222 protein-coding genes, 4 tRNA genes and 1 other RNA gene (2 of these 227 only partly in view) are annotated in these 220,187 nt (G+C 61.8%); 119 read left to right on the top strand and 108 right to left on the bottom strand.

What is annotated here, in order from left to right; all coding sequences use genetic code 11:
• From AC2FNZ_RS13765 to AC2FNZ_RS13750, 4 genes are all read right to left on the bottom strand, one after another.
• On the bottom strand, nt 1–839 hold the 5' portion of the coding sequence (locus AC2FNZ_RS13765) for a TIGR01459 family HAD-type hydrolase (RefSeq protein WP_170340548.1). It extends 37 nt beyond the left edge of the window; only the first 839 of its 876 coding nucleotides appear in the window; it begins with the start codon at nt 837–839; the stop codon falls past the left edge of the window.
• Nucleotides 840–923: 84 nt separating this feature from the next.
• Entirely contained in the window at nt 924–2,015 is a 1,092-nt protein-coding gene (locus AC2FNZ_RS13760) for a DUF389 domain-containing protein (RefSeq protein ID WP_170369664.1), read from the bottom strand.
• 108 nt (nt 2,016–2,123) lie between these two features.
• A complete protein-coding gene (locus AC2FNZ_RS13755; protein ID WP_496840981.1) occupies nt 2,124–3,044 on the bottom strand; it encodes a manganese-dependent inorganic pyrophosphatase in 921 nt (306 codons plus the stop codon).
• Nucleotides 3,045–3,154: 110 nt separating this feature from the next.
• Nucleotides 3,155–4,138 carry a TraB/GumN family protein gene (locus tag AC2FNZ_RS13750; RefSeq protein WP_496840980.1) on the bottom strand — a complete coding sequence of 328 codons (984 nt, stop codon included), beginning with the start codon at nt 4,136–4,138 and terminating at the stop codon, nt 3,155–3,157.
• Between the two features lie 115 nt (nt 4,139–4,253).
• Here AC2FNZ_RS13750 and AC2FNZ_RS13745 point away from each other — a divergent pair, with 115 nt between their 5' ends.
• The 6 genes from AC2FNZ_RS13745 to AC2FNZ_RS13720 all read left to right on the top strand — a co-directional run bounded on the left by AC2FNZ_RS13745 (nt 4,254) and on the right by AC2FNZ_RS13720 (nt 10,114).
• Nucleotides 4,254–4,928 carry a DUF2161 domain-containing phosphodiesterase gene (locus tag AC2FNZ_RS13745; RefSeq protein ID WP_093964649.1) on the top strand — a complete coding sequence of 225 codons (675 nt, stop codon included), beginning with the start codon at nt 4,254–4,256 and terminating at the stop codon, nt 4,926–4,928.
• Between the two features lie 165 nt (nt 4,929–5,093).
• On the top strand, nt 5,094–5,381 hold the full coding sequence (gene groES / locus AC2FNZ_RS13740) for a co-chaperone GroES (RefSeq protein WP_093964650.1): 288 nt from the start codon (nt 5,094–5,096) through the stop codon (nt 5,379–5,381).
• Between the two features lie 57 nt (nt 5,382–5,438).
• Entirely contained in the window at nt 5,439–7,082 is a 1,644-nt protein-coding gene (gene groL, locus AC2FNZ_RS13735) for a chaperonin GroEL (protein WP_093964651.1), read from the top strand.
• 220 nt (nt 7,083–7,302) lie between these two features.
• The gene (locus AC2FNZ_RS13730) at nt 7,303–8,145 is read left to right on the top strand and encodes a DMT family transporter (RefSeq protein WP_496840979.1); all 843 of its coding nucleotides are present in this window, start codon (nt 7,303–7,305) and stop codon (nt 8,143–8,145) included.
• A gap of 38 nt (nt 8,146–8,183) precedes the next feature.
• Entirely contained in the window at nt 8,184–8,957 is a 774-nt protein-coding gene (locus AC2FNZ_RS13725; RefSeq protein WP_093964653.1) for an alpha/beta fold hydrolase, read from the top strand.
• Complete coding sequence (locus tag AC2FNZ_RS13720) at nt 8,954–10,114, top strand: alpha-D-ribose 1-methylphosphonate 5-triphosphate diphosphatase (protein WP_496840978.1); 1,161 nt, start codon at nt 8,954–8,956, stop codon at nt 10,112–10,114. The genes AC2FNZ_RS13725 and AC2FNZ_RS13720 overlap by 4 nt, the downstream gene beginning before the upstream one ends.
• Here AC2FNZ_RS13720 and AC2FNZ_RS13715 read toward each other — a convergent pair.
• From AC2FNZ_RS13715 to AC2FNZ_RS13705, 3 genes are all read right to left on the bottom strand, one after another.
• Nucleotides 10,111–11,178: a 5-(carboxyamino)imidazole ribonucleotide synthase gene (locus tag AC2FNZ_RS13715; RefSeq protein WP_496840977.1), complete on the bottom strand. Its 1,068-nt coding sequence runs from the start codon at nt 11,176–11,178 to the stop codon at nt 10,111–10,113. The genes AC2FNZ_RS13720 and AC2FNZ_RS13715 overlap by 4 nt on opposite strands.
• Nucleotides 11,171–11,659 carry a 5-(carboxyamino)imidazole ribonucleotide mutase gene (purE, locus tag AC2FNZ_RS13710; RefSeq protein ID WP_480695658.1) on the bottom strand — a complete coding sequence of 163 codons (489 nt, stop codon included), beginning with the start codon at nt 11,657–11,659 and terminating at the stop codon, nt 11,171–11,173. Before purE ends, AC2FNZ_RS13715 begins: the two co-directional genes overlap by 8 nt.
• A gap of 81 nt (nt 11,660–11,740) precedes the next feature.
• Nucleotides 11,741–11,965 carry a YdcH family protein gene (locus AC2FNZ_RS13705; protein ID WP_005981552.1) on the bottom strand — a complete coding sequence of 75 codons (225 nt, stop codon included), beginning with the start codon at nt 11,963–11,965 and terminating at the stop codon, nt 11,741–11,743.
• 165 nt (nt 11,966–12,130) lie between these two features.
• Between AC2FNZ_RS13705 and AC2FNZ_RS13700 the strand changes: the two genes are divergently transcribed.
• The 4 genes from AC2FNZ_RS13700 to AC2FNZ_RS13685 all read left to right on the top strand — a co-directional run bounded on the left by AC2FNZ_RS13700 (nt 12,131) and on the right by AC2FNZ_RS13685 (nt 14,633).
• On the top strand, nt 12,131–12,544 hold the full coding sequence (locus AC2FNZ_RS13700) for an Hsp20 family protein (RefSeq protein ID WP_093964658.1): 414 nt from the start codon (nt 12,131–12,133) through the stop codon (nt 12,542–12,544).
• 3 nt (nt 12,545–12,547) lie between these two features.
• Nucleotides 12,548–12,772: a DUF1150 family protein gene (locus AC2FNZ_RS13695; RefSeq protein WP_093964659.1), complete on the top strand. Its 225-nt coding sequence runs from the start codon at nt 12,548–12,550 to the stop codon at nt 12,770–12,772.
• A gap of 107 nt (nt 12,773–12,879) precedes the next feature.
• The gene (locus AC2FNZ_RS13690; RefSeq protein ID WP_496840976.1) at nt 12,880–13,767 is read left to right on the top strand and encodes a PhzF family phenazine biosynthesis protein; all 888 of its coding nucleotides are present in this window, start codon (nt 12,880–12,882) and stop codon (nt 13,765–13,767) included.
• On the top strand, nt 13,764–14,633 hold the full coding sequence (locus tag AC2FNZ_RS13685) for a hypothetical protein (protein WP_496840975.1): 870 nt from the start codon (nt 13,764–13,766) through the stop codon (nt 14,631–14,633). Before AC2FNZ_RS13690 ends, AC2FNZ_RS13685 begins: the two co-directional genes overlap by 4 nt.
• A 37-nt stretch (nt 14,634–14,670) precedes the next feature.
• Here AC2FNZ_RS13685 and AC2FNZ_RS13680 read toward each other — a convergent pair whose 3' ends face one another.
• The 4 genes from AC2FNZ_RS13680 to trxB form a co-directional block, all read right to left on the bottom strand.
• The gene (locus tag AC2FNZ_RS13680) at nt 14,671–15,228 is read right to left on the bottom strand and encodes a hypothetical protein (protein WP_496834007.1); all 558 of its coding nucleotides are present in this window, start codon (nt 15,226–15,228) and stop codon (nt 14,671–14,673) included.
• A 194-nt stretch (nt 15,229–15,422) separates the two neighbouring features.
• Nucleotides 15,423–17,141 (bottom strand): bifunctional sulfate adenylyltransferase/adenylylsulfate kinase, encoded by a 1,719-nt coding sequence (locus AC2FNZ_RS13675; RefSeq protein ID WP_496840974.1) that lies wholly within the window; start codon nt 17,139–17,141, stop codon nt 15,423–15,425.
• Between the two features lie 195 nt (nt 17,142–17,336).
• Nucleotides 17,337–19,028, bottom strand: a complete 1,692-nt coding sequence (locus tag AC2FNZ_RS13670; protein ID WP_496840973.1) for an adenylate/guanylate cyclase domain-containing protein — start codon at nt 19,026–19,028, stop codon at nt 17,337–17,339.
• A 109-nt stretch (nt 19,029–19,137) separates the two neighbouring features.
• Nucleotides 19,138–20,079, bottom strand: a complete 942-nt coding sequence (trxB, locus tag AC2FNZ_RS13665) for a thioredoxin-disulfide reductase (RefSeq protein ID WP_170598760.1) — start codon at nt 20,077–20,079, stop codon at nt 19,138–19,140.
• Nucleotides 20,080–20,301: 222 nt separating this feature from the next.
• Between trxB and AC2FNZ_RS13660 the strand changes: the two genes are divergently transcribed.
• Complete coding sequence (locus AC2FNZ_RS13660) at nt 20,302–20,802, top strand: Lrp/AsnC family transcriptional regulator (protein WP_093964666.1); 501 nt, start codon at nt 20,302–20,304, stop codon at nt 20,800–20,802.
• A gap of 122 nt (nt 20,803–20,924) precedes the next feature.
• Here AC2FNZ_RS13660 and AC2FNZ_RS13655 read toward each other — a convergent pair whose 3' ends face one another.
• The 5 genes from AC2FNZ_RS13655 to lgt all read right to left on the bottom strand — a co-directional run bounded on the left by AC2FNZ_RS13655 (nt 20,925) and on the right by lgt (nt 25,145).
• Nucleotides 20,925–21,707 carry a Hint domain-containing protein gene (locus tag AC2FNZ_RS13655; RefSeq protein ID WP_170369643.1) on the bottom strand — a complete coding sequence of 261 codons (783 nt, stop codon included), beginning with the start codon at nt 21,705–21,707 and terminating at the stop codon, nt 20,925–20,927.
• A gap of 1 nt (nt 21,708) precedes the next feature.
• Nucleotides 21,709–21,894 carry a hypothetical protein gene (locus AC2FNZ_RS13650; RefSeq protein WP_496840972.1) on the bottom strand — a complete coding sequence of 62 codons (186 nt, stop codon included), beginning with the start codon at nt 21,892–21,894 and terminating at the stop codon, nt 21,709–21,711.
• A 544-nt stretch (nt 21,895–22,438) separates the two neighbouring features.
• Nucleotides 22,439–23,197 carry a peptidoglycan editing factor PgeF gene (gene pgeF / locus AC2FNZ_RS13645; RefSeq protein WP_496840971.1) on the bottom strand — a complete coding sequence of 253 codons (759 nt, stop codon included), beginning with the start codon at nt 23,195–23,197 and terminating at the stop codon, nt 22,439–22,441.
• On the bottom strand, nt 23,194–24,261 hold the full coding sequence (locus tag AC2FNZ_RS13640) for a class I SAM-dependent methyltransferase (protein ID WP_496840970.1): 1,068 nt from the start codon (nt 24,259–24,261) through the stop codon (nt 23,194–23,196). The genes pgeF and AC2FNZ_RS13640 overlap by 4 nt, the downstream gene beginning before the upstream one ends.
• Nucleotides 24,258–25,145, bottom strand: coding sequence for a prolipoprotein diacylglyceryl transferase (gene lgt / locus AC2FNZ_RS13635; protein ID WP_496840969.1), 888 nt, complete (start codon nt 25,143–25,145; stop codon nt 24,258–24,260). Before lgt ends, AC2FNZ_RS13640 begins: the two co-directional genes overlap by 4 nt.
• Before the next feature lie 97 nt (nt 25,146–25,242).
• Here lgt and AC2FNZ_RS13630 point away from each other — a divergent pair, with 97 nt between their 5' ends.
• The 5 genes from AC2FNZ_RS13630 (at nt 25,243) to AC2FNZ_RS13610 (ending at nt 28,450) form a co-directional block, all read left to right on the top strand.
• On the top strand, nt 25,243–25,491 hold the full coding sequence (locus tag AC2FNZ_RS13630) for an accessory factor UbiK family protein (RefSeq protein WP_093964673.1): 249 nt from the start codon (nt 25,243–25,245) through the stop codon (nt 25,489–25,491).
• A gap of 322 nt (nt 25,492–25,813) precedes the next feature.
• Complete coding sequence (locus AC2FNZ_RS13625) at nt 25,814–26,314, top strand: type III secretion system chaperone family protein (RefSeq protein WP_093964674.1); 501 nt, start codon at nt 25,814–25,816, stop codon at nt 26,312–26,314.
• A gap of 39 nt (nt 26,315–26,353) precedes the next feature.
• Nucleotides 26,354–27,169 carry a pyrroline-5-carboxylate reductase gene (gene proC / locus AC2FNZ_RS13620; RefSeq protein ID WP_496840968.1) on the top strand — a complete coding sequence of 272 codons (816 nt, stop codon included), beginning with the start codon at nt 26,354–26,356 and terminating at the stop codon, nt 27,167–27,169.
• Nucleotides 27,162–27,500: a tRNA-binding protein gene (locus AC2FNZ_RS13615; RefSeq protein ID WP_170434437.1), complete on the top strand. Its 339-nt coding sequence runs from the start codon at nt 27,162–27,164 to the stop codon at nt 27,498–27,500. The genes proC and AC2FNZ_RS13615 overlap by 8 nt, the downstream gene beginning before the upstream one ends.
• The gene (locus AC2FNZ_RS13610; RefSeq protein WP_496840967.1) at nt 27,500–28,450 is read left to right on the top strand and encodes a 2-hydroxyacid dehydrogenase; all 951 of its coding nucleotides are present in this window, start codon (nt 27,500–27,502) and stop codon (nt 28,448–28,450) included. The genes AC2FNZ_RS13615 and AC2FNZ_RS13610 overlap by 1 nt, the downstream gene beginning before the upstream one ends.
• Here AC2FNZ_RS13610 and AC2FNZ_RS13605 read toward each other — a convergent pair.
• Nucleotides 28,447–29,025: a thymidine kinase gene (locus tag AC2FNZ_RS13605; protein WP_496833999.1), complete on the bottom strand. Its 579-nt coding sequence runs from the start codon at nt 29,023–29,025 to the stop codon at nt 28,447–28,449. The two genes, AC2FNZ_RS13610 and AC2FNZ_RS13605, sit on opposite strands and share 4 nt — an antisense overlap.
• Before the next feature lie 356 nt (nt 29,026–29,381).
• Here AC2FNZ_RS13605 and AC2FNZ_RS13600 point away from each other — a divergent pair, with 356 nt between their 5' ends.
• A complete protein-coding gene (locus tag AC2FNZ_RS13600) occupies nt 29,382–29,843 on the top strand; it encodes a hypothetical protein (protein WP_093965032.1) in 462 nt (153 codons plus the stop codon).
• A gap of 92 nt (nt 29,844–29,935) precedes the next feature.
• On the opposite strand, the gene AC2FNZ_RS13595 is transcribed toward AC2FNZ_RS13600, so the two are convergent.
• Together AC2FNZ_RS13595 and AC2FNZ_RS13590 are read right to left on the bottom strand one after the other, a co-directional pair.
• Nucleotides 29,936–30,658, bottom strand: a complete 723-nt coding sequence (locus AC2FNZ_RS13595; protein ID WP_496840966.1) for a hypothetical protein — start codon at nt 30,656–30,658, stop codon at nt 29,936–29,938.
• Nucleotides 30,659–30,850: 192 nt separating this feature from the next.
• Nucleotides 30,851–31,975, bottom strand: coding sequence for a beta-ketoacyl-ACP synthase III (locus AC2FNZ_RS13590; RefSeq protein WP_496840965.1), 1,125 nt, complete (start codon nt 31,973–31,975; stop codon nt 30,851–30,853).
• Between the two features lie 166 nt (nt 31,976–32,141).
• Here AC2FNZ_RS13590 and AC2FNZ_RS13585 point away from each other — a divergent pair, with 166 nt between their 5' ends.
• From AC2FNZ_RS13585 to AC2FNZ_RS13575, 3 genes are read left to right on the top strand one after another with little or no spacing between them, the layout of a single operon-like run.
• A complete protein-coding gene (locus AC2FNZ_RS13585) occupies nt 32,142–32,609 on the top strand; it encodes a MarR family winged helix-turn-helix transcriptional regulator (protein ID WP_093964681.1) in 468 nt (155 codons plus the stop codon).
• A complete protein-coding gene (locus tag AC2FNZ_RS13580; RefSeq protein ID WP_093964682.1) occupies nt 32,606–33,643 on the top strand; it encodes an efflux RND transporter periplasmic adaptor subunit in 1,038 nt (345 codons plus the stop codon). The genes AC2FNZ_RS13585 and AC2FNZ_RS13580 overlap by 4 nt, the downstream gene beginning before the upstream one ends.
• A gap of 11 nt (nt 33,644–33,654) precedes the next feature.
• Nucleotides 33,655–36,702, top strand: a complete 3,048-nt coding sequence (locus AC2FNZ_RS13575; RefSeq protein ID WP_496840964.1) for an efflux RND transporter permease subunit — start codon at nt 33,655–33,657, stop codon at nt 36,700–36,702.
• A 56-nt stretch (nt 36,703–36,758) separates the two neighbouring features.
• On the opposite strand, the gene carB is transcribed toward AC2FNZ_RS13575, so the two are convergent.
• On the bottom strand, nt 36,759–40,112 hold the full coding sequence (gene carB / locus AC2FNZ_RS13570; protein WP_496840963.1) for a carbamoyl-phosphate synthase large subunit: 3,354 nt from the start codon (nt 40,110–40,112) through the stop codon (nt 36,759–36,761).
• Nucleotides 40,113–40,284: 172 nt separating this feature from the next.
• Between carB and AC2FNZ_RS13565 the strand changes: the two genes are divergently transcribed.
• The 3 genes from AC2FNZ_RS13565 to AC2FNZ_RS13555 are packed head-to-tail and all read left to right on the top strand — an operon-like array spanning nt 40,285 to nt 42,688.
• Nucleotides 40,285–41,418, top strand: coding sequence for an aminodeoxychorismate synthase component I (locus tag AC2FNZ_RS13565; protein WP_496840962.1), 1,134 nt, complete (start codon nt 40,285–40,287; stop codon nt 41,416–41,418).
• A complete protein-coding gene (locus tag AC2FNZ_RS13560) occupies nt 41,373–42,020 on the top strand; it encodes an aminotransferase class IV family protein (protein WP_496840961.1) in 648 nt (215 codons plus the stop codon). Before AC2FNZ_RS13565 ends, AC2FNZ_RS13560 begins: the two co-directional genes overlap by 46 nt.
• Nucleotides 42,017–42,688 carry a CPBP family intramembrane glutamic endopeptidase gene (locus tag AC2FNZ_RS13555; protein WP_496840960.1) on the top strand — a complete coding sequence of 224 codons (672 nt, stop codon included), beginning with the start codon at nt 42,017–42,019 and terminating at the stop codon, nt 42,686–42,688. Before AC2FNZ_RS13560 ends, AC2FNZ_RS13555 begins: the two co-directional genes overlap by 4 nt.
• 5 nt (nt 42,689–42,693) lie before the next feature.
• On the opposite strand, the gene AC2FNZ_RS13550 is transcribed toward AC2FNZ_RS13555, so the two are convergent.
• Complete coding sequence (locus AC2FNZ_RS13550) at nt 42,694–43,920, bottom strand: class I SAM-dependent methyltransferase (protein WP_496840959.1); 1,227 nt, start codon at nt 43,918–43,920, stop codon at nt 42,694–42,696.
• 205 nt (nt 43,921–44,125) lie between these two features.
• On the opposite strand from AC2FNZ_RS13550, the gene aspS reads away from it, so the two are divergent.
• Nucleotides 44,126–45,901 carry an aspartate--tRNA ligase gene (gene aspS, locus AC2FNZ_RS13545; protein ID WP_496840958.1) on the top strand — a complete coding sequence of 592 codons (1,776 nt, stop codon included), beginning with the start codon at nt 44,126–44,128 and terminating at the stop codon, nt 45,899–45,901.
• Between the two features lie 263 nt (nt 45,902–46,164).
• On the opposite strand, the gene AC2FNZ_RS13540 is transcribed toward aspS, so the two are convergent.
• Nucleotides 46,165–46,884 (bottom strand): response regulator, encoded by a 720-nt coding sequence (locus AC2FNZ_RS13540; protein WP_496833988.1) that lies wholly within the window; start codon nt 46,882–46,884, stop codon nt 46,165–46,167.
• Nucleotides 46,885–47,018: 134 nt separating this feature from the next.
• Between AC2FNZ_RS13540 and mce the strand changes: the two genes are divergently transcribed.
• Both mce and AC2FNZ_RS13530 read left to right on the top strand, forming a co-directional pair.
• The gene (gene mce / locus AC2FNZ_RS13535) at nt 47,019–47,423 is read left to right on the top strand and encodes a methylmalonyl-CoA epimerase (protein ID WP_170340045.1); all 405 of its coding nucleotides are present in this window, start codon (nt 47,019–47,021) and stop codon (nt 47,421–47,423) included.
• A 22-nt stretch (nt 47,424–47,445) separates the two neighbouring features.
• Entirely contained in the window at nt 47,446–47,721 is a 276-nt protein-coding gene (locus AC2FNZ_RS13530) for a DUF1467 family protein (RefSeq protein WP_093964691.1), read from the top strand.
• Here AC2FNZ_RS13530 and AC2FNZ_RS13525 read toward each other — a convergent pair whose 3' ends face one another.
• Both AC2FNZ_RS13525 and AC2FNZ_RS13520 read right to left on the bottom strand, forming a co-directional pair.
• A complete protein-coding gene (locus AC2FNZ_RS13525; RefSeq protein WP_496840957.1) occupies nt 47,722–48,423 on the bottom strand; it encodes an EI24 domain-containing protein in 702 nt (233 codons plus the stop codon).
• On the bottom strand, nt 48,420–48,998 hold the full coding sequence (locus AC2FNZ_RS13520; protein ID WP_170368001.1) for a nitroreductase family protein: 579 nt from the start codon (nt 48,996–48,998) through the stop codon (nt 48,420–48,422). Before AC2FNZ_RS13520 ends, AC2FNZ_RS13525 begins: the two co-directional genes overlap by 4 nt.
• Nucleotides 48,999–49,121: 123 nt before the next feature.
• On the opposite strand from AC2FNZ_RS13520, the gene AC2FNZ_RS13515 reads away from it, so the two are divergent.
• Nucleotides 49,122–49,397 (top strand): DUF167 domain-containing protein, encoded by a 276-nt coding sequence (locus AC2FNZ_RS13515; RefSeq protein ID WP_496840956.1) that lies wholly within the window; start codon nt 49,122–49,124, stop codon nt 49,395–49,397.
• Here AC2FNZ_RS13515 and AC2FNZ_RS13510 read toward each other — a convergent pair.
• Nucleotides 49,394–49,633, bottom strand: a complete 240-nt coding sequence (locus AC2FNZ_RS13510) for a DUF8831 family protein (protein WP_093964694.1) — start codon at nt 49,631–49,633, stop codon at nt 49,394–49,396. The genes AC2FNZ_RS13515 and AC2FNZ_RS13510 overlap by 4 nt on opposite strands.
• Nucleotides 49,634–49,751: 118 nt before the next feature.
• Between AC2FNZ_RS13510 and AC2FNZ_RS13505 the strand changes: the two genes are divergently transcribed.
• From AC2FNZ_RS13505 to AC2FNZ_RS13485, 5 genes are all read left to right on the top strand, one after another.
• Nucleotides 49,752–50,450: a M48 family metalloprotease gene (locus tag AC2FNZ_RS13505; RefSeq protein WP_496840955.1), complete on the top strand. Its 699-nt coding sequence runs from the start codon at nt 49,752–49,754 to the stop codon at nt 50,448–50,450.
• Entirely contained in the window at nt 50,447–50,815 is a 369-nt protein-coding gene (locus AC2FNZ_RS13500; RefSeq protein WP_496840954.1) for a YigZ family protein, read from the top strand. The genes AC2FNZ_RS13505 and AC2FNZ_RS13500 overlap by 4 nt, the downstream gene beginning before the upstream one ends.
• A 69-nt stretch (nt 50,816–50,884) precedes the next feature.
• Nucleotides 50,885–51,136 carry a DUF6455 family protein gene (locus AC2FNZ_RS13495; protein WP_170434469.1) on the top strand — a complete coding sequence of 84 codons (252 nt, stop codon included), beginning with the start codon at nt 50,885–50,887 and terminating at the stop codon, nt 51,134–51,136.
• A gap of 17 nt (nt 51,137–51,153) precedes the next feature.
• A complete protein-coding gene (locus AC2FNZ_RS13490; protein WP_496840953.1) occupies nt 51,154–51,426 on the top strand; it encodes a DUF6455 family protein in 273 nt (90 codons plus the stop codon).
• Entirely contained in the window at nt 51,423–51,680 is a 258-nt protein-coding gene (locus AC2FNZ_RS13485) for a DUF6455 family protein (protein WP_093964699.1), read from the top strand. The genes AC2FNZ_RS13490 and AC2FNZ_RS13485 overlap by 4 nt, the downstream gene beginning before the upstream one ends.
• 5 nt (nt 51,681–51,685) lie before the next feature.
• Here AC2FNZ_RS13485 and AC2FNZ_RS13480 read toward each other — a convergent pair whose 3' ends face one another.
• Nucleotides 51,686–51,928, bottom strand: a complete 243-nt coding sequence (locus AC2FNZ_RS13480; RefSeq protein ID WP_496840952.1) for a CDGSH iron-sulfur domain-containing protein — start codon at nt 51,926–51,928, stop codon at nt 51,686–51,688.
• A 229-nt stretch (nt 51,929–52,157) separates the two neighbouring features.
• On the opposite strand from AC2FNZ_RS13480, the gene AC2FNZ_RS13475 reads away from it, so the two are divergent.
• Entirely contained in the window at nt 52,158–52,346 is a 189-nt protein-coding gene (locus tag AC2FNZ_RS13475; protein WP_244952318.1) for a hypothetical protein, read from the top strand.
• A gap of 58 nt (nt 52,347–52,404) precedes the next feature.
• Here the strand turns inward: AC2FNZ_RS13475 and rimO are convergent, their stop codons facing one another.
• Nucleotides 52,405–53,796, bottom strand: a complete 1,392-nt coding sequence (gene rimO, locus AC2FNZ_RS13470; RefSeq protein WP_496840951.1) for a 30S ribosomal protein S12 methylthiotransferase RimO — start codon at nt 53,794–53,796, stop codon at nt 52,405–52,407.
• Between the two features lie 98 nt (nt 53,797–53,894).
• Here rimO and AC2FNZ_RS13465 point away from each other — a divergent pair, with 98 nt between their 5' ends.
• Entirely contained in the window at nt 53,895–55,874 is a 1,980-nt protein-coding gene (locus AC2FNZ_RS13465) for an AsmA family protein (protein WP_496840950.1), read from the top strand.
• A gap of 30 nt (nt 55,875–55,904) precedes the next feature.
• On the opposite strand, the gene AC2FNZ_RS13460 is transcribed toward AC2FNZ_RS13465, so the two are convergent.
• The 4 genes from AC2FNZ_RS13460 to AC2FNZ_RS13445 are packed head-to-tail and all read right to left on the bottom strand — an operon-like array spanning nt 55,905 to nt 60,467.
• A complete protein-coding gene (locus AC2FNZ_RS13460; RefSeq protein ID WP_496840949.1) occupies nt 55,905–57,401 on the bottom strand; it encodes a phosphomannomutase/phosphoglucomutase in 1,497 nt (498 codons plus the stop codon).
• Between the two features lie 15 nt (nt 57,402–57,416).
• Nucleotides 57,417–58,250, bottom strand: a complete 834-nt coding sequence (kdsA, locus tag AC2FNZ_RS13455; RefSeq protein ID WP_170340066.1) for a 3-deoxy-8-phosphooctulonate synthase — start codon at nt 58,248–58,250, stop codon at nt 57,417–57,419.
• Between the two features lie 5 nt (nt 58,251–58,255).
• Entirely contained in the window at nt 58,256–59,830 is a 1,575-nt protein-coding gene (locus AC2FNZ_RS13450) for a KpsE/RkpR family capsule polysaccharide export protein (RefSeq protein ID WP_496833983.1), read from the bottom strand.
• Complete coding sequence (locus tag AC2FNZ_RS13445) at nt 59,808–60,467, bottom strand: ABC transporter ATP-binding protein (RefSeq protein ID WP_093964707.1); 660 nt, start codon at nt 60,465–60,467, stop codon at nt 59,808–59,810. The genes AC2FNZ_RS13450 and AC2FNZ_RS13445 overlap by 23 nt, the downstream gene beginning before the upstream one ends.
• A 234-nt stretch (nt 60,468–60,701) precedes the next feature.
• On the opposite strand from AC2FNZ_RS13445, the gene AC2FNZ_RS13440 reads away from it, so the two are divergent.
• The gene (locus AC2FNZ_RS13440) at nt 60,702–61,289 is read left to right on the top strand and encodes a uracil-DNA glycosylase family protein (RefSeq protein WP_496840948.1); all 588 of its coding nucleotides are present in this window, start codon (nt 60,702–60,704) and stop codon (nt 61,287–61,289) included.
• Complete coding sequence (locus AC2FNZ_RS13435; protein ID WP_496840947.1) at nt 61,282–62,070, top strand: SseB family protein; 789 nt, start codon at nt 61,282–61,284, stop codon at nt 62,068–62,070. The genes AC2FNZ_RS13440 and AC2FNZ_RS13435 overlap by 8 nt, the downstream gene beginning before the upstream one ends.
• A 52-nt stretch (nt 62,071–62,122) precedes the next feature.
• Here the strand turns inward: AC2FNZ_RS13435 and yghU are convergent, their stop codons facing one another.
• Nucleotides 62,123–63,001 carry a glutathione-dependent disulfide-bond oxidoreductase gene (gene yghU, locus AC2FNZ_RS13430; protein ID WP_093964710.1) on the bottom strand — a complete coding sequence of 293 codons (879 nt, stop codon included), beginning with the start codon at nt 62,999–63,001 and terminating at the stop codon, nt 62,123–62,125.
• A gap of 241 nt (nt 63,002–63,242) precedes the next feature.
• Here yghU and AC2FNZ_RS13425 point away from each other — a divergent pair, with 241 nt between their 5' ends.
• Nucleotides 63,243–63,761, top strand: coding sequence for a YHS domain-containing (seleno)protein (locus AC2FNZ_RS13425; RefSeq protein ID WP_093964711.1), 519 nt, complete (start codon nt 63,243–63,245; stop codon nt 63,759–63,761).
• Between the two features lie 56 nt (nt 63,762–63,817).
• Here the strand turns inward: AC2FNZ_RS13425 and AC2FNZ_RS13420 are convergent, their stop codons facing one another.
• Both AC2FNZ_RS13420 and metF read right to left on the bottom strand, forming a co-directional pair.
• A complete protein-coding gene (locus AC2FNZ_RS13420; protein WP_496840946.1) occupies nt 63,818–64,471 on the bottom strand; it encodes a DnaJ domain-containing protein in 654 nt (217 codons plus the stop codon).
• Between the two features lie 181 nt (nt 64,472–64,652).
• Nucleotides 64,653–65,519: a methylenetetrahydrofolate reductase [NAD(P)H] gene (metF, locus tag AC2FNZ_RS13415; protein WP_496840945.1), complete on the bottom strand. Its 867-nt coding sequence runs from the start codon at nt 65,517–65,519 to the stop codon at nt 64,653–64,655.
• A gap of 94 nt (nt 65,520–65,613) precedes the next feature.
• Between metF and AC2FNZ_RS13410 the strand changes: the two genes are divergently transcribed.
• Both AC2FNZ_RS13410 and AC2FNZ_RS13405 read left to right on the top strand, forming a co-directional pair.
• Nucleotides 65,614–66,519, top strand: a complete 906-nt coding sequence (locus AC2FNZ_RS13410; RefSeq protein WP_093965037.1) for a LysR family transcriptional regulator — start codon at nt 65,614–65,616, stop codon at nt 66,517–66,519.
• Between the two features lie 108 nt (nt 66,520–66,627).
• The gene (locus AC2FNZ_RS13405; RefSeq protein WP_093964714.1) at nt 66,628–67,413 is read left to right on the top strand and encodes an inositol monophosphatase family protein; all 786 of its coding nucleotides are present in this window, start codon (nt 66,628–66,630) and stop codon (nt 67,411–67,413) included.
• A 76-nt stretch (nt 67,414–67,489) separates the two neighbouring features.
• On the opposite strand, the gene bhcD is transcribed toward AC2FNZ_RS13405, so the two are convergent.
• Genes bhcD through bhcA form a run of 4 tightly spaced genes read right to left on the bottom strand, consistent with a single transcriptional unit; the run spans nt 67,490 to nt 71,838 of the window.
• Nucleotides 67,490–68,476 carry an iminosuccinate reductase BhcD gene (gene bhcD / locus AC2FNZ_RS13400; protein ID WP_496840944.1) on the bottom strand — a complete coding sequence of 329 codons (987 nt, stop codon included), beginning with the start codon at nt 68,474–68,476 and terminating at the stop codon, nt 67,490–67,492.
• A 14-nt stretch (nt 68,477–68,490) separates the two neighbouring features.
• The gene (bhcC, locus tag AC2FNZ_RS13395) at nt 68,491–69,654 is read right to left on the bottom strand and encodes a 3-hydroxy-D-aspartate aldolase BhcC (RefSeq protein WP_496840943.1); all 1,164 of its coding nucleotides are present in this window, start codon (nt 69,652–69,654) and stop codon (nt 68,491–68,493) included.
• The gene (gene bhcB, locus AC2FNZ_RS13390) at nt 69,651–70,637 is read right to left on the bottom strand and encodes a beta-hydroxyaspartate dehydratase BhcB (protein ID WP_496840942.1); all 987 of its coding nucleotides are present in this window, start codon (nt 70,635–70,637) and stop codon (nt 69,651–69,653) included. The genes bhcC and bhcB overlap by 4 nt, the downstream gene beginning before the upstream one ends.
• A gap of 10 nt (nt 70,638–70,647) precedes the next feature.
• Nucleotides 70,648–71,838, bottom strand: a complete 1,191-nt coding sequence (gene bhcA / locus AC2FNZ_RS13385) for an L-aspartate--glyoxylate aminotransferase BhcA (protein WP_496840941.1) — start codon at nt 71,836–71,838, stop codon at nt 70,648–70,650.
• A 197-nt stretch (nt 71,839–72,035) separates the two neighbouring features.
• On the opposite strand from bhcA, the gene AC2FNZ_RS13380 reads away from it, so the two are divergent.
• Entirely contained in the window at nt 72,036–72,875 is an 840-nt protein-coding gene (locus tag AC2FNZ_RS13380) for an IclR family transcriptional regulator (RefSeq protein ID WP_496840940.1), read from the top strand.
• Here AC2FNZ_RS13380 and AC2FNZ_RS13375 read toward each other — a convergent pair.
• Genes AC2FNZ_RS13375 through putA form a run of 3 tightly spaced genes read right to left on the bottom strand, consistent with a single transcriptional unit; the run spans nt 72,851 to nt 77,402 of the window.
• A complete protein-coding gene (locus AC2FNZ_RS13375; protein ID WP_170340087.1) occupies nt 72,851–73,222 on the bottom strand; it encodes a GFA family protein in 372 nt (123 codons plus the stop codon). The two genes, AC2FNZ_RS13380 and AC2FNZ_RS13375, sit on opposite strands and share 25 nt — an antisense overlap.
• Entirely contained in the window at nt 73,219–73,962 is a 744-nt protein-coding gene (locus tag AC2FNZ_RS13370; protein ID WP_496840939.1) for a rhomboid family intramembrane serine protease, read from the bottom strand. The genes AC2FNZ_RS13375 and AC2FNZ_RS13370 overlap by 4 nt, the downstream gene beginning before the upstream one ends.
• Before the next feature lie 41 nt (nt 73,963–74,003).
• On the bottom strand, nt 74,004–77,402 hold the full coding sequence (putA, locus tag AC2FNZ_RS13365; RefSeq protein ID WP_496840938.1) for a bifunctional proline dehydrogenase/L-glutamate gamma-semialdehyde dehydrogenase PutA: 3,399 nt from the start codon (nt 77,400–77,402) through the stop codon (nt 74,004–74,006).
• Nucleotides 77,403–77,504: 102 nt separating this feature from the next.
• Here putA and AC2FNZ_RS13360 point away from each other — a divergent pair, with 102 nt between their 5' ends.
• Together AC2FNZ_RS13360 and AC2FNZ_RS13355 are read left to right on the top strand one after the other, a co-directional pair.
• Nucleotides 77,505–77,993, top strand: a complete 489-nt coding sequence (locus AC2FNZ_RS13360) for an Lrp/AsnC family transcriptional regulator (protein WP_093964720.1) — start codon at nt 77,505–77,507, stop codon at nt 77,991–77,993.
• Between the two features lie 30 nt (nt 77,994–78,023).
• Nucleotides 78,024–78,590 carry a tetratricopeptide repeat protein gene (locus AC2FNZ_RS13355; protein ID WP_496840937.1) on the top strand — a complete coding sequence of 189 codons (567 nt, stop codon included), beginning with the start codon at nt 78,024–78,026 and terminating at the stop codon, nt 78,588–78,590.
• 54 nt (nt 78,591–78,644) lie between these two features.
• On the opposite strand, the gene AC2FNZ_RS13350 is transcribed toward AC2FNZ_RS13355, so the two are convergent.
• Nucleotides 78,645–80,534, bottom strand: coding sequence for a PhoX family protein (locus tag AC2FNZ_RS13350; protein WP_496840936.1), 1,890 nt, complete (start codon nt 80,532–80,534; stop codon nt 78,645–78,647).
• A gap of 307 nt (nt 80,535–80,841) precedes the next feature.
• Here AC2FNZ_RS13350 and AC2FNZ_RS13345 point away from each other — a divergent pair.
• The 4 genes from AC2FNZ_RS13345 to AC2FNZ_RS13330 all read left to right on the top strand — a co-directional run bounded on the left by AC2FNZ_RS13345 (nt 80,842) and on the right by AC2FNZ_RS13330 (nt 85,844).
• Nucleotides 80,842–80,915 (top strand) — tRNA-Gly (locus tag AC2FNZ_RS13345).
• A 128-nt stretch (nt 80,916–81,043) separates the two neighbouring features.
• On the top strand, nt 81,044–82,864 hold the full coding sequence (locus tag AC2FNZ_RS13340; protein WP_496840935.1) for an ABC transporter transmembrane domain-containing protein: 1,821 nt from the start codon (nt 81,044–81,046) through the stop codon (nt 82,862–82,864).
• Nucleotides 82,865–83,018: 154 nt separating this feature from the next.
• Nucleotides 83,019–84,908, top strand: a complete 1,890-nt coding sequence (locus AC2FNZ_RS13335; RefSeq protein ID WP_496833965.1) for an acyl-CoA synthetase — start codon at nt 83,019–83,021, stop codon at nt 84,906–84,908.
• 12 nt (nt 84,909–84,920) lie between these two features.
• Nucleotides 84,921–85,844, top strand: a complete 924-nt coding sequence (locus AC2FNZ_RS13330; RefSeq protein ID WP_496840934.1) for an alpha/beta hydrolase — start codon at nt 84,921–84,923, stop codon at nt 85,842–85,844.
• A 6-nt stretch (nt 85,845–85,850) separates the two neighbouring features.
• Here AC2FNZ_RS13330 and AC2FNZ_RS13325 read toward each other — a convergent pair whose 3' ends face one another.
• From AC2FNZ_RS13325 to AC2FNZ_RS13250, 16 genes are all read right to left on the bottom strand, one after another.
• The gene (locus AC2FNZ_RS13325) at nt 85,851–86,687 is read right to left on the bottom strand and encodes an alkaline phosphatase family protein (RefSeq protein ID WP_496840933.1); all 837 of its coding nucleotides are present in this window, start codon (nt 86,685–86,687) and stop codon (nt 85,851–85,853) included.
• 159 nt (nt 86,688–86,846) lie between these two features.
• The gene (locus AC2FNZ_RS13320) at nt 86,847–88,484 is read right to left on the bottom strand and encodes an ABC transporter ATP-binding protein (protein ID WP_496840932.1); all 1,638 of its coding nucleotides are present in this window, start codon (nt 88,482–88,484) and stop codon (nt 86,847–86,849) included.
• Nucleotides 88,481–89,296: an ABC transporter permease gene (locus tag AC2FNZ_RS13315; protein ID WP_170340106.1), complete on the bottom strand. Its 816-nt coding sequence runs from the start codon at nt 89,294–89,296 to the stop codon at nt 88,481–88,483. The genes AC2FNZ_RS13320 and AC2FNZ_RS13315 overlap by 4 nt, the downstream gene beginning before the upstream one ends.
• Nucleotides 89,293–90,249: an ABC transporter permease gene (locus AC2FNZ_RS13310; RefSeq protein ID WP_093964729.1), complete on the bottom strand. Its 957-nt coding sequence runs from the start codon at nt 90,247–90,249 to the stop codon at nt 89,293–89,295. Before AC2FNZ_RS13310 ends, AC2FNZ_RS13315 begins: the two co-directional genes overlap by 4 nt.
• 15 nt (nt 90,250–90,264) lie before the next feature.
• Nucleotides 90,265–91,851 carry an ABC transporter substrate-binding protein gene (locus tag AC2FNZ_RS13305; protein WP_093964730.1) on the bottom strand — a complete coding sequence of 529 codons (1,587 nt, stop codon included), beginning with the start codon at nt 91,849–91,851 and terminating at the stop codon, nt 90,265–90,267.
• Between the two features lie 127 nt (nt 91,852–91,978).
• Nucleotides 91,979–93,973 (bottom strand): CocE/NonD family hydrolase, encoded by a 1,995-nt coding sequence (locus tag AC2FNZ_RS13300; protein ID WP_496840931.1) that lies wholly within the window; start codon nt 93,971–93,973, stop codon nt 91,979–91,981.
• Nucleotides 93,974–94,024: 51 nt separating this feature from the next.
• Nucleotides 94,025–95,128 (bottom strand): DUF4147 domain-containing protein, encoded by a 1,104-nt coding sequence (locus tag AC2FNZ_RS13295; protein ID WP_496840930.1) that lies wholly within the window; start codon nt 95,126–95,128, stop codon nt 94,025–94,027.
• A complete protein-coding gene (dtd, locus tag AC2FNZ_RS13290) occupies nt 95,128–95,565 on the bottom strand; it encodes a D-aminoacyl-tRNA deacylase (protein WP_496833960.1) in 438 nt (145 codons plus the stop codon). Before dtd ends, AC2FNZ_RS13295 begins: the two co-directional genes overlap by 1 nt.
• Nucleotides 95,566–95,589: 24 nt before the next feature.
• Nucleotides 95,590–96,270 carry a nitroreductase gene (locus AC2FNZ_RS13285; RefSeq protein WP_496840929.1) on the bottom strand — a complete coding sequence of 227 codons (681 nt, stop codon included), beginning with the start codon at nt 96,268–96,270 and terminating at the stop codon, nt 95,590–95,592.
• 99 nt (nt 96,271–96,369) lie between these two features.
• Complete coding sequence (locus AC2FNZ_RS13280; protein ID WP_496840928.1) at nt 96,370–97,485, bottom strand: TFIIB-type zinc ribbon-containing protein; 1,116 nt, start codon at nt 97,483–97,485, stop codon at nt 96,370–96,372.
• 6 nt (nt 97,486–97,491) lie between these two features.
• Entirely contained in the window at nt 97,492–97,806 is a 315-nt protein-coding gene (locus AC2FNZ_RS13275; RefSeq protein ID WP_496840927.1) for a CPCC family cysteine-rich protein, read from the bottom strand.
• 9 nt (nt 97,807–97,815) lie between these two features.
• On the bottom strand, nt 97,816–98,964 hold the full coding sequence (locus AC2FNZ_RS13270; protein ID WP_496833957.1) for an SPFH domain-containing protein: 1,149 nt from the start codon (nt 98,962–98,964) through the stop codon (nt 97,816–97,818).
• 22 nt (nt 98,965–98,986) lie between these two features.
• Nucleotides 98,987–99,940: a DUF2927 domain-containing protein gene (locus AC2FNZ_RS13265; RefSeq protein ID WP_170340122.1), complete on the bottom strand. Its 954-nt coding sequence runs from the start codon at nt 99,938–99,940 to the stop codon at nt 98,987–98,989.
• Between the two features lie 13 nt (nt 99,941–99,953).
• Nucleotides 99,954–101,144, bottom strand: a complete 1,191-nt coding sequence (locus tag AC2FNZ_RS13260) for a toxic anion resistance protein (RefSeq protein WP_496840926.1) — start codon at nt 101,142–101,144, stop codon at nt 99,954–99,956.
• Between the two features lie 30 nt (nt 101,145–101,174).
• Complete coding sequence (locus AC2FNZ_RS13255) at nt 101,175–102,089, bottom strand: 5-bromo-4-chloroindolyl phosphate hydrolysis family protein (protein ID WP_496840925.1); 915 nt, start codon at nt 102,087–102,089, stop codon at nt 101,175–101,177.
• A 177-nt stretch (nt 102,090–102,266) separates the two neighbouring features.
• Nucleotides 102,267–103,142 carry a pseudouridine synthase gene (locus tag AC2FNZ_RS13250; protein WP_093964740.1) on the bottom strand — a complete coding sequence of 292 codons (876 nt, stop codon included), beginning with the start codon at nt 103,140–103,142 and terminating at the stop codon, nt 102,267–102,269.
• Between AC2FNZ_RS13250 and AC2FNZ_RS13245 the strand changes: the two genes are divergently transcribed.
• Entirely contained in the window at nt 103,141–103,611 is a 471-nt protein-coding gene (locus AC2FNZ_RS13245; RefSeq protein WP_496840924.1) for a nucleoside deaminase, read from the top strand. The two genes, AC2FNZ_RS13250 and AC2FNZ_RS13245, sit on opposite strands and share 2 nt — an antisense overlap.
• A 7-nt stretch (nt 103,612–103,618) precedes the next feature.
• Here AC2FNZ_RS13245 and AC2FNZ_RS13240 read toward each other — a convergent pair whose 3' ends face one another.
• Complete coding sequence (locus AC2FNZ_RS13240; protein WP_496840923.1) at nt 103,619–104,797, bottom strand: M24 family metallopeptidase; 1,179 nt, start codon at nt 104,795–104,797, stop codon at nt 103,619–103,621.
• Complete coding sequence (locus AC2FNZ_RS13235; RefSeq protein WP_496840922.1) at nt 104,794–105,486, bottom strand: metal-dependent hydrolase; 693 nt, start codon at nt 105,484–105,486, stop codon at nt 104,794–104,796. The genes AC2FNZ_RS13240 and AC2FNZ_RS13235 overlap by 4 nt, the downstream gene beginning before the upstream one ends.
• Before the next feature lie 57 nt (nt 105,487–105,543).
• Here AC2FNZ_RS13235 and AC2FNZ_RS13230 point away from each other — a divergent pair, with 57 nt between their 5' ends.
• Nucleotides 105,544–106,230 (top strand): ceramidase domain-containing protein, encoded by a 687-nt coding sequence (locus tag AC2FNZ_RS13230; RefSeq protein WP_496840921.1) that lies wholly within the window; start codon nt 105,544–105,546, stop codon nt 106,228–106,230.
• Here AC2FNZ_RS13230 and AC2FNZ_RS13225 read toward each other — a convergent pair.
• The 3 genes from AC2FNZ_RS13225 to AC2FNZ_RS13215 form a co-directional block, all read right to left on the bottom strand.
• Complete coding sequence (locus tag AC2FNZ_RS13225; RefSeq protein WP_496840920.1) at nt 106,190–106,948, bottom strand: class I SAM-dependent methyltransferase; 759 nt, start codon at nt 106,946–106,948, stop codon at nt 106,190–106,192. The genes AC2FNZ_RS13230 and AC2FNZ_RS13225 overlap by 41 nt on opposite strands.
• A 6-nt stretch (nt 106,949–106,954) precedes the next feature.
• Nucleotides 106,955–107,518, bottom strand: a complete 564-nt coding sequence (locus AC2FNZ_RS13220; RefSeq protein ID WP_496840919.1) for a DUF4202 domain-containing protein — start codon at nt 107,516–107,518, stop codon at nt 106,955–106,957.
• A gap of 202 nt (nt 107,519–107,720) precedes the next feature.
• Entirely contained in the window at nt 107,721–107,882 is a 162-nt protein-coding gene (locus AC2FNZ_RS13215; RefSeq protein WP_496840918.1) for a hypothetical protein, read from the bottom strand.
• Nucleotides 107,883–108,109: 227 nt separating this feature from the next.
• On the opposite strand from AC2FNZ_RS13215, the gene gatC reads away from it, so the two are divergent.
• The 5 genes from gatC to rnpB all read left to right on the top strand — a co-directional run bounded on the left by gatC (nt 108,110) and on the right by rnpB (nt 111,761).
• Complete coding sequence (gatC, locus tag AC2FNZ_RS13210) at nt 108,110–108,397, top strand: Asp-tRNA(Asn)/Glu-tRNA(Gln) amidotransferase subunit GatC (protein ID WP_005981734.1); 288 nt, start codon at nt 108,110–108,112, stop codon at nt 108,395–108,397.
• 3 nt (nt 108,398–108,400) lie between these two features.
• Nucleotides 108,401–109,888 (top strand): Asp-tRNA(Asn)/Glu-tRNA(Gln) amidotransferase subunit GatA, encoded by a 1,488-nt coding sequence (gatA, locus tag AC2FNZ_RS13205; RefSeq protein WP_496840917.1) that lies wholly within the window; start codon nt 108,401–108,403, stop codon nt 109,886–109,888.
• A 40-nt stretch (nt 109,889–109,928) separates the two neighbouring features.
• Nucleotides 109,929–110,627, top strand: coding sequence for a hypothetical protein (locus AC2FNZ_RS13200; protein WP_093964748.1), 699 nt, complete (start codon nt 109,929–109,931; stop codon nt 110,625–110,627).
• Entirely contained in the window at nt 110,566–111,333 is a 768-nt protein-coding gene (locus AC2FNZ_RS13195; RefSeq protein WP_496840916.1) for an N-acetylmuramoyl-L-alanine amidase, read from the top strand. The genes AC2FNZ_RS13200 and AC2FNZ_RS13195 overlap by 62 nt, the downstream gene beginning before the upstream one ends.
• A 12-nt stretch (nt 111,334–111,345) precedes the next feature.
• Nucleotides 111,346–111,761: RNase P RNA component class A (gene rnpB, locus AC2FNZ_RS13190), an RNA gene on the top strand.
• A 7-nt stretch (nt 111,762–111,768) separates the two neighbouring features.
• Here the strand turns inward: rnpB and AC2FNZ_RS13185 are convergent.
• From AC2FNZ_RS13185 to AC2FNZ_RS13175, 3 genes are read right to left on the bottom strand one after another with little or no spacing between them, the layout of a single operon-like run.
• Complete coding sequence (locus tag AC2FNZ_RS13185; protein WP_496840915.1) at nt 111,769–112,140, bottom strand: GYD domain-containing protein; 372 nt, start codon at nt 112,138–112,140, stop codon at nt 111,769–111,771.
• Between the two features lie 38 nt (nt 112,141–112,178).
• Entirely contained in the window at nt 112,179–113,072 is an 894-nt protein-coding gene (locus AC2FNZ_RS13180; RefSeq protein ID WP_496840914.1) for a DUF2182 domain-containing protein, read from the bottom strand.
• Entirely contained in the window at nt 113,020–113,655 is a 636-nt protein-coding gene (locus AC2FNZ_RS13175) for a DUF1326 domain-containing protein (protein WP_496840913.1), read from the bottom strand. Before AC2FNZ_RS13175 ends, AC2FNZ_RS13180 begins: the two co-directional genes overlap by 53 nt.
• A 292-nt stretch (nt 113,656–113,947) precedes the next feature.
• Between AC2FNZ_RS13175 and rpmG the strand changes: the two genes are divergently transcribed.
• Both rpmG and AC2FNZ_RS13165 read left to right on the top strand, forming a co-directional pair.
• Entirely contained in the window at nt 113,948–114,115 is a 168-nt protein-coding gene (gene rpmG, locus AC2FNZ_RS13170; protein ID WP_007799108.1) for a 50S ribosomal protein L33, read from the top strand.
• Nucleotides 114,116–114,333: 218 nt separating this feature from the next.
• Nucleotides 114,334–114,840, top strand: coding sequence for a lipoprotein (locus AC2FNZ_RS13165; protein WP_170340151.1), 507 nt, complete (start codon nt 114,334–114,336; stop codon nt 114,838–114,840).
• A 138-nt stretch (nt 114,841–114,978) separates the two neighbouring features.
• On the opposite strand, the gene AC2FNZ_RS13160 is transcribed toward AC2FNZ_RS13165, so the two are convergent.
• A complete protein-coding gene (locus AC2FNZ_RS13160; protein WP_496840912.1) occupies nt 114,979–115,716 on the bottom strand; it encodes a Bax inhibitor-1/YccA family protein in 738 nt (245 codons plus the stop codon).
• Nucleotides 115,717–115,889: 173 nt separating this feature from the next.
• On the bottom strand, nt 115,890–116,105 hold the full coding sequence (locus AC2FNZ_RS13155; protein ID WP_093964754.1) for a DUF1127 domain-containing protein: 216 nt from the start codon (nt 116,103–116,105) through the stop codon (nt 115,890–115,892).
• Nucleotides 116,106–116,232: 127 nt separating this feature from the next.
• On the opposite strand from AC2FNZ_RS13155, the gene AC2FNZ_RS13150 reads away from it, so the two are divergent.
• Nucleotides 116,233–117,114 (top strand): LysR family transcriptional regulator, encoded by an 882-nt coding sequence (locus tag AC2FNZ_RS13150; protein ID WP_093965049.1) that lies wholly within the window; start codon nt 116,233–116,235, stop codon nt 117,112–117,114.
• Nucleotides 117,115–117,119: 5 nt separating this feature from the next.
• On the opposite strand, the gene AC2FNZ_RS13145 is transcribed toward AC2FNZ_RS13150, so the two are convergent.
• Nucleotides 117,120–118,076 (bottom strand): NADPH:quinone oxidoreductase family protein, encoded by a 957-nt coding sequence (locus AC2FNZ_RS13145; RefSeq protein ID WP_170538117.1) that lies wholly within the window; start codon nt 118,074–118,076, stop codon nt 117,120–117,122.
• A gap of 301 nt (nt 118,077–118,377) precedes the next feature.
• On the opposite strand from AC2FNZ_RS13145, the gene AC2FNZ_RS13140 reads away from it, so the two are divergent.
• From AC2FNZ_RS13140 to AC2FNZ_RS13130, 3 genes are all read left to right on the top strand, one after another.
• Nucleotides 118,378–118,749 carry a helix-turn-helix domain-containing protein gene (locus AC2FNZ_RS13140; RefSeq protein ID WP_093964756.1) on the top strand — a complete coding sequence of 124 codons (372 nt, stop codon included), beginning with the start codon at nt 118,378–118,380 and terminating at the stop codon, nt 118,747–118,749.
• A gap of 44 nt (nt 118,750–118,793) precedes the next feature.
• Nucleotides 118,794–119,585, top strand: a complete 792-nt coding sequence (gene hisN / locus AC2FNZ_RS13135; RefSeq protein ID WP_496840911.1) for a histidinol-phosphatase — start codon at nt 118,794–118,796, stop codon at nt 119,583–119,585.
• 113 nt (nt 119,586–119,698) lie between these two features.
• Nucleotides 119,699–121,033, top strand: a complete 1,335-nt coding sequence (locus AC2FNZ_RS13130; RefSeq protein ID WP_496840910.1) for an 8-oxoguanine deaminase — start codon at nt 119,699–119,701, stop codon at nt 121,031–121,033.
• Nucleotides 121,034–121,040: 7 nt separating this feature from the next.
• Here AC2FNZ_RS13130 and guaD read toward each other — a convergent pair whose 3' ends face one another.
• Nucleotides 121,041–122,330, bottom strand: a complete 1,290-nt coding sequence (gene guaD / locus AC2FNZ_RS13125; RefSeq protein WP_496840909.1) for a guanine deaminase — start codon at nt 122,328–122,330, stop codon at nt 121,041–121,043.
• A 138-nt stretch (nt 122,331–122,468) separates the two neighbouring features.
• On the opposite strand from guaD, the gene mgtE reads away from it, so the two are divergent.
• Nucleotides 122,469–123,863 (top strand): magnesium transporter, encoded by a 1,395-nt coding sequence (mgtE, locus tag AC2FNZ_RS13120; RefSeq protein ID WP_496840908.1) that lies wholly within the window; start codon nt 122,469–122,471, stop codon nt 123,861–123,863.
• On the top strand, nt 123,860–124,417 hold the full coding sequence (locus tag AC2FNZ_RS13115) for a 5-formyltetrahydrofolate cyclo-ligase (RefSeq protein ID WP_093964760.1): 558 nt from the start codon (nt 123,860–123,862) through the stop codon (nt 124,415–124,417). Before mgtE ends, AC2FNZ_RS13115 begins: the two co-directional genes overlap by 4 nt.
• A gap of 3 nt (nt 124,418–124,420) precedes the next feature.
• Here AC2FNZ_RS13115 and AC2FNZ_RS13110 read toward each other — a convergent pair whose 3' ends face one another.
• Nucleotides 124,421–124,651 carry a putative hemolysin gene (locus AC2FNZ_RS13110; RefSeq protein ID WP_093965053.1) on the bottom strand — a complete coding sequence of 77 codons (231 nt, stop codon included), beginning with the start codon at nt 124,649–124,651 and terminating at the stop codon, nt 124,421–124,423.
• A 128-nt stretch (nt 124,652–124,779) separates the two neighbouring features.
• On the opposite strand from AC2FNZ_RS13110, the gene AC2FNZ_RS13105 reads away from it, so the two are divergent.
• From AC2FNZ_RS13105 to AC2FNZ_RS13095, 3 genes are all read left to right on the top strand, one after another.
• Entirely contained in the window at nt 124,780–125,592 is an 813-nt protein-coding gene (locus AC2FNZ_RS13105; protein WP_093964761.1) for a TIGR00282 family metallophosphoesterase, read from the top strand.
• Nucleotides 125,593–125,682: 90 nt separating this feature from the next.
• Nucleotides 125,683–127,461 (top strand): SLC13 family permease, encoded by a 1,779-nt coding sequence (locus tag AC2FNZ_RS13100; RefSeq protein ID WP_496840907.1) that lies wholly within the window; start codon nt 125,683–125,685, stop codon nt 127,459–127,461.
• Between the two features lie 99 nt (nt 127,462–127,560).
• On the top strand, nt 127,561–128,298 hold the full coding sequence (locus AC2FNZ_RS13095) for a YbaY family lipoprotein (RefSeq protein WP_496840906.1): 738 nt from the start codon (nt 127,561–127,563) through the stop codon (nt 128,296–128,298).
• A 13-nt stretch (nt 128,299–128,311) separates the two neighbouring features.
• Here the strand turns inward: AC2FNZ_RS13095 and AC2FNZ_RS13090 are convergent, their stop codons facing one another.
• The 4 genes from AC2FNZ_RS13090 to AC2FNZ_RS13075 all read right to left on the bottom strand — a co-directional run bounded on the left by AC2FNZ_RS13090 (nt 128,312) and on the right by AC2FNZ_RS13075 (nt 133,462).
• Nucleotides 128,312–129,973 (bottom strand): FAD-binding dehydrogenase, encoded by a 1,662-nt coding sequence (locus tag AC2FNZ_RS13090; protein WP_496840905.1) that lies wholly within the window; start codon nt 129,971–129,973, stop codon nt 128,312–128,314.
• Nucleotides 129,974–129,984: 11 nt separating this feature from the next.
• On the bottom strand, nt 129,985–130,842 hold the full coding sequence (locus AC2FNZ_RS13085; protein WP_496840904.1) for a bile acid:sodium symporter family protein: 858 nt from the start codon (nt 130,840–130,842) through the stop codon (nt 129,985–129,987).
• A 72-nt stretch (nt 130,843–130,914) separates the two neighbouring features.
• Entirely contained in the window at nt 130,915–131,649 is a 735-nt protein-coding gene (locus AC2FNZ_RS13080) for a glutamine amidotransferase (protein ID WP_496840903.1), read from the bottom strand.
• Nucleotides 131,650–131,689: 40 nt separating this feature from the next.
• On the bottom strand, nt 131,690–133,462 hold the full coding sequence (locus AC2FNZ_RS13075; protein ID WP_496840902.1) for an SLC13 family permease: 1,773 nt from the start codon (nt 133,460–133,462) through the stop codon (nt 131,690–131,692).
• 110 nt (nt 133,463–133,572) lie between these two features.
• On the opposite strand from AC2FNZ_RS13075, the gene AC2FNZ_RS13070 reads away from it, so the two are divergent.
• Entirely contained in the window at nt 133,573–134,313 is a 741-nt protein-coding gene (locus AC2FNZ_RS13070) for a YebC/PmpR family DNA-binding transcriptional regulator (RefSeq protein ID WP_170340180.1), read from the top strand.
• A gap of 178 nt (nt 134,314–134,491) precedes the next feature.
• Nucleotides 134,492–135,757 (top strand): permease, encoded by a 1,266-nt coding sequence (locus AC2FNZ_RS13065; protein WP_496840901.1) that lies wholly within the window; start codon nt 134,492–134,494, stop codon nt 135,755–135,757.
• 21 nt (nt 135,758–135,778) lie between these two features.
• On the opposite strand, the gene AC2FNZ_RS13060 is transcribed toward AC2FNZ_RS13065, so the two are convergent.
• Nucleotides 135,779–136,663, bottom strand: coding sequence for a LysR family transcriptional regulator ArgP (locus AC2FNZ_RS13060; RefSeq protein ID WP_496840900.1), 885 nt, complete (start codon nt 136,661–136,663; stop codon nt 135,779–135,781).
• Nucleotides 136,664–136,747: 84 nt separating this feature from the next.
• Here AC2FNZ_RS13060 and AC2FNZ_RS13055 point away from each other — a divergent pair, with 84 nt between their 5' ends.
• From AC2FNZ_RS13055 to AC2FNZ_RS13030, 6 genes are all read left to right on the top strand, one after another.
• Nucleotides 136,748–137,347 (top strand): LysE/ArgO family amino acid transporter, encoded by a 600-nt coding sequence (locus tag AC2FNZ_RS13055; protein WP_496840899.1) that lies wholly within the window; start codon nt 136,748–136,750, stop codon nt 137,345–137,347.
• Between the two features lie 40 nt (nt 137,348–137,387).
• On the top strand, nt 137,388–138,296 hold the full coding sequence (locus tag AC2FNZ_RS13050) for a DMT family transporter (protein WP_170357230.1): 909 nt from the start codon (nt 137,388–137,390) through the stop codon (nt 138,294–138,296).
• Between the two features lie 94 nt (nt 138,297–138,390).
• Nucleotides 138,391–138,963 (top strand): choline-binding transcriptional repressor BetI, encoded by a 573-nt coding sequence (gene betI / locus AC2FNZ_RS13045; RefSeq protein WP_170364644.1) that lies wholly within the window; start codon nt 138,391–138,393, stop codon nt 138,961–138,963.
• Complete coding sequence (betC, locus tag AC2FNZ_RS13040) at nt 138,960–140,468, top strand: choline-sulfatase (RefSeq protein WP_496840898.1); 1,509 nt, start codon at nt 138,960–138,962, stop codon at nt 140,466–140,468. The genes betI and betC overlap by 4 nt, the downstream gene beginning before the upstream one ends.
• Nucleotides 140,469–140,554: 86 nt before the next feature.
• On the top strand, nt 140,555–142,213 hold the full coding sequence (betA, locus tag AC2FNZ_RS13035) for a choline dehydrogenase (RefSeq protein WP_093964775.1): 1,659 nt from the start codon (nt 140,555–140,557) through the stop codon (nt 142,211–142,213).
• Between the two features lie 127 nt (nt 142,214–142,340).
• Nucleotides 142,341–142,580 (top strand): HP1242/YdcH family protein, encoded by a 240-nt coding sequence (locus tag AC2FNZ_RS13030; RefSeq protein ID WP_093964776.1) that lies wholly within the window; start codon nt 142,341–142,343, stop codon nt 142,578–142,580.
• A 47-nt stretch (nt 142,581–142,627) separates the two neighbouring features.
• On the opposite strand, the gene AC2FNZ_RS13025 is transcribed toward AC2FNZ_RS13030, so the two are convergent.
• Nucleotides 142,628–144,028: a helix-turn-helix domain-containing protein gene (locus AC2FNZ_RS13025; protein WP_496840897.1), complete on the bottom strand. Its 1,401-nt coding sequence runs from the start codon at nt 144,026–144,028 to the stop codon at nt 142,628–142,630.
• Nucleotides 144,029–144,093: 65 nt separating this feature from the next.
• Complete coding sequence (locus tag AC2FNZ_RS13020) at nt 144,094–145,299, bottom strand: multidrug effflux MFS transporter (RefSeq protein ID WP_170340193.1); 1,206 nt, start codon at nt 145,297–145,299, stop codon at nt 144,094–144,096.
• Between the two features lie 172 nt (nt 145,300–145,471).
• Here AC2FNZ_RS13020 and AC2FNZ_RS13015 point away from each other — a divergent pair, with 172 nt between their 5' ends.
• The 5 genes from AC2FNZ_RS13015 to AC2FNZ_RS12995 all read left to right on the top strand — a co-directional run bounded on the left by AC2FNZ_RS13015 (nt 145,472) and on the right by AC2FNZ_RS12995 (nt 150,893).
• Nucleotides 145,472–147,004, top strand: a complete 1,533-nt coding sequence (locus tag AC2FNZ_RS13015) for an acyl-CoA carboxylase subunit beta (protein WP_170404584.1) — start codon at nt 145,472–145,474, stop codon at nt 147,002–147,004.
• Between the two features lie 70 nt (nt 147,005–147,074).
• Nucleotides 147,075–147,560 carry a DUF6497 family protein gene (locus AC2FNZ_RS13010; RefSeq protein ID WP_170420355.1) on the top strand — a complete coding sequence of 162 codons (486 nt, stop codon included), beginning with the start codon at nt 147,075–147,077 and terminating at the stop codon, nt 147,558–147,560.
• Nucleotides 147,561–147,687: 127 nt separating this feature from the next.
• Nucleotides 147,688–148,041, top strand: coding sequence for a hypothetical protein (locus tag AC2FNZ_RS13005; protein ID WP_496833927.1), 354 nt, complete (start codon nt 147,688–147,690; stop codon nt 148,039–148,041).
• A gap of 485 nt (nt 148,042–148,526) precedes the next feature.
• Entirely contained in the window at nt 148,527–148,730 is a 204-nt protein-coding gene (locus tag AC2FNZ_RS13000) for a hypothetical protein (RefSeq protein ID WP_093964781.1), read from the top strand.
• A 117-nt stretch (nt 148,731–148,847) separates the two neighbouring features.
• Nucleotides 148,848–150,893 carry an ATP-binding protein gene (locus tag AC2FNZ_RS12995; RefSeq protein WP_496840896.1) on the top strand — a complete coding sequence of 682 codons (2,046 nt, stop codon included), beginning with the start codon at nt 148,848–148,850 and terminating at the stop codon, nt 150,891–150,893.
• A 115-nt stretch (nt 150,894–151,008) separates the two neighbouring features.
• Here the strand turns inward: AC2FNZ_RS12995 and AC2FNZ_RS12990 are convergent, their stop codons facing one another.
• Complete coding sequence (locus AC2FNZ_RS12990) at nt 151,009–151,446, bottom strand: DUF4174 domain-containing protein (RefSeq protein ID WP_170368102.1); 438 nt, start codon at nt 151,444–151,446, stop codon at nt 151,009–151,011.
• A 144-nt stretch (nt 151,447–151,590) separates the two neighbouring features.
• Between AC2FNZ_RS12990 and scpA the strand changes: the two genes are divergently transcribed.
• The 6 genes from scpA to AC2FNZ_RS12960 all read left to right on the top strand — a co-directional run bounded on the left by scpA (nt 151,591) and on the right by AC2FNZ_RS12960 (nt 157,155).
• A complete protein-coding gene (gene scpA / locus AC2FNZ_RS12985; RefSeq protein WP_496840895.1) occupies nt 151,591–153,756 on the top strand; it encodes a methylmalonyl-CoA mutase in 2,166 nt (721 codons plus the stop codon).
• Nucleotides 153,757–153,912: 156 nt separating this feature from the next.
• Entirely contained in the window at nt 153,913–154,515 is a 603-nt protein-coding gene (locus AC2FNZ_RS12980; RefSeq protein WP_496840894.1) for a VOC family protein, read from the top strand.
• Nucleotides 154,512–155,000 (top strand): GNAT family N-acetyltransferase, encoded by a 489-nt coding sequence (locus AC2FNZ_RS12975; protein WP_496840893.1) that lies wholly within the window; start codon nt 154,512–154,514, stop codon nt 154,998–155,000. Before AC2FNZ_RS12980 ends, AC2FNZ_RS12975 begins: the two co-directional genes overlap by 4 nt.
• Before the next feature lie 45 nt (nt 155,001–155,045).
• The gene (locus AC2FNZ_RS12970; protein ID WP_496840892.1) at nt 155,046–155,726 is read left to right on the top strand and encodes a TerB family tellurite resistance protein; all 681 of its coding nucleotides are present in this window, start codon (nt 155,046–155,048) and stop codon (nt 155,724–155,726) included.
• Nucleotides 155,727–155,730: 4 nt separating this feature from the next.
• Nucleotides 155,731–156,744: an endonuclease/exonuclease/phosphatase family protein gene (locus AC2FNZ_RS12965; RefSeq protein ID WP_496840891.1), complete on the top strand. Its 1,014-nt coding sequence runs from the start codon at nt 155,731–155,733 to the stop codon at nt 156,742–156,744.
• Between the two features lie 51 nt (nt 156,745–156,795).
• Nucleotides 156,796–157,155 carry a hypothetical protein gene (locus tag AC2FNZ_RS12960; protein ID WP_377181938.1) on the top strand — a complete coding sequence of 120 codons (360 nt, stop codon included), beginning with the start codon at nt 156,796–156,798 and terminating at the stop codon, nt 157,153–157,155.
• 15 nt (nt 157,156–157,170) lie between these two features.
• Here AC2FNZ_RS12960 and AC2FNZ_RS12955 read toward each other — a convergent pair whose 3' ends face one another.
• From AC2FNZ_RS12955 to AC2FNZ_RS12935, 5 genes are all read right to left on the bottom strand, one after another.
• Entirely contained in the window at nt 157,171–158,706 is a 1,536-nt protein-coding gene (locus AC2FNZ_RS12955; RefSeq protein ID WP_093964790.1) for a Ppx/GppA family phosphatase, read from the bottom strand.
• A 49-nt stretch (nt 158,707–158,755) separates the two neighbouring features.
• A complete protein-coding gene (locus AC2FNZ_RS12950) occupies nt 158,756–159,445 on the bottom strand; it encodes an HdaA/DnaA family protein (RefSeq protein WP_093964791.1) in 690 nt (229 codons plus the stop codon).
• Nucleotides 159,446–160,519 (bottom strand): AI-2E family transporter, encoded by a 1,074-nt coding sequence (locus tag AC2FNZ_RS12945; protein ID WP_170340814.1) that lies wholly within the window; start codon nt 160,517–160,519, stop codon nt 159,446–159,448.
• An 87-nt stretch (nt 160,520–160,606) separates the two neighbouring features.
• Complete coding sequence (locus AC2FNZ_RS12940; protein ID WP_496840890.1) at nt 160,607–161,581, bottom strand: isopenicillin N synthase family dioxygenase; 975 nt, start codon at nt 161,579–161,581, stop codon at nt 160,607–160,609.
• Nucleotides 161,581–162,945 (bottom strand): FAD-dependent oxidoreductase, encoded by a 1,365-nt coding sequence (locus tag AC2FNZ_RS12935; RefSeq protein WP_496840889.1) that lies wholly within the window; start codon nt 162,943–162,945, stop codon nt 161,581–161,583. The genes AC2FNZ_RS12940 and AC2FNZ_RS12935 overlap by 1 nt, the downstream gene beginning before the upstream one ends.
• A gap of 165 nt (nt 162,946–163,110) precedes the next feature.
• Here AC2FNZ_RS12935 and proS point away from each other — a divergent pair, with 165 nt between their 5' ends.
• Nucleotides 163,111–164,451, top strand: coding sequence for a proline--tRNA ligase (proS, locus tag AC2FNZ_RS12930; RefSeq protein WP_170340222.1), 1,341 nt, complete (start codon nt 163,111–163,113; stop codon nt 164,449–164,451).
• On the top strand, nt 164,435–165,328 hold the full coding sequence (locus tag AC2FNZ_RS12925; RefSeq protein ID WP_496840888.1) for a glycosyltransferase family 2 protein: 894 nt from the start codon (nt 164,435–164,437) through the stop codon (nt 165,326–165,328). Before proS ends, AC2FNZ_RS12925 begins: the two co-directional genes overlap by 17 nt.
• Here the strand turns inward: AC2FNZ_RS12925 and AC2FNZ_RS12920 are convergent.
• Entirely contained in the window at nt 165,325–165,684 is a 360-nt protein-coding gene (locus AC2FNZ_RS12920) for a hypothetical protein (RefSeq protein ID WP_093964797.1), read from the bottom strand. The genes AC2FNZ_RS12925 and AC2FNZ_RS12920 overlap by 4 nt on opposite strands.
• 312 nt (nt 165,685–165,996) lie before the next feature.
• Between AC2FNZ_RS12920 and AC2FNZ_RS12915 the strand changes: the two genes are divergently transcribed.
• From AC2FNZ_RS12915 to AC2FNZ_RS12905, 3 genes are all read left to right on the top strand, one after another.
• Nucleotides 165,997–167,001 carry a DUF6492 family protein gene (locus AC2FNZ_RS12915; RefSeq protein ID WP_496840887.1) on the top strand — a complete coding sequence of 335 codons (1,005 nt, stop codon included), beginning with the start codon at nt 165,997–165,999 and terminating at the stop codon, nt 166,999–167,001.
• A gap of 81 nt (nt 167,002–167,082) precedes the next feature.
• On the top strand, nt 167,083–168,369 hold the full coding sequence (locus AC2FNZ_RS12910; protein ID WP_496840886.1) for a lipoprotein-releasing ABC transporter permease subunit: 1,287 nt from the start codon (nt 167,083–167,085) through the stop codon (nt 168,367–168,369).
• On the top strand, nt 168,362–169,048 hold the full coding sequence (locus tag AC2FNZ_RS12905) for an ABC transporter ATP-binding protein (RefSeq protein ID WP_170454545.1): 687 nt from the start codon (nt 168,362–168,364) through the stop codon (nt 169,046–169,048). Before AC2FNZ_RS12910 ends, AC2FNZ_RS12905 begins: the two co-directional genes overlap by 8 nt.
• Here AC2FNZ_RS12905 and AC2FNZ_RS12900 read toward each other — a convergent pair.
• Nucleotides 169,032–169,469 carry a DMT family transporter gene (locus AC2FNZ_RS12900; RefSeq protein WP_093964801.1) on the bottom strand — a complete coding sequence of 146 codons (438 nt, stop codon included), beginning with the start codon at nt 169,467–169,469 and terminating at the stop codon, nt 169,032–169,034. The two genes, AC2FNZ_RS12905 and AC2FNZ_RS12900, sit on opposite strands and share 17 nt — an antisense overlap.
• A 95-nt stretch (nt 169,470–169,564) precedes the next feature.
• Here AC2FNZ_RS12900 and AC2FNZ_RS12895 point away from each other — a divergent pair, with 95 nt between their 5' ends.
• The gene (locus AC2FNZ_RS12895; protein WP_093964802.1) at nt 169,565–169,969 is read left to right on the top strand and encodes a c-type cytochrome; all 405 of its coding nucleotides are present in this window, start codon (nt 169,565–169,567) and stop codon (nt 169,967–169,969) included.
• Nucleotides 169,970–169,972: 3 nt separating this feature from the next.
• Here the strand turns inward: AC2FNZ_RS12895 and AC2FNZ_RS12890 are convergent, their stop codons facing one another.
• Nucleotides 169,973–170,659 (bottom strand): hypothetical protein, encoded by a 687-nt coding sequence (locus AC2FNZ_RS12890; RefSeq protein WP_170420370.1) that lies wholly within the window; start codon nt 170,657–170,659, stop codon nt 169,973–169,975.
• A gap of 40 nt (nt 170,660–170,699) precedes the next feature.
• Nucleotides 170,700–171,362, bottom strand: coding sequence for a DNA-3-methyladenine glycosylase I (locus AC2FNZ_RS12885; protein WP_496840885.1), 663 nt, complete (start codon nt 171,360–171,362; stop codon nt 170,700–170,702).
• A 397-nt stretch (nt 171,363–171,759) separates the two neighbouring features.
• Between AC2FNZ_RS12885 and AC2FNZ_RS12880 the strand changes: the two genes are divergently transcribed.
• From AC2FNZ_RS12880 to AC2FNZ_RS12850, 7 genes are all read left to right on the top strand, one after another.
• The gene (locus AC2FNZ_RS12880; protein ID WP_093964805.1) at nt 171,760–172,710 is read left to right on the top strand and encodes an ABC transporter substrate-binding protein; all 951 of its coding nucleotides are present in this window, start codon (nt 171,760–171,762) and stop codon (nt 172,708–172,710) included.
• Nucleotides 172,711–172,719: 9 nt separating this feature from the next.
• A complete protein-coding gene (locus tag AC2FNZ_RS12875) occupies nt 172,720–173,772 on the top strand; it encodes a quaternary amine ABC transporter ATP-binding protein (RefSeq protein WP_093964806.1) in 1,053 nt (350 codons plus the stop codon).
• Nucleotides 173,769–175,835 (top strand): ABC transporter permease, encoded by a 2,067-nt coding sequence (locus tag AC2FNZ_RS12870; protein ID WP_496840884.1) that lies wholly within the window; start codon nt 173,769–173,771, stop codon nt 175,833–175,835. Before AC2FNZ_RS12875 ends, AC2FNZ_RS12870 begins: the two co-directional genes overlap by 4 nt.
• Nucleotides 175,836–175,940: 105 nt before the next feature.
• Nucleotides 175,941–176,606, top strand: a complete 666-nt coding sequence (locus AC2FNZ_RS12865; protein WP_496840883.1) for an NnrU family protein — start codon at nt 175,941–175,943, stop codon at nt 176,604–176,606.
• Between the two features lie 71 nt (nt 176,607–176,677).
• Complete coding sequence (locus AC2FNZ_RS12860) at nt 176,678–177,199, top strand: DUF2478 domain-containing protein (RefSeq protein ID WP_496840882.1); 522 nt, start codon at nt 176,678–176,680, stop codon at nt 177,197–177,199.
• Nucleotides 177,200–177,289: 90 nt separating this feature from the next.
• Complete coding sequence (locus tag AC2FNZ_RS12855) at nt 177,290–178,537, top strand: D-arabinono-1,4-lactone oxidase (RefSeq protein ID WP_496840881.1); 1,248 nt, start codon at nt 177,290–177,292, stop codon at nt 178,535–178,537.
• Nucleotides 178,534–179,655 carry an alanine racemase gene (locus tag AC2FNZ_RS12850; RefSeq protein WP_496840880.1) on the top strand — a complete coding sequence of 374 codons (1,122 nt, stop codon included), beginning with the start codon at nt 178,534–178,536 and terminating at the stop codon, nt 179,653–179,655. Before AC2FNZ_RS12855 ends, AC2FNZ_RS12850 begins: the two co-directional genes overlap by 4 nt.
• Before the next feature lie 6 nt (nt 179,656–179,661).
• Here AC2FNZ_RS12850 and AC2FNZ_RS12845 read toward each other — a convergent pair whose 3' ends face one another.
• The 6 genes from AC2FNZ_RS12845 to AC2FNZ_RS12820 all read right to left on the bottom strand — a co-directional run bounded on the left by AC2FNZ_RS12845 (nt 179,662) and on the right by AC2FNZ_RS12820 (nt 185,400).
• Nucleotides 179,662–180,417 (bottom strand): ABC transporter ATP-binding protein, encoded by a 756-nt coding sequence (locus AC2FNZ_RS12845; RefSeq protein WP_005977472.1) that lies wholly within the window; start codon nt 180,415–180,417, stop codon nt 179,662–179,664.
• A 9-nt stretch (nt 180,418–180,426) separates the two neighbouring features.
• Nucleotides 180,427–181,182: an ABC transporter ATP-binding protein gene (locus tag AC2FNZ_RS12840; protein ID WP_093964812.1), complete on the bottom strand. Its 756-nt coding sequence runs from the start codon at nt 181,180–181,182 to the stop codon at nt 180,427–180,429.
• 12 nt (nt 181,183–181,194) lie between these two features.
• Nucleotides 181,195–182,400 carry a branched-chain amino acid ABC transporter permease gene (locus AC2FNZ_RS12835; protein ID WP_496840879.1) on the bottom strand — a complete coding sequence of 402 codons (1,206 nt, stop codon included), beginning with the start codon at nt 182,398–182,400 and terminating at the stop codon, nt 181,195–181,197.
• 3 nt (nt 182,401–182,403) lie between these two features.
• Nucleotides 182,404–183,435, bottom strand: coding sequence for a branched-chain amino acid ABC transporter permease (locus AC2FNZ_RS12830; protein WP_496840878.1), 1,032 nt, complete (start codon nt 183,433–183,435; stop codon nt 182,404–182,406).
• 104 nt (nt 183,436–183,539) lie between these two features.
• Nucleotides 183,540–184,886, bottom strand: a complete 1,347-nt coding sequence (locus AC2FNZ_RS12825) for a substrate-binding protein (RefSeq protein ID WP_093964815.1) — start codon at nt 184,884–184,886, stop codon at nt 183,540–183,542.
• A 430-nt stretch (nt 184,887–185,316) separates the two neighbouring features.
• Nucleotides 185,317–185,400 (bottom strand) — tRNA-Tyr (locus AC2FNZ_RS12820).
• A 116-nt stretch (nt 185,401–185,516) separates the two neighbouring features.
• On the opposite strand from AC2FNZ_RS12820, the gene rlmB reads away from it, so the two are divergent.
• From rlmB to AC2FNZ_RS12805, 3 genes are all read left to right on the top strand, one after another.
• Nucleotides 185,517–186,290 (top strand): 23S rRNA (guanosine(2251)-2'-O)-methyltransferase RlmB, encoded by a 774-nt coding sequence (gene rlmB / locus AC2FNZ_RS12815; protein ID WP_496840877.1) that lies wholly within the window; start codon nt 185,517–185,519, stop codon nt 186,288–186,290.
• Nucleotides 186,291–186,682: 392 nt separating this feature from the next.
• A complete protein-coding gene (locus AC2FNZ_RS12810; protein ID WP_496833909.1) occupies nt 186,683–187,135 on the top strand; it encodes a YHS domain-containing (seleno)protein in 453 nt (150 codons plus the stop codon).
• 201 nt (nt 187,136–187,336) lie between these two features.
• Entirely contained in the window at nt 187,337–187,807 is a 471-nt protein-coding gene (locus AC2FNZ_RS12805) for a CoA-binding protein (protein WP_093964819.1), read from the top strand.
• A 4-nt stretch (nt 187,808–187,811) separates the two neighbouring features.
• Here AC2FNZ_RS12805 and AC2FNZ_RS12800 read toward each other — a convergent pair whose 3' ends face one another.
• The 3 genes from AC2FNZ_RS12800 to hisF form a co-directional block, all read right to left on the bottom strand.
• Complete coding sequence (locus AC2FNZ_RS12800; protein WP_496833907.1) at nt 187,812–188,387, bottom strand: hypothetical protein; 576 nt, start codon at nt 188,385–188,387, stop codon at nt 187,812–187,814.
• An 85-nt stretch (nt 188,388–188,472) separates the two neighbouring features.
• Complete coding sequence (locus AC2FNZ_RS12795; RefSeq protein WP_496833906.1) at nt 188,473–188,790, bottom strand: phosphoribosyl-ATP diphosphatase; 318 nt, start codon at nt 188,788–188,790, stop codon at nt 188,473–188,475.
• The gene (hisF, locus tag AC2FNZ_RS12790; RefSeq protein ID WP_496833905.1) at nt 188,787–189,548 is read right to left on the bottom strand and encodes an imidazole glycerol phosphate synthase subunit HisF; all 762 of its coding nucleotides are present in this window, start codon (nt 189,546–189,548) and stop codon (nt 188,787–188,789) included. The genes AC2FNZ_RS12795 and hisF overlap by 4 nt, the downstream gene beginning before the upstream one ends.
• 117 nt (nt 189,549–189,665) lie before the next feature.
• On the opposite strand from hisF, the gene AC2FNZ_RS12785 reads away from it, so the two are divergent.
• Nucleotides 189,666–190,112, top strand: coding sequence for a DUF302 domain-containing protein (locus tag AC2FNZ_RS12785; protein ID WP_496840876.1), 447 nt, complete (start codon nt 189,666–189,668; stop codon nt 190,110–190,112).
• A 6-nt stretch (nt 190,113–190,118) separates the two neighbouring features.
• On the opposite strand, the gene AC2FNZ_RS12780 is transcribed toward AC2FNZ_RS12785, so the two are convergent.
• Entirely contained in the window at nt 190,119–190,601 is a 483-nt protein-coding gene (locus AC2FNZ_RS12780) for a DUF2867 domain-containing protein (RefSeq protein WP_496840875.1), read from the bottom strand.
• Between the two features lie 4 nt (nt 190,602–190,605).
• A complete protein-coding gene (gene hisA, locus AC2FNZ_RS12775) occupies nt 190,606–191,328 on the bottom strand; it encodes a 1-(5-phosphoribosyl)-5-[(5-phosphoribosylamino)methylideneamino]imidazole-4-carboxamide isomerase (RefSeq protein ID WP_496840874.1) in 723 nt (240 codons plus the stop codon).
• Between the two features lie 135 nt (nt 191,329–191,463).
• On the opposite strand from hisA, the gene AC2FNZ_RS12770 reads away from it, so the two are divergent.
• Nucleotides 191,464–191,871: a DUF2147 domain-containing protein gene (locus AC2FNZ_RS12770; RefSeq protein WP_496840873.1), complete on the top strand. Its 408-nt coding sequence runs from the start codon at nt 191,464–191,466 to the stop codon at nt 191,869–191,871.
• Between the two features lie 4 nt (nt 191,872–191,875).
• On the opposite strand, the gene hisH is transcribed toward AC2FNZ_RS12770, so the two are convergent.
• Both hisH and hisB read right to left on the bottom strand, forming a co-directional pair.
• Nucleotides 191,876–192,514, bottom strand: a complete 639-nt coding sequence (hisH, locus tag AC2FNZ_RS12765; RefSeq protein WP_496840872.1) for an imidazole glycerol phosphate synthase subunit HisH — start codon at nt 192,512–192,514, stop codon at nt 191,876–191,878.
• Complete coding sequence (gene hisB / locus AC2FNZ_RS12760; protein WP_170340267.1) at nt 192,515–193,102, bottom strand: imidazoleglycerol-phosphate dehydratase HisB; 588 nt, start codon at nt 193,100–193,102, stop codon at nt 192,515–192,517. It abuts the gene before it with no gap.
• A 153-nt stretch (nt 193,103–193,255) separates the two neighbouring features.
• Between hisB and AC2FNZ_RS12755 the strand changes: the two genes are divergently transcribed.
• A complete protein-coding gene (locus AC2FNZ_RS12755) occupies nt 193,256–193,495 on the top strand; it encodes an Lrp/AsnC family transcriptional regulator (RefSeq protein ID WP_050602861.1) in 240 nt (79 codons plus the stop codon).
• 3 nt (nt 193,496–193,498) lie between these two features.
• Here AC2FNZ_RS12755 and AC2FNZ_RS12750 read toward each other — a convergent pair whose 3' ends face one another.
• The 3 genes from AC2FNZ_RS12750 to AC2FNZ_RS12740 all read right to left on the bottom strand — a co-directional run bounded on the left by AC2FNZ_RS12750 (nt 193,499) and on the right by AC2FNZ_RS12740 (nt 194,634).
• Complete coding sequence (locus tag AC2FNZ_RS12750) at nt 193,499–194,362, bottom strand: GNAT family N-acetyltransferase (protein ID WP_496840871.1); 864 nt, start codon at nt 194,360–194,362, stop codon at nt 193,499–193,501.
• An 88-nt stretch (nt 194,363–194,450) separates the two neighbouring features.
• Nucleotides 194,451–194,525: transfer RNA gene (locus tag AC2FNZ_RS12745), tRNA-Gly, on the bottom strand.
• A 34-nt stretch (nt 194,526–194,559) separates the two neighbouring features.
• Nucleotides 194,560–194,634, bottom strand: a tRNA-Gly gene (locus AC2FNZ_RS12740).
• Nucleotides 194,635–194,782: 148 nt separating this feature from the next.
• Here AC2FNZ_RS12740 and AC2FNZ_RS12735 point away from each other — a divergent pair.
• Both AC2FNZ_RS12735 and AC2FNZ_RS12730 read left to right on the top strand, forming a co-directional pair.
• Nucleotides 194,783–194,935, top strand: a complete 153-nt coding sequence (locus AC2FNZ_RS12735) for a hypothetical protein (RefSeq protein WP_496833902.1) — start codon at nt 194,783–194,785, stop codon at nt 194,933–194,935.
• Nucleotides 194,936–195,058: 123 nt separating this feature from the next.
• On the top strand, nt 195,059–196,045 hold the full coding sequence (locus AC2FNZ_RS12730; RefSeq protein ID WP_496840870.1) for a hypothetical protein: 987 nt from the start codon (nt 195,059–195,061) through the stop codon (nt 196,043–196,045).
• Between the two features lie 66 nt (nt 196,046–196,111).
• On the opposite strand, the gene AC2FNZ_RS12725 is transcribed toward AC2FNZ_RS12730, so the two are convergent.
• Both AC2FNZ_RS12725 and AC2FNZ_RS12720 read right to left on the bottom strand, forming a co-directional pair.
• Nucleotides 196,112–199,549 carry a pyruvate carboxylase gene (locus AC2FNZ_RS12725; RefSeq protein ID WP_496840869.1) on the bottom strand — a complete coding sequence of 1,146 codons (3,438 nt, stop codon included), beginning with the start codon at nt 199,547–199,549 and terminating at the stop codon, nt 196,112–196,114.
• Nucleotides 199,550–199,669: 120 nt separating this feature from the next.
• Entirely contained in the window at nt 199,670–200,830 is a 1,161-nt protein-coding gene (locus tag AC2FNZ_RS12720; RefSeq protein WP_496840868.1) for an alpha-hydroxy acid oxidase, read from the bottom strand.
• A 161-nt stretch (nt 200,831–200,991) separates the two neighbouring features.
• Here AC2FNZ_RS12720 and AC2FNZ_RS12715 point away from each other — a divergent pair, with 161 nt between their 5' ends.
• A complete protein-coding gene (locus AC2FNZ_RS12715; RefSeq protein WP_496840867.1) occupies nt 200,992–203,394 on the top strand; it encodes an ATP-dependent helicase in 2,403 nt (800 codons plus the stop codon).
• A 514-nt stretch (nt 203,395–203,908) separates the two neighbouring features.
• On the opposite strand, the gene AC2FNZ_RS12710 is transcribed toward AC2FNZ_RS12715, so the two are convergent.
• Nucleotides 203,909–204,133 (bottom strand): DUF1127 domain-containing protein, encoded by a 225-nt coding sequence (locus AC2FNZ_RS12710; protein ID WP_093964832.1) that lies wholly within the window; start codon nt 204,131–204,133, stop codon nt 203,909–203,911.
• A gap of 917 nt (nt 204,134–205,050) precedes the next feature.
• On the opposite strand from AC2FNZ_RS12710, the gene mraZ reads away from it, so the two are divergent.
• From mraZ to AC2FNZ_RS12665, 9 genes are all read left to right on the top strand, one after another.
• Nucleotides 205,051–205,554 (top strand): division/cell wall cluster transcriptional repressor MraZ, encoded by a 504-nt coding sequence (gene mraZ / locus AC2FNZ_RS12705; protein ID WP_093965061.1) that lies wholly within the window; start codon nt 205,051–205,053, stop codon nt 205,552–205,554.
• Nucleotides 205,555–205,558: 4 nt separating this feature from the next.
• Entirely contained in the window at nt 205,559–206,554 is a 996-nt protein-coding gene (rsmH, locus tag AC2FNZ_RS12700; RefSeq protein ID WP_496841127.1) for a 16S rRNA (cytosine(1402)-N(4))-methyltransferase RsmH, read from the top strand.
• Nucleotides 206,551–206,919 carry a cell division protein FtsL gene (ftsL, locus tag AC2FNZ_RS12695; protein WP_093964833.1) on the top strand — a complete coding sequence of 123 codons (369 nt, stop codon included), beginning with the start codon at nt 206,551–206,553 and terminating at the stop codon, nt 206,917–206,919. The genes rsmH and ftsL overlap by 4 nt, the downstream gene beginning before the upstream one ends.
• Nucleotides 206,916–208,703 carry a peptidoglycan D,D-transpeptidase FtsI family protein gene (locus tag AC2FNZ_RS12690; protein WP_170368138.1) on the top strand — a complete coding sequence of 596 codons (1,788 nt, stop codon included), beginning with the start codon at nt 206,916–206,918 and terminating at the stop codon, nt 208,701–208,703. Before ftsL ends, AC2FNZ_RS12690 begins: the two co-directional genes overlap by 4 nt.
• 21 nt (nt 208,704–208,724) lie before the next feature.
• Nucleotides 208,725–210,206 carry a UDP-N-acetylmuramoyl-L-alanyl-D-glutamate--2,6-diaminopimelate ligase gene (locus AC2FNZ_RS12685; protein ID WP_496840866.1) on the top strand — a complete coding sequence of 494 codons (1,482 nt, stop codon included), beginning with the start codon at nt 208,725–208,727 and terminating at the stop codon, nt 210,204–210,206.
• Nucleotides 210,203–211,597 (top strand): UDP-N-acetylmuramoyl-tripeptide--D-alanyl-D-alanine ligase, encoded by a 1,395-nt coding sequence (locus AC2FNZ_RS12680; RefSeq protein WP_093964836.1) that lies wholly within the window; start codon nt 210,203–210,205, stop codon nt 211,595–211,597. The genes AC2FNZ_RS12685 and AC2FNZ_RS12680 overlap by 4 nt, the downstream gene beginning before the upstream one ends.
• A gap of 34 nt (nt 211,598–211,631) precedes the next feature.
• Nucleotides 211,632–212,714, top strand: a complete 1,083-nt coding sequence (mraY, locus tag AC2FNZ_RS12675) for a phospho-N-acetylmuramoyl-pentapeptide-transferase (protein WP_093964837.1) — start codon at nt 211,632–211,634, stop codon at nt 212,712–212,714.
• Between the two features lie 150 nt (nt 212,715–212,864).
• Nucleotides 212,865–214,259 (top strand): UDP-N-acetylmuramoyl-L-alanine--D-glutamate ligase, encoded by a 1,395-nt coding sequence (gene murD, locus AC2FNZ_RS12670; RefSeq protein ID WP_496840865.1) that lies wholly within the window; start codon nt 212,865–212,867, stop codon nt 214,257–214,259.
• Between the two features lie 110 nt (nt 214,260–214,369).
• Complete coding sequence (locus AC2FNZ_RS12665) at nt 214,370–214,744, top strand: glycine zipper family protein (RefSeq protein ID WP_093964839.1); 375 nt, start codon at nt 214,370–214,372, stop codon at nt 214,742–214,744.
• Here the strand turns inward: AC2FNZ_RS12665 and AC2FNZ_RS12660 are convergent.
• A complete protein-coding gene (locus AC2FNZ_RS12660) occupies nt 214,741–215,922 on the bottom strand; it encodes a BaiN/RdsA family NAD(P)/FAD-dependent oxidoreductase (protein ID WP_496840864.1) in 1,182 nt (393 codons plus the stop codon). The two genes, AC2FNZ_RS12665 and AC2FNZ_RS12660, sit on opposite strands and share 4 nt — an antisense overlap.
• 129 nt (nt 215,923–216,051) lie before the next feature.
• Here AC2FNZ_RS12660 and ftsW point away from each other — a divergent pair, with 129 nt between their 5' ends.
• The 5 genes from ftsW to AC2FNZ_RS12635 form a co-directional block, all read left to right on the top strand.
• Nucleotides 216,052–217,215 (top strand): putative lipid II flippase FtsW, encoded by a 1,164-nt coding sequence (gene ftsW / locus AC2FNZ_RS12655; RefSeq protein ID WP_093964841.1) that lies wholly within the window; start codon nt 216,052–216,054, stop codon nt 217,213–217,215.
• A complete protein-coding gene (locus AC2FNZ_RS12650; RefSeq protein ID WP_093964842.1) occupies nt 217,215–218,312 on the top strand; it encodes a UDP-N-acetylglucosamine--N-acetylmuramyl-(pentapeptide) pyrophosphoryl-undecaprenol N-acetylglucosamine transferase in 1,098 nt (365 codons plus the stop codon). Before ftsW ends, AC2FNZ_RS12650 begins: the two co-directional genes overlap by 1 nt.
• Nucleotides 218,309–219,718: a UDP-N-acetylmuramate--L-alanine ligase gene (murC, locus tag AC2FNZ_RS12645; RefSeq protein WP_480632762.1), complete on the top strand. Its 1,410-nt coding sequence runs from the start codon at nt 218,309–218,311 to the stop codon at nt 219,716–219,718. The genes AC2FNZ_RS12650 and murC overlap by 4 nt, the downstream gene beginning before the upstream one ends.
• A 75-nt stretch (nt 219,719–219,793) precedes the next feature.
• On the top strand, nt 219,794–220,042 hold the full coding sequence (locus AC2FNZ_RS12640; protein ID WP_093964844.1) for a DUF2484 family protein: 249 nt from the start codon (nt 219,794–219,796) through the stop codon (nt 220,040–220,042).
• Nucleotides 220,039–220,187: the 5' portion of a DUF2484 family protein gene (locus AC2FNZ_RS12635; protein ID WP_005984154.1), read on the top strand. 118 nt of this gene lie beyond the right edge of the window; the window shows 149 of its 267 coding nt (coding positions 1–149); its start codon is at nt 220,039–220,041; the stop codon falls past the right edge of the window. The genes AC2FNZ_RS12640 and AC2FNZ_RS12635 overlap by 4 nt, the downstream gene beginning before the upstream one ends.

The raw sequence follows: 220,187 nt of genomic DNA, 5'->3' as shown, positions 1-220,187 counted from the left end.
TTTTCCTTGGAAATATAATCGCTTAAAGCATCCGGATCCGGCTGGTGCGACGTTTTTGTTTCCGATGCGGCCAGACCGCCGCTGATGAACAGGGAATCAATTCCCTCTCCCATGCCGCCGGCGATGTCGGTATGCGGACCGTCGCCGATGGCCAGAATCTCGTCATCCGGCACGTCCGTTCCCAGCGCATGCAGGCGACGCCGGGCCAGATCATAAATGGGCGGGTGTGGTTTGCCGAAATACAGGCTCTCGCCGCCCATTTCAGTATAAAGCTTGGCCAGCGCACCGGCGCACCATTCCCGAACTTCGCCCCGATCGACGACGATATCGGGATTGGCGCACAGCAGCTTCAGGCCTTTCTGCTTGGCATACAGGAAGTCCGGCCGATTCACGGCCGGATCGGCCATCGGGTCGAACGGGCCACAGCAGACGATCCCCTCGGCCTGGTCCAGCGGCACACGTTCGATGTGGATCGGGTGTTCCAGGATTTTCAGCGGCTCGAAGAAGCCGGCGTCGCGCTCCCATTCACCCATGAAATAGACTTTCTCACCCACGGCTCCGCGGAACATGGCGGATCGGGCCGAGTCACCACTGGTCGCGATGGTGTCGTAGCAGTCCGCGGGGACGTTGAACTGTTTCAACTGCTCGGCAACCCCGGCACGCGGCTTCGGAGAGTTCGTCACCAGAACCACCTTGCCGCCTCGGTCGCGATAGGCCTTCAACGCGGCAACAGCCTCGGGGTAGGCGGTAATGCCGTTGTGGACGCAGCCCCACAGATCCACGAACAGCGCCTTGTAACGGTCGGAAATCTGGTCAAGCGCGGAGATGATCTGTGTCATGCGGGCCTCGGGCTGTTGAAACGGCGTTGCGCCACCTATGGCAAAGCTGGCCCCACTTGACCAGAGGCAGCCGGGTGCAGGTCGTCATTCCTCGTCGCTCAGCTTTTCGACATCCGGGGCCTGTTGCACGGTTTCGGTGCCAAGAATGACCTGCGCGCCGATGCGGGTCTGGTACCGGATGACGGCGAGATAGCCGGGGCCAAGTTCATCCTGCAGGACGTCGACCAACGACGTTTCCCGCAGACTCTCGGGCAACAGCCCGGCAACGGACGAGACCTTGAATTGCGCCTCGGGCGGCAGATCGACGATCACCCAAACCTCGGCCCGTTTGCGCTTGGCATTCACGTCGATGCGGATGATCTCGACCGATACCGGGTCCGCCCAGTCGCGGATCGCTTGCGCAACCTCGGCCTCGGTACGGGTTTCCAGGTAACGGTTGTAGGTCGATTTGCCCAACTGGACCACGACGAAGGCCAGGAACGCCATGGTTATGACCACACCGGCAGTAAAGTTGAGCTTGCGCCGGCCCTTGCCGAATGCAACCGACCTTGCGGCATAGACGATATAGACCGCGCAGGCCGACAAAACGATCGCGCCAAGGTTGGTCGCGAACAAAAGACCCGCCTCGTAGGCGTCGGCGGGTTCGCCGAAATACAGCAGGATCCCGGACGCGGACAATGGCGGAACCAGAGACACGCCGATGGCGGCGCCGGGCAACAGGCTCAGTTCGGCCTTGTTGATCTGGACGTATGCGCCGGCCACGCCGGCCGCCAGCGCCACGATCAGGTCTTCGGTGCCCGGGTCGGTGCGGGCCAAGACCTGATCGGGGATCAGGATGCCGCGCGGCACATCGGCCAGATAAACCAGGATCCAGGCCATCAGAACACACAGAACCGCCGCAATGCAGACCGTTAGGGTAAGAACGAAAGCGCGTTTCAACCAACCCATGACCATCGCAGCCGCAATGCCCAGAATTGGTGTCATCAGCGGCGCGACCAACATCGCGGCAATGACCACGGCGCCAGAGTTGCGCAGCAGGCCCATGGTTGCGATGATCACGGAAAGGGTCAGCAGCATGGCAAAGCGCCGCCAATAGGCAAGCCTGTCGCCGCCTTCGAACAGCAGAATGCTGCGTGTCGTGCTGTATTTCCGTGTGACCACCGTGTCCCGATCCACCCTGTCCCTGCGTCCAGCCTAGCAATGATTTGCCATCCGGCAAACCTTTCGACGCGCAAACAAAAAAGGCGCCCGCTGAGGGCGCCTTTCGCTGAACTGTGAACGGGATCAGACCTTGAGGTTCGGAATGATCTGCTTCTTGCGGCTCATGATGCCCGGCAGAACAACCGTGTCGCCGGACACCGAAACGCCAAAGCTTTTCTCGGCAACCGATTTGACCAGGTCGTTCGGCACCAACAGGGTGGCCTCTTCGTTCAGGATGTCGACGACGAACAGCAGCACCTGGTCCACACCGTCTTCCTTGGCCACCTCGACCATCGACTGGGCCAGGCTGTCCTTGCGGTCAAGCACCACGCCCGGCGCGGTGGTTTCCAGAACGGATACGCGGAACTTGGTGCCGTCGACCTCGTATTCCTTGCTGTCCATGCGGATCAGTTCGGCGTCCGAGAAAGACGATACGTCCGATTTCGCGGCGAACATGTCGGCAGCATAGGCCGAAACATCCAGACCCAGCTCGGCGGCCAGCTTCTCGGCCACTTCGCGGTCATGCGCGGTGGTGGTGGGCGAGCGGAACTCCAGCGTGTCCGACAGGATGCAGGTCAGGGCCGCGCCCTTGACGGCCTCGGGCATCTTGGCGGCGTCGTCGCCCATCAGGTCGATCATGATGGTTGCCGTGCAGGCCAGCGGGCGAACGGTAATGTCGATCGGGCCTTTGGTTTCCAGCCCACCGACCAGCTTGTGATGGTCGATGATGGCGCGGATATCGGCATTGTTGACATTGGCAGGCAGCTCGGCCGGGTTGTTGGTGTCGACGATGATGACTGGCGCATCGGTCTCGACATCCTCGATGATGCGCGGCTTGGGCAGGTCCCAGCGCTGCAGCATGAAGGCGGCTTCGGTGTTGGGCTCGCCCAGCAGGACGGCCTCGGCCTTTTCGCCTTTAACTTCGTTCAGATACCAGGCCCACAGGATCGGCGATCCGGTTGAGTCGGTGTCGGGAGATTTGTGGCCAAATACTTGGATGGTCATGTCTGTTTCCTGCACAAAAGGAGTTTGCGCGCCTTATAGGGTGGTCCATTGGCGTTGTCACCCGGCAGAAACACCGCTGCGACGGTTGGTCTGACAGAAGCGCTGACCGCTCAGAACTGTGCGCGGCTCAGTTGATATCCGGCGCGTTCCAGCTGTTGCAAAAGTCCATGGTCTCCACCCAGATGGCCGGCGCCAACCGCGATCACCGCCGTCTGGTTTTCGATGGTCAGGATTGTTTCCATCCAGTTGTTGTTGCGTTGAACCAGAAGCTGGTCCTCGAATGCGGCCCATTCCTGTGCAAACACATCGGGCGCCAGGCCCGAAGCCTCGCGCCCATATATCTTGGCGAATTGCAGGATTTCTGCGTGTTTCTCCTCGAAATATGCGCTGGCCATGGTCGCCATGTGGTCATCGCCGGCGTCAAAGGCATCGACCATGCGCACCAGAGACTGCACCTGCTCTTCAAGCGTGTGGCTGTCGAAGATCGCGATCAGATCTTCGATCTGTTCCAACGAATATTGCGGCTTGCCCGCAGCTTCGGCCAGTTCAGTCAGGCGCGCATCCATTCCCCGGTCTGCATCTGGCACCTGAAGCATGCAGGGTGGCATACCCAGTATCATCGACAGGAACCAAGGGCGCAGTTTCGCGGCCATCCAACCGGGAATGCCGCGTGCCGAAAGCGCCTTGGAAATCACGGCCCAGTCCTCGTCGCTCATCAGATCGATCAGAGTTGGTCCAGAGTTGATCAGGACCGGGCTGAAATCCTTGGCCAGGTCTTGTTCGAAAGCGGACATGTCGGATTGGGTGATCTCGAAGTAAAACGCGTCGGCCTCGCTCAACGTCGGTGCCAACCGCTCCACCACCGGGCCCATTCGCGGATCGTTGACGTGCAATGTGCCGATCAGATGCAAAACAGTGTTGTCCCTCTGTGCAATCCAGTGATTGCCTTCGGGATATGCCATCTGACTGGTGGCCGCGTTCAACTCGGCCCGGGCCTCAGGCGTCATGTCTTGCCGCAAATCGCGCCCGTCACAGGCGGCATGGGCCAAAATTGGATGCAGAGCAGCAAGCAAGGCAAAAAGAAACAGGCGCATCGAGACCATTCCGATTGTGGCTGAAAGAACTTGGGAACAGATAGCCACGCCCGCCTACCGCGCGCAAGCCGTGTATCCGTATGGCGTTTCTCTGAAAAAACCATAGCATGGCGTCATGAACCGCGAACAGGATCTCTATCCTCCGATCAAGGCGCTGTTGCAGCGGCAAGGATACAACGTGAAAGGAGAGGTCGGCGCCGCCGACATCGTGGCCGTCAAGCCCGGTTGCGATCCAGTGATTGTTGAATTGAAGCTGAGGTTTTCGCTGGCCTTGTTCCATCAGGCTGTGACCCGGTTGAAGGTATCGGATCAGGTCTATGTGGCCGTCTGCAAGCCCACCGGCCGGTCAGCGCGCCGGGCGCTGCGGGACAACCTGTCCCTGTGTCGTCGGTTGGGGCTGGGGTTGATCACCGTTCGTGCGGATGGACGGGTTGAAGTCCATTGTGACCCCGCCCCCTATACGCCGCGAAAGAACAAGGCCAAAGCTGCGCGACTGTTGCGCGAGTTCGAGCGGCTGGAAGGGGATCCGAACTCAGGTGGGGCAACTCGGCACGGTATCGTCACTGCCTATCGGCAGGATGCCCTGAAATGTGCCGCGCACCTGGCCGAACACGGGGCGACCAAAGGCGCTGAGGTCGCCAGTGCCACGGGCGTTGCGGCGGCGACGCGCCTCATGCGCGAAAACCATTATGGCTGGTTCGAAAAGGTGGCAAAGGGCGTCTATGAACTGTCGCCCTCCGGGTCCGAAGGGCTGAAGCATTGGGCTTACAGCTGGGAAGATCCGACCTGACTAGGCCCACTGCCAGCTGGGCGCAAAAAAAATCATCACCGATTGTTGACTCGCCGGAAATCACCCCCTAGCTATGCGTCGTTAGCACTCGACCAAGCTGAGTGCTAACACCCCGCAAGACCGCGGGGGGAGGAAAACAACCTTTGAGCCCAAGGAGCTGCAAAGATGGCATTGAAACCGCTTCATGACCGCGTGCTGGTTCGCCGTACCGAAAGCGAAGAGAAAACCGCAGGCGGCCTGATCATTCCCGACAGCGCAAAAGAAAAGCCCAGCGAAGGGGAAGTTGTTGCAACCGGCGAAGGCGCGCGGAAAGACAGCGGCGAACTGATCGCGATGGCTGTGAAGCCCGGCGACAAGATCCTGTTCGGCAAATGGTCCGGCACCGAGGTCCACGTCGACGGCGAAGAGCTGCTGATGATGAAAGAAAGCGACATCATGGGGATCATCGAGTAACGCGCACGCGCTTGCTCTGATCTTCATTCCAAAAACATTTCTCGAGGAGAAAAAGACATGTCTGCAAAGGACGTCAAGTTCGACACCGATGCCCGCAACCGCATGCTGAAGGGTGTGAACATCCTGGCGGATGCTGTGAAGGTGACCCTCGGCCCCAAAGGCCGCAACGTGGTTCTGGACAAATCCTTCGGCGCGCCGCGCATCACCAAAGACGGTGTTTCGGTCGCCAAGGAAATCGAACTGGAAGACAAGTTCGAGAACATGGGCGCGCAGATGGTGAAAGAAGTCGCCAGCCGCACCAATGACGAAGCCGGTGACGGCACCACCACCGCGACCGTTCTGGCTCAGGCCATCGTCAAGGAAGGCCTCAAGCAGGTCGCAGCAGGCCTGAACCCGATGGACCTGAAGCGCGGCATCGACATGGCAACCGCCAAAGTCGTCGAGGAAATCAAGAACGCTGCCCGCGAAGTCAAAGACAGCGACGAAGTTGCGCAGGTTGGTACCATCTCGGCCAACGGCGAAGCTGAAATCGGCCGCCAGATCGCAGACGCGATGCAGAAAGTCGGCAACGAAGGCGTCATCACCGTCGAAGAGAACAAAGGTCTGGAAACCGAGACCGACGTCGTCGAAGGTATGCAGTTCGACCGTGGCTACCTGTCGCCCTACTTCGTCACCAACGCTGACAAGATGGTTGCCGAGCTGGAAGACTGCATGATCCTGCTGCACGAGAAGAAACTCTCTTCGCTGCAGCCGATGGTTCCGCTGCTCGAGCAGGTGATCCAGTCGCAGAAGCCGCTGCTGATCATCGCCGAGGACGTGGAAGGCGAAGCGCTGGCAACTCTGGTTGTCAACAAGCTGCGCGGTGGTCTGAAGATCGCTGCCGTCAAAGCTCCGGGCTTCGGCGATCGCCGCAAGGCAATGCTGCAGGACATCGCAATCCTGACCGGCGGTCAGGTCATCAGCGAAGACCTGGGCATGAAGCTGGAAAACGTCACCATGGACATGCTTGGCACCGCCAAGAAAGTGTCGATCACCAAGGACGAAACCACCATCGTCGACGGTGCTGGCGAGAAGGCCGAGATCGAAGCACGCGTTGCCCAGATCCGCACCCAGATCGAAGAAACCACCAGCGACTACGACCGTGAGAAGCTGCAAGAGCGCGTTGCCAAACTGGCAGGCGGTGTTGCCGTGATCCGCGTCGGTGGCATGACCGAAGTTGAAGTGAAAGAGCGCAAGGACCGTGTGGACGACGCTCTGAACGCAACGCGCGCCGCCGTTCAGGAAGGTGTCGTTGTGGGTGGCGGTGTTGCCCTGGTTCAGGCCGGCAAGGCTCTGGCCGATCTGAAAGGTATCAACGCCGATCAGGACGCCGGTATCAACATCGTTCGCAAGGCCATCGAAGCGCCGCTGCGTCAGATTGCTGAAAACGCAGGTGTCGACGGTGCCGTCGTTGCCGGCAAGGTGCGCGAGTCCTCGGACACCGCCTTCGGCTTCAACGCTCAGACCGAAGAATATGGCGACATGTTCAAGTTCGGTGTGATCGACCCGGCCAAAGTGGTGCGTACCGCTCTGGAAGACGCTGCATCGGTTGCAGGTCTGCTGATCACCACCGAAGCCATGGTTGCCGACAAGCCCGCCAAAGAAGGTGCAGGCGCCGGTGCTGGCATGCCCGACATGGGCGGCATGGGCGGCATGATGTAAGACTGTCCGGGTTCGCGTCAGCGAATTCAGACAACCCGCAAGGGAAAGTCATACCAAAAAATTCAACGGGGTCGCCTTCGGGCGGCCCCGTTTTGTATTATTTGGTGTTCCGCAGGGTTTCGGCCGGCGTTGCTTGCAATGCTGGGGATCGCCGCAGCCGGTCACGCGGAAGTGCAGGAAACCGGGTGTCCATTGTGTGCGGACACGATATTGGTGGGGCATGCATCTGTTTCTTCTGACCGCCCTGACCATGTGTGCCTTTGCGGCGAATTCCATCCTGAACAGGTTGGCCGTGGAGAGCGGAGCCAGCGACCCGGCGAGTTTTGCCGTTGTTCGCGTGCTCTGTGGTGCGCTGGTCCTTTGTGCATTGGTCGTGCCGCGGGGTGGCACCCTGCGGGTGTTCGACAGGCGCCGAGTAATCGGAGCAGGGTCCTTGTCGCTGTACATGGTCGGGTTCTCGGTGGCCTATCTCTCACTTGATGCGGGATTGGGCGCCTTGATCCTGTTTGCAGTGGTCCAGATCTCGATGTTTCTGGCCGGCACCCTGACCGGGGCGATCCCGACTTTTCGACAGGTGGCGGGGGCAGCAATTGCAATGGCCGGATTGGCGTGGGTGCTGTGGCCTGGCGCTGAGGTGCGTGTGGACCCGACCGGAGCAGCCTTGATGGTCGCCGCCGGGGTCGGGTGGGCTGCGTATTCAATTGCCGGTCGGTCCGAGCCCGATGCGCTTGCTGGAACTGCCTCAAACTTTGTGGTCGCCCTGCCGGTAACCGCTGGCATTTTGGTCGCGGGCGCTCCGGCGTGGCATTTGACCTGGGCGGGTTTGGGACTGGCGGCCGTATCTGGTGGGGTAACCTCGGGGTTGGGATACGCCTTGTGGTATCGTCTGCTGCCCCAACTGGCGCCTGCCGTTGCAGCCGTAGTTCAGCTGAGCGTCCCGGTGATTGCGATCATTGCTGGTGTGGCGCTGCTCGGCGAGCAACTGAGCCTGCGGCTGATGGCCGGGGCAGGGTTGGTTTTGGGCGGTATTGCATTGGCAGTTGTGCGCGTGAGGCGGCGCTAGGTCTTTCCTCTCTGAAGATTAGCCATTATCTGGCAGCCATGCGGATCCTCTTTTTCATATTAATTTGCCTGATGCCGATCGCCGCGCAGGCAAAATGCGTTGTCCTGCTGCATGGGCTTGCCCGGACCGAAGCATCGTTTTCGGTCATGGAGCAGTTGTTCAAGGTGCACGGGTACACCGTTGTGCGACCGGGTTATCGCTCGACGGATCTTCCGATTCCGGAACTGGCCGACCGGACCATACCCGAGGCGTTTGCGGCATGCGGAGATGACACCATCAACGTTGTCGCGCATTCGATGGGGGGTATCCTGTTGCGCTATTGGCTGCAGGATCACCATCCGCAGAATCTGGGCCGCGTCGTCATGCTTGGCCCGCCCAACCAAGGCAGCCAATTGGTCGATGAACTGGGTGATTGGGAAGTGTTTGGTCTGTTGAACGGCCCCGCCGGCCTGCAGCTGGGTACGGGTCCCGAAGGCATTCCGCGTCGCCTGCCGCCGGTCGACTTCGAACTGGGGGTGATTGCAGGTGAGAACTCGCTGAATCCGGTGTTTTCGTCGCTGGTCGATGGGCCGGATGACGGCAAAGTCGCTGTCGAAGAAACCAAAGTCCAGGGCATGGCCGACCACATCGTGCTGCCGGTGACTCATACGTTCATGATGAACAACCCGCAGGTCATGGCGCAGGCTTTGCACTTCATCGAGTTCGGCGAATTCGATCCCAACATAACCTGGCTGGACGGTGTGATGGACATCATCGATGAGATCTGCATCGGAGAGGACTGCGCCGAACCCGCCTCGGAACCCACGCGATGACCACATTGGAACTGACCTTTTCCGGGGCGCAGGTTCTGCACCCTGACCGTGGACTTGTCGGTGACGACCTCTCGATCGCGGGTGGCCTGATCCAAGAAGACGGCGGTACGCCGGTCGTTGATCTGAGCGGCTATCTGGTCCTGCCGGGCATCATCGACCTGCACGGCGACGGGTTCGAGCGTCACATCGCCCCGCGCCGGGGGGCAATGAAGCAGATGGACGAGGGCATCCGCGCTGCCGAGGCCGAACTGGCGGCCAATGGCATCACCACCGCCGTGCTGGCGCAGTTCTACAGCTGGGAGGGCGGCGTGCGCGGCCCCAAGTTCGCCGCCGACGTTTTCCGTGCGATCGCGGCGGTGAAGGGCAGCGTGGTCACCGACCTGATCCCGCAGCTGAGGTTCGAGACCCACCTGCTGGACGATTATGCCGACCTGCCGGGGCGCATCGCCGACTGGCAGGTGCCCTATGTCGTGTTCAACGATCACCTACCGCATGACCGTCTGGCGCAGGGGCGCACCCCGCCGCGATTGACAGGGCAGGCGCTCAAGGCCGGTCGCAGCCCCGAGGCGCATCTGAAGATGCTGCAGGACATGCACGCCCGCACACCCGAGGTTCCCGCCGCGCTTGATGCGCTGTGCGCGGCGCTGGTCCGGCAAGGCGTGCGTCTGGGCAGCCATGACGACGCGACGGCACAGGCCCGTTCCCACTGGCGCGCGCGCGGCGTGCATGTCGCCGAATTTCCCGAGACGCTCGAGGCGGCCGAGGCGGCCAAGGCCGCGGGGGATCACGTCATTCTGGGCTCGCCCAACGTGGTGCGGGGCGGATCGCACAAGGGCAATGTAAGCGCGCTGGACCTGATCGCCATGGGGCTGTGCGATGCGCTGGCGTCGGATTACCACTATCCCAGCCCGCGCAGGGCGGCGCTGATGCTGATGAATTCAGGGTTGCTGAATCTGGCGGGTGCATGGGCACTGGTGTCGTCGGGTCCCGCGCGGGTGCTTGGCCTCGGGGACCGCGGGTCGCTGCAACCCGGCAAACGCGCCGACCTGGTCATTCTGGACGCCGAAACGCAGCGCGTGGCGGCAACCATCGCCGGCGGCCGGGTCAGTTTCCTGTCGGGGGATATCGCCGGGCGGTTCGTCGCCGCGGCGCGCTAGCGTTCGATCCGGTTGAAATGGCCCATCTTGCGGCCCGGCTTGACCTCGGCCTTGCCATACAGGTGCAGGGCCACGTCACGCTGTTGCGCAAGCTCGGGCACGCGGTCCATGTCGTCGCCGATCAGGTTCTCCATCACCACATCCGCGTGACGCTGCCCGTCGCCCAGCGGCCAGCCGGCCACAGCGCGGATATGCTGTTCGAACTGATCGACCGCACAGCCGTTCTGAGTCCAGTGACCCGAGTTGTGAACGCGCGGCGCGATCTCGTTCACGATCAGGCCCTGCGGCGTCACGAACAGCTCGACCCCCATGACGCCGACATAGTCCAGCGCGTTCAGGATATTCGCGGCCAGCAGCACCGCGTCGGTCCGCAGGGCAGGGGACAGGCGCGCGGGCACCGTGGTCGTGTGCAGGATGCCGTCGCGATGCACGTTCTCGCCAGGGTCGAAGCAGGCCACCTGGCCGTCCAGCCCGCGGGCGGCGATGATGGACACCTCGTGGCTGAAATTGACGAAGCCTTCCAAGATGGCGGGTGCACCCCGCATGTCGGCCAGTGCGGCCTGTGCGTCCTCGGGCGACTTCAGCCGCGCCTGCCCCTTTCCGTCATAGCCGAAGCGGCGGGTCTTGAGGATCGCCGGCGTGCCGATCCGTGCGATGGCGGCCTGCAGGCTGTCCATGTCGGTCACATCGGCAAAGGGTGCGGTGTTCAGGCCCAGGCCTTGCAGGAATGTCTTTTCGGTCAGCCGGTCCTGACTGACCCGCAGCGCCTCGCGACCGGGGCGGATGGGGCGGTGCGATTCCAGAACGTCCAGCGCCTCGGTCGGGATGTTTTCGAACTCGTAGGTGATGACATCGACCGATTGCGCAAAAGCGGCCAGCGCCTCGGCATCCTCATAAGGTGCGGTGGTCACGCGATGCGCCACCTGGCCCGCCGGCGGGTTGGCGCCCGGCTCGAAGATATGGGTCACGAAGCCCAGCCGCGCCGCGGCCATCGACAGCATCCGACCCAGCTGGCCGCCGCCCAGAATTCCGATCACCGCGCCCGGCTGCAAGGGGTCACTCATCGCGGGGCTCCTCGGGGATCGAGTCCGACAGCGCCGCGCGCCAGGCGTCCAGCCGGTCGGCCAGGGCTGCGTCCTGCAGGGCCAGAATACCGGCGGCCATCAGGCCGGCATTGGCGCCGCCGGCCGATCCGATGGCCATGGTCGCAACCGGGAAACCCTTGGGCATCTGCACGATGGAATAGAGCGAGTCGACACCGGACAGAGCCCGTGTCTGCACCGGAACGCCGATCACCGGTACCCGCGTCTTGGACGCCATCATCCCCGGCAGATGTGCGGCACCGCCGGCGCCGGCGATGATCACCTGCAGCCCGCGCTGCACGGCGGTCTTGCCGTACTCCCACAAACGATCCGGCGTGCGGTGGGCCGAGACGATCTTGGTCTCGTAGGCCACGCCCAGTTCGTCCAGTATCTCTGCAGCGCCTTTCATGGTGGGCCAGTCCGACTGGCTGCCCATGATGATTCCGACCTTGATCTCGCTCATCCGCCCTGTTCCCCGCGTGCGTTAGGAAGCGCGCACTATAGTGAAATCCGCTTGCGTGGCAATGCGGTTGACCGCGCAGGATCAGGCGATGATGTCAGGGGTCAGACGATCCTCGATCAGCCGGATGATATCCTTCAGGCGCAGCTTTTGTTTCTTCAGCCGCTTCACCGTCAACTGATCAGCGGTGCCGGTCGCTTCGAGCGCCTTGATTGCCTCGTCCAGGTCGCGGTGCTGCTGGCGAAACACCTCCAGTTCGACGCGCAGAACCTCGTCGGTTTTCATCGAAATGTCGGTGGGCGCATTCATGGGCGACTCATGTGTGGCTGGTGGTGCGTGTTACACAAGATAGTGCGTTCAAGTGAATCCGCCTAGACCTTGTGGAGACACACGTTTCATCCCATATTGTCTTGTGCGCAGCTGCCGTTACGGGGCCGCGCATCACGTCGCTTTGACAATGAAGGACGAGAAAACGTGTCAAAACTTACTCTTGGCTCATACCCGCATCTTCTGGGGTTCGAGCAGCTGGAACGCCTTCTGGAACGGTCTGCAAAGGCCGGAAACGAAGGGTATCCGCCCTACAACATCGAACAGACGTCGGATCATTCCTACCGCATTACCTTGGCCGTGGCCGGGTTTGCCGAGGATGACCTGTCGATCACCATCGAAGATCGGCAACTGGTGATCCGGGGCCGTCAGCGCGACGACAGCGAGGGGCGCGTGTTCCTGCACCGCGGCATCGCGGCCCGTCAGTTCCAGCGCATGTTCGTGCTGGCCGACGGTGTCGAGGTCGGCGAGGCCATCATGGAAAATGGCCTTCTGCATATCGACCTGACCCGCGCCGTGCCCGAAACCGTTGTGCAGACGATCAACATAAGGAAGGGGTAAGCCATGAATACACCGTATGAAATCAACACCGAAGGCAATCGGATCGTCTATGTGAAGGCCGTGAACGTGGCCAACCTGCCGCACGAGGTTCGCACGCAGGTGGGTGATCTGGATCATCTTTATGCCGTTCACGATTCAGATGGGCAGCAACTGGCGCTTGTCGCCGATCGAAAGCTGGCCTTCGTACTGGCGCGGCAGCATGACCTGTCTCCGGTGGCCGTGCACTGACACGGGCACAGACCGATTCAGCGTGACAAGCGGCGCGTGAGGCGTCAAACATGCCACCCGCGGGTTTGCATTCCCGGCACTTTCTGACTGCAAGCACGAGAGGGCGCATGAGCTGGTTCGATTTCGATTGGGTGGATGCCTTCAGCGACACGGCATTCGGCGGAAATGGCTGTGCAGTCGTACATGGTGGCGCGCATTTGCCGGAAACGGTCTGCACGGCGTTTGTCCGCGAGACGTCTTTGGTCGAATGCACATTTACCGGACCATCGGATGTGGCGGATATTCGAGTGCGGTACTTCCTGGCCAGCCGTGAAATTCCCTTTGCCGGACACCCGACGATTGCGACTGTGGCTGCCATGCGCCATCGTGGAATGATATCTGGTGACGCACTGACGCTGGAAACCGGAGCAGGAATCGTGTCAATCCAGCTGCATGGCGACCAGATTGAGATGACCCAGATCGCGCCCGAATTCGGCACGCGGGTGCCAGAAGACCTTGTTGCCGCTGCGATCGGCCTACCTGCAAGCGCGATCATTTCGCCGCCGCAGATGGTTTCGACCGGGCTTCCATTTTGCATTACAGTTCTGCGGGATCATGCAGCCTTGCGCGCGGCACAACTGAATGTGGATGCACTGCAACGGGTGGCGGAAACTGCCGGATATGCCGGCTCTGACATGGCCGAACCTTTCCTTGTGACCCTGCAGGGGGCTACGGCTCAAGGGGATACGTTCTCGCGTTTGTTGCTGGCACCGCCCAGCCCACCGGAAGATCCGTTCACCGGCTCCGCTACCGGTGCAATGGCGGCTTACCTGTGGAAATACGGGCTGATGCCGAAAGAGAGCTTTGTCGCCGAACAAGGCCACGACATGGGCCGCCCTGGTCAGGCGACTGTAACGCGGGTCGGGCCAACGGATGCGATGACGGGCATCAAGGTTGCCGGCCGCGGGTTTGTCCTGATGCGTGGCCAGACCGACCTGCCGGACAGCCTGCAATGACCGAACCTGCGATCGCGATTCTGCCCTATGGGCACCGCTTGGGGCCAAAGCTCGCTTCGGTTCCGCTGGCAGATCTGAATTGGCCGCTGGGCTGCCCCGAGCGCCTGTCAGGAAAGACCGTAGGTGACCTCGCGCCCACCGACCACCTGATCATGTATCCCAATTCCACCGTACACCTGCGCATGCGACGCGGCACGCGGGCTCGGATATCGCTGATGATGGGCGAGCCATCGGCCATACATGGCAAGCACGACCGGATGCTGCGCTGGACCTGGCGACGGTTTTTCCGGGTGTTCACCTTTCACGACGTATTGCTGAACAGCCTGCCCAACGCGGTTTTCCTGCCCTATGGCGTGACCCAAGTCCCCGAGTGGCAGGATCTGAGCGTCGTAAAGACGCGGTCATGCTCGCTGATCGCGTCGGCGAAGCGCGATCTGGAGGGGCACCAGCTGAGGCACAGGCTGATCGATTGGGCCCGCGACACAGGCGCTGACATCGACATCATGGGCCGCGGCTATCAGCCGTTCGAGAACAAGTCAGACGGGTTGGCACCTTATCGTTATTCGGTCGTCATCGAAAACGTGCGCGAGAGGAACTACTTCTCGGAGAAGCTGATCGACGCCGTTCTGTGTTCGACAGTCCCGATCTATTGGGGGTGCCCTAATATCGGCGACTTCCTCGACACCAAGGGGATGATCCTGTGCGAAACCGAGGCGGACATCCAGCAGGCCGTGCAGATGCTATCGGTGGAAGACTATGAAAAGCGCTTGCCGTATCTGCGGGCGATGCAGCCACAGGCCGCCATCTATGGAGAGTTCGAACTGAGGGCTGCCGAGGCCCTGCGGGATCAGCTCTCAACAGGCTGACTGTGCAACACGCGCACTTTGGCTCTGCCGGAGTGGGTCAGCGCCGCGAGACACGTTCCAGGTAATCGATCGCGTCCTGCAATTCCTCCAGAATGTCATACCAGCCATCCACGTCGTTCAGCCGGCGGAACTCGGCTTTGACCGAGTCGTGGTGCATCATGTCCTTGGCCTCTTTGAGACTGTCGCGCGCCGAGTCTGGCTCCATGTTGCCGGCAGCGGTCTTGGCCGCATCGATGACCTCAAGGATCTGGCGAAGACGGGTCGTGCCGGGCGTCGGCGGAACCGGTGGCACGACAAGCCCCAAAGGGTGATCCTGGGGCGGCGGCTGCAGTGTATCCAGCGCCTTTTGAATCTTGGCTTTGATCTTGTCGCATTCCTTCACCCAATCCGCGTAGGTCCGGATCGACTTCAGAAGGTCCAGCAGCCAGTCTATGGGGATAAATGGTGTCAGGCACCCTGCCACAGCCGGCGAAGCCATCAACGCCGGAAGTTGCAACCGGGAAAACTGGGCGATCTTGTAGTCGGCAATTACCGCCGCGCGGTTGTCTCCCGCAAACATGGCTCCGCCATCGTCGGTATTTTTCTGAGTTGCCATATGTTCACCCTCCCAAAGGATGCAGATAAATTATGTCTGCGCAAAATATGTCAAATAGTAGCATTTTCTGGATGAAACGTCGAACTACCGCAAATCTGCGCGGATGGAAGGGGGGTGTTCAAAGCAGTGTTCTGGAAATGAAAGACCCCCGGAGATGTCTCCGGGGGTCCGTGTTGATAGCAGTTGGCTGTGGCTCAGGATCCGGCGATCAATCCCATGCTTTCCAGCTTCAGCAGAACCTGATGGGCGCAGTTGTCCACGTCCACATTCTCGGTCTCGACGCGCAGTTCCGGGTTTTCCGGCACATCGTAAGGGTCCGAAATTCCGGTGAATTCCTTGATCTTGCCTTCGCGCGCCAGCTTGTACAGGCCCTTGCGGTCGCGGCGCTCGCATTCCTCGATGCTTGTGGCCACGTGAACTTCGCAGAACGCGCCGAATTGCTCGATCTCCTCGCGCACGGCGCGGCGGGTGGTGGCGTAGGGCGCGATCGGGGCACAGATGGCGATGCCGCCGTTCTTGGTGATCTCGGAGGCCACATAGCCGATGCGACGGATGTTCAGGTCGCGGTGTTCCTTCGAGAAGCCCAGTTCCGAGCTGAGGTTCTTGCGGACGATGTCACCGTCCAGCAACGTGACGGGACGGCCGCCCATCTCCATCAGCTTGACCATCAGAGCGTTGGCGATGGTCGATTTGCCCGAGCCCGAGAAACCGGTGAAGAATACGGTAAAGCCCTGCTGGCTGCGCGGCGGATAGCGGCGGCGCAGCTGCTCGACCACCTCGGGGAACGAGAACCACTCAGGGATATCGATGCCTTCGCGCAGACGGCGGCGCAGTTCGGTGCCCGAGATGTTCAAAATCGTGACGTTGTCGCGGTCCTCGATCTCGTCCGCGGGTTCGTACTGGGCGCGTTCTTGCACATAGACCATGTGTTTGAAATCGACCATCTCGATGCCGATCTCGTCCTGATATTTGCGGAACAGGTCCTGTGCGTCGTAGGGGCCGTAGAAATCCTTGCCCTGGCTGTTCTTGCCCGGGCCGGCATGGTCGCGGCCGACGATGAAGTGAGTGCAGCCGTGGTTCTTGCGGATCAGGCCGTGCCAGACCGCCTCGCGCGGGCCGGCCATGCGCATCGCCAGGTTCAGCAGGCTCATCGTGGTGGTCGAAGCCGGGTACTTGTCCAGTACCGCCTCGTAGCAGCGCACGCGGGTGAAGTGATCGACATCGCCGGGCTTGGTCAGGCCCACGACCGGGTGGATCAGCAGGTTGGCCTGAGCCTCACGCGCGGCGCGGAAGGTCAGTTCCTGGTGTGCGCGGTGCAGCGGGTTGCGGGTCTGGAAGGCGACGATGCGGCGCCAGCCCAGCTTGCGGAAATAGGCGCGCAGCTCGTTCGGGGTGTCGCGGCGGGCCTTGAAGTCATAGTGCACCGGCGGCTGGATACCGGTCACGGGACCGCCCAGATAGACCTTGCCTGCCACGTTGTGCAGGTAGTTCACGGCGGGGTGCGCATCATCATCGGCACCGAACACCTTCTCGGCCTCACGCGACTTGTCCGGGGTCCAGCGGTCGGTAACGGTCATGGTCGCCAGGATCACGCCTTCCTGGTCGCGCAGCGCAATGTCCTGACCCAGTTCAATCCGATCGGCGAAGCCCTCGCTGACATCCAGCGTGATCGGCATCGGCCAAAGGCTTCCGTCGGCCAGGCGCATGTTTTCGACCACGCTGTCATAGTCTTCCTGACCCAGAAAGCCCTTGAGCGGGCTGAACCCGCCGTTCATCAGCAACTCCAGATCACAGATCTGGCGCGGGGTCAGGTCCCAGCTGGTCAGGTCGGCGGCTTCGACTTTCAGCTTTTGGGCGGATTCATAGGAAACATACAGTTCTGGGATCGGAGCCAGGTTACTCAACATCGTCATCGCAATACTCTTGAGGCAGTGTGGTCAGTCAGTGATTCAGGTGCATTTCCGGGCCATGTGCCCCGGTCGTCAGTCGAAGTCCATATACATTCATGAAACAAAGGAGGATATGCGCGGTTTTTCCCCGGAATGGAAGGTTTTTCCGGGCCTGAACCAAAAAAGCGACGAAAATCCCACCGGATGGGGACAATATCGTCAACCGGAGGCGATCTGTTCTGGAGAGGCCAGAAGTTGGTCCAGATCCAGAGCGCGCTCGACGGGCAGGGCAGGGACGGGCTCGGTTACGCCCCGCAGTTGGAACAGACGCAGGTCAAGCCCATCGGTCTCAAACCCGGCCGCGCGCAGCACGGCTTCCGAGACCAACAGCTCGGCCCCGAGCGCCTTGGTTTCTCCTTCCAGCCGGCTGGCGACGTTCACGGCGTCTCCGATGATAGTCCGGGCGGCGTGGCCGGCAGCGCCGATCTCTCCCAACACAAGGTCGCCCAGGTGCAGGCCCATGCCGATGCGGATCTCGGGGCTGTTTTCCTGAGACAGTTGTTGGTTGAACTGCGCAAGCGCATGGCTGATGTCGATCGCAGCTTTCAGGGCAGAACGGGCCGAGCTGGACGTGTCGGGTGTTTCGAACACGGCCAAAAGGCCATCGCCCATGTATTTGTCGACGACCCCGCCGTCTGCGGTAATGGCTGGAACAATGGCGTCAAAGAACCGGTTCAACAGGAACACGATGTCATAGGGCAGTTGCCCAGTTGTGCGCGCGGTGAACCCGCGCATGTCCAGAAAAAGCACGGCCAGTTTACGCTCTTGCCCCTGACTGGCATGCGCCCGCTGGCGTCCGCCATCCGGCCGGAAAACACGGAAAACCGTCAAGGGGCTGGAGGGGCGGACCTGGCAGGCAAGGCGCGTGCGCTGTGTGGCCCCCACGGCTTTCAGGCTGCGGGCTTCGACCTCGCTGGGCGGTGGCAGTGACTCGGCACCATCCTCGACGATGACGCGGCAGGTGGTGCAGCGCCCCCGGCCGCCGCACAGCGCGGTATGCGGAATACCGTTGGCTTGTGACATCTCAAGCAGGGTCATGCCTTTCTCTGAGGTCACCTCCGGCCCATCGACATATCTGACGCGCACCGAGTGTCGTCTGCGCCAAAGCTTGCCCCCGAAATGAAACGCAAGAGCGGCGCCAAGCGCGATCCAGAAGGCCATCAAGGCATTGTCCTTGACGCTGAACAAAACCATGAACTCTTCGGGGCCGGGCCAGTTGTAGTGTTCGATATACTGTTCGCGTAGATCTGGGTCCGAAAAATCCATCCAGATCCGCCGCCCTTCGGTCAGCAAGCCGGCCAGGGCAAAGCTTGGGATGAAGACGGCAACTCCGATCAGATAGGGTACGGTTTGGCGCCACCACGAGGTCAGTCGCAGCCAGATATGCAGTCCGATGCACCCGTGTATCCAGACGATCAGCATCAGCAGGCTTTGCATCCAGATGGCCGAATTTGGCCACATCAGAATGATGATGTAGCCCATCTCGTCATTCACGTCGAAAACCTGATGCGCATAGCGTGTCTGGACGATGTGCGAAATCAGTTGCAGGGGAATGAGAAGGCCAAGAACGATCTGCAGGCCCGTATGAAAGGGCATTCGCAGGGTTCGGCGCTGGGCGATCGACACCAATGCCAGACCTGCATGCACGATCAGGGCAAGATACAGGACCGCGCTGCCAATCGAATGGCGCGTGACCGTTTTCCGAGAGTCCTGCATGTCATGCAGGTAGTCGGTGTGAAACAGCCCCAACCCGATATTGATGAAATGGAAGAAAGCAAAGGCAAATAGCACAAGACCACTGATGATCCTGAGACGGGTCGCCCAACTGCCCTGCCAAAGGGGGGTGTTCAAAAGATCACCTGAAATCTGCCGCGCTCGGGGCAAGTCTGCGTTGCCGCGCGGTGCGGGTCAAGGTGCCAGAGGAGGGCGGTGCGCAGCGCCGAAACGCTGCGCGTCGCGGTCATTCCTGTTCGGCAAGGAACCGTTCGGCATCCAGCGCCGCCATGCAGCCCATTCCGGCCGAGGTCACGGCCTGCCGGTACACATGGTCGGTCAGGTCACCGGCGGCGAACACGCCGGGGATCGAGGTCTGCGTAGTGCCGGGGTTGGTTTTGACATAGCCGCCCATATGGGTTTCCAGCACGTCTTTGACCAGTTCATTGGCTGGCGCGTGGCCGATGGCAACGAACACGCCTTTGCAAGGGATCTCGGTGATTTCGCCCGTCTTGACGTTCTTCACCCGCACGCCTTCGACGCCCAGCGGGTTATCGGTGCCAATCACTTCCTCCAGCTGGTGGAACCACAGCGGCTCGATCTTGTCGTTCTTGAACAGGCGGTCCTGCAGGATCTTCTCGGCCCGCAGCTCGTCCCGGCGGTGGATCAGGGTGACCTTGCTGGCGAAATTGGTTAAGAACAGCGCCTCTTCCACAGCGGTGTTGCCGCCGCCGATCACCACGATCTCCTGCCCGCGATAGAAGAACCCGTCACAAGTGGCGCAGGCCGACACGCCAAAGCCCTTGAATTTCTCCTCCGATGGCAGCCCCAGCCATTTGGCGCGTGCGCCGGTTGCCAGGATGACCGCGTCCGCAGTGTAGACGGTGCCGCTGTCGCCCTTTGCGGTGAAAGGCCGTTTGGACAGGTCCAGGTCGTTGATGATGTCACCGATCACCTCGCAGCCCATGGCCTTGGCGTGATCCTGCATGCGCACCATCAGGTCGGGGCCTTGAACCTCGGTGTCACCCGGCCAGTTCTCGACCTCGGTGGTGGTGGTCAGCTGGCCGCCCGGTTCGATGCCTTGCACCAGAATCGGGTTCAGCATCGCGCGGCTGGCATAGACGCCCGCAGTGTATCCGGCAGGCCCCGATCCGATGATCAGAACCTTGGTGTGTCGTGTCTCCGCCATGGAACCCCCACTCGATTATTGCCTGAGCGCCGTCGTGGGCGCCGGGCTTCGATATAGCGACAGCATCGGTCAGCTTAAAGCCCCTTCGTCTCACGCGTCCGTCATGTTGTACTAAGGTGCCGGCTTGCCTGATCGACAGACAAAGATTATTGCGCTGTTGCGAAAGAATATTGCGCATGGCACCTGCGCTGATATAAGAACCGAAAATTTCAGGAGCACCGCATGGTCACGACACGGCTGGACGAGATCGACCGAAAGATCCTTGCAGAACTGCAGGCAGACGGGCGAATGACCAATGTCGAGCTCGCCAAACGTGTCGGAATCTCGGCCCCACCCTGCCTGCGGCGCGTACGCACGCTGGAGGAGGCCGGCTTTATCCGAGGATACCACGCCGAGGTCAACGCCCGGGAACTGGGGTTCGAAGTTCAGGTCTTTGCGATGGTTGGCCTTGAAAGCCAAGCCGAGGCGGAGCTGCGGGCGTTCGAAGACCGCTGCCGAGACTGGCCGCTGGTCCGGGAATGCCACATGCTGAACGGCGAGGTCGACTTCATCCTGAAATGCGTCGCCCCCGACCTCAGCAGTTTTCAACAGTTCCTGACGGGTGAGTTGCTGACCACGCCGAACGTGGCCAGCGTCAAGACTTCGCTTGTCATCCGCGGTGCAAAAGACGAACCCGGCGTGCCGTTCGACGTATTGGAAGAACGGATGAACCGGACGGCGTAAAGCCGACGCGTCTGGTTTGCGATGCGCATGGCGGCAGCACCGCCACGATGGCCAGAGAAATGGCCCAACTCAGTAAAATCTGCATGTTGCCCCCCAAAATGCAGTGGTGATGGTTAAAGCTGTCACGCCGTGATGGCGTCGATCTCGCCCTCCCCGGCGCGTGCCATAAGCAGCGGACCGAAATCGTGCAAGGAATGGATGTGCGCGAACAGGTTCAGGTAGATCGAGCGCAGCGAGTGGCTCATCATCCGGACCGCGTTCACGCCGGGATGATAGGTTTCGAACTGCAGCCCATCGACATTGATGACCGCGTGGCGCTCCAGGCAGATATGGAACAGCTCGACCGGAGTGGGCGGCTGCGTTTCGATCACGGACATGCCGTCCTGAAATTCGGCGACGGGTGTCAGCATCGGCTGGCCACCTCCAAGATGCCTCAGATGCGCCGGCGTCGCCAGCAAGCGGGCTGCGGGGCCGGCAATGACACCGGACAATGGTTTTTGCATGCCGAACGTGTCTGCCATGATGCGGGTCAAAGGGCGTGTCCGCCCGCGCGAGTCTTCGCGGCCAGGTACCAGAGTGACCGAGCCTTTCCACAGCACCTTTTCGGATGCGCCGGTCTGGGTCAGGACCGTGTCGCCCGGCATCAGGTCCTCGATGGCGACCGGGCCGTGTTCCGTCTCGACCAGAGACCCACGTGTAAAGGCGCAGAACGCGTCTTCAAAAACGGGCAGAGCCGGTGCGATGTGGCGTGTCTGCGAAACTTCCCCGTTTTTCAGCAGCGCACTCACCTCGTATCGACGCAGTTGCGCCTTCTGTTTGGTGCCTGGACGCGGTGCTTCGCGCAGCAGTGCCGAAGTGTCGACGGCATTCTGCGCGGCACGCGCCAGTGAATTTGGAATAGTCATATTATTCCGTTCCTTCCAATACGCCGAACAGGCGGGAAACATCCCCGTGCAGGCCCGCCTTACAGCTTGATTCTTTGTCTTGAAAAAAGTGCGCCACCTCCATGCGGGTGCCGACATGGCCGCGCATGGCGAATGGATTTCGCATTCGTTTGGTCAACACAATGACCCCCCAGACAAACTCGTACATTGCGAACGTAATTGTCCGCACACAAACGCCCTGGAAAACGTCGGCTGCGAATACCAGCCTCGGTTCACGCACCGGCCCAGAGCAGCTTCCGGTGCGCGTCTTGCCCTGTTGAGACCGGCAGCTGGCCCCAGAGGGGTTTCGTATCAGCGTCGCGCGGCCAACCGGCGCACGACCCTTGCAGAGTGACTGGAAACCCGCTTCCAGGGCATTTCCGGTTGTTGGTCCCTGGCGGCCGCGACAACGGCGCGAAGAAAGCGAGATTTCAACTTCATATTCATGTCCTGCTCGATGTTCGGGGCTAAGCCCTTGTCCCTTTGTAAAGCCAATGTGACGCGTCTTTGCGGCAGCGATGTGGCTGTTCCGGGATCAATTGAGGACAAAGATGAAGTCTTGCGGCACCCCCTGAGTTTGGATGCCAGAAATCAGACGTTCGGAGAACGAAAAACCATCTGAGCACTGGCAAAAATTAACAACGATTCTGATGACAGATAGACACAATAAATGTGGCGGAAAAGTGGCGCTTTCGCCTCAATTCGGCCGATCTTTACAATCGTATGGCGGAAATCAGGCGGCCGTAATCCGCCTCGCCGGCATGGGTCGCGCGCCGGTAAGAATAGAACTTGTCGGGATCGGAATAGGTGCAATGCCGCGTCCATTCTGCCTGTCCGACGCCGGCCTGACGCAGCTTGTGAAGGCCAAAGGCCGGCAGGTCGAAATGCATCCGGTCACCTTGCCCATTTGCAAAGAAACGCGCGTTGTCTTGGCTGTCCAAAAGGAAGTCATCCAGAAACTCGGGGCCAACCTCGTAGGCGCGCTGCGAGATCGTCGGGCCGATGACGGCGGTGATGTCTTTTCGGTGCGCGCCCAGCGCCTCCATGGCGTCCAGCGTCGCCTCTAGGACACCGTCCAAAGCACCGCGCCATCCCGCATGTGCCGCCCCGATCACTTTCGCTTGAGGATCCGCAAACAGCACCGGCTGGCAGTCGGCCGTCAGGATCGTCAGCGCGAGGCCCGGCGTTGCGGTGACAATTGCATCGGCCCTTGGCTTCTCGCCTGTGACCGGCTTGTCGACGGTGATCACGTGCGGGGAATGAACCTGATGCACGCCGACCAATGCATCCAGTTCAACGCCCATGGCCTCGGCCACTCTGCTCCGGTTCAGCGCGACCGCCTCGCTTAGGTCGGACGAGCCGGTGCCGCAATTCAGTCCGCTGAAGATACCGGAAGAGGCGCCGCCCTTGCGACTGAAGAACCCGTGTCGAATCGGTGACAGCAAATCCGAGGTCAGAATTTCCAGAGTCATGTCCCAAGTCCCGATGGTGGCATCGCAGTTTTCGGGTAGAGGCCCAGCACCTTGAACAGGTTTCCCATTTCCTCGGGATGCGTCAACCGCCGATGTGCACGAACCAGCGTTTCCAGTTTTGATCCGGTCAATGCACTGGCCAGAGATTGTGCGCGTTGTGTGATGCCTAGACGCTCAAGAAACACACCCTGAGGCGTTAGCCGCGTATGGGCGCAGCCCGTCGCGCGCGACGCCAATGCCAGCGTTTCGAAATCCACATGTGCAGTCAGGTCGGCCTGACCCGGTGTGGCGAGCGGATCGACATATTCGTGCCCCTTGACGGCCTGCAACGTATCGCCCAGCGAACGCCAGTCGCCATAGTCGATAACGAGAGCCATACCACCGTGGCTGCGGATGATGCGGGCCGTTTCGGTCACGATGGGAACGGCCGCCGCGCACAGCTCGACCAGATCACCGTCCCGTGTATCCTCGAGGCGCGTCGCCAAGGCCGCCTGCGTCGCCCTCGGGCCAAGGCCGAATGCCAGCTGATCGCCCTGCAGACCCACAAGACGTTCGCACCAGCCGTCGCCGTCGCGCAGAAACTGGCGGATGGGCAGGGCGTCGAAGAATTCGTTGGCCACAAGAAACAGCGGAAGCTCTGGGAGATCGCCCACCGAAACGATCCATTTCGGTGCGTGCGCATCCAGGGCCTCGGCTTGAAGTCCGCGCAGAACGGGCGAGGCTTCGAGCAATACCACCTGCGCGGCGTCGTGGAACCCGGGCACGCCCCGGGTCGCCCGTAGAATGTCGGCCATGAGTGTTCCGCGCCCCGGGCCCAGCTCGACCAGCGCAAACCGGCCGGGTCTGCCTTGATCAATCCAGCCCTGCGCAAGGCAAAGACCAATCACTTCGCCGAACATCTGGCTGATTTCCGGAGCGGTGACAAAGTCTCCATGTGTGCCTAATGGGTCGCGGGTGGTGTAGTAGCCGTGCGTTGGATGCAGAAGGCATTCGGCCATATAGTCCGCCACGCTCATCGGCCCGTCCTGCCGGATGCGGTCGGTCAGATGGCCAAGCAGGCTCATGCCGCCCGCCGTGCCCGTAGGGCAAACCACAAGCCGACTGCGATCATCGGTACAGATAGGATCTGGCCCATCGTCAGGCCGTAGCCGCCCACATGCCACGCAAGTCCCAGCGGGTTTCCGACCGAGACGAATTGCGCATCGGGTTGACGAAAGAACTCGACGATGAAGCGCGAAGCGCCATAGCCCGCCAGAAATACGCCCATGATGCGACCGGGCCAATGAAATGCGCCGCGCCGATAGACCAGCCACAACAATAGCAGGCCCAACAGCACGCCTTCCAGCGCAGCCTCGTACAACTGCGACGGGTGGCGGGCGCAAAGCCCAGCAGCGACATTGGCGCAGTCCTGAGCTGCTGCGCCGGGAAAGATCACCGCCCAGGGCAGTTCGCTGGGTCGGCCCCACAGCTCGGCATTGACGAAATTGGCCAAACGGCCAAGTAAAAGGCCGGGGGGGACCGTATGGGCGATCAAGTCGGCCAGTGAAAGCAAGGGGGCCGAATGGCGTCGCGCGAAGACCAGCGCTGCGGTCACCACACCCAGAAGGCCGCCGTGAAAGGACATGCCACCCTGCCAGACCTTCAGGATCTCAAGCGGGTGGAACAGGTAGTATTCGGGCTGATAGAACAGGACAAAGCCCAACCGCCCGCCGATGATGACCCCCAGGATGATCCAGGTGATCAGGTCCTCCAACTGGTCCGGTCTCAGAGGAGGGGATTGATCCGGCCACAAAGCGGGACGGCGCACCGCCATCACCGCCATGCGCCACGCGATCAGGATGCCCGCGATATAGGCCAGCGCATACCACCGCAGCGCGAACTCGATCCCGAAGGCGGAAATCGAGAACAGCTCGGGCGACAGATCGGGGAAATTCAAAACAGCTTGCATGTGCGTCTCATTGCCCGGGGTTGGCTGACCAAGTCAACCTTGAGACTGGGCTCTCTATCCCCCATATAGAAGGCATTCGCGATTCCGGAGTAGACACATGCAAACCCGCAACAAGTTTCTGGACGATATGTCCCAGTTGATGACCAACGCAATGGGCGTGGCGCAGGGTGCGCGAGAAGAGGCTGAAACGGCGATGAAATCCTTGGTCGACCGCTGGCTGGCGGATCGCGACTTTGTCACGCGAGAAGAGTTCGATGCCGTCCGCGCGATGGCCCAGAAAGCGCGCGAAGAAAACGCGGCACTGGAAGCGCGGATCGCCGCGCTTGAAGCCAAGCTGGACAAATAAGCCCAGCCGCAGATCGGCATTTCAGAATTTTTGGCAAGACCCTACACCGCTCAACCCGCGCTGGGTGTCGCAGTGTGGGGAGTCTCGCCGCATTGCAAAAATAAATCAAGGCAAAGCTGCAGGGTGCGCCAATATTTTGGTGGCCGTTGCCAGCTGTCCACAACTTATTGCTGTTATCCCCAAGAATGGGGGTTGCCAGAGTCCCAGCCACAGCGCACCATATTTAGTACAGGCCTATGGGGGAAGCCCGGCTTGTAGAGCAGGCAACTAGCGCTGGGGCGCTGCCAGCCCCGAAATGCTAGGTATTAAGTGAGGTGGCACCATGGCACTTTCCGAGCAGTATTTCGAAGAAGACATTCATCCGATTGATATTGTCGAACATCTGGCTGAACACCACGATTGGGATTTCGACCGGATCGGTGACGACCAGATCGCCATGGCGGTCGAAGGACAGTGGCGCACCTACTCGATCACGTTGGCCTGGTCCAACTATGACGAGACCCTGCGGATGGTCTGCTCGTTCGAGATGGAGCCGCCCGAGGACCGGGTTTCCGATCTCTATGAATTGCTGAACCGCATGAATGACCAGTGCTGGGCCGGCGCCTTCACCTACTGGGGCAATCAGAAGCTGATGGTCTACCGCTACGGTCTGGTGCTCAGCGGCGGGCAATCGGCCAGCCCCGAACAGATTGACACGATGATCACCGCCGCTGTCCTGAGCGCCGAGCGTTACTATCCTGCGATCCAGTTGGTAACCTGGGGCAACCGTACGCCCGAGGATGCGATGCAAGTCGCCATTGCAGAGGCTTACGGCCGCGCGTAAAGCTTTGCCCCAAACCGCAAAAGCTGGGGAGGGGCAATCATGGACATGTCACGCGTCGCGGATCAGGGGCTGGTGCTTCTGGGATGCGGCAAGATGGGGTCGGCCATGTTGGCCGGTTGGCTCGAACATGGCCTGCCATCCGCATCCGTATGGGTGATCGACCCCAACCCTTCCGATTGGCTCAGGGCGCAAGGGGTCAATATCAACACCCCACTTCCTGAAAGACCTGCCGTCGTTCTGGTTGCCGTCAAACCTCAGATGATGGGCGAGGCATTGCCGGCAATTCAGGCGTTGGGGGGCGGCGGAACCCTGTTCATCTCGGTCGCCGCTGGAACTTCCATCGCCACGTTCGAGCGCGTTCTGGGGGCTGGCACACCGATCATTCGGGCCATGCCGAACACGCCCGCGGCGATCCGGCAAGGCATTACCGCGCTGATTGGAAACGCCAGCACGTCGGGTTCTGACATGACACTGGCCGAAGATCTGCTTTCGGCCATCGGTGATACCGTGCGCCTGCAGGATGAGGCGCAGATGGACGCGGTCACCGGTCTCAGCGGCTCGGGCCCGGCCTATGTTTTTCATCTGATTGAAACGCTGGCTGCCGCGGGTGAGGCGCAAGGCCTTCCGCATGATCTGGCCATGCGCCTGGCCAAGGCGACGGTTGCCGGGGCAGGGGCTTTGGCGATAGCGTCCGAGGAAGATCCGTCGCAATTGCGCATCAATGTCACGTCACCCAACGGAACGACGCAGGCAGCGCTGGAAGTCCTGATGCATGAACAGGAAGGGTTTCCAAACCTGTTGCACCGAGCCGTAAAGGCGGCAACCGATCGATCCAAGGAGTTGTCCGGTGAGTGAAATATCCTTCGACGACTTCCTCAAAGTCGACATCCGCGTAGGTGAAGTCACCCGGGCCGAACCCTATCCCGAGGCGCGCAAGCCCGCGATCAAGATGTGGATCGACTTCGGCGACGAGATCGGCGAGCGCAAGACCTCGGCACAGGTTACCGCGCATTACACGCCCGAATCCCTTGTCGGCAAACAAGTGCTGGCCGTGGTCAATTTCCCGCCGCGTCAGATCGGGCGGTTCATGTCCGAGGTTCTTGTTCTGGGTCTGCCGGACGAATCGGGCGAGATTGTTTTGATCGGTCCTGATGGCAAAGTTCCCGTGGGCGGGCGGATGCACTGATGAAGCTGTTGATCACCCGACCGATGACTGCCGCCGTAACTGCCCGCGCGCGGGATGAGTTCGACGTCGATATCCGAGATAGCAACGCACCGCTCAGCATTGATGAGATGGCGCGCGCATTGCGGGACTACGACGTGGTCGTTCCGACTTTGGGCGATGTCTTTTCGGCCAATGTCTTTGAAATGGTCACGGTTCCGCGGTGCAAATTGCTGGCCAATTTCGGGGTGGGTTTCAATCACATTGATGTGGCGGCAGCGCAGGCTGCTGGTGTTCGCGTGACCAACACACCGGGGGCGGTCACGGATGCAACAGCGGACATTGCCATGACCCTGCTGCTGGCAACGGCCCGCCGCGCGGGCGAGGGTGAACGGCTGGTCCGGTCCGGCAATTGGCGGGGCTGGCACCCGACCCAGATGCTGGGACAGCACGTCACCGGGAAACGGGTCGGAATCATCGGAATGGGACGGATCGGGCAAGCCATTGCCCGGCGCTGTCATTTCGGGTTCGGGATGCAGGTCAGCTATCAATCCCGAACGCCCAAGGATCTGGATTTCCCTGCCGAGTTCGTTCCCGACTTGGCGACCCTGGCTGCTGTGGTCGATTTTCTGGTCGTCGCCGTCCCCGGTGGTGTTGACACCTTCCACCTCATAGACGCTTCGGTTCTTTCAGCGATGCGGCCGTCGGCCATTCTGGTCAACATCGCTCGCGGAGAAGTCGTGGACGAAGCCGCACTGATCCATGCGTTGAAAACCGGCCAGATCGCCGGTGCCGGGCTGGATGTCTATGAGTTTGAACCGGCCGTGCCGCAGGCCCTGCGCGAGATGGAGAATGTCACCCTGCTGCCGCATCTGGGCACCGCGACCGAGGAAGTGCGCACGGATATGGGGCACATGGCGTTGGACAATGTGTCGGCTTTTGTCGCCGGGCGACCGTTGCCAAATCTGGTCTAACTGCCCACGGCCTCGCGCCAGTGTCTCCGGCAGAGTGAAACATAGGTCTCGTTTCCGCCGATCTGCACCTGCGCACCTTGAGTGATGGTTTTGCCGGTTTCGTCCTGACGGATCACCATCGTGGCTTTCCGCCCGCATCTGCAGATGGTGCGGACCTCGCGCATTTCATCGGCCAGGGCCAGCAGAGCCGCTGAACCGGGGAACAGCTTGCCTTGAAAATCCACCCGCAATCCGTAGGCCAGAACCGGTACTTTGAGGTCATCCACCGCGCGGGCCAATTGCCAGACCTGTTCTTCGGTCAGAAACTGCGCTTCGTCCACAAAAACACAGGCCACTTTCCCCTGATCAAGACGGTCTTGAATCATCGCAAACACATCGTCGCGGGGATTGAACGTATCGGCCTGTTCCGAGATTCCGATCCGCGATGCTATACGTCCCTGGCCCGCGCGCCCGTCAATGGCTGCGGTCATCAGATAGGTGTCCATGCCGCGCTCGCGATAGTTGTGCGACGCCTGAAGCAGCACCGTGGACTTGCCTGCGTTCATGGTTGAGTAGTTAAAGTACAGCTTGGCCATGGGCTGGGTCTAATCGGCTCACGCTGCGCGAGCAAGTCGTCAATGTCCTGAAAGGAATCGACGCCGCCATTGCAGTCGCAGAGGCCGAGCAGATGCTCTTGGGGATGGATAACCCCGCTTCCACAACAGCGACACCGCCGGCCACGAAATGGCCGAAACAGCGCAGGGCCTGAAATACTGCCCCACAAACACTCTTTACCGGCATTAACTGCCGCCACTCACTCACAAAACCCCCGCATATCTGAGGGATAGCCAACATATGACATTTCAATTATGACTCGAGTATGGGAAATTTCCCCTCCCTTTCCCCGGTGCGGACAGCCGGGCAAGAGGGCGCAGCGAACAAAGGTACAAAAATGGCAGATATCGGGGCCTATCTGAAAAAGCACACCGAAGCTTTGGTCAAGGACGTGGGGATCGAGGCAGCATGCGAGATCACAGGGAAATCCAAGGCCACATTAGGCCGGTATTACTCCGACAATCCCGAGCACAGTGACCGGTTCATGCCGGTGGATGCGGTTGCACGTCTGGAAAACGCGGCCAGCTACCCGCATGTGACCTCGGCCCTGGCGGACCTGAAGAACATCACCTTGTCCTATGATGAGCGCAATTCGACCGGTACGCGCACCGGGGGCGTCAATTCGGACGTGATCGCACTGAGCCAGCGTTTCGCGATGCTGATGACCGAATACCAGGCCGCGATCGAGGATGGCATCATTACCGTCAACGAAGCCAAGCGTCTGCTGAAAGAAACCTCGTTGCTGCAACAGGTTCTGATCGAGATGAAATTGCACCTCGAAGAGGAAAGCGTCAGCTGACCTAATTTCCCGGCAAGCCGTCATGGGGCGGTGAAAAAGGCGATGTGCGCATCGCCTTCTTCAAGCTGAGCTGAAGAAGCTCTTACCCTTTGTCAGTTTTCGTCGTTGTTGGCGTTGTTCCCGCGTCCAGGGCTTGAGCCTTCGGGCCCATTTCCGCCCCCGTTGTTGCCTTTGCCGCCGCCATTGTTGCCCTTGCCGCCGCCTTTCCCGTCACCGTTGTTGCCTTTACCGCCGCCGTGACCGCCACCCTTGCCGGGCTTGCCGTCACCATGGCCGGGCTTGCCACCGCCCTTGCCGGGTTTGTCTCCACCCTTGCCGGGCTTGCCACCGCCATCGCCAGGCTTGCCGCCGCCGTTGCCCGGATCGTCGGATCCGCCATCACCGGGGTCATCGTTCCCCTCGCCATTGCCGGGGCCACTGTTTCCGCCGCCCGACCCGGATCCGCCGCCGGCGGCTGGGCCGGTGCTCGATGCGGGTTGAAACCCGCTGGGGTCGTTTTCGCGGCCGTCAAAGCTGTTGGCGTTGGAAATCGATCCGGTCGGCAAATCGCTCAGAAGATTGGCCAGCCCCGGACATTGCTGCGAGGTATTGGCAAGAACCGACCCGAAATCTGCCCGTTGTTGCAGATGCGAGAGGAAACTGGGCGTAACCTGCGAACAGCCGCAAAGGCTCGCATAGTCACCATCGTTGGCCGCGATCCGTGCTGTGTTGGCGTTGCAGACCTGGGGCTCGGCCATGGCCGCGCTGGCTGCAGCAACCCCCAAAAACGGGGCGACAACCCAGGCCGCCATTCCTGACTTAGAACTCTTGAACATGGCGCACCTTTCTAAACCTAGCGTCACCTGACATGCGGAATTGCATGGCCTTCCAGATGGAGGCCGCGGGTTAAGCTGCGCTGTATCAATTCTGAAGAAGTGTTCAGGAACGCCAAAATCGCCCGCCTGCGCGGGCGAAACAATCGAGGTTATCGCTTGTTGCGCCGGACGTGGACCGGCGGCGCTGGCGTGTCAGGCGTGGCGTTTGACGATGACGGACCCAACCGAATACCCCGCACCGAACGAGCAGATCAGGCCGACATCGCCATCCTGAAGATCGTCTGAATATTTGGAAAAGGCAATGATCGACCCGGCTGACGATGTATTGGCATAGTCCTGCAGGATGTTGGGCTGTTCGCCCGGCTCCGGCTCTCGGCCCAAGACCTTCTTGCCGATGAAATCATTCATCGTCTTGTTGGCCTGGTGCAGCCACAGCCGCTTGAGATCGCCGCTTTCGATCCCTTCGGAATCCATGTGGTCGCTGATGTGTTTGCTGACCATCGGCAGCACTTCCTTGAACACCTTGCGCCCGTTCTGCATGAACTGCATGTCGCGGCGGTCGGTCAAACCATCTGGGCGTGTGCGCCGCAAAAAGCCATTGTTGTTGCGGATGTTGTTCGAAAACTCGGTCGCGCAGCGGGTCGACAGAATTTCGAAATGCGGGCCCTGTGCATCCTCGATCCGTTCGATCAGCGTGGCGGTGGCCACGTCACCGAATATAAAGTGGCAATCCCGGTCGCGCCATTCCAGGTGTCCTGAGCAGATCTCGGGGTTGACCACCAGCGCCGCCCGTACGGACCCCGACCGGATCATGTCGGCCGCAGCCTGAATGCCGAACGTCGCCGAAGAACAGGCCACGTTCATATCGAACCCAAAACCGGTGATGCCCAACGCGTTCTGGATTTCGACCGCAATGGCGGGATAGGCGCGTTCATGGTTCGATGCGGCACAAATCACCAGATCGACATCCGCCGCCGTCCGCCCGGCCTGGGCCAGCGCTTTGTTGCAGGCGTCCAGTGCCATTTCGGTCATTATGCCCGGCTCGTCATCGCTGCGCTGGCGCAGCAGGGGGTGCATCACGTCCGGGTCCAGCACGCCGGTCTTGTCCATGACGTACCGGTTCTCGATGCCGGATGCCTTGACGATGAACTCTTCCGAGGAATGCTGCATCGGCTCCATCTCGCCCGCGGCGATGGCATCGGCGTTGGCAGCATTCATCTTGTCGGCATAGGCGTTGAAGGCTTTGACCAGCTCGGCATTGGTGATGACGTTTTCGGGCGTGAAAACCCCGGTACCGGTGATTGCGGGCGTGTACATGTTGGGTCCTGAATGTTTCGGATTCGCCCAAAATGCAGTCACAGCGCCCCCAGATCAAGAGATGTTGACCCAAGGGAACGGCATAGGTTTGCGCAAATTCAACTTCACATCTTGAATAGTTCATAATCCGAAGTATATCACCGCTCGACTCGTGCGGAGAGCATCCATGACCAAAGACATCAGTGAACGGCTGGCCCGACTGACCCCTGAGATCCAGGCGATGATGGGCGTCTATGCGCTGTACTGGAAACTGGAAGAGAGTTTCGGCTGCATTGATACCGATCTCAGCCATCAGGAATGCCACATGTTGATCAAGTTGGATCAGCCCAAGCGGATGGGAGTGTTGGCGGCCGACATGCTGACCGTGCCGTCGACCATTACGGCCACCGCCGATGCGCTTGAGGCGGCCGGTTATCTGACCCGCCAACAGGACCCCGATGATCGCCGTGCGTGGTTGCTGGTGTTGACCGACAAAGGTGCCGAGGCCCGCAACATGCTGGTTACCACCGCCGGAGAGCTGTTTCACCGTGCCTCCGGGTTGGATGACGAGGAAACCGCTCAATTTGCCCGGCTTGCCCGCAAGATCCGGGACAACATTCTGAAAACGGGAATACCCGAGGGATTGACGAAATGAAGCTGCTGACTTCGCTGGGCCTTGCCCTTGCCGTACTGGCCGCACCGCTTGCGGCGCAAGACGACACCAAGCCTGTGAAACTTATGGTGGTGCATGAGACTGCTCCCGGATTTTCACGCCAGTTCTTCGGGCGCGTGGCCGCGCGGCAGACTGTCGATCTGGCGTTTCAGGTCGCCGGGCAGATCGTGGAACTGCCCGTCAACGAAGGGTTCCAGGTGCCCAAGGGCAGCCTGATTGCAAAGCTGGACCAAGAGCCGTTCGAACTGGCACTGGAACGTGCGCGTCTTCAGAAGGATCAGGCTGACCGCACCGTAGCCCGCCTGTCGCGCCTGCGGGGGACGACTGCAAGTCAGGTCGCTGTCGATGACGCTGAAACCGCCGCCCAACTGGCCGCGATTGCGGTGCGTGACGCCGAGTACAACCTCGAGCACACGACACTGACCGCGCCGTTCGACGCGCTGGTATCGCGGCGTGAGGTCGAGAACTTCACCACCGTGGCCGCCGGAACGCCGATCGTCCGGATCCACGATCTGTCCGAATTGAGGATTGAGGTCGATGTGCCCGAAATCCTGTTTCAGAGAACCAGCCAGGAAGATGGCATTTCGATCACGGCGAAATTCCCCGCTAGTGACGAGGTCTTCCCGTTGGAAATCCGCGAATTCGACGCCGAAACTTCGAGCGTCGGCCAGACGTTCCGGATTCAGTTCGGCCTCACGCCGCCGGAAGACTTGCGGGTGCTGCCCGGCTCGTCGGTAACCGTCAATGTTCAGGTCGATGACAAACGCACTGGCATCATCGTTCCCCCGACCGCGATTGTCGCCGACGACGAGGGCAATCTGGGCGTTATGGTCTTTTCGCCGGTCGGTGCAGATGTCGGTACTGTGCGGCGTGTTCCCGTGACCATCGAGCCTACCCAGACCGGTGACGTCCGGGTTTTGACCGGTTTGTCGGACGGCGACGAAATCGTAGTGGCCGGAGGGTCCGTTCTGACCGATGGGCAGACCGTGCGCCGCTTTGCCGGCTTTGCGAACTGAAGGGGGCGAGGATGAATATCGCACGCGCCTCGATCGACAGGCCGATCTATACGTGGCTGGTGATCCTGATTGCACTGCTGGGTGGTATCTGGGGGTTTTCGTCGCTCGGGCGGCTCGAAGATCCGGCGTTTACCATCAAGAACGCCGTAGTGTTGACCACTTATCCCGGTGCGACGGCTGAACAGGTGGCCGAGGAGGTCTCGGAACCCTTGGAATCTGCTATCCAGCAGATGGGCGAGGTCGATGTCATCACTTCGGTCAACCGTCCCGGTCAATCGCTGATCGAAGTCGAGATCAAGTCCACCTACGATGGCAGCGAATTGCCGGATATCTGGACCCGACTGCGCGCCAAGGTCCGGGATGCGGCCCGTGGATTGCCGTCCGGTGTCAGCCAACCCTATGTGAATGACGGGTTCGGTGACGTGTTCGGTCTTTTCTATGCGGTCACCGCGGAAGGGTTCAGCGACGCCGAAAAGCACGAATTGTCGACCTTCTTGCGGCGCGAGTTGCTGACCGTTGAGGGTGTTGCAGACGTTGAAGTGCAGGGCTTGCCGGACGAAGCCATTTTCATCGAGCCGGACCTGGCCATTTCGGTCAACCAGAATGTGCCGTTGCAGTCGATCAACGAAGCGATCGCGAACGCCAATTCGGTCCAATCGTCGGGGACGCTCCGATCAGATGACGATCGCACCACGATCCTGACGGCCGACGGATCGGACAGCGTGTCCGAGATCGCAGGGCTGTCGGTTGGCTCTCAGGGGCAAGTGATCAACCTCTTTGACATGGCTGATGTCTACCGGGCCCGCCAGACCGATCCTGACATCATGATCCGGTTCAACGGCGTCGAAGCCTTCACCCTGGGTATTGCCGGCCTGTCGACGGAAAACATCGTGGAGGTCGGAAAGCGCGTAGACGCCAAGCTGGCTGAGCTAAATGTGGAAATTCCCGCGGGCGTCGATGTATTGCCGATCTACCAGCAGCACGTCGTGGTCGAGCAGGCTTCGAACGATTTTCTTGTGAACCTAGCCATGTCGGTTGCCATCGTGGTGGCGGTGCTTGGAATATTCATGGGTTGGCGCGCGGCAGTCGTTGTGGGCTCGACCCTATTGTTGACCGTCGTCGGGACCCTGCTGTTCATGGCGCTGTTTTCCATCGAGATGGAGCGCATTTCGCTGGGCGCGCTGATCATTGCGATGGGCATGCTGGTAGACAATGCCATCGTGGTGGCCGAGGGGATGCAGATCTCCATGCTCAAGGGAAAAAACTCGCGCGATGCTGCCGACGAGGCCGCGTCCAAGACACAGATCCCCCTTCTGGGGGCCACGATCATCGGGATCATGGCCTTTGCCGGGATTGGGCTCAGCCCGGATGCGACGGGCGAATTCCTGTTCTCGTTGTTTGCGGTGATCGCGATCTCTTTGCTGCTGAGCTGGGTGCTGGCCATCACGGCGACACCGTTGTTGGGGCATTATTTCTTCAAACAGGGCAAGGATGTGGATGTCGACGCCTATAGCGGTATCCTGTTCCGAACTTACGGGGCGATCCTGCGCTGGGCATTGCGGTTCCGTTGGCTGGTGGTGGCCGGTTTGGTCGGGGTCACCGTGGTCTGCTATGCCGGCTTCGCGATGGTGAAACAGCAGTTTTTCCCGGACTCCAACACGCCGCTGTTCTTCGTTCACTACAAGCTGCCGCAGGGGACACCGATCGCGCGGACGAGTGCCGATATGCAAGTCTTTGAAGACTGGCTGGCCCGGCGGGATGATGTCGTCTCGGTCACCACCTTCGTGGGGCAGGGCGCGACGCGGTTCATGTTGACCTATTCGGCCGAGAAGCCCAACCCGAGCTATGGGCACATGATCATTCGGACGGAAACACTCGAGGACATTCCCGTCCTGCGTGCCGATCTGGAGGCCTTTGGTGAAACTCAATTCCCCGAAGGCGAATTCCGGACCAAGCGTCTGGTCTTCGGCCCCGGCGGCGGTACCCCGATCGAGGCGCGGTTCTCGGGCAGCGATCCGGTCGTCCTGCGGCAACTGGCCGACGAGGCGGTGCGGCGCATGTCGGCGGCATCGCCAAATGCGCTGGACGTGCATCACGACTGGCGTGAAATGGAATTGGCGGTCCAGCCGATCTATGCCACCGAGCGTGCGCAGACGGCCGGTGTCACCCGCGAAGACATCGCCGCCACCCTGCAATTCTCGACGGACGGCATCACCGGCGGCGTGTTCCGCGAGAGGGACCGCCTGATCCCGATTATCCTGCGTCGCCCGGCGGACAGAGAATACTCGATCGTGGATCAAGTGGTGTACTCGGACCAGTCACAGAAATTCGTTCCGATCGAGCAGATGGTGGACGGGTTCCAGTACAAAGCGCTCAATACTTTGGTGCATCGGCGCGATCGCGTTCTGACCGTCACGGTGGGCGCAGACATCCCGGCCGGCCTGACCGCAGCCCAGGTCCATTCCGAGGTTCGCGATGCGATCGAGAATATGGAACTGCCGCTGGGCTACAAGCTGGAATGGGGCGGCGAGTTCGAGGATTCCGGCAAAGCGCAAGCCAGCCTTGGCAAACAGTTGCCACTGAGCCTGTTGATCATGGTTCTGATCTCGGTGCTGCTGTTCAACGCGATCCGGCAACCGGTCATCATCTGGCTGCTGGTGCCGATGTCGGTGAACGGTGTGGTGATCGGGCTGCTGGGCACGGGCCTGCCCTTTACCTTCACCGCGCTTCTCGGGCTGCTCAGCCTGTCAGGGATGCTGATCAAGAACGGTATTGTTCTGGTCGAAGAGATCGACCTTGTCCGCGCCACGGGCAAGCCTCTGCGCGAAGCGATCATCGAAGCCTCGGTCTCGCGTCTGCGCCCGGTCATGCTGGCGGCGATCACCACGATCCTGGGGATGGCGCCGCTGCTGACCGACGCGTTCTTCGTGTCGATGGCAGTGACGATCATGGGTGGTCTGGCCTTCGCGACGATCCTGACCATGGTTGCCGCGCCGGTGTTCTACATGCTGTTCTTCTCTCGGGAAGAACAGCGCAGGTTGGCGGCGCAGACTGCATGATCCCACAAAAAAGCCCCGGCGAACGGCCGGGGCTTTTTGCTTGTCCGCTGCGGGCGTCAACCCTGTAGCGATTTGACCTCCACATCCTCTTCAGCCTGCGCCTTGATCGCCAGCGCGGCGGCGTGGCTGGCCGCAGCCGTGGTGTAGTAGGGGATCTTGTCATACAGCGCGATCGAGCGGATCGCCTTGCTGTCCTCAACTGCCTGCGCGCCTTCGGTGGTGTTCATGACCAACTGGACCTGACCGTCCTTCAGCATGTCCACCACATCCGGGCGGCCCTCGTAGACCTTGTTGACCACGTCACAGGGCACGCCCTTGGACTCCAGCCATGTCTGTGTTCCGCGGGTGGCCACCAGCGAGAATCCCTGCTCGACCAGAACCTGCGCAGCCTCGATCATCGCCGGACCCTTGTCGGCATCCTTGATCGAGATGAAAGCCCGTCCCTTGGACGGCAGCACCATGCCCGCGCCCATCTGGGCCTTGAGGAAGGCCCGCGGGAAGTCGCGGTCCCAGCCCATGACCTCACCGGTCGAGCGCATCTCGGGACCCAGGATGGTATCGACGCCGGGGAAACGGGCGAAGGGCAGCACCGCTTCTTTCACCGAGAACCACGGCATATCCGGGTCGGCCAGGGTCATCTGGTCAGCGATCTTGGTATCCTGACCCTCCTTGTAGGGCGGGCGTTGCGGGAAGTTCGAAAGCGGCTCGCCCGCCATCACCCGTGCGGCGATCGAGGCGATTGCGCTGTCGGTCGCCTTGGCCACGAAGGGCACGGTGCGGCTGGCGCGCGGGTTGACCTCGATCAGGTAGATCTCGTCATCCTTGATCGCGAACTGCACGTTCATCAGGCCCACGACGTTCAGCGCCTTGGCCAGCTTGTAGGTCTGGTCCTTGATTTCGGAGATGATCTCTTTCGACAGCGAATAGGGCGGCAGCGAACAGGCCGAGTCGCCCGAGTGCACGCCGGCCTCTTCGATATGCTGCATGATGCCGGCCACATGGACATCCTTGCCGTCGCACAGCGCGTCCACGTCCAGCTCGACCGCGCCGGCCAGATAGCTGTCCAGCAGCACGGGGCTGTCGCCCGAGACCACCACGGCCTCATTGATGTAGCGTTTCAGCTGATCCATGTCGCGCACGATCTCCATCGCGCGGCCGCCCAGAACGTAGGAGGGGCGGATCACCAGTGGGAACCCGATCTCTTCTGCGATCTCAAGCGCTTGCGCGTCGGTCGAAGCGATACCGTTCTTGGGTTGTTTCAGGCCCAGATCGTTGACCAGTGCCTGGAACCGTTCACGGTCTTCGGCCAGGTCGATCGCGTCGGGCGTGGTGCCTAGGATCGGAATACCTTCGGCCTCGAGCGCATTGGCCAGCTTCAGCGGGGTCTGACCACCGAACTGCACGATCACGCCGTGCAGTGTGCCGTTCTGCTGCTCGGTCCGCAGGATCTCCATCACATGCTCGAAGGTCAGCGGCTCGAAATACAGCCGGTCCGAAGTGTCATAGTCGGTCGACACCGTCTCGGGGTTGCAGTTGACCATGATGGTTTCATAGCCCGCGTCGGTCAGCGCGAAACAGGCGTGGCAGCAGCAATAGTCGAACTCGATCCCTTGGCCGATCCGGTTGGGGCCGCCGCCCAGAATGACGACCTTCTTGCGGTCGCTGGGGCGGGCCTCGCATTCGACCTCGCCCATCGTGGGGGCCTCGTAGGTCGAATACATGTAGGGCGTCTGCGCCTCGAACTCGGCGGCGCATGTGTCGATCCGCTTGAACACGGCGGTGACGCCCAGATTGTGGCGGGCGCGGCGCACGTTGGCCTCGTCGCGGCCGGCCAGATTGCCCAGACGCGCATCAGTAAAGCCCAGCATCTTGAGCCGGCGCAGGCCGTCCTCGGTCATCGGCAGGCCGTCCTTGCGAACGGTGCGTTCCGCCTCGATGATCTCGCGGATGCGGGCCAGGAACCAGGGGTCGAACTTGGTGACGGCAAAGATTTCGTCGTCGGTCAGACCGTGGCGCATCGCCTGCGCGATGGTGCGCAAACGGTCGGGTGTCTGCTGGCTGATGGCCTTGATGACATGTGCCTTGTCGTCGCTGCTTTCGACCGCATCCCATGGGCCGATGCTGAGGCCCGGAATTTCAACCTCGTCGAAACCGGTCAGCCCCGACTCCATCGAGGCCAGCGCCTTCTGCATCGATTCGTGGATCGTGCGGCCGATGGACATGGCCTCGCCCACCGATTTCATCGCGGTGGTCAGGTAGGGTTCAGCGCCCGGGAATTTCTCGAAGGCGAATTTCGGGATCTTGGTGACGACATAGTCGATGGTCGGCTCGAAGCTGGCCGGTGTGACCTTGGTGATGTCGTTGTCCAGCTCGTCCAGCGTATAGCCCACCGCCAGCTTGGCGGCGATCTTGGCGATCGGGAAGCCTGTCGCCTTGGACGCCAGCGCCGACGAGCGCGACACACGCGGGTTCATCTCGATCACGACCATGCGGCCGTCTGCCGGGTTGATCGCCCATTGCACGTTCGATCCGCCCGTTTCGACGCCGATCTCGCGCAGAACGGCGATCGAGCCGTTGCGCATGATCTGGTATTCCTTGTCGGTCAGCGTCAGGGCAGGGGCCACGGTGATCGAGTCACCGGTATGTACGCCCATCGGGTCGACGTTCTCGATCGAGCAGACGATGATCGCGTTGTCGGCAGTGTCGCGCACCACCTCCATTTCATATTCTTTCCAGCCCAGCAGGCTTTCGTCGACAAGGATCTGGTTCACCGGCGAGGCATCCATGCCCGAGCGGCAAAAGTGGATGTAATCTTCACGGTTGTAAGCCACACCGCCGCCGGTGCCACCTAAGGTAAAGGCCGGGCGGATGATCGCGGGCAAGCCGATGTTTTCCAACTCGTCCAAGGCCATTTGCACGCCGGCATCCAGATCGGCAGAGCCGTCGGCCTTTTTGGGGGCGGTGATGATGGTGGCCTTTGGGTTTTCAAGGCCCAGGCGGTCCATCGCTTCGCGGAACAGCTTGCGGTCCTCGGCCATTTCGATAGCCTCGCGCTTGGCCCCGATCATCTCGACGCCGAATTTTTCCAGCACGCCCATCTCTTCCAGCGCCAAGGAAGTGTTCAGGCCGGTCTGCCCGCCCATCGTGGGCAGCAGGGCGTCAGGGCGTTCCTTTTCGATGATCTTGGCGACGACCTCGGGCGTGATCGGCTCGATATAGGTGGCGTCGGCCAGTTCGGGGTCGGTCATGATCGTGGCGGGGTTCGAGTTCACCAGGATGACCCGATACCCTTCCTCGCGCAGGGCCTTGCAGGCCTGGGCGCCGGAATAGTCGAATTCGCAGGCTTGCCCGATGACAATGGGCCCCGCCCCGATGATCATGATCGACTGGATGTCGGTTCTCTTCGGCATGGCCTGGTCCCTTCGATTTTGCACGAGTCGCGGGCGCCGCCCATGCGCCCAAATTGTCGTGGGTTATAGGGACCGGGGAAAAAGGTGCAAGGGGGATCGGAAACGGAAGTGAAATTGCCGCTTTCCCCCCTTTCCCTTGGCAACGTATTCTCTATATGCCGCTGAACGGCAGATGAGGAAGCAATTGCGCATTCGTTTCGATCAGGGACCCGCCGGTCCGGGCACCGGTTTCGATCGGCCCGCCCAGGTGATCCGCGCCGACCGGGCGGAGCAGGTGCCCCAGGCATTGGCGGCGCTGGATGACGCGCGCGCGCAGGGCGGCTGGCTGGCCGGATATGCCAGTTACGAGCTGGGCTATGCGCTTGAGCCCAAGCTGGCCGCAAGGCTGCCCGCGAACCGTCGATTGCCGCTGCTGTGCTTTGGGGTGTTCGATGGCCCGAGCGCCCAGGACCTGCCGTCCGGTGCGGCCGGGCTGACCGCGTTCCAGCCGCGTTGGAGCGAGGCGCGCTATACCGAAGCCTTCCGTGCCGTGCATGATGCAATCGGGGCCGGTGACATCTATCAGGCCAACCTGACCTTTCCCATCGATCTGGAAACCGAGGGTGACAGCGCCGCGCTCTATGCCGCGCTGACCGCCGGACAGCCGGTCGGCCATGGCGCGCTGGTCCAGCAGGACGGGCTGCCCGATCTGCTCAGCCGCTCGCCCGAGCTGTTCTTCCGCACCGATGCCGACGGGATGATCGAGACCCGGCCGATGAAGGGCACCCAGCCGCGCAGCGCCGACCTGGCCGAGGACGCGCGGCGGCGCGATTTCCTGTCCTCGGACGAAAAGAACCGGGCCGAGAACCTGATGATCGTGGACCTGCTGCGCAATGACATCAGCCGCGTGGCGCTGCCGGGAACCGTTCAGGTGCCCGAGTTGTTCAAGGTCGAGACCTACGCCACCGTGCATCAGATGGTGTCGCTGGTGCAGGCGCGGCTGCAGGTGGGGGCGGGGTTGTCGGACATCCTGACGGCGCTGTTTCCCTGTGGTTCGATCACCGGGGCGCCCAAGATCCGTGCGATGGAGATTCTGTCGGATCTGGAGCCCTGGCCGCGCGACATCTATTGCGGCACCATCGGCTGGGCCGCCCCGGACGGGCGGTCGGAATTCAACGTCGCGATCCGGACCTTGATGGTCGAGGGCAACCGGGCCACGCTGAACGTCGGCGGGGGCGTCGTCTGGGACAGCACCGCCGAGTCGGAATACGAGGAAGCGCTATGGAAAGCCCGGTTCGCGCACCAACTGAGCCTGATTTCCGCCTGATCGAAACCTTTGCGTTTCGGCCCGGGCAGGGCTTTGTGCGGCTGGAGCGCCACCTGCGGCGCATGGCGCGGACAGCTGACTGGCTGGGTGTTCGGTTCGACGTGTGGCGCGTCGGCGAAGTGGTGGACGGTGTGATCGGCGCGGACCCGCTAAGGTGCCGGCTGACGCTGGACTTGACCGGTGCACCTGAGATCACCACGGGGCCTCTGGCGGACAACCCGCCGGACTGGACGGTGGGTCTGGCGACGACAAGGCTGACGTCCTCGGACATCTGGCTGCGCCACAAGACCACCCGCCGCGCGATCTATGACCAAGCGCGGGCGGAATTGCCCGACGGCGTGGACGAGCTGTTGTTCCTGAACGAACGGGATGAACTGTGCGAGGGCACCATCACCAACCTGTTCGTCAAAACGGAAGACGGGCGCCTGCTGACACCTCCGGTTGCGGCGGGCCTGCTGCCGGGCATCCTGCGCGAGGAGTTGCTCGAAACCGGACGCGCTGCCGAGGCGGTCTTGACTCTGCATGATCTGGCCGCCGCGCGCCGGGTCTGGATGGGTAATTCCCTACGCGGTTTGATACCGGCCAAGGTGATGCTGCCATGAGCGACCGCAGCTCTGCGCGTGGATTGCAGGTGTCGAACCTGCGCCTGAAGGCTGAGTTCGTGGCGTTCTATGTCGCGGTCCCCTTGCTGATCGCCGTTCTGTTTCCACCCGACTGGATGTTTCCGGCGCTGTTCTTCTTCACCGCTGTCGGGATCGCCCTGCTGCACCGCACCTCGGGCTTTTCCTGGGCTGAGCTGCGCTATGGCTGGCGCAACTGGCGCTGGGCCGAGGTGATCGGGTTTTCATTGGCAATGGCGGCGATCTGTTCGGCCCTGGTGATGGCCACGCGCCCGGATGCGGCCTTTTTTCTGCTGCTGCACCGGCCCGAATTTCTGGCCGTGATCTGGCTGGGCTACCCGTTGCTGTCGGCACTGCCGCAAGAACTGCTGTTCCGCACGCTGTTCTATCGCCGCTATCACGCGATCCTGCCTAACGGCGCGGCCTTGCCGTTGCTGAACGCCGGGCTGTTTGCCTTTGCCCACCTGATGTATTGGAGCTGGATCGTCACCGTGATGACATTCGCGGGCGGACTGCTGTTTTCCTGGGCCTACCGCAAGCGCGGGTCGTTCTTCTATGCGGTGCTGCTGCACGCGATCGCCGGCAACATCATCTTTGCCGCCGGGCTTGGCGTGTTCTTCTATTCCGGCAACGTGCAGCGCCCGTTCTAGGGGCTCTACTCGGCGGCGTCGCGCATGTCTTGACCGGGCTGGTAGAGATAGTCCCGCGTCAATGGCGCCGCGTCGCGGCGATGACCCAGCTGCAGTTGGAAAACGGTCTGGTCACGCTCTTCGAACACCAAAATACAGGCGGTCAGATAGAACCGCCACATGCGGATGAACCGGTCGTCATACATCGCGCGCACCTGATCCAGGTTGCTCTCGAACCGGTCGCGCCAGGCGCGCAGGGTCAGAGCATAATGCACCCGCAGGCTTTCGACATCCAGAAACCACAGACCGGTGCGCGCCAAGGGTTTGACGATTTCCTCGAGCGACGGGACATAGCCACCCGGGAAGATGTACTTGTTCAGCCAGGGCGACTGGCCGGTGGGCGGCCCGTTGCGGCCGATGGAATGGATCAACGCCACACCGTCGGGCTTCAGCAGAGCGGCGACCCGGTCGAAATAGGTGCGCAGCTGTGGCGCGCCCACATGCTCCAGCATCCCGACCGAGACGATCCGGTCGAACTGGTCCTGCATCTGCCGGTAGTCCATCAGCCGAATGTCGACGCGGTCGGCCAGCCTGGCCTGCTGCACCCGCGCGGTGGCGGTGCGGTGCTGGTTTTGCGACAGGGTCAGCCCGGTCACCTGCACGCCGTGGTCACGCGCCAGCGTCAGGGCCAGACCGCCCCAGCCGCAGCCGATGTCCAGCACCCGCATGCCGGGCTCAAGGCACAGCTTGCGCGCGATATGCACCTTTTTGGCGGCTTGCGCCTGCTCCAAGGTCATCCAGGGCTGCTGGAAATAGGCGCAGCTGTACTGCATGTCAGGGTCCAGCATCAGCCGGTAGAATTCGTCGGACAGGTCATAGTGATGCGCAACATTGCGCCGCGCCGAGCGGACCGAGTTGCGCTGCAGGATCGGCCGCAGCAGATACCCGGCCCAGTCTTGGATCTGCTGCAGCAGGGGCAATGACCCGCTGGCCGCGCATCGAATCGCGATCCGCATGGCACTTTCCAGGCCGCCCTCGTCGACGGTCAGTGTGCCGTCCATGTAGCCCTCGCCAAAAGCCATCTCGGGATTGCGCACCAAGCGCGCCATCAATGCGGGGTCATGCAGGGTGACATGCGCCTCGGGCTGCGTGGCGTCACCATAGGTACGCGCCGTCCCGTCCGGGAAGGTGATCCGCAGAGTTCCGCGGGTGATGAAACCCCGCAATACGCGATCCAAAACAGTTTGCCACATCGGCCGAACACCTCCTTGCTCAAGGGGCCTGGCTCCCGCGTGCCGGGAAAACTATTCGAGTTCACATGTCCAAAAGATAGCGATTTTTTCGAATTTGTCTGCATTCCGGGCTCCGATGGAGGCGCATCGTGCTCCAACCCTTGACTTCCCGACCCGATCGCGGTGTATCGGCGCGACGAATTCAGCGCCCGAAGGGATATCATCCATGCACGCCTATCGCAGCCACACCTGCGCCGATCTGACCGCCGCAAATGTCGGTGAAACCGTCCGCCTGTCGGGTTGGGTTCATCGGGTGCGAGATCACGGCGGCGTGCTGTTCATCGACCTGCGCGACCACTATGGCGTGACCCAGGTTCTGTGCGACGGCGACAGCGCCGCGTTCAGCGCGTTGGAGAAAGTGCGCTCGGAATGGTGCATCCGCATCGACGGCACGGTCAAGGCGCGCGACCCCGAATTGGTAAACCCCAAGCTGCCCACCGGCGAGATTGAGGTTTATGTCCGCGAACTGGAAGTGCTGGGCGCGGCCGAGGAGCTGCCGCTGATGGTGTTCGGCGACCAGGAATACCCAGAAGAAACCCGCCTGCGCTATCGCTACCTGGACCTGCGTCGCGAGGTGATGCAGCGCAACATGGCACTGCGCTCGGACGTGGTGGCCAGCATGCGCCGCCGCATGTGGGATCAGGGCTTCCGCGAATATCAGACGCCGATTATCACCGCATCCAGCCCCGAGGGCGCGCGCGACTTCCTGGTGCCCTCGCGCCTGCATCCGGGCAAGTTCTATGCGTTGCCGCAGGCACCGCAGCAGTTCAAGCAGCTGATCATGGTTTCGGGCTTCGACAAGTATTTCCAGATCGCGCCCTGCTTCCGCGACGAGGACCCGCGCGCCGACCGCTCGCCCACGGATTTCTACCAGCTCGACCTCGAGATGTCCTTCGTCACCCAGCAGGACGTGTTCGACACGATCCAGCCAGTTCTGACGGGGGTCTTTGAGGAATTTGGCGGTGGCCGGAAGGTTGATCAGGAATGGCCGCAGATCTCCTACAAGGACGCGGCGCTGTGGTATGGCACCGACAAGCCCGATCTGCGCAACCCGATCAAGATGCAGGTGGTGTCGGAACACTTCCGCGGGTCCGGTTTCGCGATCTTCTCCAAACTGCTGGAACAGGAAGGCACCGAGATCCGCGCGATCCCCGCGCCGGGTGGCGGCAGCCGCAAGTTCTGCGACCGCATGAACGCCTTTGCCCAGAAAGAAGGTCTGCCCGGCATGGGCTATATCTTCTGGCGCGATCAGGGTGAGGGGATGGAAGCCGCCGGCCCGCTGGCCAAAAACATCGGCCCCGAACGCACCGAGGCAATTCGCCAGCAGCTGGGCCTTGGGGTCGGTGACGCGGCGTTCTTCCTGGGTGGTAAGCCCAAAGCCTTTGAAAAAGTCGCCGGCAAGGCGCGCGATGTTATCGGCGAAGAGCTGGGCCTGACGGAAAAAGACCGGTTCGCCTTTGCCTGGATCGTGGATTTCCCGATCTACGAGAAGGACGAGGAAACCGGCGAGATCGATTTCGAACACAACCCGTTCTCGATGCCGCAGGGTGGCATGGAGGCGCTGCAGGGCGACCCGCTTGAGGTCAAGGGTTATCAGTACGACCTGGCCTGCAACGGTTACGAGCTGGTGTCGGGTGCGATCCGGAACCACAAGCCCGAGATCATGCTCAAAGCGTTCGAGCTTGCCGGTTATGGCGAGAACGAGGTCAAAAGTCGCTTTGGCGCGCTGTTCAACGCGTTCCACTATGGCGCTCCGCCGCACGGAGGCTGCGCCGCCGGCATCGACCGGATCGTTATGTTGCTTGCGGACGAGGCCAACATCCGCGAGGTCATGATGTTCCCGATGAACCAGCGCGCCGAAGACTTGATGATGCAAGCGCCGTCGGACCCGACTTCGGATCAGCTGATGGAACTGGGCCTGCGGGTCATCCCTCAGGAATGAGCCAAGGACCGTACCCAGAGTGTGAAAAACCTTTGGGTGCGGTCGAAACTACGGCGACGGCGCGAAGCGATCTTTCTGCTAAGTGCTTCAGCGCGTATATGGGCCCGCGTTCTGCAGGCGGCTAAAACCAAAGGAACTTGTGATCAGTCCAGCCAGTTCGGCTGTTTTTTGCGGTTAGCGCGAATGGTCCGTGCGGATCTGCGGGTGTGCCAATACCACCAAGCGCAGAGCATGGTTGTTGTCATGAAATAGGCCAACGTCATTCAGATCGCCTTTCGTCTTTCAAGACGGCTTTGGACAAGACCGGCAACGCGCGCTGCCAAGGCTGTTACCGGAGCGCCCTCGGCGCGCGAGGATGCGAGGTCATGGGCCGCCTGCTCCAGAACCGTGTCCTCGGCATCTCGGGCTACACCGCGCAGGAATTGCGCGGCATAGTCCAGCATGCGTGAATCCGCAGGCCCAGTCAGAACATCTGCGATATGCGCCATGTCATCCTGATAAGCCAGCGGATCGGGGCAGATCTGTTCGTCTTTGACGGATTGGAGTGTACCCGGGCGACGGTCTTCGGGGAGGTTCTCCAGGATGGCCCTTTGGAAGCTGATCAGCGAATTCAACGGTTTCGCCAGAAAACCATCGGCCCCGGCTTGCAAGGCAAGCGTTTCGGCGCAGTCGTCGCCGGACATACCAAGGATGACGCTGATACGGGGGGAAACCGCGTTCAGTTCCGCGATCAGGTCTGCGCCGGAGCCGTCCGGCAGGCCCATGTCCACTACGATCACCGACGGGCGGTAGATCTGAAGGTGCCTGCGCGCAGACCTCAGGCAATCGGCCCGGCGAATGCGGGCGCCGCTGTGCAGGCACATCAGTCGCATCGCATCACAGGCATAACGACTGTCCTCGACAACCAGAATGGTTTGACCCAGCAAAGGCCGAGTGGCGCTGGGGGCAACGGCGGATGGGGCGAACGGCACCGAATCGTCCATGGCAGAACTCCTTTCAGCAGATGCCCCACGCTAGGAACTCCTGGCTAACACAGGGTTAACGCGCGTTTTGGCGCACTTGCCCTTTGACAGGGCAGCCCCCATAAACGCTGCAACGCAGAACAGAGGAGACTGCCATGATTGGCCGCCTGAACCATGTCGCCATCGCCGTGCCCGACCTCGAGGCCGCATCCGCCCAATACCGCAACGCGCTGGGCGCCAACGTTGGTAAACCTCAGGATGAACCGGATCATGGCGTGACGGTGGTCTTCATCGAACTGCCCAATACCAAGATCGAGCTGCTGTACCCGCTGGGCGACGACAGCCCGATCAACGGCTTCCTGGAAAAGAACCCGGCGGGTGGCATCCACCATGTCTGTTATGAGGTCGAGGACATCATCGCCGCACGGGATCACCTGAAGGCGACCGGTGCCCGCGTTCTGGGAACCGGAGAGCCCAAAATCGGCGCGCACGGCAAGCCTGTGCTGTTTTTGCACCCCAAGGACTTCAACGGATGCCTTGTGGAGCTGGAGCAAGTCTGAGCCGGGCTGAGGAGGCGCCGAAATGACAATCACTGCTGCGCTGGTATTGTTCGCCGTGATCTGGTTCATGACCTTGTTGGTCGTGCTGCCGGTCCGCATCAAAACGCAAGGCGATCTGGGCGACATCGTGCCGGGGACCCATGCGGGTGCTCCGGAAGTTCACCACATGAAGAAAAAGATCTGGATCACCACCGGTATTTCCATCGTTTTGTGGGCGGTGATCGCAGGGATCATTGTTTCTGGCGTGATTTCAGTTCGTGATTTTGACTGGTTGAACCAGATGGAACCGCGCGAGTAATCAGCGCTCAGCCTGTCGCGACAGTCCATGAAAGATATGCGTGAACGTTGCGGCTCCGATGATCGGAATGACAAGGTTCACCAACGGGATCGACAGGGGAATGGCCATCAAGGTTCCGGCGACCCAGATCGTCCCGGCATGGCGTGCTCGCAACGCCCGCGCACCGTCGCGCCCGATCCGGCGCATGGCCGCCAGCGTGAAATATTCTCGACCCAGCAAAAACCCGTTCATCCCCCAAAAAATGAACGGAGCGAGGGGTGTGAACAGCGCGTAAAGGACCAAAGCCAATACGTTGGCCACAATCAAAACGCCCAAGAATCCCACCGAGTCCAACAGCGCATCCCAGATCGGGACGGACGGAACAGGGGGTAGGTTCGGGTAATGCCGGTCTTCAACGGCCTGTGCGACCTCATCCAGAAACATCGATGTGATGGCTGAGGCCACCGGCACCATCAGAAACACCGGCAGGATCAGAACCAGAAAGATCCCTGAATAGTTCAGAACGTCGTTCAGCCACGGGACGTCGCCGACAAATGGCAGCGAGATCTCCTGACCAGAAAGGGCGTTGATGCCCCAAATCGCCAGCACACAGGCAACAACAAGCAGCACAATCGTCAGGCCGACACCGCGCAGTAGCACCGATCGGAATCGAGCATCGCCGAGCTGCCCCAAGGCAGCGAAGAACGCATTGAGGATAATCATTCCGTCACCCACTCAGTGATCGCGGCTACGTCCGGGCGAGGCCGTTCGGGCGGCGTGGCCCCTTCGGTTGCGATGTGAATCAGTCCGGCAATGCGTTCATTGTCGGCCAGGCCCAAACCGCGTTCGCAGAATTCGCGGTCGTGCGACTGCCAACCTGAAAGCCAGTTGGCACCCCATCCCGCAGCAAGGGCTGCGTTGAGCAGTGCAAGGCAGACCGCCCCGGCCGAGTAGGTTTGTTCGATTTCCGGGATTTTCGGCGATGGCTTCTGCACTTCGATGACGGCAACAGCGAGATGCCCCATAACGAACTGATTGCGGGCCTTGGCGATATCTTCGGGGCTTTTTCCCAGCGCAACGCCTCGCTCCTCGGTCAGATCGGCCAATCGCGGCATTGCGCCTTTTTCGATGACGATGAACCGCCAAGGTTCCAACTTGCCATGGTCGGGGCTGCGAGCGGCTGCGGTCAGCAACGGGATCAACTCGTCGCGGGTCGGCGCCGGGGCCATCAACGTCTTGGCGGGCCGCGACCTGCGCGACTGCAGGAACTCGAACGCAGCCGGGTTTTTCAGCGTCATATGTTAATTTCCTTTACATGGTCCTGTCGTATCTCGGGCAGACACGCGCCGGTTTCAAGGGCAAGATGCAAAACTGTTGGATATTGTGCCACCCGGTACCGTCCAAATGCGGAAGTGAATGTGATGGCAAAACCGAAATTGCGAAACCTGCCGGACCTTGCGCATCTGACGCTACCCGGGCAATCGATTCCCGTGCGGGTGACTCCCAAAGCTGCGGAGGACCGGATTTCTTTCGACGGGGCGACAGTGCACATCGCTGTCACCGCCGTGCCCGAGGATGGAAAGGCGAACCAAGCCGTGGTCAAGCTGCTGGCTCGGGCCATGGGTGCCTCACCGTCGGCTTTGACGCTGAAAAAAGGCCATACAGGGCGCGACAAGGTCTTTGTCTACGATCCCTAGGCCGGTGTCTCCCTGATCTGGTAGACCCCTTCGGGCAGATCCAGGGCGGCCGCAAGATCGCGCACCTGTTCGGGCGAAAGGGTGATTTTCTGCATCTGGTCCGTTCGGGGGTCCAACTGCTCTATCGTAACGCACTCGGCGAAACTGTTGATTACCACGTCTTCCTGCAAAGGCTCCGGGCCTTCGTCCACCAGGGTAATGACTGTCGAGTCGAATTCATGCTCAATCGAAAACATGTTCCCAGACTGCCCAGCCTGCGATCGCAATGCAACCCGCTGATTGGGTTTCGGGCTGTGGTCAGGGGGGCCACATCGCGCTAAGCTTTCCTGCCGGCACGAACAGAAAGGATCCGGAATGCACCGCCTCAGGTTTTTGCTGGTCTTGGTTGTGTCCGCGTGCACTGCGGGCGGGTTCATTGCGGTTGATGATTGGTCACCGTCCTCGCCCGAACTGCGCGACTCGGCACTGACGTTTCAGCAGGTCAGCAGGTCGGTCAGGGCTGCCGCGCAAAAAGTCTGTCAGCGCGAGACACGGGGGCAGAACTGCGATTTCGGCATTCTGATCGACACGGATCCTTTTGCGGAGCCAAATGCGTTCCAGACGTTGGACAAGGATGGGCGCCCGTTCATCATTTTCACGCAGGAAATGGTCAAGTCGACGCAGAACGCTGACGAGATGGCGTTCGTCATGGGGCACGAGGCGGCGCATCACATCCTGGGCCACATCGCCCGGCAGGTAAAAAACGCCAAGGAAGGGGCTCGAATTTTTGGAGAACTGGCTGAGGCGCAAGGCGAGGACGCGGCAGGAATTGAACGTGCCCAGAAGCTGGGTGCCGAGGTCGGAGTTCAGAGCTATACGAAAGAATTCGAGCTGGAAGCGGACAGGATGGGAACTTTGATCACCCACTCGGCCGGGTACAATCCGCTGGTCGGCATGGCCTATTTCAGCCGGATTCCCGATCCGGGTGACCGCTTTCTGGCGTCTCATCCGCCCAATGCCAAGCGCATCGAAGTTGTTCTGGAAACAGCCGCCCAGCTAGGCCTGACCCAATGACCCAGATCCAGCGGATGGGGGTCGTTCTGACGGACCGAGGCTCGAAATACGCGGTGAGTGGTGCGCCCGTCAGGTCGCGGGATGAGGTCGATGCGGTGTTGCGCGACCTTAAATCGGACAAGGCATATGCCAAGGCGACCCATAACACGTGGGCCGCAGTTTTACCGACCGGCGCTCTCAAGGCCGATGATGGGGAAACTGGTGCGGGGATGGTCATATTGCGCATGTTGGAACGCGCCGGTGTGCAGGATCACGTGGTCATTGTGACCCGATGGTATGGCGGCAAAAAGCTGGGCGGAGATCGTTTCAGGCGGGTCCAGGACGCCACACGGGCCTACCTGGACGACCTGGGGGTCGTCTCTTGACCTGAATCAAGGGCGCCGTGGGGTTATGGCGCTAGGGTTCTTTTCAGCGAGACAGCGAAAGGAACTCGGATGTCTAGACGCGAAGAACTGCGCCGCCACGCCGCTTTGGTGGATCGAATGGCCCTGAAACTGGGCGTTGACCTGCAGGAGGCCGCAATCGGCGGTTCGGTTTCGATCGACGAAATCACCGACGCAGTGCTGCGTTGCACAGGCTGTACGAACCCCGATCACTGCGACCGCGCGCTGGCGCTTCAAAACAGCGACGGACGGCCACCGGAGTATTGCCGAAACCAGGAGTTGCTGGCCGGGCTTGCACCCTAGAGCGGACGGGCAGAATCATGAACGTCCTTGGCCAGACCATGAAGCATGTACGCCTTGTTCTGCGGATGGGGCAGGCGACCGGCGTTGACCTTGTAGATGCCCATCGCACGGGTCGGCTCAGTCCCGACGAATGGGCCCGCATGGTGGGACGGTGCCGGGGCTGCGAGTGGGCTTGCGACTGTACCGATTGGCAGACGCACCTAGGTGGCAGGGTTGAGGCCCCAGAGACATGTCCGAACCGGAACCGATTCGCCAAACTTAAGACGCTGCAGAATCAGGAAAAACAATGAAACATGTGCGACTCGGAGACATAGAAAAACACTTCTGGCTAACGCGGTCGGTTGCGCGCTGCATGGAAATCTCGCTGTCCGAAGCCATCGCCGAAGGGCGGCTGACCGCGCAGGGATACAGCGAAATGGTGACCCGTTGTCGAGCCGCTGACTGCAGCGAAAGATGTGCCGTCTGGCTTGCGTGCCAACAAAGCCGGGCGACCGCCGCCCCGGAATTTTGCGCCAATGCCAAAGCTTTGAATGCGCTGACCTGATTGGCCTATAGCTTGGAATGGCTCCCGTCGCACAGCGGCGGACTAGCGGTTTGCTTGCATCCGCAGAAGAAGACCTTCTTGCTTGATTCTGCTACATATTTTACCGGCTCGATCCCGGTTTCCTTGTGCGAACCGTCGCAGAATGGCTGACGTTTGGAGCGTCCGCAAGCGCACCAGAAGTAGCTTTTGCCCTCAGTCACTTCGATGGGGTAGGGTGATTTCTGGGCGATTTGAGATCCTTTTGGCATTCTGGCGCTCCGGCTGTTGAAAGGGACATCCGAGAGCTTAGCCCAATGCAGAGAAATGTGTAGGTCGCGCGTCCCGGTTCTGCGGTGTCACGTCGTGATGCAAGCGTGGATTCGCCTCTGATCACACGGATGTGACCGTATCTGTTGCCAGAAAGCCGAACTGCCCGTATCCTTAACCTGGCCCCGAAAAGTTGGGCAATATCAGAAAAGTATTAAAGGATTGATGGACATGAAACTGAAATTCGCTGCCGCCGGCGCCTTTGTTTTGATCCTGACTGCTTGCTCGCAGCAGGAAGAGCCCACCCCGGTTTACGTTCAGCCAAGCTATGACAAATATGGCTCGCCCAGCTGTTCGGCAGGCTATGAACTGGCCACCACCGAGGCCGGCCAGACCGTGTGTAACCCGGTCACTCAATAAGCTTTTAGCAGACGGTCCCGATTTGGGGGCCGTCTGCCTTCTTCCGCCGGATGGCGGTTCAGCGCACCAGCTTCCCCCACAGATCGTATTCACCAGCCTCGTCGACCTGAACAAGGACGATGTCGCCGGGTTTCAGATTTTCATGACCGTCGTCGATGAACAGGTTGCCGTCGATCTCGGGCGCGTCTGACTTGGTGCGGCAGGTGGCGGCCTCAGCATCCACCTCATCCACGATCACTTGGATCCTCTGACCCACTTTCGACGCCAGTTTTGCTTCTGAAATCGCCTGGGCCTTTTGCATGAAACGCTCCCAGCGCTCTTGCTTGATCTCATCCGGGACGTGATCCGGCAAGTCGTTCGAGCGGGCCCCTTCAACGTTTTCGTATTGGAAGCACCCGACGCGATCCAACTGCGCCTCGTCCATCCAATCCAGCAGGGTCTGGAACTCGGCCTCGGTCTCCCCCGGGTAGCCGACAATGAAGGTCGATCGCAGCGTGATGTCGGGGCAGATCGCGCGCCAGGCGGCGATCTCGTCCAGTGTTTTGGCGCCGGCTGCCGGTCGCGCCATTCTTTTCAGAACGTCCGGATGCGCGTGTTGGAACGGGATGTCCAGGTAGGGCAAAAGGTTGCTGCCTGCATCCGCCATAAGCGGGATCAACTCGCGCACATGTGGATAGGGGTAGACGTAGTGCAGCCGTATCCAGGCATCCAGTTGGCCCAATTCACGGGCCAGGTCGGTAATGTGGCTGCGCACCTCCCGGTCTTTCCAGGGGTTCACATCGTATTTGCGATCCAGGCCAAAGGCCGAGGTGTCCTGGCTGATCACCAGCAATTCGCGTACACCGCTGTCGACCAGTTTTTCAGCCTCGCGCAGAACGGCGTGGGCCGGTCGGCTTGCCAGTTTTCCGCGCATGTCCGGGATGATGCAGAATTTGCACTTGTGATTGCAGCCTTCGGAAATCTTGAGGTAGCTGTAGTGGCGCGGGGTCAGCTTCACGCCCGAAGCCGGCAACAGATCCACATACGGATTGGGATCAGGCGGAACGGCGGCGTGAACGGCATCCAGCACCTGTTCATACTGGTGCGGCCCGGTCACGGCCAGGATACGCGGGTGATGTTCGCGGATGTAGTCCGGCTCGGCGCCCAGGCACCCGGTCACGATGACCTTGCCATTCTCCACCAGCGCCTCGCCGATTGCCTCGAGGCTTTCGGCCTTGGCGCTGTCCAGAAACCCGCAGGTGTTCACGATCACGGCATCCGCACCTGAATATTCGGGCGAGATCCCGTATCCTTCGGCGCGCAGGCGCGTCAGGATGCGCTCGCTGTCGACCAGTGCCTTGGGACACCCCAAGGACACCATTCCGATGGTGGGTTGGCCGCTGCGCGGTGCGTCGGTGATCCGGGCTGCGGGTGCCAGATCGGGGCGTAGGTTTGGCGGGTTGGTGCTCATTGCGCGGCATATAGTGGGGAAATCTTCCCCTTGCAAATCCTTCGCACGCGAGGAACATCGAAGCTGAGGCAAAAAGCCGGCAAGGCAGAGAGCAAATCATGAAGTGGCTGATACGCATTCTATTCATTCTGGCCGCGGTCGCGGGGCTGGTGATTGGGGCGTTGCTTTTGATGCCCGGCGACAAGCTGGGCAAGATCCTAACCGAACAGGTCAAGGCGCAGACCGGACGTGAGCTGAACTTGTCCGGCGATGTCCGCCTATCCTTTTGGCCGGTTCTGGGAATGGAAACCGGGCCGGTTACTTTTGGGAACGCGCCCTGGGCCAGCTCCGAACCGATGCTGAGCGCGCAAAGCCTGGCAGTTGGCGTGGATGCCTCAGCGCTGCTGGCGGGGGATGTGCGTATCCGGCGCGTCGTGGCCGAGGATCCCGTCTTGCGGCTGGAACTGTCACAAGGGCGGGGCAACTGGGAAATGACGGCGCCGCAAAACGGAGCGTCAAACACGGGCTCTGGCAATGCAGATGCGCCCGCACCCAACTCTGCGGCACCGGCCGAGACAGGAACCGTGACCCTGGACCGATTGGAGCTCAGCAACGCGCGTCTGGTTTATGTGGAAAACGGTGTCCCTCAGATGGACTTTTCCGGGGTCGATCTGAAGGCCAGTTGGCCCGATGTCACTGCGCCGATGAAGATGAGCGCATCAATGCCGGTGCCCGGTGGCGCGGTTGAGGTTGATTTGGAAATTCCTGATTTGCCTGCATTTTCCAGTGGCGCGGTGACGCCATTGGTTCTTGGCCTGACAGCGCCGGGCGGAGAGATCAGCTTTGACGGACGCGTCAACCTGGCCGGTGAAATGGACGGCAAAACTCATGTCCGGACCACAATCACCGACGCGATGCTGGCCGCTTTTGGTCAGGGTGGGGTGTCAGTCCCCATGGGACTTGGACGGGTCGCGGATGTGTCCAGCCAGATGACCTACACCAAGGATGGGCGCATTTCCTTGCGGGATATGCGCGCAGTTCTAGATCAGAACAGTTTTGACGGTGCCGCAGATATCGTTATCGCAAGCCCACCAAAGATTACTGCGCGGCTGAGTACCGGTGACCTTGACCTGACGCAGGCAACAGCCGGCAGCGCGCCCAGCAGCGGCGGCGGCACGGGCGGAGGGAAACAGGCGTCCGAAGGCTGGTCCCAGGCGCCGATCGACGCGTCACCCCTTGCATTGGCAAATGGAACGATCCGGTTGAAAGCCAATTCGATCGCCATTCCTGATATGACCTTTGGCCCCAGCGATCTGAGCCTCAGCCTGGATCGGTCGCGTGCGGTTCTGAAAATGGAACCGGCCACGCTGTTTTCCGGAAAGCTGACCGGAGAAGTCGTGGCCAACAATAGAAACGGACTGTCGGTCGGGGGCAACCTGACCGCCACGGGTATCGACCTCAAGCAGGCTTTGACCACGTTGGGCGGTGTCGAACGTCTGTCCGGTACTGCGTCCGGAACGTTGCAATTCCTGGGGGTGGGGCAAACCGAAGCGCAGATCATGCGCTCGCTCAGCGGCAAGGGCAGCCTGGACGTCGGCAAGGGGGTGATCTCCGGGTTTGATCTGGATCGTTTGATGGGGCGCGGCGAAGGCAGTGGAGGAACCACCGTCTTCAACAGCCTGACTGCCACCTACACGATTCAGGACGGCAACCTGACGAACAACGATCTTCTGATGCAGCTTGACAATTTCCGTGCCGACGGCGCGGGCCGCGTCGGGCTGGGCGCGCGCGATATCGACTATGTGTTCACGCCGGTTGCGCTGCGGGCGAACGGGGGCAATGGCATTGCCGTTCCCGTTCGGATCAAGGGACCGTGGAGCGATCCGTCGATCAAGCCCGACCTGAGCAAGGTGATCGAAGCTGCGACGGAAGAAAAGCTCAAGGAACTGGAGCAGGACGCGAAGGACAAGGCGCTGAAGAAGGTGGGAGAGGAGTTGAATACAACCATCTCCGACAGCGAACAGGTCGAAGATGCACTGAAGCAGAAGCTTGAGGACGAGGCCAAGAAGGGCTTGCTGAAACTGCTCGGACGGGATTGAGAAAGGGGCGCCGCAGCGCCCCTTTTTTGCTCAGATCGTCTGGTCGTAGTCGCCCACACCCGGTTCGGTGCGGATTACGGCGTCAATATCGGCGAAAATTGCCCGCATCTCATCTTCGCTCTCGCTGCTTTCGCAGACCACCACCAGGTTGGGCGTGTTCGAAGACGCCCGGACCAGGCCCCAACTGCCATTGTCGAGGATGACGCGCGCACCATTGACGGTCACGACTTCCTTGATAGGTCGACCTGCCAATGTTTCACCCGCCTTTGCCTTAGCAACGAGCTTGTCCACCAGTCGGGCGAGGATGTCATACTTTTCGGTATCGGTAGCATAGGGCGACATGGTCGGGGTCGACCATGTCTTGGGCAGGGCGCGACGCAGATCGGACATGCTCTGTCCCGGGTTTCGGTCCATCAGTTTGCAGATTTCCACCGCGACCCGCATTCCGCAGTCGTATCCGCGCCCGATTGGCTCGGCCAGAAAATAATGGCCCGACTTTTCGAACCCGGCCAACGCGCCGATTTCCTTCACGCGCCGTTTCATGTGGCTGTGGCCGGTTTTCCAGTAATCCGCCTTGACACCATGGGCCTGCAACTCGGGATCGCTTGCAAACAGGCCGGTCGATTTCACGTCGGCCACGAAGGTCGCGCCGGGATGCAGCTTGGCCAAATCGCGCGCCATGATGACACCGACCTTGTCGGCAAAGATCTCCTCGCCCTCGTCATCGACCACACCGCAGCGATCGCCGTCTCCGTCAAACCCAAGCGCCAGGTCCGCCCCGCTGGCTTTGACGGCGTCAGCCATGTCGTGCAACATCTCCATCGCTTCGGGGTTCGGGTTGTAGTTGGGGAAGGTGTAATCCAACCGGTTGTGGCTGGGTACGACGTCGACGCCGATCCGCTCAAAGATCTCGGGGGCAAAGGCAGATGCGGTGCCGTTCCCCGTCGCGCAGACCACCTTGAGGGGGCGCGACATTTTGAAATCACCCACCAGATCGTCGATATAGGCCTCTTTCACGCCGTCCACGAATTCATAGGACCCGCCGGGGCGCGCCACGCCTTCGCCGTTCAGCACGATGTCGCGCAGCTCGGCCATTTCGTCAGGGCCGTGGGTCAGAGGGCGGTCAAAACCCATCTTGACCCCGGTCCAACCGTTGGGGTTGTGGCTGGCCGTCACCATGGCGACTGCAGGAACATCCAGATGGAATTGGGCGAAATACGCCATCGGGCTCAGCGCCGGGCCAATATCCTTGACCTGGATACCGGCCTGCATGAGGCCCAGAATCAACGCATTCTTGATCGCCAGAGAATAGTCGCGGTAGTCGTTGCCGACCGCGATCACCGGCTCGATCCCACGTTTGTGCATCTGAGTGCCCAAACCAAGTCCAAGAGCCGTCATCCCCGGCAGGTTGATCTCGTCAGGGTATTTCCAGCGGGCATCATATTCACGAAACCCGGTCGGTTTGATCATCGCATCGCGCAGAAAGCTCCAGGTGTTCGGGGTCACCTCGGGGATTGGTTTGGTCATGGAAAATCTCGATCGTTAAATCTGAACTGGGTTGGCCTTGGCCAGGGCATCGAAACGCATCAATGTGTCAATCAGTTGGCCCATTTGGTCCAACGGGATCATATTCGGCCCATCAGACGGCGCCGTGTCCGGATCCTGATGCGTTTCAATGAACACGGCACCGACGCCCAGGGCCACGGCCGCGCGGGCCATTACCGGTGCAAATTCCCGCTGTCCGCCGGACGAGCCGCCTCGGCCACCGGGTTGTTGAACGGAATGGGTTGCATCCATAACAACCGGATACCCGGTTTGCGCCATTTGCGGCAGCGATCGCATGTCGGCGACCAGCGTATTGTAGCCAAACGAGGTTCCGCGCTCGGTCAGCAGGATGTTGTGGTTGCCCGTGCTTTCGATCTTTTCAACGATGTTCGGCATTTCCCAGGGGGCCAGGAACTGACCCTTCTTGACGTTGACGGCCTTGCCTGTTTCTCCGGCTGCCAGCAGCATGTCGGTCTGGCGGCACAGGAAGGCTGGGATTTGCAGAATATCCACCGCCTCGGCTGCGATGGCGCATTGCGCTTCGGTGTGGACATCCGTCAGGACCGGAATACCCATCGTTTTGCGAATGTCATCCAGTACCTTCAGCCCGGCCTCGATCCCCATGCCGCGTTTCCCGGACAGGGACGTGCGGTTGGCTTTGTCATATGAGGCCTTGAACACATACTGTGCCCCGGCGGCTTCACAGGCTTCTTTCATCCTTCCCGCGATCATCTGTGCGTGATCCGCCGTTTCAAGCTGGCAAGGGCCCGCGATGATGGTCAGCGGAAGGTCGTTGCCAACGGTGACGTTGGCTATTTTTACATGTTTCATGAGCTCTACGAGGATACCTGTTCACGAAGGACTGACGTTGTCAGCGAAATCATCAGGTAGATACCAGCAAACAACAGGAAAGCCAAAATCGTATTTTCGAACTTTCGCGGATAGGTGGGCTCCTGACTGGCGACCGGGTTTACGGAAACGGTGAGGTATCGAACCTTGCGGTTGGCCTCGGTCCGGGCGGTTTCCATTTGCTGCATGGCCGATTGCAGCATCATGTCCCGTGCGGCCAGATCGGCTTGGGCCATCTGGATCCGAACGCTCAACCGCGCCAGCGAGTTTTCGCCGGCGGAGGCGTCCAGCATCTCGGCATTGAGCTCTTCGAGCACGGCCTCAAGCCGGCTAATATCGGCTTGAACACCGTCGACCTTGGCTTTGTTCGGTCGCAAGTTGTCCAGCAACGCCGCCAGTTCCAATTCCTTGTCCTGGAGCTGTATCTCGATCTCGTTGATGCGGGCGCGCAGCCCGGCAATCACGTTTTCGGGGTCCAGAACGGCACCCTGCAACTGCAGTTCGATCAGCGCTTCCTGGGCTTTGCGCCGCTCCTCCTGAGCGTCTTCGAAGGACTGCAGAGCATCCCGCATCTGATCTTCGCGCTTCAGTTCGGTGAGGCCGTTGATCTTCTCTTCGGCGTAGGAGATCAGCAGATTTGACAGGTCGACGGCAGTGTCCGGGTCGGGTGCTGCAACCTCCATCCGGATGATACCGTCGCTGGGGTCATAGCCGATTGTGACCATGCGCTTGTACAGTTTGAACGCCTCTTCCAGCGTGGCGTCCTGAGGCAGTCTTTGAATCGGATCTATCCAGTCCTGCTTGAAAATCTCGGCAAAACCAGTGTCCCGTTCCAGACGGTTGAGCGCATCCTTGGATTCAAGGAACTCCTGAGTCGCGACCGAGTCCTGCGTGGTTGCGTATTGCGTCCCGGCCAAAAGCCCGCCGATCTCACCAGCGCCACCATCTGCCTGGAGAATGGAAAATGCGGACTCGCTGGCGTACATCGGAGTGGCTATGCGATAGAAGTAATAGCCGACAATGATCGTGGGCAGCAGAACAAAGGCGAATAGACGGGCAAACAGACCAAACAGCTTTCGTCTGCGCCGACGGGCGATGTCCTTCTGAATCTGGCCGATTTCGAATTCGCGCCGCTGTGCCGGGTTCCATTCGGGGCCGGGAAGGGTCTGCTGCTTTTCTTTCACCGTTTGCGGCAGCTGGATCGTGATCTTGTCCTTCGGTTGGTCTTCCGCATCCGCGTTATCGGAAGATCCTGCCGCAAAATCCAGAAGGTTGGAGCGGGGAAACGGATCGATCCCCTTTTTTCGTAGCAGACGCACGGCATCGTAGTCCGACGTCGCAGCCAGACCGTGTTTCTGCGCCATGCGCCGGGCTATGCGCAGCTGACGACCGGTCAACCCTTCTTTCTTGATGGCATCCAGTTCAGTTCCGGCCGGGGCTTCCTCGGCCGGTTGGGTTGCTTTTCGGATGCGCGAAATCGCTTCTGCACGCGCCTCGACCGTGCCTTCGGCCTGCGAAGCATGGTTCGGGTCGTATTTTTTAACCTTGGGTTTGGTAGTCATATAGCTGCGTCGCCTCTTCCAAGGAGTCAAACATATGAAGCTGCCCATCCACAAGCACGGCGGCCTGGCGGGCGAATTTTTCGAGGGTTTTGGGATTGTGTGACACAATCACCAAAGTCGTGGTTCGCAAGCGTTCCTGCAGGATTGAACCTGCTTTTTTGTTGAATTCGACATCGGTGGTGGCAGGCATACCTTCGTCGATCAGGTACATGTCGAAGTCCAGAGCCAGCATCAACGAAAAGGTGAAGCGGGCGCGCATGCCGGCTGAGTATGTCGCCAAAGGTTGGTTGAAATACTCGCCCAAGTCGCACATCCAGCTGCAGTAAGCCTCGACATAGTCGGGGTCCATTCCATAAATCTTGGCGATGTAACGGGCATTCTCGAGCGCGGACATCTTCTTGGAAACGCCGCCGGCAAAGCCCATGGGGAAAGACACCCGGCACTCTCGGCGGATCACGCCTTCGTCGGGCTTTTCGAGGCCGGCCATCATGTTGATAAGCGTGGTTTTTCCGGTGCCGTTCGGGGCCAGAACACCAAGTGATTTTCCCAGTTCGACCCGGAACGAGACCCTGTCCAGGATCACCTTGCGGCGAGTCCCGGTCCAAAAGGACTTGCTGACATTCTCGAACTCAAGCATTCACGGCCTGCTCATGTTTTTGCTTTGGGTGCGGCCACCGGTGGCCGGCTGACGGCCGGGTGTTCTACCGCTCCATGTTGGCCACATTATGTCGAAATATGAAACAAATGTTCAATGTGTGTTCGAAACGGCTTGCCAGGATTGTGACGCACAGAGTCTGCAACTAGATCGGTTTGCGGGAGCGGCTATGATCCACTCTAGGTTTGCAACAAGCGCCAAAGGGCTGGAGATCAGGTGAAGCCACTTGCCGAGGAAATCAGATCGTGCCGGTTGTGCGCCGATCGCTTTGCTTCGACTGCGACCGCGCATCAGCCCCGCCCGGTGGTGTGGTTCCGCCCCGATGCGCGCATCCTGATTGCAGGGCAAGCTCCCGGGGCACGGGTCCATGAGAGCGGCCGGCCGTTCACCGACCCCTCAGGCGACCGGCTGCGGGATTGGCTGGGGTTGGAGGAAGAGCAATTCTACGATCAGGCGCGGGTTTCGATCGTTCCGATGGCGTTTTGTTTTCCGGGGTACGATGCGCGAAAGGCGGACTTGCCGCCGCCGGCGATCTGCAAGAAGACCTGGCATCACAGGGTCATGAGTGAACTTGGCGATGTTCCGTTGACCATCCTTGTCGGTGGGCACGCGCATAAATTCCATCTGGGCGTACAGATCTCGGTGACGGATACGGTGCGCGATTGGCAACAGCATGCGCCGCGGGTATTTGCCTTGCCTCATCCGTCATGGCGCAATACGGCATGGCTGAAGAAAAATCCCTGGTTCGAAACGGACCTGCTGCCGGTGCTGCGTGCCCGGGTCAAAGAGGTGATGGATGACTGACACGACCGCGCTGGACATTGCGCATGCCCAGATGGAGGCCGACCCTCAGAACGATGCCGCGCGGCTGAGGTTTTTCGAACGGCTCGCGGACAATGAACTGTTTCTGTTGCTGACCGAAGAGGCGCGAGACGAAAACATCTCGCCCGAGCTGTTTGACGTTGCTGATGGCCGTTTTGTGCTGGCCTTTGACCGCGAAGACCGACTGGCGCAGTTTGCGGGCCGTCCTGCCCCATATGCCGCTCTGTCCGGGCGGGTTCTGGCGGGGATGCTTGCAGGGCAGGGCATCGGGTTGGGGCTGAACCTTGAGGTGGCGCCGTCGTCGATGCTCATCCCCGCCGAAGCGTTGGGCTGGCTTGCGGAAACCCTCAGCCATGCCCCGCAAGAAGTGCAATCCCGTCTGACGGAGTTCCTTCCGCCCGCGGGGTTGCCAGACATTCTGCTGACGGCGCTGGACACCAAACTGGCCACAGCTTCAGGTCTGGCCTCCGCCGCATATCTCGCCGGAACCCGCGCCGAGGGTGGCGGGCAGGGTCATCTTCTTGGTTTCGTTGACGCGGTCCCCGGTGCCCAGACGGCCTTGGCCAAGGCGGTGTCCGAAGCTCTGACATTTTCGGGGATTGAGGCTGGTGCCTTGGATGTCGGGTTTTTCGCGGCCAGCGATCCTGCCGCCGCAGCATTGGCGAAAGTGGGCCTGCGATTTGATATCCCCGAGCCAGTGCGCGCCTCCGGGTCCCGACCAGCGCCCGGAAGCGACCCGGACAGCCCCCCGATCTTGAAGTGAAGTCGAGGCTTCGGCGCAGGGATGGTTTGCTCCCCGCGCCAAATGAACAAAGTTATTCGGCTGCTGTTTCCAGCTTGTCCTGCGTACGGGTTTCGAAGTCGCTCGCATCATGCCGTTCGCGCAGTTGGGTGTGCAACTCTCCGAATGCGCGGTTGACCATGCGGCCTCGCTTCACGGCCGGCCGCGCGTCAATCTCTTGCGCCCATCGCATGACGTTCTTGTAGGACGCGACATCAAGGAATTCGGCCGCGTCGTACAAACGACCCAGAACCAGTTGCCCATACCACGGCCAGATCGCCATGTCGGCGATCGAGTAGTCCGAGCCAGCGATAAAAGCTTTGTCCGCAAGTTCGCGGTCCAGAACATCCAGCTGGCGTTTGGTTTCCATCGCAAAGCGGTTGATCGGGTATTCCCATTTCTCTGGCGCATAAGCGTAGAAATGCCCGAACCCACCACCCAGATAAGGCGCGCTGCCCATCTGCCAGAAAAGCCAGTTCATCACTTCGGTGCGCTCGGGACCGGATTCGGGCAGGAATGCACTGAATTTTTCGGCCAGATGTACAAGGATGGAACCGCTTTCGAACACCCGTATCGGTGTTTCACCCGAGCGGTCCATCAGAGCGGGGATTTTCGAGTTCGGGTTGATCGCGACAAAATCCGAGCCGAACTGATCGCCGTCACCAATATTGATCAGCCATGCATCATATTCCGCGCCTGCGTGACCCAAGGCCAAAAGCTCTTCCAGCATGACCGTCACTTTCACCCCGTTTGGCGTTGCAAGCGAATACAACTGCAAGGGATGTTTGCCGACGGGCAATTCCTTGTCATGGGTCGCACCGGCAATGGGGCGGTTGATGTTCGCGAAACGCCCTCCGCTTTCACTATCCCATGTCCAGACTTTCGGTGGGGTGTATGTGGTGGTGTCGCTCATCTTCTGCCTTTCGTCCCAGAGCCGAGCCGCGCCCGGCCCGACAAGAGTTAGTGTTGCAGAACAAGAACGCCAACCCCCGACGTGGCGGCTGTTCTGTAACAATTGCGGCAAGACTGCTCACGTTTGCTCGTCAATGGTCACAGCGGCGTTAACGGGTCTTCGCCGACGAAGGGAATTGCTTATTGTCTCTGCAGACAGCCATTCCGGCCCTGCAACCCGTCAAGACACGAGGACATGAAACATGAACAGATTTGCTCTGACCTTCGCTGCTGCAATGGCGTTGGCCGTGCCCGCCTTTGCCGGCCCGCAATATGTCGATGGGACCGGCTTCGCCGTGTCCGGATATGATGTGGTGGCCTACCGTGGGCTTGCACAATCGCCGATTGGACAAACCCAGCCCGAAGGCGTGCGCGGACGGTCGGACATCACTGCGGAATACAACGGGGCGACCTGGGCCTTTGCGACCGAAGAAAACCGCGCGAAGTTCCTTGAAAACCCCGCGTTCTATGCGCCGCAATATGATGGCCATTGCGCCTATGGTGTGTCCAAGGGTGGCAAGGTTCCCGGCAACCCCAACCTTTGGCGGATCGTTGACGACAAGTTGTACCTGAACATCACCGACGTCGTGGTCGGTTTCTGGGAAGAAGACGTCCCGGGCAACATCAACCTGGCTGAGGGGAACTGGCCGGGTCTCGAGGTTAATGACGCCTCGACCAACGTGATCCCGAAATTCACGTCCGAAGGCCCGATCTCAAACTGACGTGGCGCGCGTTGCAGGCCCGGCAGACCCGCCGGGCCTTTTTCAATGCTGGGTTTTCAACAAGCCTGCCAGAACTGATCCCGGGTGGCCTGATCCGCCTCGAACCTGATCCTGACGCTGCGCGCGCCGGGAAATTTGCGTTCTCGAATTGTGTCGGGGACAACGACCTCGCCCGCTCCGCCATTCTTGGCCTGGAAGGACAGTATTTCGGTTTCGACGGTCCGAAAGCCGGCCAGAACGGATGTCGGCAGGGCAACGCGGTTTTCACCTTTGCAAACCGGCGTCGCAACGAAATAGGTCAGGTCGCGGCCATAGCATCCGATCGCCTCTGGTACATGGTCCGAATTGCGCGCCGATTGCGGGCAGTCTTCCGCGCTGGTCTCGCCAAATGACAGGGCGCGACTTGGATCGAGCAGTTTCAGGCAGGCGGAAATATCCTTCTCGTCCAGCTCGATGATACGCTTTCTGAGTTTCGGGCGTCGCGGTTGGGCCGGCCCGGCGCCTTTGCCTGCCAACCCGTTTTTGCGGAGATAGTCATAGGCCGACTTCGCCCGTGCGAACTGATTGCAGTCACCGCCTGTATGGTCGGGATGTGCATGAAAGGCGATGTCACGCCACGCATTCCGGATGTCCGATGCGGTGGCGGTCTGATCAAGGCCCAAGACGTGCAGTGCTTCTACGCGAGCCTGAATTTTCTCGACTGGCTCCATACCAAAATCACTCGATAAAACAACTGGCTCCTATTTTCCGGAGCCTTGAGTTTCTGTCAAATTATCCAGTGAATTGGTGGGCTTGACGGGGACAGTGCGCCGTTGCAGGGGGAATTGTTCGCGCCTTGCAACGGGCCGCAGAGAGTAATCCCCCTTTGGCCGCTGCAAATGCAAGGAACAGTCAGGCGACGTTTTGCAGATCGGCCTTGGGCGTGATCCCAAGGGCAAAACACACATCGCGGGTCAGTTCGGGGCGGTTCAGCGTATAAAAATGCAGCTTGTCCACGCCTTCATCGATCAGGTCCGAACACAGTTCGGTGCACAGCGCGGTGGCCAACAGGTCGTGCCGGTTGTCACGGATCGCTTTGTCAAAGGCCTGATCGACCCAGTCCGGCACCTGCGCGCCACAGCGTTTGGCAAATTTCTTCGCACCGGCCCAGTTCTCGATTGGCAGGATACCAGGCACGATCGGCTTGTTGATCCCGGCTTTGGCGCAAGCATCGCGAAAGCGTAAAAACGTTTCGGCCTCAAAGAAAAATTGCGTCAAAGCCTCATCTGCGCCGGCGTCCAACTTGGCTTTCAACCAGTCGATGTCAGCCTGTGCATGTGGCGCTTCGGGGTGAGTGTCGGGATAAGCTCCGACCCGGATGGTGAAACTGCCCGTTTCCGCCAGTGCTGCGATCAATTCGACCGAGTGGGCGAACCCATCAGGATGCGAGACGAACCGATCCTGCCCCTTGGGTGGGTCGCCGCGCAACGCGACGATGTCGGTGACGCCGGCCGCGGCAAAGCCGTCGGCAATGGCCAAGGTCTCGCTGCGTGAAGCGTCGACACAGGTCAGATGGGCCGCGACTTTCAATCCCGAGGATTTGTGCAACGTCGCCACCGCGTCGCGGGTCAATTCACGGGTGGTGCCCCCCGCACCATATGTGACCGAGACAAAACGGGGTGCCAGTGGCGCCAGTGTCTGGACCGTATCCCACAGGCGAAACGACGCTTCGATCGTCTGAGGCGGAAAGAATTCAAAGGAAATCTCGGGCTGGGTCATGGCAATCTCGCAGGTTGTGTTGCGGCTCTTGTGCCATGGAGTTCTTTGTGAGACAAACTCATATTATTCAAGAACAACATGAACGACGCGAAAGATGCATATCGAATTTCGACACCTGCGCACGATCAAAGCCATCCATGAATGTGGTGGGTTGGCCCGTGCGGCGGATCAACTGAACATCACGCAGTCGGCGCTCAGCCATCAGATCAAAGGGCTGGAGGATCAGGCCGGCGTCGAACTGTTCCTGCGCCGGTCGAAACCGATGAAATTGTCGGCCGCTGGGCTGCGCCTTCTGCGACTGGCCGAACAGATCCTGCCGCAGGTCGAAGCGATGCAGGAGGAGTTTTCCTCGCTGCGCGACGGGCGCACGGGGCGGATGCACATCGCGATTGAATGCCACGCCTGTTTCGAATGGCTGTTTCCGGTGCTCGAGGCCTTCCGCAAGTCTTGGCCGGATGTCGATGTCGATATCCGGCCGGGCCTGGCCTTTGACGCGCTGCCCGCGCTGCAGAAGGAGGAGGTTGATCTGGTCGTCTCCTCGGACCCCGAAGACCTGCCGGGGGTCGAGTTCATCGAGCTGTTTGAATACAATCCTGTCTTTGTCGCCGCCTCGACCCACCCTCTGGCCGAGAAACAGTATATCGAGGCCGAGGATTTTCGCGGCCAGACCCTGATCACCTATCCGGTCGAACGCACGAGGCTCGATATCTTCAGCCAGCTTCTCATCCCGGCCCGCGTGGAGCCTGCTGCGATCCGGCAAGTCGAGTTGACCGCCGTGATCCTGCTGCTTGTGGCGTCAAACCGTGGAATATCCGTTCTGCCTGACTGGGTGGTGCGCGAGGTCAAGTACAACTCGGACTATGTGACCCGTCCGCTAACCAAGGATGGCATCACGCGCCGGCTTTATGCCGCGGTGCGAACCGAGGACATGGAAAAACCTTTTGTGCAGGAATTGGTCAAGCTGGCCAGCCTAGAGGCGCGCAAGCTGCAGCAGCAATAAGGTTTTGGCCACGCGGGAAACGGCATGCTGCCATGCGCATCATTCCTCTTGGCAAGGGGGCGTTGCGCCAGTATACGCGCGGTTTGACCGGACAGGAGCCTCGGAACTATGGTTGGCAGTGCAAATCTCAACATCATGATCAAGGCCGCGCGCAAAGCGGGCCGATCGCTGGTAAAAGACTTTCGCGAAGTCGAGAACCTGCAGGTGTCGATGAAGGGCGCGGGTGATTTCGTCTCGAAGGCCGACATTGCAGCCGAGAACATTCTGAAAGAAGAGCTGCTGGGCGCGCGTCCCACCTACGGTTGGCTGGCCGAAGAAGGCGGCGTGATCGAGGGCGAAGACCCGACCCGGCGTTGGATCGTTGATCCTCTGGACGGGACGACCAATTTCCTGCACGGCCTGCCGCACTGGGCGGTTTCGATCGCACTTGAACACAAGGGCAAGATCGTCGCGGGCGTCATCTACGATCCCGCGAAGGACGAGATGTTCTTTGCCGAAAAGGGCGAGGGTGCCTGGATGAACGACATGCGTATCCGCGTGTCGAGCCGCAGCCGGATGATCGAATCGATCTTCTCGACCGGTTTGCCGTTTGGGGGCCGCTCGGACCTGCCGGCCACGTTGCAGGACCTGGCCCGTCTGATGCCCGCCTGCGCGGGTGTGCGTCGCTGGGGTGCAGCTGCGCTGGATATGGCCTATGTTGCCGCTGGCCGCTACGAAGGCTTCTGGGAGCGTCGCCTGAACGCCTGGGATATGGCCGCCGGCATCATCATCGTGAAAGAAGCGGGTGGGTTCGTTCAACCGTTGAACCCCGAAGGCAGCATTCTGTCCGACGGGGAAGTCATCTGTGCCAACGAACCAATTTTCGACCAGTTCGCCAAGGTGATCCGCGGCTGATCCGTCAACACGGCGGCCGGAAACGACCTGAACCAATTTCAAAGATCGCGCGGCCGAATTGGCCGCGCGTTTTGTTTCAAAGGCGTACAGTACCCGCCAGGCCAGCTTCGGAGGCCAGCCGCGCAGCCACGGACGCCACGGCCAGGTCCTGCAACCCGACCCCGGTCCCATCGAACAGGGTGATCTGGTCAATCTCTGTTCGGCCGGGATGATCGCCATTGATCACCGCTCCAATCGGGGTGATGGCGTCAGGATCCAGCGCTCCCGAAGTCACGGCATGTTGCGCCTCACCTATGGTGACGGACTGGGCAACCTCGTCGGTGAAGACCTGAGCCGAAGCAACCAGTTCGGGGTCGACTTCCATCTTGCCCTTCGTGTCGGTTCCCATGCAGGCCAGATGCGTTCCGGGCTTGATCCAATCGCGCATCAACAACGGTTCGAACGCCGATGTGATCGTGATGATGACGTCGGCCTGTGCCCCCAGTTCCCGCTGCGAGACGGATTCGAAATCCAGTCCGATGTCCTGCGCGACGGCGGCCAGTTTCGGAAGCATTTCGGGATGGGGATTCCATGCCACCACCTTTTCGAAGTCGCGCTGCTTGGCGGCGGCGCGCAACTGAAAGGCCGATTGATGGCCCGCGCCGACCATGCCAAGCACCTTGGCGTCCGTGCGGGCCAGGTGCGCAATCGACACTGCCGAGGACGCAGCCGTGCGGATAGCCGTAAGGTAGTTTCCTCCGACCAGCGCGGAGGGCTGCCCGGTATCGGGATCGAACAGGATGACGGTGGATTGGTGGTTGGTCAGCCCGCGATCGGCGTTTCCCGGCCAATATCCACCAGATTTGACACCCAGAACCAGGCCTTCGGCGTCAAAGCCGGATTTGAACCCATATACGGCGCCGGCATGACCCAGCCCTTCGCGGATGACGGGGAAGTTGCGCGCTCCGCCGCGTGCCATCGCTGAGAACACGTCTTGGATTGCATCAAACGCCAGCTCGCGGTTGACCAATTGCCGGCAGAGGTCTTCGCCAACGATCTGTATCAATTTGGTTTCAGCGTTCATCTCGTCCCTCATGATCAAAACGCCTTGCCGCGAGCAGAGACCGGCCACAGGGTCTCGACCCTTCCGTTGCGCACGCCGACATACCAGTCGTGCACGTTGCAGGTCGGATCGCAGTGCCCGGGGACCAGACGCAACTTGTCGTTCACCCGCAGCACGCCGTTGGGGTCGCCGATCACACCGTGTTCGTCCGAACATTTCAGGTATTCGACATCATCACGGCCAAAAATCACCGGCAAACCGCTGTCTATCGACTGTGCCTTGAGCCCTGCGTCACAGATCGCCTTTTCCGGTTTGGCGTGGCTCATGACGCTGGTCAGAATGAACAAGGCGTTTTCCCATTCGCCCCGGTCGATCCTTTGGCCATTCCGGTCCAGAATCCGTCCATAGTCGGCATCCATGAACGCGTAGGACCCGCACTGCAATTCGTTGTAAACGCCAGAATTGCTTTCGAAATAATAGGATCCCGTCCCGCCACCCGAGACCAGTTCGCACTCAATCCCGTCCGCCTTCAACCCGTCGACGGCGTCCCGCACCATGGCGATTGCTGCATCCAGTTTTTCCTTTCGCGCGTCATAGCTGTCGAGATGTTGCATCGCGCCCTGATAAGCTTGGAGGCCGGTGAACTTCAGGTTCGGCGCCTCCTCGACCGCGCGGGCAATGGCAATGACGTCAGCCGTACTGGTCACCCCACAGCGCCCCGCGCCGCAGTCGATCTCGACCAGGACCTCCAGCAGCGTTCCATGGGTCTGTGCCGCAGAGGACAGCTCGGGCACATTCTCGATGTCGTCAACGCAGACCAGCGTTCGCGCGCCCAGCTTCGGCAGCCGAGCCAAGCGGTCAATTTTGGCCGGATCACGCACCTGGTTGGACACAAGGATGTCCTTGATCCCGCCGCGCGCAAAAACCTCGGCCTCCGAGACCTTCTGACAGCACACGCCAACTGCGCCGCCCAGTTTTTCCTGCAGGCGCGCGACGTCCACAGACTTGTGCATCTTGCCATGCACCCGATGGCGCATGCCGTGCGCTTTGGCGTAGTCACCCATTTTGCGGATGTTCCGCTCCAGAGCGTCGAGGTCCAGTATCAGGCAAGGGGTCTGGATTTCGCTTTCATCCATGCCGATTGCTGCGGGGATGTCGAAGCCGACGTCCAATTGATCGATGTTCACGGGTTTGTTCATCCTTCTCCTCCTTGCCCGGCCAGCCAGGGCAGCTTGTCCAAATCCACATTTCCGCCGGTCAGGATCACGCCGACGCGTTTGCCTCGAAAAACCTCGGGGTTGTTGAGAATGGTTGCCAATGGAACAGCCGAAGATGGCTCAATCACCAGTCGCAGGTGTTTCCAGGCCAGTTTCATGGCCGCCACGATTTCGTCTTCGGAGGCCGTGAAGATGTCGGCAACGTTCCGCGACACGAAGTGCCAGGTGTTTTCCTTGAGCGGAACCAGAAGGCCGTCGGCCACCGTCTTGGGTGCGTCGTCGGCGATGATCCGACCGGCTTTGAAAGATCGGTATGCGTCATCAGCCTGCTGAGGTTCCGCGGCATAGATCGCGGTATCGGGGGCCAGATTCGATACTGTGAGGCACGTGCCCGACACCATACCGCCGCCGCCGATCGGAGCGATAACCGCATCAAGCCCACCTGTTTGTTCCAGCATCTCGGCCGAGCATGTGGCCTGTCCTGCGATGACACGCGGGTCGTTGTAGGGGTGTACGAACTCGCCGCCCGTTCGGGCCTGCACCTGGGCAAAGGTCGCTTCGCGCGAAGATGTCGATGGCTCACATTCGGTGATCGTACCGCCAAACCTGCGGACCGCGTCCTTTTTGGCCTGAGGTGCTGTGCGTGGCATGACGACGTTGCAGGGAATGCCGCGCCGACCGGCAGCATATGACAAGGACAGTGCATGATTCCCGCTGGAATGGGTGCAGACGCCCTTGCCTGCGATCTCGTCGGGCAATACGAATACCGCATTGCAGGCGCCGCGAACCTTGAAGGCTCCGGCCTCCTGCAGGTTTTCGCACTTGAAAAAGAGCCGTGCGCCGGTTTGTGCGTTCAGATACTCCGACGACAGGACGGGTGTACGCCGGATATGTGGTTTGATCCGTTCATGCGCAGCGCGCATGTCGTCGATCGTTAGCTCTGCAGCGGAAAGAGTGTCCAACATACCGATCTCCTCAAGCCGCAGCGCGCGAGCGGTTGGTGCCGCTTGCACGGAAGTATTCCTGCGCTGCCGCCACGCCGCTGCCCAGTTGTATCGGGTAGTTCAGGTCGGCCATCGCCATCTCGATCGTGGCGAGGCCGGACAGGACCATGACGTCCGTCAGGCTGCCAAGGTGACCGATGCGAAACGCCTTGCCGTTCAACTGCCCCAGGCCGACCCCGAAGGACACTCCATAGGTGTCATAGGCATGGTCGGTCAGGTCATTGCTGTCGAACCCATCGGGTACATAGACTGCGCTGACAGTGTCCGAGTAGAGGTCCGGCGATTGAGCGACCAGGCTCAAGCCCCAGGCGTCGACCGCCCGACGCACGCCTTCAGCCAGACGAAAGTGGCGGGCGTAAACGTTGTCCAGGCCTTCGTCGAACAGAATAGATAGGCTTTCCTGCAACCCGCAGATCAGTTGCAGCGGCGGCGTGTATGGAAACCCGCCCGAGGCATTGGCGTCCAACATGTCCCTGAAGTCGAAATAGGTGCGGGGCAGCCGTGCACCATCCATCGCCGCCAGCGCTTTGGGGCTGACACACAGGATTGCCATTCCAGCGGCCAGCATGAACCCCTTTTGCGACCCCGAAACCGCAATATCGACGCCCCAGCCATCGAATTCGAACGGCATCGAGGCCAGCGAACTGACGCAGTCGACCATCAGCAGGGCAGGGTGCGCCGAGGCATCCATCGCCGATCGGACCGACAGGATATCCGAGCGCACACCGGTGGCCGTTTCATTGTGCGTCACCAGAACCGCCCGGATGTCGTGGTTCCGGTCGTCGGCGAGGATCGACTGAAACCGTTCGGCAGGTGCTCCGCTGCCCCAAGGGCAATCGATGACTTGCACGTCCAGCCCATGCCGTTGGCAAAGGTCGATCCAGCGATGGCTGAATACGCCATGACGGGCCACGAGAACCTTGTCGCCCGGGCTCAGTGTGTTGCTGATCGCAGCTTCCCACCCACCTGTGCCGCTGGATGGAAAGGTAACAATCTGACCCGTGGTCGACCGGAAGACCTGCTTGAGGCCCTCGAGTACCGGCGCAAAGGCCTGAACGAAATCCGGCGCGCGGTGGTCAATGGTCTGGACCTGCATCGCGCGCAGGAGGCGATCCGGGATATTCGTCGGGCCGGGAATGAAGACCGGGTTTTGGTTTGACATCATCGTGTCCTCCGCTTTGCCCCAAGTGTGTCTCCCTGTCGGAGTTGATGCAATTTTCTTGAAAAATATTTTCATTTTTTGGAAATAATGCGTAACCTGCCATAAATGCATGATATTCACTTTCTCATTTCGCTGAGTGTTTGTGATCAGCTGAGAAAGCCAGACGGCCGTTCGGCCAAAACGGGGGGAGAATCGCAATGTCAGCCCAGAAGCGGCCGCGCGGGCGGCCCAAGTCGTTGTTCAAGGAAAGCTCGGCCGGAACCATGCAGGCGTTGGACCGTGCGCTGGGGGTCCTGACCACGGTCGCACGGCTTGAACGCACCGCGCTCAGCGACCTCGCGCGTGAGATCGACGTGCCCACTGCAACCACGCATCGCATCCTGACGACCTTGCAAAAGCATGGGTTCGTCAGCTTCAGCGAAGAACGTCAGGAATGGATGATCGGAGTCGAAGCCTATCGCACAGGCGCTTCGTTTTTGCGGCACAACAGCGTTGTCGAGATCGGCCGGTCAGTTCTTAGACGCCTGATGCAGGACAGCGGAGAAACTGCGAACCTGGCAGTTCCCGACGGGTCGGAAGTGGTGTTTGTCGGGCAAGTCGAGACATCGAACCCGATCCGGGCGTTCTTTCCGCCGGGCGCTCGTACGCCGATGTATGCCTCGGGTACGGGCAAAGCGATTCTGGCGGCCATGACCGAGGCATCCCGGGCCAAGGTGTTGGCGGACACCAAGCTTGTGCCGTATACGCCCAATACTTGCGCCACATTGGATACCTTGCGCGAGGATCTGACCGAAACGCGGCTGCGCGGATGGTCTTATGATCGAGAGGAGCGCCACTCGGGCATGAGCTGCATCGGAGCAGCGATCTACAACGACAAGCAGGAGCCTTGCGCCGGGATCTCTGTCTCGGGGCCGACCGCGCGATTCAATCCGGACCGGGCACCCGAGCTTGCCGCCCACGTCGTTCAGGCTGCGCAAGAGATCACGCGGTTGAGCGGTGGTCAAAGTCCGGATCAGTCAGGCCGATCAGAGGGGTGATTGACCCCGTCGTTCCAGGGAATCGGCCCGTGGGTTCTGGGGTTTCCGCCCTCGATGCAGCCAAGGTTGACGCCACACTCCGCCGGATCCGAGCGTCTTTGGTGATAAACGTATATCCCGCAGGTCTTGCAGAAATAGTGTTTCGCCGTGTGCGTTCCCCACGTGTAGAGGCTCAGGTTCTCGGCGCCTTCAAGAATGCGCAGGCTCTCGGTCGTGGCCGTCACGGCGGCGGCCCCGCGGCGGATGCAGAAGGAACAGTCGCATCGGGCAGCCGTGGACAGGCCACCGGGGAACTCGGCCTCGATCTTCACGGCGCCGCAATGGCAGATGGCAGTCATTCGGGTCATCGGCGAGGTACTCTTGGTATACGGGACTGGCTGAGCTTGTAGCGGTGTTCGGGATGTGGCGGGTGACCATGGGTACGGTTCCAATAAGCTGGTCCGCCTCGTTTCAGCCACATCGGGATGCACAGAACCAAACCGATCACAAAGCCACCCGTATGCGCCCAATAGGCGACACCGCCGGCGTCAGGGTTGCTGGACACGCTGCCAAGGAACTGCATTCCCAGCCAGACGCCCAGCATCACGAAGGCCGGGATGGTGAAGACCCGGAAGTAGATGATCAGAATCAGCAGGATATCGACGCGCGCCCTTGGGAACATCAGCAGGTACCCACCCATCACGGCTGCAATTGCGCCGGACGCGCCGATGGTGGGAACCAGCGACCCCGGTGCCGTAACGATATGGACAAGCCCGGCGCCGATGCCCGCGACCATGTAGAACAGCAGGAAGAGCAGGTGGCCCATCTCGTCCTCCATGTTGTCGCCGAAGATCCACAGGAACAGCATGTTGCCGATCAGATGCATCCAGCCGCCATGCAGGAACATCGACGTCACCAGCGTTTCGAGCGCCACGCCGTCGCTGATGCGGGCAGGGATGATCGCATAGTCGAAATAGAACCGGTTGATCAGCCGGGCGTCGTCCATGAATCCGACATAGCTGAGGAAAATCAGGACATTCGCCGCGATTAGCGCATAGACGACAAAGGGCGTCCGCCCCGAAGGGTTGTGGTCTCGAATTGGAAACATGGGGGGACGCTGGGCTTTTCCCGGCCCAGCGTCAAGTCAGCTTATGCCGCTCCGCCCAGTAGTGCGGCGTTTCCTCCGGCAGCCGTGGTGTCGACGCAGACATGGCGCTCGGCCATCACCCGCGACCGGTCGGGTAAGCCGGGAATCAGCGGCAGGATGGGGCCGTCTCGCCGCGCCAGATGGCGCTCGATCTGGCGCGCGGTGTCCGCATCACCCCACCACAGAACCCCCGATATTCCCGGCAGGTTCTCAAGCCGGTGCAGGTCGAGCGCGCCCTCGGCCCGAATCGCGGTGCCGCCAAGCGCGAGTATGGCATCCGCCTGCGCCTTGGCCGCCTCGGGGCCGGGGCCCAGGCACAGGAACGGCGCGCGGGGGAACTCGGTCAGCCGGTTCGATTCGCCGGTCGGTCCGGGCATCGAGCGGGTCGTCGGCGCGGCAGGCTGCCCGATCGGTGCGGGCAGGTCGGCTGGGGCGGACCATTCCGCGGCCGCGACCTGTCGGTCCGGGGCGCAGAAACGGGCCAGATAGTTCGGGCCGCCCGCCTTGGGGCCGGTGCCGGACAGACCTTCGCCGCCGAAGGGCTGCGAGCCGACGATCGCGCCGATCTGGTTGCGGTTCACGTAAATATTGCCGGCGTGGATCGCCTCGGTCACGTGCTGTACGCGGTCGTCGATTCGAGTGTGCAGACCGAAGGTCAGGCCGTAGCCGGTGGCGTTGATGTCGGCGATCACCTGGTCGATCTCGTGCGACTTGAACCTTGCGACGTGCAGGACGGGGCCGAAGATCTCGCGTTCCAGCGCGCCGATGCCGGGGACCTCGATCAGCGTCGGCGCCACGAAGATCCCCTCGGGCGGCAGCGCCAGTTCTTTCAACACACGACCTTCGGCGCGGGCCTTGGCGACGTGATCGGCAATGCCCTGCCGGGCTTGTTCGTCGATCACCGGGCCGCAATCGGTCGAGAGCAGCCACGGATCGCCCACGGACAGGGCGTCCATCGCGCCCTTGAGCATGGTCAGAACGTCATCGGCGATGTCATCCTGCAGATACAGACAGCGCAGGGCCGAGCACCGCTGGCCCGCCGACTGGAAGGCGCTTTCGATGATTGACTGCACGGCCTGTTCGGGCAGGGCGGTGCTGTCCACGATCATCGCGTTCAGCCCGCCGGTTTCCGCGATCAGCGGCGTGCCGGGCTGCATGTGATCGGCCATTGCAGCGCGGATCTTCAGCGCCGTCGCGGTCGAGCCGGTGAAGGCCACGCCCGAAACGCGCGGGTCGGATGTCAGCGCGGCGCCCACCGACGGCCCGCCCGGCAGCAATTGCAGCGCATCGCGCGGCACGCCGGCCTGATGCAGCAGCTGCACGGCCCGGTGGGCGATCAGCGGCGTCTGCGGCGCGGGTTTGGCCAGAACCGCATTGCCCACGGCAAACGCTGCCGAGATCTGCCCCGTGAAGATCGCCAGCGGGAAGTTCCACGGGCTGATGCAGGTGAAGGTCCCGGCCGGATCGGCGTCGGGGATGTTGGCGGCGTAGTAGCGCAGGAAATCCACCGCCTCGCGCAGCTCGGCTACCGCATCGGGCAGCGATTTGCCGGCCTCGCGCGCCAGCAGGGCGAAGAGCTCGCCATAATGCTCCTCGTAGAGGTCGGCGGCGGCATTCAGGATGCGGCTGCGCTCGGCCGCTGGCGCCTGCCACGGAGCAGCTGCGGCAAGCGCCAGCTCCACATCCGCGGCGCTGGCCGGGGCGACCGCGCCTGGCCGGTCCTCGGGCAGGGCGGGGTTGATGACAGGTTCCTCGGCCTCGGGCGCCGCGTCACCGGCCAGCAGGGGCTGCGCGAACCAGTGATGCGCGCGAAAGGCGTCGCGGGCGGCATCGATCCGGTCCAATGTCGGTGTGTGATGCAGGTCGAACCCCTGCGAGTTTGGTCTTTCAGGTTGAAACAGTTCGGGTCCGGTTGGGATGTGGCGTGCAGGTTTCCGCACGGCCTCGAACGGATCGGCGGCCACCACTTCGGGGGCCACGTTTTCGTCCACGATCTGGTTGACGAACGAGCTGTTGGCGCCGTTTTCCAGCAGCCGCCGCACCAGATAGGCCAGCAGGTCGCGATGCGCGCCAACCGGCGCGTAGATGCGGCAGCGGGTATTGTGTTGGTCCTTGACGATCTGGTGCAGGGTCTCGCCCATGCCGTGCAGGCGCTGGAACTCGAAGGGCTGGCCCTCGGCCATGTGCAGGATCGCGCTGACCGTGTGGGCGTTGTGGGTCGCGAACTGAGGATAGATCCGGTCGGTCATGCCCAAGAGCTTGCGGGCATTGGCGATGTAAGAGATGTCGGTTGCCGCCTTGTTGGTGAAGACCGGGAAGCCGTCGACGCCCTCGACCTGCGCGCGCTTGATCTCGGTGTCCCAGTAGGCGCCTTTGACCAGACGCACCATCAGCTTGCGGTCATACCGCTCGGCCATGTCATAAAGCGTGTCCAGCACCAGCCCGGCACGCGGCCCATAGGCCTGCACCACCACGCCGAACCCGTCCCATCCGGCCAGCGCTGGCTCGGACAGCACCGCCTCAATCACCTGCAGCGACAGAGACAGGCGGTCAGCCTCTTCGGCGTCCACGTTCAGGCCCATGCCGGCCGCCTTGGCCAGCAGCGCCAGCGCCCGCAGGCGCGGCACCAGCTCGTCCATCACGCGCTGTTCCTGGGCAACCTCATAGCGCGGATGCAGCGCCGACAGCTTGACCGAGATGCCGGGATTGGCGCGGATGTCGTCCTGCGTGCAGGCATCGGCAATCGCCGCGATGGCACGGGAATAGGAAAGGTGATAGCGCGCGGCATCCGCCTCGGTGCGGGCGGCCTCGCCCAGCATGTCGTAGGAATAGGTGTAGCCCTTGGCCTCCATCCCGGCGGCGCGTTTCATGGCGGACTGGATGGTCTCGCCCAGAACGAACTGCCGGCCCATTTCCTTCATCGCGCGCCCGACAGCGGTGCGGATCACCGGCTCGCCCAGCCGCTTGATGGCGCCGCGCAGGGCGCTGACCGGCGAGGCCTTGCCCTCGTCCAGAACCTTGCCCGTCAGCATCAGCGCCCAGGTCGAGGCGTTGACCAGCGACGACGAGGAGTGGCCCAAGTGTTTGCCCCAGTCCGAGGGCGCGATCTTGTCCTCGATCAGCGCGTCGATCGTGTCGGCGTCGGGAACGCGCAACAGTGCCTCCGCCAGACACATCAGGGCGATGCCTTCATCGGTCGACAGGCCGTATTCCGCCAGAAACACTTCCATCAGCCCCGGCGAGGTGCTGGACCGGATGTCGCATACCAACTGCGCCGCGGCCGAGCAGATGGCAGCCCTGTTTGCTTGGGTCAGGGCGGCCTGATCGGTCAGGGATTTCAGCAACGCGGTCTGGTTCGCGTAGGTCATGGAATCGATGGTGTGGCGCAGGCTGTGAGTCATGTGTCCTCCGGTCTTTCACGCAGTATACTTGCGATTTTGCGGGACAACGGACCGAAAATGACATATCGGGCACCCGATGCCCTGAATTTTGGATGAAATGCCATGCGAAAAGACTTTCCGGGTTTGGACCGGTTCGACCGCGCGATTCTGTCCATCGTGGCCGAGGACGGGCGGATCTCGGTCGCTGATCTGGCCCGGCGGATCGGGCTGTCGAAATCGCCGACACAGGCGCGGTTGAAACGGCTCGAGTCCGAGGGGATCATCACCGGCTACCGGGCGATGCTGGACCCGATCCGCCTGGGCCTGGACCATGTGGCTTTTGTCGAGGTGCGCCTGACCGACACGCGGGAAAAGGCGCTGGCTGAATTCAACGCGGCTGTCCGCAAAGTGCCCGAGATCGAACAAGCGCATATGATCGCGTCGAATTTCGACTATCTGCTGAAGGTGCGGACCGGGTCGATGACGGAATATCGCGCGGTTCTGGCCGAAAAGATCTCGTCGCTTCCGCATGTGGCCAGCACCTCGACCTTCGTGGCGATGGAGGCGGTGAAAGAGACCGGGCTGGCCGATGCCATCGATGGCGCGGGTTGACGAAAGGGCGATCCGCGTCACCATAGAAGTATGAGACACCTATTTCTTTCAGCATTTCTGAGCGCAGGCGTTGCGATTCCGGCGCTTGCTGAGACCTGTCCGCCTGCACCCGATCACGCCGCCCGGCTGGGTGAACTTATCGATCAGATCCAGCAGGCCGAGACCGAGATGGCCGCCCGCGAGATCTCGAACCAGATGTGGGAGTTGTGGGCCGACGCACCTGACGAGGCCGCGCAGACCGTATTGGATCAGGGCATGTCCAGACGAAATGCTTGGGATCTGTTGGGGGCGCTGCAGGATTTCGACCGTTTGATTGCGTACTGCCCCGAGTATGCCGAGGGCTACAACCAGCGCGCATTCGTGAATTTCCTGCGTCAGGATTTTGAATCGGCCCTGACCGATCTGGACCGCGCACTGAAACTGTCGCCCAACCATATCGCAGCGATGAGCGGTCGGGCGCTGACCCTCATGGGTCTGCAGAGAATGGAAGAAGCCCGCATTGCTCTGGCAGAGGCGCTGGAACTGAACCCTTGGCTGCCCGAGCGTCACCTTGCAGCCGATGGTGGGCCTTTGGCGATGCCGGGTCAAGATCTCTGAATAGCGCGATCACCCCCGACGCTTCGCCGGGGGTGATCGCTGAGGTAAGACGGTTCAGCCGACCAGTCCGTTGTCCTTGCGTTTGATCGCGATGATCGAGGAACGCGGCGTGCCCCCATCTGGCCAGGATCCACCGGGGTGCTGGATGCCTACGAACATGGTCCGGCGGTCGGCCGACCATGTCAGGCCGGTCACCTCGCAGCCGTTCGGGCCGGTCATGAAGCGAACGATTTCACCCGTGATTGGGTCGCCGGCCAGCATCTGGTTGTTGCCATGGCCTGCAAAATCGCCTTCGTTGTCGTCGTTCCCGTCGGTCTGGATCCAGACCACGCCGGTGCTGTCGATCATCATCCCGTCGGGCGAGTTGAACAGGTTGCCTTCGTTTACGTTCTCGGACCCGGCATACGCATCGGAATGCACTGCCGGGTTGCCGGCCATGACGTACAGATCCCACTGAAATGCGGTTTCTGCATGATCCTGGTTGGCTGGTCGCCAGCGAACAATCTGCCCGTATTTGTTGGCCTCCCGAGGGTTGGGACCATTGACCGAAGTATCATCGCCACCCGCATTGGGTTTGACGCCACGGTTCTTGTTGTTGGTCAGGCAGCAATAGGCCTCGGCAAGAACCGGGCTGGTTGCAACCCATTCCGGTCGGTCCATCGTGGTTCCACCGGCCTCAGACGCAGCGATGCGGGCAAAGATCAGAATCTCGGCCTCGTCCATGCCAGTCGTTTCCGGCGTCAGCGGCACCCATTCACCGGACATATCGTCGTTGAATTTGGCCACATACAGCGTGCCGTCATCCAGCAGACCTTCGGTATCCCCGCCGGGGGTGTAGACTCCGTTCGAGACGAATTTGTACAGGTATTCGCCGCGCTCATCATCGCCCATATAGACGACAATGCGACCATCCTTGGCCAGCTCGACCGCGGCGTTTTCATGTTTGAACCGCCCAAGTCCGGTATGTTTGACCGGGGTGCTGTTGGGATCGGTCGGGTCGATTTCGACCACCCAGCCGACGCGATGTGGTTCGTTGGGGTTCTTCGAAGTGTCAAACCGAGGATCGAACAGCTCGTATCCGTTCCAGCTCTCGGCCTTGATGCCGTATCGCTTGAAGCCATCCGCGACCTTTGGAGTATAAGTCGCGCTTTCGTTGCTGGAGCCGAAGTAGCCGTTGAAGTTCTCTTCGCAGGTCAGGTAGGTTCCCCAAGGCGTCTTGCCCGACCCGCAATTGTTCATGGTGCCCAGCGACGTTGTGCCGGTCGGGTCCGCCTCGGTCTTCAGCAGGTCGTGGCCAGCTGCTGGCCCCACGATCTTCATGGGTGTGTTGTGGTGAATGCGGCGATTGAACGGGCTGTCCTTGACCACGGTCCAGCCATCCGGGGTTTCGGCGATTTCCATCACCGTCACACCCTGCAGGTTCTGCAACTTTCGAACGTCATCCGCGTTCGCGGGTACACCTTCCTGCGCTGCGGGCAGGTTGATTTTGCGGTTGGGATACTCGTGATTGATGGCGATCAACTGGTGCCCTTGGAACGAGAAGGTCTCCATGCCATCAGTGTTTTCGCCAAAAACCTTGTCCGAGTTTTCAACCGGTCCACCATCGGTGATGTCATACCCGTCAGCCTCGGAGAACAGCGGATCGCCCCAGCGCATGAGGACCTTCCATTCATACCCCTCGGGGACATGCACGGTACCATCGGTCTGGGCCGCAATCGGAGTGAAGGCAAAACGAGAGGCGGTCTGCGCGTGGGCTGAGGTCGACCCCAGAAGACCGCTGCCCATGGCCGCAGCGCCTGACCCGAAGGCCAACACTCCGCCCAGAAAGCCGCGTCGCGACAGGGCGCTTTCGACGACGCGGTCAAAGTCGTTTTCGTCGGGGCGGGGGAAATGCAGTTCGTCCCAGTCGTCGGCGGAAAGGGTGGCTGGATCAACGTCTTTCATTGGATGATTCCTCGCTGTCGGAATGAATTTGTGAAACGGATTTAGGAACTGATTGTTACAGGTACTTAACAACCCCATTAACCGTTTGGGGCGGTACACACGCTAGGCAGGTTCTCGCGAACGGCAAGCACTGCAATCGTATGCTGCGCCAGTGCGCGGCCCCAAAACAAGTGCAATTCAGAGCGATTGGCGGTTGGCCGCGCAGCCCGTCCCGGGTGACCGCACGCAGACAGCCGCAAAAGCGATGCGCAGGAGGATTTCGGTTCTTGACGGCGGCCCGGGCATGGACTACTCAGCCCTTCACCAAGCGGGTATAGCTTAATGGTAAAGCCCCTGCCTTCCAAGCAGGCTATGTCGGTTCGATTCCGTCTACCCGCTCCAAACTCTCCGGAATAAGTTGCGTCAAAAAGCCCTTGTCGGGGTGCTATTGCGCGCAGTCTCCTTGACCCGGCGCGCCTGCACCGCCAAGAAGCCGTATCGCGAGTCCCAGAAGGTAAAAAGGGTCAGGCATGGCAAGAACACGCTCCGCCAACCAAGCAAACGTGCAAGCGCCCGGTGCTCATGAAGATCGACCTGGATCCCGGAAGCTGAGCGTGCTGGCCTCTTTGTGGCCTTTCATGAAGCCTTACCGGCTGCTGATGCTTGGGGCGACGCTGGCGTTGGTTCTGACGGCCAGCATGACCCTGACGTTGCCTTTGGCCGTGCGGCGCGTCGTCGACAATTTCCGCATCGAAGACGGTGAGCTGCTGGATTGGTATTTCCTGGCGGCGCTGGGCATCGCGGCGGTTCTGGCGGTGGGAACAGGTATCCGGTACATGCTGGTGACCCGGTTGGGCGAGCGGGTCGTGGCTGACATCCGCAAGGCCGTATTTGACCGCGTCATCGGCATGAGCCCCGCCTTCTACGAACGCATCATGACCGGTGAGGTCCTGAGCCGTATCACCACCGATACCACGCTGATCCAATCCGTTCTGGGGTCGTCAGTGTCGATCGCATTGCGGAATTTCCTGATGTTCATCGGCGGGCTTGTGCTGATGTTGCTGACTTCGGCCAAGCTGACCGGGCTGGTTCTGCTGCTGATCCCGGTGGTGGTGGTGCCGATCCTGGTTCTCGGGCGTCGGCTGAGGGTCATCAGCCGCGAAAATCAGGATTGGATCGCCGCCTCGTCGGGCAATGCAGGCGAGGCGCTGGGCGCCGTTCAGACCGTACAGGCGTTCACCCATGAGGACGCCAGCCGCCGCCAGTTTGGCGACATGACCGAGACCTCGTACCATGTGTCCCTGCGCCGTATCCAGACGCGGGCGGTTCTGACCGTGATCGTGATCTTCCTGGTGTTCTCGGGGATCGTCGGCGTTTTGTGGATGGGGGCGAACGATGTGCGCAACGGCGTGATGACCGAAGGCGTGCTGATCCAGTTCGTGATCTATTCGATCATCATGGCCGGGTCCGTGGCCGCGCTTTCCGAAATCTGGAGCGAGCTGCAACGCGCCGCAGGCGCAACCGAACGGCTGGTCGAGTTGCTGAACGCCGAGGATACGGTCAACGACCCGGCACAGCCCAGGGCGCTGCCGCAGCCGGTCAAGGGGCAGATCACCTTTGACAACGTGACCTTCCGCTACCCGGCCCGGCCCGACATTCTGGCGCTGGACGACCTGTCGCTGACGGTGAACCCTGGCGAGACCGTGGCCTTCGTCGGCCCCTCGGGCGCGGGCAAGACGACCGTGATCCAGTTGATCCAGCGGTTCTACGACCCCGAGGCCGGTCAGGTCAGCCTGGACGGGATCGATCTGCGCGACATGCGCCGGGCGGATTTCCGGCAGCACATGGCGCTGGTGCCGCAGGACCCGGTGATCTTTGCGGCCTCGGCGCGCGAAAACATCCGGTTCGGACGGCTGGACGCCTCGGATGCCGAGGTCGAGGCCGCGGCCCGTGCCGCCGCTGCGCATGACTTCATCTCGGCCCTGCCCGAAGGCTATGACAGTTTCGTCGGCGAACGCGGCGTGATGCTGTCGGGCGGTCAGAAACAGCGCATCGCCATCGCGCGGGCGATTTTGCGCGACGCTCCGGTTCTGCTGCTGGACGAGGCGACCTCGGCGTTGGACGCCGAAAGCGAGCGCGCCGTTCAGGCCGCCGTTGACCAAATGCGCGCCGGGCGCACCACCCTGATCGTGGCGCACCGTCTGGCCACCGTGAAAAAGGCCGATCGCATCGTGGTTATGGAGAACGGCCGGATCGTGGCGCAGGGCACCCATGACGATCTCGTGGCGCAAGATGGGCTTTATGCGCGACTGGCGCGCCTCCAGTTCACCGATGGTGTGGCCGCCGAGTGAAGTGACGCGCGGGCATTTCGCGAACCGCCGTAGCGTCATTCTACTTTTTCCCCTTGCCCGAGGGTAAGCCCTCGCTTGCGTAGGGCTGCTTTTGCTTACATCTTGGACGCAAGACAGCCTGCAAAAATGCAGGGTAAAAAAGGGGAGGAACCAAATGGCCTTTGTGGGCAAGGAAGACAAACTGAGAATGGAGCAGGAAATGCCGTGGGAGGACCGCGATGTCCCCGTCACGTTCCATCAACTGCTCTCGCGGACGGCCACCAAGTTCCCGGATCGCAACGCGATCAGTTTCCAGATCCTGTCCGGCCCCAAGGACAAGGCCGAAACCCTGACATGGTCGCAACTGCTGGCCAAGACGAACCAGGCGGCCAACCTGTTCCGCTCTTTGGGGGTCAAGGAAAACGACGTGGTGGCCTATGTGCTGCCCAACTGCAACGAGACGCTGGTCACCATGATGGGCGGCGCGGTGGCCGGGATCGTGAACCCGATCAACCCGCTGCTCGAGCCCGAGCAGATTGCGTCGATCCTGCGTGAGACCAAGGCCAAGGTCGTGGTCACGCTGAAGCCATTCCCGAAAACGGACGTCGCGCAGAAGGTCGCCGAGGCCGTGCGCCACGCGCCGGGTGTCAACACCGTGCTGGAGATTGATCTGAATCGGTATCTGACCCCGCCGAAGTCATGGATCGTGCCGTTGGTCCGGCCCAAGATGGCCGACAAAGAGCATCTGGCCCACGCCGACTACCTGGATTTCAACAAGGAACTGGCCAAGCAACCCACCACGCTGACCTTTGAGGACAGCAAAGAGGACCGGGTCGCCTGCTATTTCCACACCGGCGGCACCACGGGTATGCCGAAGGTCGCGCAGCACAAATATTCCGGCATGATCTACAATGGGTGGCTGGGCCACACGCTGCTGTTCTCGGAAGAGGACACGATCATGTGCCCGCTGCCGATGTTCCACGTCTTTGCCTGTCATGTGATCGTGATGGCGGCGGTGTCGTCGGGTGCACATGTGGTGTTCCCGACCCCAGCCGGGTATCGCGGCGACGGCGTGTTCGACAACTTCTGGAAATTGATCGAGCGCTGGAAGGTTTCGTTCATCATCACCGTGCCCACGGCAATCTCGGCCAAGATGCAGCGCCCAGTGGATGCCGACATCTCGACCGTCAAGACGGCCTTCTCGGGCTCGGCCCCGCTGCCGGTCGAACTGTTCCGCCGCTTCGAAAAAGCGACCGGTGTGACCATCGTCGAAGGTTATGGCCTGACCGAGGCCACCTGCCTGGTGTCCTGCAACCCGGTGGATGGCGAGAAGAAGATCGGCTCGATCGGGATTCCGTTCCCGTACACCGACGTCAAGATCCTGCGCGACAGCCCCGACGGGCCCAAGGAATGTGCGGTGGACGAAGTGGGCGAGATCTGCGTGTCGAACCCGGGTGTCTATGCCGGGAACACCTATACCGAGGAAGACAAGAACGTCGATCTCTACTATTTCGACAAGTACTTGCGAACCGGCGACCTGGGGCGGTTCGATGCGGACGGGTATCTGTGGATCACCGGCCGCGCCAAGGATCTGATCATTCGCGGCGGCCACAACATCGACCCGGCCGAGATCGAAGAGGCCTTGCTGGGCCATGACGCCGTGGCCTTTGCCGGCGCAATCGGCCAGCCCGACGCCCATGCGGGCGAGGTTCCCTGTGCCTTTGTCGAACTGGTCGACGGTGCAAGTGTGACAGAGGAAGAACTGCTGGAATACTGCAAGATTCACGTGCATGAACGCGCCGCGCATCCCAAGCACATGACGATCCTGCCCGAACTGCCGAAAACCGCGGTGGGCAAGGTCTTCAAGCCTGAGCTGCGCAAACAGGCGATCACGCGGGTCTACAACCAGGCGTTGGAAACCGCCGGCGTTGCGGCGCGGGTCGTGTCGGTCATCGACGACAAAAAGCGCGGCCTTGTCGCGCAGCTTGACGCGAACGGCGCATCCGAGGACGATGTGAACCAAGTGCTGGGCAACTTCACCCGGCCGTGGGAATGGGCCGACTGATCCGGAGGGGCAATGGATTATGAACGTCTGATCGACGAGGAGACCTGGGCGTTCATCCGGCGCACCGCCGAAAGCTATCCCGAAGACGCGGTGGATCGGTCCATCAAGGACCAGCGCCGCGTCTACGACGACATGTGCCGCGCGTTTCGGCAGCCGCGTCCACCGGGCGTCGAAACGCGGGACACCTCGGCCGATGGGGTCGGGGTGCGCGTCTATTCCTCCGGAGATCCAACTCGAACCGTCGTCTACATGCATGGCGGCGGTTTCGTCGTCGGCGGGCTGGACAGCCACGATGACGTCTGCGCCGAACTATGCGCCCAAACCGGCTATCGGGTGGTGGCGGTCGACTACCGCCTGTGTCCTGAACATGTTCATCCGGCGCAGTTCCAGGATTGCTGGACCGCGGTGAACTGGGTGCAAGCCGAATTCGGCGATCCGCTGGTTCTGGCCGGGGACAGTGCGGGCGGAAACCTGGCCGCAGCCGTCGCCCATCACGCGCGCGGGCGCATCGGGAACATCCTGGGACAGGTTCTGATCTATCCCGGTTTGGGTGGCGACCCGAACCAGGGATCGTATATCGAACACGCCCACGCCCCGATGCTGACGCGCGACGAGGTCCAGTTCTATGAAAAAGTCCGGTGTGGCGGCGCCGTCCCGGAACATGACCCAACATTCGCCCCCCTGCACGATACCGACTTTTCCGGGCTGCCGCCGACGGTGGTGGTGACCGCCGACTGCGATCCCCTGCGTGATGACGGAGCCGCGTACTGCGCCAAAATCACCGCCGCCGGCGGGCAGGCGCATTGGATCAACGAGGCCGGCCTTGTGCATGGCTACCTGCGCGCCCGCCATTCGGTGACCCGCGCCGCCGACAGCTTCGAACGGATCTCGATCGCCGTCGAGGCGTTGGGGCAGGGGTTGTGGAACTACGACTGACCGCGCTCAGCGCAGGAACGGCTTGGCCTTCATCGTCTCGGCCACCGGCGCGCCCATGCGGGTCAGAACCGTGGGCGCCAACTGCAACTGATCGATGACCGTATCGGCATCGGGGCCCTCGGCATCGCCGAAGTAGTACAGCGCCGTTTCCTGCTGCATGGGGCTGCGCCCGCCGTGGTGGCCGCGCTCGTCCTGGCCGTGATCAGCGGTCACGATCACCTCGTATCCCAACTGCCGCCAGCGGGGGATGAAAGGGGCCAGCATCTCGTCCATGACGAAGCAGGCGTGATCCATCTCTTCACAGTCGTGGTAGAATCGGTGCCCCATGCTGTCGAGCGTACAGGTGTGGAGAATGCCGTAATCCAGCCCGAAGCGCAGGCACAGGTTGGTCAGGGTCGCGAACAGGTCGACATCGGACGGCGTCATCTGATTGGCTTTGCCATAGCCCGTCATCGAGTGGAAACGGCCGTGGTTGATGGTGCGGCTGTCCGGTTCGTCATATTCCACATCGCGCACATAGTCGAATGGGTGGCGATTGAAGAACTGCGACCAGAAGCTGTGGGTGACGGCCCCGGTCACGCCGCCGGCCTCGCGCACCTGGCTGAAGATGTCTTTGTGGTCCAGTCGGAATACGTTGCCGTTTCCGGTGCAGCCGTGCTCCTGCGGTGTCACGCCCGTGTGGATCGAGGCATAGCAGCTTGCCGAAATCGACGGCAGCACAGAGCGGTGTTTCCAAACCCGCGCCTCGCCGCTGTCGACCCAGCCTTCGAGGTTGCCGAAAAGCCGGCGGAAATTGCGCCACGGAACCCCGTCGAGAATGATCAGCAGCAGTTTGCGGTCCATCGCATGGCCCTCGTGTTGGATGGCTTGTTTGCCTCACCCTAGGAGATTCGGTCAGCCAATGCTGCCCGTCCGCGCCCGGAATGAGCAAATCCCGACACTTCGATACAAACAAAGTGTCGGGATTTCAGAGTGTTTTGCCGGCGTTCACAGCCTGCGGCATCAGTTGCCGGCGCTCTCCATCTTTCGGTGGGCCACGACCTCTTCCAGCCAGCCCAGATGCATTTCCGGCACCGAGCTGAGCAGCAGATCGGTATAATCGTCGAATGGCGGGCTCAGCACCTGCGATTTGGATCCATAGCGCACCACGCGCCCCTGATACATCACGGCTATGCTGTCGCTGATCGCGCGTACCGTCGCCAGGTCATGGGTGATGAACAGATAGGCCACGTCCTCGATCTTCTGCAGGTCCAGCAACAGCTTGAGAATGCCGTCCGCCACCAGCGGATCCAGCGCCGAGGTGACCTCGTCACAGATGATCATCTTGGGTTTGGCCGCCAGCGCGCGGGCAATGCACACGCGCTGCTTCTGACCACCCGACAGCTCCGCCGGATACCGGTCGATGAAACCTTCGCCCAGTTCGATCTCGTCCAACAGTTCGATGATGCGCTTGCGCTTCTCGGCGCCGCGCATGTTGAAATAGAACTCGAGCGGCCGGCCGATGATGGTTCCTACGGTCTGGCGCGGGTTCATCGCAACATCGGCCATCTGGTAGATCATCTGCAACTCGCGCAGGTCCTCGCGCGAGCGTCCGGCCAGATCGGGGCTGAGCTTGCGCCCGGCAAAGGTGATCTCGCCGTCGCGCGGGGGTAGCAGGCCGGTGATCACCCGAGCCAGCGTGGATTTACCCGATCCCGATTCCCCCACGACCGCCAGCGTCTGCCCCGGATGAAGCTCGACATTGACGTTGTGCAGCACGTCGAAGTTCAACCCCTTGTAACGGGCCGTGATGCCATCGACCTGCAGCACGGGTTCGGGCGTAGGCTGCTTTTCCTCGTGTTCGATCGAACGGACCGAAACCAGCGCCTGCGTGTACTCTTCCTGCGGGTTGTTGATGATCTGGTCGGTGGTGCCGTATTCGACCGTGTCGCCCATGCGCAGCACCATGATGTCATCGCTGACCTGCGCCACCACCGCCAGATCGTGGGTGATGTACAGCGCGGCCACTCCGGTGTCGCGGATCGCTGCCTTGATGGCCATCAGAACGTCGATCTGGGTCGTCACGTCCAAAGCGGTCGTGGGTTCGTCGAACACCACCAGTTCCGGCTCCGGGCACAGGGCCAGCGCCGTCATGCAACGCTGCAGCTGCCCGCCCGAGACTTGGTGCGGATAGCGGTTGCCGATATTGTCCGGGTCGGGAAGGCCCAGCTTGGCGAACAGTTCACGCGCGCGGGCTTCGGCCTCTTTGCGGGTGAACTTGTTCTGCTCGACCGCGGCCTCGACCACCTGGTCCATGATCTTCTTGGCCGGGTTGAACGAAGCGGCGGCGGATTGCGACACATAGGTCACCTCGCCGCCGCGCAGTTTGCGGATATCCGACAGCGACGTCTTGAGGATGTCGCGCCCGTTCACCCAGACCTCGCCGCCGGTGATCTTCACGCCGCCCCGGCCATAGGCCATCGAGGCCAGCCCGATGGTCGATTTGCCCGCACCGGATTCCCCGATCAGACCCAGCACCTTGCCGCGCTCGAGGTCAAAGCTGACCCCGTGAACGATTTCGATGTCACGGGGCTTTTCGCCCGGCGGGTAGACGGTTGCGCCGATCTTGAGGTCACGGACCTTGAGAAGGGTATCGCTCATCCCCGGCCTCCTTTCAGCGATGTGGTGCGGTTCAGGATCCAGTCGGCCACCAGGTTGACCGAGATGGCCAGCGTGGCGATGGCCACTGCCGGATACAGCGCCGCGCCGATGCCATAGACGATGCCGTCCTTGTTTTCTTTCACGATGCCGCCCCAATCGGCCAGCGGGGGCTGAACGCCCAGGCCCAGGAATGACAGGGTCGAGACGAACAGGACCATGAAGATGAAGCGCAGGCCCAGTTCGGCCACCAGCGGTGACAGCGCGTTGGGCAGGATCTCGCGGAAGATGATCCAGCCGCGGCCCTCACCGCGCAGCTTGGCGGCCTCGACATAGTCCATGACTTCGATGTCAACAGCCACGGCCCGGGCCAGACGATAGACGCGGGTGGCGTCCAGCAGGCCCATGACCACGATCAGAACCGGGATGGTGACCGGCACCATCGCCAGAACCACCAGTGCGGTGATCAGCGACGGGATCGACATGATCAGGTCCACGGTCCGCGACATCACCTGATCGGCCCAGCCCCCCAGCACGGCGGCCAGAAAGCCCAGGATCGAACCGGTGACGAAGCTGAGGATGGTGGCGGCGGTGGCGATGAAGATCGTCGTGCGCCCTCCATAGATCATGCGGCTGAGAAGATCGCGGCCGATATTGTCGGTGCCCAGCCAGAATTGCGAACTTGAGGGCTCCCACACGTCGCCCACAACTTCGGCCATACCGTAGGGCGCCAGGAAGGGTGCAAAGACGGCGATGATGAAATACAGGGCGGTGAAGGCCAGCCCGATCATTGCAGAGATTGGGATGTTCTTCATTTCGGGTGCCTCAGCCTTGGGTTGGCCAGGATCGCGACGATGTCGGCAACCATATTCAGCCCGATATAGATGGCGGCGAAGATGACACCGCAGGCCAGAACCACCGGCACGTCGCGTTTGGTCACGTGGTCCACCAGGTACTGTCCCATGCCGGGATAGACGAACACGACCTCGACCACGACGACACCCACGACCAGATAGGCCAGGTTCAGCATCACCACGTTGACGATGGGGGCGATGGCGTTCGGGAAGGCATGGCGCCAGATGACCTTGAAGTTGCTCAGGCCCTTCAGTTCGGCCGTTTCGACATAGGCCGACTGCATCACGTTCAAAATCGCGGCGCGGGTCATGCGCATCATATGCGCCAGAACCACCATGGTCAGCACGATGACGGGCAGCGCGATCGAGTTCAGCTTTTGCCAAATGGACATGCTGTCATTGATCATCGCCAGCGGCGAGAACATGCCCAGCTTGACCGCGATGAAATAGACGAGGACGTAGCCGATCAGGAATTCCGGGATCGAGATTGTCGTCAGGGTAACGGCAGAGATCAGCTTGTCGGGCCAGCGGTTGCGGTAGCGTACCGCGACGAGGCCAAGAAAAATTGCAAGGGGGACCGAGACGATGGCCGCCCAGAAGGCAAGAAACAACGTATTGCCCAATCGGTTGCTGACCGACTCGGCGATGTCCAGCTTGTTGGTCAGGGACGTGCCCATGTCTCCTTGGACAATTCCGCCAAGCCATTCGAAATACCGGGTCAAGGCGGGACGGTTCAGCCCCATCTCCTCACGGAGGTTGGCAAGGGATTCAGGGGTGGCGGACTGCCCCAGGACGGCTTGCGCGGCGTCTCCGGGTAGGGCCTCGGTCAACCCGAAAATCAGGGCCGAAGCGCCAAACAGCAAGAGGAATCCCAGCGCCAGGCGCTGGGAAACCAGTTTGATGATAGGATGCATACCTGTCTATCCGAGTTAGACGAACCACATCTTGCGGGACATGTTGCCGTTCATCATCTCTTGGGTCGGATCAGTCTCCCAGCCATCCAGCTGGTTGCTGATGCCTTCGACAAAGTCGTTGAACATCGGGCAGATCAGGCCGCCTTGATCACGGACCATCATGCCCATCTGGCTGTAGATTGCCTTGCGCTTTGCCGGATCCAGCTCGGCACGCGCGGCAAACAGCAGGTCGTCGAACTCTTTGACCTTGAACCGGGTGTCGTTCCAGTCGGCGGTGGACAGGTAGGCCGTTGCGTACATTTGGTCCTGCACCGGACGGCCGCCCCAGTAGGACGCGCAGAACGGCTGTACGTTCCAGACTTCGGACCAGTAGCCATCATTCGGCTCGCGCTTGATCTCAAGCGGGATGCCGGCCTGCTGGGCAGTCTGCTGGAACAGGGCTGCGGCATCCACGGCGCCAGGGAAGGCTCCGTCGGCCACACGCAGAATGATGGGCGACCCGTCATGACCGGACTTCTTGTAGTGTTCGGCGGCTTTTTCGACGCTGAACTCACGCTGCGGGATCGTCTCATCGAACAGCGGGTATGCTGCGTTGATCGGCATGTCGTTCCCGACCGAGCCATAGCCGCGCAGTACCTTCTCGACCAGCTCTTCGCGGTTGATCGCGTATTTCAGAGCGGTCCGCAGTTCGTTGCCGTCGAACGGCGCCGTGTCACAATGCATGATGAACACGTAGTGGCCGCGTCCTGCCGTGGAGTGTACTGTCAGGTTGGGTGCACGACCCAAGAGGTCGGCAACCTTGGGCTCAACCCGGTTGATCGCGTGGACCTGACCCGACTGCAGTGCGGCCGTCCGGGCCGTGGCATCGTTGATGACCACAACTTCGACGCTGTCAAAGTTGCCGAAATCCGGGTTCCAGTGGTTTTCGAATTTGGAGAACAGGTGGCGCACACCGGGCTCGTCCGCTTCCAGCTTGTACGGACCGGTGCCGATACCGGCGCCCGGGTTGTCCATTCCGCCGTCCGGCTGGATGATCAGGTGGTAGTCGGCCATCAGGTAAGGCAGATCGGCGTTCGGCTCGTTCAGGGTGACCTGAAAATACTCGCCATCGGCCTTCATCGACTCGATGCCCTTCATGATGCCCAATGCGCCCGACTTCGAATCTTCGTTCGAATGGCGCTGCATCGTTTTCAGCACGTCTTCGCTGGTCATGGTCTTGCCGTTGTGGAACTCGACCCCTTGACGCAGTTTGAACGTCCAAACCTTGGCATCGGCGCTGCCTTCAACGCTTTCGGCAAGGCGCGGCTCGATCGTGCCGTCGGGGGCGACTTCGACCAGTTGGTCACCGAACTGCTTGCCGTTCTGGAATGGAACCGAGCTGGCATAGGTGGCCGGGTCCAGCGAGTTTGTGGATTCACCGCCCTGCAGGCCCAGTTTCAGATCGCCGCCTTTCTTGGCGCCGGCGGCGCGGGCCGCGTCGGCGAAGACGGTGCTGGCCATGGCAGCCGATACACCCAGTGCGGCTGCCTTCCCCATGAATTCACGTCGGGTCAGCTTCCCGGCGGTCACCTGTCTGGCCATGTGAGTGAGTTGTTCGTTCATTCGGATATCTCCCAGTTGAGTGTTTTGTGTGCCCGTTTTGCGGGCTTTTTATTGACGCATGAGTCAACGTTGGCGCATTTCGTCGCGGCGGGCAAGGTCAAATCTCGGGGACTTGCCACCAGCAAAATCACATCTGATCACGAGGTATGGTGTCCTCCACGGTTTTGGAAAAAATCTTCACATCGTTTTCAAAGGCATCAAGCGTCGCGCGCAGATGAAAGTTGGATCGGTCCGACCACATCTCGCAATTGGCCTCGGTTCGCAGTTGGATGCCGTCGCGCCGGGTCTCTTGCACCCATTCGCAGAGGCCGCGCGCACTCAGCGGATCGTCCGGATGGATCGACCACCGTTCAAAAGCGGTTCCGCCGCTGACCAGACCATGATCCGCGTCCTCGACCAGGCCGAAGTCATCTTCGATGACCAGATCGATGACGCCGGTCGTCATGTCTGTTTCAACGCGCCGCGCATGGGTCGCCTCTCGCAATTGGGTCACTTGCCACGGAGAGTCCGCATCGGGCGGGGCAAATTGCCATTCATCCCGATCCGACCAGTCGCGCAGGGGGATCGTGAACGTGCCGCCTGTCAGGTGGAGCTCCGCTGTTTCCGGCGAAGGCCAGATCAGCGGCCAATAGGCGCTTGAGACGGCAACGCGCAGGCGGTGGCCCTTTGGAACCCGGTAGGCGATGTGGTCCAGCACAACCTCGATGTCGTAAACCTGTCCGGGTATCAACGTTTTGGGGGACGAATGTCCCTCCCTATGGGTCAGGTTCAATACACCATAGGTGATCCGAGTCGCAGCTCCGTCGGGGTGAATATGGTTCAGCCGAACGGCAATCTGGGCTTGTGGTTTGTCGACACTCACCTTCAAGCGCAGGCGCGGGGCACCGACAATGTCCACATCTTCGGTCAGAGGGGTCGTGTCAAAACAGGCGGACAGTGCGTCATCGGCCCGCTGGTCGCCAGGCATGTCCGGACCCAGCCAGATGGCGCAATACTCGCCGCCATCCATGCCGCAGTGATGGGGCGAGCGCACCCGGGCATCCAGCGGCCCGTCCACACCCAGCCCAGTGTCGGAAAGGGGAAGCGAGACGGTCGGCAGGTGGGACGTCGCGCGAGTATCCTCGGTGATCCAATGGCCGGGGCGCTCGGCATACCAGCGCGCCGGGCGCACGCCATCCATCAGATAGGCGCGATAGGCCGGGTCCTGTTCAACTCCGGTATCTTCGCCCTTCAGCCAGCGGTCCCACCAGCGCAGCGCCTCTTGCAGGAAGCCGATGCGTGGTTCGGGGACGGCAAAATGCGGATATTTGTGCACCCATGGGCCGACAATGCCCTTGACCGGCGCGGTCAGGTTCTCGACCAGCCAGGGCACGGTGTTCTTGTAGGCATCACCCCAGCCGCCCACCGCCAGCGTCGCGGCCCGGATCGCGCCGGGGTCTTCGCAAACAGACCCATGCCGCCAATAGGCATCGCGGGTCTGGTGCCGCAGCCAGACCGAGGGCAGGAACGATTCGGCCTGCAACCGCTGCAGCCACATCTCGCGCCAGTCGTCACGCAGCGCCGGGTCGGGCGGGCGGGACGAATACGACCACATGGTCGCCCCCCAGCCCAGGTTCTCGTTCAGCAGGCAGCCGCCTTTGTAATGGATGTCGTCGGCAAACCGGTCGGCGGTCGAACACAGGGTTATGATGGCCTTCAACGGCGCGGGTTGCAGCGCCGCCACCTGCAGCGCGTTGAAGCCGCCCCAGCTGATCCCCATCATCCCGACCGCGCCGCTGCACCAGGGCTGTCGGGCCAGCCATTCGATCACTTCGACGGCGTCATCCAGTTCCTGCTGGGTGTATTCATCCTCCATCAGTCCCTGGCTGTCACCATTGCCGCGCATGTCGACGCGGATGCAGGCGTAACCCCGTTTGGCAAACCAGGGATGGGTCAGGGCATCACGCGCCGTCGTGCCGTCGCGCTTGCGATAAGGCAGGTATTCCAAAATGGCGGGCACCGGGCGCTGCGCCGTATCGACAGGACGCCAGATCCGCGCCGACAGGCGGCAGCCGTTCGACAGAATGATGCCCTGATCCGGAATCTCTTCGATCTCGGACAGTAAGTTCTTCGCCTGAGTCATGTGCCTAGTCTCAGGCGCATCGGCGGATGGTGTGCGAGGAAAAGCGTCAATTCATTCCTTCGTTGCGACAAGCAGATCCATGACATTGGTTCCCGTGGGGCCAGTCACCAGCAGAGCGCCGGCCCGGTCAAGGAACGACCCCGCATCGGCATCGCGCAAGGCTTGGTCCGCCCCATCGGCCCATGTCGCGCCGGTTACGATACCGCCGGCCGCATTTGTCGGCCCGTCGGTGCCGTCGGTTCCGCCGACCACGACACACAGCCCCTCGCATCCCTGAATCTCGCGCGCCAGCGCCAGGGCCAGCGCCTGGTTGCGTCCGCCTCGGCCCGGGTTTTCGGGCAGGACAACGGTCGGCTCTCCGCCAAAGATCATCGCGCCCGGCGGCATCTGACGCAGCCGCGCGCCGATATCTGCGGCGACGGACAGATAGTCGTCGTGCAGGGCCTCTTCCTCGGCCAGAATTTCCTTTCCGGCGGCACGTGCTGCGTTGGCTGCGGCGCGGCGCGCATGGGCGTTCGAGGCAATGATCTCGACACTCGATTCGAATTGAGGGGCTTCGGGCAGGGCGCCGATGCCCGATCCGATGACGCCGATATCGTCCCCCGGCACGTCCGAGATGGCCAGGACCGTCGCGCGTGCTCCGCCGAAACCGGCCAGCAGACCGCCGCCCTTGATCCGCGACATCTCGCGCCGGCGGGCGTTCATGGCGGTGATGTCCAGCCCCTCGGACAGCAGCTGCGCGTTCAGCCGCGCCAGATCTTCGAGGGTGGCCCCCGGCACAAGATCCTCGGCCAGCGAGGACGCACCGCCCGAGACCAGCAGCAACAGATGCGTGCCGGGCTCCATGGCCTGAACCGCCGCGCGCAGAGCCTGACCGCCCTTCAGGCTGCGGGCATCGGGCACGGGGTGAGAGGCTTCGATGACCTGCAGATGCGACGGCAGCCCTACGGCATGGCCGTCTTTCGTGACCACAAGGCCCGGTGTTTTGCCGAAATGGTCTTGCGCCGCGTTCATCATCGCCGCCGCGGCCTTGCCGACCGCCAGAATCCGATCGGGGCGCGGAACATCGGGCAGCGCCGCCTTGACTGCGCCATAGCCGTCAACGGCGGCAACGCCCGCCTTCCAGATCGCGATCGCCTGATCCTGCATTGTCATCACATGTCCATCCAGATCGTGACCGGGCCGTCATTGATCAGGGACACCGCCATATCCGCACCGAAAGACCCTGTTTCGGTCGGAACGCCAAGCGCGGCCAGCGCGCGGGCAAAATGTTCGTACAGGCGTTCACCGGTTGCCGGATCGGCCGCCGCCGCAAATCCGGGCCGGTTCCCGCGCGACGTGTCAGCGGCCAGCGTGAACTGGCTGACCACTAGGGCTGAGCCGCCGATATCCAGCACCGACCGGTTCATCTTGCCCGCGTCATCCTTGAAGATCCGCAGCTTGGCAATCTTGGCCGCCAGTTGCTCGGCCCGGGTCTCGTCGTCGCCCTGCATGGCGCAGACCAGAACCAGCAGCCCCGGCCCGCACTGGCCTATGACTTGCCCCTCGACCGAGACCGATGCCTCGGACACTCTTTGTATCAATGCGCGCATGTCGATGTTTTTCTCAAAGTTCGCTTACTCGGTCGAAGCCCCGCGCCAGGTGACGAATTCGTCCAGCGTGGCGCGCTCGGTCCGGAATTGGTTGGCCGGATGATCGGCATCCGGATAGCCGAAGGAAATCGCGCACAGGATCAGCCGGTCATCGGGGATGTTGAAATAGCGGTGCAGGAACGGCCCATAGGCGGCCACCGCCGCCTGCGGGATCGTGGCGATGCCCAGGGCCTGTGCCGCCAAGGTGAAAGCCGTGACAAACCCGCCGCAATCCATCGCGCCATAGGGGCCGAGTTCCGCCGGGCTGGACAGGATGGCGCAATGCGGGGCACCGAACAGGTTGAAGTTTTCCATCATCTGCCGGGCCGACCCGGCGCGGTCACCCTTCTCAACGCCGACTGCCTCGTACAGGGCCCATCCGCAGGCGCGGCGCCGGTCCTGATAGATGCCGGAATAGCCGGTCGGAAAAGGCAGGTCGGGCTGCGCCTGGCCGGTCTCGGCTTCGGCCCGCAAGGCGCTGCGGAATGCATCGGTTTCTGCGCCACTGGTCACGACCACCTGCCAGGGCTGCGCGTTGCACCAGCTAGGCACCCGGGCAGCGCTGGTCAGGATCTGTTCGATGTCACCCCGTGGCACCGGATTGGGCCGGAAGGCGCGGCAGGAATGGCGCGCAGTCAGAAGCGTGTTCAGATCGGCCAGGGTCACGTCGTCCTCTCCTCCGGGGCAGCCGGCGGCAGGATGGGTGAGAAGCCGGGGATGTTCAAGGGGTTCCGCGGCAGAGTTTTCGGCGGCGGAACCCAGCGGTCATTGCTGTCCGGTCGCCACCAGATACCCGATGCCGGCCGCCGCCAGCAGGCCCAGCACCACCGCAATCGTGATCTTGATCGCCGACCAGGGCCGTTCGCCCTGCACCTGACCGGTGCGGCCGTTGACGACAAAGCGATAGGTCTGGCCGCGATACTTGTACGCGGCCATCCAGACCGGCAGCAGGATGTGCTTGAAGGTCACGTCGCGGATGTCGGTGTCGATCGAATGGATGCGCTGCCGATCACCGCCGATGTCAAAGCGGACGTCGCGCTCGATCACGCGGGCCATGTGGCCGCGGGCCTCCTGATAGCCTTGCTGCAGATCGACCGTATAGGCCTCGGCCCGGAACCCGGCCAGGTATTCGGGCTGATAGGGCTCGAGCGCGGGCAGGTCCCAGGGTTGCAGCGCGTCGGTGTATGATTTGGGTAGCGATTGCGAGGCCAGCACCAGCACGTCGTCGAAAAACCGGGCCACCCGGCCGGATTTCGGTGTCCAGCGCACCTTGGGCACCTGCTGCTGCACCCGCTTGCCGTCACGCATCACCGTCCGGGTTTCGTAATACACCACGCCCCGTTCGCCGCGATAGGCCGATTTTGTGTCGGCGTCGAAGGTCCAGTAGGGCACATAGATGCCCTGCATCCTACGGCCCTTGCGGGCATAGTCCTTGAGTCCGTTCGGCGCGAACCACAGCCGCCCCAGCCAGTCACTCATGGCCTTGTGTGCGGCGCGTTCGTCCAGCGCAAAGGGCAGTACGCCGCGCGGCTTGATGTGCCGGTTCACGCCGGTATCGGTCACGACCGGGGTGGCGCAGAACGGGCATTCCGCGGCGTGGGTGTTGGGGTCGAACTCGACTTGGGCCGCGCAGTTGGGGCAGGTCAGAACCCGCGTCTCTTCGATCTCGCTGTCGGGCAGGCGGTCGGCGATGGCCGCGTCGAAGTCCAGTTCGCGCAGGCTGGCGCCGCCCCAGGGGCCAGCCCCGATCGGTTCGGAATGGCCGCAATGGTCACAGGTCAGCGTGCCGGATTGCGGGTCGAACCGATAGTCCGCGCCGCAATTGTCACATGGAAAACGGTGTTCCGCAGAACCGGGTGGCGGGGCAATGGGCTGGGTCATAGGTGGTCACTTGTCGAGGGGAACGTGAAGATAGGCTGCGCGCTGCTCCTCGGGCAGGACATGCGGCAGCATCGCGGCCTCGCAGGCACCGATTGCCCTGAAATTCTCGCGCGCCTCGGCCAGTGTCAGGCCGTGGTTGGCGGCAGAGGGCTCGCGGGGGTTCTTGTCGTACAGAATGTCCTCGTCCTCCCAAAAGCAGATCGCGCAGATCAGATAGGCCCCGCGCTCGGCCAGGGTGACATACCCGCAGCACGGGCAGATGAATTGTGGCGGCTGCGCTTTGCGACCGCCTGTCTTTGAGCGTTTCCGCGATGCGGACATGCCGATGCCTCACGCCCCGGGCGGCGGAGGCGGCAGAATCGTGAACAGCTGCGCGAGTTCCTGCACCTCGCCCGCTTTCTTCCATCCGTCCTGACCGGGCGTCCACACGAAAGTGTCCCGCGTAATTTCTCCGTCGCTGGCCATGCGTCCCATCTTGGCCTTCGAGAACGGGCCGCTGGTCTGTCCGTCCACCGCGATATGCCAGACATGCTCGACCGGGGGTGGAGGCGGCGGGGCCACATGCGCGGCCGCTTGCGGGGCAGCGGGCGCGGGCGCCCCCCACGGGCCTGACGGCCGACCCGCTGCCATGTTCGACATCTGGTTCGCCATCGCCATCCCCATGCCCATACCAAGGCCAGCACCCATGCCACCGCCTCCGTTCGGGTTGCTGGCGGCCGCCGTCATCGCCTCGGCCGCCGAATACTGGGTGAATTTGCCCAGATCCCCCGCCAGCCCCATCGAGGTACGCTTGTCCAGCGCCGCCTCGACCGCCGGCGGCAGCGAGATGTTCTCGATGTAGAATTCCGGCATCTCGAGGCCGTAGCCGTCCAGCACGGGCGAGACCTCGGCCGCGATCAGCTTGCCCAGATCGGCGGTGTTGGCGGCCATGTCCAGAACCGGAATGCCCGAGCCTGCGATGACCCGGCTGAATTCCTGCACGATGATGTTGCGGATCTGAAAGCTGATCTCGTCCATGGTGAATTCGCCATCGGTACCCACGATCTCGACCAGGAAACGGGCCGGGTCCTTGACCCGGATCGTGTAGGTGCCATAGGCGCGGATCCGGGTCGGGCCGAATTCCGGGTCGCGCAGCATGATCGGGTTCTTGGTGCCCCATTTCAGGTCGTTGAACCGGGTCGTGTTGACGAAATAGATCTCGGACTTGAACGGCGACTGGAACCCGTGATCCCAGTGCTGCAGCGTCGTCATGATCGGCATGTTGTTGGTTTCAAGCATGTAGAGGCCGGGCGTGAACACGTCGGCCAGTTGGCCCTCGTGTACGAACACCGCCGCCTGGCCCTCGCGCACGGTCAGCTTGGCGCCATACTTGATCTCGTGGCCTTCGCGCTCGAACCGCCAGACCATCGTGTCGCGGGTGTCGTCCACCCAGTGAATGACATCAATGAATTCTCCGGTCAGAAAATCGAAAATTCCCATCTGGGTTCTCCTGTCATCGGGGTCAGAGCGACTGCCCCATCAATTCACGGGCGATGATCCGCACCACCGGCGCGGCCTCTTGCGCGGTCATGCCGGGTTTCAGGCGCGGATCATACAACATCGTCAGCAGCTTTTCGTCATGGCTGGTCAGCAGGGCGAATTCGTCATCATCGTTGAAGATCGACGGTCGTGCCCGAGGGCTGTCATTGGGCAAGCCCAGCCCCTGGGCGATTTCCTCATGGATGCAGCTCAGCCGCATCAAGTCAGGGTGCTCGGCCCGCACCAACGCAACCGCACCAGTGTAGGTGTTCGGTGCCCCGTTCGACGCCGAGGCAAAGACAAAGCAATAGAACGAGCGCGGTAAATCCTGAAACAGGTTCAACTGAGCCTGTCCGATACTGGGAAACAACTGGCGCAGTCGCGTTTGCACGAATTCCGTATCGTCATCGCCGGCGACGAAGACATGGAAGTTCGCGTTTCTGGTTGCGGTCGAGATCGGGTGGCCAGTCAAGGACGACATGCGTTCGGTATAGGCCCGGATCTGTGCCTTGTCGGCCGCGCGTTGGTCTAGTGGTACTGACGGCCCGAACTCTGCCTGTATTCGGACCGGGCCAGACCAGCGGCTTAGCCTTCCGCTGGTGCGTTGGCTGCTGCCGGATACGGCGGCGCCGGGATACTCGCTGTAGAACGCGATGGCTTCGAAATTCCGCGCCAAATCATCCGCATCAAACGGGGTGTCCGGCCCGCCACCGTCTGTACGCATCAGGCCGCGGGTCAACAGGTCGCGCTCGACGCGCTGATAATAACGCGCCAGATCCCGGCTTGCGGCCGAAGGTTCGACATAAGCATTGGCCAACTGCGGCTGGGACGGGCGCGCCTGCGGAGCAATCGAGGACTCGAGCGCGTCATCGCAATTGGCCAAGATCAGCAAAGCAGCTGCCCCCAACCCGTGCCCTAGAAATCTTCGAAGCCGCACCTGCAATCTCTCCTTAGCCCGGAACGGCGGTTCCGGCCGTGTCGCCCAGCCCGTCTTTCCGGGCCTTGGCCGAAGCCAAGGTGTCCCGCAGCTCGGCTTCCATCTTCTTCAGCTCTTCTTCCGCGGCGGCCCGTTTCGCCTTGCCTTCGTCAGCGATGGCGAGGCTTTCATTGATCGTGCCGATCAGATCCTCGTTGGCCTTCTTGACGGCTTCGATGTCGAACACGCCGCGCTCCATTTCCTCGCGGATCATCTTGTTCGACTGGCGCAGGTTAGCGGCGTTCGATGTCAGCAGCTCGTTCGTCAGATCGTTGGCGTCGCGCACGGCGGCAGCGGCCTCGGCGCTGCGCTGGATGGTGACCGCCTGTGCCAGCTGGGTTTCCCAAAGTGGCACGGTGTTGACCAAGGTCGAGTTGATCTTGGTCACCAGCGACTTGTCGTTTTCCTGAACCAGCCGGATCGAGGGCAGCGATTGCATCGTCACCTGCCGCGTCAGCTTCAGGTCATGCACCCGGCGTTCCAGATCGTCGCGGGCCGCCCGCAGGTCGCGCAGTTCCTGCGCCTTCATCACCTGCTGATCTTCCGGGGCGGCCTTCACCTCGGCCTCTTTCTCGGGGATGTCATGGCTGTCAAGTTCGGTCAGCTTCTCTTCACCGGCGGCGATGTACAACGCCAGTTCATCATAGAAATCCAGCGTCTTTTCATACAGCAGGTCCAGCGACTTGATGTCCTTCAGCAGCGTGTGCTCGTGCGACAGAAGGTTGTCGGTGATCCGGTCGATCTGATCCTGCACCTCTTCGTAGCGCGCGGTGAACTTTACGAAAGGCGCGGCGCGGCCCAGCAGTTTCTCCCACCAGCTGCGCTCGCGGCGCACGTCCAGTTCAGACACGGAAAAGCCGCGGATCGTGGTGACGATGTCGCGCAGGCTGTCACCGGCGGGGCCGACGTCCTTGTTGCGCACGTCGGCCAGCATTGCCTGGCTGATTTCCTGCAGCTCGGCCTGCGCAGCCGATCCAAAAGCAACGATCGAGTTGGTGTCGCCCATGTCGATTTCAGACATGCGCTTGCGGATTTCGGCACCCACCGGTTCGTTGGCTTCTTCCAATGGCACGATCTCGGAACTCGGCTCGGGCAATGAGACGGCTGCAACTTCCTGAACCAGCGTTTCGGCCTCGGCCGCCTTTTTCTTGATTTCGTCAGACATGAGAAGCTTCCCTGTTCTTGGTTTGGCCGGTCAGTCAAGCCGGACGCCTTCGCGCTGCAGCCTTTCGCGCAGCACGTCGATTTCGACCGTCAGATCACTGCGGTCATCCAATAGCATCTTTCGGGTGCGGGCCGAAAAATTCTGCTCGAGGTCGTCCAGCAGCGCCGAGTAATCGGACAGAGCCTGAGGGTCGCGGGTGCGCGCATAGACATCGGCAAACTTGATCGTCGCATCGCGGGCGCCCTGCAGATAGACGGTCAGGTATTTGCGGGCACCGGCCAGATCGCGCGGGTCTTCCTCGACCGTACGGAACAGGTCGCGGGCGGTAGTTTGGAACCGCTCGACCCGGGCTTCGATCCTGCGGTCGCCGGCCCGTTTGATGGCATCCGTCATTTGGTTCAGATGCGCTTCGGCATCTTCGACTACGCGGGCGACCCGGTCCTGTTGATAGGTGTCCACACCCTCCATGCCCTTGTTTTTCATCGGGTCGAGGCCGAAGGCGGCGGAATGCAGCGCCGTGGCCACGCCGCCGAACAAGACCGGCGCCAGCAGGCTGACCTGGCTGGCGGCCTCGGCATCCAAATAGTCGTTGCGATAGGCGGCCAGACCCACCCCCAGCCCGGTCAAAACGGATGAGAAGATCTTGCGTGGAAAGGCTGGGCGGCGCGCGGTGCGGCGCGCGTTGTAAGCATCCTCGGCCTTCAGCCCTTCGCGCAGCAGAAAAGCTGCAGCGGTCAGAATGCCGGCGGCGACCAATCCAAGGGTCATCCCGATCGCGCCGTCGTTCAGCGACAGAAAGACCAGCGGGATCGCCGGAACGAACATGACATTGGCGCGTGCGCCGACCGGGTTTACCCGGGCCCCATCGTATTGCCCGCGCGGGGCGGGCGCGTCGGCGTCAGACTGGCCGTCGGGGCTGAACTTTCCGCCGTATCGCTTGGCCATGGCGTCAGAGCCCTCCAAGCCAACCGGTGCAGACGCCGAACAACAGCACCAGCAGGGCCGCGTAGGCCATATTTTGCACTCCGGTCCCGGACATGACGTCCTCCAACTGCGGTTGTCCCCTTGAAAACCTAGGGGATCAAGGGGCTTGGCGCTAGGGGGAAGGTTCGATAACCCGCGTCAATTGCGTGATTTCTTGCCGACCGGTCTGCGGGATCTTTGAGGGCGGCTTGGGCGTTTCGCAGCAGCCGGTGGGGTTTCGGGTTCCAGCCCCAGCTGATCGCGCAGAACGCGGCGGCGGATTTCCTCGACCTCGCCGGGTTTGAGATTGCCCAGCTGGAACGGCCCGTAGGACACGCGCAACAGCCGGTTCACGGTAAAGCCGATGTCTTCGATCGCGCGGCGGATTTCCCGGTTCTTGCCCTCGCGCAGTCCGATCGTCAGCCATGCATTCGCGCCTTGCTGGCGGTCCAGCGTCACGGTCATGGGCTGGAACTTTTCGCCCTCGATCACAAGGCCCTGGCGCAGGGGGGCGAAATCCTCGTCCTTGGGGCGGCCGTTGATCCGCACCCGGTATTTGCGAAGCCAGCCGGTCGAGGGCAATTCAAGCTTGCGCTTGATGCCCCCGTCATTGGTCAGCAACAGCAGGCCCTCGGAATTCAGGTCCAGTCGGCCGACGCTCATGACGCGGGGCATGTCCTCGGGCAGATTGTCGAAGATCGTAGGGCGGCCTTTTTCGTCGCGGTTCGTGGTCACAAGGCCGGTTGGCTTGTGATACAGCCACAGACGCGCGGGTTCGGGCTCGGCCACGGGTTTGCCATCGACGGTGATTTTGTCGCTGGGCGTGACGTTCAGCGCCGGGCTGTCGATGGTCTTGCCGTTCACGGTCACGCGGCCGGCTTCGATCATGCGTTCGGCCTCGCGGCGCGAGGCGATGCCGGCGCGGGCCAGCACTTTGGCGATCCGGTCGCCAGGAGGAGGGGTGTTGCTCATGCCCTGCGCATAGCGCATCGGCGCGGCTTGCGAAAGGTGGGTTTCTGGGGCAGTCAGGGGCATGGTCTTCAAAACGCATATGGACAAGGCGCTGGAACAGGCGCGCGCTGCAGGTGATCGGGGCGAGGTTCCGGTGGGCGCGGTGATCGTGGCGCCCGACGGGCGGATCATCGCGGCTGACGGCAACCGTACGCGCGAGTTGCACGACCCGACCGCGCATGCCGAGATCCTGGCCCTGCGCGCCGCCTGTCGCGCCGTCGGGTCCGAGCGGCTGACGGGGCATGACCTGTATGTCACGCTGGAGCCCTGCGCCATGTGCGCCGCGGCGCTGGCGGCGGCGCGGATCCGGCGGGTCTATTACGGGGCCGACGATCCGAAATCGGGTGGCGTGGCGCATGGGGCGCGGGTGTTCTCGCACTCTCAGGCCCATCACAGGCCGGACGTCTATGACGGAATCGCGGCCGAGGACTGCGCCAGCTTGCTGCGCGAATTCTTTGCCGCGCAGCGCGACGGCGGCGGGCCTAAGGGCTGAGGCGCGCTCAGGCCGGTTTCACGACCAGTTCGCGGGGTATGTCGGCCAAGGGTTGCCCGCCCGTCGGCGTGACCACGAAGGTTTCGGTGATGGCCAGGCCCCAATCGGGTGTCCACAGACCCGGCATCAGGTGAAAGGTCATGTTGTCCTGCAGAACGGTGCTGTCGCCGGGGCGCAGGCTCATGGTGCGCTCGCCCCAATCGGGCGGATAGCTCAGGCCCACCGGATAGCCGGTGCGGTTGCCTTTGATGTAGCCGGCCCGGGCAAAGCTGTCATAGACGCAGGCGGCGATCTCTTCGCAGGTGGCGCCGGGGCGGGCGGCGGCCAACGTGTCCTCGATCGCGGTCAGGATCGCGGTTTCCGCGCGCCGGATATCGGCGGGTGGGTCACCCAGATACAGGCTGCGGCTGGCCGGGCAGTGATAACGGCGATGGCAGCCCGAGATTTCGAAATAGGTCGCCTCGCCCGGTGTCAGCGGACGGTCGTTCCAGGTGATGTGCGAGGCCGAGGCCTCGGCCCCCGAAGGCGCGATGGGCGCAATCGCTGGATAGTCGCCCGCAAGCCCCGGAAGCCCGGCGATGCCCGCCGCCTGAACCTCGGCCACGAGCACGTTCTTGGGAATCCCGGCGCGGAACCCGTCGCGCAGCACCGCGTGCATATGAGCGGTCAACTGACCGGCCTTGCGCATCAAGGCAATCTCGGCCTCGCTTTTGACCGCGCGCTGCCAGTTCACCAACCCGGTCGCGTCGACCAGCGCATCGCGGCCGAACGCGGTCTCAAGGATCCGGTGGCTGGCGGCCGAGTAGTAATAATTGTCCATCTCGACACCCAGGTGGGTCGTCCAGCCGCGCGTGCGCAGCAGCGATGCCAGCGACTCGACCGGGTGATGGTCGGGGTGCTGCACATGTTCTTCGGGCCAGTCGTGCAGGTCGGTGGGGTCCAGCCAGGTGGTTTGCGCCGCGCCGGGCTTGTCCTGCGTCCGGCCCCACCACAAGGGCGCGCCGTCGCGCGGGACGATCACCACCTGCGGGACGTAGAAGCTCCAGCCGTCATAGCCCGTCAGCCAGGCCATGTTCGACGGGTCCGCAACCAGCAGGGTCTCGACACCCCGCTGGGCCATCGCGGACCGGGTCTTGGCCAGCCGCGCCGCGTATTCTTCCGCCGAGAAGACCAGCGCGGGTGTCAAAGCTCGATCTCCTGCAGGACCTCGGGCTCGATGACGGTCACGCCCGGCAGCCCATCCGCCAGGTCTTTGGCGGATTGTTCCAGGATCGGAAAAGTCCGGTAGTGGCAGGGGATCACCGCCTTGAAGTCGAAATACCGCCCGGCGGCGTAAGCGGCGGCTTTCATGTCCATCGTGAAATAGCCGCCCGCCGACAAAATGCCGATATCGGGTTTGTAATAGTCGCCGATCCACTCCATGTCGGCCATGATCGTGGTGTCACCCGAGACATAGACCGTGTGACCATCGGCCGACAGGATGAACCCCACCTCGGACCCACCGGCGCGCGGGCCATCGGGTGTGGCGAAAGTCGAGCTGTGCGAGGCCGGCACCATGTCGACCTTGACCCCGTTCAGGTCGACCCGGCCGCCCTTGTTGAAGCCGATGGTCTCGATCCCTTCGGCCTCGGCCCAATGGGCCATGATGTCGTATTGGCCCACCACGGGAATATTCAGGCGTTTGGCAAGCGGCAGAACGTCGGCGACGTGGTCGAAATGCGCGTGGGTCAACAGGATATGCGTGGCGCCTTGGACGGCGGCCTCGTGCTGATCCTCGGGCAGCATCGGGTTGCCGCTGAGCCAGGGGTCGATCAGCAGGACTTGCCCCGCCGCGTGAATTCGGAAGCTGCCATGCCCCAACCAGATGATTTTCATGAAAGACCCTCCTGAAACCGGTTCAGGGTCAGCCTAGCATCGGCTATGTAAAAATCCATGGACTGGATGCGAGAAATCGACGGCTATTGCGAGCGCCTGTCGCCGGCCTATTGGGCCGAACCCGTAAACGCCGTGACCAACGCGGCCTTTCTGCTGGCGGCATGGGTGATGTGGCGGCGGGTGCGGGGGCAGGGTCTGCCCTTGGCCAACCTGCTGGTCGCCATTCTGGCGGTGATTGGCATTGGCAGCTATCTGTTTCATACCCATGCGCAGGTCTGGGCCGCGCTGGCGGATACGACGCCGATTCTGCTGTTCATCCTTGTCTATATCTTCGCGGTGAACCGGGACATCTGGCAGCTATCCACGCCGAAGGCGGCGGCGCTGACGGCCTTGTTCGTCCCCTATGCGGCGTTGACCATACCGGTGTTTCAGCTGGTTCCCGGGCTGGGCGGTTCGTCCGCATATGCTCCGGTGCCGTTGCTGATCCTGATCTATGCGTATCTTTTACGCGTGCGCAGGCCGCAATTGGCCCGGGGCCTGGCGGTCGGGGCTGTGATCCTGATCGCGTCGATCACTTTCCGCGTGCTCGATGCTCCGCTTTGCGCCCGCATCCCGATGGGAACGCATTTCATGTGGCACCTCCTGAACGCCACCATGCTGGGCTGGATGATCGAGGTTTACCGCCGGGCCATGACGGATTCGGTCAGTCCGGCAGACGCCGTGCCACGTAGAACCCATAGCTGACATAGTCGGAATAGGTTTCGTACAAATCAATCTCGGCCTGTTCGGCATCGACAAGCGCTTTGGCCTGCTCGGAATTGCCCTGCCGGTCGAGGAAGGCAGGGAAGCTGCGTTTCAGGGGGAGATAGTAGTTCTCCATCCAGCAGTCAGAGCCCAGCGGGAAATAGCCGACAGGTTCATAACCGGCGGTCTCAATCTGGCGGATCTTCCGTCCGGCGGTCGCAACTTCGGGATAGGCGGCATCCCAGTGCCGTGTCAGAGGTTCGGGGCGTTGATCGGTCAGCCAAGTCAGCTCGGACACGGCCAGGACACCGCCGGGTTTCAGGAACCGACGCCAGGCGTTCAAACCGTTTTCGAACCCCATGTTGTAGATCGCGCCTTCCGACCAGATCACGTCAAGGCTGGCATCGTCGAAGGGCAGGTCCTCCATCGACGCCTCAAGGGTGTGAACCCGGGCCGCCAGACCCAAGTCCTGTGCTCGCCTGTTCAACTTGGTCAGAAACTCCGGCAGGAAATCCACTGCCGTCACCGATGCGCCCAGATGGCGTGAAAGGCAGAAGGCCGCGGCTCCGGTGCCGCAGCCAATATCGGCGACCTTCAGTCCGGGATCGGCTTGTACACCCGCCAACTTCAACGCCATTTCCGTTGCCGCGTCGCAGCCGGGGCCTTGTCGGTCGTTGGGCAGGTGCAGGTCGATCAATAGCTGCATGTCATCGGTCATGACGCGTCAATCCTTGAAAGCGCGGGCCAGGTCTTCGGGCAGGTCGAACTCGTCCAGCACGCGTCGGCGCGCCTCGGCCGACATCTTGCGGGCGGTTTTTTCGACGATGCGCTGGATCTTTTCGTCCGAGTGTTTCGCGGCGAACGGCGCAAAATACCACTTCAGAAAGACAAAGCAGATCACGTCCTCCAGCGCCTGAACGTCGTCGTCGCGCTTGATGCCCTGTTTGCGCAGCATGCGGCGGGCGGCGTCGATCTCGGCCTGATCGTACCCGGCCTCGGACATCAGCTCGGCCACGACCTGCGCGTGATGCTCGGCCTGGGCTTTGCGCCACGCCAGATAACCCGCGCGCCCATCAGGGTATGCCGAGCGGGCCAGCTTCCAACGCTCGACATGCTGGCCGCGCGCGGCGATCTGCAACGGCTCGGAGGCGTCGGGGAACAGTCGATCCAACTCGGCGCTCATCCGTTCGCCATAAATCAGTGCTGCGGGGCGACCGTCTTCTTGGGTGGGATCGGCCGAATTGGCCGTATCAATTGCATCCAGAACCTTCTGCTTGCGCTCTGTCATGGCATCTCCTGCTTTGGCAACGGCACCTCGGGACATTTGGTCATGCTGACCTGACACTCTTGAGTGAATGAACGATAGGGCACCGTGCTTCAACAAAAAAAGCGCCGACCCATTCAGGGCCGGCGGCGCCACGAGGGCAGGTGCAGGATCGGGGCGGAAAAAGGGGGGAGAACCGGCCCGATCCAACAGGGAAGCGGTAGGGTTAGTTGCGGAGCGAAGATTTCTCCTGGCTCACCTGATCCGAGGGGTGCTGATCGGGGAAGGTCAGCGTCGGTGTCAGGTCGCCCATGGGAACCCCCAGCGCGAGGGCCGGCGCGGCAGCGGTTGTCAGAACAACGGACACAGCAATCAACATGGGTTTCATGATTATTCTCCGGACTGAACTGTTTCGTTCAGTACATAAAGTAACTTTTTGCGCCGGCTTCAATCGTCAAAGTGAACTAATCCGTTCACTTTTTTGCATAGCGGGTATTCAAAATTGTTTGGCTTGGCGGCAACCGCGTGGGCTTTGGGCAAATCGCTGTGGCTCAGTGGTCTTGCGACTGCTGCATCAGACGGGTAAATGCCCCTGTAACGCATATGAGGTTTCCCATGTCGATTGACCAAAGCACCGCCGCCAAGGTGGCCAAACTGGCCCGGATCAAGGTCGAGGATGACGCGTTGCCCGCGCTGGCCTCGGAATTCAATACGATCCTGGGGTTCATCGAACAGCTGAACGAAGTTGACGTCGAAGGGGTCGAGCCGATGGTCTCGGTGACGCCGATGCGCCTGAAGCGGCGCGAGGACGTGGTGACCGACGGGAACATGCAGGACAAGATCCTGTCCAACGCCCCCGACGCGCGCGAGGGCTTTTTCGCGGTTCCCAAGGTGGTGGAGTAAGACATGTCCGATCTGAACAAACTGAGCCTTGCCGAGGCCCGCGACGCCCTGCGCAACGGAGATGTGACCTCGGTCGAGCTGACCGAGGCCTGCCTGAAGGCGATCGACGCAGCCGATGTCCTGAACGCTTTCGTGCACAAGACCCCGGAAATCGCGCTGGAGCGTGCGAAGGCTGCAGACGAGCGCATCAAGGCGGGCGACGCGCCTGCCATGTGTGGCCTGCCGATCGGCATCAAGGATCTGTTCTGCACCAAGGGCGTGCCGTCGCAGGCTGCGTCCAAGATTCTGGACGGGTTCAAGCCCGAATACGAATCCACGGTCTCGCAGCAACTGGCCGATGCGGGCGCGGTGATGCTGGGCAAGCTGAACATGGACGAGTTCGCCATGGGTTCGTCCAACGAAACCTCGGTCTATGGCAATGCGGTGAACCCTTGGCGGCGCGGCAATGATGACGCGCAGCTGACCCCGGGCGGTTCCTCGGGTGGTTCGGCGGCTGCCGTCGCAGCCGATCTGTGCCTTGCGGCGACCGGAACCGACACCGGTGGCTCGATCCGTCAGCCCGCCGCCTTTACCGGCATCACCGGCATCAAGCCGACCTATGGCCGTTGCTCGCGCTGGGGCATCGTGGCCTTTGCGTCCTCGCTGGATCAGGCCGGGCCGATGACCAAGAACGTTCGCGACGCGGCCATCATGCTTGAGGCAATGTGTGGGCACGACCCGAAGGACTCGACCAGCGCCGAGCTGGCTGTTCCGAATTTTGAGGCCGTGCTGACCGGAGACATCAAGGGCAAGAAAATCGGCATTCCAAAGGAATACCGGATGGACGGCATGCCCGCCGAGATCGAAAAGCTCTGGGCCGACGGCGCCGAGATGCTGCGCGACGCAGGGGCCGAGATCGTCGACATCTCGCTGCCGCACACCAAATACGCGCTGCCCGCCTATTACGTAATCGCGCCCGCCGAGGCGTCGTCGAACCTGGCGCGCTATGACGGCGTGCGCTATGGCCGCCGCGCGACGTTGGCGCAGGGCGATGGCATCACCGAGATGTACGAAAAGACCCGCGCCGAGGGCTTTGGCCACGAGGTGCAGCGCCGTGTCATGGTCGGCACATACGTTCTGTCGGCCGGTTTCTATGACGCCTATTACAACCGCGCCCGCAAGGTGCGGACCCTGATCAAGAAAGACTTCGAGGACGTCTTTGCCGCAGGTGTCGATGCGATCCTGACCCCGGCGACACCTTCGGCGGCGTTCGGTCTGGGCGAAATGACCGAGGCCGATCCGGTGCAGATGTATCTGAACGACGTGTTCACCGTGACCGTCAACCTCGCGGGTCTTCCGGGTATCACGGTTCCCGCCGGTCTTGACGGGCAGGGATTGCCGCTGGGGCTGCAGCTGATCGGTCGTCCGTGGGAAGAAGGTGACCTTCTGAATACCGCTTACGCGCTTGAGAATGCCGCCGGGTTTGTGGCCAAGCCGGGCAAATGGTGGTAACCCTCAGGCAGCGGTAACAACGCGAGGACGGAGCAGTTCCATGCGCAAAATGCTTCTCATTCCGGCCTTCGGGTTCGTCGCGGCTTGCGATACCGTGGCGCCAGTTACGGACTCCGGCTTCAACACGCCGCAGTATCAGGCCGAACGCGAGGCGCAGTTGGCCGGGCAGGGCGCAGCAGGCAACCCGCTGCTGCCGCCCCCGGCCATTTCGCAGGAGCAGTTGAATGCCGAAGCCGGTCCCGCCCCCTTCACGACGGGCGACAGCGCCACGGACATTGCCAACCAGACTGCGGCTGCCTTGGCGAGCACATCGGCGCAGCCGACTGCACCGGTGGCCGTAAGCTCAAACGGCATTTCGAACGAGCAGGATTTCGCAGCGGTCTCAAGCAGCCGCAGCATCCAGGATGATGCCGCGCTGATTCAGCAGAACCGTCAGACATACGAGGTTGTCGCGCCGACGGCGGTTCCTCAGCGCGGGTCGGACGGACAGCCCAATATCGTCCAATATGCTCTGACCACGACCAACCCAGTAGGCACACAACTCTATAGCCGAGCCGGGTTCAATTTGCAGGCCAAGGCACAACGCAATTGCGCGGGCTACGCATCGCCCGACCAGGCCCAGATCGATTTCCTGGCCAATGGTGGCCCCCAGCGCGACCGCAAGGGTCTGGACCCGGATGGCGACGGATTTGCCTGCGGCTGGGACCCCAGCCCGTTCCGCAGTGCTGTCGGCAACTGAACTCTCGCCGATCTGGCACCCATCCCCCAATTTCGGCCCCCGCCGAGATGGGTTGAAGCCATCTGTGGTGGTGCTTCACTACACCGCGATGAATAGCGCCCAAGCCGCGCTCGAGCGTTTGTGCGACCCGGTCTCCGAGGTGTCGGCCCACTATCTGATCGGCTGCGACGGAACCATCTGGCAGATGGTCCGTGAGGAAGATCGCGCCTGGCACGCCGGCGCAGGCGCGTGGCGGGGGTTCTGCGACATCAATTCCCGCTCCATCGGGATCGAACTCGACAATCGCGGCGATCATCCTTTCTCCGACCCGCAGATGGCGGTGCTGGAAAACCTGCTTTCACACCTGCAAGAGCGGTTGGGGATCAAGCCTTGGAACGTTATCGCCCATTCGGACATGGCCCCCGAGCGAAAGTTTGATCCCGGTCCCAAGTTTGATTGGGATCGTCTCGCGCACCAGAAACTGGCGGCCGGGCCATCCGTTCTGAAGGGTATATGCCTTGATGAAATGCCGCCAGACGACGAATATTTTGCGTTCGTTGCCATGAAAGCCGGGTATCCCAAAGCCCCTACCGCTGACCTGCTGAAAGCGTTCCGAAGCCGGTTTGCCCCATGGCGGCGCGGGCCACTGTCCAAGAAGGATATGGGCGACATCGAACGACTGGCTGGTTTGATGGAACACCTTGACGGTATTCGGGTGGACGTTTAACCCGGCAACCGCGCGGAGGGCCGGATGGCCGCTGGGGCTCAGGCCCGAGAGGAAAGTCCGGACTCCACAAGGCAACGGTGCCGGGTAACGCCCGGGCGGGGAAACCCGACGGAAAGCGCCACAGAAAACAGACCGCCATGACGGATCGGAGGTTCGCCTCTGGCACATCGTGGCAAGGGTGAAACGGTGGAGTAAGAGCCCACCGCGCCGCTGGCAACAGCGGCGGCACGGCAAGCCCCACCGGGAGCAATGCCGAATAGGGTCCCCGCGCGGGCCGGTCGGCGTCAGCCGATACCGCCGCTAGGCTCGCCTTGGCCGAGAGGGACCGGGTTGGCAGCTCGAGCCGTGCAGCAATGCTCGGCCTAGAGGAATGGTCATCGAAGGGGGCAACCCCGGAACAGGATCCGGCTTACAGGCCCTCCGCGCGTATTTTCTTCATCCTCCGGGCGGTGTGTAGGCCGCGACCAGTTTCGAGGCCTTCTCGGTGATGGCAACAAATTCGTCGGCCGACCAGGCCCGAACCGTTTCGACCCGCGAAACCGCCCCCGAAGCCGCAACGGCCATACCAACGGCTACAGCATCCGTTCCGTCCGGAGCTTCGCTGATGACCACCACGTCATTGCTTCCGGTCGTCACGTAGAACGCCAGCAGTTTGCCGCCTACCTTCTCCAGCAGCGCCGCCACCGGCCCGGTGCGGTTTTCCGGTTTCTTCAGCATCCCTTTGACACCGGCGTTGGAATAAGAGGCATAAGTGATGAAGACAGGCATGACGATCTCCTCGTGAACGAAATGTACAGAGCGCTCCAAGTGGCCGGCTCCTTGGCCCGGAAGACAGGCTTGCCGCATCAAACCAATGCGGCGATCAACACCCAGGCTCCCAATCCGAACAAAACGACACCGACGACCGGCGTCAGCCATCCCGCCCGGGGCAACAGCTTCTCCAAAGCGACGTAGACGGCGATTGCAACGATCCACCAAAGGTTCATGATGCCGCCGACGAACAGCAGCGCCATCAAAGCCCAGCAGCAACCCAAGCAGTAAATTCCGTGCAGGGCGCCACATCGAAACGCACCCCAGTGCCCGGGCCGGTTGTGGCGGATCAGAAAGGCAGCCGGGCTCTGGCAATGGCGGAGGCACGCGTATTTCAACCCGCTGAACTGATACATCCCGGCAGCGCACAGAACGATGCCCGCCAGGATCCCGGACCGGATGGTCATCATCGGACCATCCATCGCCCCGATCTGTTGCAGGCCCCATTGCAGTCCGGTTGCCCCAAGGCTGAACACGGCCCAGGCAAAAAGATACCCCGACAGAAAGGCCAGTCCGAAGCTGGCGCTGCGCTGCCTGTCGGGCCCAACCCGTTTCAACGCCACAAACAACAGCGCAGTTGGGGCCGCGCTGGGTGTCATCATCGCGACCATCATCACCCACCACATCGCAAAGACCAGTGCGGCGTACCAAAGCGTCCAGACGTTGCCGGCACCCATCGACATGGGCTGGCCAATTGGACCGGCCATCCGAGTCATCTCGAGGGCCGACATCTGCATTCCGACACCGGCGACTGTGTACCAGACCGCACCCGAAACGATCAGAAGGACGCTTCCGGCGACAATCAGACGTTCTTTTCGCAGAACTCGCTCGAGGCTGACCGATCGGGCAGGGCGGGCCTGATCTGACGCGTCTGCGCTATGGCCCGACAACGCCGTGACCCGAGATATTGAGATGCGCCAGATGGGCATGTGAGGACTCGAAGGTCAGGTTTATGGCTGAACCGCTTGTCCTGGCCGTTCCCGAGGCGACCTCGGCGTGGCGGTATTCGAAGCCATGTGGCAACTGGATCGACGCGCGGTGCGGTTGGCCCGAGACGATATGGGCGATCGGCTTGACGTCCACATCGAACACGTTCTTGACCTTCGCGTAGCCGGTCCGGTCTTCGCGGCTCCAGTTCACATCGATTCCAGCAAACAGCGTCTCATGCTTGGTCGGCGCCATGGCGCTGTAGACATACCACATGGTGGCCATTTCATCGGTGTCCTCACCGGACATGATGGCCTGCAGGGCGGCACGCTGATCGGCGTCCGCCCGTTCGTCGATGATCAATTGCATCTGCCCGTTGCCCTCGTGAATCGGGCCTGGCCAGTGGTAGACACCCGCGGCGCGCAGGCCGGAAAGATCCGTGTCCCCGTAATGGCCGCTTGTGATGTCAAAGACGACCACGGCCTCGCAATTCCCGTGACTGGGCAGGCTGCTGAACTGGCAGGGGCAACCGAAATCACAGTTGCAATTGGCCAGCGTCTCGCCCTGAAGTTTCCATTCTGTCATGATTTCCCCCAAGCAGACGTACAAGAAAACTCTGCTGACAGAGGGTCTTGCCCGGTTTCGCTGCCTCACGCCGCACAACGTTGGAAAGCGGCGCTCTGGGATGCTGTTATGCGATCATATCACGAAACCGTGATCTGTCCAAACCGGGCGCTGATCCACTGCACGTCGGATCCTGTGTTTTGTGTTGAAACACCGCCGATTCCGGTTGACTCGGGCGCGCGACCGGGTAAAAGCGCACGCTCATAGGAATTCAACCGAAAGGCCCCTGCCTTTCCGGACGCAGGAGATAACCATGGCGAAGCCGACGACAATCAAGATCCGTCTGAACTCGACCGCGGGCACGGGCCACTTCTACGTGACCAAAAAGAACGCTCGCACCATGACCGAGAAAATGACCGTTCGTAAATACGACCCGGTCGTTCGGAAACATGTCGAGTACAAAGAAGGCAAGATCAAGTAATCTGCCTTTTTCGACGCGAAAGCTTAAGGGGTTCTGCTTCGGCAGGACCCTTTTTCGTTGTTTTGACCGGGTCGTGTGGCCCTCAAGCCGCCTGAGCCGGCCGTTTCGGGCCGTTGCAGAGGCGCATCAGGCCGGCAGGTATTCTGAGTGGTGTTGGCTTGCTTTTTTGCCCCGCCTGCCAGTACGGTTCAGCAAACCGCCACAAAATGTTGAGCGCCATGAAAAAAATCTTGTTGCCCGCAATCGCCATTCTGACACTTTCGGCCTGTGAGGACCCGTTCAACCGCCAAGGCGTCGGGTTCACCGGCATTGATGGCGAACCAAGAACCGTTTCGGACGTCAAAGGCGCCGTTGCCTTTGTTCCGCCTGCTACGAACGTCCCGGCTGAGTTGGCTGAATTGCCGACCATTCAGGCCAGCACTGACAAGACAGAATTCGACAAGGTCGCTGGCGTTGCCATCGACAATGGCGGACGGTCCGACACTACTGCCGTTCAGTTGACCGGCAGCAGCAGTACCATGTTCCTGAGCACGGTGAGCGTGAACGGAACCCTGTTCGGCGTGTTGCGAACCGAAAACAACAGCACCAAGGTGGACAACTCGGTTGGGGCCGCGTTCGGCAGCCAGACCGAACGCTTTACAGGCTGTCTGCCTGCGGGCGACGTATACCGCAAAGGCGGCTCGTCGCGCAGCTCGGGTTTCGCGGTTCCGCTGAACTGCAGCTGATCGGATCTGTTGCAATTACAATGATGAAAGGCCCTTGCCATTAGGCTGGGGCCTTTTTCTTTGGGCTGGCTTTGCTTGCGCGGAACAAAAAAGGGCGGGCCTTGCGGGCCCGCCCTTTGATTTGGTGTTCCGGCAGTCTTACTCGCGATTGCCGAGCAGCTGCAGCAGGAACATGAACATGTTGATGAAGTCCAGGTACAGGTTCAGCGCACCCATGATGGCGGCCTTGCCCAGCCACTCCTGATCGCCCGCATGGGCCATCTGGATGTAGGTGGTCTTGATCTTCTGGGTGTCATAGGCGGTGAGGCCCGCAAAGATCAGAACGCCCAGGATCGACACGGCGAACATGATGGCCGGCGATTGCAGGAACAGGTTGATCACCATGGCCACGATCAGGCCGATCACACCCATCATCAGGAAGGTGCCCATACCGGACAGGTCCTTCTTGCTGACGTAACCATACAGCGACAGACCGGCAAAGGCGATCGAGGTCACCAGAAAGACCTGGGCGATCGAAATGCCAGTGAAGGCCACGAAGATCCAGCTGAGCGACAGGCCCATGACCGCCGCGAAGGCGTAGAAGAACAGTTGGGCGCCAGCTGCGCTGAGGCGGTTGATGGCCGCGCCGAAGGCAAACACCATGATCAGCGGAGCGAACATGACGATCCAGCCCAGAATGTTCGGGCTAAGGGTCACCGGATCGCGGAACACCGACAGCAGCTGCGGGCTGGTTCCTACAGCCCATGCAACCGCAAAGGTGATCAGCATGCCCACGGACATCGTGCCGTAGACCTTGTTCATGTGGGCGCGCAGGCCCTCGTCAATCTCGGCAGCGCGCGCGCCAGTCGCCGTCCGGATCGTATCGAATTGTGCCATAGAGGTCTCCCTTGAATTCAGCTTTCAGCCCCCGGTTGCGGGGCGATTTCCCTGCAAATATCGGAGAGTGTAGCGCATGTTTCAAGGGTTTTGGGGCCAAAACTCAGCAATATGGTCAACAATTTCAGCGCCGCTTTGGAAGGTGGCGCTGAAATCCGTTGCAGGCCGTGCATTCAGGGCCGCTTGCGCCAGGTTTCGGGCGCGTCCCAGAACGGGCGGGATGCTTCTGTCAGGGCCTCTGATCGGGTGATCCCGATGTCTTGCAGGGCGCGGTCATCCAGCCGGGCTAGCTCCCGCCGTTGATGAGCGGCCGCAAGCATTCGCTGAAGCCAATTGCCCGTTTTGATCGATGCCGAGGCACAGGGTCGGTGTGCAGCGATTTGGGTCATGACTTGTGTCCTTTCATCGGTCTGTGATGTAAATATGTTTTCTTATCAGCTTCCTTGAACTATATGGCGGGTTGTGGCATATTTTAAAAATGAATGTTTTTGAATTCATCCATAAGGATTATTGATGATGCGGAACCTAGACATCACCACCCTGCGCTCATTCGTGGCGGTCGCGGACCACGGGGGCGTAACGCGTGCCGCAGGTTTCCTGCATCTGACACAGTCGGCTGTGTCCATGCAGCTGAAACGTCTGGAAGAGCTGTTGGGCCTGGAATTGCTGGACCGGTCTGGGCGCACCATCGCGTTGACGGCCTCTGGCGAACAGCTGTTGGCTTATGCCCGGCGAATGGTGGCGTTGAACGACGAGGTCATCTCGAAGCTGACCGATCAGGCCTTTGAGGGCGAGGTGGTGCTCGGGGTGCCGCACGATATCGTCTACCCGGCCATTCCACGGGTTCTGCAGCGGTTCAATGCCGACTTTCCTCGCGTGCGCGTGCAGTTGGTTTCGTCTTATTCCATCCAGTTGAAAGAGATGTTTCGGCGTGGCGAATGCGATGTGATTCTGACGACCGAGGCTGCGAATTCGGATGGCGGAGAAACCATTGCAGAGCTGCCCCTGCGCTGGATCGGCGCGTCAGGAGGCTCGGCTTGGCGGCGGCGGCCGCTTCCGTTGGCGCTGGGTCGGCGCTGCCTCTTCCGGCCTCAGGTCATTGCCGCCTTGGATGCAGCAGGCATTCCATGGGAGCTGTCGGTCGAAACCGAGAACGACCGCACGATCGAGGCTACCGTCAGCGCGGACCTCGCCGTCCACGCCATGCTTGAGGGGACCGAGGCGGCACATCTGGAGAAGATCGATTCAGGTGGGGTTCTGCCCGAATTGCCGGCGCATATGATCAACCTTTACGGAGGCGATCAGGGGCGCGGCGAAGTGGTGGAGGCCCTCGCTGCGCTGGTGCGGCAGAACTTCCACATGCTTGGTGGTACACCACTGCGCGCCGTGGTGGGCTGATCCGGTCAGATCGTGATGACGACTTTCCCGGTCGACTTTCGTGCCTTCAGCAGAGCCATGCCTTGCGCCACTTCGGACAACGGCAGGGTGTGGCTGATATGGGGCCGGATGCGTCCCTCGGCATGCCAGGCAAAGAGGGTCTCAAAGCTGTTGCGAACGACCTCGGGCCGGAACCTTAGATAGCCACCGATGTAGAACCCGATCACGGTCAGGTTCTTCACCAGCAAATGATTGGCCGGTATCTGCGGGACTTCACCGCCGGCAAAACCTATTGGCAGCAGGCGGCCTTCGGGATTGGTCGCCCGGAAGGCAGCCTTGAACACGTCGCCACCGATGGCGTCATAGACAACGTCTGCGCCACCCAATGCCAGCACGCGCTCGCGCAGATCTTCGTTTGCGTCGATCAGGTGATCGGCCCCGGCCGCGCGGGCGACCGCCAGTTTATCGGCGCCACGGGCCTGTGCGATCACCGTCGCGCCCATAAGCTTGCCGATCTCGACCGCCGTCAGCCCGACCCCGCCGGCGGCACCGGTTACCAACAGAGTCTCGCCCGGCTGCAGTCGCGCCCGATGGTCCAGCGCCATATGGCTGGTGCCGTAGGCGATCTGGATGGCTGCCGCGTCTTCAAAGCTGCACGACTGGGGGATGAGTACGGCACGGTCGGCGTCAAAAACCCCGAATTGCGACAATCCGCCCTGGCCTGAGTATACCGCGACCCGGTCTCCGGGCTTCAGATGGCTGACCCCTGCGCCGACCGCGTCTACGACCCCCGCAACCTCAAGCCCCAATGTGAAAGGGGCCGCTGGCGTATCCTGATACGTGCCCTTCTGCATCAGAAGATCGGCAAAGTTCAGCCCGCAGGCGCGAATGGCCACGCGGATCTGGCCTTCGGCGGGTGCGGGCACGGGGATCTCGCGCAATTTCGCCTGCTCTCCGGCAGACTGGATCTGGTAGGCCAGCATCTCAAATCTCCATGTTGGCGCCATTGATCGGGGCCGCCCCTGACTTGTCAATCATTCCGGAAGGGAACGGCCGGGGCGTCTTTGTCGCACTGGCCAAATCGTGCACAACCGTAAACCTTCCTTCGGGCGCGCAGATTCAACCATCTTGAAAATTTTCCAAAAAGCGGCAATATTGCTTGTCAGTGCTGTTTCGGGGGGCACGTTCCGTAATAGAGAGTTTTTTACAAGCGTCTCGCTAGTGTGCGGTCATGGTTCAGTTAGCGTTTTCCCGGGCGGTTGTGTGTAACAGAGGAGAATACCAATGACCCATCACGTCGATGTCCATGTGGGCAAGCGCGTACGGCATCGCCGCTGGTTGATTGGCATGACGCAGCAGCAGCTGGCACAGCAGGTCGGTATCAAGTTCCAGCAGATCCAGAAATACGAAACCGGGGCCAACCGCATCAGCGCATCACGCCTGTGGGACATTGCCGAAGCTCTGGACGTTCCGGTCAGCTTTTTCTTTGAAGGTCTGGAGGACGCCCAGAAGGAAGATTCGGGCAAAAAATCGGTTCCTGCTGATCTGATGGGCGACAAGGAAGCGTTGGATCTGGTTCGGTCCTACTACGCGATCCCGGAAAACCAGCGCCGGCGCCTGTTTGAGCTTGCGCGCGTTCTCAGCGACGTGGCCTGAGACCGGGGCTTGACTTCGCACAGGGCTGAGCGCACCAGTGGCGCATGACCAAAGCCTCTGCAAGTGATCTTGAAGTTGCCGAGAAAATGGCCGACGCAGCGCGTGCGGCCATTTTGCCGTATTTTCGCCAGTCGAACCTTGAAACCTCAAACAAGCTACAAGGCGGGTATGACCCGGTGACTGTGGCCGATCGCGCAGCCGAGCAGGCCATGCGATCCGTTCTGGCCGAGCTGCGCCCCGACGACGGCATTTTGGGTGAGGAGTACGGTGCGGTCGAAGGCAAATCGGGGCGAACTTGGGTGTTGGACCCGATCGACGGCACCCGCGGTTTCGTCAGCGGCACACCGACATGGGGCGTTCTGATCGCGCTTGGCGACGATAGCGGGCCGATCATGGGGGTGATTGACCAACCCTATATCGGCGAACGGTTTGTGGGTCATGCAGACGGTGCGTTCATGACCGGTCCTCTGGGCAGAACCAGCTTGTCGACCCGTCGGACGGATGCCCTGCGGGACGCAATCCTTTTCACGACATTCCCCGAAGTTGGCACGACCGCCGAAGGAGACGCCTTTCGCGCCGTGGCCGGACAGGTGCAACTGACGCGCTACGGCATGGACTGTTACGCATACGCGCTGCTGGCGGCCGGGCAGGTCGACCTGGTGATCGAGGCCGGACTGAACGCGTATGACATTCAGGCCCCGATCGCGGTGATCGAGGCGGCTGGCGGCGTTGTGACCGACTGGCAGGGCGGGCCGGCCCATCACGGGGGGCGCGCACTGGCGGCTGCGAACCCTGAAATCCACACCGCGGCCCTCAAGATTCTGCGCGACTTCTGACGACGGTTGCCGCTGCGGCCGCGATTGATTAGGGTCGTCGCGCCGGTTCTTGCGCCCGTTTTCCACCGGCACACGCATTTCTGGCATGAGGCGGGCAGATGCAGGAGTGCGAGATGCCCGAAATCCTTCTTAGAAACGCCGATGCGATCCTGACCATGGACGACAACCGGCAAGAACTGGCCGGCGCCGATTTGCTGATCCGTGACGGGCAGATTGCCCGCATCGGCCAAGGTTTGACCACCGACGGAGAGGTGCATGACCTCAGCGGCTGTGTCGTGACGCCGGGATTGGTCAATACCCACCACCATCTCTACCAGACACTGACCCGAGCTGTTCCGGCGGGCCAAGATGCGCTGCTCTTTGGCTGGCTGCAGACGCTCTATCCGATCTGGGCGCGGTTCGGTCCCGACGAGATGTTCACCTCGGCTCAGATCGGTCTGGCCGAGTTGGCCTTGTCGGGCTGCACGCTCAGTTCCGACCATCTGTACCTGTATCCGAATGGGTCCCGCTTGGATGACACGATCGCGGCCGCTGCGGAGGTGGGGCTGCGGTTCCATCCGACCCGCGGCGCGATGAGCATCGGCGAAAGCGACGGGGGTCTGCCGCCCGATACGTTGGTCGAGGCCGAGGCCGACATCCTGAATGACATGATCCGTGTTGTCGATGCGTTCCATGACCCGTCCGAAGGCTCAATGTGCAGGGTTGGACTTGCGCCCTGTTCACCCTTTTCGGTCAGTCGGGATCTGATGCGCGACACCGCACTGCTGGCACGGGACAAGGGGGTCATGCTGCACACCCATCTGGCGGAAAACGACGAGGATATCCTGTATTCAGAATCCCAGTTCGGCTGTCGACCTGGCCAGTATGCCGAGGAACTTGGCTGGATCGGCCCCGATGTCTGGCATGCCCATTGCGTGAAGCTGGACGGGGCAGAGATCGACCTGTTCTCTCGGTCACGGACTGGGGTTGCGCACTGTCCCTGTTCGAATTGCCGTCTGGGCTCGGGGATCGCGCCGGTGCGCGCGATGCGTGACAACGGGGTCAAGGTTGGCTTGGGCGTTGACGGTTCCGCAAGCAACGACAGCGGCAACCTGATGGCCGAGGCTCGGCAGGCGATGCTTCTGCAACGCGTGGCGAACGGTGCCGATGCCATGTCGGCGCGCGAGGCTCTGGAAATCGCGACGCGGGGTGGGGCGGACGTGCTGAACCGGCCGGACTGCGGCCGCCTGATGCCGGGTAAACGTGCCGATATCGCTGTTTGGGACACAAGGGGTGTGGAATGCGCGGGCAGTTGGGACCCGGCCGCCCTGCTGCTGGCAGGTCCGGTGCACGTCAAACACCTGTTTGTCGAGGGGCGACAGGTCGTCCGGGACGGCAACATTGCCACAGTCGACCTGCCGCGCGCGATCGAACGGCAGAACAGGTTAGCCCTCGCCTTGCAGGGCTGATCTGCCTTCAGGTCGAAACGCGCCGTCCGCCGATCCACACATCGGCGATGGCGCGGTCATCTCCCATCATGATTGTCGGGAACACCGCCTCCCAAAGGGACTCGGCATTGGCCTCTCGCTGGGCAATCGCGAGGGTCGAGGCGAGGTCGAGCACGATCAGGTCCGCCTCCATTCCGGGGGCGATATTGCCGATGCGGTCGTCCATCCGCAGCGACCGGGCCGAGCCTGCGGTGCCCAGCCACAGCAGTTGAGCGGGGTGCAGCGGATGCCCGCGCAATTGGCCGATTTCATAGGCGGCCGCCATGGTCCGTAACATGGAAAAACTGGACCCGCCGCCGGTGTCGGTTGCCAGGCCGATACGATGGCCATCCCGCATCAGACCGTGCAAATCGAAGAGACCCGAACCGATGAACGTGTTCGAGGTGGGGCAATGGATCAGCGACGCATCGACCTCACGCAGGCGGTCTCGCTCGCGCGGTTCCAGGTGGATCACGTGGCCATAGAGGCCGTTCGCGCCGAGCAACCCGAACTTTTCGTAGGTGTCCAGGTAGTCACGCGCCTCGGGGAACAGCGACCGAACCCATTCGATTTCGTCCGTCTGCTCGCTGAGATGCGTCTGCATGAGACAATCGGGGTGTTCCGCCCAAAGCGCGCCCATCGCCTCAAGCTGTTCTGGGGTCGAGGTCGGGGAAAACCGCGGCGTGATCGCATAGGCTATCCGGTCGACATCTTGCCACTTTTCGATCAGAGCCTTGGACTGGTCATAGGCTGCTTGAGCCGTGTCCCGAAGACCTTCGGGCGCGTTGCGGTCCATGCAGGTCTTGCCGGCCACGACACGCTGACCGCGCTCCTGGGCGGCCGTGAAAAAGGCATCGACGCTTTCGGGATGAATGGTGCAGAAACTGCACATGGTCGTGGTGCCGTGTGCGGCGGTCAGGTCAAGATACCGGTTCGAAATCTCGGCTGCGTAGGCTGCATCACCGAACTTCATCTCTTCTGGAAAGGTGTAGGTGTTCAGCCAATCAATCAGCCGTTTGCCCCAACTCGCGATCATCGCCGTCTGGGGATAGTGGACATGGGGGTCGACAAAACCAGCCAGGATCAGGTTTTCGCCATGGTGATGAATGGCGGCCTCGGGGTGCGCGGTTTGCAGGTCAACGGTACTTCCCAACTCCCGGATTTTCCCGCCCTCGATCAGAACGGCTTCGTGCAGCCGGACCGCCTGATCCGGTTGCGTTTCGAAGGGGGAGTGTTCGAAACTCAGTACGCGCCCTGTCAAAAGCGTCTTTTGCGCCATCCGCCTTGATCTCCGCCTTGGTGAATCCGGCTTGCAGCATAGGGATGTGAAAGATGCGGGTAAATCGCACCATTGTCATTGTTTTCCGGTAGCTGCTTCTTCTATTTAGGGGCCAATTCCCAGAACAAGGGGCAGCGCATGACGACCGGCACCGAAGACAACAGAACCGACCCCTCTCGCGATGATGACGTCTATGCGCTGGACCGGCGAACGGTTGCCGCAATCCTTTACGCCGTCGATGTCGAGGATCGCGAGAAGCTGATCGAGCTGATGGAGCCGCTGCACGCGGCCGACATTGCCGACCTTCTGGAACAGATCAACCCCTACGACCGAGCGCGGCTGATCCGCCTGTATGACCGGGAATTTGACGGGGACATTCTGTCTGAACTGGACGAATCTGTTCGCGAAGAAGTCATTGGCGTTCTACGACCCGACGTTCTGGCCGAAGCCGTCCGTGAGATGGAAAGCGACGATGTCGTGGACCTTCTGGAGGATCTGGAGGAGCCGCAGCAGGAAGCGGTGCTGGAGGCCCTTGAGGCCTCGGAACGGATCGCGGCACTGCAGGCGCTGGCCTATCCCGAGAACTCCGCAGGCCGACTAATGCAGCGCGAAGTGGTCATGGCTCCCGATCATTGGACGGTGGGGCAGGCGATCGACTACATGCGCTCGAAGGACGATCTGCCTGAGCAGTTTTATCATGTTGTTCTGGTCGATCCACGGCTGAAGCCGGTGGCTCAGGTCATGTTGGGCAAGTTGATGGCCGCACGGCGCGATACCAAGTTGCTGGACATCGCCGAGGACGAGTTTCACATCATCCCGGTCGATCAGGATGAAGAAGACGTTGCCTATGCTTTCAACCAATACCACCTGATTTCCGCGCCGGTGGTGGACAGTGACAAACGGCTGGTCGGGGTCATCACGATTGACGACGCAATGGCCGTTCTGGATGAAGAGATCGAGGAAGACATGCTGCGGCTGGCGGGGGTCAGTGATGACAGCTCGATTTCAGACAGTGTTGCAGCAACCAGTCGTCGCCGTTTGCCATGGCTGGCGGTCAACCTGTGCACCGCCATTTGTGCTTCGCTGGTGATTTCACAGTTCGAGGCGGCAATCGAGCAGATCGTGGCGCTGGCGATTCTGATGCCCATCGTTGCCTCGATGGGTGGTAACGCCGGAACACAGTCTCTGACCGTTGCCGTTCGTGCGTTGGCGACCCGCGACCTGACGGGCTCGAACGTGGCGCGAGTCATCCGCCGAGAATTGCTGGTGGGCATGTTGAACGGGCTGTGTTTCGCCATCGTTCTGGGGACGGTGGGTATGATGTGGTTCGAATCCCCGCTGCTGGGTGTCGTGATCGGTTCCGCCTTGGTCGTGAACATGATCATCGCCGGGTTCGCGGGTACGGTAGTACCGGTGGTGCTGGATCGCCTGGGTGTAGACCCGGCATTGGCCTCGGGAACCTTCGTTACGACGACGACGGATGTAATGGGGTTCTTCATCTTTCTAGGGCTTGCAAGCGTGGTGCTGCTGTGACCGATCTGACTGAAATCAAGGCCGCAGCGCGCAAGGCTGCCTTTGCCCGACGCAAAGCGGCCTTTGACGCGGGGCCGCCGGCCGCCGCGGGCCGCCTGTCCGAGGTGCTGGCCGGATTTCGTGGCGTTCCCCTGTCTGGCTACATGCCGATCCGCACCGAAATCGACCCGCTGCCCGCCATGGCCGAGGCCGCAGCCTATGGTCCCGTGGGTGTTCCGGTCATCCAGGGCGCCGGACGGCCTCTGCGGTTTTCGCGCTGGACACCCGAAGGGCCGCTGAAAGATGGACCATTTGGCGCCAAGGTGCCCGAGACGGACGACTATTTTGATCCTGAAATCCTGATCGTGCCCCTTGTGGCATTCGATCCGCAAGGCGGGCGATTGGGCTATGGGGGCGGGTTTTATGACCGCACGCTTGAAGGGCTGCGCGCCAAACGTCCCACATTGGCCATCGGTTTCGCCTTCGACGCCCAAGAGGCCGAAGCCTTGCCGCTGGAACCGACGGACCAGCCGCTGGACATGATCGTTACCGAGACCAGGGTCCTGACGTTTTAGGCGTCAGTTCTCAAAGTGGCTCCGCAGATAGTCCCAGGCATCAACCTCGGTTCCATCCTCAAGGATGCACACGCCGTATTCCGATCCATCGGTGTTCTTGCGGATCTGATATTCGCCGCCGTTTTCGATGCAGAAGGTCGCGGCCGGATTTGCCATTGTTGTCTTGGTCGTCGCGTGAGCAAAGCTGCCCGAGATGGCGAGAGAGACAGCTGCGGTCAGGACTATGCGTTTCATCGAAATCTCCGAGTGAAAAACCGGTTGCGTCAGAATTGCAGGTTTCCACCGGAATTCAACCCGCATGCGGCCCGCGAATTGCATCGTTCCGCCTTGTTATTGCCGTTTGCAGGGCCTAGGACCGCGATATGAGAATCTTGTTCCTAGGTGACGTCATGGGGCGCGCGGGCCGCGCCACCGTTCAGCAGCATCTGCCCCGTCTGCGCGACGAGTGGCGGCTGGATTTCGTGGTGGTCAATGGCGAGAATGCTTCGAACGGCATGGGGCTGACCGGCGATCATGCCAAGCTGCTGCTGGAGTCGGGCGCAGATTGTCTGACGTTGGGCGACCACGCTTTCGACCAGAAAGACATGCTGCAATTCATCGAGCGCGAACCCCGGATCGTGCGCCCTGTGAATTTCGCCAAGGGTGCTCCGGGTCGCGGGCATCGGCTGTTCACCGCGCCGGGCGGACGCAAGGTGTTGGTGGTTCAGGTTCTGGGACAGGTGTTTATGAAACGACCCTTCGACGATCCGTTCTCGGCGCTGGAACCGATCCTGAAGTCCCACCCGCGGGGCGGCCAGGCGCAGGCCATCATCGTGGACATGCATTGCGAGGCGACTTCGGAGAAGATGGCCATGGGCCACTATTGCGACGGACGCGCCAGCCTCGTCGTGGGAACCCATACCCATGTCCCGACCGCCGATGCCCAGATCCTGCCCGGCGGCACCGCTTACCTGACCGATGCGGGCATGTGCGGCGACTATGACTCGGTGATCGGAATGGACAAGCAGGAGCCGATGCGCCGCTTCATCACGGGGATGCCCAAGGCTCGGTTCACCCCGGCCAATGGCGAAGCGACGCTTAGCGGCGTTTTCGTGGAAACTGATGACCGTGACGGGCAAGCCAAGACGATCAGCATGGTACGGGTTGGCGGGCGCCTGCAGCAGGCAGCACCGTGAATGCACGTCAGGCTTGCTCTGCGGCCTGCAATACGTGAAACTGACTCTCAGGCGCTTGGGCCGGGACAGGTTTCGGACAGAACACCACGAATGCAACTCCTTCAATTGTCAGATATGGGCAGCGCGATACTTGCGCTGGCGGTTGTTGCGGGCATGTTCATCATGTTCATGCGCGAGGTCTATCCGACCGAGGTCGTTGCCATAGGCGGCGTCTCGGTGATGCTGGTCACCGGCGTGCTTCCATACCAAAGCGCACTGGCGGTTTTGTCGAACCCGGCGCCCTGGACCATCGCGGCGATGTTCATCATCATGGGCGCCCTGGTCCGGACCGGTGCCTTGCACGCCTTTACAGCGACGGCGCAGAAACAGGCGCAGGTCAACCCGCGCATTGCCATCGGTCTGCTGATGGCATTTGTCGTCCTGGCCTCGGCGGTCGTCTCGAACACGCCCGTCGTCGTCGTGATGATCCCGGTGTTCATCCAGATTGCCCGCACGCTGAATATTCCAGCGTCGAAGCTGCTGATCCCGCTCAGCTATGCTGCGATTCTCGGCGGGACGCTGACCCTGATCGGAACTTCGACGAACCTGTTGGTCGATGGTGTGGCCCGGGCACAGGGTCTGCCGGCCTTCACGATTTTCGAGGTCACGCCTTTGGGCATCATTCTTGTCATCTACGGCATGATTTACCTGCGCTTCATCGCGCCGCGCCTTCTGCCCGAGCGTGACAGCATGGCAACCATGCTCAGCGATCGGTCGAAGATGAAATTCTTCACCGAAGCAGTCATTCCGCCCGACAGCAACCTGATCGGCCGTGAAGTGACCGGCGTGCAGCTGTTTAAACGTCCGGGCGTGCGGCTCATCGACGTGATCCGCGGCGACGAGTCGTTGCGGCGGAACCTGAAAGGGGTCGAACTGAAGGTCGGTGACCGCGTGGTGTTGCGCACGGAAATGACCGAGTTGCTGAGCCTGCAAAGCAACAAGGAACTCAAACGCGTTGATCAGGTTTCGGCAGTCGAAACACGTACGGTTGAGGTTCTGATTACCCCCGGTTGTCGCATGGTCGGGCGCACGTTGGGCGCGTTGCGGCTGCGTCGTCGCTACGGGGTTTATGTCTTGGCCGTGCACCGGAGAAATCAGAATATCGGGGGGCAACTTGACGATCTGGTCGTCCGGGTCGGTGATACGCTGCTGCTCGAAGGCTCGCCGGCCGATATCAGCAAACTGGCTGCCGACATGGACATGGTCGACGTCACCCAGCCATCGGCCCGCGCCTTCCGGCGCGGTCATGCTCCGATCGCGATTGCCGCGCTGATTGGGATCGTGGTTTTGGCGGCGCTCGGCGTGGCTCCGATTTTCCTGCTGACGATTCTGGCAGTTGCGGTTGTGCTGCTGACGCGATGCATCGACGCGGACGAGGCGTTTTCCTTTGTCGAAGGCCGTCTGCTGGCGCTGATCTTTGCCATGCTGGCTATTGGGGCTGCGCTGGACAGCTCGGGTGCGGTCACCCTGATCGCCAACGCGATTGCTCCGTCCTTTTCCAACCTGCCGCCGTTCCTCATCGTTTGGGCCATCTATCTGCTGACCTCTGTCCTGACGGAACTGGTCTCGAACAACGCCGTGGCGGTCGTGGTCACGCCGATCGCCATCGGTCTGGCGCAGGCGGTGGGGGTGGATCCGCGGCCGCTCGTGGTGGCGGTGATGGTTGCGGCCTCGGCCTCGTTCGCGACGCCGATCGGGTATCAGACCAACATGATGGTCTACGGCCCCGGCGGGTACCGGTTCACGGACTTCATGAAAGTCGGGATTCCGCTGAACCTGACGGTTGGATTGCTGGCTTCGCTGATCATCCCGTTCCTCTGGCCGCTTTGAATTCAGGCACGAATTTGCCGCTTGGAACTGAAAAACCTTGTAAAACGCGCTGATGTCCCGATCTTTTGTGCTGGAAACTGGTGATAAAGGGATCGGACAATGCAAACCGCAAAAAGCCTGCTGGCAGGAACCGCGTTGTGGGCAGCCGTGTGGGGCGCCGCGCAGGCGGGAACCGTTGAAGGCACCGCCACATATCGCGAACGGATCGCGGTTCCGCCCGGGGCAACCCTGTTCGTCGAGTTGCAAGACGTTTCACTGGCCGACGCGCCCGCCGTCACGCTGGCCGCGCAACGCTATGCTTTGACGGGCGTGCCTGCCCAGTTCGAGCTGACTTATGACGACGCGTTGATTCAGGATCGGCACCGCTATGTGGTGCGGGCCTCGGTGCATCAGGACGGCAAGCTGCTGTTCACCACCGATACCGCTTACCCGGTTCTGACTAACGACGCCGGAAACTCGGTCGATCTGGTCATGGTCAAGGTTCAGGAACGGGGTGCGGCGATGCTTGAGAACACGCAATGGACCGCAACCGAGGTGAATGGCGTTGCGCTGGACACCGAGAAACGCCCGCAGATTACCTTTGCCGAAGGCGGAGCCTTTGGCGGAACAGGCGGTTGCAACCGGTTCAGCGGACAGGCCGAGATATCGGGCAAGTCGATGTCCTTCCCCGACAACATGGCCGCCACCCTGATGGCCTGCCCACCGCCGCTGGACGAGGTTGAGCGGGAATTCCTTGCCGCTCTGCCAAAGGTCGCAAGCTTTGTTCAGCGCGGGGACACTCTGGTTCTTCTTGATACGGCGGGTGAACCGGTTCTGCAGTTCCGCCGCGACCAATAATGCCCAAGGGCCATCAGGCGACGGCCCTGGACCGCCCAGCATTGCGGCCAGAGAAGATGCATCCGCCCAGGAACGTGCCCTCAAGCGCGTTGTAGCCGTGATAGCCCCCGCCTCCAAAACCCGCGACTTCGCCGGCCGCGAACAGGCCGGGCACCACCTGACCATCGGCGCCGATCATCTGACTGTCCAGATTGGTCTGCAAACCGCCCAGCGTCTTGCGGGTCAGCACATGCAGCTTGACCGCGATCAGCGGGCCGTTTTTCGGATCAAGGAACTTGTGTGGCTTAGCGGTGCGGATCAGCTTGTCACCGCGATAGTTCCGCGCCGCCAGGATCGCCATCATCTGCGCATCTTTCGAGAACGGGTTGTCCACCTGCGAATCCCGCGCCTCGATCTGGGCGCGCAGATGCGCTTCGTCGATCAGGCCGCCGCCCAGATGGTTCATCCCGCTCACCAGTTCGGTCAGAGTGTTGGCGACGACGAAATCCTCGCCCTTTTCCTTGAACGCTTCGACCGGCCCGGTGGCCTTTGACCCCGACAGGACCCGCTGGCGGATCACCTCCTTCCAGCTGCCCGACGTGAAATCGGGGTTCTGTTCAGACCCGGACAGGGCGAATTCCTTCTTGATGACCTTCTGGGTCAGGACGAACCAGCTGTATTCATAGCCGGTCTTCAGGATCTCGCGTAGGGTGCCCAGCGTGTCGAACCCGGGCAGGCAGGGGGGCTGCAGCCGGTTGCCGCGCGCATCGAACCACATGGAACTGGGACCGGGCAGGATGCGGATACCATGCGCGGGCCAGATCGGGTCCCAGTTGCGCACGCCTTCGGTGTAATGCCACATGCGGTCGCCGTTGATGACGTGGCCGCCGGCCTTTTCGCTGATGGCGATCATCCGACCGTCCACGTGGAAAGGCACACCCGCCACCATATCCTTGGGCGGTTCGCCCAAGCGGTCGCGAGGCCAGCTCTGCCGCACCATCTCGAAATTGCCGCCGATCCCGCCCGAGGTGACGATGACCGACGGGGCATAGACCTCGAACTCGCCGACCTCGTCGCGGTTGGTCTTGCCGCCGCGCTGAGCCGCATCATCGGCCAGAACCTCGCCCGAGACGCCCTTGGCCTCGCCGTTCTGCATGATGATGTGGCTGACCTGATGGCGGAACTTCAACTGGATCAGGCCGGCGCTGACATGATCGCGGACCCGGCGGATGAAATGCTCCAGCACGCCCGGGCCGGTGCCCCAGGTGATGTGGAACCGCGGGACAGAGTTGCCGTGACCGTCGGCATAGGACCCGCCGCGTTCCGCCCAGCCGACCACGGGAAACCAGCGCAGGCCCATTTGATGCAGCCAGGGGCGCATCTCGCCGGCGGCGAATTCGACATAGGCCTCAGCCCATTTGCGGGGCCAGGCGTCTTCGTCCCGGTCGAACTGGGCGCTGCCCATCCAGTCGCGCAGGGCCAGGTCGCGGCTGTCGCGGATGCCCATGCGGCGCTGCTCGGGCGTGTCGACCATGAACAGGCCGCCGAGGCTCCAGAATGCCTGACCGCCTAGGAAATGCTCGGGTTCCTGGTCCAGCACGATCACCTTCTTGCCGCGGTCACCCAGTTCGGCCGCCGCGGCCAGCCCGGCCAGCCCGCCGCCCACGACGATCGCATCAGCAGTGTTTTCGGTCATGCTCTGTCCTTTCAGCGGTTGCGGTACCAGGCGATGAAGGGGATCGCGACGGCGTACATGGTGATCCCGTAGACGGCCGAGGGCAGGGCCAGCGGGCTGAAGCCGCTTTCGGTTCCGGTGATCAGGGCAGCCAGCGTGATGCCCAGGGTCGAGTTCTGGATGCCGGTTTCGATCGAGATTGTCTTGGCCTCATTCCACGACAGTTTCGCCGCCCGCGCCAGCCCCAATCCGATCAGCAGCAGCGCGAGGTTCAGCGAGATCAGCCCGGCGCCCATGATGCCCAGGTTGTCGACGAACAGCTGCCAGTTTCCAGCCAGCGCAGCGATCACGATCAGCACGAACAGGATGGTGGCCAGTTTGGAAAGGGGGCCGTCGATCCGGTTGGCAAAACCGGTTGCAAAGTGGCGCAGCCCAACGCCGATAGCGACGGGCAGCGTGGTGATCAGGAACATCGCCAGCGCCAGACCGCTGATCGAGACCTCGGGTGCGTCCTCGCCCATGAAGTGGTCAATCGACCAGGCCGCCAGAACCGGCACCGTGACGATCGACAGCAGGCTGATCACCGCCGTCAGGCTGACCGACAGCGCCACATCGGCCTTCGCCAGCTTCGACAGAATGTTGCTGGTGACACCGCCCGGGCAAAAGCTGAGCAGCATGAACCCCACCGCAATCGCCGGCGGCAGCGCGAACATCTTGACTGTGATGAAGGCCGCGACCGGCAGCAGAACCACCTGGCAGACCGCGCCGATCGCAAATGGATAGCGCCGGCTGATCACGCGCCGGAAATCCGCCGCCTCAAGCCCGATGCCCAAAGACAGCATGATGATGGCCAGCGAAACCGGCAGGCCGACGTTTATCAGAAGATCCAAAACAACCCCTCCCAAAGTCGTTTCAGTCCAACCTAAGCGCGCGGTCCCCGGTCAGGCAACCGCGCCGTTGGGTCACCCGTAGCGCTGGGCGAAACGGCGCAGGATTTCGCCGGGCTGCGTGACCTCGGCGGCATGGCAGCGTTCGATCAGCGGCTGGGCGTCCTCGGGACGGAAATAGCCGTGGTTCTTGTAGATGTGGATGCGCTGCTCAAAGTCCTTGGCGTCGGCTTCGGGGTGGAACTGCGTGGCATAGACATTCTGGCCCCAGCGGATCATCTGGAACGGGCAGGGGTCTGATGCAACCAGATGTACGCAGCCCTCGGGCAGGGCCTGCACCGCCTCTTTGTGGCCGACGAAGGCATCGAATTCGGGCTCGAGGCCGGCTGTCAGCGGGTCGCGGGTGCCATCCTCGGTCAGGTGGCAGCGCGACGGGCCGACCGGCTCGCCATAACGGTCCTTGCTGACCGGCGCGCCCAGATGCGCGGCCAATATGCCCAGGCCATAGCAGCAGCCCATGAAGGGATGATCGTGCGCCGTGATCTGCGGCATCAGCCCCATGATCGCACTCTCGATCCGGGCATCCATTTGCGATTTGCTGGCGGGGTCATCGCTGACGCAGCCCGGTCCGCCGCCAACGATCACGCCGGCATAGTCGGTGACATTCAGCGCCTCGGGCAGGGCCTCGCAATCCAGCCGGATGCGGTGGGTGCGCTCGGTCGTCAGACCGGACCGGTTCAGGATCGAGGCATATTCGGCGTCCGAGGCATCGGTCTCGGGGCGTAGCTGCAGGATCAGAAAGCGTTTCATGCGCTGCCCTTAGCGCGCGGTTCGGCGGTCACGCAAGCCCTCACAGCGGCCAGAACACGAGGATCGCCGGCACCGAAACCGCCACGATCAGAATTTCCAAGGGCAGGCCCATACGCCAATAGTCGCCAAAACGATAGCCGCCAGGCCCCAGCACCAGCGTATTGTTCTTGTGCCCGATCGGGGTGAGGAACGCCGCCGAGGCAGCCACCGCCACCGTCATCAGGAACGGATCGGGCGAAACCTCGAGCGTGCGCGCCATCTGGATGCCGACCGGCGCGGCGACGATGGCGGTTGCGGTGTTGTTCAGCACGTCCGACAGCGTCATGGTCACAACCATCAGAACCGTCAGGATGGCCCAAGCCGGCAGGCCGTCGGTCAGTTGAACCAGCGCATTCGCGATCAGTTCCGTCCCGCCCGAGCTTTCCAGCGCGCTGCCCAGGGGGATCATCGAGCCCAGCAGAACCACGACTGGCCATTCGATCTGATTGTAGATCTCGGTGATTGGGATGATCTTGGTCAGCACATAGGCGATCACCACAAGCCCCAGCGCGATCGGCAGGTAGATCAGGCCGATGCTGGCGGCCAGAACGGCGGCGGCGAACAAGCCGATGGCCAGCCACGCCTTGTCATTTGCGGTCACGTTCAGGCCGCGTTGGGCCAAAGGCAGGCAGCCCAGCCACTCGGTCACGTCCGCGCCCCGGTCGCGCGGGCACAGCAACAGCAGGATGTCGCCCGGCTGCACCTCGGTCTTGCGGACCTGTTGGGTAATGCGCCGGCCCTGGCGGGAAATGCCCATCAGGATCGTGTTCTGTCGCCAAGCCAGCCCCAGCCCCTGCGCGGTGCGACCCGCGATGCGGGCGCTTTCGGGCACGACGACTTCGATCACTTCCAACCCGTCGCCGGCAGCCGTCAGCAGCTCTTGCCGGCGGGCATCCGAGAAATCCAGATTCAGCGCGGCGCGGAATTCATCCAGCGCCTCGGGGCTGGCTTCCAGCACCAGCGCGTCGCCTTCCTGAAGAATCGCGTTTGCCGCGCGGCCATAGCGGCGCTTGCCGTCCCGGATCAGACCGATGATGGCGACGTCGGATTTCTCGGCCACCTCGTCCAGCTCGGCGACGCGTTTGCCGATATGGGGAGACTCGGCCGGGATTGTCAGTTCAGCGATATATTCCGCCAGCGTTTCCGAACTCTCGGTCTGTTCGCCGCGGTTGGGGATCAGCCGCCAGCCGATCAGGGCGACGAAGGCCAGACCTGCGATGGCCGCCAGCCCGCCAACCGGGGCGAAATCGAACATGTGGAACGGCTCGCCCAGGGTTTCCTGCCGGATCGATGCAATGATGATGTTGGGCGGTGTGCCGATCAATGTTGCCATGCCGCCCAGAATGGTGGCAAAGCTCAGCGGCATCAGCGTCAGCCCAACTGAACGTCCGGCCTTTCGCGCGGTCTGAATGTCGACAGGCATCAACAGCGCAAGCGCCGCCACGTTGTTCATGAAGGCGGACAGTACGGCTCCGATCCCGCCCATCAGCGCGATATGCGCGCCGAGGCCCCGCGAGGCATCGACCAGCGTGCGGGTGATCAGGAACACCGCGCCCGACCGCACCAGCCCGGCCGAGACCACAAGCACCAGCGCCACGATGATCGTGGCCGGATGGCCGAACCCGGCAAAGGCTTTGTCAACCGGCACAACACCCAGTATCACGCCGACCATCAAGGCGGCAAACGCCACAAGGTCATAGCGGAACCGACCCCACAGCAGCAGACCGAATACGGTAATAAAGAGTGCAAAGAGAATGATCTGATCTGTCGTCATTGGGCCACCATAAACGCGCTGACTGCACGAGCAAGCGGGTGTCTTGATCCTTTGCCCCGCAAACGTCTATATGTGCGCCGAATACGCAATCACGATTACGAGGACGCAACATGGCAGGCCACTCAAAATGGGCCAACATCCAGCACCGCAAGGGGCGCCAGGACGCCGCGCGGTCCAAGCTGTTTTCCAAGCTGTCGAAAGAGATCACCGTGGCCGCCAAGATGGGCGACCCCGATCCCGACAAGAACCCGCGCTTGCGTCTGGCGGTCAAAGAGGCCAAGTCGAACTCGGTGCCGAAGGACGTGATCGAACGCGCGATCAAAAAATCCCAGGCGGGCGACGGTGAGGATTACGAGGAAATCCGGTACGAAGGCTATGGTCCCAACGGTGTGGCCGTGATCGTCGAGGCAATGACCGACAACCGCAACCGTACTGCGTCGAACGTGCGTTCGACCTTTTCCAAGAATGGCGGAAATCTGGGCGAGACCGGCTCGGTCGGGTTCATGTTCGACCGGAAGGGCGAAGTCATTTATCCCGCATCGGCGGGCGATGCCGACACGATCTTCGAGGCGGCCATCGAGGCGGGGGCAGAGGATGTGGAAAGCTCGGAAGACGGTCATATCATCTGGTGTGCGGATACTGACCTGAACGAAGTGTCCAGTGCGCTCGAGGCGGCTCTGGGTGAATCTGAATCCACCAAGCTGGTGTGGAAACCCACGACCACCACCGAACTGGGCCTTGAGGACATGCAGCGCCTGATGAAGCTGGTCGAAGCGCTTGAGGACGATGACGACGTTCAGCGCGTGACCACCAATTTCGAGGCTACCGACGAGGTGATGGCGCAACTCTAAGCGCCGCACTCGGTTGCATTAGGAGCCCGGCCGAACACGGCCGGGTTTCTTTTTTTTGCCTGCGTCGCAGTTGGTCCTTGGCGCATGTGGGTCCTGCGCATACCCTTAGGGTTGAACCGCGCAGAAAGGATCTGGCAGAGACCTTGCGACAGACAGGTCGGGGCCGGCACGACAGGACATGACAGGCAAATCCACGGAATTGGAGCGGCGAAATGTGCCGGTTCTGGCAAGCCAAAGCGTGCTGTCCCAGGTTGCGTGGACGATGGGCAGCCCTTCGATCGTCTTGCCGTTTCTGGCGGTCTCACTGGAAATGCCCATGTTTCTTGCCGGGGCGTTGGTTTCCGTACGTCAGGCAGGCAACATGATTTCGGACATGTTCTTTGCGATCCCTGTGTCCGCGAAACAGCAAAAGAAACGCTCCATTGCCCTGACCGAGGTCGCGATTGGTGCATGCCTCCTGGCAGCCATCGTGGTTGCGGCGATCGGGGGCTCGCCCATGGTGGCAGCGGCTTTCGTCCTAGCCTTCTTTGCAATCGGCATGATCGAAGAGGTCCAGGCGCTGATGTTCACTGACCTTTGGGGGGATCACCTGCGCTCGAAATCCCGGATCTGGATGAGCTATCTTCAACTGGGGGCAGGGGGGCTCGGGGCTATCGGCCTGACATTGACGCTGCATCATCTGACTTCGGACAACCCGCCATTCTCGCGTCACTCGACCGTGATCGCGGTGTCTGCCGGGTTCTTTGTGCTGTCCGGACTATCCATTCTTGCCCTGGCCGAACTGTCGCGGTCGCAACCCCAGCCTCAAACCGGTCGCCGAGCGGCGGGGCAGTTCCTGTCGGACGCTCGAGCCATGTTCGAATTCGCCTGGTTCCGGCGGTATCTGACCATGCGGCTGCCGCTGGTCGGGGTTTCTCTGTCGGTGCCGTTCTTTGCATTGATCGCAGCCGAGGCGCATCATGGATCGGCCAAGGGGCTGACGGCGTTGATCATTTCGTCGGCGACCGGCTATCTGGTCTCCGCGCCCCTGTGGCAGCTCGTGAACATGAAATCACACCGGGCGGTCATGGTGGCCGGGTCGTTGATGGTGGGGGTGACAGGCGTCGTTCTGGTTGCGGTTCACTATTTGCATCTTGACCACGACGTTCACCTGCATGCGATCGCCCTTTTCGTGGCGACCGTCGCGACAACCGGCATCGGCAGTGCGCGCAAGCTGTATTTCATCGACACCGCGCCCAAGGAACAGCGGGTCAAGGCGTCAGCCGCGATCAAGAGCATTTGCAGGCTCGTGGCGATTGTCGGGTCGGCGGGGTTGGCGGCGGTTGCGCATATGAACGAGGTCGCATTGGCCGTCGCTTTCCTCACCTTGTGCAGTTTCTGGTCCGCAATCGCATGCTATCGTCTGGTCACGCCGCAGCCGAAGGATGCGGAAGGCGTCACCTGAGCCATCGATCACAGCATGGTGTTACGGGTTTGCCAGCACTTGCGCCGCAACTTTCCGGACCGCTCGCGTCAACGGTGAAAGCGCCGGTGCAAGGATGCGCCCGACCTGCCAGGTCAGAGGCACATCCAACGGGGTGTCGGGCACAAGCTCGCGCAGACGGCCATCCGCAATCGCGCTTTGGGCCAGATGCGCGGGGTTCATCCCCCAACCCAAACCTGCTGCGGCGGCCGCTACGAACCCGTGAGACGAGGGCAGGAAGTGGGTCGGAGGAGACAGCCGGCTACCCGTTTGCGCATGGATCCAGGCTTTTTGCAGGGCATCCTTCCTGTTGAAGGTCAGGCAGGGTGCCCGCGACAGACTCTGAGCATTCACTCCGCCAGGGAACCAACGAGCCATGAACTCGGGGCTTGCCGTCGGCAGGTATCTGAGCGTGCCGAGGGCAATGGAATCGCATCCCGGGACGGTTTGCCCGCCGACCGAGATGGCGGCGCTGACATCCCCGCGCCGCAGCCATTCAGCCGAGTGATCCTGATCGTCGATCACAAGGTCAAACAGCATATCATCAACGGCTGCCATCGCGTCTATGAACCAGGTGGACAGAACATCCGCCGGAACCGCGATCCTGACCCGGGTGGGGCCTGTGCCCTGTTCCAGCGAAAGCTCGCGATTGAGTTGCGCCTCAAGCAGGCCGATGTCTTCGGCATGGCGGGCAAGCCGCAAGCCAGCCGGGGTTCCGGTGCAGGGCGTGCCGCGGTGAATCAACGATACGCCGACCCGATCCTCCAGCGCTTTGATCCGTTGCGAAATCGCAGATGGCGTTACCGCCAGTTCCGCGGCGGCGGCGTCAAAGCTGCCATGCCGCAGAATAGCGGCCAACGCGGCCAGGTGATGTGGGTCCAAGTGCATTAGAGAATCTAATTATGGCTCATTATCTTTAATTTGATACATGCGTATCTGTCGCGTAGTCAACGGACCTGAACAGGAGGGTCCATGTCTACATCCGTCATCGCCGGCTTTGCGCTTGGCTTCAGTTTGATCCTGGCAATCGGTGCTCAGAACGCGTTTGTCCTCAGGCAAGGGCTCAGGCGCGAGCATGTTTTTGTGTTGTGCCTGACATGCGCCGTGTCAGACGCCATTCTGATTGCCGCAGGTGTCGCGGGCTTCGGCAGCCTGGCAACTGCGGCGCCGTGGTTCGAGCCGATGATGCGATACGGCGGCGCGCTGTTCTTGACGTGGTACGGACTGCGCAGTCTGGCGTCAGCCTGGCGCGGCGGCGCCGCGCTTGAGGTCGGAGAGGCGAAGCGTACAAGTCTGCGCGCGGCCTTGCTGACCGTTCTGGCCTTCACCTGGCTCAATCCGCATGTCTATCTGGACACGGTGGTGCTGATCGGCTCGATTTCGGCGCAGTATGAAGACCGGATGGGTTTCGCCATCGGCGCCGTGTCCGCCAGTTTCGTTTTCTTCTTCTCTCTGGGATACGGGTCCAGGGTGCTGTCTCCCATTTTTGCCCGACCCAGGGCATGGCAGGTACTGGATGTGCTGATTGGTATCGTCATGTTGGCGATCGCCTGGAAGCTGGTCGCAATGTAGAGGCTTGTTCGTCGCCGGGTTTCGGTGTTCAACCGAACCCATGACAACGATCGCCACCCAATCCCGCCCGCTTGCCGGAATGTTCTGGATGTTCAGCGCTGGGTTGTCCTTTGTGGCGATGACAGCCTTGGTCAAATCTCTGGGTACCTCGATGGATCCGATTGAGGCTGCGTTCCTGCGGTATGCTTTGGGGCTGGTCTTTCTGCTGCCAGCCATGCGGGCGATCCTGACCACGCATTTGACCCGCCGGCATATCGCCTTGTTTGGATTGCGTGGGGCCATACACGCCGTCGGGGTCATGTTGTGGTTCTTTGCGATGACCCGTATCCCGTTGGCGGAAGTGACTGCGATGAACTACCTGACGCCGGTCTATGTGACCTTGGGCGCCGCGCTTTTTCTGGGCGAGACGATGGCCTTTCGCCGTATCGCGGCCGTGCTTGTCGCCATCGTGGGCGCTGTGATCATTCTGCGGCCCGGGTTCCGCGAGATTTCGGCCGGGCACTTGGCGATGCTGGGTACCTCGCTGATGCTGGGGGGGTCGTACCTGCTGGCCAAGGCGATGGTGCAGGACGTGCGGCCTTCGGTTGTTGTGGCGCATCTGTCGATCTGGACGACGTTGTTTCTTATCCCTTTTGCGATCGCCGTCTGGACTCCGCCCAGCCTGCGCGACATCGGCGTGCTGTTCATGATCGCCAGTTTTGCAACGGCGGGGCACTACTTCATGACGTTGGCTTTGCAGGCTGCACCTGTCGCGGTGACCCAGCCGGTCACCTTCCTGCAGCTGATCTGGGCCACGCTTCTGGGCGCGCTCGTGTTTCAAGAAGGCATCGATATCTGGGTCGTGGCCGGGGGGACGCTGATCCTCGCAGCGGTCAGTTTCATAACCTGGCGCGAGGCCGTCCTGAACCGCAGTGGCTTGACCCCTCCAAGCCTTGCCCCCAAGCTGTAAAAGCCTCGGAGCCCCCAAGGGCAACGTTATTGATTGACGAGTCAATAAAAAGCCCTTAGCGTTTGTCCTGTTGAGACTAGGTTTGGGGGCGGTTATGCCAAAACTCGGAATGGAGCCGATCCGGCGCGATGCGATCGTCAGGGCGACGATTGCCGAGTTGGGGTCCAAGAAGTCCCTCGATGTAACCGTCAGTCAGATCGCCAAGCGGGCCGGCATGTCCAGCGCCCTCGCGCATCATTACTTCGGGGGGAAAGACCAGATCTTTCTGGCGGCGATGCGGCGCATCCTTGGCGATTTTGGCGCCGAAGCCCGAACCGAACTGAAGGCCGCGGCACCGGACCAGCGTGCCCAGGCCATCATCCGCGCCTGTTTCGCGCCGTCCTGCTTTACGCCCGACGTGATCGCCGCGTGGATGACCTTTTACGTTCTGGCCCAGACCAACGATGACGCGCTGCGTCTGTGGCAGATTTATCAGGCGCGGATCCGGTCGAACCTGATCCACGCTTTGCGCCCGCTGATGAAGGACCCGGTCGAAGCGGCCGAGAACATGATTGCCCTGATCGACGGTCTGTATATCCGCGCCGCTCTGTCTGCGCCCGAGGAACCGCAACTGGCGGTTACCCACGCCATGCGCGTCCTGACGACCCTGCTCGAGGCCGAAAAATGACACAACCCAACATTCTGATCCTGATGGTGGATCAGCTCAACGGTACCCTCTTTCCCGACGGTCCCGCCGAGTGGCTGCACGCGCCCAACCTGCGGAAACTGGCGGAGCGGTCAACGCGGTTTGCCAATGCCTACACGGCCTCGCCGCTATGTGCGCCGGGGCGAGCCAGCTTCATGTCGGGCCAGTTGCCCTCGCGCACGGGGGTCTATGACAACGCGGCCGAGTTCCGCAGCGACATCCCCACTTACGCCCATCACCTGCGCCGCGCGGGCTACTACACCTGCCTGTCGGGCAAGATGCACTTCGTCGGCCCCGATCAGCTGCACGGGTTCGAGGACCGCCTGACCACCGACATCTACCCAGCTGATTTCGGCTGGACCCCGGACTATCGCAAGCCGGGCGAGCGCATCGACTGGTGGTATCACAACATGGGCTCGGTCACCGGGGCCGGCGTGGCCGAGATCACCAACCAGATGGAGTATGACGACGAGGTCGCCTATCACGCCAAGGCCAAGCTGTATGATCTGGCCCGTGGCAAGGACGACCGCCCGTGGTGCGTGACCGTCAGCTTTACCCACCCGCACGATCCCTATGTTGCACGGCGCAAATTCTGGGACCTGTACGAGGAATGCGAGCACCTACTGCCCGAGGTCGGCGATCTGGGCTATGACAACCAGGATCCACATTCCCAGCGCATCTTCGACGCCAATGACTGGCGCAGTTTTGACATCACCGAAGAAGACATCCGTCGCTCGCGCCGGGCCTATTTCGCCAATATCTCGTACCTGGACGACAAGATCGGCGAGATCCTCGACGTGCTGGAAACCACCCGGCAAGAGGCGATCATCCTCTTCGTCTCCGACCACGGAGACATGCTGGGCGAGCGGGGCCTTTGGTTCAAAATGAACTTCTACGAAGGCTCGGCCCGAGTGCCGCTTATGATCTCGGCGCCGGACCTGCCGACGGGTCGCATCGACACCCCGGTTTCGACCATCGACGTGACCCCGACGCTGGGCGCGCTGGCGGGTATCGACATGTCGGAGATTGCCCCATGGACGGACGGGCAGGACCTTGTGCCGCTGGCCAACGGCACCGAGCGCACCGCGCCGGCTCTGATGGAATACGCGGCCGAGGCGTCTTATGCGCCCTTGGTGTCGATGCGCTATGGCAAGTGGAAATACAACCGCTGCGCGCTGGACCCCGATCAGCTGTTCGACCTCGAGGCCGACCCGCACGAGTTGGAGAACCTGGCCGACAAGCCCGAGCACGCCGGCACGCTGCAAACCCTGCGCGCCAAGTCCGAGGCGCGCTGGGATCTGGACCGGTTCGACGCTGAGGTGCGCGCCAGCCAGGCGCGGCGCTGGGTCGTGTACGAGGCGCTGCGGCAGGGCGGCTATTACCCGTGGGATTATCAGCCGCTGCAGCAAGCGTCTGAGCGCTACATGCGCAACCACATGAATCTGGACAACCTCGAGGAAAACCAGCGCTTCCCGCGCGGCGAATGACCTCTTTCACATTTTGAAGATACGCCCACCGGTGGCAACGCACGGGACATCCCGCGCCACCGGTCGGGGCCAATGGAGACACGACCATGGAAGCAGATTTCGTCATCGTCGGCGCCGGATCCGCCGGATGTGCGATGGCCTATCGTCTGAGCGAAGCGGGGGCCTCGGTTTTGGTGATCGAGCATGGCGGCACCGATGCAGGGCCGTTCATCCAGATGCCGGCGGCGCTGAGTTATCCGATGAACATGCCGATCTATGACTGGGGCTATCAGTCCGAGCCCGAACCCCACCTGAACAACCGGCGGCTGGCCTGCCCGCGCGGAAAGGTGATCGGAGGGTCGTCCTCGATCAATGGGATGGTCTATGTGCGCGGCCATGCGCGCGACTTTGACACCTGGGCCGATATGGGCGCGGATGGCTGGTCCTTTGCGGATGTTCTGCCCTATTTCAAACGGATGGAAAGCTGGCACGACGGCGGCCATGGTGGTGACCCCAAATGGCGCGGTACCAACGGCCCGCTGCATGTGTCGCGGGGGCCGCGCAAGAACCCTCTGTTCAAGGCCTTCGTCGAGGCCGGGCGGCAGGCCGGCTACGAGCTGACCGATGACTACAACGGCGAGAAACAGGAAGGCTTCGGCCCGATGGAGCAGACCGTCTGGAAAGGGCGGCGCTGGTCGGCGGCCAATGCCTATCTGAAGCCCGCGCTGAAACGCCCGAACTGCGATATCGTACGGGGCCTTGCCACGCGCGTGGTGATCGAGGAGGGCCGCGCAACCGGGGTCGAACTGATCCGTGGTGGCCGAACGCAGATCGTGCGCGCCCGGCGCGAGGTGGTGCTGGCGGCCTCTTCGATCAACTCGCCCAAGCTTCTGATGTTGTCGGGGATCGGACCCGCCGCGCATCTGGCCGAGCACGGCATCGACGTGGTCGCCGACCGGCCCGGCGTGGGCGCGAACCTGCAGGATCACCTGGAACTGTATATCCAGCAGGCCTCGCTGCAGCCGATCACGCTGTACAAATACTGGAACCTGTTCGGCAAGGGCCTGATCGGGGCGCAGTGGCTGTTCACCAAGACCGGCCTTGGCGCGTCGAACCAGTTTGAAAGCGCGGCGTTCATCCGGTCGAAGCCGGGGGTCGAGTACCCGGATATCCAGTACCACTTCCTGCCCATCGCTGTGCGCTATGACGGCAAGGCCGCAGCCGAGGGGCACGGCTTCCAGGCGCATGTGGGGCCGATGCGCTCCCCCTCGCGCGGGGCTGTGACGCTGCGCTCTGCCAAGCCCGAGGACGCGCCGGTGATCCGCTTCAACTACATGAGTACCGAGCAGGACTGGGAGGATTTCCGCACCTGCATCCGCCTGACCCGTGAGATTTTCGGCCAGGACGCGTTCAAGCCCTATGCGGGCAAGGAGATCCAGCCCGGCGCTGACGTGCAGACCGACGAAGAACTGAACGGGTTCATCGCCGAACATGCCGAGAGCGCCTATCATCCCTGCGGCACCTGCCGGATGGGGCGGGCGGACGACCCGAACGCGGTCGTCGACCCGCAGGGCCGAGTCATCGGGGTGGATGGGCTGCGCGTGGCGGACAGCTCGGTGTTCCCGCAGATCACCAACGGCAACCTGAACGCGCCGTCGATCATGGTGGGCGAAAAGATGTCGGATCATTTGCTGGGCAAAGACCCGCTGCCCGGGGCCAATGGCCGACCATGGATTCACCCCAAATGGGCTGAGGCACAGCGTTGAAGGCATTGCCGGGGGGGGGAACGCGACCGCGAAGGAAACATTCCCCTTTCAATTGATCCGAGTCAAAGTCAGCTTTGGTATTAGGGTCTAGCTGTAGTGCGAAACCAAACTGAAGGAGCGAGCAGGAATGTCCCATACCCCGCATGAACTGGCCGAGGAATTCCCGGACAAGGTTGAACTGATGAGCCAGCTCAAGCAGACCGATGCCCATTTCGCCCGGCTTGCGGACGAATATCACGAACTCAACCGTATGGTGCATCGGGCGGAAACCAATGTTGAGCCGATGGAAGACCTGGCCGAGGGCGAACTGCGCAAAAAGCGGGCCGCGCTCAAGGATCAGATCTGGTCGATCCTGAGCAAAGCGTGAACCAAAAAAGGGGGCAGGATCTGATCCTGCCCTTTCCGTTTTTCAGCTCAGTTGACTTCGTAGGGCAGCGTGCCGCGCGTATGGGCGTCGATCTTCAGTCGGCGCTCCAGCGGTGGCACGGACCGTTGGTGGCAGGTCTGGCGTTCGCAGATGCGGCAGGAAATCCCGATCGGTTCGTAGGCGCTGGTGTTGTTGATGTCCAGATTGTCGGCATAGACCAGTGCTTCGGCGTGCCGGACCTCGCACCCGAGGGCGATGGCATAGCGGCGCACTGGCGCACCGAAGGACCCGCCAGACTTTGAAACGTCGCGCGCGATCGAGATATACCGAACCCCGTCGGGTGTTTCCGCCAATTGCAGCAGGAAATGACCAGGCGTTTCAAAGGCCCGGTGCACGTTCCAAAGCGGGCAGGCCCCGCCGAACCGCGCAAATTGCAGCCGCGTGGCCGAATGGCGTTTGGTGATCGTGCCCGCCTGATCGACCCGCACAAAGAAGAACGGGATGCCCTTGGCGCCCGGTCGCTGCAGCGTGGACAACCGGTGGGCGACTTGTTCGATCGAAGCTCCGAACCGGTTGCTCAGCAGTTCAAGATCGTGCCGGTCCTCCTGGGCCGCTGACAGAAAGGCGGTGTAGGGCATCAGGGACGCGCCAGCGAAATAGTTTGCGAGGCCGATCTTGGCGATCGAGCGGGCTTCGTCGCTTTGAAACTTGGCAAAGTCCAGCGTGGCCTCGAGCAGTTTGTCCTGGCTGATCAGCGCGACCTGCAGCAGCAGTTGAAACACTTGGGTCTGCGGCGCAGCGCGCGAGGACAGTCGCAAAGTTTTTGCAGCGTTGTCATAGCTGCGCAGGGCCGGAATGTCTTCGAACATCACCTGAACCCCGCGTTCCTTCAGGCTGTCCAGTGCTGCCTGTCGGATGCCTCCCGGTCCTTCGGCGCGGGCGGCGAACCGCTCAGCGGCCCGGTCGACCGCGTCGATGTAGTTGTCGCAGTAGTGAAAGAAATCGCGCACCTCTTCCCACGGGCTGGCCTGGATGCGGGCATCCTCGCGTCCGAGGGCCTCGTCCAGCGAGGCGAGTCTTTCGTGGGTCTGACGGTAGGCTTTGTGCAGCTCGATGAAGGACCGCGCTAATGCGGGGGCATTGGACGCCGTTAGCCGCAGGTCCGCCAGAGGGGGGATGGCATCCGCGAAGACAGGATCGGCCAGCGCCTCGCGCATGTCCGAGACCAGACGCTCGCTATCGCCGGTGCTCAGCTCGGTTACATCCATGCCGAATTCCTGCGCCAGCGCCAGAACAACCGTGGTCGAGATCGGCCGGTTGTTGTTCTCCATCTGGTTCAGATAGGGCAGGGAAACACCCAGCTTGGCGGCAAATTCCTTTTGCGTCAGCGTCAGACGCGTCCGCATTTCGCGCAGCTTTGCACCTGCGTAGAGTTTCTGAGTGGCCATCGGGTTTTCTTTGCAGTTATTCCGCCTGCGCAGGCTAACTTTGCAAAGTGCCTTGTGCAAGGTGGCTAGATGCCGAGTTGACGTTCCCGCCAGATCACGCTGCTGATCGCGACGATGGCCAGAACCGATGTGGCCAACATCAACCACAACAGCGGCATGGCGCCGGTTTCATTGGTCAGCATCGCACCGGCCAGGGCGCTGAGAGCTGCGCCGCCGCCCAGCATGATCGCGCCGCTTAGCCCGGATGCGGTCGCAGCCAGATGTGGTCGCACGGACAGCGATCCGGCGGTTGCATTCGGGATCGACATACCGTTGCCCAAGCCGACGAATGTCATGAACCCGAAAAAGCTGAGCGCCGAGCCCCAACCCGCCAGAAACAGAACCGCGGACAACGCGACGCCGATTGCGTTCAGCCAGCAGCCCCAGCGCACCATCCGGTTGACGCCATAACGCACCGAGTACCGGCCGCTGATGAAGTTTCCGAAGAAGTAACCGACGGCAGGGGCGCCGAAATAGATTCCGACTTCGGCGGCGGTTAGGCCAAAGATCTCGGTGCCGATGAAAGGCGCGCCACCCAGATAGGCGAAGAACGCGCCAGACGACAACGCGGATGACAGCGAATACCCCCAGAACCGCGGAGAGGTCAGCAGCTCTGGATACTCTCGAAACTGTTGGATCAGGGTTTTGCCGCTCTTGGCCGAGGTTTCTCCGAAGTCATGATAGGTCAGCGCCAGCGCGAAGGCGGCCAGTCCGAAAGGCAGCCAGAAATTGGCCTTCCAGCCAAAGCTTTCCTCCAGAATACCCCCGATGGCCGGTCCGATCATCGGCACGACGGCCATGCCCATGGTGACATAACCGATCATGGATGCGGCCTGATCCTGGTCATACATGTCGCGCACCGCTGCGCGGCTGAGGACGATCCCCACGACGATAACGGCCTGCCCCATGCGAAAGGCAAGAAATGTCTCGACGTTGGGGGCGTAGATGCACCCCAGCGTTGCCAGCAGAAACAGCACCAGCCCCCACAGCAACACCGGCCGCCGCCCGGCCTTGTCGGCGATCGGACCGATCAGAATCTGCAGAACGGCGTTGATCAGCAGATACAACGCAATCGAAAGCTGCATGACCTTGTAGTCGGCCTCAAAATAGGCTGCCATGAAAGGCAGGCTGGGAAGGAACAGGTTCATGCTGAGCGCCGACAGTCCCGACAGCAGGACAAGCGTTAGCAGCTTGGGTGGAGAGCGGTGCGTAGACGTGGAACTGAACTGCATGGTTCACTCATAATTCCGGTATTCGGGAAAGGCCATGCCGATGCACAAACATTAACTGATTTGCAATTCTCAGAAATGTAATTGCCAAAAATTTGCAAATTTGCCGAAAAGGCCTTTGGGTGATGCGGAGCAATCTATATTGTCGCCACAAATTTGACAGGGGAAAATCGTGATGAAGGACATCCTTGCCGAGCTTGAGAACCGCCGTGAGGACGCGCGCCTGGGTGGCGGGCAAAAACGGATCGATGCGCAGCATGCGCGGGGCAAGCTGACGGCGCGCGAGCGGATCGAACTGCTGGTCGATGAGGGCAGCTTTGAAGAGTTCGACATGTTCGTGAGCCATCGCTGCACCGATTTCGGCATGGAAAAACAGAAACCTGCTGGCGACGGTGTCGTGACCGGATGGGGCACGATCAATGGCCGCATGGTTTATGTGTTCAGCCAGGACTTTACCGTGTTTGGCGGCTCTCTGTCGGAAACCCATGCACAGAAGATCTGCAAGATCATGGATATGGCCATGCAGAACGGCGCGCCTGTAATCGGCATCAACGACTCGGGTGGTGCGCGAATCCAGGAAGGTGTCGCCTCGCTGGCGGGCTATGCCGAGGTGTTCCAGCGCAACATCATGGCCTCGGGTGTGGTGCCGCAGATTTCGGTGATCATGGGCCCGTGTGCCGGTGGCGCAGTCTACAGCCCGGCGATGACCGACTTCATCTTCATGGTCAAAGACACCTCGTACATGTTCGTGACTGGCCCGGATGTTGTGAAGACCGTCACCAACGAGGTCGTCACCGCCGAGGAGCTGGGCGGTGCGTCGACCCATACCAAGAAGTCCAGCGTGGCCGACGGTGCCTTCGAAAACGATGTCGAGGCGCTGGCCGAGGTGCGGCGGCTGGTCGACTTCCTGCCGCTCAACAACCGGGAAAAGCCGCCCGTGCGCCCGTTCTTTGACGAGCCGGGGCGGATCGAGACTTCTCTGGACACGCTGGTCCCGGAAAACCCCAACACCCCCTACGACATGAAGGAACTGATCACCAAGGTAGCCGATGAGGGTGATTTCTATGAAATCCAGGAGGATTTCGCGAAGAACATCATCACTGGCTTCATCCGACTTGAGGGGCAGACCGTCGGCGTGGTGGCAAACCAGCCGATGGTTCTGGCGGGGTGTCTGGACATTGACAGCAGCCGCAAGGCCGCACGGTTTGTACGGTTCTGCGACTGTTTTGAGATTCCGATCCTGACCCTGGTGGACGTTCCCGGCTTTTTGCCCGGCACCAGCCAGGAATATGGCGGTGTCATCAAACATGGCGCCAAACTGTTGTTTGCCTATGGCGAAGCGACTGTGCCCAAGGTGACCGTGATCACCCGCAAGGCTTACGGCGGCGCCTATGACGTCATGGCGTCAAAGCACCTGCGCGGTGATTTCAACTATGCCTGGCCAACCGCCGAAATCGCGGTGATGGGCGCGAAGGGTGCAACCGAAATCATCCACCGCGCCGATCTGGGAGACCCGGACAAGATCGCGAAGCACACTCAGGACTATGAGGATCGGTTCGCCAACCCGTTTGTCGCCGCCGAACGCGGCTTCATCGACGAGGTGATCATGCCGCACTCGACGCGCCGCCGTGTGTCGCGGGCCTTTGCCAGCCTGCGCAACAAGCAGCTGAAGAACCCTTGGAAGAAACACGACAACATTCCGCTGTAATCCGCCGGGGCGCTTTGCCCCGGTTCGATCCACGAATGTTCCCGATTGACCGCTGACACAAAACCGTTTCATGATCCCAGCCACCAGATACGGAACAGCGCAGGAGATGATCCTGGCGCCTGCGACCCCGGAAGGAGGAGCCTGCCTATGGCGGGTCCGGGGTCGCGCTCTTGTTCTGGCTTTCATGTGTTTTGGATCGCCCGGTATCGCGCAGGACGGGAACCTGTTGCCGGTTCCATCCGGCCAGCCGGTGACACTTGAGGATGTTCTGGTCGATACCAACCCGGGCGAACTCTGGCTGCGGTTTCGGTTTGTCGCGCCCAAGATCGGCGATGAGGTGGGCGGTATCGGCTATGACGTGGCCGCGACCGACATGGAGCACCTGTGTCAGACTCTGGCCATTCCTTATGTTGAGCACCATCAACTCAGCCCGGCGCGGGTCGTGATCTCGCTGTCCGACCGCCCGGTGGAATTCGGCAACTCGTCTCCGGACGCGACGCAGTATTTTGAAGCCTACCGGTTGGACCAATCCGCATGTATCTGGGAGGGACTCTGAACATGATTTCCCGATCTCATGTCGTCGGAGCATTCCGAGAAACTGATGCGGCTTTGGAGATACGCATGACACATTCATCCCTGCGCGGGTGCCCGTCGCGGACCGGTTTTTTGAACGAGGTGCCAGCATGTTGAAGCACCGTGGATTCCCGGGACGGCTGCCGGGAACCGATTTCCAGTTCACGATCCGCCGGGCCAACCCCAAGGGCGTGACGCCATTGACCCGCCGTGAACGCTATCGGGACCGAAAAGCCGCGGACAAGCGTGCCGATACGGCATTCCTCGAAGCTTTGTGGGAGCATTTCGGGGATCAGCCTTTTGAACGCGGAAATTTGGACGCTGGCCGCCTCAGCTGGCTGTTTGGGCGCGAGGTCGTGCCGGCCGAGGATCCGTTCGATCCGGCCAGCTATGATGCGTGGCTGATGATCGACGTTGAGACCGCGCGGCAATCCTTCCCCGATATCTTCGGTGAGGAGGCATAGTTCGGCATGAGCCTTCAGCCAAATATCATGGGTTCATCTGCTTGGAGCGCGATCCGGCGGCGACCGGATATGCGGTCCAGTCGGCGCCCAGTGATGGCTGAAGTCTGTGCCGGAACCCGTTGCAAACCGGGCTCTTTCGGCACGAACCTGCGCGCCGTTTCCGGGAATGGGCAATTTCCAGCCGGAATTTCCGGCCGTGCAATTGATCCGTTGGCGGCCGCATTTTTGCTGTGCAAGGTGAACGGGCCGTGCGGCTCGACTTTGCCTGCGTCGCACATGCACCTACTATTCCGTACCCCTTCCTTCCGCGGGCAGGACCGTGTTTCCAACACAGACCTGCCCGCGCTTTTCTTTGCCCGAACTGCGGACCCAAGGCGGCAAAAACCTGCGCAAAGCCGTGTTTCACCCCGTTTGATATTGAATAACAAAGCCCGGTTCAGGCATTTGCTGTTCAATTCGACAAGAAACCAAAAGGGGCAGTATACATGCGAATCTCACGAGTTTTCCTTGCGCTCGCAACCTGTGGCGGGTTGGCAGCCTGCGGTGATTCAACCGGCGAACAGGCGCTGCTTGGCGGCGGTGTCGGGGCTGTCGGAGCTGCGGTTCTCAGCGCGGACCCGATCCTTGGGGCTGCGGTCGGCGCAGCCGGCAACGTGCTATATTGCAAGACGCAAAACAACTGTAACTGATACCGGTTTTCCGGGGCGCGCGCCGTCCCGGTCATCACTTGACGGAACGCCGTTGCGGGGCATCAGCCCGGCAGCGGCGTTCTCGTTTGTCCAGAACACAAAGACAGAGGACGTTCCATGTTCAACAAGATCCTGATCGCCAACCGAGGCGAGATTGCCTGCCGGGTCATCAAGACCGCTCGGAAAATGGGAATCGGTACTGTCGCCATCTACTCGGATGCCGACAAGCACGCGTTGCATGTGGAAATGGCCGACGAGGCTGTTCACATCGGCCCCCCGCCGGCGAACCAGTCCTATATCGTGATCGACAAGGTGATGGACGCCATCCGCCAGACGGGCGCGCAGGCGGTGCATCCGGGCTATGGCTTCCTGTCCGAAAACGCGAAATTCGCCGAAGCGCTTGAGGCCGAAGGCGTCGTGTTCGTGGGCCCCCCGAAAGGGGCGATCGAAGCCATGGGTGACAAGATCACCTCGAAGAAGATCGCGCAGGAGGCCGATGTCAGCACCGTTCCCGGATACATGGGCCTGATCGAGGATGCGGACGAGGCGGTGAAGATCAGCCAGCAGATCGGCTATCCGGTGATGATCAAGGCCAGCGCCGGCGGGGGCGGCAAAGGCATGCGCATCGCCTGGAACGACGAGGAGGCGCGCGAGGGTTTTCAAAGCTCGAAGAACGAGGCAGCGAATTCGTTCGGGGATGACCGGATCTTCATCGAGAAATTCGTGACGCAACCGCGCCACATCGAGATTCAGGTTCTGTGCGACACGCATGGCAACGGCATCTACCTGGGCGAGCGGGAATGCTCGATCCAGCGCCGCAACCAGAAAGTGGTGGAAGAGGCCCCGTCGCCCTTCCTCGACGAGGCGACCCGCCGCGCGATGGGCGAACAGGCCGTGGCGCTGGCCAAGGCCGTGGGCTATGCCAGCGCGGGCACGGTGGAATTCATCGTGGATGGCGACAAGAATTTCTACTTCCTGGAAATGAACACCCGCCTCCAGGTGGAACACCCGGTGACCGAGCTGATCACCGGTGTCGATCTGGTCGAACAGATGATCCGCGTCGCCGCAGGCGAGCCGCTGTCGATCACCCAGGACGACGTAAAGCTGACCGGCTGGGCGATCGAGAACCGGCTGTATGCCGAGGATCCTTATCGCAACTTCCTGCCCTCAATCGGGCGGCTGACCCGCTATCGTCCGCCGCAGGAGGTGGCCGCGGGGCCGCTGCTGGAAAACGGCAAATGGCAGGGCGATGCGCCTAGTGGCGAGACAGCCGTGCGCAACGATACCGGCGTCTATGAAGGCGGCGAGATCAGCATGTACTACGACCCGATGATCGCCAAGCTGTGCACCTGGGCGCCGACCCGCGAACAGGCGATCGAAGCGATGCGCGTGGCGCTGGACAGTTTCGAGGTCGAAGGCATCGGCCACAACCTGCCGTTCCTGTCGGCGGTGATGGATCATCCGAAATTCGTCAGTGGTGATATGACCACCGCCTTCATCGCCGAGGAATATCCCGATGGGTTCAACGGTGTCGAACTGCCCGAAGGCGACCTGCGCCGCATCGCAGCCTCGTGCGCGGCGATGCACAGGGTGGCCGAGATCCGCCGCACCCGTGTGTCGGGCCGGATGGACAATCACGAGCGAAAAGTCGGCAAGCGTTGGGTGGTCACGCTGCAGGGGCAGGAATATGCGGTGCAGGTGAACGCAGACCGCGACGGTGCCACGGTCAAGTTCGAGGACGGATCCGCCCTGCGCGTCAGCTCGGACTGGACGCCAGGTGACCAGTTGGCTGTTCTGGACGTGGTCGGCAGCCCGCTTGTGCTGAAGGTCGGCAAGATCTCGGGCGGGTTCCGCATCCGTAACCGGGGGGCGGATATGAAGGTGCATGTGCGCCGGCCGCGCGCTGCCGAACTGGCCAAGCTGATGCCCGAGAAACTCCCCCCAGACACCTCGAAGATGCTGCTGTGCCCGATGCCGGGTCTGATCGTGAAGATCGATGTCGAGGTCGGCCAAGAGGTGCAGGAAGGTCAGGCGCTGTGCACGGTCGAGGCGATGAAGATGGAGAACATCCTGCGTGCCGAGCGCCGAGGCGTTGTCTCCAAGATCAACGCCGGTCCGGGCGACAGCCTCGCCGTCGATGACGTGATCATGGAGTTCGAATAACGCCCATGTGCGCTTGCTCGGAAAATGTGAGTTTTGCCCGTGTTGCCGCCATCTGCACCGTCGGTGCAGATGATGCGGGCGTAGCAGACCCCCTCCGCCGGGCGGATTGCGGTCGTCAGCGCCGCTCGCGGACTTCGCGCTCGCGCAGGGGGGTCTTGTCGATGGACCGGCTGATCTCGCGCACGCTCCACGGCGTGGGTTTGCGCAGTTTCACCACCCCGTCCTTGTCGACGAAGACCATCGCGAACCCGCGCGGGCGCAGTTGCGTCCGGATCGGGGAGCGCGCCGAAGGGTCGGTGTCGGTCAGAACGATGACGTCCCGGTCACGCATCATGTCTTCGCCCTCCAGCAACATGTCGATCTGCTGTTGGAACCTGGGGTCGGCTGGCGTATCGGCGAACACTACTATGGGGCGGTGTGTCCACAGAAACTCGTTCAGATCGCTGTCTCCGGCTGGCCGGATATACGCGGTTTCATCCGGGGCCGCACCGTCGGCGGCGACGGCGGCCACAGGCAAAAAAGCTGACAAAACAAGGGCAAGCGTGCGGGTCATGTGGTCTCCTGTTCCTTTGAATATAGACCCAGTTGCCGCGAATGCGACCGCCGAAATGCGTGCGACTATCAAAAAAATGAATGATCGGATCTGCCGTGCGTCTGGTCGGCCCCTTCATACACATACCCAGCCCCTCGGCGTGCCATGCGGGCCCGCGACGGGAACAGACAAGAGGATTACGCTATGACCAACACGAAGGATTGGCGCGCCCTGGCCGAAAAGGAGCTGCGTGGGCGCCCTGTCGAAGACCTCTCCAAGACGACGCTGGAGGGGATCGAGGTCAAGCCGCTGTACACGCAGGACGACATCGAGAACCTGCCGCATATTGGGTCGTTGCCCGGCTTCGGGCCGTTCACACGCGGTGTGAAGGCAACCATGTATGCAGGGCGTCCGTGGACCATCCGCCAGTATGCGGGGTTTTCCACGGCTGAAGAATCGAATGCCTTCTACCGCCGCAACCTCGCGGCCGGTCAGCAGGGCGTTTCGGTCGCGTTCGATCTGGCCACGCACCGCGGCTATGACAGCGACCACCCGCGCGTGGTGGGTGATGTGGGTAAGGCCGGTGTGGCCATCGACAGCGTCGAGGACATGAAGATCCTGTTCGACGGCATCCCGCTGGATCAGGTCTCGGTCTCGATGACGATGAACGGTGCGGTGATTCCGATTCTGGCCAATTTCATCGTAACCGGCGAAGAGCAGGGCCACGACAAGTCGGTTCTGGCGGGCACCATTCAGAACGACATTCTGAAAGAGTTCATGGTGCGCAACACCTATATCTACCCGCCCGATCCTTCCATGCGGATCATCTCGGACATCATCGAATATACCTCGAACGAGATGCCCAAGTTCAACTCGATCTCGATCTCGGGCTACCACATGCAAGAGGCCGGGGCGAACCTGGTGCAGGAACTGGCCTATACCCTGGCCGACGGGCGCGAATATGTGCGCGCAGCCATCGACGCGGGAATGGACGTGGACAAGTTCGCTGGACGTCTGTCGTTCTTCTTTGCCATAGGCATGAACTTTTTCATGGAGATCGCCAAGCTGCGCGCCGCGCGTACGCTGTGGCACCGGGTGATGACCGAATTCGGGGCCAAGTCGGACCGCTCGAAGATGCTGCGCACCCACTGCCAGACTTCGGGCGTGTCGTTGCAGGAACAGGACCCCTACAACAACGTGATCCGCACGGCATATGAGGCAATGAGCGCGGTGCTGGGCGGTACACAGTCGCTGCATACCAACGCGCTGGACGAGGCGATTGCTCTGCCCACCGATTTCTCGGCCCGCATTGCCCGGAATACACAGTTGGTATTGCAGGAAGAAACCGGCGTTACCGATGTGGTCGATCCGTTGGCTGGCTCCTACTATGTGGAAAGCCTGACCAATGAGCTGGTCGAAAAAGCCTGGGCCCTGATGGAAGAGGTCGAGGAAATGGGCGGCATGACCAAGGCGGTTGCCAGCGGCATGCCCAAGCTGCGGATTGAGGAAAGCGCCGCGCGCCGTCAGGCCATGATCGACCGTGGCGAAGAAGTTATCGTTGGCGTCAACAAATACCGCAAGGAAAAGGAAGACCCGATCGAAATCCTCGAGGTCGACAACCAGGCCGTCCGCGAGGCGCAGATCGCCCGGCTGGAGCGCATCCGCGCGACCCGGGACGAGGCATCCTGTCAGGCTGCGTTGGACGAACTGACCCGGCGCGCGAAAGAGGGGGGCAACCTGCTGGAAGCCGCCGTCGAGGCCGCGCGTGCTCGCGCAACCGTAGGAGAGATCAGCATGGCAATGGAAAAGGAATTCGGCCGTCATCGGGCCGAAGTGAAAACGCTGGCTGGTGTCTATGGCGCAGCTTACGAAGGTGACGAGGGCTTTGCCGCCATCCAGAAATCGATCGAGGAATTCGCCGAGGAAGAGGGCCGCCGCCCGCGTCTTCTGGTGGTGAAGATGGGTCAGGACGGCCACGACCGCGGGGCCAAGGTGATCGCCACCGCCTTCGCCGACATCGGTTTCGACGTGGACGTCGGCCCGCTGTTCCAGACCCCGGCCGAGGCCGCGCAGGACGCGATCGACAACGACGTGCATGTTGTTGGCATTTCCAGCCAGGCGGCGGGCCACAAGACGCTGGCACCGCAACTGGTGGAAGAACTGAAGAAAGCCGGAGCCGAGGATATCATCGTGATTTGCGGTGGCGTCATCCCCCAGCAGGATTATCAGTTCCTGTACGATCATGGGGTCAAGGCCATCTTCGGGCCGGGGACCAACATCCCCGAGGCGGCGCAGGATATTCTGCGCCTGATCCGCGAGGTGCGCGCCTGAACTGTGACTTTGGGGGGCCTTCTGTCCCCTTGTGCGCGATGCCTGCAGCCTCGGGCATCGCTCGCTGGGATGTTTGGTGTCAGATGAAGAGCCCAAGTCAGGCTTTTCATGGTATCCGATGGCATGAGGTCGGTTTTGGACGCTGGAGGCGCAATTATGGAGCTTGATCATCTGGCGGTGGCCGCGTCGACCTTGGACGAGGCGGTCGCGCATGTAGAGCAGGCCTTGGGTATTCCGATGGTGCCCGGTGGCAAACATGGAAAATTCGGCACCTACAACAAGCTTTTGGGTCTGGACGAGGGCCTGTATCTTGAAGCGATCGCAATTGACCCGGACGCCGCCGATCCTGGGCGGCCACGTTGGTTTGATCTTGATCGTTTCTCGGGGCCGCCGAGGCTCAGCAACTGGGTCTGTCAGGTTTCGGATCTGCAGGCCTATGTCGATGGATTCTCAATCGACATAGGCGATATCCATGACCTTGATCGTGGTGCCTTGCGGTGGAAGATGGCGGTGCCGGGATCGGGGCGCTTGCCGTTCGACAACCTGTTTCCCGCCTTGATTCAATGGCAAGGTGACTTGCATCCGGCTGGCATGCTGCGGAGCAGTGGCTGCCACCTGCGGCGGCTGGTGGTCTATCACCCGGATGCGCTGGATTTGGCGCAATTGCTCGGCCCGCTCGACAAGGTTGTTTTCGATTCCGGGCCCGCAGCTCTACGGGCTGAATTTGAAACGCCGCACGGACCGCGGGTGCTGGAATGATCATTCGCCCGGCTCGGCCCCGGGATGCGGCTCAAATTGCAGAGATCACCAATACGATCATCCGCGGGACGCTGATCACGTTTACCACGACCGAGCGAAGCCCCGAAGAAATCGCGCGGGATATCGACGAGCGAGGGCTAGCGTTCCAAGTTGCCGAACTTGACGGCCGTGTCGTGGGATATGCGACTTACGGCAGTTTTCGCTCGGGTCCCGGATATGCGCACAGCCGGGAACACACCATCCTGCTGGCTCCTGAAGGCCGGGGGCGGGGCACGGGTCGCGCGCTGATCCGAGCCTTGGAGGAGGTAGCGCGATCGCAAGGCGTGCATGTTCTGGTCGCTGGAATCTCGGCCGAGAACCCGGGCGCGATTGCCTTTCATGCGGCGGTCGGTTTCCAGACGGTCGGCCGAATGCCGGAAGTTGGTCGTAAATGGGGGCGTTGGCTGGATCTTGTGCTGATGCAGAAAATTCTGGCTTCAGAATGAATGGTCGCACCTGACAGTCCGTACTCGGCGCGCTAGTGTGCGCCCATGTCGATCTGGTCCCGCATATCCGAAGCGCTGAGTGCGCTTGCCAAAGGTGAAAGCCTGACGGCCGTTTTTGAGAAGCTGCGCACGCCGCCCGAACGCTCGGTGGCCTTCGCGATTGCTGTCATCGCTTTGGGCGCAAAGATGGCCAAGGCGGACGGGCAGGTGACCCGCGACGAGGTGACCGCGTTTCGCGAGGTGTTTCGCATTCCGCCGGCGGAAGAGGCCGGCGCGGCGCGCGTGTTCAACATGGCCCGGACGGATGTGGCCGGGTATCAGGAATACGCACGCAAGATCGCGCGCATGTTTGCCGAAGACAGCACCACCCTGTGCGACCTCATGGAGGGGCTGTTTCATATCGCCATGGCGGACGGCTTCTATCACCCCAACGAAAACGAGTTTCTGGAGGATGTGGCGCGGATTTTCGGCCAGACAGATGCACAGTTCAAAGCCCTGCGTGCGCGCTTCGTTCCAGATGCGCCCAAGGATCCTTACACCGTTCTGGGCGTGACCCCTGACACTCCGCTACCCGAGATCCGAAAAATCTGGCGCAGGCTTGTACGTGATACACATCCCGATGCGATGATGGCCCGGGGTGTTCCCGAAGAAGCAATTCGCCTTGCCGAGAAAAAGATGATCGACATCAACCGCGCCTGGGATGAAATCAACGGCGCGCGGGTCTGAGACGATGCGTCTGGCGACCTACAATATCGAGTGGTTCGCCAATTTGTTCGACCGCAATGATGAACTGGTTGTCGATGACAGCTGGTCGGGGCGGCACAATGTCACCAAGGCTCAGCAGATCGAGGCCATTGCGACGGTGCTGACGGCCGTTGACGCCGACGCCATGCTGATCGTCGAGGCGCCGAATACGGGCAAATCGCAAAACACAGTGCGCGCCTTGCAGCATTTCGCCGAGACGTTCGATCTGCGTACATCCAATGCGATCATGGGTTTCGCCAACGATACGCATCAGGAGCTGGCGCTCTTGTATGATCCCGAGGCCCTGACCGCCCGGCACGACCCGAAAGGAGAGCAAGATGGCGGCCACGACCCCGATTATCTTCCACGCTTTGACCGCGAGTTTCGGATCGATCTGGACATTGACGCGACCGAGGATCTGGTGCGGTTTTCAAAACCACCCATGGAACTGGCGGTCCGCACCCGGGCCGGGTTCGAGTTCCGGTTGATCGGTGCACATCTGAAGTCCAAGGCTCCGCACGGAGCCCAATCACGCGACGAAGCCTTGCGCATCTCAATCGCCAACCGCCGCAAGCAGTTGGCTCAGGCCGTCTGGCTGTCGCGCCGTGTGCGCGCGCACATAGCCGCTGCTGAACCGGTGATCTTGCTGGGAGACTTGAATGACGGGCCGGGATTGGATGAATTCGAACATCTTTTCGGGCGGTCATCGGTGGAAATCCTTCTGGAAACCGGCCTGTACGATCCGCATCCCGCACAGGCACTTCGACCTCGGCCGGGTTGGATCCCATCGACCGCGCGCTTTGCCCGCCCGAAGGAAGGCCAATATCTTGAGGCGCTGCTGGACTACATCATGATCAGCGAGGATCTGAGGGTCCGCAATCCGGTCTGGCGCATTTGGCACCCGTTCCGGGACGAGCACTGCTGGACGGTGCCGGAATTGCGCGATGCCCTGGTTACGGCATCAGATCATTTTCCGGTGACGCTGGACATCGACATCTGACCCTTTCAACAACTGATCCCGCCCCTTATATTTCAGGTCATGAGACGATTGATGCTGATAGGTGCCACGGCCCTTATTGCCGCGCCGGCCGCGGCCCAGGACGAAGGCGGTAAGTCCCTGATGGAGCAGGGGGCCGAACTGTTCTTCGAGGGCTTGCGAAAGGAAATGGAGCCCGCCCTTGAGGACCTTCTGGGGCTTGCCGAGCAATTCGGCCCGGCCATGCAGTCCTTTATCGAGGAGATGGGCCCGGCCCTTGCCGAGATCGGCGGCAAGGTCAAGGATTGGAGCGCCTATGAGGCGCCCGAGATGCTGCCCAATGGCGACATTATCATCCGCAGGAAACCGGACGTTCCCGACCAGCCCGACGAGGTTGCCCCCAAAGAGGACGACGAAGGCGCAACGGATATCTAATCGTCCAGATCAGCCCTAGATTTTAACGATCGGGCGTGATTTCAGCGCGTTCGCCAGTGACTCGAACCTTGCCTCGGCCACTTCGTTGAACAAGGGGCTGAGCGATTTGGGCAGATAAAACTCGAGTTCGCGTTTCTTGGGGTAGAACCGCAACTTTCCGGTGGCCGCGTCGTTCTGCATCCAGAGCATTGCGCCAAAACGCATGGCCTTTCCCAGAATCTCGGCCTGCTTCTGGTCGCGCTCGTCCAGCAGTTCGTACAGAGGGGCGAACCGGTTGCCCTCTCGCTTGTTCCGGTACCGATGCTGCAGGGCAAGTCCAATGAACACACGTTCCGAGTGTTTCAAGCCGCCCAGGTTGGCGCGAGTCACATTGTCGAAGCAGACCTCGGCCCGATAATCGGGGTGGGCGCGCCAGCTGACATCGTGCAGCAGGCAGGCCGCCTTGATCAGCCGAACTCGGGCCGGAGGGGCGGACCGGAACAGTGGCATCACGAAATCATAAAGATGCGGTCCGAAACCGGGCAGGCGAGCGTCCTTTTGTTCCGAGAACCGGCAGGCCTCGATCAAAGGGTCGCAATCCCGCAGAATCTGGGGCATCTGCTCGTACAGCAGGCCCTCGCGGATACCATAGCTGGATATTGCGATGTCTTTGGGTTTGAAGGTGCGGATCAGCCGCGACAGCACGTCCATGGCGTAGGGAATCAGGGCCATCCGCGAGCTTGAGACCCCGGCCTGAGAGCGCAGGTGTTCGTGGTCGCTCTTTTCGATGAACTTGATCGTTTCGCGCACCTGCTTGGTGGTCATGCGGTATTCGTGCAGCACGTTCAGCGGATATCCGCGGCGCAGCATGTCCAACCTTGCAAAGGCTCGCCAGCTTCCGCCGACCAGGAACAGTCGGTCGCGCTGCGGCCCCATCTGGTCACGCAGCGCCTCGAGTGTTTCCTTGATGTGGGCCTTGCGGGCGCGGCGTCCGCCCTTGATATCCCGGAGTTTAAGCGGCCCCAGAGACGAGGACACGCACCGTCCGACCGATCCGCCGCCGATCTCTGCCAGCTCCATGGACGAACCGCCGATGTCGCAGATCAGGCCGTAGGCGCCGGGCCAGCCCAGCAGGACACCCTGTGCCGACAATCGGGCCTCTTCCTCGCCGTCGATGACCGAGATATGCAGCCCTGTCTCGGCCAGAACCTCCTGACAGAACTCCGGACCGTCTTCCGCCTCGCGCACGGCGGCGGTGGCCACAACGTGCAGTCCGGGAAGGCCGAGATCGCGGGACAGGTGTTCAAAGCGCCGCAGCGCCGCCAGCGCACGTACGCGACCGCGCGGGTTCAGCCTGCCGGTTTCCGACAGCCCGGCGCCAAGCTCGCACATGACTTTTTCGTTGTAGAAATATGCGGGAGACCGGGCCGCGCCGTCAAAGATAACCATCCGGACCGAGTTCGACCCGACATCCACCACGCCAACGCGCGAGAGATCGCGGATTCCCGGATGGTCGAACAGCGGTTTTCCGAATGGTCCCCAGTCCGGGATCCTTGCAGCGCTCTGTTCCATGATCTCCCCAACGTTGCCTCGCGCAGGATGCGAAATCGGACCTCACGGGTCAATCACCGGAAACCGCCGTGTCGATTTCGTTGTTCAGAACGCGCACGGCCAAGGTCCGTGTGATCTCGCGTTTTTCGGCCAGAGCGACCTGATCCAGTTGGGCCACCACGTCGGCTGCGGTTTCAAACCGGCGATCCATGTGCTTGACGAGGTAGGCGATGACGTCCGGCCCCGGGTTCAACTGTCGGTCGACGAACAGCTTGGCCAGAACCGCGCACAGCAAGGCATCATCGGGCGGATCAAGCGCCACATGATGGGCACCCTCGACCCGGCTTTGCAGATCGGCTAGCGGAAGTTCCCAGTATTTGGGAGCAAGGCGCCCGGTCATCAGCAAGGCATGCCCCTCGGCCAGAACCAGATTGTGCAGGTGAAACAGGGTTTTCTGCTGTTCGATATCCCCGGCGATCATGGGGATGTCCTCGACCGCCACGGGACCTTGCGCAAGTGCGGGAACATCTTCGTGTTTCAGATCAGCGGCCTGCACGATACGCCCGCCTGTCTCGGCTGCCCAGACATGCGCAAGATGGGTTTTACCTGATCCGGCCGGGCCGCTCAGGACCAGCTTATTGCCCGGCCATGAATTGGCCGAAATCATCGCGACGGCCAACGCATTCGCGGGGGATACGAAGAAATCCTCGCGCCCCAGCGCCGTCATCGCCGGAAGATCAAAGCTCAGCTGTTTGGCCATTCACTCGCTTTCCGGATCCAGCTCGTCACGCCCCGTGTACAGGCGGCTTGTCAGATATTGCGAAGTTCCGAAACGTGCAAGCACGCCCAAGGCCGCAGCGACCGGAACGGCGATCAGCATGCCGACAAACCCGAACAGCGCGCCAAAGACGGACAAGGCCAGAAGCAACCAGACCGGGTGAAGCCCGACCGAGTCACCAACCAGCTTGGGGGTCAGGAAATTGCCTTCGACGACCTGGCCGATGGCGAATATCCCGGCCACCAGCCCGATCGAAGCCCAGTCACCCCAGAATTGGAACAGCGCCAGGCCGATAGCCAGCGTGCCGCCGATCAATGCGCCCAGATAGGGAATGAAGGTGACCAACCCGGCGATGAAACCGACCACCAGGCCGAATTGTAGGCCGACGATCATCAAGGCAACTGCATAGTAGGTGCCCAGGATAAGGCAAACCGTACCCATGCCGCGCACGAACGAGGCAAGCACAGCGTCAATATCGGCCGCCAGTTTGCGGATCGTCGGCGCATGGTCCCGGGGCAGCAGATCGTTGATCCGGGCGATCATCCGGTCCCAATCCAACAAAAGGTAGACGGCCACGACGGGAACAATCACCAGAAGGACCACGATGTTCACCGCTGACCCGACCGAGGCCATGACCGTTTCGAGGATGTCGCCTGTTTTGCCCTTCAGCGTGTCGCCCATTGAAAGAAGGAACTGGTGGGTGTTCGATTCCCGATCCAGCAGCGACGGGAATTGCCGCTCGACGAAGGCTCGCAATTCCTGGAACAGGCTGGGCAGTACGTCCACCAGATCGATCAGCTGAGTGATTAGGGCCGGAACCACCATCAGGATCATCAAGGCAAAGGCAAGAATGCTGAAGACGGTAATGATCGCCGTCGCAGCCGCGCGGGAAAGCCCCATGTTCTCCAGCCGATCGGCTACGGGATCCAGGAAATAAGCCACTGCGCCGCCGATCACGAATGGCAGAAGAACGTCGCCCAGCAGCCACAACAGCAATATGAATATCGCAGCGGCGATGCCCCAATATCTGAATTGATCCCGAACCGGCAACGCCATCGCGGCCTCCTGACTGCGTCGTTGCCCTTGTTCTTGGCTGATGAAGGCCCGCGATGCAAGCGGTTCATGGATCAGTGTTTTTGTGTCTCAGTCGTGCAGAGTGCCCAGTTCCGGCGTGTCTTCGGCGGCGGTCTCGTCGGACCAGTTGGTGCGCCAGATCTCGGCGGACCAGTGACCGCAATGCACAGACGGGCGGTCAAATCCCGGCAGCGGCGGCAGCAGCGGAGAAACCACAACGTCGTGCCGTGGTACCGCGAAATAGGGAAAGGAGTAGCGCTCCTTTCCGGATCGGTTGACCACGCGGTGCGGGGTCGATTTCAGGCGCCCGCCGGACCAGAGCTCGAGCATGTCCCCGATGTTGACGACAAACCCACCGTTCGGGCAGTCGGGAGTGATCCAGCCGCCGTCCCGCGTCTGGACCTCCAGCCCACCCACCGGGTCGGGAGCGATGATGGTCAACGCGTCAGTGTCCTTGTGGGGGTGGATGCCATAGCCGCCTTCTTCCGGGGCCTGCGGCGGGTAGTGCAGCAAAGTCATGTTGGTCAAAGGGTCGCAGAACGCATCCCGCAGGCTGTCCGAAGGCAGCTCCAGCCCGGTCTCCAACGCGCCCAGCAAGCTGTCGGCCACCTGATCCAATCGCGCCCAGTATTCAAGGATGATGCCCTGCGCATCCGGTACCTCTGCGGGCCAGAGGTTGGGTCCGTACAGCGCGCAATCCCGGCGGATGGGCGCATCCTCGGCCACTTCGTGGTGCAGCTTGTAGCCCTCGTACTTGTCCGCATGTCCCGACCCGTCATTGGGCGTGAAGAACCCCATCGGGATATATCCGCGATAGTTCTCGCGGGTGATCGCCTGCTGCCATTTGCTGGCTTCGTCCACGTCGAAAACAGCGCGAACGCAAGCCCGGACCCGCTCGACCAGCTCTGACGGGATGCCGGTGCCGGTGATCGAAAGGAAACCTATCCTGGTGCACGCATCCATGACCTGCTGAACGGTTTTTCCGTGATCAGGGTGGTTCTCCTGCATCAAAGGCGCAATGTCGATCGTCGGGATGCGCTCCATCAGTGGATCCTCACGCCCTGTCTGTCCAATTCGGAATGAACCGGGGTCAGGTTCAATTCGGACAGCTCCTGATTGCTTTTCAGTGCGATGGCGGCCGCGATGCCGGCCCCTTGGCCCATCACCGCGCAGCAGGCCATGTTGCGTGTCGCCGCGTGGGCGATGCGGTCGGCCCCGTGAGACCGGCCAGCCACAAGCAGCCCACGCACCCCCTCGGGCAGCATCGAACGGTAGGGCACCTGCATGTAGCGCCCGGTGGTGGGCAGGATCAGGACGCCGTAACCGTCGATGAACTCGGGGTAGATCCCGATCGTGTCCTCGAACCGGCCCTGATGGCGCACGTCGTCTTCGGTCATGTTGTAGACCGCGTCGATCTTGCGGGTGTCACGGATGCCGATGGTCATGCCGAAGTTGCGCAGCCGTGCGTTTTCGCATCCGGGCATGAACCGGCGCAGAGCGTCAATCGCCAGCATGGTCTGGCGGCGGCCCTCGATCTCGCCCCTGGTCAGGCTGTCCGGGTCTGTTCCGTCGATCCCGGCCAAGTGGATCAGGTTCATGTAGGTCAGCTCGCCCGTGTCATGCATTGCGCCCCAGGTGCCCGCTATGGTGTTGAGATGCGCCGGGATCAGGCCTTGGTCGATGGCCTGCTGGAACGGCTTGTAGACGAAGGGCGAAAACATGTCGTCCTCTTTGCCGCTGGTTTCGATGTTCCATTCGCCGCCGCCGCCCCAGTCCTTGTAGGTCTGCGGGTCGGCCTTTACGCCCTCCATGAAGGCGCGCTTGTCGACCCCGGCCAGGTGAAACATGACCGAGGCCGCCATCATCTGTTCCGGCTCGGTCTTGTGGGTCGGGGCGCCGGCACGGTGGGCCACGTCGGCATCGCCGGTGGCGTCGATCACGATACGGGCAAGGATCGCCTCGCGCCCCGCCTTCGACTCGGTGATCACACCGGTGATCCGGTCGCCGTCCATGATTGGGGCCACGAACTGGCGATGCAGCATCGGGCGGACACCGGCCTCTTCCACCAACCGGTCAGCCACCAGCTTGAACCCCTCACTGTCCAACTCGTAGCTGAGCGATTGGCTTTCCGGGACCGCCGCGCCCATCTCCTTGGCGCGTTGCTCGAACTCCCATCCGATGCCGCCGGCCTCGATGGTCTTGTCGTGCCGGTACCAGGCAAAGCCCTCGACCCCGACGGCGGTGATATTGCCGCCCATGCAGCCGAAACGGTCCAGCAGAGCGACCTCGGCCCCGGCGCGCGCGGCCGCAAGCGCAGCGGCCAGCCCTGCCGGGCCAGAGCCCACCACCAGTACGTCAGTCTTGTGCACCACGGGGATGTCTCGGGCGGGTTCGCGGATGGTCTGCATCGGGGCCTCGTCTTCAGAAGTTTTCCCACTGTTTCGAGACCTGATTGGCGGGTCAATCAAAATTCCGACTGACCTGAGGTCGCAAATCCGCCATTGCCCGATTGCCCCCGGCGGGGCTTTCGCATAATCACGTGGCCGTGGAATTCTCACCTGCAAGGTAAAAACATGCGCCTCAGCCGTTACTTTCTGCCCGTACTCAAGGAAAACCCGTCCGAGGCCCAGATCGTCAGCCACCGGCTGATGCTGCGCGCCGGGATGATCAAGCAGGCTGCCGCCGGGATCTATTCGTGGCTGCCGCTGGGTTTCAAGGTGCTGCGCAAGCTGGAAAACATCGTGCACGAGGAGCAGATCCGCGCCGGGCACATCCCGATCCAGATGCCGATCCTGCAATCGGCCGATCTGTGGCGGGAATCCGGGCGCTATGATGATTACGGTCAGGAAATGCTGCGTATGCAGGACCGCCATGGCCGCGATATGCTCTATACCCCTACCGCCGAGGAACTGGTCACCGACATTTTCCGCGGTCACGTCAGCAGCTACAAGGACCTGCCGCTGACGCTCTACCAGATCCAGTGGAAGTTCCGCGACGAGATCCGCCCCCGTTTCGGCGTGATGCGCGGCCGCGAGTTCTACATGAAGGACGGCTACAATTTCGATCTGACGAAAGAGGACGCGCTGCACGCTTATAACCGCCACCTGGTCAGCTATCTGCGCACCTATGAGCGCATGGGCCTGCAGGCGATCCCGATGCGCGCCGACAGCGGTCCGATCGGCGGGGACGACACGCATGAATTCCTGGTGCTGGCCGATACCGGAGAATCCGAGGTGTTCTATGACAGCGCGGTCACTGACATCCGTCTGGGGCAGCGCGACATCGACTATGACGACAAGGCCCAGTGCCAGGCGATCATGGAGGAGTTCACGTCGCTCTACGCCCGAACGGATGAGACCCATGACGAGGCCCTGTTCCAGCAGGTGCCCGAGGAACGCCGCCGTAGCGCGCGTGGCATCGAGGTGGGTCAGATCTTCTATTTCGGCACCAAGTATTCCGAGCCGTTGGGCGCCACGGTACAAGGCCCCGACGGCAAGCAGGTTCCGGTGCACATGGGCAGCCACGGCATCGGCGTCAGCCGCCTGATCGGCGCGATCATCGAGGCCAGCCACGACGACAAGGGTATCATCTGGCCCGAGGGCGTGACCCCGTTCCACTGTGGCATCGTCAACCTGAAACAGGGCGATGACGAGGCCGACGCGGCCTGTGACAAGATCTACAAGGCGCTGACCGCGCTGGGGCTCGAGCCGCTCTATGACGACCGCAACGAGCGGGCAGGGGGCAAGTTCGCCACGATGGATCTGATCGGCCTGCCCTGGCGCATCACCGTCGGCCCGCGCGGGTTGAAGAACGGAGTGGTCGAGTTGACCAGCCGCCGCACCGGCGAAAGCGAAGAACTGAGCCCCGAGGCCGCCGTAACCCGCATTGCCGAGATCTATGAGCGCACCGTCTGAAACCGGTGACGCGCCGCTGATCTCGGTGATCACGGCAACTTGGAACCTGCTGTCCCAAGGGCGCCAGGACACATTTCGCCGCGTCATCGAATGCATGGCGCGGCAGAACTGCGACCGTTCCGAGCACATCATTCAGGACGGAGCATCAACGGACGGGACGGTCGAATTCATTCAGGACTTGATCGCCGACGCGCCGCGTACACGCCTGATCAGTGAACCGGACCAAGGCCTGTACGACGCGATGAACCGCGGCGTCGAAGCGGCACGCGGCGAATACGTTCTGTTCCTCAATTCCGACGACTCGTTGGCCGCGGATGATGTTCTGAACCGGGCAGCCGAGCGATTGACCGCGACCCGCCCCGACTATCTTTTTGGGTCAACCTTACACCGGTCCGCGGACGGCGGCGAAAAGATGGAAAAACGGATGTCGGTCAAAGCCATCCTTCAGCGGATGCCGTTTTGCCATAACTCTGTTTTTCTACGGCGGGATGTTTTTATGCAGTTGGGTGGCCATGACACCCAGTTTCGCATTGCTGGCGATTATGACCTGATGCTGCGGCTGGTTGCCGGTGGCTATCGCGGCGAAAGGATGGATGAACCTATTTCGCTGTTCTGGGACCGTGGCGAGACTAGCGACCAGCAAGCGACGGGACTGGACTATGCCAGAGTCTGGCAACGGTTCTTTGCCGACTATCGTGCGGCACAAGGCTTGGATCTGGGTGATTTCGCGGAGTTCTATCGCCGCGGGCATATGCCGGCAAACCTGCTCATCGAGGTGCTGAGGCGCCCGGAAACGCCACTGCCGATCCGGCGGGCCGCTAAACACGGCCTTGCCAAGTCTCTACGCCGGTCCGTCCAGTTCTGGCGGCGGTACTAGGACCCGCCCGTCGCCGGACGCGCGCGAAGCAGTTCACCATCCGCCCTGTCCCCTCGGGCGACTACGACGGGGCGGCCCATACGTCGGACCAGATCCTTCAATTCGATGTCCAAGAACCGCAACCCGCAAAGCCGTGTGCCCGTCGCCCGGTCCATCAGGCACATGCGCCCGCTTTGGAATGCCAGGCGATAGCCTTTTTCGCGAAGCGTGTCGGCAAGACCGGCCCAACTGGCCGCACCGGCAAACAGCGGTCGGATGACGGCCCGCAGCAACGCTGCGGTTTCGCAATCCATATCCTGAGATGTGATCGTCGTGGCTGGCGCACCAACCTTTTCAATTTCCTTTTCAATATTCATGAGCGACCCCCGCTCTTTAAAATGTATTCCCCCACAATCAGGGTGCCAAAATTTCTTAGAAGAAGCAAAATGCGAAACAAAGTTGCTGCGAAAATGTTGCTTTTCAAGTTCAGTTTGACGCCTGAACCTCACATTGACTTCATACCTGAAACAATAAAGGCCTGTCTGTGATGGGCTTCACAACCAGAGGTATAATCGTCTTTCGACAATCATCCATTGCTGGAATTTGCGCCCGACGGCTGATTCTGCGCCAACACGGAAAAGCGGATTTGGCGGCCGGTCGAGAAGCTGATACAGCGGCGCCAAGTGATTATGAAAGGCAACCCGACCGTGCTGAGTTTTGCCACGATAGTGTATTCCAAGGATTACCCGCTGCTGGAGTTGCAGGCGCGTTCCTTTGCGCGATTTGCTGATCCGGCCAAGGTTGCCTCCATCCATGTGGTTCTGAATGACGTCGACGAAACCGCATTGCGGGCGCGTATCGAGCCCATATTGGCGGCCTACGGTCCTTTGCAATCCAAGGTTCGGGTCGTCGGGGGCGATGACATTCTGCTTGGGGCAGGTCAATGCGCCCGGCGTTCACTGGGCGACCGGCTTCTGATTGAAGGACGGCACCGTATCCCTTTCGTGCGAAAGGGAGGCTGGCGCGGCAACAACGGATACCGCACGCAGCAGGTGCTCAAGCTGGGTGCCGCACGGATCGCCGAGGCGGAGCAGATAGTTATTCTGGACACCAAAAACCTGTTTCTGCGGTCTTTCACTGGCACAGAGTTCTTTTCGGATGGCGGAGCCGCCCGGCTTCCGTTCATTTCGGTCAACAGCGACTTTCACCGCAACTGGCTGCAGCAGAGCCTGGACGCATTGCAGGTCACTGTCTCGGACATTGAGGCGTTGAAGACCACGACGTTTTCGACGCCGTTCCCGGTGCGCAGGTCGTTGGTGCTGGAGGTGTTGGACGAGATCAACGAACGCTACGGTTCGGTGCAGTCGCTCTTCGGGTCGCGCCGGAGACCCTCGGAGTTCATGCTGCTGAATGCGTATTGCCTCCGGTCGGATCTGACTTTGCGCCCGTGGTTCGAGGACGCACCCAGCACCGCGCTGGGGCTTTGGCCGACCTATTCGCAACAGAAGCTGGAAGGCCTGATCGCCAGGATCGACGACCCGGAACTGTTGAGCCTTGGCCTGCACAACCGGGCGGTTTCCATGCTGACGCCTGAAACCCAAGATCGCTTGTTCGATGCCTTGGCGCGTCGGGGGATCAGTGATCGTGAGACGACCCAGTCTGTGCTGAATGCAACTGCGTCGCTGGCCGGTTGAACGGGCGCGCGCATCCAGAAGCGGCTTGACCATCCAGCCAAATCCCGAAAATGTCCCCACCACAGATTTGCCGGAGCAGGAATGGCCAGAACACCCCCTCCCTTTGCCGCATTCGAATGGAAGATCGCCTGGCGCTATCTGCGCGCCCGGCGTGCCGAGGGCGGTGTAAGCGTGATGACCTGGATCTCGTTGATCGGTATCACGCTTGCTGTTTTTGCGCTGATCGCCACGCTGGCGGTCCGGTCAGGGTTCCGGTCCGAATTCGTGGGCACCATTCTTGGGGCCAACGCTCATGTAACAGTCTACTCAGCCGGCGAACTGGACGCGCAAGGGCAGGTTGATCGCACCATCGTTGAATACGACGCCATGGCCGAACGTATCGCGCAGGTGCCGGGTGTTCAGCGCGCCGCTCCGCTGGTCAAGGGGCAGGTTCTGATCACCAACCGCGACCGCAGCAGCGGGGTCGAGGTGTTCGGTATCCGCCCCGACGACCTCTACAGCCTGCCCGGTATTGCCGAAAGCGATCAGGCCTACGGCGACCTGTCCCGGTTCGAGGAGGGGATCGCCATCGGCTCGGGCGTGGCCCGCGCCATCGGTGCAACGGTGGGAGATCGGGTCAAGCTGACCTCGCCCAACGGGGTCAAGACCGCCTTTGGCACCTCGCCCCGCGTGAATGCTTATGAAGTCGTCTACGTGTTTTCGGCCGGGCGCTATGACATCGACCGCACCCGCGTCTACATGCCGTTTTCCGAGGCGCAGGGCTTTTTCAACCGCGAAGGTGTCGCCGACGAGATCGAGGTGATGGTCGATCGCCCCGAGGACCTGAACCCGATCCTGATCCCCATCCTTGAGGCGGCGGGTGAACGGTCGCAGATCTGGACATGGCAGGACGCATCAGGCGGCTTTCTGCGCGCGCTCGAGGTTGAGGACAACGTGATGTTCATCATCCTGTCGATCCTCGTGCTGATCGCCGCTATGAACATCGTGTCGGGCCTGATCATGCTGGTCAAGAACAAGGGGCGCGACATCGGTATTCTGCGCACCATCGGCCTCAGCGAGGGGTCGATCCTGCGGGTGTTTTTCATCTGCGGGGCGTTCACCGGGATCATCGGCACCGCAATGGGCGTCATCCTGGGGTGTCTGTTCGCACTCTATATCGACCCGATCTTCTCTTTCGTGAACTACGTGATGGGCGGCGGTGTCTGGGATCCGGCGATCCGAGGCATCTATGCCTTGCCGGCCGAGCTGCACCTGTCGGACGTGCTAAAGGCGGTTGGGCTGTCGCTGGGCCTGTCCTTCTTCGTCACCTATTTCCCGGCCCGCCGCGCGGCGCGGCTGAACCCGGTCGAGGCGCTGCGCTATGAATGATGTCACCTTGCGTCTGTCCGGCTTGAGGAAAACTTATCTGAAAGGCACACCCGCCGAGGTGCAGGTTCTGCGCGGCGCCGATCTGGAACTGCGCGCGGGCGAGGCAGTGGCGCTTGTGGCGCCTTCGGGGGCGGGCAAGTCGACCCTTCTGCACATCGCCGGTCTGCTGGATACGCCGGATTCCGGGACGGTCGAAATCGGCGGCCAGGATGCTACCGGAAAGGGCGACCGCACCCGCACCGCGATGCGTCGGCGGGATGTGGGTTTTGTCTATCAGTTCCATCACCTGCTGCCGGAATTCACCGCGCTGGAAAATGTCGTGCTTCCGCAACTGGCCAACGGCGTGTCCGACAGAGCGGCCAAGGCCCGCGCGATGGATCTGCTGGGGCGTGTCGGCGTTGCCGACCGTGCCGACCACCGCCCGGCGGCCCTGTCTGGGGGCGAGCAGCAGCGGGTGGCGTTCTGCCGGGCCTTGGCCAATGAACCGCGTGTCCTGCTGGCAGACGAGCCAACAGGGAATCTGGACCCGGGTACCTCGGATCAGGTCTTTGCCGCGCTGATGGATCTGGTGCGCGAGTCCGGCCTGTCGGCGTTGATCGCCACGCACAACCTTGACCTGGCGGCGCGGATGGACCGGATGCTGCGGCTGGACGGGGGTGTCCTCAGGCCAGCTGAGTGATCGCCACGCCCACGGCCATCACCGCGATCCCGCCGGCGCGCATCAGGGTCAGCGGGGTGACCTGCGCACCAAAAAGGCCGAAATGGTCGATGGCCGCGGTGCTGATCAACTGCCCCAACAGCACGAAGAACACCGCGTTGCCGACGCCGAAATGTGGTGCGACGTGGGTAATGGATAACACGTAGAAGGCAATCAGAACCCCACCCAACAGCAGATGTTTCGGGGTCTGCGCAACCTTTGCCAAAGCTTGTGTTCCGGGGAACAGCAGCATCACCAGCGCCGAAGACCCAAGCGCCACGGCAAACAGTATGACCGCAGCGGTGGTGGGGGAGCCGATCAGTTTTCCGAGCGCCGCATTCAGCGCGGCGAGAATCGGAACTCCGATCCCGGCGGCGAGCATGATCGCTGCATAATGTGTCATGGCCCGAACCCCTTAGCCGATTTCGTTGATCTGGATCATTGCGGGTCGGGACGGTTCGGGCAACCCTGCTTTTGGCGTTAGAACGGAGGAACGCAATGAAACTGTTGACGTTTACGGCATTGGCTATGGCCAGTACGATAGCCGCCACAGGCGCTGCAGCCCAGGATGCCGAAGCCGGAGAGCAGCTTTACCTGCACCATTGCGCCACCTGTCATGGACTGGATGCGACTGGACATGGACCAATGGCCGGCGTGCTGTTGATCCAACCGACCAATCTGAAGACGCTTGGGGACGCGGGCGGAAAATTTCCGACCGCGCGTGTGGTGCAGCGGATAGACGGCCGCGATCCTCTGGTCAGCCATGGCAGCCCGATGCCGGTCTACGGGCCGTATTTCGAAGGGCAGGACACCGCCATCAAGACAGATGCCGGACAGCCGATCCTGACCAGCAAGCCGATTGCCGATCTGGTCGCGTATCTAAAGACCTTGCAGGGCAAGTGAACCTCAGCGGCAGATGCCTTCCACCTTGGCGCCGCTCCAAGGGATGACCACGTCGCTTTCTCGCCGGGCACCCGGCAGTTTTGCCGGGTCAAAATGCTTGGCCAGCATGTCATGCAAACGCTGGGTCCGCGGGGCGTCCGGATCCAATGCGCGGCAGCAGACATATTCCTCGACGATGGCGCCCTGCTGCTCAAACCCGTAGTCCAGAAAATCGGCCGAGTTATCCAGATCGAACAGGTAAGGATCCTTGCGGCCACCATGTTCGGCGGCCGCCCGCAACGGGTGATAGCCGGTGGTTTTACGGTTCTGCCATTGCCAGACATGGGTCAGTTCATGGGCAAAGATCATGGCGGCCACCAGGTTCATCTGGTCGGGGTACCGCGCCATGTAGTCGTCAAGATACCAGTCCTTGGTGAAGTATACCCGGTTGAACAGCGCGATCGCCGCCGGTTTTCCGGTTACGATCTCGTCCTTGACCGGCGGCAGGATGCGCTCGCGGCAAGCCAGCCTCGGTCTGGCCTTTCGTTCGTAGGTTATGGAGGCGACCGGCGCGCCCTCGACCAGCCGAACCCGGTCAAGATCCAGCGTTTCGCCCTGCACCTTGCTTGCAAAGGCGCGCTCGTTCTCGGTCAGAGGGCGACCGCAGGACAGCAAGGCAAGAAACAGCAGGATCGAAATCAACCGGACCATGAACAAACCCTAGCCCGCTGTGGTTCGGTCGCAAGCGATTCTAGAGGCTCATCGCAAGCACCCGGCTGATTTCGGTCAACGACCTGCCGGATTGATGCATCCAAGTGTTGAAGGCGTCCTGCACCGCAGTCATCGCTTTCCTGGAGGTGGCTGGCTTGTCTATGACGCCTTCGACGATCAAACGGGCGGTTACGTCGCGTGACAGGATAAAGCTGTCTCGCCCGGCAAAGCGCATCGCATACTGGGCTGAAGCCCCGCCCAACCGAGACCCACGTTTTGCGAGCATGTCCAAAAGTCCGACATAGTCGGTCGATGGCCAGCCGCCCAACACTTTGCCGACACCGCCTTCCGTCCGGAGTTCCAGAAGAAACGCTGCGTTGTCGCGCACGGTGGCGATCTTGGTGCCGTTGCGCACGATGCGCGTGTCCTGCAACAGCGCGTCGAATTTCTCATCATCCATGAAGGCGCAGCGCCCGACGTCGAACCCGTCAAAGGCCGTCTCGAAACCGTCCCATTTCGCCTCGATGACCTTCCAATTGAAGCCAGCCTGAAAGATGCACTTTGTGATTGTCGAAAGCCACCGATCCTCTGGCAGGGCGGCCAATTCCTCGGCGGACTTCGGCTTGGACAGTTTGTCTTCAAGCGCGCGCGGTCCGCCGTGCCGGTCGGCCGCCAGCCCATAGATCTCATCGAAATGGTGCATCGCAAAGCTCCCTTCGCCTTAAGTGTTGCCAATTTGTTCCGGCCAATGCAAGGGCGGCGGCCAAGCACGGTCTGCCATTTGGGCAAAACAGTCGGAAAATCAGGAATTTGCCCCATCGTCACAAGAAATACTCGACAAACGACCCCAATTGGGTTTGTGATTGACTCGTCAATCAATGTCCGGTCCGCGAAACCTCGGGCAAGCCGCCCTGTGACACGAGGGCGCGAGAGGAATGAAATGCGGTACCGAGGCCGTTTATTGGGAATGACGCGAACTGTTCGCTTTCCTTTTTCGGCCAAATTTGTGCATGTTGCGACATGGTATTGTCGTTAGACAAGTCAGCCGGCGGGCATGTTTCCGCCGGGGTGGGCAAAACAAAGAAACAGGGAGAAAATCCATGAAAAAACTGAATGTAAGCCTTCTGGCGATCATGGTCGCCGGCGCCGCGCACGCGGCTGACATGGGCGCGGTGGACGAGCCGATTAAACTGGCGATCAACGAGTGGACGGGCCAGCACGTCACCACGCATGTCGCCGCAGAGATGCTCAAGGCCGCCGGTTACCAGGTTGAATTCGTCACCGCGGGCATGTTGAACCAGTTCCAGGCGCTGGCCGACGGAGACATCGACGCCACGCTCGAGATCTGGTCGTCGAACGTGTCGGACGAATACGCCAAGAAAATCGAAGAGGGCACCGTGGTCGAAATCGGCGACCTTGGCCTCGATGCCAAGGAAGGCATCGCATATCCGGCCCATGTTGCCGACCTGTGCCCGGGTCTGCCCGCGTGGGAAGCGCTGAAGGACTGCGCGCAGAATTTTGCGACGGCGGAGACCCTGCCGATGGGACGTCTGGTCGACTATCCGGCTGACTGGGGTACGCCCGGGGCAGACCGCATGGTGGGGCTTGAACTGCCGTTCAAGGCTATTCCTGCCGGGTCCGAGGGCGCGCTGATCGCCGAACTCCGCGCTTCGACCGACCGCAAGTCGCCCCTGCTGATCACCTTCTGGCAGCCGCATTGGGCAATGTCGGCCTATGATGTAAAATTCGTTGAGTTGCCGCCGGGTGAAGACGCCTGCTTCAACGATCCGGCCTGGGGGCCGAACCCCAATGCCGTCAACGACTGCGATTTCTCGCCCTCGCGCATCTTCAAAGCCGGGTGGAGCGGTCTGGCGGACAAGTGGCCTGCCGCGTATGAAATCCTGAGCAACTATCAACTGGCGGTCGAAGACCAGCAGCCGATGATGGGTGCGATCGACGTTGACGGCGGCAAGGTCGAAGAGGTTGTCGCGGCCTGGATGGCGGACAACGAAGACAAGTGGCGTCCGGTCGTGGACGCGGCAACGAAGTGAGCCACCTAAGTGACTGACGCGAATACGCCAGCCATTGCCTGCCAGTCTCTCTGGCAGGTTTTTGGCCAAGGCGCAGAAAAGGCCCTGACCGACGCGTTGTCTCGGTCAGGGAACGACGCCGACAAGGCCGCTGCCGATTTGCGCGAACAGGGGTTCATCCCGGCTGTTCAGGATGCAAATTTCGAAGTCCGCGATGGTGAATTGTTCGTCATCATGGGGCTGTCGGGGTCCGGCAAGTCGACCCTGATCCGTTGCATCTCGCAGCTGTTGCCCGGAACGGGTGGCGAGATCCGCATCGACGGCGACAACGTGATGGGTGCCCCAAAGAAGCAGCTGACCGAACTGCGCCGCAAGAAACTGGGCATGGTGTTCCAGCATTTCGGACTGTTTCCGCACATGACGGTGGCGGAAAACGTGGCTTATCCGCTGCGCGTGCAGGGGGTGGGGCGCAAAGAACGTCTGGCCCGCGCGCAGGAAGTCATTTCTTTGGTGGGGCTTGAGGGCCGCGAGGACAGCTTTCCCCGGCAATTGTCGGGCGGTCAGCGTCAGCGCGTGGGCATCGCCCGGTCTTTGGCAGTGAACCCCGACATCTGGTTCTTGGACGAGCCGTTCTCGGCCTTGGATCCGTTGATCCGGCGGCAGCTGCAGGACGAATTCCTGCGCATTCAGGCGACGCTAAAGAAGTCCATCGTCTTCATCACGCATGATATTCAAGAAGCGCTAAAGCTGGCGGACCGCATCGCAATCATGCGGGACGGCAAGATTGTGCAGATCGGCACGCCGACGGATATCGTTCTACGCCCCGTCGACGACTATGTGCGCGAGTTCTCAAAGGACGTGGCCAAGGGTCAGCACGCCAAAGTCGCCTCGGTCATGCAAGCAGGCGAGGCCGAGCGCGGTCCCGATGACCCGGGCCTGACAACAAAGATGACATTGGACGCGGCGCTGGCGCGCTGTATGGCATTGTACGAGCCCGTGCCGGTGCATGACGAAACCGGCGCGATCGTCGGCACCGTGCACCCCTCGGATCTGGCCGCGGCCTTGCAGGTGGATGACGCATGACCGTCGTCGCTGATGTTCCAAGGCCCACTTGGATGCACCTGACAGCCGGAGCGCAGGCGGCCCTGATCACGCTGATCGTGGGCGCGCTGTGTCTGGCGCTTGAGCCGCACGCGCCCTGGCTCGTCAAATGGCCTGCGTCATGGGAGGTGCCGGCCACACAGTGGGTGGGAACCTTCCTCGACTGGTTTCTGAACGCGATAAAACCGGCGGCCCGGCTGTTTTCCGACCTGATGGCCCATCCGATGGACTGGGCCAACTTCGTGTTGGGCAATACGCCCTGGCCGATCCTGATCGGGCTGGTGACGGCACTCGGTTGGTATCTGGGCGGACTGCCCATGGCGGCGCTGGGCTTTCTGGGCCTCAGCTTCGTGCTGGCCTCGGGTTATTGGGCCGAGAGCATGAACACCTTGGCTCTGGTGGCCGTTTCGGTCCCGGTTGCGCTGATCGTCGGCGGAGCGATCGGCATTCTGGCCAACGAGGTGCCGCGGGTGAAATCGGCCGTTCAGGCAGTATTGGACATCATGCAGACGGTGCCGACCTTTGCCTATCTGACCCCGCTGTTGCTGCTGTTCGGGTTTGGCCCTGTGGTGGGGCTGATTGCCTCGGCCATCTATGCGGCGCCGCCGATGGCGCGCAACGTGATGCTGGGCTTGGAGCGGGTGGAGCCCGAGATCAAGGAAGCCGCCATCATGTCGGGCGGCACCCGGTTCCAGCAGCTGTTCCAGGTGGAAATCCCGGCGGCGGCGACACAGATCATGGTGGGTGTGAACCAGTGCCTGATGGCGGCCCTGTCGATGGTGATCATCGCCGCGGTCATCGGCGGGTTCAACGACATCGGCTGGGAGGTCCTGCTGACCATGCGCAAGGCGCAGTTCGGTGAATCGCTGCTGGCCGGCATGGTGATCGTGGTCTTTGCCGTGGTGATCGACCGCATGAGCGGCACGCTCGCCACTGAACGCAAACGCCACGACAACCGCGTCGTCTGGGCGGTTCTCGGCTTTGCGGTCTTGTTCACGCTGCTGTTCTGGGCGCGGCTGCCCAACCCGTCCGAACTGACACTACTGGATCCGGTCGCGCAGGCGGTGGACAGCGGCCTCACCACCTTTACCCAGAATAACGGGCCGTGGCTGGATTCGCTCAAGAACAACTCGATGTTCTATGTGCTGCTGCCGCTGCGGATTGGTCTGAGCCAGGCGGTTCTGCCTTTCACTTGGGGGTTCCAGTGGACCCCGGCCATGAGCTTTGGCCTGTTCGCCGCCGGTGCGGTGATCGCCTTGCTGATGGCTTGGCGCGGGCACCTGACCGGTGGACTGGTCACGCTGATCCTGATCGGCATGCTCGAGACCGGCATCGCGAACCTGCCATGGCCCTTCGTGCTGACCGGCGCGGCGGCGCTGGGCTGGGTGGCAGGCGGTTGGCGTCTGGCGGCGTTATCTGTGGCGCTGCTGAGCACGATCCTGATCTCGGGCCTGTGGGAGAGGGCGCTGCTGTCGCTCTATCTCAGCGGTGCGGCGGTGTTCTTCTGCGCCGTTGTCGGCGGGCTGATCGGCCTCGCCAGCGCGGTCTGGTCGCCGGTCTGGAAGATCGTGCGCCCGATCTGCGACATGCTGCAGACAATTCCCCTGTTCGTGTTCCTTATCCCAGTGCTGATGGTGTTCCAGATCGGCGAGTTCTCGGCCTTTCTGGCGATCTGCGCCTATGCGATCGTGCCGATGATCCGCTACACCCGTCACGGGCTGGTCAACACCCCGGACGAGATGATGGAGGCCGCGATCTCAAGCGGCGCGACCGAGTGGCAGATCATGCGCGACGTGCGTGCGCCCTATGCTGCGCCCACGATCCTTCTGGGGCTGAACCAGACGATCCTCTATGCCTTTGCGATGCTGGTGATCGCGGCGCTGATCGGCACGACCGGTCTGGGCCAGTCGATCTATCTGGCGCTGGGGCAGGCGGATGTGGGGCTGGGCATTTCGGCCGGGGCGGCGATGGCCATTCTGGCGCTGATCGCCGACCGCATGGTTCAGGGCTTTGCCGAGGAACGCCGCAAGGCGCTGGGCCTGTAACGTTGGATCGGGGGCGGAGCAGCTGCCCCCGACCACACTTGATTTCGGACAAGGACCGGGGCCGTTTCCCCCGGTATCTCGGGCGCAAAACAGGCGGAGATGACCATGGCCGGTTGGGGCGCTTTTGTTGCGGCACTTCTAATCTTTCTGCTCAGCCACGCCATTCCGGCGCGTCCGGCAGTGCGTGGGCGGCTGATCGGGTTGATGGGACGCGGGCCCTATTTCGCGGTCTATTCGGCGCTGTCGCTGGCGGTTCTGGCCTGGCTGATCGTAGCCGCGGCCAACGCGCCCTATGTCGAGGTCATCCCGCCGCTGGCGATCCTGCGCTGGGTGCCGCTGCTGGTGATGCCCGTCGTCTGCTGGCTGGCGGTGGCCGGGCTGGCGGCGACCAACCCGTTTTCCTTCGGAGGACTGGGACGCCGCCCGTTCAACCCCGAGCAGCCCGGCATCCTGCGCACCTCCCGCCACCCGATCCTGCTGGCGATGATGCTGTGGGCGCTGGCGCATCTGCTGACCAATGGCAGCCTGGCGCATGTGGTTCTGTTCGGCCTGTTCGCGGGTTTCGCATGGATGGGCATGGCCCTGATCGACAGACGCAAGGCGCGCGAGATGGGGTCCGATTGGCCCCGCCTGTCGCGCAACACCGCACGCCTGTCGCTGCGGCTGCCACGTCCATGGCCGCGGCCCTGGGTCTGGTTGGTGGCGGGGCTGGCCTATGCCGCGCTGTTGCACCTGCACGCGCCGGTGATCGGAGTGTCTCCGCTGCCTTGATGCCGGTGCTGGAAGGGGCGCCCCATGCGTGCTAATTGAAATGACAAGATGAAACCCAGAAAGGTCTGCTGATGCACCTGGCCTATGTCACCACCAACGATCGCGGCGCAACCGACCGCCTGCTGAGCGCGGTAGCCGAACGCCTGCTGGCCAAGGGCGCCCGTCTGGCCGGTGTGGTTCAGACCAACACAGAATGCGCCGACAGCAGCAAATGCGACATGGACCTGCGCGTGCTGCCGGATGGCGAAACCATCCGCATCTCGCAATCGCTGGGCAGCCAGTCGCGCGGGTGCCGGTTGGACCCGGCTGCGTTGGAGCAGGCGGTTGGCTATGTGACGGCATCTTTGGCCGACCGTCCGCAATTGCTGATCGTCAACAAGTTCGGCAAGCACGAGGCCGATGGCCGCGGGTTCCGCCCCGTCATCGCCGAGGCTCTGGCGCTCGATGTCCCGGTGCTGGTCGGGGTCAACGGCCTGAACCGTGACAAGTTCGTGGATTTCACCGATGGTGCGGCGCAGGCGCTTGAGCCCCGTCTGGACGCCATCGAGGCCTGGTTCGACAGCGTCGCCAAGCTGCGGCCTGCGGCCGAATAACAGCTTTCCCGACGTAACGTCCTGAAAACTGGGCTTGTTCCCTATCGCCCCGGCTGCAATCCTCTGCCCCGGATGGGAGGAGGATCAGCCATGTGGCAGAACTGGGCAGGCAACCAGACCAGCCAAATACGGCCCAAGCGGCCGATCACGTTCGAGGACCTGCAGCAGCTGATCGCCTCGGCCGAAACCCTGCGTCCAGTCGGGGCAGGGCATTCCTTCACCCCGCTCGTTCCGGGGGCGCAACACATCATTGACCTGACCGCCTTGGACCTGCCTGCCGTGACGCAGATCGGAGGCGGGCGGGCCTGGATCAACGCCAATGCCCGGCTGCGCGATCTGTCGCTGGCGCTGGCCGAGCATGGCATGGCCTTCCGCAATCTGGGTGATATCAACGTGCAGACTCTGGCCGGCGCGGCGGCCACGGCGACCCATGGCACCGGGCGTACCCTGCCGTGCCTGTCTGCCGAGATCACCGCAGCCCGGCTGATCGGCGCTGACGGACAGACCCTGACCACCGACGACATTCCACTGAACATGGTGCAGGTCTCGCTGGGTCTGCTGGGCATCGTGACCGAGGCGCAGATCAACGTCGTGCCGAAATACAACCTGCGCCGCCGGGTGCGTCTGTCAGACTTGCGAGGCACACTGGAGCGCATGCACCAGCATTGGGACGAGAACCGGAATTTCGAATTCTTCTACATCCCCTTCACCGGCAAGACCGTAGAAATCCGGCATGACATAACCGACGCGCCCGAGACTCGCGCGCCGCGCGATCTGGACATGATCGCCGTCAAGGTTCTGAAGCTGGCGCGCAATGCGGGTCGGCTCAGCCCCGGTTTGCGGCGCGCCCTGCTGCGTCTGCTGACCTTGGCCCAGTCCGACGAGGATTACGTCGGCGAAAGCTGGCGCGTTCTGTGCAGCGACCGGCATATCCGGTTCAAGGAAATGGAATACCACCTGCCGCCGGAAAACGCCCGGGACGTGCTGTCCGATCTGATCCGGCGGTTGGAGCGTGACCATGCCGACATCTATTTCCCCATCGAGGTGCGCCAGACCGCAGGCGACGACGCATGCCTATCACCGTTCCAAGGTGGCCCGCGCGTGTCGGTTGCCATCCACACCGATGCGAAGGAAGGCCAACTGCGCTATTTCGAGGCGATGGAGCCGCTGTTCCTGCAGGCCGGCGGCCGGCCCCATTGGGGCAAGTTGCACAGCCTGACCTATTCCGATCTGTCGCGCCTTTATCCCGATTTCGATTCATTCTGCGCATTGCGCGAAAAGCTGGACCCAACGGACAAGTTCCTGACACCCGCGCTGGCCCGGATGTTCCGCCCATGACTGCAGAGTATCTTGAACATCTCGCCCAAGCGCTGCGCGATCATGGTGTCGACCGGCCGGTTGCCGTCGTCGATATGGACCGGGTCGAGGCGAATTGCGACGCTGCCCGTGCGGGGCTGGGCCACGGCCTGCAGGCCCGGTTGGTGGCCAAGTCTCTGCCGTGTCTGCCTCTGCTGGACCATATCCGCAGCCGGCTTCCGACATCGGGCTTGATGAGCTTTTCCGAACCCATGCTGTCGGCCCTGCTGGCCGCCGAGCCGGACACCGATCACCTGCTGGGCAAACCGCTGCCGGTGACGGCCGCCCGGCGGATTCTTGAGACGCATCCCGACGCCGCCCGGAGGGTGCAGTGGCTGATCGACACGCCACAGCGGCTGGACGCGTATCTGTCGCTGGCCGCTGACTCGGACCAAACCCTGCGCCTGTCGCTCGAGATCGACGTGGGCCTGCACCGCGGCGGCTTGACCGCCGATCAGGTCGCAGGCGTCGCGGCACGGATTGCGGATCATGCCCATGCCGCGCTGTCGGGCGTGATGGGGTACGAGGTGCATCTGGCCAAACTGCCTAGGCCGCTCCGACGCCGCGCGCGGCGAGCCAGTGCCAAAGCCTTTGGGCAAGCGGTCGCTGCGCTGGGGCAGGGGACTCAGGGGCTGTGCCTGAACACCGGTGGCAGCCTTACCTTTCAGGACCCGGCCACGCGAGCCCCGGCGACCGAGGTTGCCTTTGGGTCGGTTCTGGTGAAACCCTCGGATTTCGACCATGCATCGACCAAGGCGTTTTTGCCCGCGCTGTTCTTGGCCACACCGATCCTCAAGGTCATGCCGCACAACCCGGTGCCAGGGATCGACCTGCCCGGACTGCGCCGGACCAACCTTGCCATTTCCGGTGGGCATTACTTGGCCAGCCCCGTCTGGCCCGACGGGTTCGGCTATTCCGGCGTATTCGGGCGTTCAAGCAATCAAGAGGTTTGGGTGGGTCCCAAAACAACCAAGGCGCAGCCCGGCGATATCGCCTTGCTGCGCCCCAGTCAGAGTGAAGCGGTTCTGAACCAGTTCGGCACGGTTCTGGCCTTGCGGCAGGGGCGGGTCGTGGCCGAATGGGCCTGCCTGCCCAACTGACGCGGGTCAGATCGCCAGATATTCCTCGCGCAGCTGGGTGTTTTCCAGCACCTCGTCGGCGGTGCCGTCAAACACGATGCAGCCGGTGTCCAGAATGATTGCCCGGTCGGCCAGTTGCAGCGCTCGCACTGCGTTCTGTTCGACGATGATGGTGGTCATGCCCTGTTGCTTGATGTGGATCAGCGTCTTTTCGATCTCGTCCACGATCACCGGGGCCAGCCCCTCGTAGGGTTCGTCCAGCAGCAGCACCTTGATATCCCGGGCCAGCGCGCGGGCGATCGACAGCATCTGCTGTTCGCCGCCCGAAAGGGTCACGCCCTCCTGCTTGCGCCGTTCGCCCAGACGCGGGAACAGCTCGTAGATCCGTTCCAGCGACCAGCCGATCGGGGGGGCGATCTGGGCCAGCTGCAGGTTCTCCTCGACCGTCAGACCGGGGATGATCCGCCGATCCTCGGGCACAAGACCCAGCCCTGCGGCGGCGGCCTCGTAGCTGGTCATGTTGTGCAGCGGCTTGTGGTCCAGCCAGATCTCTCCGTGCCGCACCTCGGGGTCGCTCACCCGCGCGATTGAGCGCAGGGTCGAAGTCTTGCCGGCCCCGTTGCGCCCCAGCAGGGCTAGGATCTCGCCCTCGTGGACGTTGAAGCTGACGCCTTGGACGATGTAGCTTTCGCCATAGTACGAATGCATGTCCCACACCGACAGGAACGCGGGCGCGGTGCTGGCCATGTTGGCGTTTTTCGAAAAGTCAGGTTTCTCGTTCATAGCTTTTCCTCACGCCGCCTCGCCCAGATAGGCCTCTCGGACCTTGGGGTTTCCGCGGATGTTTTCGGGGGTGTCCTCGACCAGCGGCGTGCCCTGCGCCAGAACGGTGATCCGCTCGGCCAGGCTGAACACCACATGCATGTCGTGTTCGATGATCGCGATGGTGATGTCGCGCTCATCCTTGATCTGTTTCAGCAGGTCGATGGTGTTGTTGGTGTCGGCCCGAGCCATACCGGCCGTGGGCTCGTCCAGCAGCAACAGGCGCGGCTTCTGGCTGAGGCACATGCCTATCTCGAGCCGCCGCTTGTCGCCGCGCGACAGCGAGGCTGAATGCATGTGCCGCTTGTCGGCCATGTTCATTTCTTCCAGCATGGCTTCGGCCTGTTCGACCACCTCTTTTTCGTTGGCGATGGTCTCGTAGGCGTGCATGCGGAATGCCCCGTCGCGCATCGCGAAGATCGGGATCAGCATGTTCTCCATTACGGTCAGCTCGCCAAAGATCTCGGGCGTCTGGAACACCCGGCTGATGCCCATCTGGTTGATCTGGTACGGCTCGCGCCCCAGCACCGACTGGTTGTCGAACAAGACCGAACCGGTATCCGGGATCAGCTTGCCCACCAGGCAGTTCAGCAGGGTGGACTTGCCCGCCCCGTTGGGGCCGATGATCGCATGGACCGAGTTTTCCTCGACGCTCAGGTTCACGTCCGTCAGGGCCTTGAGGCCGCCGAAGCGCTTGCTGACATCTTTTACTTTCAGAATTGCCATTGACGCGTTTCCTTATTCTGCCGGCTCGGTTTTGCCCTCGCGGGTGTCATCCCCGCCAACGCTTTTACGGCGGATCCAGTTCAGCAACCGCTGACCGCCCTCGACCAGCCCGCCAGGCAGGTAGATCACCACCAGCATGAACAGGATGCCCAGGGTCAGATGCCAGCCCTTGCCGATGAACGGGTGGATGATGAACACCACCGCATCCTCGAGCCCGTCGGGCAGGAAGGCGAACCAGCCGTGCAGCACGTTGTCGTTGATCTTCGAGAAGATGTTCTCGAAATACTTGATGAAGCCCGCGCCCAGAACCGGCCCGATCAGAGTACCGGTGCCGCCCAGGATGGTCATCAGCACGACCTCGCCCGAGGCGGTCCATTGCATCCGCTCGGCACCGGCCAGCGGGTCCATTGCCGCCATCAGGCCACCGGCCAGACCGGCATACATGCCAGAGATCACGAATGCGGCCAGCGTATAGGGTTTGGAGTTCAACCCGGTATAGTTCATCCGCTGCTGGTTCGACTTCACCGCCCGCAGCATCATGCCGAAAGGCGAGCGGAAGATGCGGATCGCCAGGTAGAACACCACCATCATGATCACCGCGCACAGATAGTAGCCCGCGTTGAAGTCAAAGCTCCACGCGCCCACATCCATCGTATAGGTCGCGCGCATCGGCAGGCCGAACAGATGCGGCAGATCGGGCGCATTGGCCCCCTGCAGGATCTGCGGGTCATCGGCATAGACCTGCAGGCCGGTTTCCCCGTTGGTCAGGTTGAACTTGGGGTTCGACAACACCGAATAGGCCAGCGCAAAGCTCATCTGCGCGAAGGCCAGCGTCAGGATAGAAAAGTAGATCCCAGACCGGCGCAGGCTGACATAGCCGATCAGAACCGAGAACAGCCCGGCGACCACGACGCTCAGCGCGATGGCCGGGATGACGTTGTAGCTGAGCAGTTTGAACATCCAAACGGCCGAGTAGGAACCCACCCCCAAAAAGGCCGCATGGCCGAAGGACAGGTATCCGGTCAGGCCGAACAGGATGTTGAACCCGATGGCAAAGATGCCGAAGATCACGAACCGCTGCATCAGGTCCGGATAGCCCGCGTTGAACTGCGCCATGGCGCTGTCAGTGGGGAAGGGGTTCAGGATGAAGGGGGCCAGCAGCGTCAGCAGCGCGACGACGATCAGCAGGCTTGTGTCTTTTTTGTTCAGTCCCAGCATGGGTTATTCCTCCATCACGCCTTTGCGGCCCATCAGACCCCGCGGACGGGTCAGAAGAACGATGATGGCGACAAGGTAGATGATGATCTGGTTGATGCCCGGGATCGTGGTGGTCGCCCAGGTGGTCGAGGCAAAGCTTTCAAGGATGCCCAGCAGGAACCCGGCCAGAACGGCGCCGGGCAGCGAGCCCATTCCGCCGACCACGACAACCACGAAGCTGAGCACAAGGAAATCCATTCCCATGTGATAGTTGGGCGGGTTCAGCGGCCCGTACATCACGCCCGCGAGGCCAGCCACCGCGGCTGCGATACCGAACATGATGGTGAACCGTCGGTCGATGTTGATGCCCAGAAGGCCCACGGTTTCCCGGTCGGCCATTCCGGCGCGCACGACCATACCGAAGGTGGTGAACTGCAGGAACGAGAACACGCCCCCGATGATCACAACCGCGAACAGGAAATAGACCAGACGCCAGATCGGATAGATGATGGCATTCGGATCAAAGCCGAACGCCACGCCCAGATCGACCGACCCGCTCAGCGCCTCAGGCGGCGGGGTCTGGATCGGGTTGGCGCCGAAGAAATACTTGATGATCTCTTGCAGAACGATGGCCAGGCCGAAGGTCACAAGGATCTGATCTGCATGGGGACGCTTGTAGAAATGCTTGATCAGGCCGCGTTCCATCACGTAGCCGACCATCAGCATGATCGGGATCGCGAACAGGATGGCCAGTGGCACGGACCAGTCGATGATGGTGGCGCCCAGCTCGGGGCCGAACCAGCTTTCGACATAGGGGGTCTTCACCTTCAGCGGGTTGCCCAGAAAGTCGGTCTGGGTCTCGTCGATGACCTCGTAGCTGAGGTTGAAGATCTTCTGAAGCGTGACGGCACAGAAGGCGCCGATCATGAACAGGGCCCCGTGGGCAAAGTTCACCACGCCGAGCGTGCCGAAGATCAGCGTCAGCCCCAGCGCAATCAGCGCATAGGCCGAGCCCTTGTCCAGCCCGTTCAGAATTTGCAGTAGGATTGCGTCCATTGTCCTTACCTTTGACTGGTCCCGGCAGCTCTCCCCGGTCGTCTGACCGGAGAGAGCCGTTTTGAGGACTCAGGGGTTTTCTTGCGAAAAACCGAGTGTCGGGGTTACGCGCCCGGGTTGCACTTGCCCAGTTCGCCACCGGCGAACATCGGGTGATCCGGATCGTACTCGACCTGCGCCCGCGGAGTGATCTCGACGATCTCCAGCGTGTCATAGGCGTTGGTCGGGTTCTCGTTGCCGCGCACGACCAGCACGTCCTTGAAGCACTGGTGGTCGGCACCGCGATACCAGGTCGGGCCGTTGCCCAGACCGTCGAACTCGAAGTCCTCGAGAGCTTCGACCACGCCGCACGGGTTGAAGGTGCCTGCTCGCTCGCACGCATCCGCGTACAGCAGCACCTGGGCATAGCAGGTCTGGGCCGAGTTCGACGGCGGCTTGCCGTACTTCTCGCCGAAGGACTTCACGAAGGCCTTGGTGCCCTCATCCTGCAGCTGCCAGTTCCAGTTCATCGAACCCAGAACGCCTTTGATGTTCTCGCCGGCGCCGGCGGCCATCAGTTCCGAGTACAGCGGAACGACGATCTTGAAGTCCTTGCCGTTCACGACCTTGTCAAGCAGGCCGAACTGGATCGCGTTGGTCAGCGAGTTGACCATGTTGCCGCCGTAGTGGTTCAGAACCAGCACGTCCGCGCCCGAGTTCAGAACCGGCGCGATGTAGGACGAGAAGTCGGTCGAGGCCAGCGGGGTCTTGACGGTGTTGACCGTCTCCCAGCCCATCGCCTCGGTCGACGCCACGATCGACTCTTCTTGGGTCCAGCCCCAGTTGTAGTCGGCGGTCAGGTGATAGGCGCGGCGTTCGGTACCCATCTCCTTGGCCAGCACCGGCGCCAGAGCGGCACCCGACATGTAGGCGTTGAAGAAGTGACGGAAGCCGTTCGCCTTCTTGTCCTTGCCGGTAGTGTCGTTGGCGTGCGTCAGGCCGGCCATGAAGATCACGCCCGCCTCCTGGCAGAGGCCCTGAACGGCCACGGCCACGCCCGAGGACGAACCGCCGTTGATCATGATCGCGCCGTCTTTTTCGATCATCGACTTGGCCGATGCACGGGCGGCGTCGGACTTGGTCTGCGTGTCGCCGGTGACGAACTCGACCTTCTTGCCCAGGATGCCGTTGCCTTTCAGCGCCTTCGACGTGAAGGTGTTCAGGCAGCCGCCGTCGCCTTCGCCATTCAGATGCTCGACCGCCAGCTGCTGCGCCAGCAGTTCGTCATTGCCTTCTTCGGCATAGGGGCCGGTCTGCGGCACGTTGAAGCCCAGCGTGACTGATCCGCCAGTGGGTTCGTTGGTATAGGCCGCGGCCGACGAGGCCGTGAAGATCGTCGGCAATGCCAGACCGGCGCTTGTGACGGCACCAGACTTCAGCACGCCGCGACGCGTGACAGATTTGTTTGACATGAATTCCTCCCAATTAGCAGGCTACGCCCTCGGGCTCCTCTTCCGTCGGGTAAAACGCAACCTGCGCAGGGCAAGTATGGGGGGCAGAATGAAAATTCCCCAACAAGTCCCTAGAAATGAAATATTATTTTGTAAATTCTTGAACTCTTTGATTCATAAGTTTGTAAATTTTTGGAATTTTAAGATGCTAAGCTGCTCATTGGAAAGGATGAGTCAGAAAATCCCGTTTCGATACGAGCATTGGGTGTCGGGACGCAACCGCCATTCCCAAGCCGTCCGATGACCGGCCGTTGCTGCTCGGGGCACCGCATGATCTCCGGGCACTCAACCTTTGCCTGAATTTCCTTCCAGAATCGAGGGCAAGGGCAAAGGTCCACCTGGACAAATCCGGTGTGCACTATCTATCTGCGTTCTGATTTGCGGAAGCAGATGGTGGGCGACCCTGGAATCGAACCAGGCGTGCGTCTCCGCGAGGGAGTTACAGTCCCCTGCCACACCTTGCGGCCTGTCGCCCACTGTCAGGCGTTGCACCTGACGTGGAGGCGTGATTACTAGCGCTCAAAAGGAGCGTCAACAGGAAAATTCCGCTTTGGCGCAGGAAACATTGTTCCCGGCCCGGAGGCCAGTAAAATGAAGAAACCGAAGTGGGTGATCGAGAAAGAGCAGGCGCGCAAAGCGGCGGCTTCCGAAACCGTCTGGTTGTTCGGATTGCACGCCGTGCGTGATGCGCTGATGAACCCCAAACGGCAGAAACTGCGCCTGATCGTGACCCGCAACGCGCAGGACAAGCTGGCGGATGCGATCGAGGAATCCGGCATGCAGGCTGAACTCGTCGATCCGCGAAAATTCAACGCGCCAATCGACCCGGGCTCGGTGCACCAAGGCGCGGCGCTTGAAGTCAAGCCGCTGGAGTGGGGCGGTCTGGCCGAGAATTGCATCGGGCGCGAAAACCCTCGGGTGCTGCTGTTGGACCGCGTGACCGATCCGCACAATGTGGGCGCGATTCTGCGCTCGGCCGAGGTTCTGGGCGCCAGCGCGGTCATCGGCACGCGCCACCACTCGGCGCCGGAAACCGGTGCGCTGGCCAAGACCGCCAGCGGTGCGTTGGAACGCCAGCCCTATCTGCGGGTCCGCAACCTTGCCGACGCGATCGTTGAGTTGCAGAATATGGGGTTCCTGGTTCTGGGCCTGGATGGTGAGGCCGATCAGACCATCGAGGCCGCTTTGGAAGGCAAGCGCGATCGTCCGGTTGCGCTGGTTCTGGGCGCCGAGGGGCCGGGATTGCGGCAAAAGACCAAGGAAACGGTGGATATGCTTGTCAAAATTGACGCAGCGGGCGGTTTCGGATCCCTGAACGTCTCAAATGCCGCGGCGATTGCCCTATATGCTTCTCAGCCGCACTGAGAGGAGAGACCCATTCCCGCCCCGTCCAAGATTGCTACGTGCTGCTACTGCGGCACCCGCGCGGCGCTGGTCCTCAAGGGTCGCCAGCGGCACGAACTCAGCTGTTCCAGTTGCGGTGCCCCGCTGCATAACCTGAAGATGATCCCTGTCAAAAAGGCTTCGGATCCACAGCCGCGACACAGGATTCCGATGCAAAAGCCCAAAAAGAAGAGCTACAAGAAAAGGAAAAAAGGCCTCTTCTCGCGCGTTCTGGACGAAGCTTGGGATGTGATCGAGGACGTGTTCGACTGAGCCCTTTCCGACACGACCCTTCACAACTGCGTCAAATGGGTTTCGCGGCGCGTCAAAAGTTGCATCTTATAGCGTCTGTAAAACATAACCCGTGAAATCTGATGCTATCCCGACGTTCCGTACTTGCCGGTCTCACATTTTCAATCGCTGGTCCGCTGACATTGCGGGCGCAGACCGCCCCGGTCTTCTATTCCGCAAAAGGTGCGGCCATTACCGGTTATGACGCGGTCAGCTATTTTCGAGATGGCGGCCCGGTTCAAGGGCAACCCGACATTGCGGTGATGTGGAAGGGCGCTACCTGGCGGTTTGCCTCGCAGGAGAACCGAGAGGCGTTTGAACTTAATCCGCGCGCCTACGCGCCGAGGTTCGGCGGTTATTGCGCCTATGCCATGGCCTATGGCGAACTCACCAGCACGGACCCGATGGCGTGGAAAATCGTAGGCGGCAGGCTGTATCTGACGCATTCCCCCGAGGTTGAAAAGATGTGGCTGACGGACACGACCGGCTTCATCCAGAAGGCCGAGAAAAACTGGCCGGCGATCCTATACGGTTGACAGGCGAATTCCCGCTTATCCGCTCGTGTCATCACAAAAATGCGCGTGGCCTCTTTTTTTTCCGAAACTCGTGCCTAAATGTCACAGTGACCGCGGAACGGAACTGCCGCGGGTCATTTCACTGTCCCTCGTTCCAACAACTGGCGCCCAAGGTATCCTTGGGCGCTTTTTTCTTTTCCAAGTCACGGCTAGGCTGCAGCCATGACCGACTATTCCGATGACTTCCTCAGATCCGTCCTGAAACGCACTAAGGTGGTTGCGGTCGTAGGCGTGTCGATGAACCCGGTGCGGCCCAGTTACTATGTTGCGCGCTACTTGTCGCTCAAGGGGTACAGGGTGATTCCGGTCAATCCCGGCCATGCCGGCGCCGATCTTTTTGGTGAAACCGTTCGGGCCTCGTTGTCCGAAATCAGTGAACCCGTTGACATGGTGGATATTTTTCGCAGGTCCGAAGCCGTTCCTCCGATCGTGGACGAGGCATTGGCTGCATTTCCCGACCTGCGCACGATCTGGATGCAGATCGGAGTCGAAAACGCCGAGGCCGCTGCGGTGGCGCAGGCGCGCGGTGTCGATGTCGTAATGAATCGCTGTCCCAAGATCGAATATCAACGCCTGTTCGGCGAGCTGCGCATGGGCGGGTTCGCCACCGGCATCATCTCATCGAAACTTTGACGGTTCAGTTCACCGCGACGGAGTTCATTTCCGCAAGCTGCTCTTGCCGTCGTTTCTCCAGCACGATGTCGCGCGGGACCCATTCATAGCGCGTGTCCTCGCGCAAGGGGCTCCAAAACAGGACCCCTCCATAGCGCCACGGGTCCAAAACGACACCGTCGTCCATCGAATCACCGCGTCGGCTGATTATTGCCGTGCTGTGATCGATTCGGAACGGATTGTCGGCATTGGCGATCGCGCGGTGCAGGGTCAGCGTGCGAAAGTTCTCCTGCTTCAAGCGCCGTTCGATGTCCTCGGCCCAGTGCCAGCACAGCCCTCGCGGGCGCAGCCCCTTGTTGACCTTGGCATTGTGGATCAGAGGGGGATCCGTGATCTGGTATTCCTGCGCCAGTTGCGCGGTATAGGCATAGGTGACGCGGGCCGCGCGCCGGGCTTCTTCCGGGTCGACCTCGGGCCCCAGCGCCTGGATCTGGGCTGCAAGCCGTGCGACGTCGTCGCTGCGGGCGGGCGGTGCGGATGAGCATGCGCCGAGCCCCAGAATGGCTAGCGTCGTCAGTGCCCAGATTATGGGTTTGAACATGCCTGCGTCCCTTGTCGCCCCTGCGCCCGACAGGCGCTTCGGTCAACCAGTATAGGGCGCGGACGCTATTGGTGAAAGCCGGGTGTCAGCCCCGGTCGCGCGCGGCCTTTTCGGCGATGCCGCTGGTGCCCTGCCGCCTGGCAAGCTCGGCCAGAACGTCTTCCAGCGCCACGTCGCGCGCGGCTAGCATCACCAGCAGGTGATACAGCACGTCGGCGGCCTCGGATGTCAGCCGGTCGCGGTCACCCTTCACGGCTTCGATGATCGCCTCCACGGCTTCCTCGCCGAACTTCTCGGCGCATTTCTCGGGGCCCTTGGACAGCAGGTTGGCGGTCCAGCTGGAGTCGGGGTCCGCGCCCTTGCGGGATGCGATCGTGGCGGCCAGATCGTGCAGTATGCTCATGTCAGCCTCATGGGGATGCCCGTAGCGGCCATGTGTTCCTTGGCCTCGCGGATCGTGTATTCGCCGAAGTGAAAGATCGAGGCCGCAAGCACCGCGCTGGCTCCGCCTTCGGTCACGCCTTCGACCAAATGATCCAGATTGCCCACGCCGCCCGAGGCGATAACCGGCACGTCGACCGCGTCCGAGATCGCGCGGGTGAGTGGAATGTTGAACCCCGCCTTGGTGCCGTCGCGGTCCATCGAGGTCAGAAGAATCTCACCCGCGCCCTTGGCGACGACGGTCTTGGCAAATTCAACAGCGTCGATGCCGGTAGGTTTGCGTCCGCCGTGGGTGAAGATCTCCCATTTGCCGGGGCTGACGGTTTTGGCGTCGATGGCGCAGACAATGCACTGGCTGCCGAACTGGTCAGCGGCTTCGGCGATCACGTCGGGGTTGGCCACGGCGGCCGAGTTGAAGCTGACCTTGTCGGCCCCGGCCAGCAGCAGTGCACGCACGTCTTCCTTGGTGCGCACGCCGCCACCCACTGTCAGCGGTACGAAGCACTGCTCGGCCGTGCGCTGAACCACGTCAAACATGGTGCCGCGGTTTTCGTGGGTGGCGTGGATGTCAAGAAAGCAGATCTCGTCAGCGCCGGCGGCGTCATAGGCCTTGGCCGATTCCACCGGATCGCCCGCGTCGCGCAGGCCCACGAAATTCACGCCCTTGACCACGCGGCCATCGGCGACATCCAGACAGGGAATGATGCGGGTTTTCAGCATGGTTTGTCCTTTGTTGCCGCACCTCTACCGGCAAAGCCCCGCCGATGCCAGAGTTGTGATTGTCCTGCGCCCGGAACCTCGTGAAACTGAAGCGGATTTCAGCAGGAGGTGAAAACCATGCGCAACTTGTTTCTTGCAACCGCTTTCATTCTGTCCGGTGCGACTTGGGCGATGGCTGACGACATCATCAAGGTCCCGACCGACAAGTCCGTGACCGAGGCCATCGACGAGCTGCAGGCTGCCGTCGAAAATGCAGGCGCGACTGTATTCGCCCGCGTTGACCACGCGGCCGGGGCGCACAAGGTCGACATGACGATACCGCCCAATCAGGTATTGATCTTCGGAAACCCAGCCTTGGGAACGCCTGCCATGCAGATCGATCCGCGCGCGGGATTGTTCCTTCCGCTCAAGGTGCAGGCCTATGAGGACGCCGACGGCCAGGTCTGGTTGGCCTACGAGGATCCCAAGGAAACCATGGACGAGCTTGATGCGGTGGAGAAATCCCCGGTGATCGACAAGATGCGCGGTGCGTTGAGCAAGCTGACGAGTGCGGCGGCCAACTGATCGGCGTCATACCGCAGAGGCGCGCGCGATCCGTTTCATGCAATTGCGCACGATCAGAATGTGAAAGGGCATGATCACCGTCAGATAGATACGCCCCAAACGATTGTGAGGCCGCACCCAGGTTGCCATGACTATGCGGTCTTTGTCGCGATGCACGGCGATGCGGAAATCCAGATGGCGGTCATCGATTCCCACGATGACCTCTGTCTCATCCCTGTAGGTTACGGGAAAAATCGCGCCGGTGCCTGCGTCGGGCGAGCCATTGTCGGTGTTCAGGTGCTTGCCGTCCTTCAAACCGAATGGGGCAACGATTGCGTTCCGGATCCCCATCAGGATCTTCACCCACCCCGGCATGTTCAGACCGATTTTCATTGCGTCAAACGGCGCAAGGTCGCTTTGGACCGAGTACCCGTCAACAAAATCACCCGGAGTGAACAGCGACCACAATTCAGACTGCTCAGGCAGAACCTGTTTGCGGACCGCTTGCAATATCCTAACCCTTCAAAGCCGCCAAGGCTTCGCGCAGATCCAGCGCGCCGTCATAGAGCGCGCGGCCTGAAATCGCGCCGTTCAGGTTTGCCCCGCAGTCGCGCAGGGCGATCAGGTCGTCCAGCGAGCTGACCCCGCCGCTGGCGATCACCGGGATCGAGGCTGCCCGGGCCAGATCGGCCGTGGCCTCGACATTGGGGCCTTGCATCGCGCCGTCGCGGTTGATGTCGGTGTAGATGATCGCCGCCACGCCCGCGTCTTCGAACCTGCGCGCCAGGTCGGTCACCATCACGTCGGTTTCCTCGGCCCAGCCCTTGGTGGCGACACGTCCGTTGCGCGCGTCGATGCCGACGGCGACCTGGTCGGGAAAGGCCTTGGCCGCCTGACGGACCAGATCGGGGTTTTCCACCGCAACCGTGCCCAGAATCACCCGGGCCAGGCCTTTGTCCAGCCAGGTCTCGATGGTGGCCATGTCGCGGATGCCGCCACCCAGCTGGGCCGGTACGTTGCAGGATTTCAGGATCGCCTCGACCGGGGCGGCGTTCACGGGTTCCCCGGCGAAAGCGCCGTTCAGGTCCACCAGATGCAGCCATTCGCAACCGGCCTCGACAAAGGCGCGGGCCTGGGCGGCAGGGTCTTCGTTGAAGACCGTGGCCTTGTCCATCTCGCCGCGCAGGAGGCGCACGGCCTGGCCGTCTTTCAGGTCGATTGCGGGATAGAGGATCATGTCGGGCGGCCTTTTCGTGACTGGTACTGGCGCGGGATATGGCACAGGCGGGGCAGGGGATGCAACGCGACGCAAAGTCAATCTTGCTCGAACAGGTGCCGGCGGTCAGACTGCCTGCAAAACAGGGAGGATACCATGAACAAACTTGCTTTGGCCGCTGCGGCGGCACTTGTCACCTTGGCCACCGGCGCACGGGCGGATGACCCGGTCGACGGGCTTTGGAAAACCCAGCCGGGCGATACCGGCGGATATCTGCACGTCTCGATCGGGCCTTGCGGCAGCGCCGTTTGCGGCACCATCGACAGCGCCTTCGACAAGGACGGAAACCAGCAGCTGGATTACGAGAACCTGGGCAAGAACATCATCTGGGACATGGTCGCGGATGGCGGCGGCAGCTATAGCGGCGGCAAGATCTGGGCACCGGACCGGGACAAGACCTACAACTCCAAGATGTCGCTGGACGGTCAGAACAAGCTGACGGTCAAGGGTTGCGTCGCGGGCGGCCTGATCTGTCGCGGCCAGGCCTGGACCCGCGTGCAGTAACCGGTCAGGGAGCCCAGGTCAGGAAGTTTCCGATCATCCGCAGGCCCACATCCTGGCTTTTTTCAGGGTGAAACTGCATCCCGATCATCGTGTCGCGGCCGATCACGGCCGTGACCGGTCCGCCATAGTCCACATGGGCCAGACGTTGCGCCGGATTGGCGACGCGGAAATGGTAGGAATGGACGAAATAGACGTGATCGCCTGAGGTGACGCCGTTGAACACCGGGTGGTCGCTCTCGATCACCAGATCGTTCCACCCCATATGCGGAACCTTCAGCGCCCGGTCTTCGGGCTCGATCCGCACCACGTCTCCGGTCACCCAATTCAGGCCGGGCGTGTCGGTATATTCGCGGCCCGTTGTCGCCATCAGCTGCATGCCGACGCAGATGCCCAGAAACGGACGGCCCTTCTGCTCGACCGCTTCGACCATCGCATCGTGGATGCCCTTGTGCCCGCGCAGCTCGGCCGCGCAAGCGGGAAAGGCACCGTCGCCGGGCAGCACCAGCCGGTCGGCGCGGGCGACGACATCGGCATCCGAGGTCACGACGACCTCGCCCGCGTCCAGCTCGCGCGCCATCCGTTGAAACGCCTTTTCCGCCGAGTGCAGGTTGCCGCTTTCGTAGTCAATGATCGCGGTCAGCATCTAGAGCGCGCCCTTGGTGGATGGAATCGCATCCGCTTTGCGCGGGTCGGTCTCGACCGCCTGGCGCAGGGCGCGGGCGACGGCCTTGAAGGCGGCCTCGGCGATGTGGTGGCTGTTGAAACCGTGCAACTGGTCGATATGCAGAGTGATGCCGCCATGGGTGGCCAGCGCCTGGAAGAACTCGCGCACCAGTTCGGTGTCGAAACTGCCGATCTTGGGCGTCGGCAGGTCCACGTTCCAAACCAGAAACGGTCGGCCCGACAGGTCCAGCGCGCAGCGCACCTGCGCATCGTCCATCGGCAGATGGCACTCGCCGTACCGCCGGATGCCTTTCTTGTCCCCCAGCGCCTGCGTCAGCGCCTGACCCAGCGCGATACCGGTGTCTTCAACCGTGTGGTGATCGTCGATGTGATAATCGCCTTTGGCCCGGATCGTCATGTCGATCAGCGAATGGCGCGCCAACTGGTCCAGCATGTGATCGAAGAACCCCACGCCGGTCTGGTTGTCATAGGTGCCGGTGCCGTCCAGGTTGACCTCGACCGTAATCGCGGTCTCGGCGGTCTTGCGGCTGATCGAAGCTGTGCGCATTGGCGAAATCCTCTTGCTACAGGGGCGCTTATAGACGGGGACGGGCGGCCTTATCCAGCCCGATCATTGCAATCGCAGCAAACTGTTGCAGGGGATTGCGCCCGGGCGCGGGGCGTGCCAGCCTGCGCCAAACGGAAGCAACAAGGCCACGAAATGTCCACCTGCGTTTTCATCCAGATCCGCTGCAAGCCCGGCACCACCTACAAGGTGGCCGAAGAGATCGCTCTGCGCGAAATCCACTCGGAACTCTACTCCACCAGTGGTGAATATGACCTGCTGCTCAAGCTTTACATCCCCGAAACCGAGGATGTTGGCCATTTCATAAATGAACACCTTCTGGTCATTCCGAACATCGAACGGTCGCTGACGACAATGACCTTCAAGGCGTTCTGAGGCTCAGCCAAGTTCGAACGTCGTCACGCCGAACACGCGGTTCAGGTCGATATCTGGCTCGTGGTCGGAATACATGCGCGCGGTTTCAAAGACTTTTTCCAGGCCCAAAGCGTCAGCCAGTGCAAAGGCCGCCGCGTTGGGCTGTGGCATGTCGACATAGACCTCAGAACTGCGGTGATCCGCGGGAACTTCGGCCAGAACCGCAGCCAAAAGCGCTTGCGCGATGTCCGGATCGTCGGCGAACAGCGGCCCTACCTTGTAGCCATTCAGGCAGGAGCGCAGAGTTGCATACCCGGCGATGCGACCTTTCTGGATACAAACACGCGAGATGTGGCCCGGTGCGCTCAGCCACTCCGTCAGAAAGGCATCCCGATGCGCGGGGAACAGGGCACGGTCATAGATGCGAAGGTCTTCGGTCAGGCCACCGATGGGCGCGACCTCGATACTGGTCTTGGGTAGGCTGGACAAGATGCCTGAAACCGTGCCGGAGAACCGATAATTGTTGTAGGCGAAGACAAAACCCGACTTGCGGTAGTTGTCCTGTTGTTCGACCACCCCGTCCAGACCCATGTTTCGCCCTGTACAATGCGCCAGGGCGTGCTGGGCGATTTCCAGACCATGACCAGATCCGCGAAACTCGGGCCGTACGATATAGAAACCCAGAAACGAAAACGCGTCGTCGTAGTTCACGGCTGAAACCGAGGCGATCATCTCGCCATCGAGAAACCCGCCCAGAAATCCGTCGGGGTCGGTCGAGCGGAAACAGACAGCGTCCTCATGACCCGGGTTCCAGCCCTCGCGCCCGGCCCAATCCACTGCGTGGCGCAGTTCTTCGGCGGTCAGCGTGCGAATTTGGTAGTCTGGCATCGGGGCATCCATCTGACTGCTGCATGTCAGAACAGAATGGCGCAGGACCGACCGATCCGCCAGTGCTTGTTGTGGGAAGGTGGATATCTGGAGCGGGCGATGAGATTCGAACTCACGACCCTAACCTTGGCAAGGTTATGCTCTACCCCTGAGCTACGCCCGCAATCAGATATCTTGTGCGACCTTTCGGTCCTCGTTGGAGCGGGCGATGAGATTCGAACTCACGACCCTAACCTTGGCAAGGTTATGCTCTACCCCTGAGCTACGCCCGCGCCGTCGAGTGAGGCGTGAACTATAAATTCTGGCGGAAAGCTGCAAGAGGAAAAACGCACTTGGCCGGAAAAAATTTTACGACGGAACAGGTGTGCTGAGCCGTTGAAACCTACAGCCACGGATACTGACAATGGTGGAGACGGAGGGATGAACAAGGTTGAGAACATAAAACTGACTGCGCTGGTCGGAGCCATGCTTCTGAGCCTCATTGCAGGTCAGTTGGGAATCGAACCAGCAAATGAAGTTAATGATATTTTCAAACTTCCGCCCGAGGTCAATTCTCTCGAATTGAGTGGGTAACAGCGGCTTCGTTAGAATGCCAAATTTTGCCATATTCGATAACTAGTATATGCATAATGTGAGGTTTCTGCTCAAACCTGTGCCTGTTGGCGCAAGTATTTGGATACGAAAAAGGGGATTGGCATGCATTGGTTTATTTCCTTGTCACGGGTTGTGGCGACATCTTTGTTGCTGACCGGGGCAGTTAGCTTCGTTGCGGTGTTGGCTACGCCAGATATCGCCATAGCCAAGAACGGGAATGGCAATGGTGGCGGAAATGGTAACGGTGGTGGAAACGGAAATAGTAACGGTGGCGGCAACGGGAACGGTGGCGGCAACGGAAATGGCAAAAGCGCCGAAAAATCCAGTGCCAGCCTCGGAGGATCTGCGCGCAGCACCAAGGGGGGGGGCGGCCAAGGCAAGGGTTTTCTCGCCGGTCTCGGTCTGGCTAAGCCAAAGGCACAACGAAAGAACACCAAAACTACATCTCGGGCCAAAGGGCAGAACGGTTTTGCGGCCAAACTCGACGAATTCTTCACCGGGAAAAAGAAAGTCGACAAACCCATCCGTAAAGCGCGGGTAGCGGCGTCAATTGTCGAGGAGCCGTATGTCAAGCCAATCAAGCACGGCAAAATCGCGTCCGAGCTCAAGGGCTTGAATGCCGCGCATGCCAGCCAGACTGCCCTGATGAATGCGGCCCCGAACAGCATGCCTGGCAAGCTTTACAGCTATCAGCAGAGTATACTTGGTTTCTCTGGCGCGACAGATGAGCTTGAAATGCGGGAACAGGAACTGTCCGAACTGGAAGGTCTGACCGAAGCGGAGGTCGAGGACCAATTCGCGCCAACTGAAGAAGAAGCAGCCGAGGGCATCACCGCACAGGACAAATACGAGGATGCCGTGGCCGAAGCGCAGCAGGCTGTGACCGAAGCCGAAGAAGCCTTGGCAGTAGCGGACGATCCGCAGGAGGCACTGGATGCTTTGACCGGCGGCCGCGACCTGTCCGATCCGGCTCTTCATGAACTGCACGATTTGTTGGGCTTGCCAGCGCCGATCGAGGAAGAGGTTTCGATCGACAGCACGCCGGAACAGTTGCCGCAGCAGCCCGTCGCGGAGTCCAGCGACGGTTGAACTAGCCTGTTCGGATGAAAAAAGGCGCGCTTGATGGCGCGCCTTTCTGTGTTTTAACGGTTTGGGTCACTCCAGCTCGACCAAAAGGTCCTTGGCGTCGATCTGGCCGCCGGGCTGGACATGCACTGCCTTCACGGTGGCGTCGCGCTCGGCATGGATGCCGGTTTCCATCTTCATCGCCTCGATGGTTAGCAGAAGGTCGCCTTCCTTGACCTCTTGCCCGGCGGTGACGGCGACAGTCGAAACCACGCCCGGCATCGGCGCGCCGACATGGTTGGCGTTTCCGACCTCGGCCTTGGGGCGCTGTATGGTCGAGGCCTGGACCATCCGGTTGGGCACCCGGATCACGCGGGGCTGACCGTTCAGTTCGAAGAACACCTTCACTTCGCCCTTCTCGTCGGTCTCGCTGATCGCCTGGCACCGGATTTCCAGAGTTTTGCCGGGGTCGATCTCGGCCGAGATCTCCTCTCCCGGCTCCATGCCGTAGAAGAAGGTGCGGGTGGGCAGGGTGCGTACCGGGCCATAGATCCGGTGGCGGCCCATGTAGTCCAGGAACACCTTGGGATACATCAGGTATCCGTTGAGGTCTTCGTCATCGACCTCCTTGCCCTCCAGCAGTTTCGACAGCTCCGCGCGGGTGGCCTCCAGATCAACCGGAGGCACGTCTTTGCCCGGCCGTTCGGTGTTCGGCTTTTCGCCTTTCAGCACCTTGGTCACGATCGTCTCGGGGAAACCACCCGGAGGCTGTCCCAGATTGCCGCGCATCATGTCGATGACCGAATCGGGGAAGGCCACGTCGGTCGAGGGATCCTCGACCTGCTCGCGCGTCAGGCCCTGGCTGACCATCATCAGCGCCATGTCACCCACCACTTTCGAGGACGGCGTCACCTTGACGATGTCACCGAACATCTGGTTCACGTCCGCATACATCTGCGCGACTTCGTGCCAGCGTTCCTCCAGCCCCATCGAGCGCGCCTGCGCCTTGAGGTTGGTGAACTGGCCGCCCGGCATTTCATGCAGATAAACCTCGGAGGCGGGGGCCTGCAGCCCGGATTCGAAGGCCGCGTATTGGCCGCGCACCGCCTCGAAGTAGTCGCTGATCTCGCGGATCGCCTTCACGTCCAACCCGGTGTCGCGGTCGGTGTGGCGCAGGGCCTCGACCACGGTGCCCAGCGTCGCCTGGCTGGTATTGCCCGAGAAGCTGTCCATCGCGCAGTCCACCACGTCCACGCCCGCCTCGCTGGCCGCCAGGATGGTGGCGCTGGCGATGCCGGCGGTGTCGTGGGTGTGGAAGTGGATCGGCAGGCCGACTTCTTCCTTCAGCGCGCGGATCAGTACCCGCGCGGCGGCGGGTTTCAGCAGGCCGGCCATGTCCTTGAGGCCCAGAACATGGGCGCCGGCGTCGCGCAGCTCCTTGGCCATGCCGACATAGTATTTAAGGTCATATTTGGCGCGGTTCGGATCAAGGATATCGCCGGTATAGCAGACGGTACCTTCACAGATCTTGCCGTTCTCGATCACCGCGTCCATCGCCACGCGCATGTTCTCGACCCAGTTGAGCGAGTCGAACACCCGGAACACGTCGATATTCTGCGAGGCCTGGCGCACGAATTCCTGCACCACGTTGTCGGGATAGTTGGTATAGCCCACCCCGTTGGCGCCGCGCAGCAGCATCTGGGTCATCAGGTTGGGCATGGCCTCGCGCAGGTCGCGCAGGCGCTGCCAGGGGCATTCCTGCAGGAAACGATAGGCCACGTCGAAAGTCGCCCCGCCCCAGCATTCGACGCTGAACAGCTGCGGCAGGTTCGCGGCATAGCTGGGTGCCACGCGGATCATGTCGATCGAGCGCATGCGGGTGGCCAGCAGCGACTGGTGCCCGTCTCGCATGGTGGTGTCGGTAATCAGCAGCTGGCGCTGGGCCTTCATCCAGTCGGCCACGGCCTGCGGGCCCTTCTGTTCCAGCAGGTTGCGCGTGCCCATCAGCGGTTCGGCCTTGGGCGCGGGGGGCTTGGGTTCTTTCAGGTCGGCGCGCGGGCGCGGGCGATCCTTGGTCTCGGGGTGCCCGTTGACAGTGATGTCGGCGATGTAGGTCAGAACCTTGGTGCCCCGGTCGCGGCGCTTCTTGAACTGGAACAGCTCGGGCGTCTCGTCGATGAACTTGGTGGTGTATTCATTCGACAGGAAGGTCGGATGCTTCAGCAGGTTCTCGACAAAGGCGATGTTGGTTGAAACGCCGCGCACGCGGAACTCGCGCAGGGCGCGGTCCATGCGGGCGATCGCCTTTTCCGGAGTCGGCGCCCAGGCAGTGACTTTGGTCAGAAGCGAGTCGTAATACCGGGTGATCACCCCGCCCGCATAGGCCGTGCCACCATCCAGCCGGATGCCCATGCCCGTGGCCGAGCGATAGGCCGTGATGCGCCCATAGTCGGGGATGAAGTTGTTAAGCGGGTCTTCGGTGGTGACGCGCGTCTGCAGCGCGTGGCCGTTGAGGCGGATCTCGTCCTGGCTGTCCTTGCCGGTGGCCTCGGCCAGGGTCTTGCCCTCGGCGATCAGGATCTGCGCCTGCACGATGTCGATGCCGGTGACCTCTTCGGTCACGGTGTGTTCGACCTGGACGCGGGGGTTCACCTCGATGAAGTAGAACTTGCCGGTCTCCATATCCATCAGGAATTCGACCGTACCGGCGCATTCATAGTTCACGTGCGCGCAGATGCGGCGGCCTAGGTCGCAGATCTCGGCGCGTTGCTCTTCGGTCAGATAGGGGGCAGGGGCGCGTTCCACGACCTTCTGATTGCGGCGCTGGACCGAGCAGTCGCGTTCATACAGGTGATAGATCTGCCCATGCTTGTCGCCCAGGATCTGCACCTCGACATGGCGGGCGCGGGTGATCATCTTTTCCAGATAACCCTCACCGTTGCCAAATGCGGCCTCGGCCTCGCGACGGCCTTCCAGAACCTTTTCTTCGAGTTCGTCTTCGGAATAGATCGGGCGCATCCCGCGGCCGCCGCCGCCCCAGGACGCCTTGAGCATCAGCGGATAGCCGATCTCGGCCGCTTCCTTGCGGATCGCGTCCATGTCATCGCCCAGCACCTCGGTCGCCGGGATCACCGGCACACCGGCGGCAATTGCCACCTTGCGGGCGCTGGCCTTGTCGCCCAGGGCGCGCATGGTCTCGGCCTTGGGGCCGATGAAGGTGATGCCGTTCTGCACGCAGGCATCCACGAAATCGGGGTTTTCCGACAGCAGGCCATAGCCCGGGTGGATGGCGTCAGCGCCGCTTTCCTTGGCGACGCGGATGATCTCGTCGATGGACAGATAGGCCGCGACCGGGCCCAGACCCTCGCCGATGCGATACGCCTCGTCTGCCTTGAACCGGTGCAGGCCCAGCTTGTCCTCCTCGGCATAGACGGCAACGGTGCGTTTGCCCATCTCGTTCGCGGCGCGCATCACGCGAATGGCAATCTCACCCCTGTTGGCGATCAGGATTTTCTTGAAGTCAGTCATGGCAAGTCCCGGTCTTTTGCATTTGGCCGTGTTAATAGACCGAGATTACGCGCAGATATATCTGTAGTTCTGGGTAGAACCGGCATGTTATCGCTCGCAAACGCCGCCTATTGCGGCGTTTTATGGCACATGCTGCATCGCGGCATCAATGTTTGCGTTAACATCAGGCAAATCTTTTGGCGTTGCGGCACCCAATTGTCCCATATTTGCAAGCATATCCTGCCGCAGAATATCGATGACATGGGCCGGGCCGTGCGCGCCCAATGCTGCAACGCCATAGAGGAAAGCCCGCCCCAGCATGATCAGATCGGCGCCCAAGGCGCGCGCCCTCAGAATGTCCAGACCGCCCGAAATCCCGCTGTCGAAGATCAGCGGCAGGTCGGTCGTGGCGCGGATGGCGGGCAGCATGTCGATGCTGGCCGGCGCGCCATCGAACTGGCGGCCACCGTGATTCGACACCCACAGAGCGTCGATCCCGGCCTGTTTCAACCGCTCGGCATCCTCGGGGCGCAGCACGCCCTTGATGATGAACGGACCCTGCCAGTGGTCGCGCAGCCACTTGACGTAATCCATGCCCGGAGAGGTCCTGAGCAGGTATCCGATATGCGCCGTGGGTGGCAGGTTGGCGGTGCCGTCGATATATTTGTCCAGCGTGCGCATCCGGGGCATGCCCTGACGCGCCATGCCCCAAGCCCAGGCCGGGCGGGCGGCGATCTGCGCCAGCAGGCGCGGCGTCAGGCGCGGCGGATGGGTCAGGCCCGAGCGGGTCTGCCGTTCCCGGCGCGAGGCCACGGGCACATCGACCGTCAGCACCAGCGTGCCGAACCCGGCGGACCGGGCGCGGCTCAGAAGGTCGGCGCGAATCTCGGGGTTTTTGGGCGGGTATAACTGGAACCAGGCGTCGGCGCCGATATGCGGGGCCATGTCCTCGGGGCTTTGGCTGGCGACGGTGGACAGAACATAGGGAATGCCCGCCTGCGCGGCGGCGCGCGCCATCAGCGCCTCGGCCCCCGGCCAGACCAGTCCGCACATCCCGATCGGGGCCATGCCGAAGGGCATGGGATGGTCGCGCCCCAGAAAGCGGGTGCGGGTGTCGAACTCCAGCGGGCCTTTCAGGATGGCGGGCAGAAACCCGATACGGTCCAGCGCCGCCCGGTTGCGTTTCAGCGCGGTCTCGGCCCCGGTGCCGCTGTCGACATAGTCCCAGACAAAGCGCGGCAGCCGACGGCGTGCGCGGCGCTTCAGATCCTCGATGCCCGGATAGGTGCTGTGCAGGTCCATGCCGATTGATCCGACCTGAGGCCCGATTCGGCAAGGGTTTCAGTCGGATGCAGCCCGCGCCTGACGGCTCAACCAGCGCTACGAAAGAAATTCGCAAAACCGTGCGAACAAGCCGTGAACAAACCCTTTCCCTCGGCGCGCTTCCGGCTTAGTTTGGGCGCATGAGCAGTTTCGATGAAAATGACGCCTTCGAAGGCGCCTCGCTGTCGGCCCGCGCCATGGCCGCGCTTCGGCCCGAGGCGGACTACTTGAATGAACTGAACCCGGCCCAGCGGGAAGCGGTCGAGTTGTTGGATGGCCCGATCCTGATGCTGGCCGGGGCGGGCACCGGCAAGACCAAGGCCCTGACCACCCGCATCGCGCATCTGCTGAACACCGGCCGGGCCCGCCCGAACGAGATCCTCGCCGTGACCTTCACCAACAAGGCCGCGCGCGAGATGAAGGAACGGGTCGGCCGCCTGCTGGGTCAGCCCGCCGAGGGGATGCCGTGGCTGGGCACCTTTCACTCGATCTGCGTCAAGCTGCTGCGCCGCCATGCGGAACTGGTGGGGCTGAAATCGAACTTCACCATTTTGGATACCGACGACCAGCTGCGCCTGCTCAAGCAACTGGTGCAGGCCTCCAATATCGACGACAAGCGCTGGCCCGCGCGGATGCTGGCCGGCATCATCGACGACTGGAAGAACCGCGCCCTGACGCCCGACAAGGTGCCCGCCGCCGATGCCGGGGCGTACAACAACAAGGGCGTCGAGCTTTACGCTCAATACCAGACCCGCCTGCGCGAGCTGAACGCGGTGGATTTCGGCGACCTGCTGTTGCACATGGTCACCATCTTCCAGACCCACCCGGACGTGCTGGAACAATACCAGCGCTGGTTCCGCTACATCCTCGTGGACGAATACCAGGACACCAACATCGCCCAGTATCTGTGGCTGCGGTTGCTGGCGGGCGGGCACAAGAATATCTGCTGCGTGGGCGACGACGACCAGTCGATCTATGGCTGGCGCGGGGCTGAGGTGGGCAACATCCTGCGTTTTGAGAAAGACTTTCCCGGCGCCCATGTGGTGCGACTGGAACAGAACTACCGCTCGACCCCGCATATCCTCGCCGCCGCCTCGAACGTCATTCGCGGCAACGAAAGCCGTCTGGGCAAGGAGTTGTGGACCGAAAAGCCCGAAGGCGAAAAGGTCCGCCTGATCGGCCATTGGGATGGCGAGGAAGAGGCCCGCTGGATCGGCGAAGAGATCGACGCCATGCAGGGTGGCACCCGCGGCGTGCGGCCGATGAACCTGGACGACATCGCCATCCTCGTGCGCGCCAGCCACCAGATGCGCGCCTTCGAGGACCGGTTCCTGACCATCGGTCTGCCCTACAAGGTGATCGGAGGCCCGCGATTCTACGAGCGGATGGAGATCCGCGATGCCATGGCCTATTTCCGGCTGGTGGTCAGCCCCGAGGATGATCTGGCCTTCGAGCGGATCGTGAACACCCCCAAGCGCGGCCTTGGCGACAAGGCGCAGCAGACGATCCAGCGCGCCGCGCGTGAACATGGCGTGTCGCTGGTTCAGGGCGCGCGGATCGCGGTGGAACAAGGGCTGATCAAGGGCAAGGGTGGTGCGGCCCTGCGCGACCTGGTCGAGGGGCTGGCCCGCTGGAACGCGATGACCCGCGGTCCGCGCATCGAGATCGAGGATGATGCGGTCATCGACGACGGCACCGCGCCCATCCGATACGGCCCGCCCGAGGTGTCGCATATCGAACTGGCGCAGATCGTGCTGGACGAATCCGGCTACACCTCCCACTGGCAGAACGACAAAACGCCCGAGGCGCCGGGGCGGCTGGAAAACCTCAAGGAACTGGTCAACCAGCTGGACAACTTCGAGAACCTGCAAGGATTCCTGGAGCATGTCAGCCTGGTGATGGACAATGAACAGGACAGCGGCGGGCCCAAGGTCTCGATCATGACCCTGCACGCGGCCAAAGGGCTGGAGTTCCCGGCCGTGTTCCTGCCGGGCTGGGAGGACGGGCTGTTCCCCTCGCAACGGTCGATGGACGAATCCGGCCTCAAGGGGCTCGAGGAGGAACGGCGGCTCGCCTATGTGGGAATCACCCGCGCCGAAGAGGTCTGCACCATTTCCTTCGCCGCCAACCGGCGGGTGTTCGGGCAGTGGCAGAACGCGATGCCTTCGCGTTTCATCGACGAATTGCCCGAGGACCATGTCGAGGTGCTGACGCCTCCGGGACTGTATGGTGGCGGGCAGATGTCGGCAGGTATCGAGACCCGCGCGGCGCAGGCCAATGTCTACAACTCGCCCGGCTGGAAACGGATGCAGTCGCGGCAGGGGCAATACGGCATGTCACAGCCGCGCGAATCCCGCAACACCGTGATCGACGCGACCGCCGTGGCCAGCTTCACGCTGGGCGAGCGAGTGTTCCACCAGAAGTTCGGCTATGGCGGCGTGGTCGGGATCGAAGGGGACAAGGTCGAGGTCGAGTTCGACAAGGCCGGGACAAAGAAGGTCGTCGCGCAGTATCTATCCGCAAAAGACGACGTGCCGTTCTAATCCTGTTGAATGTGCCTGCCGGCACATGCTCGATTTGTTGATTGGCGCCCGGTCCTGCCCGTGGTGCCTTTTTCATGCCCGAAAGAAATAAAACGGCGGTTCCCAGGGAGGAGGAGGGAACCGCCGTTCTTGTCAACATCAGAGCAGGGAGGAGGAGAGCCCCGATGTATCCGAACCCGGGTTTTCCCCGGTATCTGAAGCGCGCGGTGACACCAGGGAGGAGGAAGGGTGCCACCGCGCTCTTTTCACATCGGGAAGGGAGGAGGAGAACCCGATGTATGCGTTTCCGGGTCTGGCCCGGTATTCGAAGGGCGCGGTGGCATCAGGGAGGAGGAAGATGCCACCGCGCGCTTTCAACATCAGAGCAGGGAGGAGGAGAGCCCCGATGTATCAGCATCCGGCAGGTTGAGGCCGGTATAGGGTGCGGCAGCATCAGGGAGGAGGAGAGATGCTGCCGCTGAAATACAGGTCCTATGGGAGGAGGAGTGGACCTGATCTCGATGTTTCGTGGCGCTCAGCGCGCGAATTGTTCTTCGGCGGCCTGCATGGCCAGGCGACGGATCATCGAACGGTGAAGGCCCAGATCGGCCAGCTCACGGTCCGACAGTTCCGACAGTTCGTTCACCGTCTGGCGGTACACGCGATAGCGTGCGATACGGGTCTTCATGGTTTCGATCAGAGAGGCGAAACCAAATGTCGATGCGCTCTTGTGTGCGCTGTTGGTGCTTGCGACTGCCATGTTCGTTACCCAATCATCTGTCGTTTCCGCCGCGATGTTCCGGCGCTTGCTTGAGACTGAAGATAGGCAAATGCTGCGATTGCACAATACCGGACAGGATCAATGCTGCTATGCAGCAAGTGCATAGATTGACTGCCGGAATCCAGACACCCGAAAATATGCCTTTAAAATATGGATATTTTCGTTAGCGCGAACTGCGGGGCATTGCTCGGGTCTGGCTGCCGCCCATCATTTTGATGAAAATTTGCGCGCGTAAACGTGGAATTTGTGCGGTTCAGGACTGCGCGATTTTTGTGCGTCTGGGTCAACTACCAATTTGGGTGGGGTCATGGGACTTTGTGGGACTGGCGGGAATTGGTGGGAAATCCGGGGCGGTCTCTCCGGGGCTCGGCCAGGATCGCAGGGTGATTCGGCGCCATATGGCCGAATTAGTGAGGGTATTGGACGGACTCAGGGTCGTTCCACAGAAAATGTGGGAAATCGTGGGAAAAATTTTCTAGCACGATATTTGTCTATATGTTGTGTGGGATTGGTTTCATGCGTCTAACTGTGGACAGATTTCATGTTTGCGTATGAATTTCTACTGCTGTAGTTTTCCGAATCTAACCTTCTTGGAAAAAAATCTCATTGATTTCCATGAATTCCCATGGCATCCCTTATTCATCCGATGAGGACGAGGCACATGGGGCGCCAAACGACCCCGAACCAAAAATAAACAGGTTTCATACAGGCATCTCGCTTTCATCACTCAAGAGATCCGGCGCGCGGGCGAGCAGACATCCCCCCAGGTGGCGCGCGCAGCTGGACATCCCGCGAAGCGGGTCAATGCGGCGGGTTGATCAGTGGCAGCAGATCAACCCGCCGTTTTTCATCCGGGGGAAGACGTAGGTGGGGCGCAAGCGAAAGGGACAGTCGTCTTGGCGCGCAGGTTTAGAGGTGAAAGCCACCACAAGGTGGACGCGAAGGGCAGGGTGTCGATCCCGGCCTCGTTTCGCCGTGTGCTCGAGGCCTCGGACCCCAACTGGCAGCCTGGCGACAATCCTGAACTGGTAATCGTCTACGGTGACCACCGCCGCAAATACCTTGAATGCTATACTATGGAGGCGATCGACGAGGTCGACGCCAAGATCGACGCGCTGCCGCGCGGCTCGATGCAGCGCAAGATGTTGCAGCGCCTGTTCCACGGGCAGTCTTTCCCGACCAACGTCGATGAAACCGGACGCCTGGTGTTGCCGGCCAAGCTGCGCAACAAGATCGGGCTGGAAGGCGAGGCGTTCTTTATCGCTGCGGGTGACACGTTTCAGATCTGGAAGCCCGAGACATACGAGGCCGAGGAACTGGCCGCCACCGAAGACTGGCTGGACGAACTGCCCGAGGATTTCGATCCGATGCAGTTCCTTGACGGCATCGAAGGTGCGTGACGGCATGGCCGGCGCGGATCACACTTCATCTGATAAACTCCACATTCCCGTTCTGCTGCGCCCGTTGCTGGACGCGGTTCATCCGGTATCTGGCACGTGGCTGGATGGCACCTTTGGTGCAGGCGGCTATACCCGGGGTTTGCTTGAGGCTGGCGCCGACATGGTTATCGGTGTCGATCGCGATCCGTTGGCCTTTGAAATGGCGGCGGAGTGGGCAGCCGTATATGGCGATCGGCTGGTGATGCAGCCGGGTGTCTTTTCTCGCATGGATGAATACGCCAGCAACCTCGATGGCGTGGTGCTGGACCTTGGTGTCTCGTCCATGCAGCTGGATCAGGCCGAGCGCGGCTTTTCCTTCATGAAGGACGGCCCACTGGACATGCGCATGAGCCAGGAGGGCGAAAGCGCAGCTGATCTGGTCAACACCGCGACCGAGGAACAATTGGCCGACATCCTGTTCCACTATGGCGAAGAGCGGGCCAGCCGCCGCATCGCGCGCGCCATCGTCAAGGCCCGCACCGAGTCGCCCATCACCACCACCCTGCGTCTGGCCGAGATCGTCGAATCCTGCCTGCCGCGCGCCAAGCCCGGACAATCCCATCCGGCCACTCGGTCGTTCCAGGCGCTGCGCATTGCGGTGAATGCCGAATACGAGGAGCTGTTCCAGGGCCTGATGGCCGCCGAGCGCGCGTTGAAGCCGGGCGGGCAACTGGCCGTGGTCACCTTCCACTCGGTCGAGGACCGGATGGTCAAGCGCTTTTTCCAATCGCGCGCGGGCAAGACCGGACGCGCCAATCGCTATGCGCCCGAAATCCAGCAGGATCAGCCGCAATTCACATTGAAGACCCGCAAGGCCATCGGCCCCGACCCGCAGGAGTTGCAGGACAACCCGCGCGCGCGCTCGGCCAAGTTGCGGGTTGCTGTTCGTACCGATGCTCCGGCGGGGGAAATTGATGCCCGCGCCATCGGCATGCCCATGATCGGGGGAAAGGCAAGATGAAGAGTATTCTGTTTGTATTGACCGCCTTGGGTGTTTTCGGGCTGGCCTTGTGGGCCTATCAGGAAAACTACCGCACCCAACAGGTACTGAAGGAAACCCAGTCCCTGCAGCACCAGATCGGCGCGGCGCAGGCCCGGCTGGCTGTGTTGCAGGCCGAATGGGCCTATCTGAACCGCCCGGACCGACTGCGTGAATTGGCTGACCTGAATTTCGAGCGTCTGGGCCTGCTGCCGCTTCGTGCCGAGCAGTTTGGGCGCGCGGACCAGATCGCCTATGCGGAGGATCCCGACCTGCCCATCGCCGACCCGATCGAATTGCAGGCCATCACCGACACCCAGGCCCTGGGCGAGGTGCAGATCCCATGACCCGAACACCGCTCCGCCCGCTTGCCCGCATCCTCGAGGCCCGCGCCCGCGGGGAAAACCCCAAGGTGATCGAACGCGAGAATATCCGCCGCCGCCACGAAGAGATGAAGGACCGCGCCCGCGCTCGCGCCGAGGGGCGGTTGCTGGTGCTCAGCGCGTTTTTCTTTGCGGCTTTTGCCGTTGTCGGGTTCCGGATGGGCGCTTTGGCTACTTCGGAGGCGCAAGAGCCGCTGGCGAGCGCCCCGGGCGCGTCGATTGCCATGCAGCGGGCGAATATCGTGGACCGCGAAGGCCGAATCCTTGCGACCAACCTCGATACCTATTCCGTTTATGCCCAGCCCCCGCTGATGATCGATCCGATCGCGGCCGCGGAAAAGCTGGTGGCGATCTTCCCGGATCTGGACAAAGAGCGGTTGGTCAAGGACTTCACCGGCAAGCGCAAATTCCTGTGGATCAAGAAACGCATCTCGCCCGAGCAGAAACAGGCGGTGCACGACATCGGCGATCCGGGCATCCTGTTCGGTCCGCGCGAAATGCGGCTTTATCCCAACGGCCGGCTGGCCGCGCATATCCTTGGCGGGTCAGGCTTTGGGCGCGAAGGCGTCTCGGCTGCCGAGGTGATCGGTGTGGCCGGGGTGGAAAAACAGTTCGATGACTATCTGCGCGACCCGGCCAACGGAACCAAGCCGCTGCAGCTGTCGCTTGACCTGACCGTTCAGGCAGCGGTCGAGCAGGTTCTGGACGGCGGCATGAAGATAATGAACGCCAAAGGCGCCTCGGCGGTTCTGATGAACGCCCATACCGGCGAAGTGATTGCTGCCGCCTCGTTGCCCTCGTTCGATCCGAACGACCGTCCGCGCCCGCCGACCTCGGGGTTCGACCCTTCGGACAGCCCGCTATTCAACCGCTATGTGCAGGGCGTGTACGAATTGGGGTCGGTCTTCAAGATCTTCACCGCCGCGCAAGCGGTCGATCTGGGGCTGGTCAATGCCGACACGATCATCGACACCTCGGGCCCGATGAAGATCGGGCGTTTCCCGATCGGCGAATTCAACGGCAAGAATTACGGCAAGATCAGCGTGGCCGATGTGATTGTGCACAGCTCGAACCGCGGCACGGGGCGGTTGGCGCTGCAGATCGGCGCCGAGCGCCAGCAGCAGTTCCTGAACGCGCTGGGCATGTTCGACCCCACCCCGTTCGAGATCGTCGAGGCCAAGGGCGGGGTGCCGCTCAAGCCCAAGAAGTGGGGCGAATTGAGCACCGTCACCATTTCCTACGGCCACGGCCTGTCGACCAGCCCGATGCATCTGGCGGCGGGCTATGCGGCCATCGCCAATGGCGGGCATTATGTCAGCCCCACGATCTTGCGCCGCAACGGCCCGCAATACGGGCCGCGCGTGATGTCGGAAAGCGCGGCCAAACAATCGTTGATGATGCTGCGCAAGGTGGTGACGGATGGAACCGCCAGCTTTGGTGACGTTCCGGGCTATGCTGTGGCCGGCAAAACTGGCACCGCCGACAAGCCCAAGCCGCGCGGCGGCTACTATGATGACAAGGTGATCGCCACCTTCGCTTCGGTTTTTCCGGCCTACGATCCGAAATATGTACTGATCGTTGCGCTGGACGAACCGTCGATCCTGGCCTACGGCGAAAAGCGCCGCACGGCAGGCTGGACGGCGGTGCCCGTGGCGGCCGAGTTGATCGGCCGCATCGCGCCGCTGCTGGGGCTGCGTCCGCGGCTTGAGCCTGAGGATCGCGCTGCTATAACGCTGACCTCCAATTAGGCAGTCCGACAGAGGTGGGTCATGGGCGCAAGGTCAAAGAAACTCAGCCAGCTGGCCCTGACCGCGCGGGGCGGTGCCGACCCGGAGATTACGGGGCTGGCCGTTGACAGCCGCCAGGTCAAGGACGGCTTTCTGTTCGCGGCGCTGCCGGGGACGCGCGTGCATGGCGGCGAATTCATCCAATATGCCCTGCGCATGGGGGCCGCCGCCATTCTGACCGATGCCGAAGGCGCACGGATCGCCGCTGATGAACTGGCTGCCTCGGACGCCGCCCTGGTGGTGGTGCAGGACCCGCGCCAGACGCTGGCATATACCGCCGCATTGTGGTTCGGGGCGCAGCCGCGCACCATGGTGGCGGTCACCGGCACCAACGGCAAGACCTCGATTTCGACCTTCGTGCGCCAGATCTGGACGGAACTGGGCCACATGGCCGTCAATCTCGGCACCACAGGGGTCGAGGGCGCGTGGACGGCACCGCTGGCCCACACGACGCCCGAACCCATCACCCTGCATCGCTGTCTGGCTGAGGCCGCCGAGGCCGGCGTGACCCACGCCGCGATGGAGGCCTCGTCGCATGGTCTGGAACAGCGCCGGCTGGACGGCGTGCACCTGACGGCGGCGGGGTTTTCGAATTTCACCCAGGATCATCTGGACTATCACGCGACGTTCGAGGCGTATTTCGCCGCCAAGGCCGGCCTGTTCGACCGGGCTCTGCCGCAGGACGGAACGGCGGTCATCAACATGGATGATCCGAAAGGCGCCGCGATCCGTGATATCGCGCAGGCGCGCGGTCAGACAGTATTGACCGTGGGCAGCGGGGACGCTGATCTTTGCCTGTTGAACCAACGGTTTGACGCCACCGGGCAGGATTTGCGCTTTGCCTGGCGCGGCAAGGCCTTCCAGACCCGGCTGAACCTGATCGGCGGGTTTCAGGCGGAAAACGTTCTGCTGGCCTGCGGATTGGTCATCGCCAGCGGAGACGAGGCTGAACATGTCTTCGACACCCTGCCGCATCTGACCACGGTGCGGGGGCGGATGCAGTTGGCGGCGACCCGCAGCAACGGGGCTGCGGTATTCGTCGACTACGCGCACACGCCCGACGCCGTGGCCACCGCCTTGCAGGCGCTGCGTCCGCATGTGATGGGTCGGTTGATCGCCATCGTCGGCGCGGGCGGCGACCGCGACGCGACCAAGCGCCCGCTGATGGGCCGCGCCGCGGCCGAGAACGCCGATATCGTCTTTGTCACCGACGACAACCCACGCTCGGAAGACCCCGCAGCCATCCGCGCCGCGGTGATGGCCGGGGCCCCCGACGCAACCCAGGTTGCCGACCGGGCAGAGGCCATCCTGCGCGGCATCGATGCATTGCAGCCGGGCGATGCGCTGCTGATCGCGGGCAAGGGGCACGAGACCGGGCAGATCGTGGGTGACCAGGTTCTGCCCTTCGATGATGTGGAACAGGCCAGCATCGCCGTGGCCGCACTGGACGGGAGGGTCGCATGACACTCTGGAACGCATCCGAGGCCGCCGCCGCGACGGGCGGACAGGCCACGACCGACTGGCAGGCGAGCGGCGTGTCGATCGACACGCGCACGCTGCAACCGGGCGACCTGTTCGTGGCGTTGAAAGCGGCGCGCGACGGGCATGATTTCGTGGCGCAGGCGCTGGAAAAAGGGGCTTCCGCCGCGCTGGTGACGCACGTCCCGGACGGCGTGGCCGCCGATGCGCCATTGTTGATCGTCGACGACGTGCAGACCGCGCTCGAGGCGTTGGGCCGCGCCGCCCGTGATCGGTGCAAGGCCCTCGTGGTTGGGGTGACGGGCAGTGTCGGCAAGACCTCGACCAAGGAGATGCTGGCGACCATCCTGTCGGATCAGGGCCGCACCCATGCCAGCGTTGCCAGCTACAACAACCATTGGGGCGTGCCGCTGACTCTGGCCCGGATGCCGCGCGACACCGAATATGCGGTGATCGAGATCGGCATGAACCACCCCGGCGAAATTGCACCTCTGGCGCGGCAGGCTCGCCCGCATGTGGCGCTGGTTACCACCGTCGCCGCGGTTCACCTCGAGGCGTTCGAGTCAGTTGCCGGCATAGCCCACGAAAAGGCCGCCATCTTTGATGGGCTGCAGGCCGGCGGCACTGCCATCGTGAACGCCGACCTGGATCACACCGACATCCTGCGCACCTGTGCCGCCCGGCATGGCGCTGTGATCGTGGATTTCGGCCGCACCGCATCGGATTATCGGCTGATCGGCGTGACCCAGTCGCCCACTGACATCCACGTGACCGCCGAGGCGATGGGCCAGCCTTTCGCCTTCGATGTGCAGTCTGCGGGGACGCATTTTGCCATGAACGGCTTGGGCGCGCTGGCTGCCTGCGTCGCGCTGGGTGTCGATCTGGACGCGGCCATTGCCGGCCTGGCCAAATGGGCGCCGGTCACGGGGCGGGGCGTGCGCGAGGTGCTGACATTGCCGGACAACGGGCAGATCGAACTGCTGGATGACAGCTACAACGCCAACCCGACCTCGATGGCGGCGGCGCTGGATGTGCTGGCGGCAGCGCAGGGCGAAAGGCGCATCGCCTTTCTGGGCGACATGAAGGAGCTGGGTCCAAAAGAGCGCGCCATGCACGCAGGGCTGGCCGATGTGCCGGCCATGACCCAGATCGACAAGGTGCACTGCATTGGACCGTTGATGCGGGCGCTGCACGAGGCCCTGCCCGAGGACAAGCGCGGGCTGTGGTCTGAGACCAGCGCCGAAATGGTTCAAGAGCTGCCGCAGCTGGTTCGGGCGGGCGATGCCGTGTTGGCCAAAGGCTCTCTCAGCATGGCGCTGGCACGGATTGTTGACGGTTTGCGGAAAATGGGGCAAGTGGGCGCGCTTGATGCATGACCACCCATGACCGCGGTGTGAGAAAGGTTTTGTAATGCTCTATTGGTTGACCAGCCTGTCGGACGGAGGGGATTTCTTCAACCTCTTCCGCTACATAACTTTCCGCGCAGGCGGCGCCTTTCTGACGGCCCTGATCTTTGGCTTCCTGTTCGGCAAGCCGTTGATCAACGTGCTGCGCAGGAAACAGGGCAAAGGTCAGCCAATCCGGGATGACGGCCCCGAGGGGCACTTTACCAAGGCCGGCACACCCACGATGGGGGGGTTGCTGATTGTAGGTGCTCTAGTGACGTCCACGCTGATTTGGGCACGGTGGGACAATCCTTATGTGTGGATGGTTCTGTTTGTCACTCTGGCCTATGCGGCCATCGGATTCGCGGACGACTATGCCAAGGTGTCGAAGCAGAATACCAAGGGCGTTTCGGGCAAAATGCGCCTGGCTTTGGGCATCATAATCGCCGCGCTGGCCGCGCTGTGGGCGACGCTGCACCACCCGGAGATGCTGCAGAACCAGCTGGCCGTGCCGATCTTCAAGGACACGCTGATCAATCTGGGTATCTTCTATATTCCGTTCTCGATCGTGGTGATTGTGGGGGCGGCGAATGCCGTGAACCTGACCGACGGGCTGGACGGGCTGGCCATCATGCCCGCGATGATCGCGGCATCGACTTTGGGCGTGATCGCCTATGCGGTGGGCCGCGTCGACTTTACCGAATATCTGGACGTGCACTACGTGCCCGGCACGGGTGAGATCCTGATCTTCACCGCAGCCCTGTTTGGTGGCGGGCTTGGGTTCCTGTGGTACAACGCCCCGCCCGCCGCGGTGTTCATGGGGGATACCGGGTCTTTGGCCTTGGGCGGTGCGCTGGGCGCCATCGCCGTCGCCACCAAGCACGAGCTGGTTCTGGCCATCGTCGGCGGCCTGTTCGTGGTCGAGGCGTTGAGCGTGATCATCCAGGTGCTGTATTTCAAACGCACAGGGCGGCGGGTCTTCCTGATGGCGCCGATCCATCACCACTATGAGAAGAAGGGGTGGGCCGAACCGACTATCGTGATCCGGTTCTGGATCATCTCGCTGATCCTGGCGATGATTGGCCTTGCAACACTGAAAGTACGGTAAGGCTCCAGCCGGGCGCGGTGGGCCTGCGGCCCGCCTGTGCCCGTTGAGCCCGGCTCGCGCCGAGGGCGCGAGCCTGACGCCGCCCTTGCCAAGGGTCAATTCTTCGGTACAGGGTGGCGGCGCATTGGCAGATGGAAGAAGGTGCGCGACATGATCCCGGTCAAAGGGTTTTCAGGACATAAGGTTGCGGTTCTGGGGCTGGGGCGGTCGGGCCTGGCCACGGCGCGCGCATTGCGGGCTGGCGGGGCCGAGCCGGTGTGTTGGGATGACAACCCCGCCGCGCGCGAAAAGGCCGAGGCCGAGGGGTTCATGTGTCAGGACCTGCGAAGGCAGGGTGCCTTTGACGCGATCGCCACGTTGATCGTGTCGCCTGGCATTCCCCATCTTTATCCCGAACCCAACCCGGTTGTTGCCGCCGCACTGCAGGCTGGCGTACCGGTCGAGAATGACATTGGTCTGTTCTTCCGCTCGTTGGGCGGTGCCGAATGGGACAAGTTTGACGTGCCGCCGCGCGTTGTCGCCGTCACCGGCTCGAACGGGAAATCGACCACGGCCGCGCTGATCCACCACATCCTGACCCAGTCGGGGCGCGAGGCGCAGCTGGCGGGCAATATCGGGCGCGGCGTGCTGGATATCGAGCCCGGCGGCGATGGATCGGTGGTGGTGCTGGAGCTTTCCAGCTATCAGACCGAGCTGGCGCGTGCGCTGACGCCCGACGTGGCGGTGTTCACCAATCTCTCGCCCGACCATCTGGACCGGCATGGGGGCATGGGCGGTTATTTCGCCGCCAAACGCCGCCTGTTCTCCGAAGGCGGTCCCGACCGCGCCGTGATCGGCGTGGACGAGATCGAAGGCGCGTTTTTGGCAGGGCAACTTGCCGAAGGGCCGGGCGACGACCGGGTGATCCGCGTCTCGGTGGCGCGCAAGTTGGCTGGCCCGGGCTGGCAGGTCTTTGCGCGCAAGGGGTTCCTGTCGGAATACCGCAAGGGGCGGCAGGCCGCCTCGATCGACCTGCGCGGCATCAAGGGCTTGCCCGGAACGCACAACCACCAGAACGCGTGTTCGGCCTATGCCGCCTGTCGCGCACTGGGCCTGGCGCCCAAGATGATTGAGGACGCTCTGCACAGCTATCCAGGCTTGCCGCACCGCAGCCAGATCATCGCCGAGGCAAATGGTGTGACATTCGTGAATGACTCCAAAGCCACCAATGTCGACAGCGCGGCCAAGGCGCTGGGCGCGTTCAAAAAGATCCGCTGGATCTGCGGCGGGCTCGAGAAAGAGGGCGGTATCGCCGCGCTGAACGACGCGACCGACGAGGTTCTGTGCGCCTATGTGATCGGGCGCGAGGCGGCCGCGTTCGCCATGCAGTTGTCGGTCGAAACCCGCGTCTGCACCACCATGGCCGAGGCGGTCGAACAGGCCATGCGCGACGCCGCGCCGGGTGAGACCGTGCTGCTGGCGCCCGCGGCGGCCAGTTTCGACCAGTACGACAATTTCGAACAGCGCGGTGACGATTTCGTGGCGCAGGTACAAAAGCGGCTTTGAACTGTGCATTTGCAATGAACCGCCGGTTGGGCCAAATTGAAGTGCTATCAGCTTGACGCACCAGAATTAATGATTTTGTTACCCTAGGAATTCAACACGAGGTTAAGACCATGCTGAACCGCAAGCTTTCAATGATCCTGCCGGCCATCCTGGTGGCAGGGGCCTGCACGAACACAGGCGCGAACTACCAGCCCATTGTGGATGGACCCGTCAGCCCGAATTACAACGCAGACTTGGCGCAGTGTCAGGCCGTGGCGCGGCAGCAGGGCACGATCGACAGCAATACCGCTGGCGCGGCGGCCATTGGCGCGGCGGGTGCAGCGGGCACCAAAGCCATCATCGACGACAGCGCAAGCGATCTGGGCCGTGCGGCCGTAGCTGGCGCACTGGTGGGGGCTGGGGCCAGCGCTCTGCAAAACACCCAGAAGCAGGAAGTCATCGTCCGCAACTGCATGCGCGGCCGCGGCTACAACGTCGTAGGCTAAAGGCGACCGGCGATTGCTTTTCCGGCGGCGTGGCCCGAGGACCACGCCCACTGGAAATTGTACCCGCCCAGCCATCCGGTGACATCCACCGCTTCACCAATCGCATAGAGGCCGGGGACATCCCTGGCCTCCATCGTTTTGGACGACAGGCTGTGCGTATCGATGCCGCCCAAGGTGACCTCGGCGGTGCGATACCCTTCGGTCCCCGAGGGGGTCAGTGCCCAGTCGGACAGCGAATCGGTCAGTGCCTGCAACGCCGCATCCGACTGATCGGCCAGGTTGCCGCGCATCGGGATATGGGTGCTCAGATACTCGACCAGGCGGGCGGGCAGGTGGCGCGCGAGTTCGGTGGTCAGGGCCTTGCGGCCCCCGCTTTGCCGCCGGTCACGCAGCAGGTCGAACAGGGGCAGCTCGGGGATCAGGTTGACCCGGATCGTCTCGCCCTCGCGCCAGTATGAGGACAGTTGCAGCACCGCCGGACCGCTCAGGCCGCGATGGGTGAACAGCAGTGCCTCGTCGAAACTCGTGCGATCGTTCGACAATCGCGTCGGCACGGAAACACCGGACAAGTCTTTGAACCGCCCGTCGGGGAAGGTGAACGGCACCAAAGCGGCACGGGTCTCGGTGACGTGCAATCCGAACTGCGCGGCGATGTCATAGGCCAGCCCGGTCGCACCCATCTTTGGGATGGATTTTCCGCCGGTGGCCAATACCACGTTGGCACAGCTCAGGTCATTTCGCGCACCCTCGCGCTCGACCACCATTTCAAAGCCGGTTTCGGTCTTGCGCAGATCGCGCAGCGACGTGTGCAACCACAGCTCGGCGCCTGCGCGGTCCATCTCGGCCAGCAGCATGGCGATGATCTGCTTCGATGAGCCGTCGCAGAACAGCTGCCCCAGCGTCTTTTCATGCCATGCGATGCCGTGACGGCCCACAAGGTCGATAAAATCCCATTGCGTGTACCGCGCCAGCGCCGATTTGCAGAAATGCGGGTTCTGCGACAGGAAGTTCTGTGGTCCGGCGTAGAGGTTTGTGAAGTTGCACCGCCCTCCGCCCGAGATGCGGATCTTTTCCCCCGGCGCCTTGGCGTGATCGATCACCAGTACACGACCGCCGCAATGGGCGGCGCACATCATGCCGGCGGCTCCGGCGCCCAGTATGATCGTGTCAAATCGCATCCCTCGCCCTTGGCGCGGATTGACGCCAATGACAAGAGGAAGAGGCTGGCCTGAGGGGCATTTTCCCTGTAGACTCTCAAACAGATCCCGAAAACGGGACGGTAACGAGGCAGATAGTGGCGGTATCTCATGACTGAGATGGTGTATGGCGCGGTCCAGGACCAGCGCGGTGAACCGATCCTTCCGAAATGGTGGCGGACGATTGACCGCTGGACGATGTCCTGCGTGCTGATCCTGTTTGCGATCGGGCTTCTGCTGGGGCTGGCCTCGTCGCCGCCGCTGGCGCAGCGCAACGGGTTCGATCCGTTCCACTATGTCGAGCGTCAGGCCCTTTTCGGTGTGTTGGCGCTGATCGCGATGATGCTGACGTCGATGATGTCACCCACCTTGGTGCGTCGGTTGGCGGTGCTGGGATTTCTGGCCTCTTTTGTTGCGCTGGCCTTTCTGCCGGTCTTCGGAACCGATTTCGGCAAAGGTGCGGTGCGCTGGTATTCGCTGGGCTTCGCCTCGCTGCAACCGTCCGAGTTTCTGAAGCCGGGCTTCATTGTCGTGGCCGCGTGGCTGCTGGCCGCAGCGCAGGAGATCAATGGCCCCCCGGGGCGGTTGTGGTCGTTTGCGCTGTGTATGTCGATTGTTGGCATGTTGGTGATGCAGCCTGATTTCGGTCAGGCCTGTCTGATCCTGTTCGGCTGGGGCGTGATGTATTTCGTAGCGGGTGCACCGATGTTCCTGCTGCTGGGAATGGCCGGGGCGGTCGTCTTGGGTGGCATGTTCGCCTACGCCAATTCTGAACACTTCGCCCGGCGCATCGATGGTTTCCTGAATCAAGAGGTCGATCCGACGACCCAGTTGGGCTATGCCACCAACGCAATCCGCGAGGGCGGGCTGTTTGGCGTTGGGGTTGGCGAGGGGCAGGTGAAATGGTCGCTGCCCGATGCACATACCGATTTCATCATCGCCGTCGCGGCCGAAGAATACGGCCTGATCCTGGTGCTGATCATCATCGCGCTTTATTCAATCATCGTGGTGCGGTCCCTGCTGCGACTGATGCGCGAGCGTGACATGTTCACCCGGTTGGCGGGCACGGGACTGGCATGCATGTTCGGTGTTCAGGCGATGATCAACATGGGCGTCGCGGTGCGCCTGCTGCCGGCCAAGGGCATGACGCTGCCCTTCGTCAGCTACGGCGGCTCGTCGTTGATTGCGGGCGGCATCGCGCTGGGCATGCTGCTGGCCTTCACCCGCACCCGCCCGCAGGGCGAGCTGGGCGACATTCTGCGCGGACGGGGCTGATGACGAACCCTTATTTGCTGATCGCGGCTGGCGGAACCGGGGGCCACATGTTCCCCGCCCAGGCGCTGGCTGAGGCCATGCTGAACAAGGGTTGGCGCGTGCGCCTGTCCACCGATGCGCGCGGCGCGCGTTATACCGGCGGTTTCCCGCATTCAACCGAGATCGTCGAGGTGTCCTCGGCCACATTCGCCCGCGGCGGGCTGGCGGCCAAGGCACTGGCCGGTCCCCGGATCGCGGCCGGTGTAGCCGGGATGACGGCCCAGTTGCTACGCGACAGGCCGGACGTGGTGGTTGGGTTCGGCGGCTATCCGTCGATCCCGGCGCTGAGCGCGGCGGTGATGCTGCGTCTGCCCCGCATGATCCACGAACAGAACGGCGTTTTGGGGCGCGTGAACCAGTTGTTTGCCACGCGGGTTGCGCATGTGGCCTGCGGTGTCTGGCCCACCGACCTGCCCGAGGGCGCCCACGGTATCCACACCGGCAACCCCGTCCGGGCTGCCGTTCTGGAACGCGCGGCCGCGCCCTACATCCCGCCCGGAGACTATCCGATGTCGGTGCTGGTGATGGGCGGCAGCCAGGGCGCTCGTATCCTCAGCGATGTAGTCCCCGGCGCCATAGCTGCACTGCCCGAGAGCCTGCGCCAGTATATCCGCGTCTCTCACCAAGCGCGCGAGGAGGACACCGAACGGGTCAGCGCCTTCTACGCCGATCACGGGATTCTGGCCGAGGTCCAGCCCTTTTTCCACGACGTGCCCCGCCGCATGTCCGAGGCGCAGCTGGTCATCAGCCGCTCGGGTGCGTCCAGCGTGGCCGACATCTCGGTGATCGGGCGACCTTCGATCCTGATCCCCTTCGCCGCCGCCGCGGGCGATCACCAGACCGCCAATGCCCGAGGGCTGGTGCAAGCGGGCGGGGCAATCATGATCCCCGAAAATGCGCTTGACGTTCCCGCCCTGACCGAGCAAATCGCACTGGTTCTGACCAACCCCGAAGCCGCACAGAAAATGGCCCATGCTGCCCTGTCGGTCGGGGCGCCCGACGCGACCGAGCGTCTGGTGGCCCTTGTCGAACAGCTGGCGCAGAAGGAGACCCCATGAATCCAGCAACCAAACTGCCGCAGGATGTCGGACCGATCCATTTCGTGGGCATCGGCGGCATCGGGATGTCTGGCATCGCCGAAGTGCTGCTGAACCTTGGGTACCAGGTGCAGGGATCCGATTTGAAAGCTTCGAAGATCACCGACCGTCTGGCTTCGCTGGGGGCTGAGATTTTCGTGGGTCAGCGGGCTGAAAACCTCGACAATGCGGCCGTCGTGGTCGTTTCTACCGCGATCAAGCCGGGAAACCCAGAACTAGACGGCGCGCGCGCGCTGGGCCTGCCGGTGGTGCGCCGTGCCGACATGTTGGCCGAGCTGATGCGGCTGAAATCCAACATTGCCATCGCCGGTACCCACGGCAAGACCACGACCACCACGATGATGGCCGAGTTGATGGTGGCGGGCGATTTCGACCCGACCGTGATCAACGGCGGCGTGATCCATGCCTACGGCTCGAACGCGCGGATGGGGCAGGGCGAATGGATGGTGGTCGAGGCCGACGAGTCCGACGGCTCGTTCAACCGGCTGCCGGCGACCATCGCCATCGTCACCAATATCGACCCCGAGCACATGGAGCATTGGGGTGATTTCGACCGGCTGCGCGCGGGCTTTCATGATTTCGTCTCGAACATCCCGTTCTACGGTCTGGCGGTGTGCTGCACCGACCATGCCGAGGTTCAGGCGTTGGTGGGCCGCATCACCGACCGCCGCGTGCGCACCTATGGGTTCAACGCCCAAGCCGACGTGCGTGCAGTCAACCTGACCTACAAGGGCGGCATCGCGCATTTCGACATCCACTTGCAATACGAGGATACCGTGATCGAGGGTTGCACCCTCCCGATGCCGGGCGATCACAACGTCTCGAACGCGCTGTCGGCCGTGGCCGTGGCACGTCATCTGGGCATGAAAACCGCTGAAATCCGCGACGCGCTGGCCAATTTCGGCGGCGTCAATCGCCGCTTTACCAAGGTGGGCGAGGTGAACGGCGTCACCATCATCGACGATTACGGCCACCACCCGGTGGAAATCGCGGCGGTGCTCAAGGCCGCGCGTCAGGCGACCGAAGGCCGTGTGATCGCCGTGCATCAGCCGCACCGCTATTCGCGTCTGTCCAACCTGTTCGACGATTTCTGCGCCTGTTTCAATGATGCTGATGTCGTGGCCATTGCCGAGGTCTTCTCGGCCGGTGAAGACCCGATCGAAGGCGCCAGCCGCGATGATCTGGTGCAGGGCCTCATCCGCCACGGCCACCGCCACGCGCGCGCGCTGCTGGACGAAGGCGACCTGGAGCGTCTGGTCCGCGAGCAGGCCCGGCCCGGCGACATGGTCGTCTGCCTGGGTGCCGGCACCATCAGTACCTGGGCAAATGCGCTGCCTGACCGGCTGAAGGAAAAACAAGCCGTTTGACGTTAGCAGGCATTTGGGTGCACAACTTGCGGATGTGTTGCTGCCTTGGCACGTGACTCATTTGCGGAGAGAACCATGGATTATTCCGTCATCTTTGCCGCCCTTTGGGTGATCTGCGCCACTGTCGTGGCACTGCTGCCGATGCGCCTGCAATTTCCGCCGGGCATCGTGCTGCTGATCTGCGCGCCGGTTCTGATCGTCTGGCTGGGCGTGGCACATGGCTGGCTGATCGGAGTGCTGGCCTTTGCCGGGTTCGTATCGATGTTCCGCAACCCCATCCGGTATTATTGGCGCAAATGGTCGGGCCGCGAGGTGGAGCAATGAGCTGGTCGATCGCACTTGCGGCCCTGTGGGGCATCGCCGCCAATGTGCTGGCGATGATCCCCAGCAAGGACAACCACTGGACCCGCGCCTATGCGCTGATCGCGGTGGGCATTCCGATCCTAGGCTATGTCACATATGAAAACGG

This window comes from Ruegeria sp. SAZA006, from assembly GCF_059613465.1.
The sequence above is the reverse complement of the archived record's forward strand: the minus strand, read 5'-3'. Positions and strand labels throughout refer to the sequence as shown.

Coding starts and splice junctions, on each gene's coding strand:
- AC2FNZ_RS13450 (WP_496833983.1), bottom strand. CDS start 59,830: ATGACTACCAAACCCAAGGTTAAAAAATACGACCCGAACCATGCTTCG.
- AC2FNZ_RS12800 (WP_496833907.1), bottom strand. CDS start 188,387: ATGTTCAAACCCATAATCTGGGCACTGACGACGCTAGCCATTCTGGGG.
- betC (WP_496840898.1), top strand. CDS start 138,960: ATGACACAACCCAACATTCTGATCCTGATGGTGGATCAGCTCAACGGT.
- AC2FNZ_RS13560 (WP_496840961.1), top strand. CDS start 41,373: ATGGAAAGCCCGGTTCGCGCACCAACTGAGCCTGATTTCCGCCTGATC.
- yghU (WP_093964710.1), bottom strand. CDS start 63,001: ATGAGCGACACCACCACATACACCCCACCGAAAGTCTGGACATGGGAT.
- AC2FNZ_RS13715 (WP_496840977.1), bottom strand. CDS start 11,178: ATGAGTGACCCCTTGCAGCCGGGCGCGGTGATCGGAATTCTGGGCGGC.
- AC2FNZ_RS12735 (WP_496833902.1), top strand. CDS start 194,783: ATGAACAAGGTTGAGAACATAAAACTGACTGCGCTGGTCGGAGCCATG.
- proC (WP_496840968.1), top strand. CDS start 26,354: ATGGACATGTCACGCGTCGCGGATCAGGGGCTGGTGCTTCTGGGATGC.
- AC2FNZ_RS13550 (WP_496840959.1), bottom strand. CDS start 43,920: ATGTGGCAAACTGTTTTGGATCGCGTATTGCGGGGTTTCATCACCCGC.
- rpmG (WP_007799108.1), top strand. CDS start 113,948: ATGGCGAAGCCGACGACAATCAAGATCCGTCTGAACTCGACCGCGGGC.
- AC2FNZ_RS12915 (WP_496840887.1), top strand. CDS start 165,997: ATGAAAGGCAACCCGACCGTGCTGAGTTTTGCCACGATAGTGTATTCC.
- AC2FNZ_RS12845 (WP_005977472.1), bottom strand. CDS start 180,417: ATGAACGAGAAACCTGACTTTTCGAAAAACGCCAACATGGCCAGCACC.
- AC2FNZ_RS13055 (WP_496840899.1), top strand. CDS start 136,748: ATGTCTACATCCGTCATCGCCGGCTTTGCGCTTGGCTTCAGTTTGATC.
- AC2FNZ_RS13255 (WP_496840925.1), bottom strand. CDS start 102,089: ATGGCCAAGCGATACGGCGGAAAGTTCAGCCCCGACGGCCAGTCTGAC.
- AC2FNZ_RS12885 (WP_496840885.1), bottom strand. CDS start 171,362: ATGCACCATTTCGATGAGATCTATGGGCTGGCGGCCGACCGGCACGGC.
- AC2FNZ_RS13335 (WP_496833965.1), top strand. CDS start 83,019: ATGGCCTTTGTGGGCAAGGAAGACAAACTGAGAATGGAGCAGGAAATG.
- AC2FNZ_RS13410 (WP_093965037.1), top strand. CDS start 65,614: ATGCATATCGAATTTCGACACCTGCGCACGATCAAAGCCATCCATGAA.
- AC2FNZ_RS12665 (WP_093964839.1), top strand. CDS start 214,370: ATGCTGAACCGCAAGCTTTCAATGATCCTGCCGGCCATCCTGGTGGCA.
- ftsL (WP_093964833.1), top strand. CDS start 206,551: ATGAAGAGTATTCTGTTTGTATTGACCGCCTTGGGTGTTTTCGGGCTG.
- AC2FNZ_RS13110 (WP_093965053.1), bottom strand. CDS start 124,651: ATGAAACGCATAGTCCTGACCGCAGCTGTCTCTCTCGCCATCTCGGGC.
- AC2FNZ_RS13515 (WP_496840956.1), top strand. CDS start 49,122: ATGGCAAAACCGAAATTGCGAAACCTGCCGGACCTTGCGCATCTGACG.
- AC2FNZ_RS13435 (WP_496840947.1), top strand. CDS start 61,282: ATGACTGACACGACCGCGCTGGACATTGCGCATGCCCAGATGGAGGCC.
- AC2FNZ_RS12975 (WP_496840893.1), top strand. CDS start 154,512: ATGATCATTCGCCCGGCTCGGCCCCGGGATGCGGCTCAAATTGCAGAG.
- AC2FNZ_RS13600 (WP_093965032.1), top strand. CDS start 29,382: ATGGCAGATATCGGGGCCTATCTGAAAAAGCACACCGAAGCTTTGGTC.
- AC2FNZ_RS13640 (WP_496840970.1), bottom strand. CDS start 24,261: ATGAGCCTGCTTGGCCATCTGACCGACCGCATCCGGCAGGACGGGCCG.
- purE (WP_480695658.1), bottom strand. CDS start 11,659: ATGAGCGAGATCAAGGTCGGAATCATCATGGGCAGCCAGTCGGACTGG.
- pgeF (WP_496840971.1), bottom strand. CDS start 23,197: ATGACTCTGGAAATTCTGACCTCGGATTTGCTGTCACCGATTCGACAC.
- betA (WP_093964775.1), top strand. CDS start 140,555: ATGGAAGCAGATTTCGTCATCGTCGGCGCCGGATCCGCCGGATGTGCG.
- AC2FNZ_RS13360 (WP_093964720.1), top strand. CDS start 77,505: ATGCGAAAAGACTTTCCGGGTTTGGACCGGTTCGACCGCGCGATTCTG.
- kdsA (WP_170340066.1), bottom strand. CDS start 58,250: ATGAAACATGTAAAAATAGCCAACGTCACCGTTGGCAACGACCTTCCG.
- AC2FNZ_RS13180 (WP_496840914.1), bottom strand. CDS start 113,072: ATGCCCATCTGGCGCATCTCAATATCTCGGGTCACGGCGTTGTCGGGC.
- AC2FNZ_RS13070 (WP_170340180.1), top strand. CDS start 133,573: ATGGCAGGCCACTCAAAATGGGCCAACATCCAGCACCGCAAGGGGCGC.
- AC2FNZ_RS12805 (WP_093964819.1), top strand. CDS start 187,337: ATGACCGACTATTCCGATGACTTCCTCAGATCCGTCCTGAAACGCACT.
- AC2FNZ_RS13355 (WP_496840937.1), top strand. CDS start 78,024: ATGAGACACCTATTTCTTTCAGCATTTCTGAGCGCAGGCGTTGCGATT.
- AC2FNZ_RS13245 (WP_496840924.1), top strand. CDS start 103,141: ATGGTCTTCAAAACGCATATGGACAAGGCGCTGGAACAGGCGCGCGCT.
- AC2FNZ_RS13565 (WP_496840962.1), top strand. CDS start 40,285: ATGAGGAAGCAATTGCGCATTCGTTTCGATCAGGGACCCGCCGGTCCG.
- AC2FNZ_RS13260 (WP_496840926.1), bottom strand. CDS start 101,144: ATGTCTGACGAAATCAAGAAAAAGGCGGCCGAGGCCGAAACGCTGGTT.
- AC2FNZ_RS12870 (WP_496840884.1), top strand. CDS start 173,769: ATGACCGTCGTCGCTGATGTTCCAAGGCCCACTTGGATGCACCTGACA.
- AC2FNZ_RS12650 (WP_093964842.1), top strand. CDS start 217,215: ATGACGAACCCTTATTTGCTGATCGCGGCTGGCGGAACCGGGGGCCAC.
- hisN (WP_496840911.1), top strand. CDS start 118,794: ATGACCAAAGCCTCTGCAAGTGATCTTGAAGTTGCCGAGAAAATGGCC.
- AC2FNZ_RS13405 (WP_093964714.1), top strand. CDS start 66,628: ATGGTTGGCAGTGCAAATCTCAACATCATGATCAAGGCCGCGCGCAAA.
- AC2FNZ_RS12950 (WP_093964791.1), bottom strand. CDS start 159,445: ATGGCCAAACAGCTGAGCTTTGATCTTCCGGCGATGACGGCGCTGGGG.
- groES (WP_093964650.1), top strand. CDS start 5,094: ATGGCATTGAAACCGCTTCATGACCGCGTGCTGGTTCGCCGTACCGAA.
- AC2FNZ_RS13380 (WP_496840940.1), top strand. CDS start 72,036: ATGTCAGCCCAGAAGCGGCCGCGCGGGCGGCCCAAGTCGTTGTTCAAG.
- AC2FNZ_RS13000 (WP_093964781.1), top strand. CDS start 148,527: ATGCGAATCTCACGAGTTTTCCTTGCGCTCGCAACCTGTGGCGGGTTG.
- groL (WP_093964651.1), top strand. CDS start 5,439: ATGTCTGCAAAGGACGTCAAGTTCGACACCGATGCCCGCAACCGCATG.
- AC2FNZ_RS12910 (WP_496840886.1), top strand. CDS start 167,083: ATGGCCAGAACACCCCCTCCCTTTGCCGCATTCGAATGGAAGATCGCC.
- AC2FNZ_RS13130 (WP_496840910.1), top strand. CDS start 119,699: ATGCCCGAAATCCTTCTTAGAAACGCCGATGCGATCCTGACCATGGAC.
- AC2FNZ_RS12860 (WP_496840882.1), top strand. CDS start 176,678: ATGCACCTGGCCTATGTCACCACCAACGATCGCGGCGCAACCGACCGC.
- AC2FNZ_RS12940 (WP_496840890.1), bottom strand. CDS start 161,581: ATGGAGCGCATCCCGACGATCGACATTGCGCCTTTGATGCAGGAGAAC.
- AC2FNZ_RS13010 (WP_170420355.1), top strand. CDS start 147,075: ATGATCCCAGCCACCAGATACGGAACAGCGCAGGAGATGATCCTGGCG.
- murD (WP_496840865.1), top strand. CDS start 212,865: ATGATCCCGGTCAAAGGGTTTTCAGGACATAAGGTTGCGGTTCTGGGG.
- rsmH (WP_496841127.1), top strand. CDS start 205,559: ATGGCCGGCGCGGATCACACTTCATCTGATAAACTCCACATTCCCGTT.
- AC2FNZ_RS13075 (WP_496840902.1), bottom strand. CDS start 133,462: ATGACGACAGATCAGATCATTCTCTTTGCACTCTTTATTACCGTATTC.
- AC2FNZ_RS13195 (WP_496840916.1), top strand. CDS start 110,566: ATGGCGACGGATTTGCCTGCGGCTGGGACCCCAGCCCGTTCCGCAGTG.
- AC2FNZ_RS13215 (WP_496840918.1), bottom strand. CDS start 107,882: ATGAAACCCATGTTGATTGCTGTGTCCGTTGTTCTGACAACCGCTGCC.
- AC2FNZ_RS13090 (WP_496840905.1), bottom strand. CDS start 129,973: ATGACCGAAAACACTGCTGATGCGATCGTCGTGGGCGGCGGGCTGGCC.
- guaD (WP_496840909.1), bottom strand. CDS start 122,330: ATGGCGCAAAAGACGCTTTTGACAGGGCGCGTACTGAGTTTCGAACAC.
- hisA (WP_496840874.1), bottom strand. CDS start 191,328: ATGATCCTCTATCCCGCAATCGACCTGAAAGACGGCCAGGCCGTGCGC.
- AC2FNZ_RS13165 (WP_170340151.1), top strand. CDS start 114,334: ATGAAAAAAATCTTGTTGCCCGCAATCGCCATTCTGACACTTTCGGCC.
- AC2FNZ_RS13280 (WP_496840928.1), bottom strand. CDS start 97,485: ATGACCCAGCCCATTGCCCCGCCACCCGGTTCTGCGGAACACCGTTTT.
- AC2FNZ_RS13540 (WP_496833988.1), bottom strand. CDS start 46,884: ATGGACGATTCGGTGCCGTTCGCCCCATCCGCCGTTGCCCCCAGCGCC.
- hisH (WP_496840872.1), bottom strand. CDS start 192,514: ATGCTGACCGCGATCATTGACTACGAAAGCGGCAACCTGCACTCGGCG.
- AC2FNZ_RS13480 (WP_496840952.1), bottom strand. CDS start 51,928: ATGCCAAAAGGATCTCAAATCGCCCAGAAATCACCCTACCCCATCGAA.
- AC2FNZ_RS13475 (WP_244952318.1), top strand. CDS start 52,158: ATGAAACTGAAATTCGCTGCCGCCGGCGCCTTTGTTTTGATCCTGACT.
- AC2FNZ_RS13020 (WP_170340193.1), bottom strand. CDS start 145,299: ATGCAGTTCAGTTCCACGTCTACGCACCGCTCTCCACCCAAGCTGCTA.
- AC2FNZ_RS13100 (WP_496840907.1), top strand. CDS start 125,683: ATGCAACTCCTTCAATTGTCAGATATGGGCAGCGCGATACTTGCGCTG.
- AC2FNZ_RS12715 (WP_496840867.1), top strand. CDS start 200,992: ATGAGCAGTTTCGATGAAAATGACGCCTTCGAAGGCGCCTCGCTGTCG.
- AC2FNZ_RS13610 (WP_496840967.1), top strand. CDS start 27,500: ATGAAGCTGTTGATCACCCGACCGATGACTGCCGCCGTAACTGCCCGC.
- AC2FNZ_RS13510 (WP_093964694.1), bottom strand. CDS start 49,633: ATGTTTTCGATTGAGCATGAATTCGACTCGACAGTCATTACCCTGGTG.
- AC2FNZ_RS12710 (WP_093964832.1), bottom strand. CDS start 204,133: ATGGCAGTCGCAAGCACCAACAGCGCACACAAGAGCGCATCGACATTT.
- AC2FNZ_RS13730 (WP_496840979.1), top strand. CDS start 7,303: ATGCATCTGTTTCTTCTGACCGCCCTGACCATGTGTGCCTTTGCGGCG.
- AC2FNZ_RS12685 (WP_496840866.1), top strand. CDS start 208,725: ATGGGCGCAAGGTCAAAGAAACTCAGCCAGCTGGCCCTGACCGCGCGG.
- AC2FNZ_RS13680 (WP_496834007.1), bottom strand. CDS start 15,228: ATGGCAACTCAGAAAAATACCGACGATGGCGGAGCCATGTTTGCGGGA.
- AC2FNZ_RS12855 (WP_496840881.1), top strand. CDS start 177,290: ATGTGGCAGAACTGGGCAGGCAACCAGACCAGCCAAATACGGCCCAAG.
- AC2FNZ_RS12965 (WP_496840891.1), top strand. CDS start 155,731: ATGCGTCTGGCGACCTACAATATCGAGTGGTTCGCCAATTTGTTCGAC.
- AC2FNZ_RS13420 (WP_496840946.1), bottom strand. CDS start 64,471: ATGGAGCCAGTCGAGAAAATTCAGGCTCGCGTAGAAGCACTGCACGTC.
- AC2FNZ_RS12660 (WP_496840864.1), bottom strand. CDS start 215,922: ATGCGATTTGACACGATCATACTGGGCGCCGGAGCCGCCGGCATGATG.
- AC2FNZ_RS12900 (WP_093964801.1), bottom strand. CDS start 169,469: ATGACACATTATGCAGCGATCATGCTCGCCGCCGGGATCGGAGTTCCG.
- AC2FNZ_RS12925 (WP_496840888.1), top strand. CDS start 164,435: ATGAGCGCACCGTCTGAAACCGGTGACGCGCCGCTGATCTCGGTGATC.
- AC2FNZ_RS13580 (WP_093964682.1), top strand. CDS start 32,606: ATGAAGCTGCTGACTTCGCTGGGCCTTGCCCTTGCCGTACTGGCCGCA.
- AC2FNZ_RS13235 (WP_496840922.1), bottom strand. CDS start 105,486: ATGAAAATCATCTGGTTGGGGCATGGCAGCTTCCGAATTCACGCGGCG.
- AC2FNZ_RS13745 (WP_093964649.1), top strand. CDS start 4,254: ATGAACCGCGAACAGGATCTCTATCCTCCGATCAAGGCGCTGTTGCAG.
- AC2FNZ_RS13690 (WP_496840976.1), top strand. CDS start 12,880: ATGAGCTGGTTCGATTTCGATTGGGTGGATGCCTTCAGCGACACGGCA.
- AC2FNZ_RS13340 (WP_496840935.1), top strand. CDS start 81,044: ATGGCAAGAACACGCTCCGCCAACCAAGCAAACGTGCAAGCGCCCGGT.
- AC2FNZ_RS13015 (WP_170404584.1), top strand. CDS start 145,472: ATGAAGGACATCCTTGCCGAGCTTGAGAACCGCCGTGAGGACGCGCGC.
- AC2FNZ_RS12825 (WP_093964815.1), bottom strand. CDS start 184,886: ATGTCAAACAAATCTGTCACGCGTCGCGGCGTGCTGAAGTCTGGTGCC.
- AC2FNZ_RS13150 (WP_093965049.1), top strand. CDS start 116,233: ATGCGGAACCTAGACATCACCACCCTGCGCTCATTCGTGGCGGTCGCG.
- AC2FNZ_RS13720 (WP_496840978.1), top strand. CDS start 8,954: ATGACCACATTGGAACTGACCTTTTCCGGGGCGCAGGTTCTGCACCCT.
- AC2FNZ_RS13200 (WP_093964748.1), top strand. CDS start 109,929: ATGCGCAAAATGCTTCTCATTCCGGCCTTCGGGTTCGTCGCGGCTTGC.
- bhcD (WP_496840944.1), bottom strand. CDS start 68,476: ATGAACGCTGAAACCAAATTGATACAGATCGTTGGCGAAGACCTCTGC.
- AC2FNZ_RS13685 (WP_496840975.1), top strand. CDS start 13,764: ATGACCGAACCTGCGATCGCGATTCTGCCCTATGGGCACCGCTTGGGG.
- AC2FNZ_RS13350 (WP_496840936.1), bottom strand. CDS start 80,534: ATGAAAGACGTTGATCCAGCCACCCTTTCCGCCGACGACTGGGACGAA.
- murC (WP_480632762.1), top strand. CDS start 218,309: ATGAATCCAGCAACCAAACTGCCGCAGGATGTCGGACCGATCCATTTC.
- AC2FNZ_RS13310 (WP_093964729.1), bottom strand. CDS start 90,249: ATGCATCCTATCATCAAACTGGTTTCCCAGCGCCTGGCGCTGGGATTC.
- AC2FNZ_RS13460 (WP_496840949.1), bottom strand. CDS start 57,401: ATGACCAAACCAATCCCCGAGGTGACCCCGAACACCTGGAGCTTTCTG.
- AC2FNZ_RS13275 (WP_496840927.1), bottom strand. CDS start 97,806: ATGTCCGCATCGCGGAAACGCTCAAAGACAGGCGGTCGCAAAGCGCAG.
- rlmB (WP_496840877.1), top strand. CDS start 185,517: ATGAAGAAACCGAAGTGGGTGATCGAGAAAGAGCAGGCGCGCAAAGCG.
- dtd (WP_496833960.1), bottom strand. CDS start 95,565: ATGCGCGCATTGATACAAAGAGTGTCCGAGGCATCGGTCTCGGTCGAG.
- AC2FNZ_RS12995 (WP_496840896.1), top strand. CDS start 148,848: ATGTTCAACAAGATCCTGATCGCCAACCGAGGCGAGATTGCCTGCCGG.
- AC2FNZ_RS13320 (WP_496840932.1), bottom strand. CDS start 88,484: ATGAGCGATACCCTTCTCAAGGTCCGTGACCTCAAGATCGGCGCAACC.
- AC2FNZ_RS13225 (WP_496840920.1), bottom strand. CDS start 106,948: ATGACCGATGACATGCAGCTATTGATCGACCTGCACCTGCCCAACGAC.
- AC2FNZ_RS12755 (WP_050602861.1), top strand. CDS start 193,256: ATGTCCACCTGCGTTTTCATCCAGATCCGCTGCAAGCCCGGCACCACC.
- proS (WP_170340222.1), top strand. CDS start 163,111: ATGCGCCTCAGCCGTTACTTTCTGCCCGTACTCAAGGAAAACCCGTCC.
- AC2FNZ_RS13500 (WP_496840954.1), top strand. CDS start 50,447: ATGACCCAGATCCAGCGGATGGGGGTCGTTCTGACGGACCGAGGCTCG.
- ftsW (WP_093964841.1), top strand. CDS start 216,052: ATGACTGAGATGGTGTATGGCGCGGTCCAGGACCAGCGCGGTGAACCG.
- AC2FNZ_RS13595 (WP_496840966.1), bottom strand. CDS start 30,658: ATGTTCAAGAGTTCTAAGTCAGGAATGGCGGCCTGGGTTGTCGCCCCG.
- AC2FNZ_RS13250 (WP_093964740.1), bottom strand. CDS start 103,142: ATGCCCCTGACTGCCCCAGAAACCCACCTTTCGCAAGCCGCGCCGATG.
- AC2FNZ_RS12730 (WP_496840870.1), top strand. CDS start 195,059: ATGCATTGGTTTATTTCCTTGTCACGGGTTGTGGCGACATCTTTGTTG.
- AC2FNZ_RS13660 (WP_093964666.1), top strand. CDS start 20,302: ATGGTCACGACACGGCTGGACGAGATCGACCGAAAGATCCTTGCAGAA.
- AC2FNZ_RS12835 (WP_496840879.1), bottom strand. CDS start 182,400: ATGCTGGGACTGAACAAAAAAGACACAAGCCTGCTGATCGTCGTCGCG.
- AC2FNZ_RS13315 (WP_170340106.1), bottom strand. CDS start 89,296: ATGAAGAACATCCCAATCTCTGCAATGATCGGGCTGGCCTTCACCGCC.
- AC2FNZ_RS13065 (WP_496840901.1), top strand. CDS start 134,492: ATGACAGGCAAATCCACGGAATTGGAGCGGCGAAATGTGCCGGTTCTG.
- hisF (WP_496833905.1), bottom strand. CDS start 189,548: ATGCTGAAAACCCGCATCATTCCCTGTCTGGATGTCGCCGATGGCCGC.
- AC2FNZ_RS12945 (WP_170340814.1), bottom strand. CDS start 160,519: ATGGCGTTGCCGGTTCGGGATCAATTCAGATATTGGGGCATCGCCGCT.
- AC2FNZ_RS13305 (WP_093964730.1), bottom strand. CDS start 91,851: ATGAACGAACAACTCACTCACATGGCCAGACAGGTGACCGCCGGGAAG.
- AC2FNZ_RS13655 (WP_170369643.1), bottom strand. CDS start 21,707: ATGACTATTCCAAATTCACTGGCGCGTGCCGCGCAGAATGCCGTCGAC.
- AC2FNZ_RS13375 (WP_170340087.1), bottom strand. CDS start 73,222: ATGACCCGAATGACTGCCATCTGCCATTGCGGCGCCGTGAAGATCGAG.
- metF (WP_496840945.1), bottom strand. CDS start 65,519: ATGACCCAGCCCGAGATTTCCTTTGAATTCTTTCCGCCTCAGACGATC.
- AC2FNZ_RS13675 (WP_496840974.1), bottom strand. CDS start 17,141: ATGACGATGTTGAGTAACCTGGCTCCGATCCCAGAACTGTATGTTTCC.
- AC2FNZ_RS13605 (WP_496833999.1), bottom strand. CDS start 29,025: ATGGCCAAGCTGTACTTTAACTACTCAACCATGAACGCAGGCAAGTCC.
- AC2FNZ_RS12960 (WP_377181938.1), top strand. CDS start 156,796: ATGCTGATAGGTGCCACGGCCCTTATTGCCGCGCCGGCCGCGGCCCAG.
- scpA (WP_496840895.1), top strand. CDS start 151,591: ATGCGGGCCCGCGACGGGAACAGACAAGAGGATTACGCTATGACCAAC.
- trxB (WP_170598760.1), bottom strand. CDS start 20,079: ATGGCGGAGACACGACACACCAAGGTTCTGATCATCGGATCGGGGCCT.
- AC2FNZ_RS13465 (WP_496840950.1), top strand. CDS start 53,895: ATGAAGTGGCTGATACGCATTCTATTCATTCTGGCCGCGGTCGCGGGG.
- AC2FNZ_RS12770 (WP_496840873.1), top strand. CDS start 191,464: ATGAACAAACTTGCTTTGGCCGCTGCGGCGGCACTTGTCACCTTGGCC.
- AC2FNZ_RS13495 (WP_170434469.1), top strand. CDS start 50,885: ATGTCTAGACGCGAAGAACTGCGCCGCCACGCCGCTTTGGTGGATCGA.
- AC2FNZ_RS13445 (WP_093964707.1), bottom strand. CDS start 60,467: ATGCTTGAGTTCGAGAATGTCAGCAAGTCCTTTTGGACCGGGACTCGC.
- AC2FNZ_RS13295 (WP_496840930.1), bottom strand. CDS start 95,128: ATGACAATGCAGGATCAGGCGATCGCGATCTGGAAGGCGGGCGTTGCC.
- AC2FNZ_RS13155 (WP_093964754.1), bottom strand. CDS start 116,105: ATGACCCAAATCGCTGCACACCGACCCTGTGCCTCGGCATCGATCAAA.
- AC2FNZ_RS13060 (WP_496840900.1), bottom strand. CDS start 136,663: ATGCACTTGGACCCACATCACCTGGCCGCGTTGGCCGCTATTCTGCGG.
- gatC (WP_005981734.1), top strand. CDS start 108,110: ATGTCGATTGACCAAAGCACCGCCGCCAAGGTGGCCAAACTGGCCCGG.
- AC2FNZ_RS13590 (WP_496840965.1), bottom strand. CDS start 31,975: ATGTACACGCCCGCAATCACCGGTACCGGGGTTTTCACGCCCGAAAAC.
- AC2FNZ_RS12905 (WP_170454545.1), top strand. CDS start 168,362: ATGAATGATGTCACCTTGCGTCTGTCCGGCTTGAGGAAAACTTATCTG.
- AC2FNZ_RS13330 (WP_496840934.1), top strand. CDS start 84,921: ATGGATTATGAACGTCTGATCGACGAGGAGACCTGGGCGTTCATCCGG.
- AC2FNZ_RS12725 (WP_496840869.1), bottom strand. CDS start 199,549: ATGACTGACTTCAAGAAAATCCTGATCGCCAACAGGGGTGAGATTGCC.
- bhcB (WP_496840942.1), bottom strand. CDS start 70,637: ATGTTGGACACTCTTTCCGCTGCAGAGCTAACGATCGACGACATGCGC.
- AC2FNZ_RS12920 (WP_093964797.1), bottom strand. CDS start 165,684: ATGAATATTGAAAAGGAAATTGAAAAGGTTGGTGCGCCAGCCACGACG.
- AC2FNZ_RS12955 (WP_093964790.1), bottom strand. CDS start 158,706: ATGGAACAGAGCGCTGCAAGGATCCCGGACTGGGGACCATTCGGAAAA.
- AC2FNZ_RS12840 (WP_093964812.1), bottom strand. CDS start 181,182: ATGGCAATTCTGAAAGTAAAAGATGTCAGCAAGCGCTTCGGCGGCCTC.
- AC2FNZ_RS13220 (WP_496840919.1), bottom strand. CDS start 107,518: ATGACAGAGCGCAAGCAGAAGGTTCTGGATGCAATTGATACGGCCAAT.
- AC2FNZ_RS12880 (WP_093964805.1), top strand. CDS start 171,760: ATGAAAAAACTGAATGTAAGCCTTCTGGCGATCATGGTCGCCGGCGCC.
- AC2FNZ_RS12720 (WP_496840868.1), bottom strand. CDS start 200,830: ATGGACCTGCACAGCACCTATCCGGGCATCGAGGATCTGAAGCGCCGC.
- AC2FNZ_RS13625 (WP_093964674.1), top strand. CDS start 25,814: ATGGCACTTTCCGAGCAGTATTTCGAAGAAGACATTCATCCGATTGAT.
- AC2FNZ_RS13050 (WP_170357230.1), top strand. CDS start 137,388: ATGACAACGATCGCCACCCAATCCCGCCCGCTTGCCGGAATGTTCTGG.
- AC2FNZ_RS13555 (WP_496840960.1), top strand. CDS start 42,017: ATGAGCGACCGCAGCTCTGCGCGTGGATTGCAGGTGTCGAACCTGCGC.
- AC2FNZ_RS13370 (WP_496840939.1), bottom strand. CDS start 73,962: ATGTTTCCAATTCGAGACCACAACCCTTCGGGGCGGACGCCCTTTGTC.
- AC2FNZ_RS13520 (WP_170368001.1), bottom strand. CDS start 48,998: ATGACGCTGAAAAACCCGGCTGCGTTCGAGTTCCTGCAGTCGCGCAGG.
- bhcC (WP_496840943.1), bottom strand. CDS start 69,654: ATGAACAAACCCGTGAACATCGATCAATTGGACGTCGGCTTCGACATC.
- AC2FNZ_RS12980 (WP_496840894.1), top strand. CDS start 153,913: ATGGAGCTTGATCATCTGGCGGTGGCCGCGTCGACCTTGGACGAGGCG.
- AC2FNZ_RS12795 (WP_496833906.1), bottom strand. CDS start 188,790: ATGAGCATACTGCACGATCTGGCCGCCACGATCGCATCCCGCAAGGGC.
- AC2FNZ_RS12990 (WP_170368102.1), bottom strand. CDS start 151,446: ATGACCCGCACGCTTGCCCTTGTTTTGTCAGCTTTTTTGCCTGTGGCC.
- AC2FNZ_RS12830 (WP_496840878.1), bottom strand. CDS start 183,435: ATGGACGCAATCCTACTGCAAATTCTGAACGGGCTGGACAAGGGCTCG.
- rimO (WP_496840951.1), bottom strand. CDS start 53,796: ATGAGCACCAACCCGCCAAACCTACGCCCCGATCTGGCACCCGCAGCC.
- carB (WP_496840963.1), bottom strand. CDS start 40,112: ATGCCGAAGAGAACCGACATCCAGTCGATCATGATCATCGGGGCGGGG.
- AC2FNZ_RS12750 (WP_496840871.1), bottom strand. CDS start 194,362: ATGCCAGACTACCAAATTCGCACGCTGACCGCCGAAGAACTGCGCCAC.
- AC2FNZ_RS13005 (WP_496833927.1), top strand. CDS start 147,688: ATGTTGAAGCACCGTGGATTCCCGGGACGGCTGCCGGGAACCGATTTC.
- AC2FNZ_RS12680 (WP_093964836.1), top strand. CDS start 210,203: ATGACACTCTGGAACGCATCCGAGGCCGCCGCCGCGACGGGCGGACAG.
- AC2FNZ_RS13725 (WP_093964653.1), top strand. CDS start 8,184: ATGCGGATCCTCTTTTTCATATTAATTTGCCTGATGCCGATCGCCGCG.
- AC2FNZ_RS13230 (WP_496840921.1), top strand. CDS start 105,544: ATGGACTGGATGCGAGAAATCGACGGCTATTGCGAGCGCCTGTCGCCG.
- AC2FNZ_RS12850 (WP_496840880.1), top strand. CDS start 178,534: ATGACTGCAGAGTATCTTGAACATCTCGCCCAAGCGCTGCGCGATCAT.
- AC2FNZ_RS13530 (WP_093964691.1), top strand. CDS start 47,446: ATGACAATCACTGCTGCGCTGGTATTGTTCGCCGTGATCTGGTTCATG.
- putA (WP_496840938.1), bottom strand. CDS start 77,402: ATGACTCACAGCCTGCGCCACACCATCGATTCCATGACCTACGCGAAC.
- AC2FNZ_RS13030 (WP_093964776.1), top strand. CDS start 142,341: ATGTCCCATACCCCGCATGAACTGGCCGAGGAATTCCCGGACAAGGTT.
- mraY (WP_093964837.1), top strand. CDS start 211,632: ATGCTCTATTGGTTGACCAGCCTGTCGGACGGAGGGGATTTCTTCAAC.
- gatA (WP_496840917.1), top strand. CDS start 108,401: ATGTCCGATCTGAACAAACTGAGCCTTGCCGAGGCCCGCGACGCCCTG.
- AC2FNZ_RS13105 (WP_093964761.1), top strand. CDS start 124,780: ATGAGAATCTTGTTCCTAGGTGACGTCATGGGGCGCGCGGGCCGCGCC.
- AC2FNZ_RS12810 (WP_496833909.1), top strand. CDS start 186,683: ATGCTATCCCGACGTTCCGTACTTGCCGGTCTCACATTTTCAATCGCT.
- AC2FNZ_RS13490 (WP_496840953.1), top strand. CDS start 51,154: ATGAACGTCCTTGGCCAGACCATGAAGCATGTACGCCTTGTTCTGCGG.
- AC2FNZ_RS13025 (WP_496840897.1), bottom strand. CDS start 144,028: ATGGCCACTCAGAAACTCTACGCAGGTGCAAAGCTGCGCGAAATGCGG.
- mgtE (WP_496840908.1), top strand. CDS start 122,469: ATGACGACCGGCACCGAAGACAACAGAACCGACCCCTCTCGCGATGAT.
- AC2FNZ_RS13705 (WP_005981552.1), bottom strand. CDS start 11,965: ATGAATGCGCCCACCGACATTTCGATGAAAACCGACGAGGTTCTGCGC.
- AC2FNZ_RS13755 (WP_496840981.1), bottom strand. CDS start 3,044: ATGACCATCCAAGTATTTGGCCACAAATCTCCCGACACCGACTCAACC.
- hisB (WP_170340267.1), bottom strand. CDS start 193,102: ATGCGCACAGCTTCGATCAGCCGCAAGACCGCCGAGACCGCGATTACG.
- AC2FNZ_RS12640 (WP_093964844.1), top strand. CDS start 219,794: ATGGATTATTCCGTCATCTTTGCCGCCCTTTGGGTGATCTGCGCCACT.
- AC2FNZ_RS13325 (WP_496840933.1), bottom strand. CDS start 86,687: ATGGACCGCAAACTGCTGCTGATCATTCTCGACGGGGTTCCGTGGCGC.
- AC2FNZ_RS13095 (WP_496840906.1), top strand. CDS start 127,561: ATGCAAACCGCAAAAAGCCTGCTGGCAGGAACCGCGTTGTGGGCAGCC.
- AC2FNZ_RS13145 (WP_170538117.1), bottom strand. CDS start 118,076: ATGCTGGCCTACCAGATCCAGTCTGCCGGAGAGCAGGCGAAATTGCGC.
- AC2FNZ_RS12890 (WP_170420370.1), bottom strand. CDS start 170,659: ATGGTCCGGTTGATTTCGATCCTGCTGTTTCTTGCCTTGCTGTCCTGC.
- aspS (WP_496840958.1), top strand. CDS start 44,126: ATGCACGCCTATCGCAGCCACACCTGCGCCGATCTGACCGCCGCAAAT.
- AC2FNZ_RS12865 (WP_496840883.1), top strand. CDS start 175,941: ATGGCCGGTTGGGGCGCTTTTGTTGCGGCACTTCTAATCTTTCTGCTC.
- betI (WP_170364644.1), top strand. CDS start 138,391: ATGCCAAAACTCGGAATGGAGCCGATCCGGCGCGATGCGATCGTCAGG.
- AC2FNZ_RS13160 (WP_496840912.1), bottom strand. CDS start 115,716: ATGGCACAATTCGATACGATCCGGACGGCGACTGGCGCGCGCGCTGCC.
- AC2FNZ_RS13630 (WP_093964673.1), top strand. CDS start 25,243: ATGCAAACCCGCAACAAGTTTCTGGACGATATGTCCCAGTTGATGACC.
- AC2FNZ_RS13140 (WP_093964756.1), top strand. CDS start 118,378: ATGACCCATCACGTCGATGTCCATGTGGGCAAGCGCGTACGGCATCGC.
- AC2FNZ_RS13750 (WP_496840980.1), bottom strand. CDS start 4,138: ATGCGCCTGTTTCTTTTTGCCTTGCTTGCTGCTCTGCATCCAATTTTG.
- AC2FNZ_RS13695 (WP_093964659.1), top strand. CDS start 12,548: ATGAATACACCGTATGAAATCAACACCGAAGGCAATCGGATCGTCTAT.
- AC2FNZ_RS12785 (WP_496840876.1), top strand. CDS start 189,666: ATGCGCAACTTGTTTCTTGCAACCGCTTTCATTCTGTCCGGTGCGACT.
- lgt (WP_496840969.1), bottom strand. CDS start 25,145: ATGCAAGCTGTTTTGAATTTCCCCGATCTGTCGCCCGAGCTGTTCTCG.
- AC2FNZ_RS13575 (WP_496840964.1), top strand. CDS start 33,655: ATGAATATCGCACGCGCCTCGATCGACAGGCCGATCTATACGTGGCTG.
- mce (WP_170340045.1), top strand. CDS start 47,019: ATGATTGGCCGCCTGAACCATGTCGCCATCGCCGTGCCCGACCTCGAG.
- AC2FNZ_RS12895 (WP_093964802.1), top strand. CDS start 169,565: ATGAAACTGTTGACGTTTACGGCATTGGCTATGGCCAGTACGATAGCC.
- AC2FNZ_RS13425 (WP_093964711.1), top strand. CDS start 63,243: ATGAACAGATTTGCTCTGACCTTCGCTGCTGCAATGGCGTTGGCCGTG.
- AC2FNZ_RS12970 (WP_496840892.1), top strand. CDS start 155,046: ATGTCGATCTGGTCCCGCATATCCGAAGCGCTGAGTGCGCTTGCCAAA.
- AC2FNZ_RS13525 (WP_496840957.1), bottom strand. CDS start 48,423: ATGATTATCCTCAATGCGTTCTTCGCTGCCTTGGGGCAGCTCGGCGAT.
- AC2FNZ_RS13585 (WP_093964681.1), top strand. CDS start 32,142: ATGACCAAAGACATCAGTGAACGGCTGGCCCGACTGACCCCTGAGATC.
- AC2FNZ_RS12935 (WP_496840889.1), bottom strand. CDS start 162,945: ATGCAGACCATCCGCGAACCCGCCCGAGACATCCCCGTGGTGCACAAG.
- AC2FNZ_RS13175 (WP_496840913.1), bottom strand. CDS start 113,655: ATGACAGAATGGAAACTTCAGGGCGAGACGCTGGCCAATTGCAACTGT.
- bhcA (WP_496840941.1), bottom strand. CDS start 71,838: ATGTCAAACCAAAACCCGGTCTTCATTCCCGGCCCGACGAATATCCCG.
- AC2FNZ_RS13505 (WP_496840955.1), top strand. CDS start 49,752: ATGCACCGCCTCAGGTTTTTGCTGGTCTTGGTTGTGTCCGCGTGCACT.
- AC2FNZ_RS13270 (WP_496833957.1), bottom strand. CDS start 98,964: ATGGGAATTTTCGATTTTCTGACCGGAGAATTCATTGATGTCATTCAC.
- AC2FNZ_RS12690 (WP_170368138.1), top strand. CDS start 206,916: ATGACCCGAACACCGCTCCGCCCGCTTGCCCGCATCCTCGAGGCCCGC.
- AC2FNZ_RS13300 (WP_496840931.1), bottom strand. CDS start 93,973: ATGACTCAGGCGAAGAACTTACTGTCCGAGATCGAAGAGATTCCGGAT.
- AC2FNZ_RS13650 (WP_496840972.1), bottom strand. CDS start 21,894: ATGTACGAGTTTGTCTGGGGGGTCATTGTGTTGACCAAACGAATGCGA.
- AC2FNZ_RS13485 (WP_093964699.1), top strand. CDS start 51,423: ATGAAACATGTGCGACTCGGAGACATAGAAAAACACTTCTGGCTAACG.
- AC2FNZ_RS13080 (WP_496840903.1), bottom strand. CDS start 131,649: ATGAAACGCTTTCTGATCCTGCAGCTACGCCCCGAGACCGATGCCTCG.